The organism is Pandoraea terrigena (assembly GCF_902459705.1).
Classification (GTDB): Bacteria; Pseudomonadota; Gammaproteobacteria; order Burkholderiales; family Burkholderiaceae; genus Pandoraea; species Pandoraea terrigena.
This window is the reverse complement of sequence record NZ_CABPRU010000009.1, coordinates 1-217784: the sequence shown is the minus strand read 5'-3', so window position 1 is coordinate 217784 and position 217784 is coordinate 1. Positions and strand designations below refer to the sequence as shown.

172 protein-coding genes and 1 pseudogene are annotated in these 217784 nt (G+C 63.8%); 84 read left to right on the top strand and 89 right to left on the bottom strand.

Annotation, left to right across the window (positions count from 1 at the left end):
- The first annotated feature begins 149 nt into the window (after positions 1–149).
- From PTE31013_RS18000 to PTE31013_RS17980, 5 genes are all read left to right on the top strand, one after another.
- A complete protein-coding gene (locus tag PTE31013_RS18000) occupies positions 150–683 on the top strand; it encodes an ureidoglycolate lyase (RefSeq protein WP_150614138.1) in 534 nt (177 codons plus the stop codon).
- A 588-nt stretch (positions 684–1271) separates the two neighbouring features.
- The gene (locus tag PTE31013_RS17995) at positions 1272–2696 is read left to right on the top strand and encodes a circularly permuted type 2 ATP-grasp protein (protein WP_174978618.1); all 1425 of its coding nucleotides are present in this window, start codon (positions 1272–1274) and stop codon (positions 2694–2696) included.
- A gap of 45 nt (positions 2697–2741) precedes the next feature.
- Positions 2742–3740, top strand: a complete 999-nt coding sequence (locus PTE31013_RS17990; RefSeq protein WP_150614137.1) for an alpha-E domain-containing protein — start codon at positions 2742–2744, stop codon at positions 3738–3740.
- Between the two features lie 4 nt (positions 3741–3744).
- A complete protein-coding gene (locus PTE31013_RS17985; protein WP_150614136.1) occupies positions 3745–4551 on the top strand; it encodes a transglutaminase family protein in 807 nt (268 codons plus the stop codon).
- Positions 4552–4600: 49 nt separating this feature from the next.
- Positions 4601–5449, top strand: a complete 849-nt coding sequence (locus tag PTE31013_RS17980; protein ID WP_150614135.1) for a proteasome-type protease — start codon at positions 4601–4603, stop codon at positions 5447–5449.
- Positions 5450–5488: 39 nt separating this feature from the next.
- Here the strand turns inward: PTE31013_RS17980 and PTE31013_RS17975 are convergent, their stop codons facing one another.
- The 3 genes from PTE31013_RS17975 to uraH all read right to left on the bottom strand — a co-directional run bounded on the left by PTE31013_RS17975 (position 5489) and on the right by uraH (position 8868).
- Positions 5489–6850: an MATE family efflux transporter gene (locus PTE31013_RS17975; protein WP_150614134.1), complete on the bottom strand. Its 1362-nt coding sequence runs from the start codon at positions 6848–6850 to the stop codon at positions 5489–5491.
- A 419-nt stretch (positions 6851–7269) separates the two neighbouring features.
- Complete coding sequence (locus PTE31013_RS17970) at positions 7270–8475, bottom strand: urate hydroxylase PuuD (RefSeq protein WP_150614133.1); 1206 nt, start codon at positions 8473–8475, stop codon at positions 7270–7272.
- Positions 8476–8517: 42 nt separating this feature from the next.
- Positions 8518–8868, bottom strand: a complete 351-nt coding sequence (gene uraH, locus PTE31013_RS17965; RefSeq protein ID WP_150614132.1) for a hydroxyisourate hydrolase — start codon at positions 8866–8868, stop codon at positions 8518–8520.
- Positions 8869–9310: 442 nt separating this feature from the next.
- Between uraH and PTE31013_RS17960 the strand changes: the two genes are divergently transcribed.
- Positions 9311–10672, top strand: a complete 1362-nt coding sequence (locus PTE31013_RS17960; protein WP_281351829.1) for a nucleobase:cation symporter-2 family protein — start codon at positions 9311–9313, stop codon at positions 10670–10672.
- On the top strand, positions 10672–12030 hold the full coding sequence (locus tag PTE31013_RS17955; protein ID WP_150614130.1) for an 8-oxoguanine deaminase: 1359 nt from the start codon (positions 10672–10674) through the stop codon (positions 12028–12030). Before PTE31013_RS17960 ends, PTE31013_RS17955 begins: the two co-directional genes overlap by 1 nt.
- Before the next feature lie 200 nt (positions 12031–12230).
- On the opposite strand, the gene PTE31013_RS17950 is transcribed toward PTE31013_RS17955, so the two are convergent.
- Positions 12231–13169: a LysR substrate-binding domain-containing protein gene (locus PTE31013_RS17950; protein ID WP_150614129.1), complete on the bottom strand. Its 939-nt coding sequence runs from the start codon at positions 13167–13169 to the stop codon at positions 12231–12233.
- A gap of 342 nt (positions 13170–13511) precedes the next feature.
- Between PTE31013_RS17950 and PTE31013_RS17945 the strand changes: the two genes are divergently transcribed.
- Entirely contained in the window at positions 13512–15107 is a 1596-nt protein-coding gene (locus tag PTE31013_RS17945; protein WP_150614128.1) for an ABC-F family ATPase, read from the top strand.
- A gap of 134 nt (positions 15108–15241) precedes the next feature.
- Here the strand turns inward: PTE31013_RS17945 and PTE31013_RS17940 are convergent, their stop codons facing one another.
- Positions 15242–16441: an NnrS family protein gene (locus PTE31013_RS17940; RefSeq protein ID WP_150614127.1), complete on the bottom strand. Its 1200-nt coding sequence runs from the start codon at positions 16439–16441 to the stop codon at positions 15242–15244.
- Between the two features lie 166 nt (positions 16442–16607).
- Between PTE31013_RS17940 and PTE31013_RS17935 the strand changes: the two genes are divergently transcribed.
- Positions 16608–18041, top strand: coding sequence for an aldehyde dehydrogenase family protein (locus tag PTE31013_RS17935; protein ID WP_150614126.1), 1434 nt, complete (start codon positions 16608–16610; stop codon positions 18039–18041).
- Here the strand turns inward: PTE31013_RS17935 and PTE31013_RS17930 are convergent.
- The 5 genes from PTE31013_RS17930 to PTE31013_RS17910 all read right to left on the bottom strand — a co-directional run bounded on the left by PTE31013_RS17930 (position 18022) and on the right by PTE31013_RS17910 (position 23386).
- Positions 18022–18237, bottom strand: coding sequence for a DUF1289 domain-containing protein (locus PTE31013_RS17930; protein WP_150614125.1), 216 nt, complete (start codon positions 18235–18237; stop codon positions 18022–18024). The genes PTE31013_RS17935 and PTE31013_RS17930 overlap by 20 nt on opposite strands.
- A 153-nt stretch (positions 18238–18390) precedes the next feature.
- The gene (locus tag PTE31013_RS17925) at positions 18391–19653 is read right to left on the bottom strand and encodes a phospholipase A (protein ID WP_174978617.1); all 1263 of its coding nucleotides are present in this window, start codon (positions 19651–19653) and stop codon (positions 18391–18393) included.
- 20 nt (positions 19654–19673) lie between these two features.
- Positions 19674–21008 (bottom strand): putative bifunctional diguanylate cyclase/phosphodiesterase, encoded by a 1335-nt coding sequence (locus PTE31013_RS17920; RefSeq protein ID WP_150614123.1) that lies wholly within the window; start codon positions 21006–21008, stop codon positions 19674–19676.
- 315 nt (positions 21009–21323) lie between these two features.
- Positions 21324–22589 carry an NAD(P)/FAD-dependent oxidoreductase gene (locus tag PTE31013_RS17915; protein ID WP_150614122.1) on the bottom strand — a complete coding sequence of 422 codons (1266 nt, stop codon included), beginning with the start codon at positions 22587–22589 and terminating at the stop codon, positions 21324–21326.
- Between the two features lie 326 nt (positions 22590–22915).
- The gene (locus tag PTE31013_RS17910; RefSeq protein ID WP_150614121.1) at positions 22916–23386 is read right to left on the bottom strand and encodes a Cd(II)/Pb(II)-responsive transcriptional regulator; all 471 of its coding nucleotides are present in this window, start codon (positions 23384–23386) and stop codon (positions 22916–22918) included.
- A 68-nt stretch (positions 23387–23454) separates the two neighbouring features.
- Between PTE31013_RS17910 and PTE31013_RS17905 the strand changes: the two genes are divergently transcribed.
- Positions 23455–25857, top strand: coding sequence for a heavy metal translocating P-type ATPase (locus PTE31013_RS17905; RefSeq protein ID WP_150614120.1), 2403 nt, complete (start codon positions 23455–23457; stop codon positions 25855–25857).
- 12 nt (positions 25858–25869) lie between these two features.
- On the opposite strand, the gene PTE31013_RS17900 is transcribed toward PTE31013_RS17905, so the two are convergent.
- Positions 25870–26886: a CHAD domain-containing protein gene (locus PTE31013_RS17900; protein ID WP_174978616.1), complete on the bottom strand. Its 1017-nt coding sequence runs from the start codon at positions 26884–26886 to the stop codon at positions 25870–25872.
- A 453-nt stretch (positions 26887–27339) separates the two neighbouring features.
- Positions 27340–27618, bottom strand: coding sequence for an HU family DNA-binding protein (locus PTE31013_RS17895; RefSeq protein WP_150614118.1), 279 nt, complete (start codon positions 27616–27618; stop codon positions 27340–27342).
- Positions 27619–28446: 828 nt separating this feature from the next.
- Here PTE31013_RS17895 and PTE31013_RS17890 point away from each other — a divergent pair.
- Positions 28447–29217: a ferredoxin--NADP reductase gene (locus tag PTE31013_RS17890; protein ID WP_150614117.1), complete on the top strand. Its 771-nt coding sequence runs from the start codon at positions 28447–28449 to the stop codon at positions 29215–29217.
- A gap of 79 nt (positions 29218–29296) precedes the next feature.
- Here PTE31013_RS17890 and PTE31013_RS17885 read toward each other — a convergent pair whose 3' ends face one another.
- The 5 genes from PTE31013_RS17885 to PTE31013_RS17865 all read right to left on the bottom strand — a co-directional run bounded on the left by PTE31013_RS17885 (position 29297) and on the right by PTE31013_RS17865 (position 36079).
- Positions 29297–30877: an isocitrate lyase gene (locus tag PTE31013_RS17885; protein WP_150614116.1), complete on the bottom strand. Its 1581-nt coding sequence runs from the start codon at positions 30875–30877 to the stop codon at positions 29297–29299.
- Positions 30878–31389: 512 nt separating this feature from the next.
- Complete coding sequence (locus PTE31013_RS17880) at positions 31390–32976, bottom strand: PepSY-associated TM helix domain-containing protein (protein WP_150614115.1); 1587 nt, start codon at positions 32974–32976, stop codon at positions 31390–31392.
- A 10-nt stretch (positions 32977–32986) separates the two neighbouring features.
- Positions 32987–33241 (bottom strand): hypothetical protein, encoded by a 255-nt coding sequence (locus PTE31013_RS17875; protein WP_150614114.1) that lies wholly within the window; start codon positions 33239–33241, stop codon positions 32987–32989.
- A complete protein-coding gene (locus tag PTE31013_RS17870) occupies positions 33231–33509 on the bottom strand; it encodes a hypothetical protein (RefSeq protein ID WP_150614113.1) in 279 nt (92 codons plus the stop codon). The genes PTE31013_RS17875 and PTE31013_RS17870 overlap by 11 nt, the downstream gene beginning before the upstream one ends.
- Positions 33510–33766: 257 nt before the next feature.
- Positions 33767–36079: an FdhF/YdeP family oxidoreductase gene (locus PTE31013_RS17865; protein ID WP_150614112.1), complete on the bottom strand. Its 2313-nt coding sequence runs from the start codon at positions 36077–36079 to the stop codon at positions 33767–33769.
- A gap of 236 nt (positions 36080–36315) precedes the next feature.
- Here PTE31013_RS17865 and PTE31013_RS17860 point away from each other — a divergent pair, with 236 nt between their 5' ends.
- The 10 genes from PTE31013_RS17860 (at position 36316) to PTE31013_RS17815 (ending at position 47259) form a co-directional block, all read left to right on the top strand.
- The gene (locus PTE31013_RS17860; protein ID WP_150614111.1) at positions 36316–37389 is read left to right on the top strand and encodes a substrate-binding domain-containing protein; all 1074 of its coding nucleotides are present in this window, start codon (positions 36316–36318) and stop codon (positions 37387–37389) included.
- Between the two features lie 267 nt (positions 37390–37656).
- Complete coding sequence (locus tag PTE31013_RS17855; RefSeq protein WP_150614110.1) at positions 37657–38130, top strand: NAD(P)H-dependent oxidoreductase subunit E; 474 nt, start codon at positions 37657–37659, stop codon at positions 38128–38130.
- Positions 38123–39763, top strand: a complete 1641-nt coding sequence (locus PTE31013_RS17850) for a formate dehydrogenase beta subunit (RefSeq protein ID WP_150614109.1) — start codon at positions 38123–38125, stop codon at positions 39761–39763. Before PTE31013_RS17855 ends, PTE31013_RS17850 begins: the two co-directional genes overlap by 8 nt.
- A 30-nt stretch (positions 39764–39793) precedes the next feature.
- Complete coding sequence (gene fdhF, locus PTE31013_RS17845; protein ID WP_150614108.1) at positions 39794–42679, top strand: formate dehydrogenase subunit alpha; 2886 nt, start codon at positions 39794–39796, stop codon at positions 42677–42679.
- 34 nt (positions 42680–42713) lie between these two features.
- A complete protein-coding gene (gene fdhD, locus PTE31013_RS17840; RefSeq protein WP_150614107.1) occupies positions 42714–43688 on the top strand; it encodes a formate dehydrogenase accessory sulfurtransferase FdhD in 975 nt (324 codons plus the stop codon).
- 35 nt (positions 43689–43723) lie between these two features.
- Positions 43724–43957 carry a formate dehydrogenase subunit delta gene (locus tag PTE31013_RS17835; RefSeq protein ID WP_150614106.1) on the top strand — a complete coding sequence of 78 codons (234 nt, stop codon included), beginning with the start codon at positions 43724–43726 and terminating at the stop codon, positions 43955–43957.
- Between the two features lie 100 nt (positions 43958–44057).
- Complete coding sequence (locus PTE31013_RS17830; protein ID WP_150614105.1) at positions 44058–44261, top strand: hypothetical protein; 204 nt, start codon at positions 44058–44060, stop codon at positions 44259–44261.
- 94 nt (positions 44262–44355) lie between these two features.
- On the top strand, positions 44356–44724 hold the full coding sequence (locus PTE31013_RS17825; protein ID WP_150614104.1) for a hypothetical protein: 369 nt from the start codon (positions 44356–44358) through the stop codon (positions 44722–44724).
- Positions 44725–44841: 117 nt separating this feature from the next.
- Complete coding sequence (locus PTE31013_RS17820) at positions 44842–45603, top strand: phytanoyl-CoA dioxygenase family protein (protein WP_150614103.1); 762 nt, start codon at positions 44842–44844, stop codon at positions 45601–45603.
- A 261-nt stretch (positions 45604–45864) separates the two neighbouring features.
- Positions 45865–47259 carry a sodium-dependent transporter gene (locus PTE31013_RS17815; protein ID WP_246174672.1) on the top strand — a complete coding sequence of 465 codons (1395 nt, stop codon included), beginning with the start codon at positions 45865–45867 and terminating at the stop codon, positions 47257–47259.
- Positions 47260–47341: 82 nt separating this feature from the next.
- On the opposite strand, the gene gor is transcribed toward PTE31013_RS17815, so the two are convergent.
- Positions 47342–48703, bottom strand: a complete 1362-nt coding sequence (gene gor / locus PTE31013_RS17810; RefSeq protein WP_150614102.1) for a glutathione-disulfide reductase — start codon at positions 48701–48703, stop codon at positions 47342–47344.
- A gap of 395 nt (positions 48704–49098) precedes the next feature.
- Here gor and PTE31013_RS17805 point away from each other — a divergent pair, with 395 nt between their 5' ends.
- The 9 genes from PTE31013_RS17805 to PTE31013_RS17765 all read left to right on the top strand — a co-directional run bounded on the left by PTE31013_RS17805 (position 49099) and on the right by PTE31013_RS17765 (position 59865).
- The gene (locus tag PTE31013_RS17805) at positions 49099–49611 is read left to right on the top strand and encodes a hypothetical protein (protein WP_150614101.1); all 513 of its coding nucleotides are present in this window, start codon (positions 49099–49101) and stop codon (positions 49609–49611) included.
- A 238-nt stretch (positions 49612–49849) separates the two neighbouring features.
- Positions 49850–51319: a DASS family sodium-coupled anion symporter gene (locus tag PTE31013_RS17800; protein ID WP_246174671.1), complete on the top strand. Its 1470-nt coding sequence runs from the start codon at positions 49850–49852 to the stop codon at positions 51317–51319.
- A gap of 299 nt (positions 51320–51618) precedes the next feature.
- Positions 51619–52044, top strand: coding sequence for a F0F1 ATP synthase subunit epsilon (locus PTE31013_RS17795; protein WP_150614099.1), 426 nt, complete (start codon positions 51619–51621; stop codon positions 52042–52044).
- A gap of 281 nt (positions 52045–52325) precedes the next feature.
- On the top strand, positions 52326–53126 hold the full coding sequence (locus PTE31013_RS17790; RefSeq protein ID WP_150614098.1) for an enoyl-CoA hydratase/isomerase family protein: 801 nt from the start codon (positions 52326–52328) through the stop codon (positions 53124–53126).
- A 111-nt stretch (positions 53127–53237) separates the two neighbouring features.
- The gene (locus tag PTE31013_RS17785) at positions 53238–54320 is read left to right on the top strand and encodes an ABC transporter substrate-binding protein (RefSeq protein WP_150614097.1); all 1083 of its coding nucleotides are present in this window, start codon (positions 53238–53240) and stop codon (positions 54318–54320) included.
- Positions 54321–54354: 34 nt separating this feature from the next.
- On the top strand, positions 54355–55440 hold the full coding sequence (locus PTE31013_RS17780; protein ID WP_150614096.1) for an ABC transporter ATP-binding protein: 1086 nt from the start codon (positions 54355–54357) through the stop codon (positions 55438–55440).
- Positions 55441–55486: 46 nt separating this feature from the next.
- A complete protein-coding gene (locus PTE31013_RS17775; protein WP_150614095.1) occupies positions 55487–57238 on the top strand; it encodes an ABC transporter permease subunit in 1752 nt (583 codons plus the stop codon).
- A 74-nt stretch (positions 57239–57312) separates the two neighbouring features.
- Entirely contained in the window at positions 57313–58932 is a 1620-nt protein-coding gene (locus tag PTE31013_RS17770; protein ID WP_150614152.1) for an AMP-binding protein, read from the top strand.
- Between the two features lie 84 nt (positions 58933–59016).
- Positions 59017–59865 (top strand): IclR family transcriptional regulator, encoded by an 849-nt coding sequence (locus PTE31013_RS17765; RefSeq protein ID WP_246174670.1) that lies wholly within the window; start codon positions 59017–59019, stop codon positions 59863–59865.
- A 7-nt stretch (positions 59866–59872) separates the two neighbouring features.
- On the opposite strand, the gene PTE31013_RS17760 is transcribed toward PTE31013_RS17765, so the two are convergent.
- Together PTE31013_RS17760 and PTE31013_RS17755 are read right to left on the bottom strand one after the other, a co-directional pair.
- Positions 59873–61417, bottom strand: a complete 1545-nt coding sequence (locus tag PTE31013_RS17760; RefSeq protein ID WP_150614094.1) for an MDR family MFS transporter — start codon at positions 61415–61417, stop codon at positions 59873–59875.
- 81 nt (positions 61418–61498) lie between these two features.
- Positions 61499–61987, bottom strand: coding sequence for a MarR family winged helix-turn-helix transcriptional regulator (locus PTE31013_RS17755; protein WP_150614093.1), 489 nt, complete (start codon positions 61985–61987; stop codon positions 61499–61501).
- A 363-nt stretch (positions 61988–62350) separates the two neighbouring features.
- On the opposite strand from PTE31013_RS17755, the gene PTE31013_RS17750 reads away from it, so the two are divergent.
- The 8 genes from PTE31013_RS17750 (at position 62351) to PTE31013_RS17715 (ending at position 76985) form a co-directional block, all read left to right on the top strand.
- Complete coding sequence (locus tag PTE31013_RS17750; protein ID WP_174978615.1) at positions 62351–63223, top strand: N-acyl amino acid synthase FeeM domain-containing protein; 873 nt, start codon at positions 62351–62353, stop codon at positions 63221–63223.
- Positions 63224–63438: 215 nt separating this feature from the next.
- A complete protein-coding gene (locus tag PTE31013_RS17745) occupies positions 63439–66456 on the top strand; it encodes a putative bifunctional diguanylate cyclase/phosphodiesterase (protein ID WP_150614092.1) in 3018 nt (1005 codons plus the stop codon).
- A 479-nt stretch (positions 66457–66935) separates the two neighbouring features.
- Positions 66936–67943, top strand: coding sequence for a hypothetical protein (locus tag PTE31013_RS17740; RefSeq protein WP_150614091.1), 1008 nt, complete (start codon positions 66936–66938; stop codon positions 67941–67943).
- Between the two features lie 119 nt (positions 67944–68062).
- Complete coding sequence (locus PTE31013_RS17735) at positions 68063–71485, top strand: FtsK/SpoIIIE family DNA translocase (protein WP_150614090.1); 3423 nt, start codon at positions 68063–68065, stop codon at positions 71483–71485.
- A 389-nt stretch (positions 71486–71874) separates the two neighbouring features.
- The gene (locus PTE31013_RS17730) at positions 71875–73089 is read left to right on the top strand and encodes an ABC transporter substrate-binding protein (protein WP_150614089.1); all 1215 of its coding nucleotides are present in this window, start codon (positions 71875–71877) and stop codon (positions 73087–73089) included.
- Positions 73090–73318: 229 nt separating this feature from the next.
- A complete protein-coding gene (locus PTE31013_RS17725) occupies positions 73319–74197 on the top strand; it encodes a branched-chain amino acid ABC transporter permease (protein ID WP_150614088.1) in 879 nt (292 codons plus the stop codon).
- A gap of 110 nt (positions 74198–74307) precedes the next feature.
- Positions 74308–76188: a branched-chain amino acid ABC transporter ATP-binding protein/permease gene (locus PTE31013_RS17720; protein ID WP_150614150.1), complete on the top strand. Its 1881-nt coding sequence runs from the start codon at positions 74308–74310 to the stop codon at positions 76186–76188.
- Positions 76189–76262: 74 nt separating this feature from the next.
- Entirely contained in the window at positions 76263–76985 is a 723-nt protein-coding gene (locus PTE31013_RS17715) for an ABC transporter ATP-binding protein (protein ID WP_150614087.1), read from the top strand.
- A 21-nt stretch (positions 76986–77006) separates the two neighbouring features.
- On the opposite strand, the gene PTE31013_RS17710 is transcribed toward PTE31013_RS17715, so the two are convergent.
- Both PTE31013_RS17710 and PTE31013_RS17705 read right to left on the bottom strand, forming a co-directional pair.
- Complete coding sequence (locus tag PTE31013_RS17710) at positions 77007–78140, bottom strand: NAD(P)H-dependent flavin oxidoreductase (protein WP_150614086.1); 1134 nt, start codon at positions 78138–78140, stop codon at positions 77007–77009.
- Between the two features lie 163 nt (positions 78141–78303).
- Complete coding sequence (locus PTE31013_RS17705; protein ID WP_246174669.1) at positions 78304–79377, bottom strand: site-specific integrase; 1074 nt, start codon at positions 79375–79377, stop codon at positions 78304–78306.
- A 225-nt stretch (positions 79378–79602) separates the two neighbouring features.
- Between PTE31013_RS17705 and PTE31013_RS17700 the strand changes: the two genes are divergently transcribed.
- Positions 79603–80628, top strand: a complete 1026-nt coding sequence (locus PTE31013_RS17700) for a DNA-binding protein (protein ID WP_150614084.1) — start codon at positions 79603–79605, stop codon at positions 80626–80628.
- A gap of 56 nt (positions 80629–80684) precedes the next feature.
- On the opposite strand, the gene pdxR is transcribed toward PTE31013_RS17700, so the two are convergent.
- Positions 80685–82211: a MocR-like pyridoxine biosynthesis transcription factor PdxR gene (gene pdxR, locus PTE31013_RS17695; protein WP_150614083.1), complete on the bottom strand. Its 1527-nt coding sequence runs from the start codon at positions 82209–82211 to the stop codon at positions 80685–80687.
- A 188-nt stretch (positions 82212–82399) separates the two neighbouring features.
- Here pdxR and PTE31013_RS17690 point away from each other — a divergent pair, with 188 nt between their 5' ends.
- Complete coding sequence (locus PTE31013_RS17690) at positions 82400–83152, top strand: SDR family oxidoreductase (RefSeq protein ID WP_150614082.1); 753 nt, start codon at positions 82400–82402, stop codon at positions 83150–83152.
- Between the two features lie 41 nt (positions 83153–83193).
- Positions 83194–83598, top strand: a complete 405-nt coding sequence (locus PTE31013_RS17685; RefSeq protein WP_150614081.1) for a cupin domain-containing protein — start codon at positions 83194–83196, stop codon at positions 83596–83598.
- 75 nt (positions 83599–83673) lie between these two features.
- On the opposite strand, the gene PTE31013_RS17680 is transcribed toward PTE31013_RS17685, so the two are convergent.
- The gene (locus tag PTE31013_RS17680) at positions 83674–85794 is read right to left on the bottom strand and encodes a putative bifunctional diguanylate cyclase/phosphodiesterase (RefSeq protein WP_150614080.1); all 2121 of its coding nucleotides are present in this window, start codon (positions 85792–85794) and stop codon (positions 83674–83676) included.
- Between the two features lie 811 nt (positions 85795–86605).
- Here PTE31013_RS17680 and PTE31013_RS17675 point away from each other — a divergent pair.
- Together PTE31013_RS17675 and PTE31013_RS17670 are read left to right on the top strand one after the other, a co-directional pair.
- Positions 86606–89710, top strand: coding sequence for a transglycosylase domain-containing protein (locus PTE31013_RS17675; RefSeq protein WP_150614079.1), 3105 nt, complete (start codon positions 86606–86608; stop codon positions 89708–89710).
- Between the two features lie 214 nt (positions 89711–89924).
- Positions 89925–91139, top strand: coding sequence for an MFS transporter (locus PTE31013_RS17670; RefSeq protein ID WP_150614078.1), 1215 nt, complete (start codon positions 89925–89927; stop codon positions 91137–91139).
- A 27-nt stretch (positions 91140–91166) separates the two neighbouring features.
- On the opposite strand, the gene PTE31013_RS17665 is transcribed toward PTE31013_RS17670, so the two are convergent.
- The 7 genes from PTE31013_RS17665 to metE all read right to left on the bottom strand — a co-directional run bounded on the left by PTE31013_RS17665 (position 91167) and on the right by metE (position 99903).
- Positions 91167–92468, bottom strand: a complete 1302-nt coding sequence (locus PTE31013_RS17665; RefSeq protein WP_150614077.1) for a type II toxin-antitoxin system HipA family toxin — start codon at positions 92466–92468, stop codon at positions 91167–91169.
- A 20-nt stretch (positions 92469–92488) separates the two neighbouring features.
- Positions 92489–92785, bottom strand: coding sequence for a helix-turn-helix transcriptional regulator (locus PTE31013_RS17660; RefSeq protein ID WP_246174667.1), 297 nt, complete (start codon positions 92783–92785; stop codon positions 92489–92491).
- Positions 92786–92898: 113 nt separating this feature from the next.
- Entirely contained in the window at positions 92899–93315 is a 417-nt protein-coding gene (arfB, locus tag PTE31013_RS17655) for an alternative ribosome rescue aminoacyl-tRNA hydrolase ArfB (protein ID WP_150614075.1), read from the bottom strand.
- A gap of 109 nt (positions 93316–93424) precedes the next feature.
- Complete coding sequence (locus PTE31013_RS17650; protein ID WP_150614074.1) at positions 93425–95140, bottom strand: glycosyltransferase family 39 protein; 1716 nt, start codon at positions 95138–95140, stop codon at positions 93425–93427.
- 73 nt (positions 95141–95213) lie between these two features.
- Positions 95214–96581, bottom strand: a complete 1368-nt coding sequence (locus PTE31013_RS17645) for a sensor histidine kinase (protein WP_150614073.1) — start codon at positions 96579–96581, stop codon at positions 95214–95216.
- Positions 96578–97237: a response regulator transcription factor gene (locus tag PTE31013_RS17640; protein ID WP_150614072.1), complete on the bottom strand. Its 660-nt coding sequence runs from the start codon at positions 97235–97237 to the stop codon at positions 96578–96580. Before PTE31013_RS17640 ends, PTE31013_RS17645 begins: the two co-directional genes overlap by 4 nt.
- Positions 97238–97614: 377 nt before the next feature.
- Entirely contained in the window at positions 97615–99903 is a 2289-nt protein-coding gene (gene metE / locus PTE31013_RS17635) for a 5-methyltetrahydropteroyltriglutamate--homocysteine S-methyltransferase (RefSeq protein WP_150614071.1), read from the bottom strand.
- A gap of 359 nt (positions 99904–100262) precedes the next feature.
- On the opposite strand from metE, the gene PTE31013_RS17630 reads away from it, so the two are divergent.
- The 4 genes from PTE31013_RS17630 (at position 100263) to PTE31013_RS17615 (ending at position 103250) form a co-directional block, all read left to right on the top strand.
- Positions 100263–101558, top strand: coding sequence for an NAD(P)/FAD-dependent oxidoreductase (locus tag PTE31013_RS17630; RefSeq protein ID WP_150614070.1), 1296 nt, complete (start codon positions 100263–100265; stop codon positions 101556–101558).
- 62 nt (positions 101559–101620) lie between these two features.
- Positions 101621–102100 (top strand): VOC family protein, encoded by a 480-nt coding sequence (locus PTE31013_RS17625; protein WP_150614069.1) that lies wholly within the window; start codon positions 101621–101623, stop codon positions 102098–102100.
- Between the two features lie 163 nt (positions 102101–102263).
- The gene (locus PTE31013_RS17620; protein ID WP_150614068.1) at positions 102264–102566 is read left to right on the top strand and encodes a hypothetical protein; all 303 of its coding nucleotides are present in this window, start codon (positions 102264–102266) and stop codon (positions 102564–102566) included.
- A 90-nt stretch (positions 102567–102656) separates the two neighbouring features.
- The gene (locus tag PTE31013_RS17615) at positions 102657–103250 is read left to right on the top strand and encodes a putative pterin-binding protein (RefSeq protein ID WP_150614067.1); all 594 of its coding nucleotides are present in this window, start codon (positions 102657–102659) and stop codon (positions 103248–103250) included.
- A gap of 526 nt (positions 103251–103776) precedes the next feature.
- On the opposite strand, the gene PTE31013_RS17610 is transcribed toward PTE31013_RS17615, so the two are convergent.
- The 3 genes from PTE31013_RS17610 to PTE31013_RS17600 form a co-directional block, all read right to left on the bottom strand.
- Positions 103777–104790, bottom strand: coding sequence for a sterol desaturase family protein (locus PTE31013_RS17610; RefSeq protein ID WP_150614066.1), 1014 nt, complete (start codon positions 104788–104790; stop codon positions 103777–103779).
- Positions 104791–104802: 12 nt separating this feature from the next.
- A complete protein-coding gene (locus PTE31013_RS17605; protein WP_150614065.1) occupies positions 104803–105825 on the bottom strand; it encodes a YVTN family beta-propeller repeat protein in 1023 nt (340 codons plus the stop codon).
- Positions 105826–106006: 181 nt separating this feature from the next.
- Positions 106007–106579: a PadR family transcriptional regulator gene (locus tag PTE31013_RS17600; protein ID WP_150614064.1), complete on the bottom strand. Its 573-nt coding sequence runs from the start codon at positions 106577–106579 to the stop codon at positions 106007–106009.
- 188 nt (positions 106580–106767) lie between these two features.
- Here PTE31013_RS17600 and PTE31013_RS17595 point away from each other — a divergent pair, with 188 nt between their 5' ends.
- Together PTE31013_RS17595 and PTE31013_RS17590 are read left to right on the top strand one after the other, a co-directional pair.
- A complete protein-coding gene (locus tag PTE31013_RS17595) occupies positions 106768–108789 on the top strand; it encodes an NADPH-dependent 2,4-dienoyl-CoA reductase (RefSeq protein ID WP_150614063.1) in 2022 nt (673 codons plus the stop codon).
- Between the two features lie 213 nt (positions 108790–109002).
- Positions 109003–110778 carry a GGDEF domain-containing protein gene (locus PTE31013_RS17590; protein ID WP_150614062.1) on the top strand — a complete coding sequence of 592 codons (1776 nt, stop codon included), beginning with the start codon at positions 109003–109005 and terminating at the stop codon, positions 110776–110778.
- Positions 110779–110836: 58 nt separating this feature from the next.
- Here PTE31013_RS17590 and PTE31013_RS17585 read toward each other — a convergent pair whose 3' ends face one another.
- The 10 genes from PTE31013_RS17585 to PTE31013_RS17540 all read right to left on the bottom strand — a co-directional run bounded on the left by PTE31013_RS17585 (position 110837) and on the right by PTE31013_RS17540 (position 122075).
- Positions 110837–112048, bottom strand: a complete 1212-nt coding sequence (locus PTE31013_RS17585) for an SAM-dependent methyltransferase (protein WP_150614061.1) — start codon at positions 112046–112048, stop codon at positions 110837–110839.
- The gene (locus PTE31013_RS17580) at positions 112045–112854 is read right to left on the bottom strand and encodes a DUF1365 domain-containing protein (RefSeq protein WP_150614149.1); all 810 of its coding nucleotides are present in this window, start codon (positions 112852–112854) and stop codon (positions 112045–112047) included. The genes PTE31013_RS17585 and PTE31013_RS17580 overlap by 4 nt, the downstream gene beginning before the upstream one ends.
- A 14-nt stretch (positions 112855–112868) precedes the next feature.
- Positions 112869–114173: an NAD(P)/FAD-dependent oxidoreductase gene (locus PTE31013_RS17575; protein ID WP_150614060.1), complete on the bottom strand. Its 1305-nt coding sequence runs from the start codon at positions 114171–114173 to the stop codon at positions 112869–112871.
- A gap of 145 nt (positions 114174–114318) precedes the next feature.
- Positions 114319–115425 carry an SAM-dependent methyltransferase gene (locus tag PTE31013_RS17570; protein ID WP_150614059.1) on the bottom strand — a complete coding sequence of 369 codons (1107 nt, stop codon included), beginning with the start codon at positions 115423–115425 and terminating at the stop codon, positions 114319–114321.
- Positions 115426–115456: 31 nt separating this feature from the next.
- Complete coding sequence (locus PTE31013_RS17565) at positions 115457–116248, bottom strand: DUF1295 domain-containing protein (RefSeq protein WP_150614058.1); 792 nt, start codon at positions 116246–116248, stop codon at positions 115457–115459.
- Between the two features lie 195 nt (positions 116249–116443).
- Positions 116444–117181 carry an anti-sigma factor gene (locus PTE31013_RS17560; RefSeq protein ID WP_150614057.1) on the bottom strand — a complete coding sequence of 246 codons (738 nt, stop codon included), beginning with the start codon at positions 117179–117181 and terminating at the stop codon, positions 116444–116446.
- Positions 117178–117795: a sigma-70 family RNA polymerase sigma factor gene (locus PTE31013_RS17555; RefSeq protein WP_150614148.1), complete on the bottom strand. Its 618-nt coding sequence runs from the start codon at positions 117793–117795 to the stop codon at positions 117178–117180. Before PTE31013_RS17555 ends, PTE31013_RS17560 begins: the two co-directional genes overlap by 4 nt.
- A 205-nt stretch (positions 117796–118000) precedes the next feature.
- Complete coding sequence (locus PTE31013_RS17550; protein ID WP_150614147.1) at positions 118001–120562, bottom strand: cation-translocating P-type ATPase; 2562 nt, start codon at positions 120560–120562, stop codon at positions 118001–118003.
- Positions 120563–120603: 41 nt separating this feature from the next.
- Positions 120604–121077, bottom strand: a complete 474-nt coding sequence (locus PTE31013_RS17545; RefSeq protein WP_150614056.1) for a carboxypeptidase regulatory-like domain-containing protein — start codon at positions 121075–121077, stop codon at positions 120604–120606.
- Between the two features lie 149 nt (positions 121078–121226).
- Positions 121227–122075 carry a class I SAM-dependent methyltransferase gene (locus PTE31013_RS17540; RefSeq protein WP_150614055.1) on the bottom strand — a complete coding sequence of 283 codons (849 nt, stop codon included), beginning with the start codon at positions 122073–122075 and terminating at the stop codon, positions 121227–121229.
- A 362-nt stretch (positions 122076–122437) separates the two neighbouring features.
- On the opposite strand from PTE31013_RS17540, the gene PTE31013_RS17535 reads away from it, so the two are divergent.
- Positions 122438–124660 carry an ATP-binding protein gene (locus tag PTE31013_RS17535; protein WP_150614054.1) on the top strand — a complete coding sequence of 741 codons (2223 nt, stop codon included), beginning with the start codon at positions 122438–122440 and terminating at the stop codon, positions 124658–124660.
- A gap of 20 nt (positions 124661–124680) precedes the next feature.
- Here the strand turns inward: PTE31013_RS17535 and PTE31013_RS17530 are convergent, their stop codons facing one another.
- A complete protein-coding gene (locus PTE31013_RS17530; RefSeq protein WP_150614053.1) occupies positions 124681–125385 on the bottom strand; it encodes a response regulator transcription factor in 705 nt (234 codons plus the stop codon).
- A 123-nt stretch (positions 125386–125508) separates the two neighbouring features.
- Here PTE31013_RS17530 and PTE31013_RS17525 point away from each other — a divergent pair, with 123 nt between their 5' ends.
- The 5 genes from PTE31013_RS17525 to PTE31013_RS17505 are packed head-to-tail and all read left to right on the top strand — an operon-like array spanning position 125509 to position 132802.
- Complete coding sequence (locus tag PTE31013_RS17525) at positions 125509–126579, top strand: ABC transporter substrate-binding protein (protein WP_174978621.1); 1071 nt, start codon at positions 125509–125511, stop codon at positions 126577–126579.
- A complete protein-coding gene (locus tag PTE31013_RS17520; protein ID WP_246174664.1) occupies positions 126576–127481 on the top strand; it encodes an ABC transporter permease in 906 nt (301 codons plus the stop codon). The genes PTE31013_RS17525 and PTE31013_RS17520 overlap by 4 nt, the downstream gene beginning before the upstream one ends.
- Before the next feature lie 5 nt (positions 127482–127486).
- Positions 127487–128293, top strand: a complete 807-nt coding sequence (locus PTE31013_RS17515; RefSeq protein WP_150614050.1) for an ABC transporter permease — start codon at positions 127487–127489, stop codon at positions 128291–128293.
- Positions 128294–128327: 34 nt separating this feature from the next.
- Positions 128328–129404, top strand: coding sequence for an ABC transporter ATP-binding protein (locus PTE31013_RS17510; RefSeq protein ID WP_150614049.1), 1077 nt, complete (start codon positions 128328–128330; stop codon positions 129402–129404).
- A 26-nt stretch (positions 129405–129430) separates the two neighbouring features.
- A complete protein-coding gene (locus PTE31013_RS17505; RefSeq protein WP_150614048.1) occupies positions 129431–132802 on the top strand; it encodes a molybdopterin-dependent oxidoreductase in 3372 nt (1123 codons plus the stop codon).
- A 77-nt stretch (positions 132803–132879) separates the two neighbouring features.
- On the opposite strand, the gene PTE31013_RS17500 is transcribed toward PTE31013_RS17505, so the two are convergent.
- The 7 genes from PTE31013_RS17500 to PTE31013_RS17470 all read right to left on the bottom strand — a co-directional run bounded on the left by PTE31013_RS17500 (position 132880) and on the right by PTE31013_RS17470 (position 139932).
- A complete protein-coding gene (locus tag PTE31013_RS17500) occupies positions 132880–133602 on the bottom strand; it encodes an ABC transporter ATP-binding protein (protein ID WP_150614047.1) in 723 nt (240 codons plus the stop codon).
- Entirely contained in the window at positions 133599–134348 is a 750-nt protein-coding gene (locus PTE31013_RS17495; protein WP_150614046.1) for an ABC transporter ATP-binding protein, read from the bottom strand. The genes PTE31013_RS17500 and PTE31013_RS17495 overlap by 4 nt, the downstream gene beginning before the upstream one ends.
- Positions 134345–135295: a branched-chain amino acid ABC transporter permease gene (locus PTE31013_RS17490; RefSeq protein WP_150614045.1), complete on the bottom strand. Its 951-nt coding sequence runs from the start codon at positions 135293–135295 to the stop codon at positions 134345–134347. The genes PTE31013_RS17495 and PTE31013_RS17490 overlap by 4 nt, the downstream gene beginning before the upstream one ends.
- Complete coding sequence (locus tag PTE31013_RS17485) at positions 135292–136161, bottom strand: branched-chain amino acid ABC transporter permease (protein ID WP_150614044.1); 870 nt, start codon at positions 136159–136161, stop codon at positions 135292–135294. Before PTE31013_RS17485 ends, PTE31013_RS17490 begins: the two co-directional genes overlap by 4 nt.
- Positions 136162–136247: 86 nt before the next feature.
- Complete coding sequence (locus PTE31013_RS17480; protein WP_150614043.1) at positions 136248–137504, bottom strand: ABC transporter substrate-binding protein; 1257 nt, start codon at positions 137502–137504, stop codon at positions 136248–136250.
- Positions 137505–137849: 345 nt separating this feature from the next.
- Entirely contained in the window at positions 137850–138290 is a 441-nt protein-coding gene (locus PTE31013_RS17475) for a MarR family winged helix-turn-helix transcriptional regulator (RefSeq protein WP_150614042.1), read from the bottom strand.
- 79 nt (positions 138291–138369) lie between these two features.
- Positions 138370–139932 (bottom strand): DHA2 family efflux MFS transporter permease subunit, encoded by a 1563-nt coding sequence (locus tag PTE31013_RS17470; RefSeq protein WP_150614041.1) that lies wholly within the window; start codon positions 139930–139932, stop codon positions 138370–138372.
- Positions 139933–140202: 270 nt separating this feature from the next.
- On the opposite strand from PTE31013_RS17470, the pseudogene PTE31013_RS25320 reads away from it, so the two are divergent.
- Together PTE31013_RS25320 and PTE31013_RS17465 are read left to right on the top strand one after the other, a co-directional pair.
- Positions 140203–140364: pseudogene (locus PTE31013_RS25320) on the top strand (helix-turn-helix domain-containing protein); the annotation flags it as partial.
- 24 nt (positions 140365–140388) lie between these two features.
- On the top strand, positions 140389–140805 hold the full coding sequence (locus PTE31013_RS17465; RefSeq protein ID WP_343039558.1) for a TetR family transcriptional regulator C-terminal domain-containing protein: 417 nt from the start codon (positions 140389–140391) through the stop codon (positions 140803–140805).
- A 66-nt stretch (positions 140806–140871) separates the two neighbouring features.
- Here PTE31013_RS17465 and PTE31013_RS17460 read toward each other — a convergent pair whose 3' ends face one another.
- A complete protein-coding gene (locus PTE31013_RS17460) occupies positions 140872–141591 on the bottom strand; it encodes an SDR family oxidoreductase (protein ID WP_150614146.1) in 720 nt (239 codons plus the stop codon).
- 609 nt (positions 141592–142200) lie between these two features.
- Here PTE31013_RS17460 and PTE31013_RS17455 point away from each other — a divergent pair.
- The 8 genes from PTE31013_RS17455 to PTE31013_RS17420 all read left to right on the top strand — a co-directional run bounded on the left by PTE31013_RS17455 (position 142201) and on the right by PTE31013_RS17420 (position 151348).
- Entirely contained in the window at positions 142201–143121 is a 921-nt protein-coding gene (locus PTE31013_RS17455) for a LysR family transcriptional regulator (protein ID WP_150614039.1), read from the top strand.
- A 237-nt stretch (positions 143122–143358) separates the two neighbouring features.
- Positions 143359–144729: an APC family permease gene (locus PTE31013_RS17450; protein ID WP_150614038.1), complete on the top strand. Its 1371-nt coding sequence runs from the start codon at positions 143359–143361 to the stop codon at positions 144727–144729.
- Between the two features lie 243 nt (positions 144730–144972).
- Positions 144973–146865, top strand: a complete 1893-nt coding sequence (locus tag PTE31013_RS17445) for a copper resistance system multicopper oxidase (RefSeq protein ID WP_150614037.1) — start codon at positions 144973–144975, stop codon at positions 146863–146865.
- A gap of 5 nt (positions 146866–146870) precedes the next feature.
- Positions 146871–147767 (top strand): copper resistance protein B, encoded by an 897-nt coding sequence (locus tag PTE31013_RS17440; protein WP_246174663.1) that lies wholly within the window; start codon positions 146871–146873, stop codon positions 147765–147767.
- A 73-nt stretch (positions 147768–147840) separates the two neighbouring features.
- A complete protein-coding gene (gene copC / locus PTE31013_RS17435) occupies positions 147841–148227 on the top strand; it encodes a copper homeostasis periplasmic binding protein CopC (RefSeq protein ID WP_150614035.1) in 387 nt (128 codons plus the stop codon).
- A gap of 5 nt (positions 148228–148232) precedes the next feature.
- Entirely contained in the window at positions 148233–149156 is a 924-nt protein-coding gene (copD, locus tag PTE31013_RS17430) for a copper homeostasis membrane protein CopD (protein ID WP_150614034.1), read from the top strand.
- Between the two features lie 123 nt (positions 149157–149279).
- The gene (locus PTE31013_RS17425) at positions 149280–149951 is read left to right on the top strand and encodes a heavy metal response regulator transcription factor (protein WP_150614033.1); all 672 of its coding nucleotides are present in this window, start codon (positions 149280–149282) and stop codon (positions 149949–149951) included.
- Positions 149948–151348, top strand: coding sequence for a heavy metal sensor histidine kinase (locus PTE31013_RS17420; RefSeq protein ID WP_150614032.1), 1401 nt, complete (start codon positions 149948–149950; stop codon positions 151346–151348). The genes PTE31013_RS17425 and PTE31013_RS17420 overlap by 4 nt, the downstream gene beginning before the upstream one ends.
- Before the next feature lie 18 nt (positions 151349–151366).
- Here PTE31013_RS17420 and PTE31013_RS17415 read toward each other — a convergent pair whose 3' ends face one another.
- Positions 151367–151867: a TPM domain-containing protein gene (locus PTE31013_RS17415; RefSeq protein WP_150614031.1), complete on the bottom strand. Its 501-nt coding sequence runs from the start codon at positions 151865–151867 to the stop codon at positions 151367–151369.
- Entirely contained in the window at positions 151867–152712 is an 846-nt protein-coding gene (locus PTE31013_RS17410; protein WP_150614030.1) for a TPM domain-containing protein, read from the bottom strand. The genes PTE31013_RS17415 and PTE31013_RS17410 overlap by 1 nt, the downstream gene beginning before the upstream one ends.
- A 306-nt stretch (positions 152713–153018) precedes the next feature.
- Here PTE31013_RS17410 and ftsH point away from each other — a divergent pair, with 306 nt between their 5' ends.
- The 3 genes from ftsH to PTE31013_RS17395 all read left to right on the top strand — a co-directional run bounded on the left by ftsH (position 153019) and on the right by PTE31013_RS17395 (position 157696).
- Complete coding sequence (ftsH, locus tag PTE31013_RS17405) at positions 153019–154965, top strand: ATP-dependent zinc metalloprotease FtsH (RefSeq protein WP_150614029.1); 1947 nt, start codon at positions 153019–153021, stop codon at positions 154963–154965.
- Positions 154937–155743 carry a polyphosphate kinase 2 gene (gene ppk2, locus PTE31013_RS17400; RefSeq protein ID WP_150614028.1) on the top strand — a complete coding sequence of 269 codons (807 nt, stop codon included), beginning with the start codon at positions 154937–154939 and terminating at the stop codon, positions 155741–155743. The genes ftsH and ppk2 overlap by 29 nt, the downstream gene beginning before the upstream one ends.
- A gap of 342 nt (positions 155744–156085) precedes the next feature.
- The gene (locus PTE31013_RS17395) at positions 156086–157696 is read left to right on the top strand and encodes a methyl-accepting chemotaxis protein (protein ID WP_150614027.1); all 1611 of its coding nucleotides are present in this window, start codon (positions 156086–156088) and stop codon (positions 157694–157696) included.
- Positions 157697–157730: 34 nt separating this feature from the next.
- Here PTE31013_RS17395 and PTE31013_RS17390 read toward each other — a convergent pair whose 3' ends face one another.
- The 11 genes from PTE31013_RS17390 to PTE31013_RS17335 form a co-directional block, all read right to left on the bottom strand.
- The gene (locus tag PTE31013_RS17390; RefSeq protein WP_150614026.1) at positions 157731–157937 is read right to left on the bottom strand and encodes a dodecin family protein; all 207 of its coding nucleotides are present in this window, start codon (positions 157935–157937) and stop codon (positions 157731–157733) included.
- Positions 157938–158105: 168 nt separating this feature from the next.
- Positions 158106–158759, bottom strand: a complete 654-nt coding sequence (locus PTE31013_RS17385) for a nitroreductase family protein (protein WP_150614025.1) — start codon at positions 158757–158759, stop codon at positions 158106–158108.
- A gap of 148 nt (positions 158760–158907) precedes the next feature.
- Positions 158908–160713: an adenosylcobalamin-dependent ribonucleoside-diphosphate reductase gene (locus tag PTE31013_RS17380; protein ID WP_150614024.1), complete on the bottom strand. Its 1806-nt coding sequence runs from the start codon at positions 160711–160713 to the stop codon at positions 158908–158910.
- Positions 160714–160729: 16 nt separating this feature from the next.
- A complete protein-coding gene (locus PTE31013_RS17375) occupies positions 160730–161233 on the bottom strand; it encodes a BCAM0308 family protein (protein ID WP_174978613.1) in 504 nt (167 codons plus the stop codon).
- Positions 161234–161478: 245 nt separating this feature from the next.
- Positions 161479–162747 (bottom strand): putative glycoside hydrolase, encoded by a 1269-nt coding sequence (locus PTE31013_RS17370; protein ID WP_150614023.1) that lies wholly within the window; start codon positions 162745–162747, stop codon positions 161479–161481.
- A complete protein-coding gene (locus PTE31013_RS17365; RefSeq protein WP_174978620.1) occupies positions 162740–163489 on the bottom strand; it encodes a polysaccharide deacetylase family protein in 750 nt (249 codons plus the stop codon). The genes PTE31013_RS17370 and PTE31013_RS17365 overlap by 8 nt, the downstream gene beginning before the upstream one ends.
- Positions 163490–163545: 56 nt before the next feature.
- Complete coding sequence (locus PTE31013_RS17360) at positions 163546–163923, bottom strand: TraR/DksA family transcriptional regulator (RefSeq protein WP_150614021.1); 378 nt, start codon at positions 163921–163923, stop codon at positions 163546–163548.
- A gap of 196 nt (positions 163924–164119) precedes the next feature.
- Positions 164120–165910: a DNA polymerase/3'-5' exonuclease PolX gene (gene polX, locus PTE31013_RS17355; RefSeq protein ID WP_246174661.1), complete on the bottom strand. Its 1791-nt coding sequence runs from the start codon at positions 165908–165910 to the stop codon at positions 164120–164122.
- A 233-nt stretch (positions 165911–166143) separates the two neighbouring features.
- Complete coding sequence (locus tag PTE31013_RS17345) at positions 166144–166791, bottom strand: response regulator (protein ID WP_150614020.1); 648 nt, start codon at positions 166789–166791, stop codon at positions 166144–166146.
- Between the two features lie 916 nt (positions 166792–167707).
- Positions 167708–168136 (bottom strand): Hsp20/alpha crystallin family protein, encoded by a 429-nt coding sequence (locus PTE31013_RS17340; protein WP_150614019.1) that lies wholly within the window; start codon positions 168134–168136, stop codon positions 167708–167710.
- Between the two features lie 125 nt (positions 168137–168261).
- The gene (locus PTE31013_RS17335) at positions 168262–169500 is read right to left on the bottom strand and encodes an MgtC/SapB family protein (RefSeq protein ID WP_174978612.1); all 1239 of its coding nucleotides are present in this window, start codon (positions 169498–169500) and stop codon (positions 168262–168264) included.
- Between the two features lie 179 nt (positions 169501–169679).
- Here PTE31013_RS17335 and PTE31013_RS17330 point away from each other — a divergent pair, with 179 nt between their 5' ends.
- Positions 169680–170639, top strand: coding sequence for a universal stress protein (locus PTE31013_RS17330; protein ID WP_150614017.1), 960 nt, complete (start codon positions 169680–169682; stop codon positions 170637–170639).
- A gap of 32 nt (positions 170640–170671) precedes the next feature.
- On the opposite strand, the gene PTE31013_RS24840 is transcribed toward PTE31013_RS17330, so the two are convergent.
- From PTE31013_RS24840 to PTE31013_RS17315, 3 genes are all read right to left on the bottom strand, one after another.
- Positions 170672–171133, bottom strand: coding sequence for a universal stress protein (locus tag PTE31013_RS24840; protein ID WP_174978611.1), 462 nt, complete (start codon positions 171131–171133; stop codon positions 170672–170674).
- A gap of 44 nt (positions 171134–171177) precedes the next feature.
- A complete protein-coding gene (locus tag PTE31013_RS17320; protein ID WP_150614015.1) occupies positions 171178–171651 on the bottom strand; it encodes a pyridoxamine 5'-phosphate oxidase family protein in 474 nt (157 codons plus the stop codon).
- A gap of 66 nt (positions 171652–171717) precedes the next feature.
- Positions 171718–172371 carry a BON domain-containing protein gene (locus PTE31013_RS17315; protein WP_150614014.1) on the bottom strand — a complete coding sequence of 218 codons (654 nt, stop codon included), beginning with the start codon at positions 172369–172371 and terminating at the stop codon, positions 171718–171720.
- 312 nt (positions 172372–172683) lie between these two features.
- On the opposite strand from PTE31013_RS17315, the gene PTE31013_RS17310 reads away from it, so the two are divergent.
- A complete protein-coding gene (locus PTE31013_RS17310) occupies positions 172684–173511 on the top strand; it encodes a universal stress protein (protein ID WP_174978610.1) in 828 nt (275 codons plus the stop codon).
- 60 nt (positions 173512–173571) lie between these two features.
- Here PTE31013_RS17310 and PTE31013_RS17305 read toward each other — a convergent pair whose 3' ends face one another.
- From PTE31013_RS17305 to PTE31013_RS17295, 3 genes are all read right to left on the bottom strand, one after another.
- Positions 173572–174843, bottom strand: a complete 1272-nt coding sequence (locus PTE31013_RS17305) for an NRAMP family divalent metal transporter (RefSeq protein WP_150614143.1) — start codon at positions 174841–174843, stop codon at positions 173572–173574.
- A 116-nt stretch (positions 174844–174959) separates the two neighbouring features.
- A complete protein-coding gene (locus tag PTE31013_RS17300) occupies positions 174960–175997 on the bottom strand; it encodes an Acg family FMN-binding oxidoreductase (RefSeq protein WP_150614012.1) in 1038 nt (345 codons plus the stop codon).
- Positions 175998–176295: 298 nt separating this feature from the next.
- Positions 176296–176847, bottom strand: coding sequence for a hypothetical protein (locus PTE31013_RS17295; RefSeq protein WP_150614011.1), 552 nt, complete (start codon positions 176845–176847; stop codon positions 176296–176298).
- Between the two features lie 421 nt (positions 176848–177268).
- On the opposite strand from PTE31013_RS17295, the gene PTE31013_RS17290 reads away from it, so the two are divergent.
- The gene (locus PTE31013_RS17290; protein ID WP_150614010.1) at positions 177269–178873 is read left to right on the top strand and encodes a thymidine phosphorylase family protein; all 1605 of its coding nucleotides are present in this window, start codon (positions 177269–177271) and stop codon (positions 178871–178873) included.
- Positions 178870–179778, top strand: coding sequence for a ribose-phosphate diphosphokinase (locus PTE31013_RS17285; protein ID WP_150614009.1), 909 nt, complete (start codon positions 178870–178872; stop codon positions 179776–179778). Before PTE31013_RS17290 ends, PTE31013_RS17285 begins: the two co-directional genes overlap by 4 nt.
- A 50-nt stretch (positions 179779–179828) precedes the next feature.
- On the opposite strand, the gene PTE31013_RS17280 is transcribed toward PTE31013_RS17285, so the two are convergent.
- Both PTE31013_RS17280 and PTE31013_RS17275 read right to left on the bottom strand, forming a co-directional pair.
- On the bottom strand, positions 179829–180863 hold the full coding sequence (locus tag PTE31013_RS17280) for a zinc-dependent alcohol dehydrogenase family protein (protein ID WP_150614008.1): 1035 nt from the start codon (positions 180861–180863) through the stop codon (positions 179829–179831).
- A gap of 24 nt (positions 180864–180887) precedes the next feature.
- Positions 180888–181730: a universal stress protein gene (locus PTE31013_RS17275; RefSeq protein WP_150614007.1), complete on the bottom strand. Its 843-nt coding sequence runs from the start codon at positions 181728–181730 to the stop codon at positions 180888–180890.
- 233 nt (positions 181731–181963) lie between these two features.
- Between PTE31013_RS17275 and PTE31013_RS17270 the strand changes: the two genes are divergently transcribed.
- Positions 181964–183949, top strand: coding sequence for a PAS domain-containing sensor histidine kinase (locus PTE31013_RS17270; protein WP_174978608.1), 1986 nt, complete (start codon positions 181964–181966; stop codon positions 183947–183949).
- 6 nt (positions 183950–183955) lie between these two features.
- On the opposite strand, the gene PTE31013_RS17265 is transcribed toward PTE31013_RS17270, so the two are convergent.
- The 5 genes from PTE31013_RS17265 to PTE31013_RS17245 all read right to left on the bottom strand — a co-directional run bounded on the left by PTE31013_RS17265 (position 183956) and on the right by PTE31013_RS17245 (position 187690).
- Positions 183956–184948: a zinc-dependent alcohol dehydrogenase family protein gene (locus PTE31013_RS17265; protein WP_150614005.1), complete on the bottom strand. Its 993-nt coding sequence runs from the start codon at positions 184946–184948 to the stop codon at positions 183956–183958.
- 27 nt (positions 184949–184975) lie between these two features.
- On the bottom strand, positions 184976–185893 hold the full coding sequence (locus PTE31013_RS17260; RefSeq protein WP_246174657.1) for a helix-turn-helix domain-containing protein: 918 nt from the start codon (positions 185891–185893) through the stop codon (positions 184976–184978).
- A gap of 19 nt (positions 185894–185912) precedes the next feature.
- The gene (locus tag PTE31013_RS17255) at positions 185913–186557 is read right to left on the bottom strand and encodes a response regulator (protein WP_150614004.1); all 645 of its coding nucleotides are present in this window, start codon (positions 186555–186557) and stop codon (positions 185913–185915) included.
- A 157-nt stretch (positions 186558–186714) separates the two neighbouring features.
- A complete protein-coding gene (locus PTE31013_RS17250; protein WP_150614003.1) occupies positions 186715–187182 on the bottom strand; it encodes a universal stress protein in 468 nt (155 codons plus the stop codon).
- A gap of 4 nt (positions 187183–187186) precedes the next feature.
- Positions 187187–187690, bottom strand: coding sequence for a universal stress protein (locus PTE31013_RS17245; RefSeq protein WP_150614002.1), 504 nt, complete (start codon positions 187688–187690; stop codon positions 187187–187189).
- A 286-nt stretch (positions 187691–187976) separates the two neighbouring features.
- Here PTE31013_RS17245 and PTE31013_RS17240 point away from each other — a divergent pair, with 286 nt between their 5' ends.
- Both PTE31013_RS17240 and PTE31013_RS17235 read left to right on the top strand, forming a co-directional pair.
- Positions 187977–189434, top strand: coding sequence for an MBL fold metallo-hydrolase RNA specificity domain-containing protein (locus PTE31013_RS17240; RefSeq protein ID WP_150614001.1), 1458 nt, complete (start codon positions 187977–187979; stop codon positions 189432–189434).
- Complete coding sequence (locus PTE31013_RS17235; RefSeq protein WP_150614000.1) at positions 189424–189723, top strand: DUF1488 family protein; 300 nt, start codon at positions 189424–189426, stop codon at positions 189721–189723. Before PTE31013_RS17240 ends, PTE31013_RS17235 begins: the two co-directional genes overlap by 11 nt.
- Positions 189724–189931: 208 nt before the next feature.
- On the opposite strand, the gene PTE31013_RS17230 is transcribed toward PTE31013_RS17235, so the two are convergent.
- From PTE31013_RS17230 to PTE31013_RS17200, 7 genes are all read right to left on the bottom strand, one after another.
- On the bottom strand, positions 189932–191200 hold the full coding sequence (locus PTE31013_RS17230; RefSeq protein WP_246174654.1) for an MFS transporter: 1269 nt from the start codon (positions 191198–191200) through the stop codon (positions 189932–189934).
- 10 nt (positions 191201–191210) lie between these two features.
- A complete protein-coding gene (locus PTE31013_RS17225) occupies positions 191211–192014 on the bottom strand; it encodes a peptidylprolyl isomerase (RefSeq protein ID WP_150613999.1) in 804 nt (267 codons plus the stop codon).
- Between the two features lie 63 nt (positions 192015–192077).
- Entirely contained in the window at positions 192078–192761 is a 684-nt protein-coding gene (narI, locus tag PTE31013_RS17220; protein WP_150613998.1) for a respiratory nitrate reductase subunit gamma, read from the bottom strand.
- 24 nt (positions 192762–192785) lie between these two features.
- Positions 192786–193511 carry a nitrate reductase molybdenum cofactor assembly chaperone gene (gene narJ, locus PTE31013_RS17215; protein ID WP_150613997.1) on the bottom strand — a complete coding sequence of 242 codons (726 nt, stop codon included), beginning with the start codon at positions 193509–193511 and terminating at the stop codon, positions 192786–192788.
- A gap of 1 nt (position 193512) precedes the next feature.
- A complete protein-coding gene (narH, locus tag PTE31013_RS17210) occupies positions 193513–195039 on the bottom strand; it encodes a nitrate reductase subunit beta (RefSeq protein ID WP_150613996.1) in 1527 nt (508 codons plus the stop codon).
- Entirely contained in the window at positions 195036–198797 is a 3762-nt protein-coding gene (locus PTE31013_RS17205) for a nitrate reductase subunit alpha (protein WP_150613995.1), read from the bottom strand. The genes narH and PTE31013_RS17205 overlap by 4 nt, the downstream gene beginning before the upstream one ends.
- 365 nt (positions 198798–199162) lie before the next feature.
- Positions 199163–202339: a hypothetical protein gene (locus PTE31013_RS17200; protein ID WP_150613994.1), complete on the bottom strand. Its 3177-nt coding sequence runs from the start codon at positions 202337–202339 to the stop codon at positions 199163–199165.
- 511 nt (positions 202340–202850) lie between these two features.
- Between PTE31013_RS17200 and chrA the strand changes: the two genes are divergently transcribed.
- Positions 202851–204047, top strand: a complete 1197-nt coding sequence (gene chrA / locus PTE31013_RS17195) for a chromate efflux transporter (protein ID WP_150614140.1) — start codon at positions 202851–202853, stop codon at positions 204045–204047.
- A 62-nt stretch (positions 204048–204109) separates the two neighbouring features.
- On the opposite strand, the gene epsC is transcribed toward chrA, so the two are convergent.
- The 3 genes from epsC to PTE31013_RS17185 form a co-directional block, all read right to left on the bottom strand.
- Entirely contained in the window at positions 204110–205051 is a 942-nt protein-coding gene (epsC, locus tag PTE31013_RS17190) for a serine O-acetyltransferase EpsC (RefSeq protein WP_150613993.1), read from the bottom strand.
- Positions 205052–205468: 417 nt separating this feature from the next.
- On the bottom strand, positions 205469–205597 hold the full coding sequence (locus PTE31013_RS25280) for a hypothetical protein (RefSeq protein WP_017232138.1): 129 nt from the start codon (positions 205595–205597) through the stop codon (positions 205469–205471).
- A gap of 184 nt (positions 205598–205781) precedes the next feature.
- A complete protein-coding gene (locus PTE31013_RS17185; RefSeq protein WP_150613992.1) occupies positions 205782–206672 on the bottom strand; it encodes a LysR substrate-binding domain-containing protein in 891 nt (296 codons plus the stop codon).
- Between the two features lie 87 nt (positions 206673–206759).
- Here PTE31013_RS17185 and PTE31013_RS17180 point away from each other — a divergent pair, with 87 nt between their 5' ends.
- The 8 genes from PTE31013_RS17180 (at position 206760) to hutG (ending at position 217598) form a co-directional block, all read left to right on the top strand.
- Positions 206760–208061 carry an aspartate aminotransferase family protein gene (locus tag PTE31013_RS17180; RefSeq protein WP_150613991.1) on the top strand — a complete coding sequence of 434 codons (1302 nt, stop codon included), beginning with the start codon at positions 206760–206762 and terminating at the stop codon, positions 208059–208061.
- Between the two features lie 257 nt (positions 208062–208318).
- Positions 208319–209482, top strand: coding sequence for a DSD1 family PLP-dependent enzyme (locus PTE31013_RS17175; protein WP_246174650.1), 1164 nt, complete (start codon positions 208319–208321; stop codon positions 209480–209482).
- 163 nt (positions 209483–209645) lie between these two features.
- Complete coding sequence (gene hutC, locus PTE31013_RS17170; RefSeq protein ID WP_150613990.1) at positions 209646–210401, top strand: histidine utilization transcriptional repressor HutC; 756 nt, start codon at positions 209646–209648, stop codon at positions 210399–210401.
- A 150-nt stretch (positions 210402–210551) separates the two neighbouring features.
- A complete protein-coding gene (gene hutU, locus PTE31013_RS17165) occupies positions 210552–212231 on the top strand; it encodes a urocanate hydratase (RefSeq protein ID WP_150613989.1) in 1680 nt (559 codons plus the stop codon).
- A gap of 41 nt (positions 212232–212272) precedes the next feature.
- Positions 212273–213814, top strand: coding sequence for a histidine ammonia-lyase (hutH, locus tag PTE31013_RS17160; RefSeq protein WP_150613988.1), 1542 nt, complete (start codon positions 212273–212275; stop codon positions 213812–213814).
- Positions 213815–213998: 184 nt separating this feature from the next.
- Positions 213999–215378 (top strand): amino acid permease, encoded by a 1380-nt coding sequence (locus PTE31013_RS17155; RefSeq protein ID WP_150613987.1) that lies wholly within the window; start codon positions 213999–214001, stop codon positions 215376–215378.
- Positions 215379–215385: 7 nt separating this feature from the next.
- Complete coding sequence (gene hutI, locus PTE31013_RS17150) at positions 215386–216609, top strand: imidazolonepropionase (protein WP_150613986.1); 1224 nt, start codon at positions 215386–215388, stop codon at positions 216607–216609.
- Between the two features lie 26 nt (positions 216610–216635).
- Positions 216636–217598: a formimidoylglutamase gene (hutG, locus tag PTE31013_RS17145; protein WP_150613985.1), complete on the top strand. Its 963-nt coding sequence runs from the start codon at positions 216636–216638 to the stop codon at positions 217596–217598.
- The last annotated feature ends 186 nt before the right edge of the window (positions 217599–217784 follow it).

Genomic DNA, 217784 nt, shown 5'->3' with positions numbered 1-217784 from the left:
CCGCTTCAACATCATTCCGGACGGTGGCGTATCGCGTTTGCGGCTGTGGGGCCGGTTAAGCGAAAAGAAAGCATAAGTGCGCATGAATCCCTCTCGCGGCCGAAAGCGAATGCGAGAGGGGAAATGAAAAGGGAAAAAAGGAGAGTGACATGGCGGGAGCGGCGTTGAAGATCGAGCGATTGACGCGAGAGGCGTTTGCGCCGTTTGGCGATGTGATCGAGTTGTCGGGGGCGAAGCATTTCGGGATCAATGGTGGGACGACGGAGCGGTATCACGATTTGGCGACGGTTGATCTGGGGCCGGAGGGGGGTCACACGTTGGTCAATGTTTTCCGGGGTCAGCCGAGGCAGTTGCCGTATGAGGTGACGATGTTGGAGCGGCATCCGTTGGGGAGTCAGGCGTTCATCCCGTTGAAGACGACGCCGTACCTGGTGGTGGTTGCGCCGGCGGGCGAATTGGACGTGAGTCAGATGAGGGCGTTTGTCTCGGAGGGGTGGCAGGGGGTGAACTATGCGCGTGGCGTGTGGCATCACCCGTTATTGGCGTTGGAAGAGGTGAGTGATTTCGTGGTGGTGGATCGTGGGGGCGAGGGTCACAACTGTGACGAGCGGGATTTGCCGGGGACATATGTCTTGACGCGGGCGGCGTTGGAGGCGGTGAGATCGGCGCGAAAGGCGGCGTAGGCAAGGCGAAAGAGAAGAGAACGTGAAGGACAGCGAAGACGCCGGGGAGAGCCCGGCGTTTTGCATATGTGGGGAGAAAAAGCGTGGGGGGGGGAGCGAGAGGCGAGATAGAAAGTGAAGAGGAGTTGAGGAGGAGGTGGAGAGGGACTGAAGAGGTGTGAGCGACGACGCGGCCGTCACGCGGCAGATGCGAAGCACGCGCGGGGCGGGTGCGGCGTCGCGATGGCGCTGGAGGCGGTAGGTGTCGACGGGACAGGGGAGCGGAGGGGATGGCGCGGGAAGCGGGCGGTTTCGGTGGGAGGACTGGGGGCGTGGAGGGGGGAAGGGCCGGGGCCCCTTTCTGCAGCGAGTTGGGTTTATGTTTGAGAGGCGGAAAGGGGCTCCGGTCCTTCCGGGGGGGAGGTGTAGAGGGGGGGAGAAGAATAAACCCATCCCCGATTCCTCCAGAAAAACCAACTCCTATACTAGGAATCACCGACGTGGTGCGAAATGAGGTGAGGGTTGCACGGAAATCGTGCGAAACGGGTAGAAAAGCGGCTCGGGCATGGATATTGCTCGATCTCGACACAGCAATCTGCGGAGAAGCATATGGTCGAGAGCTACAACGAGATGGCGAGCATCACGGGTGCGACGCGGGCGCATTACCGTCGGTTTGACGATTGGCTAAAGTGCCAGTCTGACGACGTCTTGCACCACAAGCGTGCTGAGGCTGATCTTGCGTTCCGGCGTGTGGGGATTACGTTTGCTGTATATGGAAATGAGGCGGGTACAGAGCGCTTGATCCCATTCGACCTGATCCCGAGAATCATTCCGGCGCACGAATGGCAGACCTTGCAGACGGGATTGCGTCAGCGTGTGGAAGCGTTGAACCGGTTCGTTCATGACGTCTACCATGAGCAGGACATCTTGCGGGCGGGGGTCATTCCGGCGGAGCAGGTATTAAAGAATGCGCAGTATCGTCCGGAGATGCAGGGTGTTGACGTGCCGGGCGACATCTACGCGCACATTGCGGGTGTGGACGTCGTGCGTGCGGGGGCGGGCGATGATGGGGAGTTCTACGTGCTCGAGGACAATCTCAGAGTGCCGTCTGGCGTGTCGTACATGCTGGAAAACCGCAAGATGATGATGCGGTTATTCCCTGAACTGTTCGCGCGAAACCGGATTGCGCCTGTCGAGCATTATCCGGACCTCTTGCTTGACAGCCTGCGCGCGGTGGCGCCGGTGGGGGTGGATGATCCCACCGTCGTCGTCATGACGCCTGGCATCTACAACTCCGCCTACTTCGAGCATGCCTTCCTGGCGCAGCAGATGGGTATCGAGTTGGTTGAGGGGCAGGACTTGTTCGTTGAGGACAACCTTGTCTACATGCGAACCACCAATGGTCCGAAGCGCGTCGACGTCATCTATCGCAGAATCGACGACGACTTTCTCGATCCGTTGGCCTTCCGTGCCGACTCCACGTTGGGCGTGCCCGGATTGCTCAGCGTCTACCGGGCGGGGCGCGTCACATTGGCCAATGCCATTGGCACCGGCGTTGCCGACGACAAATCCGTCTACCCGTTCGTGCCGGACATGATCGAGTTTTACCTGGGCGAGAAGCCCATACTCAACAACGTTCCGACCTACCAGTGTCGTCGAGCGGACGATCTTGCCTACACCCTCGACAACCTTGGCGACCTCGTCGTCAAAGAAGTGCATGGCGCCGGAGGTTACGGGATGCTCGTGGGGCCTGCGTCCACCCGAGCCGAAATCGAAGCATTCCGGCAGCGGCTCATTGCCAAACCCGACGGGTATATCGCCCAGCCTACGCTCGCACTGTCCGCATGCCCCACCTTCGTCGAGGCGGGCATTGCGCCCAGACATATTGACCTGCGTCCATTCGTGCTCTCCTCCGGCAAAGGCGTCACCATGGTACCGGGCGGGCTTACCCGCGTCGCGCTTACCGAAGGTTCACTCGTCGTCAATTCCTCCCAGGGCGGGGGGACAAAAGACACCTGGGTGCTCGAAAAATAGCCCGCGCTCGCCGGAAACGACAAAAAATCATATCGGGAAGAGAACATGCTCAGCCGTACCGCCGATCACCTGTTCTGGATGGCTCGCTACATGGAGCGGGCCGAAAACACCGCACGCCTGCTCGACGTCAACTTGCAGAACCTGCTGCTGCCGCAAGACGCCATCGATGACGAAGACGATACCGACAGCGCCCGGGCGCACGCCAGCACCTTCAACGACGAGGCTGGCTGGCGTGCCACCTTGCGCATCTCCGAACTCGAGCCAGCGTTCAATCGAAAACATGCGCGAGCCACACGTGCCAACGTTCTCGACTTCGTCGTGCGCGATCGCGATAACCCGTCGAGCATCGCCTGTTGCCTTGAGGCGGCGCGCGAAAACGCGCGCGCCGTTCGGGGGACACTCACGACAGAACTATGGGAAACCGTCAACAGTACCTGGCTCGATTTTCCGCGCATGCTCGATCTGCTCGAGCGCGATCCAGCCCATCTTTTCGAATGGGTCAAAGTGCGCTCGCACCTCTCGCGCGGCGTGAGCTTTGGCACCTTGTTCCAGGATGATGCCTTCTACTTTACCCGCCTGGGCCTTTTCCTCGAACGCGCCGACAACACCGCGCGAATTCTCGACGTGCGCTTCCACGAAGCCGTGCGCGCCGATCGGGCGGGGCCCGACGCGTCCCATCCCACCGACTTCTACTACTGGTCCGCCGTACTGCGCAGTGTGTCCGGCTTCGAAATCTACCGCAAAGTTTACCGCGACGTCATTACGCCAGAGCGCGTCGTCGAACTGCTCATGCTCAACGCACACATGCCGCGTTCCTTGCTCGCATCGCTCAACGGCGTATGCGAAAATCTTGCCACCCTGTCCAATGCCCAGTCGGGGGATGTTGAACGCTACGCCGGAAAGCTACAAGCCGAACTCAAGTACACCGACATCCAGCAAATCCAGCAACAAGGTCTTCACCCCGTCCTGACTGAACTCCTCGAGCGAGTCTCCCTGCTCGGCAACAAGATCAGCCAGACCTTCCTGATCCCGCTCGCCGCCTGATGCCATGCGCCTGACCATCCGCCACGAGACCACCTACCGCTACGACACGCCGGTGCGCTACACCATCCAGCAACTTCGGCTCACGCCTGCGGCGTCAAACGTGCAGCGTATCGTGCACTGGCGGTTGGCCGCACCCGGCAAGCTCACGCCCGCACGCGACGCCTACGGGAACGACATGCATACCCTCGTGCTGCACCAGCCGCACAGCGAAATCCGCCTCACCGCCGAAGGCGAGGTCGACACCACGCCGCTCATCGACGGACGGCTCGGCGAGACCAACCACGCCGTACCGGTGTTATCCTTCGCAAGCCCGACGCCGCTCACCGGCCGCAGCGATGCCATCGACGCGCTTGCCGACGCCGCCGGCGTCGCCTCGCCGGGCGACCTGCTGGCGCTCGCCGCCACCATCTGCGAACATGTCGACTATGCATCCGGCATCACCGCCGTGACCAGTACCGCAGCGCAGGCGCTCGCGCTCGGGCGGGGTGTTTGCCAGGATCATGCGCACCTGATGCTCGCCGTGTGTCGAGCGCGAGGCGTGCCCGCGCGATACGTCAGCGGATATCTCGATCCCGGCGACGTACCGCACGCGGCCAGCCACGCGTGGGTCGACGTATGGGTCGATGGAGCGGGGTGGGTCAGCATCGACGTCACCCATGCCTGCTTCGCCAGCGGCAACTACTGCCGGCTGGCCGTCGGGCGCGATTACGAATCTGCCGCGCCCGTCAGAGGCATGCGCAGCGGCGGGGCGACGGAAGCGCTGCACGTATCGGTCAAAGTCGATACCGTGCCGCTCGACCAACAACAATAGCTTTCAGCGTGCCCGGGCAGGGTGCCCCGCACGGCAAGACAGGAACGACATGACGTATTGCGTGGCCATGAAGCTCGATGCCGGGCTCGTCTTTCTCTCCGATACCCGCACCAATGCGGGTGTCGATCACGTGAGCACCTTTCGCAAGATGCTCGTGTTCGAGCGCGCGGGCGAGCGCGTGCTCGTGCTGCTCTCGGCCGGTAACCTCGCGCTGACACAGGCCGTGCGTCAACAACTGGCCGAAGCACGCGATACCGAGACCCTGTGGAATGCCAAAAGCATGACCGATGTCGCGCGCGTCGTCGGCCAGGCGATTCGTGACGTCTACACGCGCGATGCCAAGGCGCTCGAAGCCTTTGGCGTCGACTTCAACTGCAGCTTCCTCCTTGGCGGGCAAATCGCTGGCGCGCCGAGCCGCCTGTTTCAACTGTACTCGGCGGGTAACTTCATCGACGCGTCATCCGTCAACCCGTATTTTCAGATCGGCGAGTCCAAGTACGGCAAACCGATCATCGATCGACTGGTCACGCCCGCCACCTCGCTCGACGACGGGGCCAAGTGTGCGCTCATCTCCATGGACTCCACGCTGCGCTCGAACGTCTCCGTCGGACTACCGCTCGACCTCCTCGTCTACGAAGAAGACAGCCTGCGCGTGACGCGCTTTGCGTCGCTCGACGACGAAAACGTCTACTACAAGATGATCCACGACACCTGGGGGGCGCGCCTGCGCCAGGTGTTCAACGAACTGCCCGAACCGCAATGGGCGACGACCTGCGTGGAAAGCGCGCCCGCGTCGCTGCCGCCGCGTGCTGCGCCGCCCGAAGGCGTGCCCGGCGCGCATGAGGCGGGCAGCGTCCAGTCCCTCGCCCAGACCGTGGCGCTCAAAATGCCGTCCTGAGCGAACGCCGCACGCGTGTCAGCGTGCCGAACGGGCACGTCACGCGATGTGCCCGAGACGATACTGCTTCCGATACAGCCATGCGCTCACGGCCAGCGTGACGAGTTCCGTTGTCAGCAGCGTGTACCAGATGGCCGAGCTGCCCAGCCATGTGTCGAGCAGCCAGAGCGTGCCGAGGAGCACGATCCAACTGCGCAGCATCGCAATGGCTGCCGACGGGCCTGGCGCTTCGACCGCCGTCAGATAGCCGGCCACGATCAGGTTGCCCGCCGCCGGCAAGAACGCCAGCGCATACCAGATGACCGCGTGTTCCAGAATTGCCCATGCTTCGCCGCCAGCAGGCAGGAACAGGAAGGTCAGCGGGCGGGCGAGCGTCGTCATCGCCACGGCCACCAGCAGCGAGAATCCGATGACAGCCTTCATGCCCAGCCGGAACGAACCGTGCAGCGATTTTGCATCCTGCGCGCCGCGGTAGAAGCTGATCATCGGTTGCATGCTTTGAACCAGTGCGACCATCGTTACCGTGGCACCGAGCGTCATGTACTCCAGAATCGCGTACGCAGCGAGACCCGGCTCACCGAAGTGAGTCAGAATCACGCGATTGAAGACGAACACCGTCACTGCCGGGGCGATGGCGCCGAGAAACTCCGACGCGCCGTTATACATCGCGCGCCAGACATGCGTTGGCCCACCACCGAAGGCGCGGCGTGCAGGCACCACCTGCTTGGCCAGCACGAAGTGATAGGCGAGCATGGCGCTGCTCGAGACCATCATCGACAGCCCGGTTGCCAGCGACGCCCCATACATCCCCATGCCGCGCACGGCGATCAGCCAGTAGTCGAGCACCACATTCGCAAGGGCCCCGAGAAACATCGCATACAGGCCAAACCGCGCCGCCGGAGCACCTTCCACGCGCAGAAACAGCTCCATCGCGTAAAGGCCGTTCGCAAACAGCACGAACCAACCCCAGCCGGACAGATACGCCACCACGTCGACCGCGATCGCACCTTCGGCCCCCAGCGCTGCGGCAATCTCCTGCTTGTAGACAAGCACGCCCGCGCTCATCGCGACACCGGAGACCAGCATCACCCAAAGCACCTGAGAAAACGCGCGGCGCGCCTCCGCCTGCCGTTGCTCGCCGAGCAGCCGGGCGATAAGCGTGGCGCCGCCCACGCCGACCATCACGCTCACCGCATAGGGCACGTAAAGTAGCGGCACTACGAGATTCAGCGCGGCCAGCGCCTGCTGGCCGACGTATCGGCCGATAAATATCCCGTCGATCAGCGTATAGATCGTGTAGACCCAACCCGACAGAATGGTCGGGATCGCGAGAGACGTAAATTCCTTGAGCAGCGACGTCTTGACGCCCTGCGAAGTCTTGCAGTGTGTGGAAAGAGACATGGTCCCCTCGATGACATATCGCCGCGTCGTGTCGGGACGCGGCTCACCGTGGCTTGCACATCAAAAACGACGAGATGAGGAGATTGGCCGCTCACGCGCAAGCGATGGCGTGAGCGCTCCGCCTCGGTCACGGCGCGCGCAAAAAGGCGGGCGTTAACGAGGCAGGCGGGCGGACGGAGGGAACATTGCCTGGTGCAGATGCACCCAGACCACGCCCTGTCGGGAAGCGGAGAAAAGCAGGAAATTCATCGTGTTTTAAGTCTGCCCGGCCATCCGGGCGAATAAGACAGACACACGCCGTCATCCCGAAGTTCCCCATCGCCGCACGCGGCAAACCTTGTCATGACGGTAATGCGACCGCAAAAAAGGGGCGCCGAAGCGCCCCAACATGGGTCCAGCAAGAAAGACAGTCGCGTGAGTTACTGCTGTGCGCCGCCGTTGAACCACGCGGCGATCTTCTGCCGTTCGCCGTCGGTCATCTGCGTCACATTACCCAGCGGCATCGCCTTGAGGGCGACAGCCTGCTGATAAATCCGTTGCGCGTTCTGCGAAATCTCCGCCGGCGTATCGAACATCACCCCCGCCGGGGCGCTGCCCATCATGGTCGGCTTGGCCGAGTGACAGGTGGCGCAGCGTTGCGTCAGGATTGGCTGGATCTCCGAGAGCTTCACGGCCGACGCCGCGGCTTCACCGTGCGCGCCTGCGGCCGGCGTCGGGGCGGGGCGCGGTGCAGCAAACACGGCAACGCCCGCCAGCAACGCGGCGCCGGCGGCCGGAAGAACGTAAAGATTCTTGCCGGCGTGACGCAGTACGAAGAACTGACGAATCATTGCGCCTGCGGCCATGATGATCGACAGGATCACCCAGTTGTGCGGATTGCTGTACGTGAACGCATAGTGGTTGCTGATCATGATGAACACAACCGGCAGCGTGAAATACGTGTTGTGCACCGAGCGTTGCTTGCCCAGCTTGCCCCAGATCGGGTTCGGGACCTCGCCCTTCGACAACGCATCGACGCTCTTGCGCTGCCCCGGAATGATCCAGAAGAACACATTCGCCGACATCGACGTCGCCATCATGGCGCCGACAATCAGGAAGGCTGCGCGACCGGCAAAAATATGTGTGGTGGCATACGTTGCGGCGACCACGAACAGCGCTACCGCAATGCCCAGCACCCGCTCGTTCTTGCCCAGCATGCGGCACAGGAAATCATAGATGAACCAGCCGCCGATCAGGAACGCTACCGCAAGGCCCACGGCCTGACCCGGCTGCAGATCCATCACATTCTTGTCGATCAGATATGTCTGCGGCTGCAGCAGATACAGCGCGCAGAACAGGCCGAAGCCCGAAAGCCAGGTCGTGTACGACTTCCACTTCGACCAGTGCAGGTCTTCCGGCATCTGCGGCGGCGAGTTCAGGTACTTCTGGGCGTGGTAGAAACCACCGCCGTGCACCGACCACATCTCGCCGAATACGCCCTTTTGCTTGTCCTCGGCCGCCTTGGGCGGCTTCAGACCGTTGTCCAGCATCACGAAATAGAACGACTCGCCAATCCAGGCAATGGCTGCCACCACATGCAGCCAGCGCAGCAACAGATTGACCCAGTCGGTAATAAACGCTTCCATCTTATGTTCTCCTCAACTGCCTGACGTTCACGCCCGCACTTGTCAGCTACCGCGATACGTGGAAAAGCTCCACGGCGACACCAGAAGGGGCACGTGGTAATGCTGGGAAGGCTCGGCAACGCCGAAACGCAGCACAACGCGATCCACGAAGCGCGGCGACGGAACCTCCACGCCTTGCGCGGCGAAATAGTCGCCCGCATGGAACACAAGTTCGTATTCGCCCGCGACGAATGCCTCGCCTTCGAGCAGCGGCGTGTCGCAACGGCCGTCGTGATTGGTCTGCACGTCGCGCAGCAAGCGGCGCTCGCCGTCCACGCGCCACAACTCGACACGGATGCCCGCGCCTGGCTTGCCGTGCGATGTATCAAGTACGTGGGTAGTCAGTCGTCCCATGATGTCTCCTGTGATGGATGGGTGCATTGTAGGGAGATGGCGGCCAGGTAACGGGCGCAATACCAAAGATAAAAACGCGCACATACCGTCGCGTGCCTGACAAGCGCATGACCGTCGCCAATCCGTCGCGTCGTTGGGTCAAGGGTACGCTGCATGCCCCGCGATGGGGATTTCTCGGATCGCTATTTGTTTCGTTTATGCCGTGTATAACGCCATTCATATGACCGATTGCCGTCACAGGTGCGGCATGGCCCGGAAAGCCCAATGGCGACATGCGTGCCTCGGGAAAACCCGGGCGGCAAGATCAGCATGCAGGCATACGTTCCATGAAAAAAACACTATAGCCCCCGACGGTCTTGTCGCAAAAGGCGTCGACCTGCACCATTGAGTCACCCCCAAAATATCAATCAAACAGCCCCCCTGGGACGGAGACGCAATGAGTGTGACAACCAACGCTGTGGATCCAGTCGACGAGCGACTGCCGATCGGAAAACTGTTCATGCTGGGCCTGCAACATGTGCTGGTGATGTACGCGGGGGCGGTCGCCGTGCCGCTCATCATCGGCGGTGCCCTTGGCTTGCCCAAGGACCAGATCGCCTTTCTCATTTCCGCCGACCTGATGTGCTGCGGCATTGCCACGCTGATCCAGAGCGTTGGCGTGGGCCGCTTCGGCATTCGCATGCCGGTCGTCATGGCCGTCACCTTCGCGGCGGTCGGTCCGATGCTCGCGATCGGCACCAATCCGTCGCTCGGGTTGCCCGGCATCTTCGGGGCGACGATCGCCGCCGGCATCATCGGTACACTGCTCGCGCCGGCCGTCGGCAAGCTGCTGCGCTTCTTCCCGCCCATCGTCACCGGCATTGTGATCACCTCCATCGGCCTGACCATCATCGGCGTGGGGATCAACTGGGCTGCGGGGGGCGTCGGCAATCCCGATTACGGCGACCCCGTCTACCTGGGCGTGTCGTTTGCGGTGCTCGTCTTCATCTTGCTGGTCACTCGCTTCGTCAAGGGCTTCTTCTCGAACATCGCCGTGCTGCTCGGCATTCTGTTCGGCTTCGCCATTGCGCTGCTGCTGCACAAAGTCAATTTCGACGGCCTGGACCAGGTGAAGTGGTTCGACATCGTGCTGCCGTTCCATTTCGGTATGCCGGTGTTCGATCCATGGGCCATTGTGACGCTCACGATTGTCATGCTGATCACGTTCATCGAATCGACGGGCATGTTCCTGGCGCTTGGCGAGATCGTCGGCAAGCCGGTCGACGAGAAAGCGCTGGTGGCCGGTCTGCGCGTCGACGGTTTGGCCACGGTGATCGGCGGCCTGTTCAACACGTTCCCCCATACCTCGTTCTCGCAGAACATCGGGCTCGTGGGCGTGACCGGCGTGAAAAGCCGCTGGGTGTGCGTGGCGGCGGGTGTCATCCTGCTCGTTTTTGGCTTTATTCCGAAGATGTCGGTGGTCGTTGCCTCGATTCCGCACTTCGTCCTGGGCGGTGCGGGCGTGGTCATGTTCGGCATGGTGCTCGCCACGGGCATCAAGATCCTGTCCAAGGTCGACTACTCGCACAACCGCTATAACCTGTACATTGTGGCCATCAGCATCGGCATGGCGATGATTCCGGTCGCGTCGAACAAATTTTTCGCGAAGATGCCGGAACAACTCGCGCCGTTGCTCCACAGTGGAATTCTCCTGGCCACGCTCTCGGCGGTGATTCTGAACGCCTACTTCAATGGCTTCAAAGCGCCGGCCGCGAATGGCCGCGGCGAGCAGCCAGGCGCGGGGATCGGATTGGAGGCGCATTGATGAAAACGCTGCTCGTCACGAATGCCGACGTGCTGGTCACGATGGACGCGGGCCACCGCGAAATCGCCCGAGGTGGCCTTTACATCGAGGACAATCGGATCGTGGCCGTCGGCACGCGCGATCAGTTGCCGGACACGGCCGACGAGGTGCTCGATCTGACTGGGCATGTCGTCATTCCCGGCCTGGTCAACACACACCACCACATGTACCAGAGCCTTACGCGTGCCATTCCGGCCGCGCAGGATGGCGAACTGTTCAACTGGCTGACGAATCTTTACCCGGTGTGGGCGAACCTCACGCCGGAGATGATCCGGGTCTCGACCCAGACGGCAATGGCCGAATTGCTGCTCTCGGGCTGCACGACATCGAGCGACCATCTCTACATCTACCCGAACGGCTGCAAGCTCGACGACAGCATCGAAGCGGCCGCCGAGATCGGCATGCGCTTTCATGCCAGCCGCGGCAGCATGAGCGTTGGACAGAGTCAGGGCGGACTGCCGCCCGATCGCGTCGTCGAACGTGAAGACCATATTCTCAGCGACACACAGCGCCTCATCGAGACGTACCACGATCCCGACCGCTATGCGATGCTGCGGGTAGTCGTGGCCCCGTGCTCGCCGTTTTCGGTGAGTCGCGACCTGATGCGTGAGTCGGCGACGATGGCGCGTCACCACGGTGTGTCAATGCACACCCACCTGGCGGAGAACGTCAACGATATTGCCTACAGCCGCGAGATGTTCGGCATGACGCCTGCCGAGTACGCCCAGGATCTGGGCTGGGTCGGCCATGACGTCTGGCACGCGCACTGCGTGCAGCTCGACGACGCGGGCATCGCACTGTTCGCCAAGACCGGCACCGGCGTGGCACATTGTCCGTGTTCGAACATGCGGCTCGCGTCGGGCATCGCCCCGATTCGCCGCATGCGCGACGCGGGCGTACCCGTTGGGCTGGGCGTGGACGGCTCCGCATCGAACGACGCGGCCAACATGATCGGCGAGACGCGTCAGGCGTTGCTGCTCCAGCGCGTCGGGTTCGGCCCGAGCGCAATGACCGCGCGCGAAGCCCTGGAAATCGCCACGGTGGGCGGTGCGCGCGTGCTTGGGCGAGACGACATCGGTGTGCTCGCGCCCGGCATGGCGGCGGACTTCGCCGCGTTCGACACGCGCGCTATCGGCATGGCGGGCGGCCTGCACGATCCGGTGGCGGCGCTGGTCTTCTGTAATCCTGGACACGCCGCATACAGCGTGGTGAACGGGCGAGTGGTGGTGCGCGAAGGGCGTCTGGCGACGCTTGACCTGCCGTCCCTCGTCACGCGTCACAACACGTTGGCGCGGCAACTGGCCGAGGCGTCCCGATAATGCCCTGCTGCACCGGTCGCGCATTCATGGTGTGCGGCCGGGTGCAGCCACGGGCCGGCGGGAAGTCGGGGGTGGTGGGCCTGAACGCCAGGTTCGCCGCCGAGCGGTTCGGCGGAGCGGTGGGGGCCGCTCCGCCGGTAAAAGCCGCGCGGGGATCCCCGGACCGAATCGACAAGGCAAGGAACGCGTCGAATGACGACTCAGGCCTGCGGGCGCATCGCGAGCAAGGTCCGCGTGGCGTCGGAAATGACGCTGCGCAGCCAGCGCACCTCATCCGAATAGTGCGTGCGCTCGTGCCACAACTGGTAGTACTGCATCGGCGGGAAGTCGATGGGCGCTTTGAGCACGGTGAGCGGCAGAAACTCGGCGTAATAGTCGGCAAACAGGCGCGTCGTGGTGAAGATCAAATCGGATTTCAGCAGGACGTACGGGGCCAGATTGAAGTACGGAATCGTCACGACCACATTGCGCTTCAGACGCTCACGCGCGAGATGCATGTCGATGGCACCGCGCTGGGCAACGGAATAGGGCGTTGGCGCGAGATGCGGGCTGGCGAGATACTGGTCGAGCGTGAGACCGCGTTTGGCATAAGGGTGCGTATTGCGCACCAGGCAAACGATCTGGTCGACAAACAGGTTCGAGAGGTGAAGCTGCTCGGGTGGCTCGGGCCAGTTGCCGATCACGACGTCGACCTTGCCGTCTTCGAGGGCGTGCTCATAGTCGAAGGCGGGCCCCAGCGAATGTAGTTCAAGCTGCGCGTTAGGCGCCTGTTGGCGAAAACGCTCGACGACCGTCGGCACGAACAGGGTATTCAGATAGTCGGGCGAGCCGATGCGGAACGTGCGTACTGTCGTCGCCGGATCGAAAGTCGATTGCTGAACCGTGATGCGCTCGATTTCGCGCAGCGCGTTCTGCGTCGGCTCCAGCAGCGATTGACCGTACTCCGTGGGCACCATGCCTGATTTTCCACGCACCAGCAGCGGATCGCCGGTGATGTCGCGCAAGCGCCGCAGGGCCGCGCTGATCGCCGGCTGCGACTGGTTCAGCTTGACGGCCGCGCGCGTCACGCTGCGCTCGATCAACAACGTATGAAGGACGCGCAGCAAATAAGTGTCAATCGGTTCGCGGTTCTGGCTCATGACGAATATAACAATCCGAATATATCGGACCATGAAATGCATAAGTAAATCATTATGAAGCACAAGACACGTACCCCTCTATAGCGGAAAGCCCCTATCACCGGGGTAGTCGCGTGTCGCGCGGGAAGGGGCCGGCGCGGTTCCCGGCAGCGGTACCTGCGTAGAGTTCACGAGGCTTCGGGCAACCCAAGGCCGTCGACCCCCCGCCCCTGGGGACGGCACATTTCGGACGCTTCACCAGCGCTCGGGGCGGCCGAGGGCGCTCGACATGCATCGGTGTTAAAATATACGGTTTCGTGGCGCAATTTCGTGCCGCCGCACTTCCTCTCCCGGATACCACCTGTGCTGTCTACTGCCAATATCACGATGCAATTCGGCGCGAAGCCGCTCTTCGAGAACATCTCCGTCAAGTTCGGCGGGGGCAACCGTTATGGCCTGATCGGCGCCAACGGTTGTGGCAAGTCGACGTTCATGAAGATCCTTGGCGGCGACCTGGAGCCAAGCGGGGGCAACGTCATGCTCGAGCCGAACGTTCGTCTGGGCAAGCTCAAGCAAGACCAGTTCGCGTATGAAGACATGCGCGTGCTCGATGTGGTGATGATGGGCCACACCGAGATGTGGGCGGCGATGAGCGAGCGCGACGCCATCTATGCCAATCCGGAGGCGACGGACGACGACTACATGCACGCCGCCGAGCTCGAGGCGAAGTTTGCCGAGTACGACGGTTACACGGCCGAAGCGCGCGCCGGCGAGTTGCTGCTCGGCGTGGGCATTCCGACGGACCAGCATCAGGGACCGATGAGCAATGTCGCGCCGGGCTGGAAGCTGCGCGTGTTGCTCGCGCAGGCGCTGTTCTCGAATCCTGACGTGCTGCTGCTCGACGAACCGACCAACAACCTGGACATCAACACGATCCGCTGGCTGGAAGACGTGCTCAACGAGCGCAACTCCACCATGATCATCATTTCGCACGATCGCCACTTCCTGAATGCCGTGTGCACGCACATGGCGGATATGGACTACGGCACGCTGACGATCTACCCGGGTAACTACGACGACTACATGCTCGCGTCGGCGCAAGCGCGCGAACGCCAGATGGCGGCGAGCACGAAGGCGAAGGAGCGTATTGCCGACCTGCAGGACTTCGTGCGCCGCTTCTCCGCGAACAAGTCGAAGGCGCGTCAGGCGACGAGCCGTCTCAAGCAGATCGACAAGATCAAGGTGGAAGACATCAAGCCGTCGTCGCGTCAGAACCCATTCATCCGCTTCGAATTCGAGAAGAAGCTGCACAACCTCGCCTTCGAATTCGAAGGCATCGCCAAGTCTTACGAACGTCAGATCTTCAAGAATGTCTCGGGCGCGGTGCGTGCGGGCGAGCGTGTGGCGATCATCGGCGAGAACGGCGCGGGCAAGACGACGCTGCTGCGTAGCCTGATGACGGCGTTGCCTGTCGACGCGGGCGATGTGAAGTGGGCCGAGAACGCGAACATCGGCTACATGCCGCAGGACACCTCGGAAGCCTTCCCGCAGGACATGACGCTCACCGACTGGATGACGCAGTGGGGCAAGGAAGGCGACGACGATCAGGTGATTCGTGGCTCGCTCGGCCGTCTGCTCTTCGGTGGCGACGACGTGCGCAAGTCGGTCCGTGTGCTCTCCGGGGGCGAGAAGGGCCGCATGATCTGGGGCAAGCTGATGCTGGGCCGTCACAACGTGCTGATGATGGACGAGCCGACCAACCACATGGATATGGAGTCGATCGAGTCGCTGCAGATCGCGCTCGACAAGTATCCGGGCACGCTGGTGTTCGTCTCGCATGACCGCGAATTCGTGTCGGGTCTGGCGACGCGCGTCATCGAAGTGAAGAGCGACGGCAGGATCGTCGACTATCAGGGCACGTACGACGAATATCTGGCGAGCCAGGGCGTGGAGGTCTGATTCACGGCCGGTCCTGGTTGTTCGAGTGAAAGAACCCGCTTCGGCGGGTTTTTTCATGGGTGCCCTGGTATCACGGCGCCGATGCGAGGGCGATCTGGGCGGGTTCTCGCCGAACGGCCGAGCGTTTTGACAGGTCAGCCGGCCTTTCCGTCGATGCGCGCGCTCACCAGATACGGGACATAGCGGATCAGGTAGACGGTAAACGCCGCCAGCCAGCACGCGGCGGCCGCGTCAATCCAGATGCTGGTGGCGCGGCTCGCCAACCAGGGACCGAAGACGCGCAAGAGCGCCGCGGCAATGATCAACGCGTAGCTGGCCACCTCGAATTGCCCGGCGATTAACGCGCGGCCCGTATGTCCCAGTGCTGTGCGGGTGATCATACCCAGGATCGCGCAGCCAATCGCGCCGACCGTCAATGCGTGAATCGCAAGGGAATGCGCTATCGCTCCCGCAGCCGCCAACGCCAACAGGGCGAAGCCGACCGGAATCCATGCATAGGCGACGTGAAGAATCGCCAGTATCGGTCGAGTCCCGACGCGCCAGGAGCGCCATCCTGCCAACCGGATCCCGTGAATCAACGCTGTGAATCCCGCGCAAGCGATCGTCAGGGCGGGCAATGCCAGGAACGCATCAGCGAAGAGCGTGATGACGACGCTTGGGGCGGCCAGCCTTTCGATCCATTTCCAGCGCATCGGCGCATAGCCGGGAACCGCGTTCGCGGTGAACATCGGGACCACACGCCCCGCAATCACCGTGACGAACATCACCACCAGCCCGATGGCGGCATAACCCGCCTGCAAAGCAAGATCGGGGCGTCCGTGCCACGCCCACCAGTGGAAAAGGACATTCAAGGCGCCGAACAATCCGAGTGCGACGGTGAGAAAGATATTGCGACGATTGTTCGCCTGGATCAGCACACGCAGCAGCACGATGGCAACAACGGGAAGGAAAAGGGAATCGACGCCCGCCGCGAGCCATTCCGGCCCCCAATAAACGAGTAGGCGTCCAGTTGCCCACAAGGCCCACAGGCCCATGAGCGATGCACCTCGCGGGGTATCGAGCGAGGTCCACGCACGGACTGCCGTGAGCAAGAATCCGACGACGATGGCGGCAAAGGCGCCAAATATCATCTCGTGAACATGCCAGATCACGCCGTTCATGGCTGCCGTGCGGCCGGCAATCGGATAGCCATGAAGCGCGGCGAGCCATAACGCGATGGCCAGTGCCGAAAAGCCGGCGCCTCCCAGGTAAAACGGGCGAAAGCCGAGCCGAAGCAGGGGCAGGCCGGAGGCCGGTTGTCCCGATGGGGTCGTGGTGGGTTTGCCGATAGACATGCCAGCCTCCGCGATAAGATGTATTGTAAATGCATCTTATCGCAACATCCGCCGAATGGGGAGAAATGTGTTGATCGGCAGTGCGCAGCCGGTCATGCCTGCGAGAAGCGCGGGCGAGCGGACTACAATGAGCGTTCGTCGGGAACCTCCCAGTTGGAGACATCGCATGATCACGTACGACAAATTCTTCATCGACGGCCAGTGGGTGGCGCCGGTAGGGCGCGCGACGCTGGACGTCTTCCATTCGGCCGATGGAAAACTCATGGGCCGCATCCCCGAGGGCACAACGGACGATGTGCAGGCCGCCGTGGCCGCCGCGCTGAACGCGCGTGAGCGCTGGGCAGCCACGCCGCCTGCCGAGCGGGCCGTCTATCTGCGCAAGATCGCCGCTGGCCTGAAGGCGCGCACCGAGCCGCTCGCGCAGGTCATCACGGGCGAGACCGGAATGCCGATCAAGCTCGTGCGCGCGATTCAGGTGGGCGGGCCGGTTTATCACTGGAACCAGTACGCGGAACTGGCCGAGACGTTCGAATTCGAAGCGCGTGTGGGCAATTCGCTGGTGGTGCGCGAGCCGGTGGGCGTGGTGGTCGCCATTACCCCCTGGAATTACCCGTTGAATCAGATCACCCTGAAGGTGGCGCCGGCCCTGGCCGCGGGTTGCACGGTAGTGCTCAAGCCGTCGGAGGTGGCGCCGTTCAACGCGTTCATCCTGGCCGAGGTGATCGCCGAAGCGGGTCTGCCGCCGGGGGTGTTCAACCTGGTGACGGGGCTCGGGCCAGTGGTTGGCGAGGCGCTGGTGCAGCATGCTGACGTCGACATGGTGTCCTTCACGGGATCGACGCGGGCGGGCAAGCGCGTGTCCGAAGTCGCGTCGCAGACGGTCAAACGGGTCGCATTGGAACTGGGTGGAAAATCGGCATCGGTCGTGCTCGACGATGCAGATCTCGCTGCAGCCGTCAAAGGCACCCTCAACGCCTGCTATCTGAATTCCGGCCAGACGTGTTCGGCGCACACGCGCATGCTCGTGCCTGCGTCGCGCTACGAGGAGGTCAAGGCGCTGGCGAAGGAGGCGGTCGCGCGCTTCACGCTGGGCGATCCGCGCGAGGAAACGACACGTCTTGGGCCCTTGGCGTCCGCTGCACAGCGCGAGCGTGTGCAAACCTATATCCGAAAGGGCCTGGCGGAAGGCGCTGAGTTGATCGCGGGCGGGGAGGCCGTGCCGGCGGGATTCGAGGTGGGATTCTTTGTCCAGCCGACGGTGCTCGGTCGCGTGACGCCGGACGCGACGGTCGCGCAGGAGGAAATCTTCGGTCCGGTACTCTCCATCATTACGTATCAGAACGAGGCCGATGCCGTGCGCATTGCCAACGACTCGATCTACGGGCTGGGTGGGGGCGTGTGGTCAGACGACGAGGCGCGTGCGGTGCGCGTGGCGCGCCAGATCCGTACGGGGCAGGTGGACATCAACGGCGGGGAATTCAACGTGAAGGCGCCATTCGGCGGATTCAAGCAGTCGGGGCACGGACGTGAGAACGGCGTGTATGGCTTCGAGGAGTTCCTCGAATACAAATCGCTTCAGTTCAAGTCTGCGAAGTCGTAGACCGGCTTTCACAAAAGCGCATCGCCTTGCCCTCGCGGGTGATGCGTGCCCATATGGCGGCCTTCTCGGTGTCGGTGAAGAACACCCAGTTCGACACTTCATCAGCGGTGCGGCCGCAGCCCTTGCAGACGTCGTCGAAGAGCGTCGAGCAAATGCCAATGCAGGGGCTATCGGGGCGGTCGTGCAGTTCGGACATAGCAGGCGTGTCGGCCAGAGGCGGGAGGCGCGTTGGAAGCAGGCGCCATTATCGCATTGATGGGCGGGTCGTCGCCGATTCCCCTACGGCAGGGTCTCGACGGTGGACACGGCGGTCGGTTTCGGGTTGCGCTCGCGACGATCGTTGGCTTGGTTACCAGCGGAACACGCTGTACCCGATCCGCACCTGTGACGACGAGTGGCGGTTGTAGTCGAGCATGTCTTCGCCATAGCCGGTGAAGTAACCGAGCCACAGGTAGCCGCCAGTCCCTGGAATGAGTTTGCCGAGCGGATAGGTCACCTGCAGATCCACACTGCCATAGTTGCGCTTCATGCCCTTGCGCAGTGTTGCGCCAATCTGCCAGCCATTCGGCTTGCCCCACACGACGAGCAGGTCCAGATAGCCGCGATAGTCCTGGATGTCGCGGTTGTCCTTCTTCTCGAGATAAGCGTAGAGCTTAGGCGCTACCGTCCAGTGATACTCGGCCGGATTCCCGAACTTGAAGATCGGTTTGACAAAGAGCGTGTTGATGCTGCGGGAATCCGCGCCCGCCTTGCCATTGGACTCGTGCTCGAGCCCTGCCGCAACGCCCAGCGACGAGAACCAACTCGCGCGGGCGCCGGTGTCGGGGACGAAATAGAACAGGCTTGGTCGGTAGTTCGCGTCGCGGAACGGCGCCGACTCGGCTTCCAGATCCCAAACCGACAACTGGGTATAGCCGAAGTACAGATTGTCGAGGAAAGCCTTCGATGCCGGGTTGTCCGGCTTGAGAATGTGGAACTTGAAGCTGAGCTGGAAACGCGCATTGGCGTCGCCGTTCTTGCCGAATGCAAGGTACATCGGCTCATTCGACGAGATGCGGGCAAACTCCGTATCGCTTGTCGGTGCAATCGCGTCGGGGGCGGCGCTGGCGAGTGCGCTGGACGCCGCGGCGGCCGCCGCCGCCGATGCACCGACGGCGGTGCCAGGCAACGCGCCGCCGTCGTGTGGGGCTGGGGTGGCGGCGATCATCGGTTCGGTCGGTGCGGCGCGATTGAGCACGATCGTCGTAGTCGAGGCATCCCAATCGACCGGCTCGATGCGCACCGAGCCGCGTAGCGCCTTCGGGAGGGGGGCAGCGTACGTGACGCGCCGGAACTGGCCGTTCGAGAGCGTCACCTGCGAGGGGGCGAGCGCCGCGCGCTTGAGCGAGAGCAGCGTGGGCTTGAAGTCATCGTTCGAGATGCGCACGACGATCTCGGCCGGCAACAGGAAGGTCTTGCGGCCCTGGCCGTCCTGCATGGCCAGCAATGTGAGTTGCAGCGGCGCGCTGCCCGAGAGGGTGCGGGGTGGTTGCAGGAGCGAGAGGTCGGCACGTGCCGTAGTGCTCAGGGTCAGGCAGACGGCGGCTACGGCGGCTACGATGAGTGAGATCATACGGGAGGTGGCCGACACGCTCACAATCGCCCGTGCCAGTCGCGGATGAATGTCTCGATGTGTCCGGGTGGCAGGGGGCGCGTGCAATGATACCCCTGCCATGCATGGCAGCCCAGCGACGCGAGCGCATCGCGCTGGGCGCTGGTCTCGACGCCTTCGGCCACGGTCTCGATTTCAAGCTTGCGGGCAATGGCGATGATGGCGCGGATCAACTCGGTATCGTAGCCGCCAAGCAGCACGCCGGCCACGAACTGGTAGTCGATCTTGACAGTGCCGAACGGCCAGCGCTTCAGGCGCACGAAGCTCGAGTAGCCAGTGCCGAAATCGTCGAGCGACAGGCGCACGCCCATCGCCACGAGTTCGTTCATCAGTGTGGTGGCCTCATCGAGATGGGAGATCAGTGTCGACTCGGTGATCTCGATCTCGAGCTTGTCCGGCGGTACACGATGATGTTTGAGTGCGTAACGGACCGTGTCGAGCGTCTGCACACGCATTTGTTGCGCGGAGAGGTTCACCGCCACACGCGGATACTCGTCGCCGTTCGTATTCCACTGGTCCAACTGGCGGCAGGCTTCGTTCAGCGTCCAGTCGCCGATCGGGCCGATCACGTCGCAACGCTCCGCAGCCGGAATGAATTCGCCTGGCATGATCAGTTCGTCGTCGCGCTGCCAGCGGATGAGCGCTTCGAGACCGGTCAGCCGGTGCGTACGCATGTCGATCTGCGGCTGATAGTGCAGCCGGAACTCAGACCCTGACAGCGCGCGTCCGATCGCGTTGCGCCAGTGGTGCTCGTTGCCGGCTTCGTCCGGTGGATTGACGCTTTCGGTGGGCGCCGCCGGGGCTTCGGTCACGAGAAACCGCGACGCACTCTCGCGAATTGCCTGATCGGCGACTTCCGCCGTGTGCTCGAGCAGGGTGGCGGGCCATACCGGCACCTGCGGCAGATGCGTGATCCCCGCCGAGACGATCGGGTAGAGCAGGCCGTCACCGCACGCTACCGGCGATTCACCGGCGCGGATGAAGCGTCGGGTAATCTGTACCGCTGCGTCGCGGCTGCCGAGATCGCGCAGCAAGATGGCGATCTGCTGATCGGAAACGCGGCCGATGATGTCGCGACGACGAATGCGTGAACCGATGCGAAACGCCGTGGTGGCAAGCAGATCGGCGTCCGAAATGGCGGGTTGACGGGTCGCCGTGCGCTGGCCGCGGCCCACGTGCAACACGACCAGCGCACAGTGGCAGCCTGGCGAACTAGGGGTACGCAGCTCCAGGCTAAGGGCGCGCAGGAGCCGCTGGCGATCCAGCAGTAGATCGGCGAGGACGACTTGCCGTCGCAGCGCGTTGGTATCGTTCATCTCGACAGGCAGGCTGACGTGGCCCGTACAATTGAACGCTTGTCCTTGCTGCGGGCGATGCCGGCAGGCAGAGGAAGCTCACGCGTCGAACAGGTCGTGCCGCCAGAAAACCCTTGAATCATGTTCTGCATAAGACGCGTAAATGTGTCGGCCATCGTGCGAGGGGCGGATAAGGCTGACCGGCCGTTGCACCGCATTCCTCGCGCTCAGGCAGACCGCGCACAAGGCGTGGCCCGACAAGAAGCTCGTGCCCGGTCGAGATACCGGGTCCTATCTCCATTAACGGCATCAATCTTTGAAAATTGAGTCCGGGTTTTACCTATGGCCGGGGCGGCTGGGTCGCGCCAGCCACTCGCGACCACGAAGCATGACATTCCAATAAACCTTTGGCAGCACGTACTTTTTCAGCATCCATGCGAAACGGTTGGCTTGTGTGCCATCGATCGGGAACGTGGGCATGAGCTTGCCGCCATAGCCGAACTCCGCGAGCACGATCTTGCCGTGTTCCACCGTCAGCGGGCAAGCGCCATAGCCGTCGTAGTGCAGTGGCAGAGGGCGGCCGTCCATGGCGGCGAGCAGGTTCTCGGCAACGACGACCGACTGCTTGCGGGCCGCGGCCACGGTCTTGGCGTTGGGTGCGGAGATGGCATCGCCCAAGCCGAAGACATTGGCAAAGCGCGCGTGACGTAATGTGGCCGGATCGACTTCGCACCAGCCGGCTGCGTCAGCCAGCGGGCTTGCCCGCAGCACATCCGGTGCGCTTTGCGGCGGGACGACGTGTAGCATATCGAACGGTTTGTCGACAAACTGTGACTGGCCGTCGGCGTCGAAAATCTCGAAGCGGGCCACGCGACGTTCGCCGTCGACCGCACGCAGGTGTGAGAGGTGATTGAGTGAAATTTCGTAGCGCTTAACGTATTCCATGAGCGCGGGGATGTACTCCTTCACGCCAAAAAGAGCGGGCGCCACGAGATGGAATTCGATCTTCGTCTTGTCTCGCAAGCCATTCTGACGCCAGGTGTGCGCCGAGAGATACATTGCCTTTTGCGGCGCCCCCGCGCACTTGATCGGCATCGGCGGCTGCGTGAACAGGGCATTGCCACCCTTGAAATCTCGCACCAGCGACCATGTGTACGGCGCGAGATCGAAGCGATAGTTGGACGTGACGCCGTTGCGCCCGAGCGTGTCCGTCAGGCCATCGATGGCTTCCCAATTCAGTTGCAGGCCCGGCGCCACGATGAGGTAGCGATAGCCGAGGCGCCGGCCGTCCGAAAGCAGGATTTGCTGGTGCTCCGGCGCAAATGCGGTCACCGCCGCTTGAATCCACGTCACCCCCTGGGGAATGACGCTCGACATCGGGCGAGCTGTGCGCGACGCATCAAATTCGCCGGCGCCAACGAGCGTCCACGCCGGTTGGTAGTAGTGCGTGTCCGCCGGATCCACGATCGTGATCGAGAGCGCCGGACGGCGCCGGCGCAGGCTGGCCGCTACGGAAATGCCTGCCGCGCCAGCGCCCATGATCACGATGTCGGCGGTGCTTTCCGTCGCGGGGGTGGGCGTAGCGGATCCATCGCTGGACATAAGGTCTCCGACAAATGAGCAAGAATTGAAACGGATGACGACATATCGATGTGCATCCGGAACGCCGCACGAAAGCGGTTCACACGACCGCGTTCATGCCGGCAAGCTCGTGTGCGGGACATTGTATATAGAAACTGTGTCGGTTTGCCCCTGTTTTCGGGGCAGTGCCGCGATTCATCACAATTGTTGCCACATTCACCGCACGCCGGGCAGACGTCGGCGTGCGACAGGCGCGCCCGCGCTCGATACTTTTGGTGCGCAGGCGATTGGCGATATCGGGTGGGGTCGACGCCAGGGAAGGGGCAGGACAGTGAGACGCGCGTGAGTCACACGTGCGTGTGATCATGATGACAGGCGACTTCGATCGGATCGGTTTCGCTGTGGCACGCGCAGGCTTCGCCATGGGCACCTTGCATGAGGGCACGCAGGATGCCGCAATCGCTCGTTTCGTGGCGGCTCTGGCATTGCGCCTGAAGGTGCAGCAACTGTTGTTCGAGCGCTTGCAATTCGTGAATGCGGGCGTGCACGCGAGTCAGATGCGCTTCGATCAACTGGTTCGCGTCTTCGCACGTCACGCTCGTGTCGTGGGCGAGCTCGCCAAGTCGCTTCGCGTCGGCGAGAGGCATATCGAGGGAGCGGCAGTGCCGGATGAAACGCAGCGCTTCCAGATGGTCGTCGCCGTAGGCCCGATACCCGGCGTCGGTGCGTGGCGGGGGCGAGAGCAAGCCCGCGCGCTCGTAGTACCGGATCGTTTCGACATCGGTGCCCGCTGCCCGGGCCAGTTCGCCGATTTTCATGCTTGACTCCGTAGTGACTACAGGGTTTTCAATGGAGGGTAACACGAATCAGTCAACCAGGAGTTCCCATGCCCAACCCCTCCGATTCGGCGCGTCGCGCGGGTTCGACGGTGGCAAATCGCAAGGCGCATGACCACGGTCATGACCATGATCATGGGCATCCGCACGACCACGACCACCCGCACGATCACTCGAGCAGGCACGAGCATGACCACGACCACGGTCATGCCGCGCCGTGTGCCCCAAAAGCGGCGCATGCGCACGACGATTCGTCGTGCTGCACAGGCGGCGCGAGCGCTGGGCCTGTCGAACCGATGCCCGCCACCGGTGCGCCACAGGCCCGCTTCCGAATCGATCAGATGGATTGTCCGACGGAGGAGCGCCTCATCCGCGACCAGTTGGAGCACCGGGCCGGCGTCGACGCGTTGTACTTCAATCTCCTCAAGCGCGAATTGACCATCGTTTTCGACGACAAGGCGTCGACGGCCGACGTGGCCCGGCAGGGGGAGGCGGTGGCCGACACGCTGCGCAAGCTTGGCATGACGCCGGTGCCGCTCGCCGCGGGCGACACCCACGTACCGCCGCCGGCCGCGAGCCGCAAGGCAGACGTGATCCGTCTGGTGGGCGGCGGCCTGCTGGCGGCGGCAAGCGAGGTTGCCGTCTGGTCAGGTGTGCCCGAACACAGCCCGTGGGTCGGCGCCGCCGTGGTGGCCGCCATTCTCGCGTGTGGTCTGCCGACGCTCAAGAAGGGTTGGATCGCGCTGCGCCACCTCACGCTGAACATTCACTTCCTGATGTCGATCGCGGTGATGGGTGCGATGTGCATCGGTCAGTGGCCCGAAGCGGCGATGGTGATCGTGCTGTTCGCGTTGTCGGAAAAGCTGGAAGCCGCGTCACTCACGCGCGCACGCCGTGCCGTGGAAGCATTGATGCGCCTGGCGCCCGATCAAGCGTCGGTCGAGCAGCCGGATGGCACCTGGTTGGACGTGCCCTCGGCATCGCTTGCCGTGGGTACGCGCGTGCGTGCGCGTCCGGGCGAGCGCATTGCCATCGACGGCGTGATCGAGCAGGGCAATTCCGCGCTCAATCAAGCGTCCATCACCGGCGAGAGCATACCCGTCGACAAGACGGTGGGCGACGAGGTCTACGCGGGCAGCATCAACGAAAGCGGTCTTATCGTGTATCGCACGAACGTGGCCCCGGGCGATACAACGCTTGCTCGCATCGTGCGCATCGTCGAGACCGCGCAGCAGGAGCGTTCCCCGACGCAGCGCTTCGTCGACAGGTTCTCGCGCATCTACACCCCGGTTGTCGTGCTCTGTGCGCTGCTCGTCGCACTGATGCCACCGCTGGCCTTCGGTCTGGCATGGTCGCCCTGGATCTACAAGGCGCTCGTCATGTTGGTCATCGCTTGCCCGTGTGCGCTGGTAATTTCGACGCCGGTCACGGTCGTGAGCGGCCTGACCGCCGCCGCGCGTGCCGGGATCCTGATCAAGGGCGGCGCGTTTCTTGAAACCGGCCGCCTGATTCGGGCGGTGGCGCTCGACAAGACGGGCACGCTGACGCGTGGCGAACCGCGCCTGACCGACGTGGTGCCGCTGGGCGAAACCTCACACGACGAGGCGCTCACCCTCGCCGCCGCGCTCGACGCCCAGACCACCCACCCCATTGCGCGCGCCGTGGTCGACGGGTACACGCGAGCGGGGCTCGGTGCATTGCCGTTGGTCTCGGAGGTCGAAGCACTCGCCGGCATGGGCGTGAAGGGGCGTGTGGGCCAAACCCTGTACTACCTCGGTAATCATCGTCTGATCGAATCGCTTGGTGTTTGCAATGAACGCGTGGAGGCGACGCTGGCGCGTCTCGAGGCGCAGGCCCGAACCGCCATCGTGCTGGCCAGTGAAACACAGGCGCTCGCCGTGCTGGCGGTGGCCGACACGCTGCGCGCGGAAAGCCGTGACGCCATCGCGCGCCTGACCGACATGGGCGTCCGCACGGTGATGCTGACTGGCGACAATCGTGCGACCGCGGAAGTGATCGGTCGGCAGGCGGGCGTGAGCGACGTGCGTGCTGAAATGCTGCCGGAAGACAAATGGCGGGCGGTGTCGGCCCTGCGGGAGACGTTCGGTTACGTGGGCATGGTCGGCGACGGCATTAACGACGCGCCTGCGCTCGCGGCCGCCGACGTCGGTTTTGCGATGGGGGTGACGGGCACCGACAGCGCATTGGAGACGGCGGACGTCACGCTGATGGACGATGACCTGCACAAGTTGCCGGCGTTCCTCGCGCTGTCGAAGCGCTCGGCGACGATACTCAAGCAGAACATCGCCGTGGCGCTCGCCATCAAGGCGGTGTTCTTCGGGCTGGCGGTGGTCGGGCTGGCGACGCTGTGGATGGCGGTGTTCGCCGATGTGGGGGCCAGTCTGCTGGTGATCGCGAACGGCATGCGCCTGTTGCGCACGAAGGTGGCGTGAGCGGACCGGCGCTCAGCGGCCGCGCAGGCCGCGCTCGAGCGCGTGCGCGTCGGGCAACTGGCCCAGCACGTGCGCCGCGCGGCTCGCGGTGTTGACGATGATCGTATCGAGGCGTCGGATCAAGGCGTCGCGTTGCGCGTCGCGTAGCGGCATGGCTTCACACATTCGCTGCGCGACCACGGCATCGTTGAGCTGGCCCAACAACATCTGCGCGGCGTGCAAGGTGCTTTCATATGGCAAGCGGACCGTTTTGCGAAGCCATGGCGTCAACACTTCGGCGCTGTAACGCGCCTTCTTGATCTTCACGCGCAACGCGTGCAACTGCTCGGTGTCGAGCATGGCCAACTGGCGGCAATCCGGAAACAATGCTATGTACTGGGCGCGGAGCATTTGGCGGGCATGCTTCGCCAACGCGCGGGGTCGCTTGCCGGGCGTACGGCAGGCGCGTCGCAATGCCTTGGTCGAGCGGATTTCCCCTTGGCCGTCGTGGCGAATGCCGAACGCCTGCAACAGCGACGCATGCAATGTCTTCAGACGCTCCCCGGTCAACGCCTCGGTGAGTTGTGCGCGCGCGTCGCGGCGCAACTGTTCCACATAGGCATCCACCGCAGGCCAGTCGAAGTTCGGATAGTCGGCGCGCAGCGCGGGTAACGTCGTTGTCGCCAGCACATCGGCATCTCGCGTGGGCCCCATCGATTGCCCCAGCCAGCGCAACTCCTCGTTCAGTCGATGGTGCCAGCGCGGCTTGAGCCATGGCGAAAACACATCAATCAACGCGCGTAGCCGGCGTATCGCGATTCGCAACTGATGCACGGCCTCGGCATCGATGGGCGCGGGGCTGCCGGCAGTCTCGCCAGCGCTCGGTAACGATGGCCATTGCTGCAGGGTCAGCGCGGCAAGGCCGATGAGCAGCCGTGCGGCGGACATGCGTCGCATACGCCCGGCGCCAAGCGCCGGGCTCACCGCCGTGGCGGCCCGGTCGGCGGCGGGCGATCCCTCGATGGAGGCGGCGGTGGTCGCTGTCGTCACGCGTGTCATGTCACGCAACATAGCATAGTTGTCGTGGCGCCTGCGCCCAGGCCGAGCGCCATGCGACCGGGCGACGCAAGGACTGCGCAAGGACCGGCGACCGGCAATTGGCAAAGGTCAATCCGCAGTGCGTATCGGTGTATCGGCGTATCCGTGTATCGGAAAGGCGGGCGCTAACGATGGGCGCTTGACGCCAGGGGAAGGCCACGGAAGCGTGGCTGCCGCGCAGGGGCAGGAAGTGAGGCAGGGGAGGCGGGGAGCGGGAGCCTCACGTCGCGGGCGCCCGGTGTCCGGGCTGCGGTGCGCAGGACACCCGCGAGGCGCGCAGCGTCACATCAGTCGTGGACCTCGCGAGAGGATGACGTGACGCCTATCCTTTGCCGCGCACCGCAGGGCGGTCATGCGAGCAAAAAAGATAGGCCGGCACGGAGGCCGGCCTGCGCGCAACTGGTTTTACTTCTTGTTCACGGCGTCCTTGAACGCCTTGCCAGCCGTGAATTTCACGGTCTTGGCGGCCGGGATCTTGATCGCTTCGCCGGTCTTCGGGTTGCGGCCGGTACGCGCGGCGCGCTTGCCCGAACCGAACGAGCCGAAGCCGATCAACTGAACCGAGTCACCCTTGGCGACGGCCTTCTTGACGGTCTCGAGCAGAGCGTCGAGGGTTTCGCCAGTTTGAGCCTTGCTCGCACCCGTAACACCGGCGACGGCGTCGATCAGTTCCTGTTTGTTCATGTGTGTTTCCCTTGAGAGGTGGTGAATACCGGCGACAACTCTAACACTTTCGCCATTTGACGAGTGTCGGTGTTGTATCCGCGCCATAAGGCACGCGGCAAGCGCCAGAACGTCGTCGCCGCGACACGTCACGCAAACGCGATCCGAAGATCCATCGCGTCACGCCTCGAGAGCACGTCGGCACTAGCCGGGCAGCCGCATTATAGAGCCTTCGGCGGGCTGTGGGCCAGTCCTGACAACGGTTTGCGGCGATTTTGTTGTGTGATGCCGCGTACTTTCTTGTTCTTGATGATAAAAACACGGTAACTGCGGGCATCTCCGGTCATGCCCTCGCGCAATCCCTTGCTGGGCGGGCTTTGGGGGTTTCCCTAGCTGGTTGGGGCTTGCGCACCGGCGCGACTTTTGGTTGGCGTCGCCTCGGCTTTTTCCGGGATTGCCCGGCATTCCATGGCATGTCACCGGCGACGACGGCCGCGTTGACACCTCACATCCGTCGGAATGCGAAGTACTTCGCGAGTGTCGGGCCTCGGCGATGCCCCCTTTACCGACGCGTCTCGTCGTTGCGCCGGGCCACGCCCAACGAGACTGCGCAGGCGCGCGATTCCACCAAAACCCTTGTGTTGCGGTGGGGACAAATGAAAGCAATTCCCGTTTGGGGTAAAATAATTGGGTTTTCCCGCCCAAAACCGAAGCCGCGTCCATCTGGCGTGCCTGGAGTCGGGGCATCAGGGCCATCAAGGACGGCTCGCGCACATGCATGCCAGGCGATTCGGGCGTCAGCTCCGCCGACGTGCCGCGCCGCCGCCCGTCGTCATACGTCAAGCCAATATGAGTACTCAGAATCAACAGACCGTGCTGGAAGTCCACCACTGGACTGATACGTTGTTCAGCTTCAAGACCACTCGCGACGCTTCGTTCCGTTACGTCAATGGCCAGTTCACGATGATCGGGCTGGAAGTGGAAGGCAAACCGCTGCTGCGCGCCTACAGCATGGCGAGCGCGAATTACGAGGAAGCGCTGGAGTTCCTGAGCATCAAGGTGCAGGACGGCCCGCTGACCTCGCGTCTGCAACACTTGAAGCCGGGCGACAAGGTCATCGTCGGACGCAAGCCGACCGGCACGCTCATCGACGACAACCTGCTGCCGGGCAAGAACCTGTATCTGCTCTCGACGGGCACGGGCCTCGCGCCGTTCATGAGCATCATCCGCGACCCGGAAGTCTACGACCGCTACGAGCACATCATCCTGGTGCATGGCTGCCGCTTCACCAGCGAACTGGCGTATCGCGACCTGATCACGGAGCATCTGCCGGCGCACGAGTATCTGGGCGAGTACGTTCGCGACAAGCTGATCTACTATCCGACGGTGACGCGCGAAGAGTTCGAAAACCAGGGCCGCATTACGGAGCTGGTTGAGTCGGGCAAGATGTTTGCCGACATCGGCCTGCCGGAATTTTCGCCGGAGAACGACCGCATCATGCTGTGCGGTAGCCCGGCCATGCTCAAGGACACCCGCGAACTGCTGGAGAAGCGTGGCTTCGTCGAAGGCCACAACCACGCCCCGGGGCACTACCTCGTCGAGCGGGCGTTCGTCGGCTAGGATGTCCGCCCCCTCGCGCACGGCAGCGCTTGCTGCCGTGAGATAAAAAAAAACCGCTCAATCGAGCGGTTTTTTTTCCTCAGAACTGGTTCATTGTGTTGTCTTTCCCCGCCGCCTTGAGGGCTGCGGCGCCGCTGAAATACTCCTTGTGGTCGTCACCAATGTCCGAGCCGGACATGTTCTGGTGCTTGACGCAGGCGATGCCTTGACGGATTTCCTTGCGCTGCACGCCAGCCACATAACCCAGCATGCCCTGGTCGCCGAAGTATTCCTTGGCCAGATTGTCCGTCGACAGTGCGGCGGTGTGGTAAGTCGGCAGCGTAATCAGGTGGTGGAAGATACCGGCTTCGCGCGATGCATCGGCCTGGAAGGTGCGAATTTTTTCGTCGGCGACAGCGGCCAGTTCGGTTTGATCGTATTCCTCGCTCATCAGCTGGCCGCGCTCGTAGGCCGAGACATCCTTGCCTGCCGCCTTCATTGCGTCATACGCTTGCTGGCGGAAGTTCAGGGTCCAGTTGAACGACGGGCTGTTGTTGTACACCAGCTTGGCGTTCGGGACGACCTTGCGAATCTCGCTGACCATGCCGGCGATCTGGGCGATATGCGGCTTTTCGGTTTCGATCCACAGCAGGTCGGCGCCGTTTTGCAGCGAGGTGATGGAATCCAGCACACAGCGCGCTTCGCCCGTGCCCGGGCGGAACTGGAACAGGTTGCTGGGCAGGCGCTTGGGACGCAGCAGCTTGCCGTCGCGCTTGATGACGACGTCACCGTTGCCCAGTGCGTCGGCCGAAATCTCGTCGCAATCGAGGAAGGAATTGTATTGGTCGCCCAAGTCGCCCGGCGTGTGCGTCACGGCGATCTGCTTGGTCAGGCCGGCGCCCAGCGAGTCGGTGCGGGAGACGATGATACCGTCGTCCACGCCCAGTTCCAGGAACGCGTAGCGGATGGCGCGGATCTTGGCGAGGAAGTCCTCGTGCGGCACGGTGACCTTGCCATCCTGGTGGCCGCATTGCTTCTCGTCGGACACCTGGTTCTCGATCTGGATGCAGCAGGCGCCGGCTTCGATGAACTGCTTGGCCAGCAGGTAGGTCGCTTCCGCGTTGCCGAAGCCTGCGTCGATGTCGGCGATGATCGGCACGACGTGGGTGACGTGGTTGTCGATTTTTTCCTGGATGGCGGCCTTGGCAGCCCCTTCAGCAGCGTCCAACTGGCGGAACAGGCCGCCCAGTTCACGGGCGTCGGCTTGGCGCAGGAACGTGTACAGCTCGCGGATCAGCGCCGTGACGGAGGTTTTTTCGTGCATCGACTGGTCCGGCAGCGGGCCGAACTCGGAGCGCAGCGCGGCCACCATCCAGCCCGACAGGTAAAGATAGCTACGGTCGGTGCTGTTGAAGTGCTTCTTGATGGAGATCATCTTCTGCTGGCCGATGAAGCCGTGCCAGCAGCCCAGCGACTGGGTGTACTTGGACGGATCGGCATCGTAGGCCGCCATGTCGGCGCGCATGATCTTGGCGGTGTACTTGGCAATGTCCAGGCCCGTTTTGAAGCGGTTCTGGGCACGCATGCGTGCGGCATATTCGGGATTGATGGCGTTCCAGGCGCTGCCTTGTTTCTCCTTCAAACCAGCCACAGCGTTGATGTCGTCTTGATATTGGGTCATGTGCCTCTCCTGAGAGCAAAGCGCGTTTGAATAAAGGGTTCAGCGTGTCGCCCCCGTATGCCGAAGCGAACTGCATGACGAAATGGTAACGCCGTTTGGTGCGGTTTGGTGAAGTCTTATATAAGACATAAGAGTTAATTTATGCTTATATTTCAATGGGATATGAATTGAATTTCGCAATTCGAAACATGTTTTCGAGTGACGAAAAAATGAGGCGGACGAAATTCGAAGTAAATTCCATGATGTGAAATGCGCTTTCGTTGGCTGGAGGCGGGGCAAGCCCCAATGGCTTGAGCAACGATGGCTGGCGGAATCATGTGGTCGGCGGTACTTGCGATGTCGCGACGTTCCAGCGCGCGATCAAATGCACGATCAAGCGCGCTACGCAAGCCGCCCGACGAACCCGGCTGCGGAGTGACCTCGTCGGGATGCAGCTTCGGAAGGTGGATGGCCTGCGATCGACGCTCAGCGCGTCAGGCGTGCGTCGACATGGCCTTGTGTGCGACGCGCAGCTAGGGCTTGGCGCGCAGGTCGCCGGACGCTTCGGGCGCCGGGGCGGCGGACTTCGACACCGGTCGTGCCCATACGCTATTCGGATCGCCGCAACGGGCACGTTTCCAGGTCGCGCGCGCGAACAGCGCAAAGCCCCCGGCGCAGACGATCGCGACGAGATCAACGCCGGCCAGCACCCAATCGCCAGCGGCCAGCGAGCGCACGAGATTGTCGGGCGTGAGCGCGGCGTCGGCGACCGGTATGGCGAGGCAGGCGAGCGCCGTCGCCGCGAGCAGCCCCGTGGCGGCTACCGCAGGCGCCGTAAGTGCGGCGAGAAGCACCGAGGCGGCGAGTGTGGCGACGAAGACCGAGAGCGCCGTCATGTCCGGCGCGACGACCGCACCGACGAAGGCCACGGCAATCCCGAGGCATGTGCCGAGAAACACACCGGCGGTGGCCTTGGCCATCCAGCGCAGATGGACGGCTTGAACGGGCGCGTTGCGCTTGCGGCGCGATTCTAGCCAGAGCAGGTTGCCGCTATAGACAAGTACCGCACCCATCAGGCCGAGTATGAAATACACCCAGCGCATGGCGTCACCGGCGAAGTTGCCGAAGTGGGCGCCGTAGATCATGCTGAGCACCGCATGGTTGGCGTCCCGTGCGCCGGGGCTGTGCTGACCGACGATCGCCCCATCGTTCAGGCGTACGGCCACTGCCGAGAAAACGCCGAGCGAGTCACTGGCTTCGCCGTAGACTTCGGCGACCGCGTCCGGCTTGCCGTAACGCGTCCACGCCACGGCCGTCGTCTCCATGCCGGGCGCCGCGCCCTCTGCGCGGGCGAGCACGGCCGCCAGACCGAGTGGCTTGCCGTCGACGGGGGCGATCGTTGCCGGTACCGAGCCCGTTATCTGCGGAATCTGCGGCATCAGTTTGTCATCGAACGTCACGACGTTGAACGCCATCATCAGCGGGAGAAGCAGGCACAACAGCGCGCCTGTCAGCGCGAAGACGATATGGAACGGCAAGCTCAGCACACCGATGGCGTTGTGCGCGTCTTGCCAGAAGCGCTTGAGGTTGCGTCCCGGGCGAAGCGCAAAGAGATCGCGCGTCACGCGCGGCAAATGCACGATCACACCCGAGATCAACGCCATGCCATAGAACAGCGACACCACGCCCATCAGGTACAGGCCATAGGTCGGGATCGACAGCGAATAGTGCAGCGCATTGATCGTACCCGACAGGCCAGGGCGCGCGTCGCCGATCACGAGCGACGGTGCGGCGCCCTCGGCGCCCGGGCGCAATCGTGCCTGTTGCCATTCGCCGTTCGGTGCTTGCCAGTAAGCGAAAGGCGTTGGTGAATGATTGGGCAACACCACGCCCATTTGCTCACGCGCGGCCGGGAATTGCGCGCGGACCCTCTCGGCGAGCTGTTCCGTTTGTGCGAGTGAGAGCGGCGCATGTCGCGTGGCTGGCTGCTCCCAGCGTTCGATCTCGTGGTGGAAGGTGGTCAGGGCGCCGCCGAGCATGGCGACGAACAGCGCGAACCCGGCGATGATGCCGGCCCACGTATGGACGCTCAGGTATTGACGAAGGGTTTGGGCGCGCATCGAACGATCCTTACCAGACGGCGCGCGCCAACAGCAGCGCGGCCCATGCGACGACGGTGGTGGCGGCAAGGCCAACCCACGCGCGTTTGGCGGTGCGGCTCGCGTAGGCCACGGCGCAGAGGCCAAGCCACAGGAGCGGGAAGAGGGAGATGACGGGAATGACCGCTGTCTGCCAACCAGTCGGCGTCAGGAAGGCGATGGCCGAGCACAGCGCCATCGCGGCGAAACCGCCAAGCACGAGACCCGCGAAGGTTCTACTCCACATGGGCGTCTCCGCGCAGCCAGTGCCACCCGCCCGCCGCATACGGCCAGCAAAGCAGGCCGAAACACAGCGACATGAAAGCCGCCGCGATGCCAGCCGACGGGCCTGCCGCCAGACACCAGCAGACGAGGCAGGCGATGGCGGCGACCAGCGAGAGCGACCGGGCGGGCTGTGCGGCCAACCGCCGCGCACTCACGCGCTGGTGGTCTGAGGTGAGATAGGAGGCGCCGCCTGCCAGACATGCCAGGGCCATAGCCAATGCAATCAACATGCTCGAAAATCACTCAAAAATGAGGCCTCGCAAACGAAGACGCTGCCCTTGGGCGACGCGGCGGTCGAGGCCGATCCGAAAGCGGTTTCGGTCAAACGCAACAGTCACACATCTTTCAATAGTGATGTGAACGTTAACGAAAACGATTCGCATTTATATCATGATTCTTGAGAATGTCGAAACAGTTCACCGGGAACGGGGTGCCGCGCCTGCGCGCACGGCCGGCGGGTGCGCAAGCGCCAGGCTGCCTCGCCTGATCAGAAGGCGCGGCGCTCCAGCAGCACCGGAATCGACTTGGAGGTTGGCGTGCCCGCACCGTCGGCAATGGCGTCGAGCGGCACCAACCCGTTGGTCTCGGGGTAGTAAGCCGCGATGCAGCCACGCGGAATGTCGTAGGCCACCAGCAGGAAATCATCGGCACGACGCGCAATGCCATCGTGCCAGACCCCCACGAGGTCGACACGATCACCGGCGTGCAAGCCTCGCGCCTCCAGGTCCAGCGCGCTGGCGAAGACGACGCGGCGCTGGCCGAACACGCCGCGATACCGGTCGTTCAGACCGTAGATCGTCGTGTTGTATTGATCGTGCGAGCGGATCGTGGCGAGTTGCAGCACGTCGGCACTTCGCTCACCGGCCTGGCGGCGTGCCACATCGATCGGCATCTCGTGCGGCAGCGGGTGCGTCGTGAAGTTGGCGCGCGCGTTGGCCGTCAGCCACTGGCGCGACGACGGCGGCACGGCCAGCCGGAAGCCGCCGGGGTGACGCACGCGGCGATTGAAGTCCGCGAAGTCGTCGAAGGTCGCGGCGATGGCGTTGCGAATGCGGTCGTAGTCTTGCACGTACCAGTGCCAATCGTCGACGCCGCCGAGCGCGTGGCCCATCGTGGCCTGCGCGATGCCCGCGACGATCGCGGGTTCCGAGCGCAGGTGCTCGGACGCCGGGGCGTTGATGCCGTACGACAGGTGCACCATACTCATCGAGTCTTCAACAGTGATGCCTTGCACGGCACCTTGCTGAACATCGATTTCGGTGCGTCCCAGGCACGGCAGGATCAGCGCATCGCGTCCATGTACGAGATGGCTGCGATTGAGCTTGGTCGCCACGTGCACGGTCAGGTTGCATTGGCGCAGCCCCTCCCAAGTGCGCGGCGTGTCGGGCGTGGCCATCGCGAAGTTGCCGCCCATGCCGATGAACACCCTGATGCGGCCGTCGCGCATGGCCGAGATCGTATCGACCACGCTTAACCCGTCGCGTCGCGGCGGGGCGAACGCGAACACCTGGCCGAGCCGGTCCAGGAAGTCTGCCGGCGGCTTTTCATTGATGCCGACGGTGCGGTCGCCCTGCACGTTGCTGTGACCGCGGACCGGGCACAGGCCGGCGCCCGGGCGCCCGATGTTGCCGCGCAGGAGCATCAGGTTGACGATCATCTGAATCGTCGCCACGGCGTGCTTGTGCTGCGTAATGCCCATGCCCCACGTCGCAATGACGCGCTCGCCGCGCAGATAGACGTCGGCAATCTGGTGCATTTGCGCTTGCGAGACACCGGACGCACGCTCGAGGTCGTCCCAGCGTTCACGGCGCACGTCGGCGGCGAAAGCGTCGAAGCCGTGTGTGTGTTCTGCGATGAAGGCGTCGTCGAGCAACGCGGGTTCGCCATTGGCGCGTGCAAGGGCATCGCGCTCCAGCACACGCTTGATGACGCCCTTGACGAACGCGAAGTCGCCGCCGCACGCCGGTGTCACGTAGTGGCTGCTGATCGCGGTGCCACCGAGGCTCAGCATCTCGGCTGGACGCTGCGGGTCGGCGAAGCGCTCCAAGCCGCGTTCGTGCAGCAGATTGACCGACACGATGGTTGCACCGCGGCGGGCCGCCTCGCGGAGTTCGCCGAGCATGCGCGGATGATTGGTGCCCGGGTTCTGGCCAAACAGCAGCAGTGTGTCGGCTTGTTCGAAATCATCGAGCGTGACAGTGCCCTTGCCAATTCCGACCACCGGCGGCAGGCCGACACTCGTCGGCTCGTGACACATATTCGAGCAGTCAGGGAAATTGTTCGTGCCGTACTGGCGGGCGAAGAGTTGATAGAGGAACGCGGCTTCGTTGCTCGTGCGCCCGGACGTATAGAAGGCCGCCTGATCGGGGTCGGGCAGGGCGCGCAAATGCTCGCCGATCAGCGCGAAGGCGTCATCCCAGGCGATCGGTGCGTAGCGGTCGGAGGTGGCGTCGTAACGCATGGGATGCGTGAGACGCCCGTAGCCTTCGAGTGTGAAATCGTCGAGCGCGAGCAAGTCGGTCACCGTGTGCTCGGCAAAAAAATCAGGCGTGATGCGACGCTTGGTGGCTTCGGCAGCAACCGCCTTGGCCCCGTTTTCACAGAATTCGAACGTCGACGCGTGTTCGCGATCCGGCCAGGCGCAGCCCGGGCAGTCGAACCCGCTGGGCTGATTCGCGCTGAGCAGCGTACGGGCGCCTTTGAGCGGAATGCCTTGGGTGACGAGTTGAATGGCAACGTTCTTGAGAGCCCCCCAACCGCCGGCAGGGCGATCGTAAGGGGCGATTTTCGAAGCGGACATGGTGCGTTATCGAGCGAGAGTGTGAGGGGGGCGCAAGGCGTCGACATCGGGGAGGGCGCCCGTCACGGATAGAAAGTCAGGAGCATATAGGCAAAATGATGCATAATTAAATGGTGTTGTTGCTGAGTATCGAGTGGATGTGCACAAAAAAACTCAGCTAATTCAACGATTAAAAGCATCTTATCAGGATATTGCATGAATTGTTTTATGCAATTAATAGCATATGAGGTGAATCGATGAAGCAAATTTCCATCGCTCCGCAGCTCCGGTTTCGCCACGACGGCAACGATCTTCCCCTCGACAAGGTGTTGTCGCTGCTCACCGAAGTGCAGGCGCACGGCAACCTTCAGGCGGCGAGTCAGGTGCTCGGGCAGTCGTATCGAGGCGCGTGGGGGCATGTAAAGGAAGTCGAGGCCCTCATGGGGGCGCCGTTGCTGACGATGGCGCGCGGACGCGGTGCGGTGCTCACGCCGCTGGCGCAACGGCTGCTGTGGGGGCAAAAGCGCCTGCAGGCGCGGCTGGGGCCCTTGCTGGAAACGATGGCATCGGAGTTGCAGACCGAACTCGATGATCTGTTGTTGCAGGACAGCGACCAACTGCGACTGTTTGCCAGTCACGGGTTGGCGATCGCGGCGCTGGTCGATTTCGCGGGGCGTGCGGGCCTGCCCATCGACGTGAGCTATCGCGGCAGCATCGAAGCCATCGCCGCGCTCGCGAAGCACGAGTGTGAGGTGGCGAGTTTTCATGTGCCGATCGGCCCGCTCGCAGAACCGGTGCTCGATCACTATGGGCCCTTGCTCAAGGGCAAGTCGTATCGGGTGGCCGATGTGGCGTCGCGCCGTCTGGGACTGCTTGTCGCGCGTGGCAATCCGCTCGGCATTCGTACGCTGGCCGACGTGCCGCGCACGGGCGCGCGCTTCGCGAACCGGGAGCGCGGGTCTGGCACCCGCATCATCTTCGATCTGCTGCTCGCGCGTGAGGGGATCGATCCGTCTGCCATTGCGGGGGCAGAGAACATCGAGTTCACGCATGCCGCCGTGGCCGCCTACATCGCCAGCGGGCGCGCCGATGCGGGACTCGCCATCGAGGCGGCGGCGAACCAGTTCGGGCTCGACTTCTTGCCGATCCTGACGGAGCGTTACTGCCTGATGTTTCCCGAGCCCGGCAGCGAGTCCGCGCACTTGCACGCGCTGCTGGAAATTCTGCAGAGTGCCGAGTATCGGCAGGCGGTGCACGCCATCCCCGGCTACAGCGAGGCGGCGACCGGGCGCATTGCGCCCCTGTCCGAGGCCTTCCCTTCGTTGGGTTGAAGCATCATATGCAATTACATGCATATGATGCGTGCAAGGATCGGCCACGCCGAACGGCCGTCCGGCGTGGCTTGTGCCGCTTCGGCATGGGGTGCGTTGCAGCGGGCGCGGGAAACGCATGCAAATCAAGCTATCGGTATTTCCACGAGGCTTGTTGGGAAGGGATGTTTGGACTAATGTCCTAACTGTCGAGCCCCCAGAAATGTGTTGTCATCATATGCAACAAAGAACATATGAGGCGCCGTTTCGCCCCAGGAGACATTCGAGATGGTGCCCACCCCTCATGCGACGCTTGCGCCGCTGCTGGCCCGCCACGCCGGCCGTGCGCACGAGTTGTTGCCGCTGCTGCATGCCTTGCAGGACAGCGACGGTTACATCGACCCGGCCCATGTGCCGGCGATTGCCGCCGCGCTGAATCTTTCTCGCGCCGAAGTGCATGGCGTGATTACCTTCTATCACCATTTCCGCAGCGCACCGCCACCGCCGACGGTGGTGCAGGTCTGCCGTGCGGAGGCGTGTCGCAGTCGTGGCGGTGAAGCACTCGTGGCGCATATCGAAGCGTGCACCGGCGCTCGGGTAGACGGTGAGCCGTGTCACGGCGTCGGCATCGAATCGGTGTATTGCCTGGGACAGTGTGCGTTGTCCCCGGCCGTGATGATCAACGGCGAACTGCATGCGCGCGTGAGTCCGGCGCGCTTTGAGGCGCTGCTGCCGGCACGCAAGGCAGGTGACCATGTCTGAGGTGTCAACGCGCGGCCCGTACCGCGTCTATATCCCGCGCGATTCCGCTGCGCTTGCCTTGGGCGCTGACCGGGTTGCGGCCGCCGTGGCAACGGAAGCCACTCGGCGAGGCGTTGCTGTCGAAATCGTGCGCAACGGTTCGCGAGGACTGTTCTGGCTCGAGCCGCTCGTCGAAGTGGCGACCCCCGCTGGGCGTGTCGGGTACAGCAACGTTCAGGCCGACCAGGTCGCGGCCTTGTTCGATAGCGGCTGGCCTGCCTGCGTGGCGCAAGATGCCGAACGTCACGATCCGGCCGGCAATCCCGACGGCAGTTGGGAGGCCGCAATGCCCGCGTGCGTCGGAAAGGTCGATGCGATTCCGTATCTGGCGCGGCAACAGCGCCTGACGTTCGCGCGCGTGGGCGTGACCGATCCACTCAGCCCGTCGGACTATGAAGCGCACGGCGGCTTGGCGGGACTGCGCGCGTGCCTGGCGCTCGACGCCGCAGCCGGATGCCAGATCGTGCTCGACTCGGGCCTGCGCGGCCGCGGCGGTGCGGCATTTCCGGCTGGCATCAAGTGGCAAACCGTTAGCCGCGCCCAGTCGGCAACCAAATACGTCGTCTGCAATGCCGATGAAGGCGACTCGGGCACGTTTGCCGACCGGCTCATCATGGAGAGCGATCCGTTCGTGCTCATCGAAGGGATGATCATCGCGGCGCTCTGCGTGGGGGCGAGCGAGGGCATCGTCTACGTGCGCAGCGAGTATCCCCACGCGATTGCAGCGCTCAATGCGGCGATTGCCGTCGCGCGACGGGAAGGCTGGCTAGGCCCGGACGTGCTGGGCTCTGGACGTGCCTGCGAATTGCGCGTTGCCAAGGCGGCGGGCGCTTATATCTGCGGCGAGGAAACCGCGTTGCTCGAAAGCCTGGAAGGCAAGCGCGGCGTGGTGCGCGCGAAACCGCCGATTCCGGCGGTGGCCGGACTCTTCGGGCAGCCGACGCTCGTGAACAACGTCGTCACCCTCGCGAGCGTGCCGTTCATCTTTGCGCATGGCGCCGCGGCCTATCGTGCGTACGGCATGGGCCGCTCGCAGGGCACGCTGCCGGTGCAGCTCGCGGGCAACGTACGTCGCGGCGGGCTGGTGGAGCTGGCATTCGGCGTGACGCTGCGCACGCTACTCGACGAGTTCGGTGGCGGCACGGCCAGTGGGCGCCCGGCCAAGGCCATCCAGGTTGGTGGTCCGCTTGGGGCCTATCTGCCGAGCGCGCAGTGGGATGTGCCGATGGATTACGAGGCGTATGCCGCGCTCGGGGCGGTCGTCGGTCACGGCGGGGTGGTGGTTCACGACGACACGGCCGATCTCGCGGCGCTGGCCGGCTTCGCGATGCAGTTTTGCGCGCACGAGTCGTGCGGCAAATGCACGCCGTGCCGCATCGGGGCGACCCGCGGTGTCGAGGTGATCGAGCGGATCCGCGGAGGGGATACGTCGGTGCGCCAGGTACAACTGCTGCGCGATCTCTGCGACACGATGGTGGCGGGGTCGCTGTGCGCGATGGGCGGCATGACGCCGTTCCCGGTGCGCTCCGCTCTCGAACATTTCCCGGCCGACTTCGGTCTGCCCGATGGCGCCGGAAGCGCCGAAGCCGCTTGACGCGCAAGCATCAGGCAGGGAGGACAACACATGAACCATCTGAGCACATCCGTCACGCCGGGCCACGACCCGGACATGGGCACCCCGTCGCGCGAGAGCGACGTCGTCGTCACCCTCGAGATCGACGGCCAGGCCGTGAGCGTGCCGGCCGGCACGTCGATCATGCGCGCGGCAGCGGGCTGCGACGTCAACATCCCCAAGCTCTGTGCGACCGATTCGCTCGAGCCGTTCGGGTCGTGCCGCTTGTGCCTGGTCGAGATCGAGGGGCGGCGCGGATTTCCCGCCTCGTGCACGACCCCCGTCGAGCCTGGCATGAAGGTGCGCACGCAGTCCCCGGCGCTACAGGACCTGCGCCGCAACGTGATGGAGCTCTACATCTCCGATCACCCGCTCGATTGCCTGACCTGCGCGGCCAACGGCGATTGCGAGTTGCAGGACATGGCGGGCGTGACCGGGCTACGCGAGGTGCGCTACGGCTTCGAGGGCGATAACCATCTCCACGATGCGAAGGACGAGTCGAACCCGTATTTCACGTATGACCCGTCGAAATGCATCGTCTGCAATCGCTGTGTGCGGGCGTGCGAGGAAACGCAGGGCACGTTTGCGCTGACCATCTCAGGCCGTGGCTTCGAATCGCGTGTCTCGGCCGGGCAAGCGCAGCCGTTCATGGATTCGGAGTGCGTATCGTGCGGCGCGTGCGTGTCGGCCTGCCCGACGGCGACGTTGCAGGAAAAAAGCGTCATCGCGCTGGGACAGCCTGAGCATGCCGTGGTGACGACGTGTGCCTACTGCGGGGTGGGCTGCGCGTTCAAGGCGGAAATGAAGGGTGGGGAAGTCGTTCGCATGACGCCCTACAAGGATGGCCAGGCGAACGAGGGCCACGCCTGTGTGAAGGGGCGCTTTGCCTGGGGATACGCCACGCATAAAGAACGCATCACCAAGCCGATGATCCGCAGCAGGATTACCGATCCGTGGCGCGAAGTGTCATGGGACGAGGCGCTGGACTACGCGGCCTCGGAGTTCCGGCGGATTCAAGCGACGTACGGGCGCGACGCCATTGGCGGCATCACGTCATCGCGTTGCACGAACGAAGAGACGTATCTCGTGCAGAAGCTGGTGCGTGCCGCGTTCGGGAACAACAACGTCGATACCTGCGCGCGCGTGTGCCACTCGCCGACCGGTTACGGATTGAAGCAGACGCTCGGCGAGTCGGCCGGCACGCAGACGTTCAAGTCGATCGAGCACTCGGACGTGATTCTCGTGATGGGCGCGAACCCGACCGACGGGCACCCGGTGTTCGCCTCGCGGCTCAAGCGTCGGGTGCGAGAGGGGGCGAACCTGATCGTGATCGATCCGCGCCGCATCGACATCGTCGACGGGCCGCATGTGAAAGCCGCCTTCCACTTGCCGCTGCGCCCCGGGACCAACGTGGCGATGGTCAATGCCCTCGCGCATGTGATCGTGACCGAAGGGCTGCTGGCCGAGGCGTTCATCGCCGAGCGTTGCGAAGACCGCGCCTTCGCGCAGTGGCGCGACTTCGTGGCGTTGCCCGAGAATTCGCCCGAAGCGGTGTCCGTCGTCACGGGCGTGCCTGCCGAGCAGATTCGCGGCGCGGCGCGCCTGTATGCCACGGGCGGCAATGCCGCGATCTATTACGGCCTGGGGGTGACCGAGCACGTGCAGGGGTCGACCGCGGTCATGGGTATTGCCAACCTGGCGATGGCCACGGGCAATGTCGGTCGCGAGGGTGTTGGCGTGAACCCATTGCGCGGCCAGAACAACGTGCAGGGATCGTGCGACATGGGGTCGTTCCCCCACGAGTTGCCCGGCTATCGTCATGTTTCCGATACGCTGGTGCGCGCGGCGTTCGAGGCCGCGTGGGGCGTCACGTTGCAGGCTGAGCCGGGACTGCGCATTCCTAACATGTTCGACGCCGCGGTGCATGGCAGCTTCAAGGGACTCTATTGCCAGGGCGAGGACATCGTGCAGTCCGACCCGAATACGCAGCACGTGGCGGCGGCCATGGAGGCGATGGAGTGCATCGTCGTGCAGGACATCTTCCTGAACGAAACGGCCAAATACGCGCACGTGCTGCTGCCGGGCACGACATTCCTTGAAAAGGATGGCACGTTCACGAACGCGGAGCGGCGCATCTCGCGCGTGCGTCGTGTGATGGCGCCGCTGCCGGGCATGGCGGACTGGGAGGTGACGATCGCGCTCGCGAAGCGATTGGGGTACGAGATGCCTTACACGCATCCGTCGCAGATCATGGACGAGATTGCCCGGCTGACGCCGACCTTCAGCGGCGTGAGCTACGCGCGACTGGACGAGGCCGGCAGTCTTCAATGGCCATGCAACGATGAGGCACCTGACGGTACGCCGATCATGCACGTGCATGCGTTCGTGCGTGGCAAGGGGCGTTTCATGATCACGCGGTACGTGCCGACGGACGAGAAGGTCACGCCGCGCTACCCGCTGTTGCTCACCACGGGGCGCATCCTCTCGCAATACAATGTCGGCGCGCAGACGCGTCGCACGGACAATGTGGCCTGGCATGATGAGGACCGGCTCGAGATCCACCCGGTCGATGCGCAGGATCGCGGCATCAAGGACGGCGATTGGGTCGGCATTCGCAGCCGAGCGGGCGAAACGGTATTGCGCGCGCGCGTCAGTGAGCGCATGCAGCCGGGCGTGGTGTACACGACGTTCCACTTTCCCGAGTCGGGCGCAAACGTCATCACGACCGACAACTCGGACTGGGCGACCAATTGCCCTGAGTACAAGGTAACGGCCGTCCAAGTGCTGCCGGTGGTGCAACCCTCGGCATGGCAGTCGACATATTCGACATTCAACCGCACGCAGCTCGCGCTGCTCGATGCGGCCCACATGCCCGCCGAGCCGGTACCGGCGAAGTAGGGGCGCGATGGATGAATTGACGTGGAGTCAGCGATTGACGATGTTCAACCCATTACGTGACCGGGACGACGGGCAGCCCGTCCGCGAATCGCAGCGCGAGGGCGCGGCGCCGGGCGACGCCGATCCTATCGAAGAGGCGAACGATGCCGCTCGCGGCGTTGCCGCGCCGGCCTGCGACGTGGCGCCTGCCGCGATCGACCCGGAGCGCCTTGCGCCAAGCGCGACCTTCGCCGTGCGGCGCTTCCGACATGGGGCGTGGCAGTCGGCGAGCGATGCGCTGGCCGAAGAAGTGCCCGTGGCGCTGGAGTTCAATGGCATCTCCCACGTGGTGATGCTCGCCACCCCGGCCGATATCGAAGACTTTGCGCTGGGCTTCGCGTTGTCCGAGGGCATTCTGACCGACCGGCGCGAGTGTTATGGCATCGACGTGACGGCAACGGCGCAGGGCGTGACCGCACATCTCGAGGTCTCGTCGCGCGCGTTTGCCGGACTCAAGGAGCGGCGCAGAAATCTCACCGGGCGCACCGGCTGCGGGTTGTGTGGGACGGAGAGCCTCGATCAGGTGCTGAGGCCGTTGCCGGCCGCTGGTGCGCCGCTGCGCGTGTCGCATGCGGCGCTGGCCGCCGCGCATGCCGGTCTGGCGCGACATCAGCCGCTGAACGGCGTGACAGGCGCCGTACACGGCGCGGCCTGGTGCTCGCCGCAGGGCGAAATACTTTGCTTGCGTGAAGACGTTGGGCGGCACAATGCGCTCGACAAGCTGATCGGCGCGCTCGCGCGTGATGCGCAGGCGTTCGATCGTGGCTTCGTGCTCATGACGAGTCGTGCGAGCGTCGAAATCGTGCAAAAGGCGGCGCAGGTGGGCATTCCGATGGTCGCGGCGGTCTCGGCGGCGACGGCCCTGGCGGTACGAACGGCCGAGGGTGCGGGCGTTACGCTGGTGGGTTTCGTGCGCGGCGAGCAGTGCGTCATTTACTCCGGCGGGGCGGCGCTCGACGCCAGCGCTTGACGGCAACGAAGCAGCAGGAAAGCAGGAGATTTTCGATGGACGGCAACAACCTCGTGCGCATGGCCAACCGCATCGCGGACTTCTTCGAATCGTTACCCGATCGCGACGAAGCGCTGGATGAAGTCGCCGCGCATCTGCATAAGTTCTGGGATCCCCGCATGCGCGCCGAGATCCTGGCGCTCGCCGACACGCCGGCCTCCGCAGAGATGCATTTGCTGGTGCGGGAAGCACTGGTTCGTCATCGTGCGCAGTTGACGCCGGCGAGGTGAGCCCAGCCAGGGCGCTCTACGTCGAGGCGAAGATACGCGGCTCGCGGTATAGTGGGAAGTGCCGTCGCGCCCTGGCGCGGCCCCATCTGCGGAGGATTTGATGAGCGATACCCCGACGCGCAAGCCCGATCCACAGCACCCCCAGCCGGAAGACAGCGTGGAACGCGACCTCGACGAAGCCCTTGAGGAGACGTTTCCGGCCAGCGACCCCGTTTCCATCGATATCGACAAGCCGAAACACGCACCGACGTCCACGCCGGCCGAGTCGACACGTCCGGCTGACGGGGCTGGCAGCCGAAAATAAATCTCTACCCGGCAGGGTGTTTGCCGCCCGGCCGGGGCGAATTCGTGGCAAAATGCCGCGCCTGACTCTCTCAGGCTGGGACTGTAGGAAATCAATGGCGGCAGGTACGGTAAAAAAAGTTCGACGCTACGCGCTGGAAACCATCGACGTGATGGGGCAGAGCGGGCTGGGTGTCGTGGAGCGCCCTGACGGGCGTTTCGTCATGTATCCGGAATACTGGACACAGACGCAGGCGCTCAGCCAGAAAATGCGCACGTTGTACCGCCGTAATTGCCAGCTCGAGTACCAGTTGGCGAAGCTTACGCGCGAACTCGATCGTCTTCGCAGTGTGGTTGACACGCCGCGCCCAGTTGGGAATCCGCAAGCGTCGCTGCCCGGCACCGACGTGCCGCAGCCCGAACCCGCGCGCGAGCGCAATGCCGCCGTGGAACTGCCGCCACGACGACGCAAGCGCGCCGCCTGAGCACGTCGTCCAGCGCGCGACGTCATACAAGTGTGTCGCGCCAGTCCTCCCGATTCACCCAGCAGCACTGTCGAATTTCCCTCAACGTCAAGCTATTTCCCCGCTTCGCCGACCATCATGGCGCTTACCGCATCGCAGCTCGAAACCTTCCGTAACGACGGCTATCTGATACTTCCACGCTATGTGGCGCAGGCCGACTGCGAGGCAATGCTGGCCGACGCGCGAGCGCAACTGGCGGCGGCCACGTTACCGCTCGAGTTCGAAGCCGACGTCGGTTATGAAGGGGCGCCTGCATCGCGCGATGCGCAGGGCGGTCAGACCGTTCGTCGTCTGCTCAAGGCTTACGATCGTGGCGAAGCGCTGCGTCGCTGGGCAACGCGTCCGGATCTGGTCGAGTCGCTCGCGCAGATTTTTGGCGAGAACGTGGTGCTCACGCTGGCGCACCACAATTGCGTGATGACCAAGCATCCGCATTTCGGCACGGCAACCGGCTGGCATCGCGATATCCGGTATTGGTCGTTCCCGCAGAATTCGCTGGTCTCCGTGTGGCTGGCGCTTGGGCCGGAAACACGCGAGAACGGTGCGCTTCGCTTCATCCCCGGATCGCATCGCGAGCAACTCAAACCGCACCAACTCGATTCGCTCGACTTCCTGCGTCCCGACGAACCGGACAACCAGCCGCTCGTCGCACGCGGCCAGCAGGTCGCTCTGGCGCAGGGCGATGTCGTGCTCTTTCACAGTGGCCTGTTCCACGCGGCCGGGCGCAACGAGGGCGATACGACGAAATTCTCCGTCGTGTTTGCGTATCGCGGGGAGAGTAATCCACCCACGCCGGGCACGCGCTCCGCCGCTGCCGGCGAAGTCGCACTGGGTCACTGACGCGCCTGGTGCCGGCAACCCCGCCCCCGGGGCGCGGCCAAGCATTTTGGGTGCTTTCCTAATTGGGTGGGATCTTTTCCCGCGTAGACTCTCCGGCCACCCTGGTGGTGTCGCGTGCTGGCGCCCGTGAGCTGCATCGTCCCCATGGTGATGCGGTGCCGCGCCGGTAATCTGCTTGACGTCATTCCATGACAAGTGTCGTGACGCACGCGTGCCGACGTTGGTCGGCGCGGCGTGCACGGCCGATTCCGGAGGAGATACGTGTCCCATTTGCCTGATACCCCCGCAGCACCGCTGGTCGCCTCGACGGGCGCGACTTCTGATGCGCTCGCCATCACGGGCCGCGCGACCTGGGGATCGCGGCTAGGCTTCATCCTGGCAGCGGCCGGGTCCGCCGTGGGGCTCGGCGCGGTATGGAAATTTCCCTACGTGGTGGGCCAGCACGGCGGTGGCGCGTTTCTCGCCGTCTACCTGGGCTGCGTGCTGACGCTTGGCGTTGCGTTGTTGCTCGCCGAGATGACGCTCGGACGGTTGACGGGCAAGTCGATCACGACGGCGTTGCGAGAATTGGGCGGTCGACGCTGGGCATGGGTCGGGCGCATCGCCACGTTCAACGCGTTCGCGATCCTGTCGTTCTACGTCGTCGTCGGCGGGTGGACGGTGGCCTATCTCATGCGGGTGATGACGGGGACGGTGTTGGCCAGCGACGCCGAGCGACTGGTCAGCGAATTCTCGGCATTCATCGCGGATCCAGTGGCGTCGCTCGCGAGCATGGGCGCCTTTCTCGGGCTGACGGCTGTCATTGTTGCCGCCGGCGTGCAAAAGGGCATCGAGCGGGCGGGCAAGTGGCTCATGCCCGCACTGTTCCTGCTGATGCTGCTGGTGATTGCCCGGGCCGTCACCTTGCCGGGCGCGATGGCCGGGATTGCCTGGTTCCTGACGCCCGATTTCTCCGTCATTTCCGGCGCCACCTTGCTCGAGGCGCTGGGGCTGGCTTTCTTCTCGTTGTCGCTCGGTGCGGGCATGATCGTCGTCTATGGCTCCTATCTGCCCAAGGACGCGCGACTGGCCAGCTCGGCCGTCTGGGTGGCGACGCTCGCAACACTGGCCTGCTGCCTCGCCGGGCTGATGATTCTCCCGGCGGTGTTCGCGTTCGGCGTGGCGCCCAATGCAGGTCCGGGCCTGACGTTCATCACGATGCCCGCGATATTCGCGCAGATGCCGTTCGGCCATCTCGTGGCGATCGCATTCTTCCTGCTGCTTCTGTTTGCGGCGCTCACGTCCGCCGTCTCGCTGTTCGAACCGGTCACGGCCTTTCTCATCGACGAATATCAATGGCGCCGCGGGCCGGCCGTGGTGGCAGTGCTGGTCGCCACGTTCGTCTTCGGCGCACCTGCCGCGCTGTCGTTCGGCGTGTGGTCGGACGTACGCATTTTCGATCGCACGATCTTCGATCTGATGGACTACACGACGGTCAATCTGTTGACGCCTGCGGGCGGGTTGTGCGTGGCATGGTTCATCGGCGCACGGATTTGGCCAACGGCGCGCACCGTACTCGATGGCACGCGAGCACAGTGGTTCGTGCCGGTGTGGCGCGTGCTGCTGCTCGTGCTCACGCCCATTGCCATCTTCGGCGTGTGGTACCAAAGCCTTTGATGGGCGACGAACGGGGCATCGTGCCCGTCCGCGCCTCAGTCGACCTACCGGACCTACAGGGCCAACGCGACGCGCCGGCGAATCACGCGACCGGCGTTCGCATCGTCACCCATTCCTCGGCCGCCGTCGGGTGTACTGCGAGCGTGCGGTCGAAGTCGGCCTTCGTGGCACCCATCGACAATGCCACGCCGAGCAACTGCACTTGCTCGCCTGCGTGGTCGCCCACCATGTGGGCGCCGACGATCTTGTCGGTGGCACCGTCCACCAGCAGCTTCATCAGCACCTTTTCCTGACGGCCCGACAGGGTTGCCTTGAGCGGCCGGAACGTCGCCTTGTATACCTGAAGCCCCGAATAGACAGCGCGTGCTTCGCTTTCGGTGAGGCCCACCACCCCGATCTCCGGCGTACTGAACACCGCTGTCGGAATCTGCTTGTGGTCGACGCGCGTTGTGCGTTCCCCGAACACCGTGTCGGCGAAGGCCTGTCCTTCGCGAATCGCCATCGGCGTCAGGTTGACGCGATCGGTGACGTCCCCCACGGCGAAGATCGACGGCACGTTGGTGCGCGAGAACTCGTCGACGATGACTGCGCCCTTTTCGTTCAGTGCCACGCCGCTCGCGGCCAGGCCGAGACCTTGCGTGTAGGGCACCCGTCCGGCCGCGCTGAGCAGCACATCGGTGTCGTGCATGCTGCCGTCGGACATTGTCACGCGCAATTGGCCCGGGGCCTTGTCGACGCGCGCCACGGTGCGCTCGAGCAGGATCTCGATGCCGCGGTCGCGATACGCGGTTTCGAGCGAGAGGCGAACGTCGTCGTCGAAGCCGCGCAGCAGGTGCGGGCCGCGATGCACGAGCGTGACCTTCGAGCCGAGTCCGGCAAACACGCCCGCGAACTCCAGGGCGATGTAGCCACCGCCGATGATCGTGATGCGCTCGGGCAGCGATTTGAGGTGAAACACTTCGTTAGACGAAATGGCATGCTCGCGGCCAATGAAGTGCGGCTGATCCGCCGGTTTGCCGCCGGTGGCGATCAGGACGTGGCGAGCCGTGATGCGCTCGCCCGTGGCGGGCAGCACGACCGTGTTCGGCCCTTCGACCACGGCGCGGGCCTCGACGAGTTCGGCGCCCGCGCGCTCGAGGTTGGCCCGATAGATCCCTTCGAGCCGCGCGATTTCGCTGTCCTTGCGCGCAATGAGGGTCTTCCAGTCGAACCTGGGGGAGGGCACTTGCCAGCCGAAACCGGCGGCATCCTCGAACTCATCGGCGAATCGGCTTGCATAGACGAGCAACTTCTTCGGCACACAACCGCGAATGACGCAGGTGCCGCCGACGCGAAACTCCTCCGCGACTTTCACGCGGGCGCCATATTGTGCCGCGACGCGCGCTGCGCGCACACCTCCCGAACCGGCACCGATCACGAAAAGATCCACATCGAACTGGGGCATTGCTGACTCCTGTAGGTCATGCCGCACGTCGAACCCTCACATGGCTCTGCGTGCCGTGTGTCGACGGTCGCGGCGTCTGGCGTTGAGCGATTGTGCCAGAGACCCGCATGGGACGTCGGCGGGACCATCCGGACTTCAGAGCCGTCCGAGGTCCGCATCGGCGCTTGCCGTGTGACGATGCGTCGCGTGGCACTGTGCTCGACGACCCGACGCGAACGCATCACGCGTGACTATTCGATGTTTCTGAAATGAAACAATTCCTGGGTGCCGTCGTGCAAACGCGCAGAAGATGGCGAGCGAAGCACATAAGAATCAATGAGTTGTGGACCGTGGTCTGAAATTTGCTTCACGTTTGTCGGGACAGGCGCGTTTCACACCTGACAAACGAGGATGCCATGACGAAATCGCTCAATCGCCTCATGGGCCTCATGGGCGTCATGCTGGCGCTGTGTTGCTTCTGGATACCGGCATCGGCACATGCCGCGAATCCGTCCGACTCCGTAAGTCATTCGGGGGCGTCGGTAAGCAAGAAGAGCACCGTCGCGCACGCCCGGCATGGCGCCCGGCTGTCGCGGGCCGCACGCATGAAGCGTGCGGCCCGCGCACCGGTCTTCGACCCGCCAGGTTCTCCTCCGGCGGCACTTATAGGCGTTGCGCCAGCGCCATGGCACGACGTGTTCACGGACGCAGGCGTCTGGGCATCCGATCCGATCGTCGTCAGCGGCGGCGCGCTCGGCGGCATGCTCGGCAACGCCGGGGTGTCGGAATCCGACGACACCATGGTCACCGGGCCGCATGCCGGTCTGACGGGCCTGTATCAAACCGTCTGGCATCGCGCGCTGTCCACGCCGGGGTCGAGCACGCAGCTCTTCGCCGGCGCGCCCGAATACTTCGGACTGCATTTCTAGCGCACCGTGTGCGCCGGGACGTTCGTCGCGTGCCGTCCACGGAGCCGGCGCAAGTGCTGCGCGCCAAACCTTTCGGGCGCATCGCCACAGTGGCACGCCGTTTTCTCGCGCTTGCTTCGTCAAGATCAATACGGTTAGGATTAACCCGCGGTATATCTATGGCATTTCCTCAGGACATGCCGACGGCTGGCATGCCATTCCGTTTCGGAGCCCCCGTATGCGCACGCCTGATGTGTCTATGCCAAATCGTCCCCAGAAGAAAGCGATTCCCTTCGGATTGATCTCCGGCGTGATCGTGATGATCGCCGTACTCCTGATGCCCATGCCCGATGACCTGCCGGTCGCGGGGCATCGCATGCTGGCGATCCTCGCCTTCGCCGTTGTGGTGTGGATTACCGAGGCGGTGTCGTATGAAGCCAGCGCGATCATCATTACGTCGTTGATGGCGTTTCTCGTGGGGACCGCTCCGACCGTGCAGGATCCCGGTGTGGAGTACGGCACATCGCGCGCCATCAGCATGGCGCTCGCCGGCTTCTCGAATTCGGCGCTCGCCTTGGTGGCCGGAGCATTGTTCATTGCGGCGGCGATGACGCTGACCGGACTGGACCGGCGCATTGCACTCGTCACCCTCTCCAGGATCGGAACCAGCACGCGGCGTGTGATGATCGGTGCCGTCGCCGTGACCATACTGCTCTCGCTGGTGGTGCCGAGTGCCACGGCGCGAAGCGCCTGTGTGGTACCCATCATGATGGGCGTGATCGCCGCGTTTGGTGTCGACAAGCGCTCGAATATCGCCGCAGGCATCATGATTATCGTGGCGCAGGCGACGAGCATCTGGAACGTCGGCATTCAGACGGCTGCCGCGCAGAACCTGCTGACCGTGGGCTTCATGGACAAGATGCTCGGCGCGCGCATTACGTGGGCGGAGTGGCTGGTGGCGGGTGTGCCGTGGGCCGTCGTCATGTCCGCGATTCTCGTGGTGCTGGTGCTCAAGATGATGCCGCCCGAGTCCGATGCCATTGCCGGCGGCAAGGAAGCCGTGGAAGCACAACTGCGCGAAATGGGGCCGATGACGAGCGCGCAGAAGCGGCTGCTCGCCGTGTCGATCGGTCTGCTGCTGTTCTGGGCGACGGAAGGCAAGTTGCATCGCTTCGACACCACGTCGGTCACCTACGTTGGCCTCGTGGTGCTGATGCTGCCGCGCGTTGGCGTGATGACATGGAAGGAGGTGCAGTCGCGCATTCCCTGGGGCACGGTGATCGTGTTCGGCGTGGGGATCAGTCTCGGCACGGCGCTGCTGAGCACGCAAGCCGGGCAATGGCTGGGCAATCACGTCGTGGCCGCGACCGGCCTCGATTCCCTGCCGACGCTGTGGGTCTTTGCGATCCTGGCGGCTTTCCTCGTGCTGATTCACCTCGGTTTCGCCAGCGCCACGGCGCTGACCTCGGCCATGCTGCCCATCCTGATTTCGGTGCTGCAAACCTTGCCGGGTGACTTCAATCGGCTGGGTATGACCATGCTGCTCGGCTTCACGGTGAGTTTCGGCTTCATCTTGCCGATCAACGCCCCCCAGAACATGGTGTGCCTGGGCACCGATACCTTTACGGCGAAACAGTTCGCGAGAGTTGGTGTTGTGATCACCGTCATCGGGTATGCGCTGTTGCTGCTCTTCGGTGCGACGTACTGGCGCTGGCTGGGTTGGCTGTAATTCGCGCGGATCGAACACGGCGGCAGCGCGCGAGTGTCATGCCCGCCGCAACCGGGTGTCGAGCGGGTACAGTATTCGGGCGAGCGTGAGACACACGATCACATCGAACCGACGCCGCCGATCCGGCAGGCGTTGTGACGATGGCCGGCGAGTTGGCGGCGGCGGCGCCGCGCACGGGCGAGGCGATTGGCAAGGGGCGGGGTTGCCTCGCTCCGTTTTGTGCGAAGTGCACGCAGTGCAACACGAAAAGCGAATCGATTAAGGCGATGCGTACGGCGTCGCAGGGAGAAGTGAAAGGCATGGCATTACTCAAGATCGACGTGGTGAGCACCGAACGAGCGATATTTTCGGGCGAGGCACGTTTCGTCGCGGTGCCGGGCACGTCGGGCGAATTGGGCGTGCTCCCCGGGCATACGCCGCTGCTCACGGGCGTGCGCCCCGGCACGGTGAGAATCGAAGCAAGCGACGGCACCGATACGTTTCTCTATATCGCGGGAGGCTTTGTCGAGATCCAGCCGAATCGGGTGACGATTCTGGCCGACACCGCCATCCGCGCAGAGAGCCTCGACGAAGCCCGCGCCCAGCGTGCCCGCGAAGAGGCCAGGGCACTGCTCGAAACCCACGCGAGCAATATCGATTATGCCAAGGCGCAGGCGGAACTGACGGAAGCCGTGGCGCAATTGCAGGCCATTCGCCGCATGCGCAAGCAAAAGGAGCCTCGCTGAGCCAGTGACACGGCGTCGGCGCCGCGACGCCAACAAAGGTGCAGACAAGACGGGCAGTCCTCTCGGACTGCCCGTTTTTTATTGCCCGCCCACTCACGAGGTGCAACCGCCTGAGGTAAACCCCGAAGCGATTCGACTTGCGTCATGTTTTTGAAATCACTATATTTCACTCAGATAACAGTTATTGCACTGAGATAACTGTTTAGCGAAAAATGCGTGAATCGCATGATCGTCATCTCAATGCACGCGTGATGTCACGCGTCGGTGCCCTTGGAGTTCAAATGAGCGAGACAGCAAAGCAATCGGAGCAGGAAGTTCTCTTCACGCAGGTCGGCCGCGTCGCGGTGATTACGTTGAACCGCCCGCAGGCGCTCAACGCCTGGACCATCGCCATGCGCGAACTGATCATCGATGCGCTCGAGCGGTTCAATGCCGACGAGAGCGTGGCCGCCGTGATCATGACCGGGGCGGGGCGTGCCTTCTCGGCCGGGCAGGATCTGGCCGAAGCGAAGCACTTCGACGGTGACACGGCCATCGAGTGGATCAAAGGCTGGGAGCATTACTACGACGTGATTCGCAGCTTGAAGAAGCCGCTCGTCATGGCGCTGAACGGCACGGCAGCCGGTTCGGCCTTCCAGGTGTCGCTGCTTGGTGACATTCGTGTCGGACATCCCGGCGTGCGCATGGGGCAGCCGGAGATCAATGCCGGCATCGCCAGCACGACCGGCCCGTGGATCATGAATCATATGCTGGGCCTGTCGCGCACCATCGAACTCACCCTCACAGGCCGCCTGATGGAGGCCGACGAGTGCCACCGTCTCGGCTTGATTCATCACCTCGTGCCGGAAGACAAGGTGTTCGAGAAGGCGATGGAGATTGCCGCCGAGCTGGCCGAGAAGCCACCAGTGGCCATGCGCCTGGACAAGCAGCGTTTTCGCGAGATGACCGAGGGTACGTTCCAGGACGCCATCGCCGCCGGCATGCGCATTCAACGCGAATCGTACGAGTCGGGCGAGCCGGCGCGCATGATGGCGGCGTTCTTTGCCAAGCGTGCGGCCAAGGCCGAGGCGGCGAAAGCCTGAGCGTTTCCCGTTGCCGTCCAATGACCTGGTGCCGCCCGGCACCGCGTTGTCGGGCGGCACCCCTGACAGGACATGCGCACCACGTCTGTCCACACGCTAGCGGAGTTTCCCATGTCACACTCGCACGACCCGCAAAACCCGTCCCGCCGCCGCCTCCTGCAAATGGCCGGCACCGCGGCACTCGCCGGCGCCTTGCCGCTGGCCGGCTCACGCACGGTGTATGCGCAAGCTCGCCAGTTGATCGTCTCCGATCCGGGGGGGCCGTACACGACCGCCTATCGTCGCGCATTCTACGATCCGTTCGAGAAAGCCACCGGCATCAAGGTGGTGAGCGTGGCGCGCGATTCCCAGCCGGTGGCACAGTTCGCCGCGATGGTGCAGACGAAGAACTTCGTGTGGGATGTGACAACGCTCACGCTCTCGGCCGACATTCCGTACCTGGAGTCGAAGGGCTTTCTCGAGCCTATCGGCATGAAGGTGGCCGACTTCCCCGGCATCATGCCCGAGGCGGTGACGCCCGATTGGCTGGGGGTCGACGTGTACTCGACCGTGCTGGCCTACCGCACCGACAAGTTCCCGAAGGACGCGCCACAGACGTGGGCGGACTTCTGGGATGTGAAGCGCTTCCCGGGACGCCGCTCGTTGCGCCGCAGCCCGCTCGACACGCTCGAGCAGGCGCTCATGGCCGATGGCGTGTCCATCGACAAGCTCTACCCGCTCGATCTCGACCGCGCTTTCCGGTCGCTCGACAAGATCAAGCCGCACATCGATCTCTGGTGGACGTCGGGCGCGCAGGCCATGCAAGCGATCCAGAGCGGCGACGTCGACATGATGTCGACGTGGAACGGCCGCGCGCAGGCGGCCATCGACAACAAGGCGCCGGTGAAGATCGTCTGGAACCAGGGGCTGTATTCCATCGAAGGGTGGGGCATTCCGAAGGGCACGCCGCGCGCCGAATTCGCACGGCAGTTCGTACGGTTCTGCGGCGACCCGGCGCGTCAGGCATTGATTACCCAGGATCTCGCGTACGGACCGACGAACCTCAAGGCGTTCGACGCGATACCGAAGGACCGCGCCCCGCTGATGCCGACGGCCCCGGCCAATTTGAAGGGCATGCGTTTGCCGAGCCCGCAATGGTGGGCCGAGAACCGCACGAAGGCTACCGAGCGTTTCAACGCATGGCTGTTGTCGTAAGCCGTCAGGAACCGCGAAGCAGGATGAGACGACTATGAGCACCAAACTGGAAACCATCGGGCTTGCCAAGACGTATCGCGAGACCCCCGCGCTCCTGCCGACCGACCTGCGGGTCGCGGCGGGAGAATTTCTCACCTTGCTCGGGCCGTCCGGCTCGGGCAAGACCACGCTGTTGCAGATGATTTCGGGGCTGGTCGAGCCGAGTGCCGGGCAACTGCTCATCGACGGGCGCGATGCCACACACGAGGCCCCGGGCAAGCGCGGCATCGGGATGGTGTTCCAGAGCTACGCGCTCTTTCCGCACATGACGGTCTGGGACAACGTGGCGTACGGCCTGCGCATGCGCAAGCTGCCGCGTGCCGAGCTGGCGCCGGCCGTCGATGCCGCGCTCGCCATGGTCAAGATGCAATCGTTCGCCCAGCGACTGCCGTCGGAGTTGTCGGGTGGGCAGCAGCAACGCATTGCGCTGGCCCGCTGCTTCGCGTTCCGCCCCTCGATCATCCTGCTCGACGAACCGCTCGGCGCACTCGACAAGAAGTTGCGCGAGCACATGCAAATGGAAATCCGGCGTCTGCACCAGGCGCTGGGGGCGACGTTCATCTACGTCACGCACGATCAGGATGAGGCGCTCACGCTGTCCGACCGCATTTGCTTGATGAACCAGGCGCGCATCGAGCAGATCGGCACGCCCGCGCAGTTGTACGACCGCCCGGCAACGCGCTTCGCGGCCGATTTTCTCGGCCATTCCAATTTGCTCGACGGCGTGGTCGAGCGCATGGCCGACGGCCGTGTCGCGCTGCGCCTGGGCGACGGTCCGGGCGAGCGTCTGGTGCTCATCGGCCCGAGTCCGGACTTGCCTGCGGCGGGGGCGGCCAGCCTGCTGGTGCGTCCGGAGGCGGCACGTCTGACGTCGCCCGAAGACGGTGCGCTCGCCGGCACGATCCGCCAGGTCATCTTCGTGGGGTCGGACACGCGCGCCGTTGTCTCGCTGGGGCAGGGCAACGAAGGGACGCAGGGGACAGACTTCACCGTGCGCTGCCCGCGAGAACTGACCCCGCGCGTCGGTGAACGCGTCGGGCTGGCGTGGGATCACAGCCGCGCGACGTTGCTCACGCGTTAAGCGTATCCCCTCAACGCCCTCGTCATCTGCTTCAGGAGTCTTTGTCATGTGGCTTGTTCAACGCCTACCTCAGGCGGGGCCTCGTATTGCCTGGCCGCGGCAGTTGGCCCGGTGGTTGCCAGCCTTGCCCGCGTTGCTGTTTCTTGCCGTGTTCTTCATCGTGCCGGTCGTCGAGATTCTGCAGGGCGGCCTCTACGACGCCGACGGGGTGCTCTCCGTCGCCCAGTTTGCCCGCATGACGCACACGGCCGTGTACGTCAAAGTGCTGGCCTCGACGTTCTGGATCGCGTTTCTTACCGCCGGACTCTCGGTGCTGCTTGGCTATCCGGTGGCGTACCTGCTCGCGCGTCTGTCGGCGCGCTCGCGCGAGCGCTGGCTGCTGTGGATCGTGCTGCCATTCTGGACCAGCTATCTCGTCAAGACATATGCGTGGATGCTGTTGCTCTCGAAGACCGGTCTGCTGACGGTCGTGGCCGCGCATCTTGGGCTGATCGACAGTGCGGGCACGCTCGCGCCGTCGCTCACCGGTGTGCTGATCGGCATGGTGCACGCGATGCTGCCGCTCGCCGTCATGACGATGCTGCCGATCATGCGGGGCATCAACATGCAATTGGTGCAGGCGGCCCAGACCCTCGGAGCCGACCGGGCGACGGGCTTCTTCACCATCTTCCTGCCCCTGTCTGGCGCGGGGGCGGCGGCTGCCGGATTGCTGGTCTTCATCACGAGCCTGGGCTTCTTCATCGTGCCCGCACTGCTCGGCTCGCCGCGCGAATCGATGGTGGCGCAACTCGTCATCTCGTCGGTGCTGGACCTGTTCGACCTGCGCTTTGCCGGCGCGCTCTCGACCGTGCTGCTGCTGTGCTCGATGATCGTGTTCTTCGTGTACGACCGCGTCGTGGGGTTGTCGTCGCTTGCGGGCGAAGCGCCCGAGCGTCGTGCCGGCACGGGCGGGCGAACGTTGCCGATGCTCATCGCCGTGGGGCGGCTCGCGGGCAAGTTGTCGCTCGCCGGCGGACGCTCGCGGGCGGCGGGCGGCTTCGGTCTCAAGGCTTACACCGGCGCCGTGGTGTTCGCCCTGGTGCTGCCGATTGCATTCGTGGTGCCGCTGGCCTTCACCAAGCAGTCGTTCGTGGCGTTCCCGCCGCAACTTTTTACGCTGAAATGGTTCGTGTCGTTCATCGAATCGAGTGTGTGGCAGGCGGCGCTGCTGCGCTCGCTAGGCGTGGGATTCGCCACGGCGGCGCTTGCCCTCGTCCTCGGCTTCGGCGCCAGCCTGGCGCTCGTGCGGTTGCCGTCGCGCTGGCGCAAGCCGCTGTTCGCCATGTTCATCGCGCCACTGATCGTGCCGCGCATCGTGATCGCCGTGGGCTTGCTGTACCTGTTTGCACGATGGGGACTGGCGGGCACCAATGCGGGGCTGGTCATCGGTCACACGGTGCTCGCGATTCCCTATGTGGTGGTCACGCTGTCGGCGAGCTTCAAACGCTTTGACTGGCGGCTCGACGATGCCGCCAAGATGCTCGGCGCGTCGGCCTTCACGCGGGTGCGCACTGTGCTGCTGCCGCTGCTGGCGGCGAGCCTGGGATCGGCATTCCTGTTCGCCTTCATCGTGTCGTTCGACGACCTGACGATCGCCATCTTCGTGTCCGGCGGTATCAACACCACGTTGCCCAAGCAGATGTGGGATGACATCCAGTTGGCCGTCACGCCGACGCTGGCTGCCGTCGCGACCTCGCTGGTATTCCTGATGGTGTTCATCGTCTGGTTGTCTTCGATCTTCAAACGCAAGCGCTATTGATCTGCGCAGGATTCCGTATGTCCATGTCCAATATTGCCCGAGCTGCGCCGGTAAATGCGCAGTCGATGTCTTCCATGCATCCTTATACGAAGTACTTTCCCCAGCGGGCCGAGGGCGACCGGCTCGACGTGGTGCCGCTGCTGATGGCAGGGCTTCACGGCACGTCGGCCAGGCCGGTCGTCGTGTTCGAGGGCGAGGCCATCGACCGGGCCGGGATGGCCGCACGCGTGGGCGCCATGCAGGGCTGGTTCGCCGCGCAGGGGCTCGTGCCCGGCGACCGGGTGGCGGTCATGCTGGGTAACAGTGCGGCGCAAGTGGCGTTGATCTACGCGCTCATGCTTTCCGGTCTGGTGTGGGTGCCCGTCAATACGCGCCTGAAGGGCGACGGTATCGAATACCTGCTCGGCCACGCCAAGCCGAAGCTGCTCATTGCTGAGCCCGCCTTCGCTGACGTGCTCGACGCCGGCGTCGCCCTCGCGGCGCAGCAGCCGGGGCACCACGGCGCGCGCGTCGTGCGTCACTGGCTCTCGGAGGTCATGACACAGGCCTGCGCGTACACCGGAACCTTGCCGACGGCGGCCGACCTCACGCCGGCGTCGGTGCTGTGCATCATCTACACCTCAGGCACGACCGGCGCGCCCAAGGGGGTGTTGTTTACGCACCGCATGATGCGGATTGCCAGCGAGGCGGCGCTGCGCGTGGCGGACGCGCACGACAACGACCGGCTGTTCCTGTGGGAGCCGCTGTGCCATATTGGCGGTGCCCAGATGTTGTTGCTGCCGTTTCTCGCCGATCTCGAGATGCATGTGGTGGAGCGATTCTCCGCCAGCCGCTTCTGGCAGCAATGCGCGGCCGCGCAGGCCACGCATCTTCACTATCTCGGTGGCATCCTCGACATCCTCATGCAACTGCCGCGGGATGCCCAGCCGGCACAGAACTCGTTGCGCGTGGCGTGGGGCGCGGGCGTGTCGGCGAGCGCCTGGCAAGCCACGCGCGAGCGTCTGCAGTGTGCATTGCGCGAATGCTACGGGATGACGGAGTGCTCGAGCTTTGCCACCCTCAACGAAGCGGACATGCCGGGCTCCATCGGTCACGCCTTGCCGTGGCTGACGCTGGAACTGCTCGACGACGCGGGGCAGCCCGTGCCCGACGGCGAGCCCGGTGAGATCGTGTTATCGAGCGACGTGGAAGGTGTCTTCCTGCCGGGGTATCTCGATAATCCGGAGGCCACCGCGAAGGCGTTGCGCGACGGCAAGCTCTTCACGGGCGACAGCGCACGCCGCGGCGCCGACGGCAGTCTGGTCTTCATTGGCCGGCGTACGGACAGTATGCGGGTGCGCGGCGAGAACGTGTCGGCGTGGGAGATCGAACGCGTGTTTGCACGGCATCCGGCGGTGGCGGCCTGCGCGGCCATCGGTGTGTCGAGCGACATCGGGGAGCAGGACGTGATGCTTTACGTACAGTTCCGCGACGCTCAAACGCTCGACTGGACGGTGCTGGCGCAGTGGGCCGCCGACAAACTCGCCAGCTACCAGCGACCACGTTACTATCGCGCCACCGCCCATTTCGAGACGACGCCGTCGGAGCGCATCCGCAAGCATCTGCTCTCGCGCGATACCGGCGAGGCGTGGGAGATGGCTGCGACCCAGTCACCGGAGCGGGCAGGGCGGCGGTTGCCATCCCCCAGGCGATGACGGCGATGTCCAGGTTATCGGTATAAGATAGAGTGTTATTTTTATGAGATAATTCGCTTCTGTCTGCCCCATTCCATCGATATCGTGGCCACCACCAAAGCACCCCGCACTCGCGCCAAGACGGCGACCGCCCCCGAAGCGGCCGCCGCCGTCGCTGCGTCGACCGACTCCACGCTCTACGTTCAATCCGTCGAAAAGGCGATGAAAGTGCTGACGGCATTCGACGGTTCGAAGCGTCATCTGTCGCTCTCCGAAATCGCGGCGGCCACGGGGCTGGACATCAGCGCGGCGCAGCGCTTCACCTTCACGCTCTCGGCGTTGGGCTATCTGCTCAAGGACCCGCAGAGCAAGAAGTATGAACTCTCGCCGAAGCTGCTGGACTTCACATATCACTACCTCGTCTCGAACGAACTGGTCAGCCGTGCCGCCCCCTATCTGCAGCAACTGGCGGCCGAAACCGAAGAGGCAACGAACTTGACGGTGCGTCTGGACACGGACATCGTGTTCGTTCTGCGTATCGTGAGCCGCAGTGTGTTCAATGCGAACGTCATCGTTGGCTCGCGCCTGCCGGCCTATTGCACGGCGCCGGGGCTGGCGATGCTGGCTACGCTCGACGATGCCGAGGTCGACGACCTTCTCGCGCGCACGAATCTCGTGCAGTTCACGCCAGCCACCGTGGCGCAGCCGCGCAAGATCAAGGAGCGGCTGGCACGCATTCGCAAGCAAGGGTATGCGCACACCGAAGACGAGTTTTTCATGGGCGACATTTCGACGGCGGCGGCCGTAGTGAACCAGGATGGGCGGGCCATCGGCGCGATCAACATTGCCGTGCCTCGCGTGCGCTGGAATGCCGAGCGCGACGAGCGGCGCTTCGCCGACCTCGTGATCCAGACGGCGGGGGCCTTGTCGGCGCGCCGTCGCCAGGAGAGTTGACGCCGCGTCAGTCGGCCGCCACGTGCACGATCTCGTCGCCTTCGCCGGGGGCGCGCCTCTTCACGCGTATGAAGAGCAGCAGCGGCATGACGGCGATCGTGAGCGCCATCATCAGCCGGAAGTCGTCCAGGTAGGCGATCATCGCGGCCTGTCGCGTGACTTCCGCATTCAGCGCGGCCATCGCCGCGGCACCGTACGTCTGTGCGTAAGCTTCGATGCCTTGTGTGAACCGCGTGATGTGCTCCGAGAGCACCGCGTGATTGACTTGCGTGTTCTGGGTGAGCAGCGTCTGCACGACCGAGATGCCGATACTGCTGCCGATGTTGCGCGACAGGCTGTAGATCGCAGCGCCGTCCGCGCGTAGCGTGCCGGGCAGCGTGGCAAACGTGACCGTGGTGAGCGGCACGAAGACGAAGCCGAGACCAAAACCCTGAATGACCCCGGGCCAGACGATATCCGACGGACGCAGCGTGAGCGAGTAGCCGGCCATCAGATAGAGCGAATAGGCGGTCAACGCGAAGCCGAAACCCAGCAGGTAGCGAACGTCGACCTTGCCGACCAGCCGTCCGACGATCAGCATGGCGGCCATGGTGCCGGCTCCGGAGGGCGCCGTCACCAGCCCGGTGAGGATGGCGGGGTAGCCGAACAGACCTTGCAGCATGGGCGGGAGCAGGGCGCGCGTGGCATACAGAATGATGCCGACGACGAAAATGTAGACGATGCCCGTGTTGAAGTTCCGGTCACGCAGCAACGCGCGGTCGAAGAATGAATGCGCGCCGGCCGTCCATGTATGGACGACGAAGTACGCAAAGCAGATGATGGCGCCGAGCATCTCCAGCCAGATCTCGGTGGCGTTCAGCCAATCCTGCTGTTCCCCGCGGTCGAGCAGCAACTGCAGCAGGCCGATGGCCAGGCTGAGCGTGACGAAGCCCAGCACGTCGAACTTCCCAGCCTTCTGCTCGAGCGGCTCTCTCAGATAGGCGGCAATGCCGAGGAATGCGATCAGGCCGATGGGCAGGTTGATGTAGAACACCCAGCGCCAGTTGTAGCTATCGGTGAGCCAGCCACCGAGCGACGGGCCGAGAATCGGGCCCACCATCACCCCCATGCCAAACACCGCCATCGCCGAGCCGTGCTTGTGCGGCGGGTTGATGTCGAGCATGGTCGCCTGCGACAGCGGCACGAGCGCCGCGCCGCAAATCCCCTGGAACAGCCGGGCGGCCACGATTTCCGTGAGCGAATGCGCCATGCCGCACAAGGCCGAGGCAATCGTGAAACCGGCGACGGACCACAGGAAGACGCGCCGGCGTCCGAAGCGTGCGCAGAGCGTGCCGGTGAGGGGCGTGGCAATGGCGGCCGCCACGATATAGGACGTCAATACCCAGGTAATGGAGTCCTGCGAGGCGGACAGGCTGCCCTGCATATGGGGCAGCGCCACGTTGGCGATGGTGCTGTCCAGGGTTTGCAACACCGTCGCGAGCATGACAGATACGCTGACGAGCGCCCGATGTTTGCCCGGATCGTCAGCCGTTTGGGGGGATGACACGGTCATTCCTTTGCTGGATCGTGGTTTTGTCTTGATGGCAGTGCGACGCGTTGAGCGGTCGCACGCGTTGTCTCCCGCGCGGGTGGCTTACTCCGGGACGGTCTCCTCGCCACGGCGCGCCGGTGACGGACATTCGGCTTCGGCGCGCGTCAGGTTCGTCAGCACCTTGCTCAGCAAACGCGACAGTTCGGCTCGCTCGGCGGGTGTGAGGTCGGCCAGCGCTTCGCGTTCGATCGCATTGGCGAAGGCGACGATCATGTCGATCTTCCCCTCCGAGGCGTCCGTCAAGTAGAGCAGGTGCGCGCGCTTGTCGTTCGGATCGCGTTCGCGTCGCACAAGGCCCTTCTCCCTGAGCCGGTCCAGCAGTCTTACCAGCGCCATCGGCGTCAACTCCATGCGTTCGGCCAGTTCGACCTGTGTCTGGACCCCAAAGCGATGCAACATGACCAGCACGCGGCATTGAGCGCGCGTGAGATCGAAGTTGCCGCGGGCACGCCGGTCGAACAGGCGCGAATGAACGCGCGCGACGTCGTGCACCAGCGTGCCGAAACGGGACGACCAATCGATTTTCGGCATATCGGGGCGGGCGCCGGGGCGGCGGCCAGGCCGGCCCGGTGCGATCAATTAGTAAACGGGTTTATCATTTTGCCAGAATCTTGCTTTGGGCTGCAACTGTCGCAAATAGGTGACACCCGGACGCGGCGCGGTGGGCAAGGCATCGGGGTACGGCCGGTTTTACCCGGCGCGACGCGGCTTCCCGGGCGATGGGCCGACGCGCCGGCGGGACGCTCGCGCGCTGCCCGTGGAAATCTGAAAAAGCCAAGAAAAATAAGCACTTGACACTTCGCCTTGGCGGATCAAGAAAGGCATTGTGCGATGCGCTGGCGAGACCGCCTGTGCATCACACGCAACCTCTATTGACCTTAAGGAGTGTCAATCATGTTCGACCTTGCCCAAGTCTCTGATGTCTCGTCCATCCCCCATGTCGACGCGCCGACCGGCCATCGTCGTCCTGCGTCAGCGCCTGCGGCGGTACCTGCCCCGGCGTCCGATCTCGAGACGATGCGTGAAGAGCGTTTGCCCTTCATCGTCACCATTGCGGGCGACGAAGCCGCGTTGCGCGACGCCGTGGCCATGCGCCAGGCGGCATACGGCCGCCACCTCCCCGATCTGGCCGCCACGTTGAGCGAGCCGGAGCCCGGCGACCACGAACCGGGGGCCCTCGTGCTCGTGGCGCGTGCACGACTCGACGGCGCGGTTCTCGGGACAATGCGTATCCAGACCAATCGATATCAGCCTTTGCATCTCGAGGATTCGGCGCCGCTGCCCCAATGGCTGGACAGCGCGGCGTTGGCCGAGGCGACGCGTCTTGGCGTCGCGGCGGGGCCCGTTGGACGTGTCGTCAAGACGGCGCTGTTCAAGGCGTTCTATCAGTATTGCCTGCTGTCCGGCATCGACTGGATGGTGATTACGGCGCGTCCGCCGTTGCATCGGCAATATGAAGCGCTGATGTTTACCGATGTGTTCCCGTCGCAAGGCCTGATTCCAATGGCGCACGTGGGCGGCATTGGACACCGCGTGCTGGCGCTCGACGTGGCGCAGGCACGGGCGCGTTGGCAAGCAGCGGAACATCCTTTGTTCGCCTACATGTGCCTCACCCATCATCCCGACCTGCGGCTGGGGGTGCCCGGGATGCAGGACGGCGTGCGGGCATCGTCGGGCGAAGCCAGTGTTGGCGCGCATTTGCGGGATTTATCTTTTGGTGCCGACGATGTACGATGCAGTGCATCAGGCTACAGCTTGACGGTGTAATGCCGTTATTCGAGCTAACGTTATCCCGTTGCTTGCCGCATGGGGTTCTCGCGACGACGGCGATAACGTGGAAGACGGGCACAAGAGACCTGTCCGTGTCGGCCGGCATCCCGGTCGCACGGAACAGGTCCGGCCCGACCGGCAAGGTGCGCCGAGTGGCGCCTTGCCCGGTACGGATCGCGGGGCGACCAACACGATAAGGGCACAAGAATCCTATGGCGGGGGAACTCGGCAACGAGCGTGACGATCACAGCCGCAAGTCGACCGATTTCGCCGACGAGCTGGCGGAATTCTCCGACACGCGGCGCCGTTGGCGCGTGAGCGCGCGTCTCGACGAGCTATTTCGCACCATTTCGCTGTACGCCGTTCCCGCTGCCATCATGCTGCTCTCGGGCCTCGTGCTGATGTTCCAGGAGAGCCAGTACGCCGTGCGCGGCGAAACGCCGTTGACGTTTCAGGCGCAAGGCGATTTTCCCGCGACATTCGGCCCGCCCATGGTGCAGGGCGTCCTTGAGCGCGCACCTACCGTTCGCCAGTTCAGTACGCATCTGTCCGAAGCCCCGGTGTGGTTCCGGTTCACCGTGCCGCCCGTGGGGGCAGCGCAACATACGATCATCGAATTTCCATCGCGCCATGCGCAAACGCTGGTGTGCTGGCGCAATCCTGATGCCCCGGCGATCGGGCGTGCGGACCGCAGCGTCGTCAGTGGGGCCATCCGAATGTCGAAAGCCGGCTTTTCGATCGATCTCGGACCGCTCGTCGCGCCGGTCACGCTCCTTTGCGAGGGCACGTTTTCCGGGCCGGCGCATCTGACGCTGGTGGCCTGGCCGGCGTCCGAGCTACGCATTTCGGAGCGGGAGTTCCACCGCAGCAACGGCCTGCTCGAAGGCGGTCTGCTGACGCTTTCGGCATTCGTGCTCGTCACCGCCATCATCAACAAGGAATGGCTCTACGTTCTGTTTGCCGCCTGGTTGATCGGTAATCTGCGGCTCGCGGCGAACTCGCTCGGCGCCGACACGCAATGGCTGGAACGCGCGATCCCCATTGATCTGGACGCGCTGGTCCGCAAGGCAACGTTCGCCATCTACTACGTGCTGACCTATTCGCTGTTCACGCAGCTTTTCAAGCGTGAGCTGCGCCTCGTCGGCCTGGGGTGGATGGTGATGGTGCTGCAATGGGCCGGCGTGGTGCTCTGCTGCGCAGCGATTGCCTTGCCTTACGCGCATTTCATCCCCGTGCTGTGGGCAGTGGCCGCGCTGGGCATCGTGATCGTTCTGGTGCTGCTGACCCGCATTCTCGTGTTGACGCGCTCGCGCGTGGCAATGTGGTACAGCGCGTCGCTGGCCATCGTCCTGTTTGCCACGTTTTCCGAAGTGATCGCCGCCGCGTTCAACGCGCGGGCGCTGTCGTCGGCGTTGAACAGTGTGACCGCGGCGCTGTTCTCGAGTCTCATGGCGGCACTGGCCATTGCCGAGCAGATGCGCGCCGAGCACCAGGGCAAACTCGAGGCACAGACCGAACTTCGCAATGCCTATGACGTGACGCCCGTCGGCCTGTTTACCCTCGACGATCAGGGCGTGTTCGTGCGCGGCAACGCGGCGTTGCACACCATGCTGGGCATTCCCGATACCGAGGAACGAACGTTCCGCTGGGATCAGTTCTTCGGTCAGAACACATGGCGCATGCTGCTCGACGTCGCCCAGCACAGCGATGAATCGGAGCTCGAGATTCTCTCGCTGCCGCGCGACGACGGCCGCACCAGCCGCTATCTCGTCAAGGCGATCTTCTCTGCGGGACGGATCGAAGGCTCGCTGCAGGACATCACCGAGCGGGCCCGCACGATGGAGCAACTGCGCTATCTGGCGGAGAACGACCCGCTCACGGGCGTCTCGAACCGGCGCGGTATCGAGAAGGCGCTCGGCGAAGCGGTCCGGACGTTATCCGATGCGCGGCCAGCGGCGCTGGCCTACCTGGACCTGGATCGGTTCAAGCTCGTCAACGATCTTTTCGGTCATGCGGCGGGCGATGAGGTTCTGCGCCAGGCATGTGACCGGATGCGCGCGCGCCTGTCGGCCGACCAGAGCGTGGGGCGCACCGGCGGCGACGAATTCATCGTGGTTTTTCGCGATGCGACGATCAAGGAAGCGGCCGCCGTCGCGCGCCGCCTGGTCGACGCGATCTGTGGTGAGCCTTATCAGATTGGGGATCGGGCGTTCCAGGTGCGCGCGTCGGCCGGGGTGATCGAGCTGACGGCCGACATGCGGGTGCCCGATGCGATTTCGTCGGCCGACCGTGCCTGCCGCGAAGCCAAGAAGAGTCGGCGCGAGCTGGTCGTCTACGAGCGCGGGGCAGCCGCGTTCCGCGAGCGCCTCGCCGAATTGCGGTTGATCGATGCGCTCGACGCCGGACTCACGCCCAACACGCTGTTCCTCGAGATGCAGCCCATCATGGAAATGGCGTCGCCCGGCGAGTCGCTCAACTTCGAGGTGCTGCTGCGCATGCGCGATTCGGACGGCAATATCGTGCCGGCCTCGCGCGTCATCAGCGCGGCCGAGGAGAACGGCAGCATCGGCATGATCGATAAATGGGTGCTGACGAATACGCTTGCGTGGATCGACTTGAACCGCGACCGTCTCACGAAGACGCGGTTCGTGTGCGTCAATCTCTCCGGGGCGTCGCTCAACGACGAGCATTTCATTCGGGACATCTTTGCCACGCTCGCTGTACATGAGCGCGCCGTCGGGCTGCTGTGCATCGAGATCACGGAAACCGTGGCGCTTCACGATCTCGACAATACGCGGCGCTTTGTCGACCGGATTCACCAGTTGGGCGGGCGCATTGCGCTCGACGATTTCGGCGCGGGTTTCAGTTCGTTCTCGTATCTGAAGGATCTCGCGGTCGACGCCATCAAGATTGACGGTGCCTTCGTGAAAAGCATGGCGGCGCATCCGGCCAATCTGGCGATCGTCGAGGCGATCGTGGCGCTGGCGAAGAATCTCGGCATCCGCAGCGTGGCGGAGTGGGTGGAAGACGCCGCAACGCTCGAAGCCTTGTCGGAGCTGGGCGTCGACTACGTGCAAGGCTTCCTGATCGCCCGACCGCAAACGCCTGAAGCCATCCTGGCCGCCGACTCGGCAGTCAGTTTCGTGCGTGATCCCCAACTGGCGTCGTTGCTGGTCGAGTTGGGGGACGCATACTACCCGCGCCATCGGACCAAGTCGGCGTTGCACTGATCCGATGTCCCCGAGGCGATCGGCGGCACCGCGCGAGCGTCAGGCGATACAAGTTGCACCCGTCGACGGTCTGTGATCCAAATTATCTCTATTTTCCGCAATGATGTATTGTTGGCCGGCCGCCCGCGCGGCGCTCGCCTTGCGGTACCTGATGCGCCGGAAACCCGCATGAATCGGGCATTTCAACGTCAAGCGCTTTTCGTCGAAGTGTCATCAGGACGTAACCTGAAGTAAGAATTCCATCTGGAATAAATCTTGTCGCCAATGAAGTCGAGGTGGCAGAATTTGCCCAACGCCGTGATGGGGTGTCGCCTCCATGCGCCAGCGGGCCGCTTCCGTGCGTGGGGCAATACGCAGCGTTCGATGCGGTTCTCCGGGGTTTGGCAAATGACAGACACGCGATATGCAACGGGGTTAGGACCGAGCCCATTCACGAGATGGGTGCGGTGCGACCGTATGACCTCACCAGAACAACGACAATGATCTCGACGCTTCTCAAACTTGTTTACCGCTACAGCCATACGGCGAAGTGGCGGCATAACGAGCGTCTGTGGCCGCACGCGCGCATCGAGCGAGACGCCATGGGGACCATCGAGCGCTTTGTGTGGCGCTCACGCGCTGTGCCGCTCGCCCGGCGCGCGGAATTGCAGCACCTGCGGCGCTTGCCTTGTCACATCATCGCCAGTGGTCCGTCGGTCGCCGACATCGATTACGAAGCGCTTCCGATGCATCACGTCATGGGTGTGAACGGGGCCATCGCGCTGACCGACCGCGCGCCGGTGAAATTCAACTTCTACTGCATCCTCGACGCCGGTTTCGTGCGTCAGCGTCCGGACCTGGCACGCCGAGTGGTGGCGCGCGACCTGGTGTTGTTCGTCACGCCGGTCGTGCTCGCGCGACTGCTGGACATGTTCCCGGCGTCGGCGTTCGGTTGCCGCTTCTATCTCGTGGACGATATTTTCAAGCGAGCTCTGGAGGCTGCCCAAACGCCTGAAGTCGTGCGCGCGAACGCGCAGGTCGCGGCAAGCGCGGCCTTCCAGGGCGAGCATGGCCGGCTCGGTTACAGCTTCGATATCGACAACGGTTTTTTCCACGGCGGTACCGTGGCGTATTTTGCCCTGCAGGTGGCGACGTGGCTGGGCTTTACCGAGTTGTATCTGCATGGGGTCGATCTGCGCGACGCCGCGCAGACGCCGCGATTCTACGAGACGATGCAAACGCGTGCGCCAACGCGGCTGGATGCGGAATTCACCAGTCTGATCGAGCCGTCGTTCCGTCATGCGGCAGCAGTGTTGCGCGCGCGCGGTGTGCGCGTCGAGAACCTGTCGCGCGCCAGCGCGCTGGGGGACGATATCTTTGCGAAGATCGATTGGCGTTCGCTGCGTCGCCGAAGCCTGAGCCTGGTTGTGCCGGAGGCGGGTGCGGAGAGCACCGGGCTCGACGCGACGCCGACGTGGCGTTCGACGGGCACGCACGGCCGAGCGTAACGGCGGCACCGCGCGGCACCGGCGAGCGCCGATGCGCGAAAGTCCTTGCCGAGAGGGCCGCTGGACGGTGGTCTACCTGCTACAATCGCACTCCGGGTTTTCCTGAAGCATGAGCGATTATGGGGTTTGGCTGGTTCGGACTGTCGACGTTTTGGTTGCTGGCGTTGTGCTGGCCTGGCGTGCGGGGTCTGCTTGGCGGTGAGATACGCATCTTCGGCCCCAGCACCCTCCGTATGTTGCTCGGTGTACCGCTCGCGATGGGCTCGAGCGCCACGCTCGCCGCACTGACGGGCGGCGAGGGCAACACCGCCGGTGGCAGCATCGGCCAATCCCTGTCTCACGGCTTGCACGTCGCATTGGGCGGTACGCTCGCAATGGGCGTGGCGGGCTTTGTCCTTCTCTTTTCCCTTCCGCTGGTCTTCGGCACTACTTGGTGGGGCATGTTCGCGCGCGGCAAATCGTCCGACGACGATGCCGACGCCCCCGTTTACGAATCGCGCTTCGATGGCGCCGCCCGAGAGCCGGTGCGGGGACGCTCGCACATGTCGTTCGACACGAGTGAGCGTGGCGAGCGCTTCGCACCGACGCTGGGTCAGGGACATCACGATGTCGGTAGCCTGAGGGAAGATCCGGTGCCGCGCCGCCGCGGGCTGGCGGCGCAGCCGCGCTGGAAGCTCTCCGATGAGGAGCGCGCGCGGCTCGACGCCATGCGACCGCCGCCGTTGATGGCACGCGGTGCACCGCGTGCCGAGCCGTCGTTTGCGAACGGCACCCGCATTCACCCGGCAGGCACGGGCGCGTCGACCGGACGTGCCGGTGCCGCCGTTGTCTCCTCGGCGACGGCCAGCGCGAGTGCCTCCGCTGCGCCGACGACATCAGGGGGATCGGCTAGGGTTGCCGCGACGGCTGCATCTGCGATGCCCTTCAGAGCCGCTACGCGCGCTGCGCCTGTCGCGGCAACTCGGGCGGCGACACCCGCGAAGCCGCCTACGCCTGTCGATCCGGTGAACCCGACGTCGATTCCCGGGGCGACAGGATATCGCCGTCCCGTGGGCGTGGCACCCGCCCATCTGCGCGGCACGATCGTGCATAGTCCGTTCCGTAAACCGCAGCTCGGACTCGAAGATATTCCGCCGCGGGGCGCGCCGCCTGTGACGTCGCCGACGACGGATCCCGGTGCGAATACGCCCCCCGGCACGACGGCCAACGTCGCGACGTCTGGCACCGTCGTGCCTCATTCCGCTTCGCCGGTGATGCGCGGTGCCGCGTCCTGGTCCGCAACCGACGCCGCCTCACCGCTTTCCTCCGTCATCTCAGCGTTTTCACCTGTCGACATGTCGGCGCAGGACGTCGAGGCACGCCCTGTCGATGCCTCGCCGCCGGGTCCGACACCGGAGGCCCTGGCCCAGCAGGCCGCCGCGCGTGCGGCTGAGCAGGCGCGCTTGCAGGCATTGGCCGTGCTGCGCGACGAGGCACAAGCGTTGCTTCGCGACTTGCGCCAATGGACCGCGTCCGACGAGGCGGAGGTCGGCAACGCCGCCGTCCAGGTATCGGTCTCGCCACCGTCCGCCCGCGATCTTCAGGAAAATGTGGTCATTGGTGACGCGAATGTGAGTCCAGAAGCGGCGGACGTTATCGGCCCCGTCGAACCCGCCGAACCCGCCGAACCCGCCGAACCCGCCGAACCCGCCGAACCCGCCGAACCCGCCGAACCCGCCGAACCGGTGGATACGGGCGACAAACTCGACGCCACGGAGGCGACGGCGGCCTCGCCGAAGCCGCACTATGTCTTGCGTGCCGACGGCACGTGGGCGCGCGCAGACGAGGAACCGCTTGCAGCGAACACACCGATGACGCACGGCGACACCGCCCCGTTGTTGGCGGTACCGCCTGGCTCGACGTCATCGATGCCGCCGCCCACAACTGCCGTAGCCGCCGTACCCGCCATTCCGGCGTTCGCCGCGACGGTACCGTTCGGCGTGGCGAGTACGGCCGAGCCGCGCCCCGCGGCTTTCTCCGCCGACACGCCCTACGTGCTCGCGCCGCCGCGTGCCGCTGTCGATTACGCATTGCCGTCGCGCGATCTGCTGTCGTCCGCGACGTCGCAGGATGTCGCCAAGCTTGTCCCGGACGAGGCGCTCGCGGCCGTAAGCCAGTTGATCGAGCAACGTCTGGCCGAATTCAAGGTGCCGGTCACGGTGGTCGGTGCATCGGCAGGCCCGGTCATCACGCGGTTCGAAGTCGAGCCGGCGGTGGGGGTGCGTGGCGCGCAGGTCGTCGGTCTCGTGAGGGATCTGGCGCGTGCGTTGGGCGTGACGTCGATTCGCGTGGTCGAGACCATTCCTGGCAAGACCTGCATGGGGCTGGAGCTGCCCAACGCGCAGCGACACATGATTCGCCTGTCCGAAATCCTGACGGCTCCCGTGTTTGACGCCCATCGCTCGCACCTCGCACTCGCCATGGGCAAGGACATCACGGGGGCGCCAGTTGTGACCGACCTGGCGCGGGCGCCGCACCTGCTGGTGGCGGGCACGACCGGCTCAGGCAAGTCGGTGGCCGTCAACGCGATGATCCTGTCGTTGCTCTACAAGGCGACCCCGGACGACGTGCGGCTCATCATGATCGATCCGAAGATGCTGGAGCTATCCGTCTATGGCGGCATTCCGCATTTGCTCGCCCCGGTCGTGACCGACATGAAGCAGGCGGCGCACGCCCTGAACTGGTGCGTGGGCGAAATGGAGAAGCGTTACCGGCTGATGTCCGCGCTCGGCGTGCGCAATCTGGCCGGGTACAACGAGAAGATCGACGCGGCGCGTGCGGCGGGCGAAAAGGTGCGCAATCCGTTCTCGCTCACGCCCGATGCGCCGGAGCCGCTGGACCGTCTGCCGTTCATCGTCGTGATCATCGACGAGCTGGCGGATCTCATGATGGTGGCCGGCAAGAAGATCGAGGAACTGATCGCGCGGCTGGCGCAGAAGGCGCGCGCGGCGGGCATTCACCTGATTCTCGCGACGCAGCGGCCGTCGGTCGACGTGATTACGGGTCTCATCAAGGCGAACATCCCAACACGCGTGGCCTTTCAGGTGTCGTCGAAGATCGATTCGCGCACGATTCTCGACCAGATGGGCGCGGAATCGCTGCTGGGGCAGGGCGACATGCTGTTCCTGCCGCCGGGCACGGGCTATCCACAGCGGGTCCACGGCGCGTTCGTCGCCGACGACGAGGTGCATCGTGTCGTCCAGCACTGGCAGCAGTATGGCGAGCCGGACTACGACGATGCGATCCTCGCGGGCGATCCGAGCGACGCCGGGTCCGCCGATCTGTTCGGCGAGTCGTCGGGCGATGCGGAGTCCGATCCGCTCTATGACGACGCAGCGGCATTCGTGCTGAATTCCCGTCGTGCGTCGATTTCGGCCGTCCAGCGGCAATTGCGCATCGGCTACAACCGCGCCGCCCGCCTGATCGAACAGATGGAGACGGCCGGACTTGTCAGTCCGATGGGCCGAAATGGTGCGCGCGAAGTGATCGCGCCGGGCGACTAATCGCCATCGCTTACACCTGCCTTACGACCCGCCCGCCAAGTCGAACTCTTTGGGACTCCGTTTCGATATCCCGACACGCGCCATCCCTGGCGCGTGCCGCCAAACCCCTTGGAAACCCGCGCCAATTGGCGATAGCGGCGCGTTAACCCGCATCTGCGTAGGGGTATTCCCGCCTTTGCCAGCAAAACTCAGCGAACACATAATCGGCGCGCTAGGTTAGTCGTTCAAGGCGTGCTGTACGGTATCACCCTGACACGAATGAGAAGGCCGGGGTGGTGCGGCGGGGGAAACGACTCGCGAGTCGCGCGTTCTACGGCAGGGCCTGCAACATCAGGAAATCGCAGCAGAAAAGCGTCATATCGAAACGCATCGCACCGAAGGAGACCCTTATGCAATTCCGATTCAAGGTCATGGCTGGCGCCGTGGCGTTTGCCCTGTCCGCATCGATGGCCGTGGCGGCCGATCCGATCAAGATTGGTGTATCCGGCCCGTTCACTGGCGGCTCGTCGTCGATGGGCGTTTCAATGCGCGACGGCGTGCGTCTCGCCGCGTCGGAGATCAACAAGTCAGGTGGCGTGCTGGGCCGCCAGATCGAGCTGGTCGAGCGCGACGAGGAAGCCAAGAACGAGCGCGGCGTGCAAGTCGCGCAGGAACTGATCAACAAGGAAAAGGTGGTTGCCACCGTCGGCTTCATCAATACGGGCGTGGCGCTCGCGTCGCAACGCTTCTATCAGGACGCCAAGATTCCGGTGTTCAACAATGTGGCGACGGGCACGGTCATCACCCAGCAATTCAAGCCGCCTCAGTACCCCGATAACTACGTCTTCCGCAATTCGGCCAAGGACAGCATCCAGGCGCCGATGATCGTGGAAGAGGCGATTACACGCCGTGGTTTCAAGAAGCCGGCGATTCTCGCCGACTCCACCAACTACGGCCAGCTCGGGCGCCAGGATCTGGAAAAGGCGCTCAAAGCCAAGGGCATCAAGCCGGTGGCCGAAGAGAAGTTCAACATCAAGGACGTCGACATGACGGCCCAGTTGCTCAAGGCCAAGCAGGCCGGTGCCGACGTGATCCTCACGTACGGTATTGGCCCCGAACTGGCGCAGATCGCCAACGGCATGGCCAAGCTCGGCTGGAAGCTGCCGCTGGTCGGTAGCTGGACGCTCGCGATGGCGAACTACATCGACAACTCGGGCGTGAACGGCGAAGGTGCCCGCATGCCGCAAACGTTCATTCAGGAACCCAACACGCCCAAGCGCAAGGCCTTCATCGACGCCTACCTGGCCATGTTCAAGCCGAAGAACAATCGTATCGACTCGGCAGTGTCGGCCGCGCAGGGCTACGACTCGGTCTACCTGCTGGCCGCGGCCATCAAGCAGGCGGGCAGCACGGACGGCCCGAAGGTGCGCGCCGCACTGGAAGACCTGAAGACGCCGGTCGACGGCGTGGTCACGACTTACGATCGCCCGTTCACGCATGACGATCACGACGCCATCACCGCCAATATCCCGGTGATGGGCGAAGTGAAGGGTGGTCGCGTCGTGTACGCGTACGACACCGACCTGAAGGCGGGCAGCAAGGTCCGCGAGAAGGCTGCGAAGTAATTCGCACTTTCCGCAACGTTGCATTCCGGTTGCGTCTTGCAGCCATGACGGATGAACGACGGCGCGCGCCGCTGGTGATCCGGCCCCCCGGCAACGGGGTGTCCGGGACCAGTGGGCGCGCCGTCGGTCCATCCGGGCCAGGCGCCGGCACTCGGGACCGGCGCATGGCACGCGTCTCGAATACCTCCCGTGCATCGCTCGTAGGCTCGCACTCGCGAGAGAGGACCGCATGACCATCCTGATTCAACTCATCTACAGCGGTATCGCGCTGGGGATGATCTACGCCGTGATCGCCTTCGGTTACCAACTGACGTTCGCGACGTCCGGCACCCTGAACTTCGGCCAGGGCGAAGCGCTGATGCTCGGCGCACTGGTCGGCCTGACGCTGGTCGACACCCTGGGTTTGAACTACTGGCTGATGATCCCCATCGTCTGCCTCTTCGGTCTCGTGCAGGGGGCGCTGGTTGAGCGCATCGGCGTGAAGCCTGCCTTGCGGATCAAGTCGGAGTTCGGCTGGATCATGTCCACGATCGCGTTGGGCATCATCTTTCGTAACGTCGCGGAAAACGTATGGGGACGCGACGACCTCAAATTCCCGTCGCCGCTGCCCGAGTCGCCGATCCATCTGTTCGGCGCGAACGTGTTGCCGATGGAGCTGCTCGTGGTTGCGGGCGCACTGCTCATGATGGCCGCAGTCGAGTTCTTCAACCGGCGCTCGATCTATGGCAAGGCGGTGGTGGCCACGGCCAACGACCGCGATGCCGCCGGGCTCATGGGCATCAACACCAGCCTGGTGATCACCTTTTCGTACGCGCTGTCGTCCATGGCCGCGGCCTTTGCGGGCGTGCTCGTTGCTCCGCTGACGCTGACCGGCGCCACGATGGGGGCGGTGCTCGGACTCAAGGCCTTCGCGGTGGCGATTATCGGCGGGCTGTCGAGCGGGATGGGCATGCTCGTCGGCGGTTTGCTCCTCGGCATCGCCGAGACGACGACCGCGTTCTACATTTCGACCGGCTACAAAGACGTGCCGGGTCTCGTGCTGCTGCTGCTCGTGCTGGCCGTGAAGCCGGCGGGCCTGTTCGGCAAGACCGCCATCAAGAAGGTGTAACCATGACCGCACAGACCTCCACCGTGCGCGGGGCCCGCGATCTCGGCGGCTTGCGTGTGACCACGAAGCTGGCTGCCATCGTGGGTATCGTTGCGCTGTTCGGTTTTCCGATGGCCATCGGCAACCCTTACTACATCCACATGATCGAGACGATCATGATCTACGCGATCCTGCTCTTCGGGCTGGACATCGTCGTGGGTTACACCGGGCAGGTGTCGCTGGGCCATGCGGGCCTGTTCGGCATCGGCGCCTATGTGGCGGGTGTGTTCTTCACCAAGCTCGGACTCTCGCTCTGGCTGGCGCTTCCGGCCGCGATCCTGATTACGGCCGCGTTCGGCGCGTTGCTCGCCTTGCCCGCGCTGCGCGTCATCGGCCCGTATCTGGCGATGGTGACGCTCGCGTTCGGCACCATCATCCAGATTCTCATCAATGAGATGGACTTCCTCACGGAAGGGCCGCTCGGCATCAAGCTCACAAAGCCGGTGATCGGGGGGCATCCGATCGATGAGACCGAGTACTACTGGTTCGTGGCCGTGTTGCTGCTGGTGAGCATGCTCGTGGCGCACCGGATTTTGAAGTCGCACCTCGGGCGCGCCTTCGAGGCGTTGCGCGATTCGCCGGTGGCGTCGGACTGCATGGGCGTTTCAGTGTATCGCTACAAGGTGTACGCGTTCGTGATCAGTGCCGGTTTCGCCGGTCTGGCGGGCAGTCTGTATGCGTACTCGGAGCAATATATCTCGCCGAACACGTATAACTTCGAGCTGACGATCCTGTTCCTGCTCGCCGTCATCATGGGCGGGCGCAAGACGCGAAGCGGCGCGTTGCTCGGGGCGGCGATCATCGTGTTGCTGCCGCAATTGCTCGACGACATCGGCACCTTCCGGATCGTGGCCACGGCCATCGCCGCCGTGACCACGGTCGTGGCGGTGACCGCTGTCGCCCGTGCGCGCACCTCGCTCGCCAAGGCGGCGGTGCCGATCGTCGGCACGGTGGCCCTGGCCGGCGTGACCTGGTGGCGCGACAGCATTACAGACTGGCGCCTGACGATCTTCGGGCTGATGATCCTGTTCGTCGTGTACTACCTGCCGGACGGCATCATTGGCTTCGTGCGCTCGCGAATCCTGCATCGCCGTCGCACGTTGACGGCATCGGCCACGCAAGTCGACGCGTCGGTCGACAGCGAGCGCGATCCGATCTTGACGGCGGCGGCGGGCGGTCCTGACGAACTGCTCAACGTGCGTCAGGTGCTCATGCAGTTCGACGGCCTGAAAGCCCTCAATCAAGTGGATCTGAGCGTCAAGCGCGGCACGATTCACGGGTTGATCGGCCCGAACGGGTCCGGCAAGAGCACGATGATGAACGTGCTCACGGGCATCTATGTGCCGACGGCCGGCAGCATCGAGTTCGCCGGTCAGCCGCTGGCCGGGCGCTCATCGTCGGATATTGCACTCGCCGGTGTGGCGCGTACGTTCCAGAACGTGCAACTGTTCGGTGAAATGACCGCACTGGAAAACATACTTGTCGGGCTGCATCACACGTTCGACTCGACGCTGATCGACGTGTCGCTGCGCCTGCCGAGATACAAGCGCGAGGAGGTCGCGGCACGGGCACGGGCGATGCGACTGCTTGAGTTCGTGGGCCTGGCGTCGCTCGCCGACGAAGAGGCGCGCAACCTGCCGTACGGCAAGCAGCGCCTACTGGAAATCGCGCGCGCGCTGGCGCTGGATCCGCGTCTGCTGCTGCTCGACGAACCGGCCGCCGGTTTGACGGCACCCGACATTCGCGAATTGCTCACGATCATTCGCAAGATTCGCGACCACGGCATTACGGTCATCTTGATCGAGCACCACATGGACGTGGTGATGAGCACGTGCCAGACGGTCTCCGTGCTCGACTTCGGGCAGAAGATCGCCGAGGGCCTGCCGGGAGAGATCCAGACCGATCCGAAGGTGATCGAGGCCTATCTGGGCGGTGCATCGACGGCGCACTGACGACATTCGCGCTTGCGGCGCACGGCGGGGACGCCCCGTGTGCGCCGCAGCCACGACGGACAAACGGAACCACTATGCTTTCCATTCGTAATCTGCAAGCCGGCTACGGCAAGGTGCAGGTGCTGCACGGCATCGACATCGATGTGCCGAGCGGCCAGGTCGTCACGCTCATCGGATCGAACGGCGCGGGCAAGACGACGACCATGCGTGCCGTGTCCGGCATGATCAAGCCGACGGCGGGCGAAATCACACTGGGCGATAAGCGTATCGACGGACTCGACTCGCATCGGATCGCCAAGCTTGGCCTGGCGCATTCCCCCGAAGGCCGGCGCGTATTCTCGACCATGTCGGTGATGGACAACCTGCGCCTGGGGGCCTTTCCGCGCCTGACGGGCAGCCGTCCGCGCGGCGATGTGGCGGCCGACCTGGAGCGCGCGATGGATCTATTCCCGCGTCTGAAAGAGCGGCGCAATCAGCTATCCGGCACGCTTTCGGGCGGCGAGCAGCAAATGCTCGCCATGGCCCGCGCGGTCATGTTGCGCCCCGATATCGTGCTGCTCGACGAGCCGTCGATGGGGCTCGCACCGATCCTGGTCGACGAAGTCTTCCGTATCATCAGCAACCTGAAGGCGGAGGGGGTAACGATGCTGCTCGTAGAGCAGTTCGCGGCCGCCGCGCTGGCCGTGGCCGACTATGGCTACGTGCTGGAGAACGGGCAGATTTCCGTGCATGGCCCGGCAGAAAACCTGCGCAACGACGACAAGGTGCGTGCCGCCTACCTGGGCGGCAGTCACTGACGTTCGGGGGGGGGGCCGTGTTCAGAACGCGGCGGCCAGCTCGTGCAGCCTGCTGACTGTCTCGCGTAGTTCCGCGCGCAGTACCCCCACAAGCTCGGCGGCGGGCAGGGCGCGAGCCAGCGGCGCCGCCTGACCGGCCCACTGGGCGGCGTAATCGCTGTTGCCCTTGGCTTTGGCCGCGGCGTTGATGGCCTTGCCGGCGTCATACGTGACGGGATAATCCGGCAGATCGGGGCGCTCAGCGGTTTGCTCCAGTGCATACAGGCGGTTCACGAAACCGCGTGCTGGACGCCCGGAGATCGCGCGAATCAATGCGGTTCGCGGCGGAGGGTTGCTGGTCAGCCGCTCGCGGTACGCGGCATCGGCGGACGATTCCGGACAAGCGACAAAGGCGGTCCCGAGCTGCGTGGCTTGCGCACCGAGCGCAAGGGCTGCCGCGATGCCCGCGCCGTCCATGATGCCGCCTGCGGCAATCACGGGCACCGACGTGTGCATGACAATCAGCCGCACCAGCGCCAGCGTACCCAACTGCTCGTCGTCGCTCGGCACGCGGTCGCCGAGATCCTCGAAGCGGCCACGGTGACCGCCTGCCTCATATCCTTGCGCGACGATCGCATCGATGCCCGCCGCCTCGATGGCCTTGGCTTCAGACAGGTTCGTTGCAGAGGCGAACAGCATGATGCCTGCAGCGTGCAGTGCATCGATCTTCTCCTGTGACGGCAGCCCGAAATGGAAGCTGACCACGCCGGGGCACTCCTCCAGAAGCATGTCGAACATGGCGTCGTCGGCGACAAAGCTCTTGTAGATCTCGCTCAGCACGGCAGGGGGCGCGGCGTCGAAACGCGCGAACTCAGGGGCGAGATAGGCCAACCACGCGGTGTCGCGCGCTGCGTCGAGCGTAGCGGGCGCGTGGCAGAACACATTGACGTTGAACGGCTTGCGGGTCAGGGCGCGCGTATCGTGAATCGCCTTGCGGGCTGCGTCGGCATTCATCGCGGCAACACCGATCGAGCCGAGCCCGCCTGCGTTGCAGACGGCCGCAGCCAATGCGGGGGTGGACGTGCCGGCCATCGGGGCCTGAACGATTGGCGTCAGCAGGCCCAGTCGTTCGACGAGTGCACGATTGCGGGATTGGGAGGCGGTGGAGCTTGGCATGACGATCTGCACCTTTGAGTATTCGGTAGGGGGGGCACACCAGTCGCAGCCGGCAGTAGGGTTCACTATGGCATACGCCTGACGCGATAAAAGATATCACTAAAATGTATCTTTATGTCGGCTACCCCGGCATTGGCAGGGGCATCGCGCCAAACAGCGGCAGTCAGGCTTCGGGGCCGGAACGCTCGCCGGCGCCCGCATGCGAACGATCCGATTCATCGGTCCCCATCAGGTCAGCGGCGCGCGAGCGCTGCATGTCCGCCCGCCGGAAGTAGCCGATGACGGTCGCTACGCTCGTGTGCCCCGTCATCGTCATGGTTTCGGCCAGCGGCACTTGCTGAAGCGCCGCTTCGGTGACGAATCCGGCTCGCAGCGAGTGGGCGGAGAAGTCGCCCTCGAGACCGGCGAGTGCGCATCGCTCGCGCACGATGTCGCGAACGGCGGCCTCGGAGAGGGCTTCGCCCACGTGCCCGCCGCGTCGAACGCGGCGAAAGATCGCACCTTCCGAGAGGCTTGCCGACGTCAGCCAGTCCGAGAGCGCGACGGCCGCCGCCCCCGTGACCGGCTTTTCGTTTTCGGGAAGGTCAGCGCCCTGCTGATTGGTCTTCGACCAGGCGAGCGTATAGACGTAGCGGTCTGGCCCGGTACGCCGGACGTTCTCGCATGTGGCCCGTACCACTTCCGAGCGTCTGCGACCGCCGCTCGCCCAGGCGAACAACAATAGCGCGCGATCTCGCTTGCCTCGCAAGGTGTCGTCACAGGTGGCGAGCAGCGCGCGCAACAGCTCACGTGTCAACGCGGCCTTCTTCGCCGTGCGAACGCCGCGCTTCGCATAGGCACGACGGGTCTTGGCCAGCAGTTCGCGCACGGCCGGTTCGGCGCACGGATTCGGCAGGTTGCGCGACGTATGCAGCTTGGCGATGACGCTCAACCGGTGGAGCAGTGTCGCGAGCGCGGGTGGCCCCGGACGCGCCTTGAGGCCCTGAGCGACGAGGGCGGCGTCGATGGCGTCCGGCATCTCGGTTCTGAGGCCATGCTTGCCTTGATGCTGCGCATGATCAACCACGAACTGCACGATCACAGCAGGCGGCAGTGGCGCGATAAGCGCTTGCCCATAGCGCAGCCGATACCAGCCCGTCCAGTAACGCATTGCCGATTGATAACTCTGACGCGTGTTCTGCGAGTCACCGTCCCGGGCTAGCGCTTGCGCCGCTTCGCGCGCATCGACGTGGAGCATGGCCGGATCGCGCGGCGCCGGTAGGCCGAGGATCGAAACGTTTCCCAACGCTGCGCTGGGCCCCGACTCAGGGGGCGGCATGCCTTCGTCGCTAATTTTCTCGCCTGACATATGATTAAATATGTAATATGTAGTAAATATAATCTATGCGATAAATAACTCGCGATAATCTTCCATTATCGTGGGTTATTTGGCAACACCTTCGATATTCAGGAGCGCTCCGTGATGACTACGTCCCCAACCTCGACCGCCGCCATCTCGACGCCGCTGCCCCGGCAAGGCGGGCGAGGCATTTCGGAGCATGACGTCTGGACGGCGGCCGATACGTTGCTGATGGCGGGGCAGCGCCCGACCATCGAGCGCATTCGTCAGCAGTTGGGGCGCGGCTCGCCCAATACGGTGAGCCCTTATCTGGACGCGTGGTTCGCTGGACTTGGGGCGCGCCTGCAGGGCACGTCGGCCGCCGCGCCCGGTTTGCCGGACGGCGTGACGATGCCGGAATCGGTGGCGCGTGCCGCGCTCGATCTGTGGGCGCTGGCGTTGAGCGAGGGGCGTGCTGCCCTGGCGGCAGACGAAGCGGCGCGCCGCGCGGTACTGGATGCTCGCGACGCCGAGCTGGTGGCGGATCGAGAGGCACTGGAGCAGGCGCGCGCCGTACTCCACGAGCGCATCACCTCTGCCGAGACGGCGGCGGCGGATGCGCGCCAGGCGAGGGAGGAAGCGCAGGCGCAGGCGCGGCGCGCCGAGGCGTTGCTGATCGAGGCCCAGGCCGACGCGGTGGCATCGCGGCAGGCGCTCTCGGTGGCGCGCGAGCGCACGCAGGCGCTTCAGGAAGAACACGCGGCGCAGCGGTCCCATTGGGATGCCGAGCGTACGCGACTTGGCGAGCGTGCCGAAGCGAACGAACGCCGCTTGATGCTCGAACTGGACGCCACGCGAGCGTCGGTCAAGTCGCTACAACAGGAGCGCAAACAAGTACAGCGCCAGTTGCAGGACGCCGAAGCGGCGCTGGCGACGATGACGGAGGCGCAGCACGAGATGCGGGCGGCCAAGGCGTTGCAGGATGCGGTCGTGGCAAGGCTGCGTGAGCACGTCAGCGCGCAGGAGGCGCTGGCGGCAACGTATCAGTCGATGCTGGCGGCGCCGACCGCGTCATTGCCCGGGCGCGGTAACGTCTCGGGGCGAAAGCGTCGCGTGCCCCTTGGGGCGGTGCCGGCCACGTCGGTGTTGCGCCGCGCGCGCCGGCCATGACCGGCGGGGCGGCGCGTCTACAATCTGCCGCCATCGCCGAAGGGCCGATCAGGACGTCAGTCATCCAGGCAGCCGCGCAACGTACGAGCGAGACGGCCTGCATCCTCTGCATCGATGACGTTCGCGAAGCCAATCACAAGGCCACGCGGCGTAGGCTGTGTATGCCCTTTCGCGTACCAGGCAGAGAGGGGCAGCACGGCAAGCCCCGCCTCGCTGGCCCGGGCGGCAACGGCGACATCGTTGACCGGGCCACCCGGACCTTCCGGGAATTTCACCGCGAACTGGACGCCACCGAGCGGCAAATCGAGATGCAGTCGCTCGCCGAACGCCTGTGCTAGCGCTTGCGTGATCCATACGCGACGCTGTCCATACAACGTGCGCATTCGCTTTACATGTCGCGCAAAATGTCCCTGCGCCATGAAATCTGCCACGGCAGCCTGCAATAACACCGGCGAACCGGCGTTCATGCTGCATGCCACCCGGCTGACGCGCTCGACAGCGCGCTCCGGCACCACCGTGTAGGCGAGTCGAAGGCCGGGGAACATCAGCTTGCTGAGCGTGCCGCAATAGATCACGCGATCGTGCCGATCGAGGCTTTTCAATGCCGGCAATGGTCTGCCCGAATATCGAAACTCACTGTCGTAATCGTCCTCGATGATCCAGCGAGACGCGCTTTCTGCCCAGTCCAGCAGGGCCAGGCGTCTTGCGAGCGACAACGTATACCCCAGGGGGCTCTGGTGCGATGGCGTGACCAGTGCGAAGCGCGCCCCCGGATCCAGTTGTATGCCGCGTTCTACGTCGATCCCTTCATCGTCCACTGGCACGGGGATGAACGCCATGCCGGACTCGGACAGGAAATTGCGCGCGAGCAGATAACCGGGATCCTCGAACCACATGCGATCGTTCGGTTGCGCGAGACTGCGCAACACGAGTTCAAGCGTCGCGCGGTAGCCGCCGGTCACGAACACCTGCTCGGGCAGGCACGTGACGCCGCGCGACAGAGCGAGATAGGTGGCAATGCGCTCGCGAAGCGGCCGGTAGCCCATCGGGTCCGGGCAAGCGAGCATCGCACGATCGCCGCTGCGCACGCGAAGCGAAACAATCCGACTCCATATTTTGCGCGGAAACGCGTCAAGCGCCGGTTGCCCGGGTTGCAACGGTCGCGGCTCGCCGCTCATCGCGACGGTGATGGTCATCTGGCTCGGTGACGCGTCCGCCGTCTTCTCCGCGCCGGCGTTTTCTACGCCCGTTCGTTCCGCGCTCGGGGCGCCGTGCGTTTCGTGGCGATCCGTTCCGTACGGTGAAAGCACGATCGGCGGCGGTAGCGACGGGGAAACGAACGTGCCGGCAGCACCGCGCATCTGCAGGTAGCCCTCGTCGACAAGGATCGTGTAGGCCAATTCGACGGTGCCTCGGGACGTGCTCAACTGTGCGCAGAGGCTGCGAAGTGCAGGCACGCGGTCACCGGGGCGCAGATGTCCTGCCGCAATCGCGGTCCGGAAACGCTCGCAGATCTGCAGATAGATCGGCAGCGGTCGCTGGCGATCGATCTCGATGTGCAATGCGGGCGTTCGTGCGGTCATGCGTGTCTTCTGGATGTGGGCGGGGCGGAACCACTTGGACTAGTCATCTCGACGATTCTTGGCCCTTATTGTTAGAACCCGATTGTTACATACTGCCCTCAGGCAATGCCATGGCGGGGACACTTCCACGCGGTGCTGCGCTCACTACGCGTCTCGCGCGTTCCGTTACCCCTTTTGGAGAATCTGCCATGAAGATCGTGGTAATCGGTGGTTCTGGCCTGATCGGCTCACGTCTTGTTACCCTGCTCGGCGAGGCAGGCCATCGAGTGCTCGCTGCATCCCCGCGTACCGGCGTCAACACCGTGACGGGCGAAGGTCTGGGCGCCGCCCTCATCGGCGCTGACGTCGTCGTGGATGTCACGAACGCACCGTCGTGGGAGCCTCAAGCCGTGCTCGACTTCTTTCGCACGTCGGCTCGCAATCTCGGCAAGGCCGAGGTGGCCGCCGGTGTGCGCCATCACGTTGCGTTGTCAATCGTCGGCACGGACCGCATGCCGGAGAACGCGTATTTCACCGCCAAGGTCGCGCAGGAAGCGGCGGTCGAAGCCGCCGGTGTGCCGTACACCATCGTGCGCGCTACGCAGTTCATGGAATTCATCGGCGGCATTGCGGATTTCAGCACGGACGGTGGCACGGTGCGCGTCGGCGACGGATTGTTTCAGCCGATCGCTGCGAACGACATCGCGGAAATCCTCTCGCAGGTCGCACTCGCGGCGCCGCTGAACGCGACGATGGACATCGCCGGCCCGGACCGTGCATCTCTGGCTGAGATCATCGCGCGCTATCTGAATGCGAAGGGCGACGCGCGCCCGGTTGTGACAGATTCCAATGCACGGTACTACGGCGGCATCGTCGACGAACTGTCGCTTGTCCCGCTCGGCGACGCGCGGATTGGCCGTATCGGTCTCGACCAGTGGCTCGCCCAAGTGAGCGAAGGTTGATTGTTCTGGAGGGGCATGGCCCATCGAGAGGAGCGAAGTTTATGAAGCGGATGGTTTTCTTGGGCGCAGCCCTGATGTGTCTGTGCCTGATGGTCGCGCGCCCGGTCACGGCCGCACCCGAGGCGCATGTCGTGCCGCTGCGCTTGACGCCGTTGCCGGAATTCCCGGGCAAGGAAGTGCAGATGATCGTCGTGGAGTATCCGCCAGGCGCGGTCGATCCCGTGCACCGGCATGACGCGCAAGCATTCGTCTATGTGCTCGACGGAAGCATCGTCATGGGCGTCAAGGGCGGCAAAACGGTGACCCTCAAGGCTGGCGATACCTTTCACGAAGGACCCAACGACATTCATACCGTCGGGCGCAATGCCAGCGCCACGCGGCCTGCCAAGTTTGTCGTGTTCCTGATCAAGAACCAGGGTGCGCCGATCCTGACCCCAGTGAAGTAGCACCGTCGTTCGAGCCGGCATCGCCTCTGCCGGGCGTTCCGGCCCCCTCGCGGTCGGGCGCGCGTGGAGGGCTGCTCAGGCCATCGCCGCCGCACCCGGTACGCGCGGCAGCGCCGACAGCAGCCGGGCGAAGGCGTCACCCGTCAAGGGCTTGCCCAGCAGGAAGCCTTGCAGCTCGTCGCAATCAAGGGTCTTGAGCGCCTCGCGCTGCGACGCCGTTTCGACCCCTTCGGCCACGACATCCATGTCGAGCGAGTGCGCCAGGGCAATGATGGCGGAGACGACGGCGCTGCCCTCGCGGCCGCAAGTGTCCAGCCCGCTCGTGAAAAAGCGATCCATCTTCAACTGCTTGACGCGAAAGCGCTGCAAGTACGCCAGGCTCGAATAGCCCGTGCCGAAATCGTCGATGGCCACTTCGAAACCCTGCTCCTGGAACGCACGGATCACGTCGATCGTGTGCTGGGCATCGAACATTGCCACCGTCTCGGTGATTTCGAACATGAGCCGGTCACAGGCGATGCCCGCCTCATGCACGATCTGCACGATGTTGTCCACCAGTTGCGTCTGCGCCATCTGGCGCGGCGAAAGGTTGATCGCGACTTTGACCGGCGGCAGGCCCGCGGCGTCCCATTCGTTGATCTGCTGGCAGGTGGCTCGCACGACCCAATAGCCGATCGGTACGATCTGGCCCGTGCGCTCGGCCACCGGGATGAAGTCGGTCGGTTGCAGTTCGCCGAAGGTGGGATGAGACAGTCGGAGCAAGGCCTCGGCACCCGCCAGCGCCTCGGTGTCGCCCCGGTATTTCGGCTGGAAGTGAAGCGAAAAGTATTGCTCGTGCTCCGCATCGTGCAACGCCTGCTGGATCTCCCAGGTACGCTGGGCGGCGGCATTCATGCCCGGTTCGAAGTAGCGGTAGATGCCGCGCCCGGCGCGCTTGGCTTCGTACATGGCCGTGTCGGCGTGCTTGAGCAACACGTCGATGGTGTCGCCGTCGTCCGGGAACACGGCCACGCCGATGCTGGGCATGACATGCAGCGACTGGTTGCCCACGCGCAGCCCATCGCGCATGTCGTCGAGCAGGCGTTGCGCCACGCGACCCGCAACCGCCGGCGACGACAGGGAGCCGAGCAGCACCACGAACTCGTCGCCGCCCAGCCGGGCGACTACGTCGTCGCCATTGACGTTCTTGCGAAGGCGTTTGGCGAATGCGCGCAAGACGTCGTCGCCCACGTTATGGCCGAGCGAGTCGTTGATGGTCTTGAAGCCATCCAGATCCATGAACAGCACCGCGAAACGGCGTTCGTCGCGACGCGAGTTCACGAGCATGCGGGCGGCGGAATCATGCAGCGCGCGGCGGTTGGGCAGGTCGGTCAGGGCATCGTAGGTCGCCATGCGGGCGATCTGCGAGTTCAGTTGCAGAACGGAGTTGGCAAGGAAACTTGTACGGGCGTCCAGACGTGAGACGAGCAGGGTGGTGACGAGCATCAGGAAGGTAAACAGGCTGACGGTCGTCACCAGCCACTGGGAACTCACTCCGCCGGCCGCACCACAGATCGCGCCCGGAGCGAAGTTGGCGGCCGACATACCCGTGTAGTGCATGGCCGTGATGGCCAGCCCCATGACCCCGGCGGCGCCGACGCGCTTGGCCATGACGTAGCGCAGACTGCCGTCGCGCAGCGTGCGCGCGATCCACAGCGCCGCCGTGGCTGCCGCAATCGCGATCACGATTGACGCGCCAAGGCGTCCTGGATCGTACTCGATGCCGGGGTTCATCTTCATGGCGGCCATGCCGGTGTAGTGCATGGCCGCGATCCCGAGGCCGAGCGTGATGCCCGCGGTGACCAGCCGCCGCTTGGTGATGCGTTCGCGGGCGATCTGCCAGAGCGCGGCCCACGAGATGGCGATGGCAATGCCGAGCGAGGCCGCTGTGATGGCTGGGTCGTATCCGAGCGCGACGGTGACGTGCGATCCCAGCGGCGACCAGGTGGGCGACAGCGACAGCGCGAGCATGCCGATGAAGTGCATCGACCAGATGCCGATGCCCATCGCTGCGGCGCCCACGGTGAGCCATGCGTGGCGCATGCCACGGTGCGTCATGAGATAGATGCGACCCGATAGGTCGAGCGCCGTGTACGACGCGAGCACGGCAACTGCGAGCGATAGTGCAACGAGCCAACCACTGTACGAACTGGACATATGAGAACCGACCGAAAAGTCCTGCTTAACTGGTTATCGGCAAGCGCAACCGATAGTTGAGGGTCGCGTAGGAATTTTTCTGACAACACGCCACCGATTCCGGCCGGCGGCGTGAGCGCGGGGAATCCGCCGATGTCCGGGCACGTCGTGCCGAGGCTCGACACGCCAATGCCAAAGGGAATAATCCGTCCATGTCCGCCGACCGGGCACGTGGCGTCGCGCACACCACGTGTGGGTGGGGCCACCCATCCGGATCACGACGTCTCGGACGTGTCGGGGTCACGAGTTCGTGTGCCAGTAGGGGGCAGAATACGGCAGCCCTCGATTTTGCCTGATTTCCGCGGAATTTCCTCGCACTGCGTCAATCTTGGTGGCCCATTTCCCCGTCGGCGCGGTGAAAGGTATCGTCGCGCGGCACCTGAATGATTACGCCCACATGTCAACCATCGCGTTGTGGCATGAGCAAGTGACGTTCGAGCGCATGACGCTGATCGTCTGGAGCGGTGTGGGGCGTCGCACCACCCCAGGACGAATTTGCGTCCCCGGTAACGGTGGCGCTCGCGGTCCGGATATCGATGGCTACGACTGCCGTCGTGAGTCTGGTGCGGATGGTGTTGCAGACCGAAATCGCTGCCAGGCCCACCACCGGCTGCAGCCCAGTCTGTCGACAGACGAATGCCAGACTTGCTGCAGGCTTCCCCCAATGCACCGGCGATCGGGCGTGATTAAACTAGTATTCACAAGCGCGACACTGGACACGCTGGACGTCAACTGCCACGCCGCTTGCATGCAGGCGTCCTCTGGAACTGACATGAACCGCCCGCTCGCCAATTCGACATTGCGCGCCGTTGCGACAACGCCGTTTGGCATACGTTTGAAATGGCTTTTCTTCCTCGCGGTCGCGTCACTGTGCGCCTGCGTGGCCTATTTCCTCGCGCTCGAGATGCAGACTTCGCGCCTGCAGGCGAAGTACTTTGCGGCACTTGATCGCCAAGTTTCCTTCAGCGTTGTGCGAGGCCCGAGCGACACCATCCGCTTCCCTTCCCACGGCGGTCCCTACGACCTCCGAATGGGCTATGAGCGACTACCCGAGTTTACCGCTCGCCTCACCGCACGTGGCTTCGTCGTAACGGCGCAGGCGCGCGACTCAGCCACGATGGCCCGCCTCGCCGACCAGGGATTCTTCGTTCCCTATGAGGAGAAGGCCCAAGCCGGCCTTCAGCTCTTCGACGCGAGCGGAGCGCCGCTTTACAGGGTGCGCTACCCGTTGCGCACCTACGCCAATTTCGACGCTGTACCGCCGCTTGTTGCCGATGCGCTGACCTTCATCGAAGACCGGTCGCTGCTCGACGCCGCTGAACCGTACCTCAACCCCGCGATCAACTGGAAGCGCTTCTCGCTCGCCGTCGTCGATCTGGCACTCAAACACGTGCTCCATCGCCATGCCATGCCCGGCGGCAGCACGCTCGCAACCCAGATCGAGAAATATCGTCACTCGCCGGGGGGGCGTACCGTCAACCCGCCCGAGAAGCTCCGGCAGATGGTCTCGGCTGCGTTCCGTGCCTATCTCGGCGGTGAACGGACGCTCCCGGCACGCCGCAGGATCCTCGTCACATACCTGAATACGGAGCCGCTTGGCGCGCAGCCCGACAGCGGCGAGATCGAAGGCATCGGCGACGGGCTGGCGCACTGGTACGGCCGCGACTTCGAAGAGGTCAACCGGCTGCTCGCGGCGATCGGCACGGACTCTGCCGGGCAGACCGCATCGCGCGCCACCGCCAGACTCACCAACGAAGCGCTCGCATTCAAGCAGGTGCTCTCGCTCCTGATCGCGCAACGCGCACCGTCGTATTTCCTTACAAAGGACAATGCAGCGCTCGAGAAGCTGACTGACAGTTACCTGCGGCTGCTTGCCAACAACCATGTCATCTCGGCGCAGTTGCGCGACGCCGCGCTCGGTCAGCCCCTGGATGTGCGGCACGGCCTGGCTACCGCGCCGGCAATCCCGTTCGTCAAGCGTAAGGCGATTTCGGTATTGCGCGCGCATTTGCTCGAGACACTCGGCCTCAAAAATACCTACGAGCTCGATCATCTCGACCTCATTGCCACCTCGACACTCGCCGATGCGGTCCAGCAAGCCGTCAGCAAGCGGCTCGAGCGTGCACAAACCGTGGCTGGCGCGCAGCAGGCCGGCCTCTATGGCTTCGAGATGCTGCGTCCCGGCGACGATCCCGCGAAGATTGCATTCAGCTTCTCACTCTACGAGCGCCACCGCGGTGAGAATGTGCTGCGCGTGCAAACCGACACCGTGAACGAGCCTTTCGACATCAACCAGGGTGCCCGCCTCAATCTCGGATCGACCGCGAAGCTGCGCACCCTCATCCTGTATCTGCAGATCGTCTCCGATCTCCACGCGCACTACGCTTCGCTCACACCGCCCGAACTCGCGCGCGTGAAGCCCGATCCGCTCGACGCACTGACATCCTGGGCGGTCAACTATGTTGCGCACACGACTGACCGCTCGCTGCCGGCGATGCTGGCGGCCGCCGTCGAACGCAAGTACTCGGCCAATCCCGGCGAAGTCTTTCACACTGGCAGCGGCGAACAGGCGTTCTCGAACTTCGAGTCCGCCGACAACGGCCGCATCCTGACCGTGCACGAAGCGTTCCAGCGCTCGGTCAACCTCGTGTTCGTGAGGCTCATGCGCGACATTGTCCACTACGAGATGGTCAGGCAGGCGGGGCCGTCGGCGCACTGGCTCACTGATCCGGCACTGCGGCAGCGGTATCTGACACGCTTTGCCGACGAGGAGAGCCTGGTCTTCCTCGACCGCTTCAATAAAAGGTATGCGGGGCTTGCGGCCGACGGGGCGGTCGCGAAGCTCGTCGCGGGCATACCCAAGTCGCCCGTCAGGCTCGCGGCAGCCCTGCGCAGCGTGGCGCCCGGCGCCTCGCCGGTCTGGTTCGAGGGCCAGATGCGCGCGGCGCTGAAGGGCACGCCGGCGGCCTCAATGAGCGCCGAAGAGATGGCGAGGCTATACGCGAAGTACGGACCAGACAAGTTCGACCTCAATGACCGCGCTTATCTCGCGCGCGTGCATCCGGTCGAGCTCTGGCTGCTCGCCTACCGTCGCGCCCATCCGCAAGCCACCGAGAGCGACTTGCGCGACGCGAGCCGCGACGTGCGTCTCGAATCGTATTCGTGGCTCTTCAAGACGCGCTTTCACGCCACCCAAGACCGCCGAATCCGGGAAACGATCGAGCTTCAGGCCTATGCCCCAATCGTGCGCGCGTGGCGGGCGCTCGGCTATCCATTCATGAGCATCACGCCGTCCTATGGGTGCGCCATCGGCGCCGCGGGCGACCGGCCAGCCGCGCTCGCGAAACTAATGGGCATCATCGCCAACGACGGCCGAAAGGTGCAGCAGGAAAGCCTGAGTTCGCTCACGTTCGCCACCGCCACGCCTTATGAGACGCATTTTGCCCATGCGTTTGACGCGGGGCAGGAAGTGATTTTGCCCGCCATCGTCGACGTCGTCCGGGGCCTGCTGCGTGACGTCGTGACGGGTGGCACTGGCAAGCGCCTCGCGGACGGCCTGCCGCTCGGCCCGGGCCGCATGCTCGAGGTTTACGGCAAGACCGGCACCGGCGACCAGCGTTTCAACGTCTACGCGCGCGGCGCACGGCTCATCGAGTCGCGCAAGGTCAACCGCACGGCGACCTTCGTGTTCATGATCGGCAATCGCTTCTACGGCACGTTGAGCGCCTACGTGCACGAGCCGTATGCGGCACGCTACACCTATACGAGCGCGATGGCCGTCCAGCTCCTGAAGTCCCTCGGACCGACACTCGCGCCGCTCGTCAGCAAGACGGGGGCGGTGGGGAGGGGCGCGGCGGCGATCGCTGCGAAGCCGTGAGTCCTGTCTGCGACCTCAACCCGCCATCCAGGCCGTCGCGCGCCGTGCTGATGAGCAGAGTGCAGAATTCATTGCATTGGCGTAAAATCGGCCGCCTTGAACGGCGGGCTGCGACGAGAGTCTGACCTCGACATCGAGCCGCGCCTGATACCGCTTCCCTTGTCGTTGCCGACAACCTTGCCAGTCCCGGACTGGCTGTCATGACCGAATCCCAATGAGTGCCCCTCAAATCCTGCCCGCTCAGGCGGCCGAAGCGTTGCCTCCGTCGTCCATTCCCGTCTGGCTCTCGTTCGTGGCGCTTGCCATGGGCGGCTTTGGGATTGGAACCGGTGAATTCGTGATCATGGGGCTGCTCCCCGACGTTGCCCAGGGCCTGAACATCACCATTCCGCAAGCCGGACACGCCATCAGTACCTACGCACTGGGGGTCGTGATCGGCGCACCTTTGCTGGCGGTGCTGGGGGTGCGTCTGCCGCGGCGCGCGTTCTTGATCGCGCTGATGGCGATGTTCGCCATCGGCAACCTGGCCAGCGCCCTCGCACCCAGTTACCTCTCGCTGATCGTGTTGCGTTTTCTGAGCGGCTTGCCGCACGGCACCTACTTCGGTGTCGCCTCGCTGGTGGGCGCTTCGCTCGTGCCGCCGCATCGCCGCGTGCACGCGGTGGGGCAGATCATGCTGGGCCTGACGCTCGCCACGCTCTTCGGGGTGCCGCTGGCCGCCGGACTCGGGCAGTGGCTCGGCTGGCGCGCCGCGTTTGTCCTCGTCGGCCTTATCGGCGCGTTGACGGCCGTGATGGTGTGGCGCTGGGTCCCGAATGCGCCGGCACCGCATGGCGCGAGTCCGATGCGCGAGTTGAACGCGCTGCGTAACGCCCAGGTATGGCTCACGCTGGGCATCGGGGCGATCGGCTTTGGCGGCATGTTCGCGGTGTTCAGCTACATCAAGCCGACGCTCATGCAAGTCGCGGGCGTTCCCGAAGCGTGGGTGCCGTTCTACCTTGCGCTGTTTGGCGTCGGCATGGTCGCCGGCACGGTCGTTGGGCCGCGTCTGGTGGCGGCCGCATCGCTCATGCGCGCCATCGGCGGCACACTGATCTGGTCCGCCCTGTTGCTCGGGGCCTTCACGTTCACGTCGTCGAGCCCTTGGCTGGCCGGTGTCAATGTGCTTGCCATCGGCACGATCATCATCATCGGACCGGCGTTGCAGATTCGTCTGATGGACGTGGCGGGCGACGCCCAGACGCTTGCGGCGGCGCTCAACCATTCGGCGTTCAATCTGGCCAACGCCGCTGGCGCTTGGCTCGGCGGCGTCGCGATTTCTGCGGGTTATGGCTGGACGTCGACCGGCTGGGTCGGTGTCTCGCTGTCGTGCGCCGGCATGCTGATGTTCCTCTGGGCGCGCCACGACGCCCATCGAAAGACGCGATAAGCCGGCGGATGATGGCGGCGGCGCCGGTCAGGCGGTGAGGGCCACGCCGCCGTTCAGACGTTCGAGTACCGTGGCGCGCACGGCGCCCGGGGCATCGGCGAGCAGTGCCGGCCATTGCGCCTGGGCGTCGCGAACGGTCTCGCGCGCAATCGCGCTCAAGCGACTCACGCGCAGCATTCCGGCCCCCTTGAGCAACGCGTCGAGGGCCTGCCAGTCGAACGCTCGCAATGTCTTGTCGATGGCTCGGTTCACGCCGTAATGCGATGCCGGTACGTCGTGAAAGAAGGCGGCGACGCACACGGGGTCGTAGACTGGCGCCAACTGGGGCGTGTGGGCGTCGGGATAGATTACGGCCCAGTTTTTCAGGTGGGCATCGGTATTGCCGAGCAGGATGAAGGCGACCAGACGACGCAAGAACTCGCGCACGTCGCGCACCGGTTGAGCGGACAACTGATCCAGCACCCGCAGCATCGTCGTATAGTCGATATCGAGCCCGCGCCCGTACTTGCTGCGCGGCGGATACTGGAGCACCTGCGCGAATTCTTCCATATGCACCCGGCGCCCGTCGGGCAGCCGATCGAAGCGCGGCACGGCGAGGATGTGCTCGAACGGCACCTGTTCGGGCAAGTCGGCGTCGCGTCGCGAGATGATCTCCGCCTTCGCACAATCCAGACCGAGGGCCTCGCACAGCCGGTAGCCTGTGAATTCGTTCTCCACGAGATCCGGGTGACGCGTCGTCGGCAACTTCAGAATGACCGAGCCCGCGCGCCCCTGACGCTTGACGACATAGCGCCGTCCATCGCGAACGGCCGAGAACTTCGTCACCACGCCGGGCAGCGAAGCGGCATCTTCCACAGGGGTATCGACGAAACCGGGCTCCACCATTTCGAGGCCCAGCGCCGTGTGCCAGCGGTGCACGACGTCGGGTACGCCTTCACGCAGGGGCACGGGCTCAACCTCGAGCGCGCCCATCAGGTCGTGACCGGCGGCGGCAAGCAGTTCGAATTCGTCGTCCGGGCTGCAGCGTCGCTCGGCGGCGAGCCGTTCGCGGTTATGGCCTTCGGGGAGCAGATTCTCGAAGTACATGGGCCAGCGACCGTCGGTGCGCACGAGACGCGCATCGTGAGGCGCCGCGAGAATCGCGCGCGTGGCCGTTTCGCTGGCGCCGCGATACGCGAGCGAGAGCGCTGGCCGCTGGGCGTCGGCGATATAGTCCTCGTCGAACGACATGCGCAGGATGTCGCCGTATTGCGACAGATAGCCGATGGCGCGACGCGTCCCGTCGGGCATGTGCAGATAGGCGCGCAGGTATTTGATGTTCATGGGCAGAGGCGTGATCCCGTGACAGGTCAGCCGGCAAGCGTCTCGACGATGGAGGGCGGGGCGGCAATGCCGCTGGGCTGCGCGAGGTATTTTCCGCCGGAGCGAAGGAAGGCCTCGACCTCCTGGCGCAGACCCGCGGGTACCAGCATTGGCTCCAAACCGAGGGCGCGCGCCATCTCGAGCACGGTCGACAGGCGCGGATCGAACGCGCTGGACTCCACCTTTTGCACAGTCATGCGCGACAGTCCCGCCTGATCCGCCAGTTCCGCCTGCGTCAGGCCGGCCGCTTTGCGCGCCACGATCAAAGGAGTAATGAAGCTCATCATGATATGCTTTTTTGCAAAAAAGATACTTTATCTTAGCATTATTTCGCGTGAGCTTCCAGTAAAGCTAATAAAACTGATCTTTTTTATTCAAAAGATCATGATGACTATCATTAATCGTCTCGACTTGCGTGGATCTTGCCGCGCGTCGCCTTGACGCGGGCGCGAACCTGTTTGGCATCGCGCCGGCGGACTTGGCTGGCGAGCGTGGGCCGGGTCGGGACACGGCGACGCGGCGCAACGGCAGCCGCATCGACCAGCGCCTGCAGACGCGCGAGCGCATCGGCCCGGTTGAGTTCCTGCGAGCGGTGCTGTTGTGCCTTGATGACGATGACGCCGTCTTGCGTGATGCGGTGGTCGAGGCGGGAGAGCAAACGCGTTTTGACCTCGTCAGGCAATGACGAGCGCATCACGTCAAAGCGCAGATGGATGGCGCTGGAAACTTTGTTGACGTTTTGGCCGCCAGCGCCCTGGGCGCGCATGGCGGTGAGTTCAACGTCTTCGGGAGCGATGAGAGTGCGACGGTTCATGCGGCAAGGATACCGTTCTCACCGTCTCGCTCACAAGCGCACGGCACGACGGCACCGTGCATTTCGGCAATGTGTTGCCCCCAGCCATGCTTTATCGACGCGGCCGCACTCAGTTGGCGGCGGGCGGCGTCTCGGTCGTCGGCTTCTCGATGATGACGCGACGGTTGTCTCGCGCGATGACCTTCATCGGCAGGCCGAGTGTTTCGAGTACCGTGAACTTCTGCGGATCGACCAGCGCGAGCGCCTTGGGCGCCGCCATCCAGACGTCGGCAAACTTGTCGAGCGTCGGGATCCAGCTGTCCGGCGCTTGCGAGATGCCGAATTCGAGTTCGTCCTGCACCGCGACCATGATCATCGTGTGACGCAGGTAGAACGGCATCGTGTGGTCGAGCGTGCCGACCGAGTAGAACGGCGTGTCCGGTCCCAGGCGATCCATCTCCGCGCGCACGGCCGGTACCAGATCGATGCCGGAACTGCTGCGCCCGAACGCCTCGTGCCCGGAACCGCCGATCATGGCGAACGCCAGCCACGCGCCCGCAAAGGCGATAAGCGCCTGCTTCGTGCTGCGCGCGCTCAGCCAGCGGGCAATCCCGAGACCGATCAACCCGGCGAAGCTCGCCGCGTAAAGGTAGTACGAGAACGCGCGGTAGGCCTCGACCGGGTTGCGGTTGTCCGAGTGATGCGAGAGAAACACCAGGCACGTCACGATCGTTGCCACGAACAGCACGGCTGACACGGCAAGGTGCTTGCGCAGCGACTCGCGAGAAATCCCCGCGAGTCCCAGTCCGATGAGCAGCGCAAGGGCCGGCGCAACCGGCAGCACATACGACAGCAGCTTCGAGTGCGACACCGAGAAGAAGCAGAAGATGAACACGGCCCAGACCGTGAGCATCAATACCGGACGGAAGCCGTTGGCCTGACGCGGCACGGCGCGCGACGCCGCGACGACGCGCGGGATCATCGACAGCCAAGGCAGGAAGCCGATGATCAGCACCGGCACGAAGTACCACAGCGCGCCGGGACGATGGTGATCCGGCTTCAGGAAGCGGTTGAAGTGCTCGTTGATGAAAAAGAAGTCGAAGAACGACGGATTGCGAGCCATGACCGCGGCGAACCATGGAACGGTGACCGCGAGCATCACGATCAGGCCGCTTGCGAGGTGCAGGCGCTTCCACAGGGCCCAGTCGCGCGAAATCAACGTGTAGATGATGAGGACAGCGCCCGGCAACACTACACCGATCAGCCCCTTGCTCAGGATCGACAGGCCCATCGCTGCCCAGCACAGCCACATCCAGTTGCGAACCTGCGTGTCGGTGAGCCCCGTGCGTTGGGCCAGCAGCAGCGAGCACAGCGCCAGCGCCATCATGAACGACACGCCCATATCGAGCACGTTGAAGTGGCCGAGCAGGCTCCACAGCGGGGCGCTCGCCAGCGCAAGCGCGGCAAAGAAGCCAGCGCGCGCGCCGAACACGCGACGGCCGGTGTAGCCGACTAGCAGCACGCCGCCGAAGCCGGTCAATGCCGACCACAGACGGGCCTGCCAGTCGCCGAGTCCGAAGAACATGAACGTCAGCGCGTTCATCCAGGTCTGGAGCGGTGGCTTCTCGAAGTACAGATAGCCGTTGTAGCGCGGGGTGACCCAGTCGCCGGTGGCCAGCATTTCGCGCGCCATTTCGGCGTAGCGGCCTTCGTCGCTGGGCACCAGGTGGCGCAGGTTCAATACGCCGAACCAGACCAGCGCGAACATCGCCACCAGCCAGAGCAGGGCGGCGGGAGAGATCGGCCAGGGTTCCAACCCGGCGTCACGTTGAGGGCGTATGGACATGAATGGAAGGTTTCCGGTCTCGATGAATAGGGTGAATATCGTAAATGTGGCGGATGACAATCAGCGGCCGGCGTTACCGGCCGCCTCCGGTCGTCTCCGGCCGCGTGGGGGCAGGCAGCGTGACACGCACATGCAGGCCGCGCGGGGGTGTCGGACTGGCGTCGTGCAGCGTTACCCGACCCCCGAGACGGTCGACGATCGCGCGCACGATGGCGAGGCCCAAGCCCGTGCCTTCGCCGCCGTGATCGCGGGCTTCACGGTGGTCGCTCGCGCGGTAGAACGCATCGAACACGCGCTCGCGCTTGTCGGCGTCGATCCCCGGGCCCGAGTCGATCACGTCGATGACCACCTCGGTCGCCGTGGCCGACAGGCGCACACCGACGGCGCCGCCCACCGGCGTATAGCGCACGGCATTGCCAACAAGATTGCTCAGCAGCGTGACGATATCGCGTTTCGCCCCTGTCACACTCAGGGCGGGACGGCCGGGTGTTGCCTGGGAGGTATCCACCAGGTCGAGCACGATCCGCTTGCGGTCCGCCAGCACGAACACGTCTTCGAGCGCTTCGTGTACGGCAGGCAGCAGCACGAGCGGTGTCGCGGCGAGCGTCGGGGCGCTTTGGGCCCGCGCGAGGATCAGCAATTGTTCAAGCAGCGCACGCGTGCGGCGCAGCCCGCTCTTGAGCTTGGTCAGGCGGTTGCGCGTCTCGATATCGAGGGACACCGGGTCGAGCGCCCGGTCCAGGTTCTCGGACTGGATCACCAACGCGGTCACCGGCGAGCGTAACTCGTGCGCGGCGTCGGCGACAAACCGGCGTTGCTCGTCGAGCGCCTTGGCCAGCCGGGCCAGTAGCCGGTTGATCGACACGATGAACGGCTCGATTTCCGTGGGCGCGTCCTGTGCATCGAGTCCGCGCAAATCGGTATCGCGCCGGGTGTCGACATCGTCGGCCAGCCGCTGCACCGGCCGCCACGCGCGTCGCACGGTCAAGACGATAGCGCCAATGAGCAGCGGCACGAATCCAACGAAGGGCAGTGCCGTGCGCAGCCCGCTGTTGCGGGCAATCTCGTTGCGTCCTTCCGTCGGCTGGGCGACGACGATGCGCAGTTCCGGCGCGACGGTGCGCACGAAGGCACGCCACGTGTGGTCGCCGGTACTGACCGTGTGAAAACCGTCGGCCAGTGTGACCGGGAAGCTGCCGCCGAGACGCTTTACCGTCAGACGGTAGTCGTGATCCTCGACCGGCAGTCCATGCATGGCGCTGTCCGCTTCGGCCAGATTGCGGGTGTCGACGAGGGCGGCAAGCTGCAGCAGTTGATCGTCCTGGAAGCGGTACGCCTCGCGAAAGGCCGTCGCGTAGGACACGAAGCCCGCGATGATGCCCAGTCCCAGCGCACAGGCCGAGAGCGTGACCACCAGGCGCGATTGCAGCGAACGCATCATGGCTTGGGCACCAGCCAGCCGGCACCGCGGATATTGCGGATGACATCGGCGCCGAGCTTCTTGCGAATCGAATGGATCAGGAAGTCGATCATGTTGCTCTCGATCTCCTCGCCCCAGCCGTACAGACGGTGCTCGAGCGCGTCGCGCGAGAGGATCGTGCCCGGACGCAGCATCAGCGCGTGCAGCAGGGCGTATTCGCGTGCCGACAGGACACACTGGCTCTCGCCGTAAGTCGCCTGATGGGTTGCGGGATCGAGCACCAGCGCGCCATTGGTCAGCACCGGCGCGGCAACGCCCGCCTGTCGGCGAGTCACGGCGCGCATGCGCGCAAGCAATTCGCCCACTTCGAAGGGTTTCACGACAAAGTCGTCGGCGCCGAGGTCGAGCCCCTGGATAATGTCGTCCGCGCCGTCGCGCGCCGTCACCACGATGATCGGCGTGCGTCCTCCGGCCGCGCGATGCGCCCGCAGCACCTCCCAGCCGTCGCGCCCGGGCAGGCCGAGGTCGAGCAGCATGAGATCGTAGGCGTGCGCGGCCAGCGCCGCCAGCGCGGCGTCGCCGTCGCGACACCAGTCGGCCGCGTACGAGGCGTCCTTGAGCGCCTGCATCATGGCCTCACCAATCATGGTGTCGTCTTCTACGAGCAATATCCGCATGGTTTTCCAAATGCTTCCCGGCGCCGCCACAAGGACGAACGCTCGATACCCTGCCAGTCACGCAGGACGGCACGGGCGCACGATAGCGCGGGAGAATTAGGAGAAACTTAGTCCGCGACGATGTACGCCCGCGCGACTATGCCATGCAAACCGATAGCCAATCAATGACTTAGCAGGGTTTTTTCACGTAACGTCGTCACAGCGAGACCGCATCGACGTCGTTTCTGGGCATCGCTGGCAGCCATTACGGTCATTTCGTGGCGGATCGGGATGTTCGAACGACGAAGGCAAGCGAGCGGGCCGGCGCGCGCCGGTGCATCCGTCGGAGTGGACTGCCCGGTGGCGGATCCTTTCGCATCCGTACACCGGGCGGCAGGTCACTGAGTGCGCAGCGTCTTGGCCGCGGCCACCATGTTTTGCAGTGCCGGGATGACTTCCGCCCACTGGCGTGTCTTCAGACCGCAGTCCGGGTTGACCCACAGGCGCGAGGGCGGAATGCGCTCGGCCGCCTTGCGCATGAGCGACACGATGTGCGCCTGCGTCGGGATGTTCGGCGAGTGGATGTCATAGACGCCCGGGCCGATCTCGTTCGGGTACTGGAACGAATCGAAGGCGTCCAGCAGTTCCATGTCCGAGCGTGACGTCTCGATGGTGATGACGTCGGCATCCATGTCGGCGATGGCCGCAATGATGTCGTTGAACTCCGAATAGCACATGTGCGTGTGGATCTGCGTGTCGTCCTGGACGCCGTTCGCCGTGATGCGGAACGACTCGACGGCCCAGTCCAGATACGTCTGCCACTGGGCGCGACGCAGTGGCAGGCCTTCGCGCAACGCCGCCTCGTCGATCTGGATCACGCGTACGCCGGCACGCTCCAGATCCAGCACTTCCTCACGGATCGCCAGCGCCAGTTGGAAGCACGACACCGAGCGGGGCTGATCGTCGCGCACGAACGACCAGTTCAGGATCGTGACCGGGCCGGTCAGCATGCCCTTCATCGGCTTGCGGGTCAGGGATTGCGCGTACCGGATCCACTCGACGGTCATGGCCTTCGGGCGTCGGATATCCCCGAACATGATAGGCGGCTTCACGCAACGCGATCCGTACGACTGGACCCAGCCGAACTGGCTGAAGGCGTACCCGTCGAGCTGCTCACCGAAATACTCGACCATGTCGTTGCGCTCGGCCTCGCCATGCACGAGCACGTCCAGGCCGAGGGCCTCCTGTTCGCGCACGCTGCGCGCGATTTCGGCCTGCATGGCAGCGACATAGCCGGCTTGATCCAGTTCGCCAGCCTTGAAGCGGCTACGGGCGGTCCGGATTTCCGACGTTTGCGGGAAAGAGCCGATCGTCGTTGTCGGATAGCACGGCAGGTTCAATGCGGCGGCTTGCTTCTCGGCGCGCGCGGCGTATGGGTGCTGCCGGCGCCCCAACGACGCCTCGATGTTCGCCAACGCCGCCTTGACGGCCGGGTTGTGCACGCGTGGCGACGCACGACGGCTGGCGGTCGCGGTGGCATTGGCGGCCAGCTCGGCGCGCACGGCGCCACGGCCTTCGTTGATGGCGCGCGCCACGATCGTCACTTCGGCGAGCTTCTGCTTGGCGAAGGCCAGCCACGACCGGATTTCGGTGTCGAGTTTCTGCTCGCTGTCCAGATCTACCGGCACATGCAGCAGCGAGCACGACGGCGCGACCCACAGGCGATCGCCCAGCGTCCGGGCGACCGGCTCCAGCCAATCGAGCACGGCGGCCAGGTCGGACTTCCAGATGTTGCGGCCGTTGACCACGCCAAGCGACACGACCCGGTCGGCGGGCAGGGCGTCGATGACCCTGGCGACTTCGCCGCGGGCGTTCACGGCATCCAGATGCAGGCCGTCGACGGGCAATCCGCAGGCCAGTGGCAGGTTCTCTTGCAGTTCGCCGAAGTATGTGGCGAGCAAGCGCTTGACCGGGGTGGCGGCGAGCGCGGCGTAAGCCGTCTCAAAGGCCGCTTGCCATTCGGCGCCCAGTTCGGTCACGAGGATCGGTTCGTCGATCTGCACCCATTCCACGCCGTGCGCCGCGAGCGTCTCGAGCAGCTTGACGTAGACCGGCAACAGGCGCGGGAGCAATGCCAGCTTGTCGCTGTCGTCCTTGGCCTTGCCGAGCCACAGGTACGTGACCGGGCCGACGATGACGGGTTTGGCCTTCACGCCGAGCGTGTGGGCTTGCGCGAGTTGTTCGACCAGACGCGATGCGTCGAGCGCAAAGGTCGTGGCAGCGGAGAATTCCGGGACGATGTAATGGTAGTTCGTGTCGAACCACTTGGTCATTTCCCCGGCGGCGACGCCGCCACAGCAGGCCGCGTGCGCGTCGGCGCCCTGCGCGGATCGTCCGCGGGCGACGCGGAAGTAGTTGTCGAGCGCGTCGCCGTGGAAGCCTTGCACACGCTCGGGCAGATTGCCCAGCGTGAAGCTCATGTCGAGGACCTGATCATAGAAGGAGAAATCCCCGACCGGCGTTAGATCGAGGGCGGCCTGATCCTGCCAGTGACGCAAACGCAGCGACGCGCCGAGCGCGCTCAGATCGTCGCGCGACGATTGCCCCTTCCAATACGCTTCCAGACCGAACTTCAGTTCGCGCTTTGCGCCAATGCGCGGAAATCCCAGGTTGTGTGTCTTTGCCATGTTCTCTTATGACGCTTGCCGCCAGATGAATGAAATCATGACGACGATCATAGAGGCTTCTTTTCATGAATGAAAATGGTCTTATTTGAGATTAACGTTAATTTAATTCATGTTAATCGGGCTGCGTCCGATGTCTCGTGCGTCGCCCGGCACATCGCGGATCACTGCGAGCGTGATTGATTCGCATCAAGGCACCCGCTGACGATCCCGATAAGCTTTTAGGGGGTATGGAAGTGCGCGAACGAAGCGACGCAACTGCGACGGCTGCCAAGGCGCGGGGCAACGTCAAGACTTGGCGCGTTGGTTACGCTTGCCCTGGACTCTCCGAAATCGATGCGTCTCGCGTTGGAGAAATACTTATGAACACCGCGACTAAGCCACATGTGCTTGTCCTCGGCGGCAATTTCGCCGGGCTTTCCAGTGCGCAGAAAATCCGTGAATACGCGGGTGAGAGCGTGGACATCACGGTGATCGACCGCAAGGACTATCTCCTATTCGTGCCCAATATCGCCACCGACGTGTTCGAAAATCGTGATCCGTCGCTGCACCAGCGCATGCAGTTGCGGCCGGCGCTGGCGGCCGACGACATCCACTTCATCCAAGCGCTGGTCCAACACGTGGATATCGACGCCAGAATGGTCAACTTTCTTCCGTTCGAACGCCCGGGCGAAGCCTCCGAGTCGTTGCACTACGACTACCTCGTGGTTGCCTTGGGCGCCCATCTGGCCTATGACCGCCTGCCCGGCTTTGCCGAGCACGGGCATACCGTCTCGGATCTGTTTCACGGTGAGCGTCTGCGCCGGTATCTGTTCGAGGGCGGCTACCGGGGTGGGCCTATCGTGATTGGTGCGGCGCACTTTCATCAGGGCGACGGTGCCGAGGGCCTGCAACCCTATCCGGGCGGCAGCATCCCCTATCTGAAGGCGGCATGCGAGGGACCTATCCTGGAGATGACGACGGCGATGGCGAGTTGGCTCACGCGCACCGGCAGGGGAACACCGGAAAAGATCACCGTATTCACGCCTGATGAGATGATCGCGGCGGACGCCGGTGTCAAGAACGTCGAGGCCTTTCTGCGAATGATTACCGGTATGGGCATCCACTACCGCAACAACATGCCCGACATTGCCCAACTCACCGCAGAGGGCATCGAGTTCGTCGGAGGAGAGACGCTTGCGGCGGAAATCAAGTTGATCCTGCCCGACTGGGTGTCGCATGAATGCCTGCGTGATCTGCCGATCTGCGACAGCCGGGGTTTCATCAGGACCAATCTGCTGATGCGCAATCCAGAACACCCCGAAATTTTTGCTGCTGGCGACTGTGCATCGGTAACCATGCCCAAGATCGGCGGCATCGGTCACCAGCAAGCCGAACTCGTCGGACGACAGATCGCGCTCGACATGGGCCGCATGGATGCCGAGGAGGCCAACCAGGCACTGCGTCCGGTCACATTTTGCATTGGCGACATGGGCGAGGGCCGGGCGTTCTATGTGCGCTCTAACAGCTGGTTCGGTGGTCATGACGACGTGTTGAAAATGGGGCGCGTTCCGTATCGGCTGAAGATGAGCTACCGGGACCTGTTTTTCCTGACCCACGGGAAGATGCCGGGGTTTGGTCTGAACATCGCGCAGTTCGCCGCCGAAAGGGTATTTTGACGAGCGGCTCAAAGGGCTTCCGACAGTATGAAAGTTGCAGGACACATTGCGGAGACAACCTGATGGTCGATTCCACCGCTTTCCCACAAGCGCAAGAATTCCACCTGAGCCTGCGCGTAGCCGATCTGGCTGCGAGCACGGCCTTTTACGCTGCGTTATTCACTGTCTCGCCCAAAGACACCACGCCGCGATACAGCACGTTCCTGTTGCCGGAGTTGCATCTGAACCTGGTACTGCTGGTCAACGATAGTCAGAAACCGTTGGATACCTACAGCCTCTATCACCTGGGGCTGGGTGTGGCGGGGAAGGCACAAGTGATCGCCGCCTATCATGCGGCGATGGCCGCCGGGGCGCCCATTGTCAAGCCTCCGCGCACGACCTGGCGCGGTACCCCGCTGCACGAATTGTGGCTGCGCGATCCCAGTGGCTATCTGATCGAAGTCTATGCGCGACTCACTGTCGAGGAGCTGGCGCAGATGCCGAGCGATCAGGAGCCGACCTTTCTCGTGCCAGGCACCGACACGTCGCAAAGCGCGCCGTAATTGACCGCGATCAATAGGTCTCAACCGCTGGGCAATAGGATGAAGAGGCGTCAGGACGGTTGTCGATCGGTTGGTACTTCGCCATCGCGCACGGCCTCATGGCGGCACGGGCATCGGTGCATCGAGCGCCGATTGCTTTCATCCATGAGATAAGGAGAGCGTAATGAACAAAACGTGCTCGACCGGGGCGTTCCTCGGGGCAACGGCCATCGTGGCGATCATGTCGCTCCCAGCGACGGTGCTTGCGCAATCGGGATACGGGCAGAATTGGCCGGGCGGTGGGCCCGGGCCGTATTCGCCCTATGGCAGCGGCCGTTATGGCGCTGGAAATCCATATGCAAAGGAGCTTAACGAGCTTGCCGTCAAGAATCCCGAGAAGCATGAGGCCTGCTTCAAGGAAGCCAACGACAAGAATCTATATCGTGACGCGCGCTGGAAGTTCATGATCGAGTGCATGAAGAAGTAGGCGACGTGCCACCGGGTTGCTCGCTCGTGATACGCTCGTGCAACGCTGCGGCGCGCCTGCCGGCATGCGCCATCGCTTTCATCAACGTCCATGAAGAAAAGAGAGTTCCTTGCGGGTGCCGCGGCATTCGGCGCGTCAGCGCCGTTGCTCGCCAAGACGGCCGCAATGCCGGAATCATCCGCTACGACACCGCTCGTCACACTCAGCGGCGCCATCCTGCATCACAACCGCGGGCCTGTCGATCCCGCCCTCGATCAGCTCTTTCACAAGCAACGGGTTCGCTTCGACACCGGCTATGCATTCGACTTCGGCATGCTCACGCGAATGCCCGCGCAGACCATTCGTCCGAGGCTGGAATACGATGCTCGTCGGCACACGCTGCGTGGCCCGCGCCTGACCGATGTCCTCGCACACACGGGCGCGCCCGCCAATGCGCAGACCCAGGTGTTGCTGCGCGCAATTGATGGGTATGTCGTAGCGACCACGCTCGGTCAATTGCGCGACTACCAGTTCTTGCTCGCCACGCATCTGGACGGCAAACCCCTTGCGCTGGGCGGCCTCGGTCCGCTTTGGGCCGTCTACGATCCAGCGGAGATTCCTGCGCTGGCGAGCAAGCCGCTCAAGGAGCAGTTCACCCTTTGCCCGTGGGGCATTTATCACATTCAGATCAACCCCGTGCTCTGAGCTCGCCAGCCCTCGGTTCGGGGTCGCGCGATCGCGGCGCCGCGAACGATTGGTCGGTTCGTGACATTCGGGAAGCGTGATGCCCTTTGCCTTGGCGCGCTCCTGCATCTCGGCGTAGGTCGCTTCGGCCAGTTTTTGCCGCTCTTCAAGGGGCACTGCGCATCCTTGCCTGGCGTGTGGTGCGTTCCGCAGACGTCGTCGAATTCGGTTCTGCGCCGACGACGCGCAACGGCGCGTGCCGCGGCACGCTGGCACTTCACAACATGAAGGCAGGCGGATTGGAGGCGGTCTTGACGCTTCCGCGGGGGTGAGGCGCCGTCTTGGATTGGCAATGAGCGCTGTCTCAACGCGGGTTTCTGACGGTAAGCCTGCGATACAACCGCGACGACCGTCCCGCGACTCCACCACCGCCCCATTCGCAGCACAGTCAGCGCAGCGTATCGCCCATTTCTTGATTTCGACGCCGAAAAAAACCACTGACCGGCCCCAGGCAACGCGAATCGTTCGCGCAGGCCAGCGCGCCGCGTTACGAGGCGTCGGCACCTAGTGTCGAGCGGGGGCGGCGCAGCGCAAGCCGCTTGGCGATGCGCCCGAAGGTGCGCAGTTGTTGCGAAATCACGCCCACCCCGTACCGGCGCGAGCGGCCTTCGGGGGCGGGGAGTTGATCGCGGATGCCGGTCGGCTCCAGGGCGCGCTCCCACGAGGCCGTCCGGAACATCACGTCCCACCAAGGGAACAGCACGCCGAAGTTGCAGCCGTATCGGGTGCCTTCGTGTCCGTAGCCGATGGCGTGATGACGTCGATGGAACGTTGGGCTCACGATCAGGCGCTCGAGCAGCGAGCCATACGATAGCCGTGCATTCACGTGCTGCACGCTTTGCAAGAAATTCCCCACCGCCACGAGTACGACGTACTGGGCGGGTTGCACGCCGATGAACAGCGCGATCGATGCAAAAAATGCGGCCTGCATCATGACGTCGAGGAAATGGTTGCGGTCATCCGACCACATCGACAACTGCCGCTGGCTGTGATGCACCGCGTGCAGCTCCCACCAGACCCCGAAGCGATGCTGCCAGCGGTGATACCAGTAACCCGCGAAGTCGAGCACGACCAGGTAGAGCAGGAACGACACGAGCGGCTGATCCGTCACGCCGGGGTAAAGGCCGTCCAATTGGAGGTTCGGCAGCCCGTGAATCACCATCTGGCTCTGCAACGCGCTGAAGACCGGTTGCAGTACCAGGAAGAAGAGCAGGTTGAGAATGCCGAGCTTGGCGATCCAGGTGTAGATCACGTCGGCGCGCACCTGACGGCGGTCCTGCCATTGCTCGACCGGGCGCAGCGCCTCGAGCGGGCGCAACAGCGCATACGTCACGCCGATCTGGAAGACCCCGACGAGCACCCAGTACAGGGCGTCATAGATGTCGTCGCCGTAGCCCATCAGGTTGAAGTGGAACAGCAGCGGCTGAACCCCATCAACGTAGACGAGCGTCTGCACGGCCGCGATGCCGCTGTCTACGAAGTTGATGGCTTCCTGAATCATCTGGTGGCCTCGTCAGTCCGGATTCGGCGAAAGTACGGGAGCGCGTTCCGCAAAGAAAATACCATGCGGCGACCGGTTGACGGCGATGCGGTCGATGAGTTTACGTGTCGTCATGTCGATCACCCCGACATGACGCGCAAACCGGAACGTCACCCAAAGATAACGCTTGTCGGCGGACAATTCCATATCGTCCGGCCCCGGCATCAGGCCGGTGATGTCGGCCACCTTGGTCAATGACACGTAATCGAGAATGCTGATCGTGCTCTCGACGCGGTTGCTCACGGCAATGTGGCGACCATCGGCGAGCGAGCGGAAGTTGTGCGCGCCGCGCCCGGTCGGAATACGCTTGACGACCTTCTGTGCCCGCCAGTCGACCACGGCCACATCGTCCTCGCCGGTCATGCCGACGAGTAGGTACTTGTCGCCTGGCGTCATCCACAGTCCCGCGGGTGTCTTGCCGAGCGCCATGCGCCACTTGACCGTCTGCGTCGCGAGGTCGACGGCTGCCAGTTCACCCGTGTCCTGTATGGTCACGAACACCGTCTTGCTGTCGGACGTGAACGTCATGTGGCTCGGCGTCTTCGCCAATGGAATCCGCTTGGCGATCGAGAAATTCTCGCCATCGTAGTGATAGATGTCGAGACGATCCAGGCGCAGCGCCGTTGTGACAAACCATTTGCGGTCGGGCGAGAAGCCAAGCTGATAAGGGTCTTCGATGTCGGCGACCTGGCGTTGCAGCTTGCCGGTGTTCGGATCGAGGAACATCAGGCTGTTCGAGACCGAATTCGCCACGATCAACGATCGCTTGTCGGGGGTGATCATCAGGTGATGCGGCTCTTTGCCCGTCGGCATGGTGCCAACGACCTTGTGCGACGCCTGATCGATGAGGGAGAGCTGGGCTGCGCCCGAATCGAGCACGATGACCGTGCCGGCATGGGCGGGCGAGAGCGGAAGCGTAGCGGCGAGCAGGGCCGAAAGCGTCGCCAGGGTACGGACACGGCCGGTCAGCCGGGAAAACTTGAGAGAAAACGCCATGAGAGCCTAGGGTGGGGCGTAAGACGGTGACGCAGGGCCGGTAAGCCGTGCATCGATTCCTTCGTTAAACGCACCACGTGCCCCGCCCGTTGACAGGAAAATGGGGCGCGATGGGCCGGGACAGCACGATCCGGCGGCCGCCCGTCCTGACCCGAAGTCCGTGCGTCTGCGCGGCGCCGCGTCAGGCGGCGGGCGAGCCGTCGGTGGCGGCCACACCATCCCATGTTTCCAGCAAGGCCAGCGCCTCTCGCGTCCAGTCCAGCCAGCCTTGCTCGTACCGCACGCCGAGTTGCAGGATGTGCCGTTGCAGCGCGGCTGCACGCGTTGGCGTCTCATCAGGGGGGAAGTCGCGCGCTTCGATGGCCCGGTAGGCGGCCAGCTTCTGGGCGTGGAGCGCCGAGCGGCGCCGCAGTTCGGGCTGCAGGCCGAGCGGCCCGATGGCGGCATCGGCACGCAGCCGGACCATCAGGTCGTCGCGGAGATCGGTGGGCGCCGTTGGGGTAGCCGCCCACGCGAGCAGTTCGTCGCGCCCGGCGTCGAGTACGCGATAGAGGCGCTTGCGTGTGCGCCCGCCGTCGGGCGCGGCCATGGAGTCGATCCAGCCGGACGCCTCCATGCGCGCCAGTTCGCGGTAGATCTGTTGATGAGTGGCATGCCAGAAGAAGCCGATCGACTTGTCGAAACGGCGGGCAAGGTCGTACCCGGAGGAGGATTTCTCCAGCAACGAGGTCATCAGGGCGTGGGCGAGCGGCATGGTCGGCAGTGTAAGGACTCTATTTCCACTATGCAACCGGTTGCATAGTGAGCGACAGCCCCTTAAAATCGCCCTCGAACTATGCAACCGGTTGCATAGAGCGAAGACGCGCGAAAGACGCGTCCTGTACTTGCCGGGAAATCCCCTCCCAAACCCACGGCCCGCGCCGAACGATAAGTGAGACAACGATGAGCGGCTATCCCCACCTGATGCAGCCCCTGGATCTGGGTTTTATGACGTTGCGCAACCGTGTGCTGATGGGTTCGATGCATGTCGGACTCGAAGAGGCACGCAATGGCTTTGCCCGCATGGCCGAGTTCTACGCGGAACGTGCGCGCGGTGGCGTGGCGTTGATGGTGACGGGCGGCATCGCACCGAATGACGCCGGCCGGCCCTACGCGGGCGGCGCGAAGCTCAGCACCGAGGCGGAGGCCGAGAAGCACCGCGGTGTGACGCAGGCCGTCCATGCCGCGGGGGGCAAGATCGCCCTGCAGATCCTCCATTTCGGGCGCTACGCCTACCACCCCGACCTGGTCGCGCCGAGCCCGTTGCAGGCGCCCATCACGCCCGCCAAGCCGCGCGAACTGACGGGTGACGAGGTCGAGGCGACCATTGACGACTTCGTCAACTGTGCTGCGCTCGCCCAGCAGGCAGGATATGACGGGGTTGAAATCATGGGCTCCGAGGGTTACCTGATCAACGAATTCATTGCGGCGCGCACCAATCATCGCACCGACGCGTGGGGCGGCAGCTACGACAACCGGATACGCTTCCCGGTCGAAATCGTGCGGCGCGTGCGCCAGCGTGTGGGCCGCGAGTTCATCATCATCTACCGCCTCTCGATGCTTGATCTGGTCGAAGGGGGGTCCACCTTCGAGGAAGTGGCGCAACTGGCTCGCGCGGTCGAGGCGGCCGGGGCGACGCTGATCAACACGGGGATCGGCTGGCACGAAGCCCGCATCCCGACGATCGCCACCAGTGTGCCGCGCGCCGCATTCGCCTGGGTGACCGGCAAACTCAAGGGGCACGTCGGCATTCCCCTCATCACGACCAACCGCATCAATACGCCCGAGGTGGCCGAGCGCATTCTCGCCGAGGGCGAGGCGGACATGGTGTCGATGGCGCGCCCGCTGCTGGCCGATCCCGAGTTCGTGAACAAGGCGGCCGCCGGTCGCGCAGAGACCATCAACACATGCATTGGGTGCAATCAGGCGTGCCTCGATCACACGTTCAGCGGCAAGATCACGTCTTGCCTGGTCAATCCGCGCGCCTGCCATGAAACGGAACTGCGCATCGAGGCGGCCGGACGCACGCGTCGCGTGGCCGTCGTCGGCGCGGGCCCGGCAGGTCTGGCGGCGGCAACGGTGGCGGCCCGGCGGGGACATGACGTGACACTCATTGAGGCCGATGCCGAGATCGGCGGGCAGTTCAACATGGCCAAGCGGATTCCCGGCAAGGAAGAGTTCTTCGAGACCCTGCGCTACTTCCGCAACGAATTGGACGCCGCGGGTGTCAAGGTGCAACTGAATACGCGTGCAACGGTGGCCTCGCTGGTCGACGGCGGGTACGACGACATCGTGCTGGCGACCGGGGTGGTGCCGCGAACCCCGGCCATCGACGGCGTGGATCACCCCAAGGTGCTCAGCTATATCGACGTGTTGCGAGGCGGGGCGTCGGTCGGCAAGACCGTCGCGGTGATCGGGGCGGGGGGCATCGGTTTCGATGTGGCCGAGTTCCTCACGCAAGCCGGCGAGAGCGCCACGCTGGCACCGGCAAAGTTCTACGCGGAATGGGGAATCGATCCGGACTACGCGCACGCCGGTGGCCTGCGCCCGCCAGTGCCGCAAACGTCACCTCGCAAGGTCTACCTGATGCAACGCAAGACCTCGAAGGTGGGCGACGGACTCGGCAAGACCACCGGCTGGATTCACCGCACGTCGCTCAAGCATCGCGGCGTTGAAATGATCCCCGGTGTGACATATCGCCGGATCGACGACGATGGCTTGCATGTGACCATTGACGGAACCCCGCACGTGCTCCCCGTCGATAACGTAGTTATGTGTGCCGGACAGGAGCCTTTGCGCGAATTGGCGGACGGCCTTCGGGCGGCCGGTGCGCGCGTGCATGTCATCGGCGGCGCCGATGTGGCGGCTGAACTCGACGCCAAGCGCGCGATCCAGCAGGGCACGGAGGTGGCTATCGATTTGTGAAGGTGGCATGGGGGCGAGCGGCGCCGGAGCATTGTGCGACAATGGCGCCGCGTCGATTTTCACTGCCAGCCGACATCGGCGTGACGCCAGAGCGTGGCTGCCAAGTGCCGGGCGCCACGTGTCCGAGGCAAGCTGAGGACTGCCGCCGCCACGGCGCCGTTCGAAGCGGTCTGCGTGGGAGCCTGAACCGTGTGGCCGACGGTGTCATCGTCAATGAAGCGCACGTTACTCTCTGCCGTTTCGCTCACCGGCCGCCTTCGGTGGCTGAATCTCGCCGTCGTCGGCGTCGTCGTCATCCTCTGCGGCAGTCTGCTCATCGGGTCCTGGGGGACGTACCAGCGCGCCAGCGACGCGTCACTGGCGCTCGAAGCCTTGAAAGCCACGCTGCTCGCGATGGAGAAGGCGTCGGCCGAACGGGGGCCGGCCAATGCCGTGCTGGGCGCCGACCTGCCGCTTCCCAACGCGTCGGTCACGGCGCTGCGCAACGCGCGCGAGGCGACCAACGCGCGTCTGCAGGACCTGTTGTCGGCACTCTCGACCGATCGGTGCGATGCGTGCGGCAGCAGTTTGCGGGTGGTCGAGCGTGCCCGCCTGGATCTGGCGGCGGCCAGCGCCAATGTCGACCTGCTGGTGCAACGCCCACGCGAGAAGCGCAGCGACATGGCCGTGCGCGATGCGGTCGATCACATGATCCGTGTCATCCCCGAATTCACCTCCGTGGCATCGTCACGTACCGATGTGATCTCGCGCGGCGTCCCCGATGCACTTCATTACGTCGTCCTCGCCCGTCTGGCGGCGGATCTGCGTGAGTACGCCGGGCAACTCGGTTCTCACTTCACTGCATCGCTCACCACCGGGAAGCCGCTCACCGAGGCTGATCAGCGCACCATGGAACGCACGCTAGGCCGTATCGATCAACTGCGCGACATGATCGCCGCGCGCATGATCGATCCCCCTGAACTCGGTCCCGAGACGCTTGGCGCCCTGAACGCCCAGTACTTCGCCGCGGGATTGCATTACGTGGCCACGGTTCGCACGCTGGCGAGCCAGCCGGAGCCTGTCGGGCCGACGACGGCCGAGTTTGCTGGCCATTACGTGCCAACGATGCGCGCGATCACCGATTTCCGCGATTCCATGCTGGCGCTGGCGCAGCGCAAGGTCGACGCCCAGGTCTCGATAGCGCTCAAGTGGTTGATCGGCACGGCGTTCGCGACGCTCGCGCTGGTGCTCGCCATCGTCGTTGCGCTGCGAAGTTTCCGCCGCAGCGTGGTGCAGCCGTTCGAGGCGGCAACGCGTTTCGTCATTGCCCTGGCGCAGGGCAATCTCGACGCGGCCGTGCCAGGCGAAGGTGTGCCGATGCGCCGGCCGCAGGTGCGCGCCGTGTTCGATGCGTTGCGCGTGCTCAGGCTCAACGCGCTTGAGTTGAGGCAACTGCGGGGCGAGCGCAACCGGTTGCTGGGCGAACTGGAGCTGAGCGCGGACACCGACCCGCTGACGCAACTGATGAACTGGCGGGCGTTCGCGCGGCAGGCGCGGGCCCTGTGGGCGATGCCGTCGCCGGGGCGGGTCGCGTTGATCAAGCTCGATATCGACCACTTCACGCAGATCAACGCGACCTGGGGGCATGATGTGGGCGACGATGTGCTGCGCCGCGTCAGTGCGGTGTGTCTCAATACCTGTCAGCCGGGGGATGCGGTAGCGCGGCTGGGGGCGGACGCGTTCGTGATTCTGGCGCGTGTGCTCGACCCATCGCGCGCGCAGCAATTCGCTGACCTGTTGCGCGGACGCATCGAAGCCACGACGTTGCCGTTGCCGAACGGCGAACGCGTGCCGCTGAACGCGAGTGTCGGTATCGCGATCGGCGACCCGGCGACATTCAATGCGACGCGAGTGTCCAGCGGCGAGCCGGCCACCGTTTCGGCACTGCTGAGCGAGGCGGAGCGCCAGCTCCACGCCGCGCGGCTGGCGCAGCGGCGTGCCATCGAGTAGGTTGCGTCATGGCGCTTCACGCGTCACGGAGCAAGCCGTCTGTGCGCCTCCGAGCGCCTCAACGCCCGTGCGTCACAACGAAATGCCGTACGTCGACGCGCTGTTCCGCGAACGCGGCCTCGCAATACTGAAGATACAGCCGCCACGACCGGATGAACGTGTCGTCGAAGCCTTGCGCACGCACCGCGTCAATCTGCGCTTCGAAGGCCGCATGCCAGTGCTGCAATGTCCTGGCGTAATCGCGGCCGAAGCGCAGCGTCTCGACGGCATGCATGCCGCATGCCTCCGAGGCACTAACGAAACGTTCCGGGCTGGGCAGCATGCCGCCCGGAAAGATGAACTCGCGGATGAAGTCACTCGACACGCGGTACGCGTCAAAAGCGTTGTCTTCGATGGTGATCGACTGAATGAGCGCTCGGCCCCCGGGGCGCAGACGGGATTTGAGCATCGCGAAGTACGCCGGCCAATACGCTTCGCCCACTGCCTCGAACATCTCGATCGAGACGATGGCAGCGAACTGGCCCTGCACGTCACGGTAATCCGTGAGCGAGAACTCGGCCAAGCGACTCAGGCCCTCCGCGTCGACGCGGGCTTTGGCGAGCGTCAATTGCGCGTGTGAGAGGGTGATGCCATGCACCGCAATCCCTTGCCGGGCCGCGTGAAGCGCAAATCCTCCCCATCCGCATCCCACTTCCAGCACACGGTCGCCGGGCCGCAGCCCCAACGTGTCGACGATCCGCTGATACTTCGCATGCTGGGCGTCGGCGAGCGAGCGGTGGAGATCGCCCGCGAACCAGGCGCTCGAGTAGGTCCAGGTCGAGTCCAGCCAAAGTTCGTAGAAGCCGTTGCCGAGATCGTAATGCGCGTGGATATTGCGACGGCTGCCTGAGCGGGTGTTGCCTCGCAGGCGATGCCGAAGGTGATACCAGACACGCGCGATGCGTGAGCCCGTCACGGTGCTGGCGATCGACGCGAGGTTGCGTATCGCCAACCGGAGCAGCATGACCATATCGGGCGAATCGACCCAGCCGGCGCGATAGGCGTCGGCGAATCCGATATCGCCGGCGTGCATGATTCGACGGCAGCCGCGCCAGTCGTGGAGTTCAAGCGTTGCACCCGGCGCGCTGTGAGGATCACCGAACATGAGCGGGGTGCCGTCGGGGCAGATCAGCGTCAGATGTCCGGACTGAATCCGGCGCAGCAACGCGATGAACAGGCGGGCCGACATCGGTGCGATGGGCCTCACGGAGAACAGGCGGAGCGGAATCATGGACGGATCTCCTGGTCAGCGGAACCGGCGCGCTCCGGCGCCGTTACACGTAGCGTGGGCGGCGATTTGCCGTGGAACGGCACGCGCTTGAGCCAGAGTCTCAGCGCTTGCCAGTGAATCCTGATGACGACGTTCAGGGCGTTGAGGGGTTGCGAAAGCACAGCGAGCAGCACGCGCCGTCCCGTGAACGGTTCGGCGCGCATGGCGATCGCCGTGCGCAGCAGCAGATCGCCGTCGACGCGGTAATCGATGGCGACCGCCCAGATCGCACCCTTGCGGCGGACGCGAAACTCGTATTGCCCCTGCACGTCGCAAAACGGGGAGACGTGAAAGGCTTTGCGGCAGACGAGCCGGGTATCGCCACGAATGGGGGCGTGTCCGTCGGCACTGAGCAGATACCCGTGGTGTTGACCGAATGTGTTGCGTACATCCGCGTACAACGCGCGCAAGTTTCCCTGGTGGTCGTGGCAATACCAGAAGCTCACGGGGTTGAACGCATAGCCGGCCATGCGCGGAATCGTCTGCAGCCAGAGGGCGCCGTCGGCCGGAATCCCCGCTTCCGCCAGACGCGCGCGCATCCAGGGCGCCAGCTCACTGCCGTCGCGAGGACCGTAGTCGCGCGATCTCAGGGCGAGGGGGCGGCGCCGGTCCAGCGCAAACCATCGGCTGTGTATGGCGTCGAGACGCCCGACATCGCAGGCGATCTGAAACATCGAATACGTGAACGTGTGACGGACCGGATGCAGCCGCTCATGGGTCACGTGGCCGCGCAGCAGCCAGGCGGGCGGTGTTGATGGGCTCGCCATCGCGTCCTTCGTGCTCACGGTTGCGCCCACGTCGGCATCACACCGAAATCGCCGGCCACTCGCAGCGCGGATTTCAGACCATCTTCGTGAAAGCCGTAGCCCATCCAAGCGCCCGCGAACCATGTCCGTTGGCGGCCCTGGATATCGGGCAGGCGCGATTGGGCGTCCACGGCGGCCAGATCGAGCAGGGGGTGTTGATACGTGTAGCGTCCCAACACCTTGTCTGGCGCCGGTTCGTGACTCGGGTTGAGCGTGACGATCACGGGGGACGTGAAGGGCAGGGCCTGGAGCTGGTTGATCAGATAGCTCACGCACACGGGGCGGTGCGCGTCAGCGGCCGTGCCCGCCTGACTGACGTAGTTCCACGCGGACCAGACGCGACGCCGGCGCGGCAGCAACTTCGGATCCGTGTGCAGCACCGCGATGTTCGGTTGATACCGCACGGCACCGAGTATTTGACGCTCCAAAGCGTCGGCGTCGCCCAGCAGTTGCAGGCTGTCCGGGGCGTGACTGGCGAGAATGACCGCGTCGAAGCGCTGCGATTCGCCGTCGCCGAACGCGATCGTCACCCCATCGCGCCCGCGCGTGACGCGCCGTACTGGCGTTCGCAGTCGCACATCGTCAAGCGTTGCCAGCAGCCGGCGCACGTAGGCGCGTCCGCCACCGGCGACCGTTTTCCACTGCGGGCGACGCCGGATCTGCAACAGCGCGTGATTCAGGCAGAAGCGCAGGAACGTCGCGGCGGGAAAGTGCAGGATGTCGGCCGCACGGCTCGACCAGATCGCGGCGGCCATCGGCAGGAGATAGTGGTGCTGAAATGGTTGCCCATAGCCATTCGCCAAGAGCAGGTCGCCCACCGATTGGCGCTCGCGCATGGCGCGTTCCAGGTGTTGCTCTGCCGTCGCATTAAAGCGCAGCACGTCGCGCAGCATGCGCAGAAAGCTTGGGGAGTAGAGATTGCGACGTTGGGCAAATACGGTGTTCAGGTTGGTGCCGGCCCATTCAAGTGCGCCGCCGCCGACCGAGACCGAGAACGACATATCGCTCGCGATGGCGCTCACACCGAGTTCATCGAACAACGCAATCAGGTTGGGATACGTGCGGTCATTGAAGACCAGGAAGCCCGTGTCGACGGGAGCACAGTGCCCATCGAGCGAGACATCGACGGTGTTGGTATGTCCACCGGCATAATCGCTCGCCTCGAACACGGTCACGTGATGCTTCCGGGCAAGGAGATAGGCACTGGCCAGTCCGGCAATCCCCGCGCCCACCACGGCGACGCGTTGTCCGGGAGGCAGGGCGGCGGTCGATGCGTTCATTGACTTGTCTCGTCGAAGTTTTGTGGTTATACGAAACGCAAGCGCACATGGATGCACGCGCGATTGAAAAAGCGGTGCGCCGCCCACGAACGCGCGCTTCGCGGCCGAATCCGCGGAGCGCGCCACGTCATGGCGGGGCGCCGGCTCATGCCGGTTGGCCCCGCTTTTCGAACAGATAATGGCCAACGCCCCATTCCCGGCCCTGGGCGTAGCCGAACAGCTCGGCAACCGCCATATAGAACATGCGCCAGCGCTGGAACTGAACGCTGGCCTGCGGGCCGTACCCGGCCGCCTCCAGCATCGGCAGTGTCCTGGCGCGCGACGCATCCAGCGCCGCTAGCCAGTGGTTGGCCGTGCGCTCGTAATGGCGGCCGTCGATCCACCAGCGGTTCACGATGCGCAGGTCGTCCTGGAAGTGCAGTAGCAGATCCGTGCTGGGCATGGTGCCGCCGGTGAAGAAGTGCCGTGACATCCAGTCGCTGCCATCCTTGTTCTGGAAGGGGTAGGCGACATGACGATGTGCGAAGAGGTGGACGAACAGGGTTCCGTCGTCGTTCAGCCAGCGGGCAATCTTGCCGAGCAGCGCGCCATAGTTCTTCATGTGCTCGAACATTTCGATGGACAGAATGCGGTCGAATCCCGCTGGGACGCCGTCATCGAATTCGAAGTCGGCCACGTCGCCCGTCACGATCCGCAGATTCCGAAGTCCGCGGCGCGCCGCCGCCAATTCGATGAAACGACGCTGACCGTGAGCGTTCGACAGCCCGACGATCTGCGCGCTGGGATATCGCTCGGCAAGCCAGAGCGAGAGCGAACCCCAGCCGCAGCCGAGATCCAGAATTCGCTGACCGTCTGCGACGTCGGCGCGCTGCGCGTAGCGCGCGAGCATTGCCTGCTCGGCCTGGGCCAGCGTCTCGTCGCCGTTCGGGTAATAGCAGCACGAATACTTGATGGCCGGTCCGAGATGCTCGACGAAGAATTCGCTCGGAACCTCGTAGTGCTGCGTGTTGGCGGCCTGGGCTTCGACGGCGATCGGACTCGCGCGCAGGGCATGGACGAATGCGGCGAGCGATTCAGCGCTTCGCTCGGGATCGTGCGCGTGCGCCTCGCGCAAGCGTCGGCGCATCAGCATGCGCATGCCCGCCCGGAGCGCGAAATCCGGCACAAGGCCCCGTTCGCAGAGACGGATCAGACCGGACTCATCGGGCGACGTGGTGTGCGTGGCGGGTGGTTGCGTAAGGGAGACGGTCATGGCGTCGGGCTCCTGGCTTCAACAAACGGGGTCATGGCAGCGGCCTGTCGCTGGACTTCCTGGGGGGCCAGGGAACGAGCACGCTGGTGGTTTGCATGTACGTCTTGTATGCAGGGCGGGATCGCAAGAGATGGGCTTCAAGCAGCGGGATGCCCGACACTTTGAGCAACAGCCAGGCCATGAGCAGCGGCGGAACGAGCGTCGCCCATGCCCAAGGCGCGCCAACCGCGAGCACGGGGTAAGCGCACCAGTGGACACACTCGAAGAAGTAATTCGGATGCCGCGAGTACCGCCACCAGCCGACCTGGCAGACCTGGCCCCGATGGGTGGCGACGGCGGTGAATCGTCGCAGTTGACGGTCGGCCGATGCCTCGCCCGCCACGGCGGCCAGCCAGATGAGCGCGGCGACGGCGAGCGCCAGCGGCACCGGCGCGCGGTCGTTGAACGCTGGCACGAAGAACGCCGCGGCGAGCAGCAGGGCGATCACGCCCTGCAACTGGAAGAACCAGAACATGTTGCGTCCGGCATGCTCGCCCCACTGTTCACGAAATTGCCGGTAGCGAGCGTCTTCAGGATGTCCGTAGTTGCGACGCCAGAGATGCATCGCCAGGCGCAGGCCCCACAGCCCGCCGGCCGTACCGACGAAAGCTCGGTTGATGGCGTGGCCGGTACCGAGGCATGCCGCGACGATCGCGACGCTTCCGAGCGCGGCCGCCCAGACCGGGTCGACCATGCCGGCGTTGTGCGACCGACATTGATAGCGCCAGGCAAGCGCCAGCGCAACGCACATTCCAGCGAACGATAGGACGACAGCAGCGAGCATGCGGGCTCCCGACGCGGATTGAGGACTCGACGCGGAGGTATACGAGCGTCAAGCGTCACCGGATGCGGGTGCCGGAGAAAAATCTTAATGAAACAAGCGCGGGGGCAATTCGAAAAGCAAAGAAGGGGTTGTCCAACACGTGGACAACCCCTTCAGGTCAAGCGAGGGCGGATGCTCGGCAGGGCGCTCAGGTGCTCATGCGGGGCGGATGGCGCCGGTAGCGACCACTGGGCCGGTCGGTTGGCCGGTGGGGGAGCCGCCCGGCGGTTCGACGGATACCGCGAGCACGGCGTGGGTGTCCATCTGCGCGAGGATTTGCGGCGAGAGCGCCATCGACGCGGGTTGGTCGGCCGCAAATACGCCCAGCGGGATGGGCTTTGCGTTATGTGGGATCAACCACAGTTCGGTCGTACGGCCGGCCGCAATGACCGGCTTGACGACTGGCACCACGACCATGCTCGCGCGGCGCGTGTCGACCGTCGCGGTCCAGTGGGCGACGCCGTCCTGGCGCGCGATGGTCGACACCATATAGGCATTGGCCGTCACGGTGGATGGGCTGCGCGACGGCAGCAGCGTCACCACGTTGACGGCAAGCAGCGCAAGCGCCGCGACGCTTGCACCGAGTCCCACCCATCGCCACAGGCGCAAATTGTCCCACCAGGTGGCGGCCGGTGCCGCACGCGCGGCGCGCAGGGCTTCCGGCGCGATGCCGAGGTCGCGCTGAATCCGTTGCCACACGCGTGGCGGCGGCGCGACCGGCGCCACGTCTTCGGCCAGTCGTGCGATGCGTGCTTGCCATTGGTGAAGGCTTGCTTGAATGCGCGGATCGGCATCGGCGGCTTGCTCGAGCTCGCGCCGTTCGGCCGCGCTCAGCACGCCGAGGGCATATTCGGCGCAGCGCAGCTCGTCGTCTTGGTTGGCGGGCGTATTCATTGCTCGAGGCATACCTTCAGTTGCATTAGGCTCCGGCGTATCCAGCTTTTCATCGTGCCGAGGGGAACGCTCAGGCGACTGGCGAGCTCACTGTAGGAGGCACCGGTAAAGAACGCTTCGCGCACCACGCCACGCTGTTGCGGCTCGAGGCGTTGCAGGCATTGCTCAAGGCGCTGTCGTTCCTCGGATGCTTCGGCAAGTGCGGCGGGCGTGGGATCGTCCGACGGGATGGCGAGGGCATCGCCCTCATCGAGGGCGATCTCGCGATGTTCGCGCAATCGGTCGATGGTTCGGTTGCGGGCCAATGCGATGAGCCAGGTCATGGCGTTGCCGCGCTCGGGGTCGAAGCCGTCTGCGCGTCGCCAGACGCTGACGAAAACTTCCTGGAGCAGGTCCTCGGCTTCCGCCCGGTCGCGGATCATTCGCAGGATCACGCCGAACAGACGTGCCGATGTCATCTGGTAGAGGGTGGCAAAGGCATCGTGATCTTCCTGGCCCACGGCCGACAGCGTTCGGTTCAATGTGTCGCGCCACGCGGTGTCGGCGGTGGGGTCGCTCGGGCGCTCAGAGGTTGATGGACGTGCTCGGTTGGCACTTTTGGGCATGTCGTTCATGCGGAAGAGGCCTTCGCTTCGGCTATGGCATTGACGTTCCGCGCAATATAGCACCTTAGGTGCGAGATGGCGCGCCGCGTCCGGCATGAGCAGGCGAGTATTCGGCATGGCGTGACGACGGAAGGTGAGGGTGCTGAGTCATACGAATCGGGCACGCCTCCGGATGCGCTGCATCGGCGCATTCTTCAATCCGGTTCGGCGGGTGTCACGGGCGGAGCAGTGCCACGAGTCCGAACAGCCGTGCCAGAGACGGTACGGTCATGAGTAGCAGAAGCGCCACGCCCGTCATGCCCAGGACTCGCCAGGTGTACTGATTTCGCGGACGCCCCTGTTCGGGACGTTGGGTGCGCAACACCATCGGAACGACAAAGATCAGCGCGACATTGACCACGACAAGCAGTTCGAACGCCAGTGTGCGGGCCAAGGGGAGCGGGTTCGTGGTGGAGGTGGCATATTGCAGCAGCCCCGCGTAGACACCGACGACCAGCGCACCGGCCATCGCACCGACCGAGGCCACTTGCAGGAAGGCGCGAGACGACAGGAGCCGCGCACCGGCGCGCCGTGGCGGGGCATGCATCAGGTGAGCGTCTTCCGGTTCGTTCTCGAACACGATCGAGCAGACCGGATCGATCACGAGTTGCAGGAAGACGATGTGGATTGGCGCGAGCATTGGCGGCAAGCCGACAAGAATCGGCACCACGGCGGCCGCAACCATGGGAACGTGCACCGCGATGGTGTAGCTGATCGCGAGAACGAGATTGGCGTAGATACGTCGCCCCAGCCGGATGGCTGACACGATGGGGGCGAAGTCGTCGCGCAGCAGGACCAGCGCGGAGACTTCGCGCGCCACTTCCGCGCCGCGCAATCCCATTGCAATGCCAATGTGGGCCGCCTTGAGGGCCGGCGCGTCGTTCACACCGTCCCCCGTCATCGCCACCACTTCGCCGTTGGCCCGCAGCGCGTTCACCAGACGAAGCTTTTGCTCCGGCCGGATACGGGCGAAGGTCTCGACGTCCTTGACGGCGTTGCGCACTTGCGTCTCGTCCATGGCCGCCAGGGCCTGGCCGGTGACGATCCGTCGACTGTCGATGCCGACCTCGGTGGCAATGGCCTGCGCCGTCGTCGGGTAGTCTCCGGTCACCATCACCACGCGAATGCCTGCGGCGTGGCATTGCGCGATGGCCTGGGCGACGTCCGGTCGGACCGGATCGGACAGGCCGACCAACCCCAGGAACTCGAACGCGAAGCTGTGCTGATCCTTCGGCCATTCGGGGTGCGAGTGCGAGGCTTTCGCCACCCCCAGCACCCGCAACCCGGCCGACGCCATGTTCGCCGCCTGATCGAGAACCGTCTGGGTTTCCTTCCCATCGAGATGGCATAGGGCACAGACAGCTTCCGGCGCACCCTTGCAGGCGACCGAGTGATGCTCGGAATCCGGGGTTTGCCATGCGTGCGACATCGCGGGTACCTCCGGCGTCAAGGCGTACTCGTGTACCAGCGACCAGTCCGTATGGAGGCGTCCGGTGCCGGCGAGTCCGCGGCGTCCGGTCTCGTGGAACGCCCGCTCCATCGGATCGACGGGTTCGATTTCGCTGGCGAGCACCAGGTATTCGATCAACTCGTGAAAGGCGCTATCGATCAGCGGTGTCGACGGATTGACGTCAAGCCGTTGGCCATGGGCGATGAGGGCGCTCACCGACATGCGATTCTGTGTCAGCGTGCCTGTCTTGTCGACGCACAGCACTGACGTCTGGCCGAGCGTTTCGATCGCGCTCATCCGGCGCGTGAGCACCCCGTCTTTGGCGATGCGGCGCGCGCCCAATGCGAAGAACACGGTGAGGATGACGGGGATCTCTTCGGGCAGGATGCCCATTGCCAGCGTGATTCCGGCGAGTATGCCGGGAAGCCACTCGCCGACGCGCCAGCGATAGGCGGCGGTGAGCAGAACGACCATGGCAACTGCTATCGCAGCGAAGCGATTGACGAAGGTTCTCGTTTCGATTTGCAGGGGAGACAACGCTTCCGAGATCCCGCTCAGCGACTTGCCGATGCGACCGAGCGTCGTGTTTGGCCCGGTGGCGGTCACGATCATGCGGGCTTGCCCCTGGACCACCATCGATCCGAAGAATAGCTGGCTGCCGCCATGCGCGTCGCTGGCTTCGATGCGTCCGCTGGCGTCGTCTGGTGAAAAGGAGCTGGTGTCGAGATGGGCGACGGACTTGCTGACCGCCACGGATTCTCCCGTGAGCAACGACTCGTCGACGCTGAGTTCGTGAAGTTCGACCGCAACGCCGTCTGCGGGGACGCGGTTGCCTTCGTCGACGAAAACGACGTCGCCGGGGACCAGTTCCGAGGCGGACACCAGTAGCCGACTGCCGTCGCGAAGCACCTTGGCGCGGGGTGCGGACAGTTCGCGAAGCGAGTCGAGCACCTGGGCGGAGCGATGGCTCTGATAGACGGTGAGAAAGACAATCGCCGTGACGAATGCCAGCAGCGTCAGCGCTTCGGCGGCGTCTCCGAGTACGAGATAGACGGCGCTTGCCGCGAGCAAAAGCAGGAACATCGGCTCGCGCAGGACTTCCCGCAACGTGAGTCGCCAGGTGCGGCGCGCAGCGTAGTCCACGACATTCCAGCCGAACCGCGCGCGCTGGGCCAGCACTTCGGCGCTCGATAGCCCGGTGTCAGGCGGCCGGATCGGATCGGCCTCGGGTGTGTTGTCGATTCCACGGGATCCACTGGAAACGGACGCTGCTGGCGTTGCGGGCATGCGTGTCGGCTCGTCGGCGTCTTGCGGCGTGAGCGCGCCGCTCAGCGGCGACGCGGTTTTGGACACTGTTTACAGAGATGCAGGACGCCCGGAGCGTCCGGATTGTCCCAGGAGAAATGGAGGTCGATGGCCCCGTGCGTGGGCACCTGGATATTTCGGGATTCAGAGATGCCGGGCGTATGCGCGGAGACGCGGTAGGCGCCCGCGGGTATCCGGACGAAGAGGAATGGCCCCTCGGTTCGAACGGCGAGGACGTGGCGTCCGGCGCCGGCGGTGATCGTGACATCGACGTCGGAGAGATAGTTGCCAGCTTTCGATGCGAACGTCATCCGGAGGTTGTATTGCGGCGCTGCGGCGCGAAACGCCTGGACTTCATCCTCGCCGATACCGCCGGTGATGTACGAAACGCCGTTTTCCGAGCCCGGTTGCGGTGTCGATGCCGCCAGCGCGGCACCCACGGTGCATAGGCATGCAAGAAGTGGCAAAAGCAACGACAAGCGCGCGGCCCTGAACATGGCAGTTCTCCCTTTACCGATCTTGTTTCCAGAATGACCGGTGACGCTCGATTGGGTGTTGACCGATGTCAAGGCGGGGCATTTGAAGACATCGCGTCAGTCACTGCATTCGAGTGTGCGGGGAGGGGCGGGGGCCGTGATCGCGGGGCTTATCCCGCTGGCGCTGGCGCTGGGGAGGTAAAGAAACGTTCGCGCATTTCTTCCAGCCCGAGCGATGCGAGCACCTCTTCCAGGCGTTCGGCCGGGCGGCGGCGTGGCAGGTTCTTGTATTGCGCGATGATCAACTCGTTTTTCATCGAGTGTTCCCAGCCCACCAGTTCGGTCACGCTGACGTGATAGCCGTGGGCCTCCAGTTGCAGGCACCGCAGCACGTTCGTGATCTGGCTGCCGAATTCGCGCGTATGCAATGGGTGGCGCCAGATTTCCGTGAGCGGATTGCCCGCCAGTTGTTGGCCCTTATGTTTGCGCAGCACGCCCGCGACTTCGGCCTGGCAACAGGGCACGAGCACGATATGCCGTGCCTGCTTGGCCAGCGCGAAGCGAATTGCATCGTCGGTGGCGGTATTGCAGGCATGCAGCGCGGTGACGACGTCGACCGTCGGCGGCAGTTCTGGCGAGGTGATCGACGCTGCCACGGACAGGTTCAAGAACGACATTCCCGGGAAGGCCAACCGTTCGGCCAGCGCTTGCGAGGTCTTGACCAGTTCCTCGCGGGTTTCGATGCCGTAGATATGCGAGTCATCGGCGAGCGCCTTGAAGAACAGATCATAGAGGATGAAGCCCAGGTAGGACTTGCCGGCGCCGTGGTCGACGAGCGTCACGCGCCCGTGTTCGGTCTTGACTTCCTGGAGCAAGGGCTCGATGAACTGGAACAGGTGATAGACCTGCTTGAGCTTGCGCCGGCTGTCCTGGTTCATCTTGCCGTCGCGCGTGAGGATATGGAGTTCCTTGAGCAGCTCGATGGATTGACCGGGGCGGACTTCGTGGGTATTTGACATGAGCAGACTGAGTAAGCAGCGGGCGGTGATCCGTCCCGTCTAGACCCGTAGTTTACCGAAAAGGTTGACGCACCCCGAAACCGTCATCAACCACCTCGGTGCAATGGGCTGGAAACGGCTACTGCGCGGAGCTTCAGTTAGCTATCTTTTACTCGCATAATGTACATTATGTTAAATTATGAGTGCGACGTGGCGCTTGCCTTCCTGCCCTATCAGTTTGCACAAATCCGCTCCAAAATCTTGAAAGAATGTAGCCACAAAAAAGACGAAGAAGTCCTCTACGAAAGATCTTGTCACCGGGGTAACGCCTCGGCGGCATTTTTGACGCAGCCCACGCCAGTCGCTAGCGTTAAAATGCGCACGTGAATACATTCAGCTTCCTCTGGCGCTACGCAGCGGACACGCATCATCTCTGCCTCGAAGGCCCGCTGCATCGCCCGCCGTCGCTCAGACGGCGGCGCGAGTTGCCGCTCGCTGACGCCCCAATAGCCTTGCTGGATGCGCTGCTTGACCCCGAATTCCCTGCGGGCGGCGCCACAGAACTCACGCTTGGTTCTCGCACCATCACGCTACTGCATATCGACGCCCACCGTGGCGTCATCGTCAATCTCTCCCGCACGATGCATCGTCTTTCCGCATTGGAACGGCATCTGCGTGTAATGGAAGAAGGTATCGAAGCCCTACCCGAAGGCTTCGTGCTGTATGACAATCACGACCGCTTGATCATCGCTAACAGCCAATATTCCGCGCTGTACCCGTCGATTGCCGATACCGTGCAACCCGGCGTGAGCTTTACCGAAATCGTCCATACGTCGATGGCGCGTGGTCAGATGCAACTCCACGACGAGGACGCAGACAGCTGGATCCGACGCCGCCTGGCATTCCATCGCAAGGGCGAGGGCTTCTTCGAGCAGCATCTCGACGACGGCCGCTGGATGAGCGTAAGCGAACGCCGCACGGCGTCCGGCGGAACGACCAGCATCAGATCCGACATCACCGCGCTCAAGCAACGCGAGGAAGAGCTACGACTTGCGTCCGAGACCGCGCAGGCGCGCTCGCGCTCAATTTCCCGCTTCCTCGCGATCTTCAGCCACGAGGTGCGCAACGGCCTGAATGGCATTGTCGGTCTCGCGCAGATCCTTGCGATCAACGCCCGTGCACACGGCGAACAAGGCAAATCGGATGTCCTGCTCGAAGCGACCCAGCGAGTGTCGACAGTTCTGTCGGATCTGCTGGAGTATCTGAAGAGCGAGGCAACCGATGTCAATGTGAAACTCAGCGATGTCGATCCTCGCTTCTTGCTTGAGGCTATCGACGCTCAGTTCTCGCAACGCGCGGCCGAGCGCGGGCTCTTTTTGACGGTGGATGTCGCGGCAGACGTGCCTGCGGTCGTTCGGGGCGATCCGTCGCGCATCCAGCAAGTGATTGCGAACCTCGTCAGCAATGCCATTAAGTATTCGCAGCGTGGCACAGTCGCCGTCACGCTGCACCGTGTGGGCGACCGATTGCGTTACGAAGTCGCCGACGAAGGCATCGGCATTGCCACCGGAGCCCTGCCCGGCCTGTTCGAATTCTTCTCTCGTGCTGCAGCGATCGATCGCCAGAGCACCGGGCTTGGCCTTGCCATTTCGAAACGGTTGGTCACGGCCATGGGCGGCGAGATCGGCGTGGACAGCGCTCTGGGCTGCGGTAGCCGTTTCTGGTGCGAACTGCCGCTGGCGATAGTCGGGCATCGAGAAGTGCCGCGTGAGACGGCGCCCCAGCCTCGTACCCCCCGCCCGTTGACCGTCGGCCTGATCGATGACGATGCGTTGAATCTGGCCGTCGCCGATAGCCTGCTGCGACAGATGGGCCACACGCCCCACATCTTTGCCGATGGCGACGCCCTGCTCGCGCATCTGGCACAGCAGCCGCTCGACGCGGTGCTGCTCGATCAGATGATGCCCAACGAGACGGGGCATCAGATCGCCGTGCGCGTGCGCGCCCAGTCCGGCTCAGCCAGTCGCAACTTGGCGATCCTTCTGGCGTCGGGGAACGTGCTGTCCGACACGTCAATCGACGTCGGCATGGGCGGCATCGACGCCGTGTTGACCAAACCTTTGCTTTCCGACGACCTTGACGCCGCACTGCGGGCTGCCGTTGCGCGGCGTGATCAAGGACTGGAGGCCGCCACTCTGGTGTTGAGCATGCCAAGCGCGCTGCCGGTCACGCATGCCGATGACCAGCTCGATCGGTTGCAGGCCGCCATCGGCCCACAGCGGTTGAAGCAGAGCTTGAACGCCGCACACCGTTTGCTGGGCGACGCCCGCGAGGCCATCGCGACGAAAGACCTGAGGCCACTAGCCGGCCTCGCCCATCGCATCGCTGGCAACGCCGCAACGCTCGGATTCCCCGCATTGGGCAACGCCGCGAGAACGCTGGAGACCCGGTTGCGGGATAACGGCGACGGTGGCCATGACGCCGGCGTGCCGCTTGTCAGTCTTTTAGAGACAATCGCCGGACTGATCGCTGCGGCCGACGAACACTTGCTGCAACGGTTGGCGTTGCTGCCCCCCTCCGCAAAGCGCCGCAAGACCGGGGCCTGAGCGCGCGGAAGTCCGGCGACTCAAGTCGAATCGTCCTCCAGCCGCAAGCGGTATCCCATCCCGCGTACCGTTGTCAGCCGCGCCTGCGTGTCCTGCCCGTCGACAGAAAGCTTCCTGCGCAAGCGACTCACCAGAATGTCAATGGCGCGGTCCGACTCCGGGTCCGTAATGCCGGTAATCGCATCGATCAATTGTGCACGCGAGAATACTCGCCCGCCACCGCGCGCCAGGAACGCCAACAGATCGAACTCTGTACGCGTAAGTCCGGCGGACTCGCCCGTCACTTCGGAATCGACGGTGCGAGCATGTAAATGAATGCGCCAAGACCCAATCACGTGCTCCCGCGCCCGCTCTTGCGTTTGTCCGTGGCGGGCGATCAGATTGAGCGCTCGGTAACGCAGCTCCCGCGGATCGAACGGCTTGGTGAGCACGTCCTGCGCACCGAGTTCGAACGCGGCCAAGCGCGCGTCAATGCTATCGCGCCCCGTCACCACCATCACTGGGATGTCCAGCCTTCCGCGCAGCTTGCGCAACAGGCTAAGGCCGTCTTCGTCAGGCAATCCCAGGTCGAGCAGCACCAGCGAGTACGTGCGCATGCGCAGGCGTCGCATCATCTCCTGCCCGTCGCTCACGACCTCCGTGCGCTGCCCGCCAGACTCCAGAAAACCCGCCGTGATCGTCGCAATTGTGACGTCGTCCTCAACCACCAGGATCGGATGCTTCATCTCATGGGTTGCCCGTATGGAAACAATTCAGAAAATATACAGCAACAAAATAGAAAAATGTCATGGCGATATTTCTTCCCATTCCTAGTGCAAATCTTTCCCAACTTGACGAGGGGTATCGACATGGCAACGAAGAAGGACATGTGGGGTTTGAGCCGCAGGCAATTCCTGCATACGGTTGCCGCAGGCGCAGCCGTGGCCGGCGGTGCAACGTTCCGCGAATTGGCCTGGGCACAGGACAGCGGCGAGCTGGTCGTCAGCAATTGGGGCGGCGACTGGAGCAATAACGTCATCAAGGCGCTAGAAGGCCCAGCGCTGGAGCAGAAAGGGGTAAACATTCGCCGCGACCTCGCCGCGGCACCGGTGCGCAAGGCCAAGCTGCTCGCCGAGCGCAACCTGCCGCGCGGCACGATCGACGTGGCCCACTTCACTGATGCAGATGCCTACGAGTTGCAGATCCAGGGCGCGCTCGAACCCATCGATTATTCACGCGTGCCGAATGCAGCGCACCTGCTGCCGGGAATGCGCTCTCCGTACTTCGTGCCGTGGATGTATAGCGGTGTCGAGTTGATCTACAACCCGGACAAGATCAAGACTCCGCCTACCTCGTTCAAGGACCTGATGAACCCGGCATACGCCGGCAAGGTCGGCCTGATCGACCAAATCTACTTCAACTATCTGTACGCTTACGCGCTCGTCGGCGGAGGCTCGATGCAGAATGTCACGCCCGGTCTGGCCAAACTGCTTGAACTGAAGAGGGCCGTGCAGCCGCGCATTTACCCGTCGCACGAGCAGATCGCTGCCGCCATGTCGAGCGGTGAAGTCTGGATTTCGGCCAACTACAAGGCCCGCGCCGCGCAATGGACCGCGGCCAACCTGCCGATTCGCGGCGCCTATCCGTCCGAAGGCGGCATCGCGATCCAGTTCGGCGTAGTGATTCCAAAGCATGCACGCAATAAGGAGCTCGCGTACCGGTACATCAATGAGATGCTCGCGCCAGTCGCCGCCCGCCAGATTTCGACGCTGACCTACTACGCGCCGTCCACCGACCATGCTGGCCTGCCGCCGGACCTGTTGCGCGAAATCGACTTCACTGAAGCGCAGCGCAAGCAACTGCATTACGTCGACTACGCCTATGCGGCCAAGAACCAGCCGCAATGGCTGGAATGGTGGAACAAGGAGATCAAGGTTTGAGCGCGCCGGCCATTGAACTGAGCGCGCATGGGGGCCTCCTGCAACCGAGTTACCGCCTGAGCGCGGCCCTGCTCGCGCCGTCGGTCCTCGTCATCGCGGTGCTGCTGGGCATCCCGCTGTTGCTGCTACTGCGCTACAGCCTGAATCGCTTCGTACCGGGCGAATTCATGGTGCAGGCACTCACACTGGAGAACTATCGCAAGTTCATGACCGATCCGTTCTATCGCGAGATTCTCGTGCGCACGGTGTATGTCGGTGTCGTGAGTACGTTCGCCGCCGCAGTGCTCGGCTTCCTGCCCGCGTACCACATCGCCCGTACGCAGTCGCGACGCGCCAAGAGCCTGCTGATCATCTTCGTGATCCTGCCATTGCTGATGGGCAATGCGGTGCGCGTGGCCGGTTGGCTTGTCATCCTTGGCGATCAGGGGCTCGTGAACGCTGCGCTGCGGACACTCGGCATGACGACCGACCCGGTCAAGCTGCTCTACACCCAGAACGCCGTGCTGATCGGCACGATCTCCGTGCTACTGCCGTACATGATAATCACGCTGCACAGCGTCATCGAGGGCATCAGCCCCGCGCTCGAAGAAGCTGCGCTGGGGCTCGGCGCGGGCCACTGCCGAATGTTCTGGCGCGTGTTGCTGCCCATGGCGATGCCCGGCCTCGTGGTCGGCGGCGTGTTGTGCTTCATCCTCGCTATGAACGCCTATGCAACGCCCCTGCTGATCGGTGGCTCCACCTTCCACATGATGGCGCCCGAGGTCTACACGCAGATTAGCCAGGCGAACAACTGGCCTTTCGGCGCGGCCATGGCCTTCGTGCTGATGTTCACCACGCTCGTGCTCACGCTCGTGTCGTCGTGGTGCCTGTCACGCCGCAGTGCGGCTGCCCACGGAGCCTGACCACCATGCGACTTTCCCTGCGCACCATCGCTTATCACGCAAGCGTCTGGGGCACGCTCGGCTTCGTCGTCCTGCCGCTCTTCATCGTGGTCTGGGTGAGCTTCTTCGCAAACAAGATCGTTGGCTTCCCACCGTCCGGCTACACGCTGCACTGGTATGCCCACGCCTGGGCACAAAGCGCCTTTCACGAGGGGTTCGTCACCAGCATTCAGGTAGGTCTGATCGCCACAGGCATTGCGCTACTGATTGGCGTGCCGGCGGCCCTCGCCATCGCGCGCGGCAACTTTCCCGGTAAGGGCCTAATCAACACCCTGCTGCTCTCGCCGATGCTCGTGCCTGGCATCGTGGCTGGGTGTGCGGTCTACGTCTACTACATCCAGATCGAGATGTTCTCCGGTTGGCAGGTGGCTGCCACCCTGCCGGGCCTGATCGGCGCGCATACGCTGCTGGCCGTGCCCTGGGTCGTGCGTCTGGTTACCGCCTCGCTGCAATCGGTAGCTGGCGGTGTCGAAGAAGCTGCGCTGAATCTTGGGGCGACGCCGTGGACCACCTTCCGCCGCGTGACCCTGCCGCTGGCGCGCCCCGGGCTCGTCGCGGGCGGCCTGTTCAGCTTCATCGTGTCGTTCACCGACGTCGAAAAGTCGCTGTTCCTGGTTGGCCCCGGCAAGACCACCCTTCCGATCGCGATTATCAACTACCTCGAATGGAATCTCGACCCAACGATTACTGCCGTCGCCACAGTGCAGATCGTGATTATCGGCATCGCGCTGGTCTTCTCCAATCGCTACGTCAAGCTCAGCCAAGTCTTCTGACACGCCACTGATTGACACTTTCGACTTCACGCACATGGCATACATTGAGTTCTCCGGTGTCGAGAAACGTTACGGCGCCACGCAGGCCGTTTCGCGCTTCGACCTGGCCATCGCCAAAGGCGAAATGATCGCGCTGCTCGGACCGAGCGGTTGCGGCAAGACCACCACGCTGCGAATGCTGGCTGGTTTCGTGCCGGTGTCCGCCGGCACCATGCGCATCGACGGGCGCGACGTCACGAACGTGCCGCCCTATCGTCGCAATATCGGCATGGTGTTCCAAGGCTACGCGCTGTTCCCGCACATGACGGTGGCGCGCAACGTCGCCTTCGGACTGGAGATGCGAGGCATTCCGGCCGGCGAGATCACGCAGCGGGTGCGGGTGGCGCTGGAGCGCGTGCGGCTGGGCGACTTCTCCGAACGCATGCCACGCCAGTTGTCCGGCGGTCAGCAGCAACGCGTGGCGCTCGCCCGCGCGATGGCGATCAATCCGGACGTGCTGTTGCTCGATGAACCGCTGTCGGCCCTCGACGCGCGCCTGCGCCACGAGGTACGCGCGGAGATCCGTCAACTGCAACGCAGCACCGGCCTGACCACGTTGATGGTTACGCACGATCAGGACGAGGCGCTTTCCATGGCTGACCGGCTGGTCGTCATGAGCCGGGGGCAAATCGAGCAGATCGGCACGCCGTCAACGCTGTACGAACGCCCGTGCAATCGCTTCGTGGCCGACTTCATGGGTCGCTCGAACTTCCTCCCCGGCAAGATCGGCGGCATTGGGTGCTTCGTCACCGAGCACGGTGCGGTGCTGTCGTTCGAAGGCAATGCGCCCGCCAGCGCCAACACGATGAGTTTCCGCCCGGAGCGCACACAACTAGTGCCGATCGACGCCGTCGCGGCGGACGCGCACTCGGATGACGTCAACACGCTCGCCGGCACCATCGTCTCGTTCGCGTATCTCGGCCCGGTCATCGAATGTCTCGTTCGCATCGACGACGGCCCTGTGGTCACCGCGTTGCTCACCAACACGTCCGAGCTGGATGCGTTGGGCATGCACGAGGGCAGCCGCGCCGCCGTGCAGTGGGCGCGCCGTGACGCAGCGCTGCTTGCCTGAACCCACTTACGTCCGCCCCATTTTTCATGCCCGACATTCCCGGCTATTGCACGTTGTGCCGCTCGCGTTGCGGCTCGCTGAACCGTATCGAGGACGGCAAGCTCATCAAGGTCATGCCGCTTGCGTCGCACCCGACTGGCGGCGCCTTATGCGCCAAGGGCCGCGCCGCGCCGGAACTGCTCTACAGCCCCAAACGTCTGGCGACGCCGATGCGCCGTAGCGCGCCTCGCGATGCGGCGAACCCCGGCTGGGTCGAAATCTCATGGGATGACGCGCTCGACGAGATCGCCAGGCAGATGCTCGCGATTCGTGCGCGCGATGGCGCCGAAGCCGTGGCCTTCGCCGTCACCACGCCCAGCGGTACGCCAATGGTTGACAGCTTCGAATGGGTCGAACGGCTCATTCGGGTCTTCGGCAGCCCCAACATGATCTACGCGATCGAAGTTTGCGGTTGGCACAAGGACCACGCGCAGCGTCTGATGTACGGGCGCGGCATCGGCACGCCCGACTGGACGAACACGGAGGTCGTCGTGCTGTGGGGACACAACCCCGCGCGCACCTGGCTCGCCCAGGCATCGCTTGTGGCGCAGGCCCAGCGACGCGGTGCACGCGTGGTAGTCGTCGATCCCAAACAGGACGGCAGCGGGCAGCAGGCGGACCTGTGGGTTCGCATCCGCCCCGGCGCGGACGGCGCCCTGGCGCTCGGCGCCATCCGGCATCTGCTTGAGACCGCGCGTTACGACGCCGAATTCATCCGGCGTTGGACCAATGCACCGTGTCTGGTCGATCGTGACAGCGCCCGCTTGCTGCGGGCGAACGAACTATGGCCGGACGGCTCGCCCAGTGCCTATGTCGTCGTAGATATGCACGGGACGTTACGGCCATATGACACACGGCACGCCTTGGCCGAAGCCAATAGGGTCGACCTTCAGGCAAAGCGCGATGTGGTCGACATCTACGGTCAGCGACGTGTCGTCGCCACGGCATTCGCCCTGCTCGGGGATTCCGTCGCGCCCTACACGACCGCGCGCGTCAGCGAACTGACGTGGGCCGATGCCGCCGCCATCGAGCAGTTCAATGCCTGCTTCGAAAACGCACCGCGCCTGAGCTATCAAACGTGGACCGGCGTTGGCCAGCACACCAACGCCAGTGCGACGGAGCAGGCGATCGGCACGCTTTACGCACTCACGGGCGCCATCGACGCCCCGGGGGGCAATCTCTGGACGGTGCCGCCGCCCACGCGTAGCGTCAACGACTACAGTCTGCTGTCCCCTGAACAACAGGCAAAGGCGTTGGGGCTGCGCGAGTTGCCGCTCGGCCCGCCGTCGCTCGGTTGGGTCACGGCGCGTGACTTTGCGCATGCCGTGTTGCACGGCGATCCCTATCGCGTGCGCGCACTTGTCAGCTTCGGCAGCAACCTGCTTGTGTCGCAAGCCGATTCCGAACGCAACCAGCAGGCGCTGCACGCGCTGGACTTCCACGTCCACATCGATCCGTTCCTGAATCCGACTGCGCAAAGCGCCGACATCGTACTTCCTTCTACCCTGCCGTGGGAGCGCGACGCCCTGAAGATCGGCTTCGAGATTTCGCAGGCGGCCGTCGAGCATGTCCAGTTTCGCCCGCGCGTGGTCTCGCCGTACGGTAACGCGCGTACCGACTATGAGATCGCCTTCGACCTCGCGATGCGACTCGGGCTGAAAGACGCCTTCTTCGGCGGCGACGTGGTGGCCGGCTGGAATCATCAACTCGAACCGCTCGGCGTGACGGTGGACGATCTGCGGCAAGCGCCCGAGGGCCTGCGTTTCGCGCAGGACTTCTCGTATCGCAAGTATGCGCAGGCAAGGCACGACGGTACCGTCCGCGGCTTCGATACGCCGAGCCATCGGCTTGAGTTGTACACCCCGGCATTCGTCGACGTTGGCCAGTCGCCGGTGGCCATATTCATCGAACCGACCGCGAGCCCGCTGCGCGACGACGCCGACCCGCGCTATCCGCTGGTGCTCACGACCGCAAAGACCGGGTGGTATGTCCACAGCTCGCACCGGCATGTGGCGTCGCTGCGCAGAAAGGCGGTCGATCCGGTCGTGCAGATCGGCGTTGCACTGGCCGCCGAGCGGGGTATTGCTGCAGGAGACTGGACGCGTATCTCAACGCCGGCCGGCGAGGTGGTAATGCGTGCGAAACTCGACGGCAAGCTCGACGATCGCACCGTGATCGCCGACTTCGGCTGGTGGCAAGGCGCACCGGCCTTCGGCCGGGACGACACACCGCTGCACGGCGTCGGCTCGTCGAACGTCAATGCCATCTTGTCTGATCGGGACCGCGATCCAGTCAGCGGTTCGGTACCGTTGCGGGCCACGCTGTGCAACGTGCACCGCGACGGCCCAATGAATCGCGGCCGCTGGAGTGGCTTGCGCGCGTTCCACATCGCGCACTGCGAAGTGATCGCCAAAGACATTGCGTACTTTGTCTTTACGCCGCACGACGGGGGCGATCTGCCCGACTTCCAGCCGGGGCAGCACCTGACTATTCACGACACCGGGCTCGGTGCGACGCGCGCGTATTCGCTGGTAGGTTCAGGCAAGTTTCCCGGTCATCTGAACATCGCAGTCAAGCGCGACGGCCTGATGTCGCGGCATCTGCATGGCCTGTCTACGGGGCAAACGGTGACGTTGGGCCAACCGGGCGGCACGTTCGCGATGCCGACGTCCGGCCCTCGGCCGCTGATCCTGCTGGGCAGCGGCATCGGCATCACGCCGTTCATGAGTTATCTGGAAACACTGTGGACACAAGGTGGCGACGATTACCCTGATACCACGCTTCATTACATTTGCCGCGACAGCAAGGGCCACGCATTCGCGGCCCGTATTAGGGAGATTGCCGGGCGGTTTCCTCGCGTGAAGGTGGTGACGTACTACCGGGCACCGCTGCCTGACGACCGAAGGGGTTTCGACTACGACGTCGCTGACGATTTCAACGCGTGGGCCATCGACGAAGCCTTGGTGGCGCGCCGCCCCCTCGCCTTTCTGTGCGGCTCGCCTGGGTTCGTAAACGCGGCGACGATTGCGTTGGTGTCCCGCGGCGTGCCGGCCTTTGACGTGATGGCGGAGTCGTTTAGGGCTGAACTGGCCATGCCGACGGACCTGATCCCGCGCAACATCTCGATAGCAGGGACCGGGCAATCGTTCGTATGGCACCCGAACACCGGTACGATCCTGGACGCGGCGGACGCCGCGAAGGTGGATCTGCCCAGTGGCTGCCGCGTGGGGCAATGCGAAAGCTGCCTAATGCGGGTTGTCAGAGGGAGCGTGTTGCATCTGCATCCGTACGATGGTGCTGCGGATGCGTGCCTTACATGCCAAGCGGTGCCTCTCGATGATGTGGAGCTTGCGCGTTGACGTCTCGTACCGTTCCAGACGTCAGCCGGGTGCTGCGGATGGTACACATAGCGAGTTGCTGGCTGACCTCCCCCCGATTAACCAGGCGATCGCCACTGGGCCGCTGACGCGCCTGCCAACTCGCGCACGTGGGCCTCGTCACTGGCGAACGTGCTGGCGTTCCCAACGAAGACCACTCGCCCATCATCGAGCACGCAGGCGGTATCCGCGATAGATAAGGCCGCGCGCACGTTTTGCTCAACCAGCAATACGGAGATGCCTTCGTCACGCATTGCCACGACGACGTCGAAAACTTCCTGTACGATTCGGGGCGCCAAACCTTGGGACGGCTCATCGAGCAGCAGAAGCTTTGGATTGAGCATGAGGGCACGTGCAATCGCAAGCATCTCCTGCTCCCCGCCGGACAATTGGCGGCCTTTGCTTGCGCGGCGCTCACCCAAACGGGGAAAGGTTTCATAGACGCGCTTGATGTTCCATGTGCCGGCGCGCTCCATCGGCACTTGCAAGTTCTCTTGCACACTCAGACCGGCAAACACACGACGCCCCTCAGGGACATAGCCCACGCCAAGTGCCGCGATACGAAACGCAGGCCAGTTCGTTGTCTCCTCCCCGAACATGTGAATGCTTCCGGCCCGCGGCGGCGTTAAACCCATCAGGCTTCGCAATGTCGTGGTCTTGCCCGCGCCATTGCGCCCGAGCAGAGCAACGATCTCACCCTCTCGGACCTCAACGGATACACCATGCAGGACATGACTCTTGCCGTAATAGGTCTGCAATCCCTTGGCTTCTAGCACGTTCATCTCGGGACCCCCAAATACGCGACCTGCACTTGCTCGTTCGCCGCAATGTCCGTTGGTGTCCCTTCGGCCAGTACCCGCCCTTCTGCGAGTACGGTGATGCGTTGTGCCAACTCGAAAATGACGCGCATGTCATGCTCAATCAGGATCATGGATAAGCCCTGGTCCCGATTGAGCGTGCGGATCAGCTGTGTAATGTCGTAGGTTTCCTGGTCGGCCATTCCCGCGGTCGGCTCGTCAAGCAGCAACAGCGTTGGATTGAGTGCAAGCGACATCAGGATCTCGGTGGCGCGCTGATCGCCTAGCGGCAACTCGCCCGCAATTCGGTCACCGCGTTCCGACAGCGCGGCGAGCCCCAACAACGCCTCCGTACGCGCCTCGATCCGTCGGCGCTCTGCAGCGGGTAGCCACAAGTCGAGGCGATGGTGAGCCGCGATCTCAACGGCAAAACGCACATTTTCGCGCGCGGAGAGTTCGGGAAATATCTCGGTGATCTGAAAGGTTCGAGCCATTCCCATCTCGACCCGGCGGTGGGGGGCCAGTGCCGTGATGTCCTCACCCTTGAATAGGATGCGGCCTGCACTCGGTGGAAAGAAACCGCTGATCAAATTGAAAAACGTCGTCTTGCCGGCGCCGTTGGGGCCGATGACCGCGCGCAACTCGCCCGCTTCGATTGACATGGATATCCCATCGACGGCGCGCAGGCTACCGAACTGGTGCGAAATATTGTCGACTACAAGCAGGCTCATAATTTGCTACGCCGGGCGAGGACGCCCATCACACCGCGAGGGAAGAACACGACGACCAAAATAAACAGCAGGCCAATAAAAGACATCCAGTTCTCGGTATGGCTCGAAATGAAGTCCTGGACCACTACGAAGATAGCGGCCCCAATCATCGGCCCCCAGAACGACCGCATGCCACCCAGCACCGCCATGATGACGAAGTCGCCGGACTGGTCCCATCTAAGGCCATGCGGGTCTGCAAAGTTATTCAGCAGCGCAAAGAGTGTCCCGGCCAAGCTGACGAAGAAGCACGAGATGACAAACGACAACCAGATGTGCCCCTCGGTCGGAATGCCCAGGAAGCGCGCGCGTTTTTCATTCTCACGGATCGCTAGAAGCGTATGGCCGAAAGGTGAGCGCAATATGGCCGCCATGATGGTGACTGAAATCGCGAAGCAGGCAAGCACGAAATAGTAGAAGAGGCGTTGGTCGGAAAAGATGTCGATGGCGTAGGCGCCGAGTCGAATCGGAACGCGATGCCAACCTGACAGACCGTCGTCGCCACCGGTGACGGAGTTCCATGTGAACGCAATGAAATAGAAGACCTGACCGAACGCGATGGTCGCCATAGCAAAGTACACACCGCGCAATCGGACGATCAGCGCGCCTATGATCGCCGCAGCCAATGTCCCCGCGACAACCCCAACGACTATCCCGAGCAGGGTGTCGGGCGTCAGATAGCGAATTGTCATGCCGACACCATAGGCGCCAAGGCCGAAATAAGCCGCGTGGCCGAAAGAGAGCACGCCTGTGAATCCCAGCAAGAAGTTCAACGCCATCGCGGCCAGCGCCATGACAAGCACCCGCGTACCCAATGCCGGATAACCGCCAATCGCACCAATCCAGAACGGCATTGTCAGAAGCGCGGCCCCGACCGTGACGTTGCCGAGATGCCGTAAGGCCGGACTCATTTCGTCCTCCCGACTTCACCCAGCAGACCTCGGGGCCTGACTAGCAGCACGAGCGCCATCATCACGTAGATAACCGCTTCGGAAGCCGACGGAACAAAGACTGCGGTAACGCTCGCCGCCACGCCGATCAGCAGCCCCCCCAACAAGGTACCCGGCAGGCTGCCAAGACCACCGACGATAATCGACACAAAGCTGGGCATGATCAGAGAGTCGCCGATGGTCGGCGAGAGCCCAAGCATGCCGGCGGCAAGGACGCCGGCCAAACCCGCCAGATAAATTCCCATGCCGAAGTTCAAGCTGCGCAGGATGCGAACATTCACGCCAAGGACAGCGACGGTATCGAGATCGGCGGTGCCGGCGCGAATGCGGATACCCAATCGGGTTTTGTTCAGCACAAGAAACAGTCCGGTGACGACCGCGATGGCGAGTACCACCATGAACAATCGATACCCGGTGACAAAGAAGAACGTGGCACTCACGGGGACGTTCAATATGTCGGGAATTTGGTAAGGCAAGGTCTGGGGGCCCCAGAGGTAGCGTGTCCCGTCCTGAAGGATGAAGGCCAGCCCGAAGGTTAACAATAGGCTGTAGAGCGGATCACGGCCGTAGAGACGGCGGATCAGCAGCGCCTCAACCAGCAATCCCAAGACGGCGGTGAGTACCGGGGCAAGGAGAAGAGCGATCCAGAAGCCTGTATAAGGCATCATCGTGTATGCGAGGTACGCGCCCAACGCCAGAAAACCACCGTGAGCGAAATTGATCACTCCACTCAGGTTCAGGATCAGCGATAAACCCAAGGCCATGAGCGCATAAAACGCGCCGATGATTACCCCATTGAACACGTTGAAGAGGATGAGCTGCGTCATACAGGCCTCTTGTTTTTGGCAACCCCATCCGGCACACGCGTCGTGCGCCGGATGGGGGGTCGGATGTACGCGTCGGGGACGACGGATTACGCCCAGGTGATATGACACCCGGTCTGTTCGACCGGCAATGCGACGTCCTGGCCCTTGACGACGCTGTCAACATGAAACAAGTCTTCCGGTGTGGCGCCCTTCTCCACTGCGTGGCCGACATAGAGGGAGGGCATGAGTTGGTGGTCGCCCGCGCGATAAAACGGCGTGTAGGGCATGAGCCCGATTTCCGGGGGTAGCTTGAAGCCTTCGAGGGCGTGCGCAAGTTTGACGGCATCGAGCGTCTTCTCTTGATTCGCCACAAGTGCGGCTGTCCAGACGGCCGCGTAACCGAACCAGTGCCTGGCGGTGGGAACCCGACCGGCCTTCCGGCGGATATCGGCTACGAACTGTGAGACATGTGGCACGTTAGGCTGATTCCAATACCACTCGAACACCCATGTGCCGATACGGGCGTTGGGCGGCAGGCCTTCCAGCACCTCAAGTTCCTGCTGCGCACCTGCCAGATGGAAACGTTTGTCGAGACCGAATTGGACCGCCTGTTTCAGCGAATTGACGGCGTCATCGCCGGCGGTGAGGAAAATGATGACATCCGGGTTGGCTGCTTGTGCCTTGATCAGGTATGACGAATAGTCGGTAGCGCCAAGCGGTGTCAGGGACGCACCGACCTCAGTGCCTCCAAACTGCTTCAGGCTCGCTTCGAATCCTTGTTGCAGTGTGTGACCGAACGCGTAGTCGGGGGTGATGAAGTACCACCGCTTCCCGTACTTGTCGAAGAGTAGCTTCGAGACAGAGTTGGTCTCCATGCGCGTGGTATTGCACACGCGAAATACGTTCCAATGGCACTGGGACCCTGTCACCGCGTCGGTATGTCCGCCGGTCACTATATGCAGCGTACGCAACTCGTTCGACACCTGCCCGATTGCGAGGGCCATGGCGGAGTTCACATTGCCAAGCAGGAAATTTACATGGTCGCGCTCGATCAGCTTGCGCGCTTTTTGCACCGCAGCACCCGTATCCGCGCTAGTCGAATCCTCGACCACCAGTGACACCGGCCGGCCAAGAATCCCGCCTTTGGCATTGATCTGCTCGACAGCAAGCTCGCAACCAACCTGCTCGTTCTTGCCAAGTTGTGCGTAAGTGCCGGTGAGGGGGTCGCAGAGGCCAAATTTGATGGGCGTCTCGGCATGCGCCTTCATGACGAAAGGACTGGCTAGTTGCCAGGCCCCGGTCGCCGCAATCAGCTTGAGTACGGATCTGCGATTAGGTTTGCTGAGTTCCTGTTGATTTCTCATTTTTACTCTCCTTCCAGGTCGACCAACCTCGATGGGGAGTATCAGAAACCTTCGGCACGAAGCTGGCATGGGGGACAATCAGCTCGCGAACCCGATGCGCGGGCCAAAATGACAGGAACCGGTCAGCACCTCGGTGATTCTCTGCCGAATCGCCCAATCAAGGGAAATTCCGCTGAAACCCACTAGATTGAATATAGTCCAAATTTCGGCATTGACGGCGGTGGGCTGGTTTTCCCCCGTTTGTGCTGGACTTCCGTATCGAGCCCAGTCGCAACGCGGCTGGTTGTGATGGCATTGATCTTGAGCGCTGCGTGATTTTTGCCCCGTAGTGCAAGGCCTCGCCCTTTATTCATCCCCCACGAACTTCGTCAACAGCCGCTTCAGTTCCTCAAACTCCGACTCGCTGAAGTTCCGTAGCCGTGCATTGAGCACTGGCGGTACGATCTCGGGAATCCGGGCCGCCATGGTTTCGCCGGCTGTCGTCAACCGGAGATTGACGACACGGCGGTCCTCGACGCTGCGTGATCGACCCAGCAGCCCCCTTGCCTCCAGCTTGTCGAGCATACGGGTCATGAGTCCGGTATCGATGCCGAGCAGACGCGACAGTTCGAACGGGGTCGCGGCAATACCGCGCTGCAATGAAAGCAAAATGCCCATTTGTTGACTGGAGATGTCGAGTTCCTTGAGTCCGGCATCCACCTCTGCAGATAAGAGGTTGCGTGCCTTGGTCAGCAGGAATCCAATGCTTTGCGTCAGTCTGAAGTTCGTCGCGCTATAGTGGTCCATCGCATGCTCCAGTTATCTGATTTTTACAATAGATGCATCGTCAGATAACGTCAAGTGAGAAGCGTCACCTGCGAGGCGATTAGTGCCCTGCGGCGCCGGCAGCGCCCGCCCCTGCCCATTTCATTGGCCGGGTGACCCAGATCAACGGAATGATGACGATGAAGATGACCGACGACAGCCAGAAAATGTCGTTCAATCCCAGGATCGTCGCTTGCGCATTCAAGGCGCGCTCGAGCAGCGCGAGCGCTTTCGGTGTGCCCGCGCCCGCAGCGGTTTGCAATTTGTCGAGCGTGTCGACGAACGCTGGATGATTGATGCTCGCTTGTTCTGCCAGACGAGCGTGATGTAAAACGGTCCGGTCGTTCCAGCCGGTAGCGACCAGCGACGTTCCCACGGCACCCGCGAAGATCCTCGCGAAGTTCGATAAGCCCGCCGCAGCGGGAATCTTTTCCGGGGGCAATCCCGACAGGATGATGGCTGTCAGCGGTGTGAAGAACAACGCGGTAGGAATGCCCTGCAGCAGCGTGGGAAGCACGAGGCTGAAGCGATCGATATCGGTGGTGTAGTGCGCGCGCATATAGAACACGCCTGCGAAGCCGATGAAGGCGAGGGTTGCGAGAACCCGCATATCTGAGCGTGGCATGACGCGCCCCATGATTGGCGCCAGCATGACGGCAAAGATGCCCAGCGGCGCCGTGACCAGTCCCGCATCGATCGCGGGGTAGCCAAGGGATCCTTGTATCCACTGCGGCAGGATGACGAGATTTGCGAAAAACACCGCGTAGGCGACCGAGATCGCCACCGTCCCACCCAGGAAATTTCGGCCTTGAAACAGTCGTAGATCGACGATGGGTCGTTCCTCGGTCAGCTCCCATATGAGGAAGAACGCAAACGAGACGAGCGCCATCACCCCAAGCGCCCAGATGATCGGCGAATCGAACCAGTCAAGATCCTTTCCCTTGTCCAGCATGATTTGCAGCGATCCGACCCAGACAATCAGCGAGACGAGACCGACTTTGTCGATGGGCAACTTTCGGGGCGGCGTTTCGTGTTCGCGGTAGATCGCCCAGATCGCCGCCGCCGCGAACAGGCCAACGGGGATGTTGATGTAGAAAATCCACGACCAACTGTAGCTATCGGTAATCCATCCGCCAAGCGCTGGCCCCGCGATCGGCCCGACGGTTGCGGTCATCGCCCATAGCGAGAGCGCGCTGGCGCTCTTGTCCTTTGGGAACGACGCCAGTAGCAAGGCCTGAGACAACGGCACAAGCGGGCCGGCCACCGCCCCTTGCACCACGCGCGCAGCGAGAAGGAACATCAGGTTCGGTGCAAGGCCACATGCCGCAGAGGAAAGGACGAACAGCAAAATCGCCCAGACAAACAACCGCACCTGTCCAACGCGCTGCGTCAGCCAGCCCGTCAGCGGAATCGAGACCGCGTTTGCCGCGGCAAAGAGCGTGATCACCCATGTCCCCTCGTCTACCGACACGCCCAGATTGCCCGAGAGTGTCGGAATCGCAACGTTTGCGATGGACGAGTCGAGAACATTCATGAAGGTGGCGAGCGCGACGGCGAACGTGCCGATCGCAAAGCGCGCGCCAGTGAGGGGTGCAGGCGCGCCGGTAGCGCTGGACGGGGTCATGATCAACCTCAGGCTATGATTGATAAAACACTATTTGATTTATCAGATAAATGGCCGAAAATTTGGGCACGCCTGGCGGCCGGCATCCGGTGGCGCCCGACATGCCCTGCACGAGCTACAGTCGGCTTAAGCGATTCGCATGTTTCTGACTTGGAATATAATTGATTTTGCAGATAAATTCAAAGTCTTTTTTAACCGATCCCCCTGGCAGATCGTCATTTCGTATCGATTGATATAAAATATCGTTTTCCACTCAATCGGGAGCTGTGTATGGGCCGCCCACGCGGATTCGATCCGGCGGATGTCCTCAATGCTGCCCGCGATGCTTTTTGGGCGCGCGGCTATGAAGCGACGTCGACGCGTGACCTGGTGAAGGCGACGGGACTCACACAGCCGAGTCTCTACAATGCATTCGGCGACAAACGCACCCTATTCCTTCGTGTGCTGGATCACTATTTGAACCAGACGCTGCGCGAGCGTATTTCGCGGCATGAATCCACAGCGACGCCTGGGACGGCGCTGACGGACTTTTTTACCGACGTTGTTCAACGATCGCTCGACGACAGGGAGCAACGTGGCTGTCTGATGGTGAACTCGGCGCTCGAGGCGGCGCCCGGGGATTTGGAATTACGCGGGGCCATTACCGAAGAACTGACGCACCTTACCGAGTTCTTCCTTCGCAACATTGACGCGGGCCAGCGCTCCGGCGAACTTCGCCCCGACCTCGACGCGAGGCAGGCTGCCCATCATCTGCTGGCCGTTTTGCTCGGCGTTCGCGTGATCGCGCGCATTCATCCTGAACGCGATTGGCTTGTCGGGGCGGTGTCACCGGCCCTGACACAACTCGGACTGCGCCCCCTGAGCATCGATTGAACCGTTCAATTGGCGAAGGCGTTACCGGCGGCGATGCGCGGGTAACGCCGGCCGTACAGAGAATGGCTAGATCATCGCGCGCCCGATCGATGCCCCACCGTCGACAAACAGTGTCTGTCCCGTCATGAAACCGGCGTCTTCACCGAGAAGGAACGCCACAGTGGCGGCCAACTCTTCGGGGCGTCCGAACCGTTTCATCGGAACGAGCGAGAGAAAGCGCTGCTCGGCTTCGCTGCCCGGCAGCGTGTTGGCACGAAACATTTCGGTTTCTGTCGGACCCGGGGCTACGGCGTTCACGGTGATACCCGTCTCGGCCAACTCCAAGGCCCAGGTTCGCGTAAAACTGATCATTGCGGCTTTCGCCGCCGCATAGGTCGATCGTTTTGCAACGCCCAGGACCACGAGACTGGACAGATTGACGATGCGCCCCCACCCCCTCGCCTTCATCCCGGGCAGCAAAGCCTGGACCGTCTGTACGGCGGGCGCAAGGTTCTCTCGCATCGCGTTATCAAGGCCATCGAGGTCAATCGAGCCGAGCGGGGAGAGTTCAATGAACCCGACATTGTTTACCACGCCGTCGAAGGCGAAGCGCTGCGCCAAATCGTTGAGGACATTGGTTGTGGCTTGTCGATCCGTCAAATCGACGGAAACAAGCGTGCCCGGGAAGGTTGCGTCGTTTGCACTGCGTGAGAGACCGACGACATGATGGCCCGCCGCGGCAAGACGCTCGCTAAGTGCGCGGCCAATGCCTTTGCTTGCGCCAGTGATCAGGAAAGTTCGTTTCATTTCAGGGATACCTTGATGGATACGTGGATTGCGGGAGGGTTGCGGCATCGACTCGTCAGTCCCATGTCGCGCCTACCGCGCAGGCTCGTGAACGACCATGCGTCCATCCACGGGCAATGGCGTTGCGCGTTCGAACGCTCGGTTGCAACACACCGGGAGTAATTATATATCGATCGATACAGAATGTGTTGGAGCGTTCCTGACGGCGTTCACAGTGATCCAGCCCACAAGACAAGGCCGAACCGTTTGAAAGTGGAAAAACCTCGCCCGGGAGGGTGTTGTCGATCAGGAGGTGATGGCATAAGTGAGCGCAGAACGCACAGCCCCCACCTCGAAAATCCGACGGGAACGGCGGCACGGACGTCTCGCTGATCGCGCGGATCAACACACTGGGGGCCTTGCGAGCAAGTCACCGGGGCAGAACCGGCGTCGGCTGGCTTTCCGGTGACGACAGCAGCAGGAAAGTCTTATCAAAAGGCCGGTGCCCAGTGCGAGAGTCGCCCTTGAATCAGCTCCTCGCCATGGAGAATGGACCGATGTCCTCGCAAACGCGCCGCCTGGATTCTGTCCTGTGTAATATCGCGGGACCATGAGATTAAAGGTGACTTAATGATCGACCTGGACGATCTACGCCTGTTCCGTGCCCTGGGCGCGTCGCGATCGCTCGCCGCCGCGGCGCGTCTGCTGAACCTGACGCCGCCGGCGGTCACGGTCCGCCTGCAGCGCCTGGAAGAGCGCCTGGGGGTCCGCCTTGCGGTACGCGGCGCAAGAGGCATCTCCCTGACCGACGAGGGCCAGCGATTACAACATGAAGCGTCTGAACTTCTGGAGCGTATCGACGCAATCCCGTCCCAAGTTTCAGGAGAACCGGGCAACCTCACAGGCAATCTTCGGATCGTGGCGCCGTTTGGCTTTGGTCGCGCGCACATGGCACCGTTGGTTCGCGAGCTTCATCGGGAGCACCCGGGCCTTTCGATGTCGCTTGTTCTCGCCGATAGTCCGCTCACCGCAGCTTCCGGCGCGGACGTCGTTATTTCCATCGGCAACGTCAGGGCGTCGTCTTGGGTCGGTCATTACTTGGCGCCCAACGAACGCTATCTCTGCGCGTCCCCCGCTTTCGCGCGCCGCCTGCGGGCAGTCGAGCATCCATCCGAGCTCGTCAGGTACGAATACCTAGGCTTGCGAGAGAACGACGATGACGCCACGCACTTGCGATTCATGCGTAATAACGATCGCGGAACAGCAACAAACAAGGCCACCACGATCCGAGTGACCGGGACATTGTCGTCCAACGACGGCACGGTCATCCGCGATTGGGCCGCCGCCGGACTTGGCATGATGGAGCGGTCCGAGTGGGATGCCGCGCGACTGATTGCCGCCGGCAAACTGGTTCGCATACTGCCGGAATGGCGCCTGGAGCCCGCCCCCATCATGGCGCTGGTGCCAACGCGCCATGGACTTTCGAGCCGTCAGCGGGTGTTTCTCGAAACGGCGAAGCGTGCCTTCGACCCGCCGCCATGGCGTCGATAACGTTGCGATAGATCCAATTCAGGGGGTGATCCAGTCGACCCTGCGCCCAAGTGAACCGCGGTCGGCCGTCGGGAAGGCAAGGACCGGTCGATTGTCGGTGCCAAGTCGATGGCGACGCGGCGGCACGGGAGAAAACAACGGTAAACGCAAGAATGGCATCCCCCCTCTTGCCTGGACATCCCGCATGGAGTAAAACGTCGATCCATCCGTGTCAACCTAGACTAGAACCGCACGCCTATGGACCAACCCGCCAAGCTCAACGCCGATTCGCTGGGCATCGTCGAATCCGTGATCATGGGCATCGCCGGCACTGCGCCGGCCTACAGTGTCGAGATCACGACGTCGACCATCATCGGGACGTCCGGCACGCTCTCGCCGGCGAGCATCCTGGTGTGCGGGCTGATCATGTTTGGCATCGCGTACGCGTTCATCAACATGAACCGCGCCCTGGCCAGTGCCGGCACCTCCTACTCGTGGGTGAGCATGGTCTTCGGGCGTACGCTCGGCTTCTTTGCCGGCTGGGCGCTTCTGGTGCTGTGTTGCGTGTTCATGGTGTCCGCCATGATTCCCGCCGCCAATGCCACGCTGCTCATCTTTGATCGCCCCATGATGAATAACGTGCACTACGTGACGCTGATCGCGGCCGCGTGGCTCACGATTGTCAGTGCGATCGTCGTCAAGGGCGTCAAGCTCACCAGTTACGTCCAGGTGATGATGACCATCATCGAGGGCGTCATCCTGCTGGTGATCATCGTCGCGAGTTTTTTCGTGTTCCCGCACGTGCAACAGCACGCGTTCTCGTGGAACTGGTTCTCGCCCTTCGCGTTCACGCCCACACAGTTCGCCAGTGGCGCATTGGTGGCGATCTTCTTCTTTTACGGCTGGGACGTGACCATGAACCTCAGCGAGGAGACGCGTGACGCGAACCGCATCCCCGGCCGGGCCGCGTTCTGGTCGATGGTGTTCCTGATGGTGTTCTTCCTCGTCTTCATCGTCATCGCCCTGCTGGGGCTGTCGGACGCCGAGATTCAGCACTACAACACCAATATCATCTTCGCCATTGCCGAGAAGCTGTTCGGGCCGACCTGGGGCTACGTCGCGATCATCGCGGTGTTGCTGAGCACGGTGGGAACGGTCGAGACGCAGATGCTGCAGTTCACGCGCACACTCTTCGCCAAGAGCCGCGACGGTGCTCTCCACCATCGCTACGCGCGACTGCATCCGCGTTGGCAAACGCCGCACGTCGCCATCTTCTTCATCTGGATCATCGGGCTGGCCCTGCTGTTCCTGTCGTCTTATCTGCCAACCATCAACGTGATCCTGCAGGATTCGATTACCGCCATCGGCTTCCAGATCTGCTTCTACCTCGGACTGACTGGACTCGCCTGCGGCTGGTACTACCGCAAGGTGCTGACGCAGGGGCCGTGGGCCGCCGTGACCCACGTCGTCTGGCCGGTGGCCAGCGGGCTTTTCCTCTTCTTCATCGCGATCTATAGCATCCCGACCTTCGACTGGGCCACCAATATCGTCGGGATGGGTGGCATTGTCATCGGTGTCATTCCGCTGCTGCTGAACCGCAAGACGATCTGGGCCGCCCGTCGAGGCTGAGGCTGGGTACCTGGCAGGCACCGCACGGGTCACCCGCTGACCCGTGCGGGCAATGACGCTCGCGCATCATCTTCCCGCGGGTGTCTCGATCATGACAAATTCGTCATCTTGCCGTCATGTTATCGATGGCAGCACCCGGATAATCTCGCACCCTACCGCAAGGTACCGACCGGGCAAGTCCCTCGGTACCGAGGGACGGGCGTCGATCCATACGGCGTTGTCGAGACAATCGGATACGGATACATGCAAACCCATTTCGGCAGACGGACCTTCGTGAAAGGATTGGGCGCGGCCGGCCTTGCCGGCGGGCTCGGGCTTTGGCGCCCGCCCGTCTGGGCGATTTCGAGTCCGGGGCAGCCCAATGTGCTCGCGGGCACCGAGTTCGATCTCGATATCGGCCAGACCCCCATCAACATTACGGGGCAATCGCGCACCGCCACGCTGATCAACGGCACCCTGCCCGGCCCGATCCTGCGCTGGCGCGAAGGCGATGAAGTCACCCTGCGCGTCGCGAACAAGCTTCGGGAGCAAACCTCCATTCACTGGCACGGCATCCTTCTGCCGAGCAATATGGATGGGGTTCCGGGACTGAGCTTCAACGGCATCGATGCGGGCGAAACGTTCACGTATCGCTTCAAGGTGAAGCAGCACGGCACCTATTGGTACCACAGCCATTCGGCTATGCAGGAGCAGACCGGCGTGTACGGCCCGTTGGTCATCGACGCGAAGGACCCGGCGCCGTTCGCTTACGACCGGGATTACGTGGTCATGCTCTCCGATTGGACGGATGAGGACCCGCGGCGCGTCAAGGCGAAGCTCAAGAAGCAATCCAATTACTACAACTTTCACCAGCGCACGATCGCCGACTTCTTTCGGGACGTCAAAACCCAAGGGTGGAGCGCGACGATTGCCGACCGAAAGATGTGGGCCGAGATGCGCATGAGTCCGACGGATCTGGCGGACGTCAGCGCCTATACCTACACGTACTTGATGAACGGCCTGGCGCCCAACGGCAACTGGACGGGCATCTTTCGCCCGGGCGAGCGCATCCGCCTGCGCTTTGTCAATGCGTCGGCAATGACCTATTTCGATGTGCGAATCCCCGGCCTGAAGATGACCGTCGTGGCTGCCGATGGTCAATACGTCAATCCGGTCACCGTCGATGAATTCCGGATGGCGGTCGCCGAAACCTACGACGTGATCGTCGAGCCCGAAAAAGCTTCGGCTTATACGATCTTCGCCCAGTCGATGGATCGCACCGGCTTTGCCCGCGGCACCCTGGCGGTGCGCGAAGGCATGGCGGCCGAGGTGCCCGCCCCGGATCCACGCCCGCTGCTCACCATGGACGACATGGGCATGGGCGGCATGGACATGTCGAGCGCGAACGATGGGGCGCTACAAACCATGGATGGCACGTCTGCCACGGACCACAACGCCATGCCGGGCATGGATATGTCCAGCATGAACGGTGAAATCCTACCGACAATGGACGGCATGTCGGGCACGGATCAAGGTGCGATGCAGGGCATGGAAAGCCCGTCGGGAACGGACCACGGCGCAGCAGCGGACATGTCGAGCATGGATCATGGATCCATGTCCGCGATGGGCGCAATGCAATCGCATCCGGCAACGGAAAACGGAAATCCATTGGTCGATGCGCAAGCCATGAGCCCCACGCCGCGGCTCTCGGATCCGGGGATCGGGCTGCGCAACAATGGACGCCGCGTGTTGACCTATGCCGATCTCAGGAGTGCATTTCCCGATCCCGACGGGCGTGAACCGACGCGAACGATCGAACTGCACCTGACCGGTCACATGGAAAAGTTCGCCTGGTCGTTCGATGGCGTGAAGTTTGCGGACGCGCAGCCGATTCGCCTCAAGTACGGCGAGCGGGTCAGGTTGGTGCTGGTCAACGACACCATGATGACGCACCCGATACATCTCCATGGCATGTGGAGCGATCTGGAGGGCGAGGACGGAAAGTTCATGGTGCGCAAGCACACGATCGATATCGCCCCCGGCTCGAAGCGAAGCTACCGCGTCACCGCCGACGCCCTCGGACGTTGGGCCTACCACTGCCACCTGCTTTTCCATATGGAAACGGGGATGTTTCGCGAAGTACGCGTGCAAGAGTGATGCGAATGGATAAACCGACGTCATCGACAATCCAGCGACGCCTCAAGCGAACCGCCCTCGCCTTCAGCGTGTCGGTCGCCTTCGGACATGCTGCCCCCGCGCTCGCGCAGACGGCGGCCGCCCATGCGCATGATCAGGCTGCGGCGGATGCCGTGGAGATTCAACCCATGCAACCTGCCGCACCCAACATGGTGGCGTCGCCGGTTCCGCCGCTCACGGACGCGGATCGCAACGCCGTATTCCACGGCGGGCATATGCACGACATGGGCGACGCCGAGATCAACTACCTGGTGCTGTTCGACAAACTTGAGTGGCAACACACCGGCGGCGGCAACGCCTTGAACTGGGAAGGGACAGCCTGGGTGGGCGGCGATATCGACCGGTTATGGATCCGCTCGGAAGGCAAGCGGACAGGACAAGGATTGGAAGCGGCGGAAGTCCAGGCGCTTTGGGGCCATGCGATCAGTCCATGGTGGGACGTGGTCGGTGGCGTTCGCCACGACTTCAAGCCGGGCCGGTCCCAGACATGGGCAGCGTTCGGCCTGCAAGGGCTTGCGCTGTACAACTTCGAAGCGGAGGCAACCGCCTATGTCGGCCAGGCCGGGCAGACCGCCGCCAGGCTGGAAGCCAAGTACGAGTTGCTCATTACCAACCGTCTGGTGCTGCAACCGACGGCGGAAATCAATATCTACGGCAAGAACGATGCGAGCCGAGGTATCGGTGCGGGCCTGTCGTCCACCTCGCTCGGCTTGCGCTTGCGGTATGAACTCGATCGCCAATTCGCCCCTTATATCGGCGTCAACTGGGACCGAAGCTACGGAAATACGGCGCGTTTCGCAGAGCAGGAGGGCCAGCGACGCAGTGAAGTGTCCTTTGTCGCGGGCGTTCGCGCCTGGTTCTGACGTCGACGTTCGAACGTCCGGCGCACAACGGTTAATCCCCTTTTTGCCTCACCCATTACCCACGGAGTTACCGATGAATCTTCGACCCGTCGCCTCACGCCTCGCGGTGATCGTCGCCACCGCGGCCCTTGCCTCGGCCGCCTATGCGCATCCCAAACTGTTGTCCTCGACGCCGCAGGAAAATGCCGACGGCGCTGCCCCCGAAAAGATCGAGCTGCACTTTTCCGAGAACCTGATGACCCAATTTTCCGGCGCGGCGCTCGTCATGACGGGGATGCCGGGCATGTCCAGCCATGCGCCGATGCGGGTCGCCGCGAAGGTGTCGGGCAGCGACGATCCCAAGGTCATGGTCATCGCGCCGTCGCAACCCCTGCCTGCCGGCACCTATCGCGTCGACTGGCGCGCCATTTCTTCCGACACGCATCCGGTGACCGGCAAGCTCATGTTTACGGTGAAGTGATCGGCATGGACGGTTGGGTAAACATCGCCGTCCGGTTCGCGCTCTACCTGGATCTCATGCTGCTTTTTGGATTGCCGCTCTTCGCCCTTTACGCGTTGCGACGCCATGAACGACATTCCGCGTATGTCGTGAGACCTCTGCGCGCGCTGCTCGTGGCGCTGGTTGCAATCGGCGTGGCGTTGTCTGCCGGCAGCATCATCGTGATGGGCAAAGCCATGACCGGGGCGTCCGATTACGCCTCGATCGAGGCGCACGCGTTTTCGATGCTGATCTCAGGTACGGCCTTCGGCGCGGCGTGGCTGGCTCGCCTTGCCGCCCTGGCGGCAAGTCTTGCGGCCGCCATCACCCTCGCACGCCGCCCTACGGCGTCGCTGGCGGTGGCCACCATCTCAGGCGGTATCGCGCTGATTACGCTGGCTTGGGGCGGACACGGGGTGATGGACGAAGGGGACAAAGGCGTCCTCCACCTCACGTCCGACGTTTTCCACCTCATTGCCGCCGCCGGATGGGTGGGCGCATTGACGGCCTTCGGGCTGCTACTGCGCGTCGATCATTCCACGCCGCAAGCGCGCATTGCCCTGTTGAGCCGGACGCTGAACAGTTTTGCGGTCGTGGGCGCCATGATCGTCGTGACGCTTGTCGCCACCGGCCTGATCAACTACGGCATGATCGTCGGTCCCACGTTGAGCGGTCTGTTCACCACGTCCTATGGGCAGTTGCTCGTCGTCAAGCTCGCGCTCTTTGGTCTGATGCTCGGCCTCGCGGCAGCGAATCGCTACCAGCTGGCGCCCTTGCTCGAGATCCGGGTACAAAGCGGGGATTACCATGCGGCGATATCCGCGCTGCGCCGGAGTCTCTTTATCGAAGCCAACGCTGCCACGGCGATCCTCGCTGTGGTCGCGGCGCTCGGCACGTTGAGTCCTGAATGAACGGAGGGACGCCGCGGCGTGCGCCGCGGACGTCCAGGCCGGGCATGGGATAATGCCTCGCTGCGCGCATGACGCCCACCCACGACCTTGGCGGCATCGGCCGCCGGCCCGCCCATTTCTGATATGCGCATACTCATAGTCGAAGACGAGCCCAAAATGGCCGCCTACCTCAGGAAGGGTCTGACGGAGGCAAGCTATACGGTCGAGACGGCGAACAACGGCAAAGACGCGCTGTTTCTCGCGCTACACGAAGATTTCGATCTGATCGTGCTTGACGTGATGCTCCCGGAACTGGATGGCTTCGAAGTCCTCAAGCGCTTGCGGATGCAAAAGCAGACGCCCGTGCTTCTGCTGACCGCGCGAGACACCGTGGACGACAAGGTGACTGGCCTGGAGTTGGGCGCGGACGACTATCTGTCAAAACCGTTCGCCTATGCGGAATTGCTGGCCCGGATTCGATCGCTCCTGCGACGTGCGCCGCGTGCCGTGCGAGACACGCTGCTCATTGCGGATCTTGAAATCGACCTGATCAAGCGCCGTGTGCGCAGGGGGCAGATCCGGGTGGACCTCACGGCACAGGAATTCTCTCTGCTCCAGTTGCTGGCGGAGCGCCAGGGCGAGGTGCTGACGCGAACGTTCATTACCTCGCAGATATGGGACATGAACTTCGACAGTGACACGAACGTCGTTGATGTCGCCGTCAAGCGGCTGCGCGCCAAGATCGACAATGCATTCGAGAACAAGCTGCTGCACACGGTCCGTGGCATGGGCTACGTGCTCGAGGATCGCTCGTGAGCCTCGACGCCACGCCCTACTCCCTGCTGCGCCGTCTCACGGTGGCGTTTTCGACGGTCGCCATTCTCGTATTCGCCCTGGTGGGCACGTTCCTCTATGATTCGTTGGCCACGGAGCTACAACGGCGCGACGACATCGAAATTACCGGCAAGCTGAACCAGTTCCTCCAGCTCATTCGCGATCAGGGCTCGATGGCGGCGGTACGCGCCAATCCCACGCTCTTTCACGAGGTGCTGCTGTCCCACCCAGGGGTTTATCTCGGCATCTTTGACGAGAACAACACCCCGCTGGTGGAACACTCGGACTCGGATGCGGTGGACCTGTTACCCGTGGTGACATCGCACCACGCGTTGGGAGTGCCCTATACGTGCGAGCCCGAGGGAATCGGCCTGTCGCGATGTATCTCCGGGCAGGAGGTGTTGCCGGCGGGCGGCACGGTTCGCGTCTCGCTCGTGCGCACAGCGTCCGATCGCCGATCGCTGCTCGATAGGTACCGCGTTGACGTACTTCTCGCGATGGCCGCAGGGGCGGTGCTGGTCGGCACATTGGGGTATGCCATTGCCAGACGAGGGTTCCGGCCGGTCAGGAGCATTGGTCGCCAGACCTCTCGCATCGAAGCGCACAATCTCGGTGAGCGACTCGACATTCGCGGCGGACCGCTTGAACTCCAGGACATTGCACTGTCTGTCAATCGAATGCTGGACCGGCTCGAACGCGCGTTTGTGAGGCTTTCGCAATTCTCGTCCGATCTCGCGCACGACATGCGCACGCCGCTTGCCAACGTCATCAGCTCGTCGCAAATCACGTTGTCGCGCACGCGCACGATCGAAGAGTACGAGGCGCTTATCGACTCCAACATCGAAGAATGCGAGCGGCTCCAGCGCATGACCGAGAATATGCTGTTTCTCGCTCGCACCGACAATGCCACACAGCACTTGGTGCTTGGCACACTCGACGCGCAAAGTGAACTGCGCAGGCTCGCGTCCTACTTTCAGGGACTGGGGGAGGAGGCCGGCGTGGACATCGTCGTCGAGGCAGACGCCCGCATCTGGGCGGACGCGGGCATGTTTCGGCGTGCCGTGAGCAACCTCGTGTCGAACGCGCTGGCGCATGCGGTTGCTGGCACCGACATTGTGCTTTGTGCACATGAATCCTCGTGCCAGGCCATCGTCAGCGTGACGAATCATGGGGAGTGCATCGCCCCCGAACATATCGAGAAGATTTTCGAGCGTTTTTATCGCGTCGATCCGTCTCGCCACGGATCCGCGAAAAACACGGGACTCGGCCTGGCGATCGTCAAATCCATCGTGGCGCTTCACCATGGCAGGGTCGAGGTCGTGAGCGCGGAGGGCAAAACCACCTTCACCTTGCTGTTTCCGCGTCAACCGGGCGCGTAACGGCACTCCCTCGTCCCGTTACAGGATCACGGGCTTGTCGCTCAGCTCATTCTTGCCGATGCTTCGTGCCGGGAAGTGTTGCTGCAGATGCCGGGCAATGGACTCGACGCCGGCGATGACACCGGCTTCGTATTCGCGCCTCCGAAAAGCCGCTTCCATCTGTCGGCACACGGCGTCCCATTCCTGCTCGCCAACTTTTCTGTGGATGCCGCGATCGGCCACGATCTCGACACTGCGGTCCGCCAGCAGCAGGTAAATCAGAACGCCATTGTTGTGCTCGGTATCCCATACGCGCTGTTGGGCGAACACTTCGATGGCACGTTCGCGGGCGGTGAGTCCGTTGAGCAGTCCGGCCCAGTTCAGCGCGCCCTCGACGACAAAGCAGAGCTGGCCGATAGCGTTGCCTTCGCCCGCCGCGATGGCCCGCTCGATTGCCTGCAGCGCCTTGCGCGGGAAGGTTTGCCGCACCTTCCAGTGCGGCATCAGCAGGTGGCGCCAGATGCGTCGGACGTTTGTCATCACCATTTCCCCGAGGCGCCGCCGCCACCGAATCCCCCGCCGCCGCCCCCAAATCCGCCCCGCCCCGATCCGCCGAAGCCGCCCATGCCGCCGATCCGCCTGGCACCGAGCTGGGAGCCGCCGAACATCGTAAAGCCGAGTGCGATCGCGCCGGCGAGCATGCCAAGGACGACGGTTCCGGACAGTATCCAGCCGATGACGCCGACGATGCCCCCCGTCGCGACCGCGCCGGGGCCGCGGCCGAGAACCGATCGAAGCACACCGCCAAGGACGAGCGTCAGCACCAGAAGGACCGGCAGGAAGGGGCGCACCGAACCATTTCCCTCACCGCTGGCGCGTTTCGGCGGCGGTAACGGCTCGCCGTTGACAACGCTCATGATGCGTTCGACGCCGGCGGTGACGCCGCCATAGAAGTCCGCTTGCTGGAAGCGTGGAACGATGTCCTCGTTGATGATCCGGTTGCTGATTGCGTCGGTGAGAACGCCCTCAAGACCGTAGCCGACCTCAATGCGCACACGCCGGTCGTCCTTGGCGACAATGAGCAGCACACCGTCATCCGTGCCCTTGCGCCCGAGCTTCCATTGTTCGACGACGCGGATGGAGTACTGCGCAATGTCTTCGGATTGCGTGGTCGGTACGATCAGAATCCCGATCTGACTGCCCTTCCCGGCCTCGAAGGCCTGCAGTTTTTGCTCCAGGGTCGCCACCTGTTCGCGGGTCAATGTGCCGGTCAGGTCGGTAACGCGGGCCGTCAATGGGGGAATGGCAACGTCGGCGTTCGCCCCAAGGCACACGCAAAGCAGCAGCGCCGGAAACAGACCTTTGACGGCCAGAAGCCATTTCACTTTGACCTCCCGGTGGCGCCGGCGGGATACGAGCCGAACTCGACCTGCCGCCGCCTGGTGTTTGCCGACTCACTTGGCGACATGGCTCGGAACCCGGCGTCGACCCTATCCACTATCGCCGCTTCCCGCCAGCAGACATTGACGCGTGTCAACCGTGGGCGTCACTCCGGACGAGATGGCGAGCGCAGCCGGTGAATCCCCCGCGCGACACGCGCCGCAGCGGTCCCCATCGGGGCTTGACCTCCGTCAATCGGTGCGTTTGACGTTATGCCTATGATGGATTTGACTGCAAGACGGAAACCCCACATGGAATCACGCCAACAGTTTTCCCTTTGGTACCTGCTCGCGGCCGTCACGGCGATGCTCATCCTCCAGAGCTTCATCACGCCTTCAGACGTCGAGACGCTGCCTTACAGCGACTTCAAGGTGCTATTGAAAGCTGGCAAGGTCAAGGACGTCACGCTCGGCGAAGGCGCCATCAAGGGGACGCTCAATACCGATGGCATCGAGAACCTGCTCCCCAAATCCGAAGCCGACGCGATGCAGCGCCAGGGAAAGGGAGAGCACGCTTTCTCGACAGTTCGCGTCAATGACCCCGCATTGGTCCAGGAACTCGAAGCGGCAAAGGTGCGCTTCATCGGTCAGGCCGACAACAAGTGGATTGGCGCACTACTGTCGTGGGTTGTCCCCGCGCTACTGTTCTTTGCGGTCTGGACCTTTCTCATCAAGCGCGTAGGTGGTGCTGCCGGCGGCATGTTGGAGATCGGAAAGAGCAAGGCGAAGGTCTACATGCAGCAGGAGACCGGCGTGACCTTTGCCGACGTCGCCGGTATCGACGAAGCCAAGGAAGAACTCGCCGAAATCGTCAACTTCCTGAAAGATCCCGAGCGCTACCGGCGCCTGGGCGGCAAGATTCCCAAGGGGGTATTGCTGCTCGGCGCACCCGGCACCGGCAAGACGCTCCTGGCCAAGGCGGTCGCGGGCGAGGCGGGCGTGCCGTTTTTCAGCATCAGCGGCTCGGAGTTCGTCGAGATGTTCGTGGGTGTCGGGGCGGCGCGGGTTCGCGACCTCTTCAACCAGGCCGAAACCAAGGCGCCCTGCATCATCTTCATCGACGAACTCGATGCGCTGGGCAAGACCCGTGCCCTGGGCGCCATTTCCGGCAACGACGAACGCGAACAGACACTGAACCAGTTGTTGGTCGAGATGGATGGCTTTGATACCAACAAGGGCGTCATCATCATGGCGGCAACCAATCGACCAGAAATTCTGGATCCGGCGCTGTTGCGCCCCGGACGGTTTGACCGCCACGTCGCGTTGGACAGGCCGGACCTGAAGGGGCGCGAGCAAATACTCAAGGTCCATGTGAAGCATGTCGTCCTGGCGCCCACGGTTGAGCTGAACACGCTGGCGGCGCGTACCCCCGGCTTCGCAGGCGCCGAACTCGCCAACCTCGTCAATGAGGCAGCGCTGCTGGCCGCACGCAAGGGCAAGGATGCCGTGGAAATGGTCGACTTCGACGAGGCGCTGGATCGTATCGTCGGGGGCCTGGAAAAGAAGAATCGCGTGATGAATCCTCAAGAGAAGGAGACGATCGCCTACCACGAGGCCGGTCATGCCATCGTGGCGGAACTGCGCCCGCATGCCGACCGCGTGTCGAAGGTGTCCATCATTCCGCGTGGCGTATCGGCGCTCGGCTATACCCAGCAGACCCCCACCGAGGATCGCTATCTGCTCAAGCAAAGCGAGCTGCTCGACCGGCTCGACGTCCTGCTCGGCGGACGCGTGGCCGAGCAGATTGTCTTCGGCGATGTGTCTACCGGCGCGCAGAACGACCTCCAGCGCGCGACAGATATTGCGCGTCAGATGATTACGCAGTTCGGTATGAGCGAGCGGCTTGGGCTGGCCACCTACGAGGACATGCCAAACCCACTCTTCAATGGTATCGGCATGATGCCACGTGAGCGCAAGGTGTGCAGCGAGGAAACGGCGCGCCTGATCGACGCGGAGGTCCGGAAGATTCTGGCAGAGGCCAGCGAGCGGGTGCGACAAACCCTCCAGGCCTGGCGCCCCAAGCTCGATGCCTTGGCGAAGCGCCTCCTGGCGCAAGAAGTGGTCGGAAGAAGCGAGCTTGAGCTCCTGCTCTCCGAGAAGGTGACCCAACTGTCGTCCACAAGGCCGTCGGTGCCCGTGGCCCCAGTGCAGCGCGAATCAGGGCAACGGCATGAAGACGAAGACACACGATCATCCTGATGAGCCGGAGATCAGTTCGCTCGCGGTCGACGAGTACGAGCGGGAACTGCGTTTGCTGCAGATCGAACTCGTCAAGCTGCAGCGACACTTTCTTTGTCACTGCAACGAAAGGATCCTGGTGATCTTCGAAGGCCGAGACGCCTCCGGCAAGGATGGCACCATCAAACGGATCGTCGAGCATCTCAGTCCTCGGGAGACGCGCGTGGTCGCGCTCGGAAAACCCTCCGATCGTGATCGTGGCTCATGGTACTTCCAGCGGTACGTGGCCGAACTCCCCGCCCCTGGCGAATTTACGTTGTTCAATCGCAGTTGGTACAACCGTGCGGGTGTCGAACGCGTCATGGGCTTCTGTACCGATGCGGAGTATGAAGAGTTCATGTCGAGCGTCACGGCCTTCGAAGGCATGCTGGTGCGCTCGGGGATACGCCTCATCAAGTATTACCTCGACATTACCAAGGACGAACAGCAGCGGCGCATTGCGTCGCGGCATCGAGACCCCCTCAAGCAGTGGAAAGTCAGTCCCATCGATGAACAAGCCGTGGCGCTGTGGAAAAAGTACAGCCGGGCGAGAAACGCAATGTTTGCCCGTACCAGCGACGAGGTCCCGTGGAATATTGTCAGGGCCAACGACAAACGGGTCGCGCGCCTGAGTGTCATCAAGGATTTGCTGATGCGGCAACAGTACGCCGGCAAGGACAGGAAGCTGATTCGTCCAAATCTGGACATTGTGTTTCCTTATGCCGAGGCGCATCTGCTGTCCGGCGCGATAGCGAAGTGAGACGGCAGCCCCGTCCTTAAGCGACGTATGCAAGGATGGATGCGGTCAGAACCGATGCCATCCGCGTCGGGCGGCGAGCGCTGGGGACGACTTGGCCAGCGTTTTCGTAGCACTGGCGCAAATTAACTCAGTCTATGAGCGAAAACACCGGCAGACGTTTGGGCCGCGGACAGATAAAGTGTCGGCCAACTGACTTGCAGAGCGTCTGCGGGCCGTGGAATACCGTCGCTTGCGGCGGACATTCGATGTGCCATGATGGGCTCGCCATTCGTGGCGTGCGATCGCGATGCCACTGCGCCAAAGTCAACCTCTTGCCCCCCATTGCCAGTCCTGGAGGTAGTCGTGCACCGTTTCTCCCTGAACACCAAACTGTTGTTGGCGCTGGGCCTGATGTGGATCAGCCTGCTGGTCATTTGCGCCTGGGGCTCGATAAACACGCGTCAGACCATGATCGAGGAGCGCGAACTCGGCCTCAAGAATGTCGTGGATTCGGCGACCAGCGTGATTAAAAGATATGCAGATGCCGCCGATAAAGGCACGCTGACCAAAGCCGATGCGCAACGCGACGCCATCGCCGAAGTGCGGGTCATGCGTTTTGGGGAAAGCGGCTATCTCTCCATTTCCGACACGCACGAGAATGTCGTGATGCATCCCATCAAGCCGGAACTGAATGGAAAGAATCTCTCCGGCTTCAAGGACGCTACGGGTCAATACGTGTTCCGGGAAATCTCGAACGTCGGCCGAGCCGGAGGTGGATACTTTACTTACCAATGGCCAAAGCCCGGTCACGATAAGCCAGTGGGCAAGATCAGCCGGGTCGGATACTTCGCGCCGTGGGACTGGTGTATTACGGGCGGTGTCTACACAGACGACATCAACAGTGCGTTTTACCGCTCCCTGGTCGAATGGGCCGGGCTGCTGGTGGTGCTCGGCGGCATTGTGTCGGCCGCGATGCTGCTGATCATTCGCAACATCAAGAAGAGCCTGGGTGGAGAGCCCAACTACGCCGTCGAGATTGCCGGCCGTATTGCCCAGGGCGATCTTGCCATGACCATCGACACACAACCCGGCGATACCACCAGCCTGCTCGCCGCCATGCGCGCCATGCAGGAAAGCCTCTCGTCCACCGTCAGCCGCATTCGCGGCGGCACCGAATCGATTGCGTCGGCCGCGCGCGAGATCGCCGCGGGCAACACCGACCTGTCGGCACGCACCGAAGAGCAGGCGGCGTCGTTGGAGGAAACGGCATCGTCCATGGAGCAGCTCACCGCGACTGTCAAGCAAAATGCCGACAATGCACGGCAGGCCAGTACGCTGGCGGTGAACGCCTCGGAGATCGCTGAGCGCGGAGGTCACGTCGTCGGACAGGTGGTCGGTACCATGCACGGGATCTCCGACAGTTCCGGCAAGGTCGTCGACATCATTAGCGTGATCGACGGCATTGCGTTCCAGACGAACATCCTCGCCCTGAACGCCGCGGTGGAAGCCGCGCGTGCCGGCGAACAAGGCCGCGGCTTCGCCGTGGTGGCTGGCGAAGTCCGGACGCTGGCGCAGCGCAGCGCGGCGGCCGCCAAGGAAATCAAGGCGCTGATCGAGAGTTCGGCTCAACAAGTGCGTGAAGGCTCGATGCTGGTCGAGCAGGCGGGCCAAACGATGACGGACATCGTCCAGGCGGTAAAGCGGGTCACGGACATCATGGGCGAGATCTCTGCGGCCTCCAGCGAGCAAAGCCATGGCATCGAGCAGGTCAATCGCGCCGTCACGCAGATGGACGACGTCACGCAACAGAATGCCGCCCTGGTCGAACAGGCGGCGGCTGCCGCCTCGTCAATGGAAGAGCAGGCAACGCGCCTGCAAGAGGCCGTGACCGCGTTCCATATTGCGGCCGAGCCCGCGCCGGTGCGAGTTGCCGAGCGCCCCTATCTGGTGGGGAGCACCAGGCTGGTCGCGTGAGGTGTGATGTTGTCCAGGCTGCGTCGACATGCCGCTATTCAAGCTTGAAACTCAGCTTTGCGGTGATTCGATAGTTGACGATCTTGCCGTCGAGCACCTCGGCCGACAAGTCCTTGATGTAGATCGATTTGACATCGCGAAGGGACTTTTGGGCCGCGGCGACGGCTTTCGCGGCGGCATCCTCCCAACTCTTGGGGGATTCGGCAAGCACTTCGATAACTTTGACGATGTTTTTTGACATGACGGCTCCCGCGAAGGCGCATAGCAGCTCATGGGATGTCTCCCGGCCAAGGTAAGCGGCTGCCATGAGCCAAGCATGGTCGCTGGTGCATCGGCCGTGTTGACCGATGTCAAACGAACCCGCCTGCCGTTCCCCCGACGTCCAACGCCAAGGGCACGGGCGCTGGCTTCATGCCGTCGCCAACGGATGCCCCACCGTCTGGGCCAGCACCGGAATTTCGTCTTCGTTGAGCGACATGGCGTTGGCCAGCATCCGATGATTCAACCAGCCGCGCACGACGCACGCCAGTCCGGCCGACGCACAGTACAGCGACACATTCTGCGCAATGGCGCCCACGGCGATCCCGGCGAACGAGTCTCGCTGGGATTGCGGAAACGCGTCGGCGCGGGCGTGGTTGACCACGTACACCAGATCGAGCGGTGCTTGACCGACAAAGTCCTGGTATCCAGTCAGATTGCGCGCATCGACGGCATGCTTGAGGTGCAGTTTGTGCGATGCCGGTTCGTACCGATACACCCCCTCAGGCAGGGCGACGTACACGTCGATCTCATTCACGCCGCGCGCCGACGGCGCGGTACGCCCGCCCGTATCGGCGCGATTGACACCATCCGCCGCCCATAGCAGATCGCCAAGTTGCTGGGGGGACAGCGGCGTTGGCGCAAAGTCGCGCACGCTCTTGCGGCGTGCCAGTGAAATCATCAGGGTGGCGCCACCCTCGAGATTCGGTGGCGGTAGCGCAATGACCGGCAGTGACTCGCTAGCGACCGGAACCGCGGAGGCATTGCGCACGACGGCGTACGCAGGAAGCTTGGTCTCATTCATCGCAGGAATCCTCGAAAAACCGATGGCGGGCGACGTTGCCCGACTGCTTGGAGCATAGGCAGCCGGTCTCATTCGGCCTTGATACGGGTCAACCACGGGCGAAGCCGCCGGGGGCCAGGCGGCCTATCGACCACGCCTCACCTTTGGCTCAACAGAAGCATGCCGGCCGCCCTGCCGACGTCGGCAAGACAGACAGCACCGCGTCGGCGGCGCGCCCGGGCCGAAATATCGTCACGCCTTTAAGGTTGAGCTGCCACGCGCGATAGAGCAGCTCGCCGACCTGCTCCCTCGATATCCCGCTCGGCACCAGCACGGTCTTCGAGATGCCGGCGTCAATGAACGGTTGCATTGCCGCCACCATGCGCAAGTGGTCGTCGCCGCTCACCTGACTGGCCGTGACGAAGTAGTCCGGCAACGCTGCCCGCTCGCCACACAACGCACGGAAGCGCCGGTAGGCGTGATTCTCGATGCAGTAGGCGTTGGGTGCCTGGTGCCGCAAGCGCAACTGACGCTGGTACGCCCAATCGAAGGCGGGTTCGATACCACTTGAGCAGTTGCCGCCAAACGCCAGGCTGACGCTGCCCGTCGGGGCGACTGACAGCAGATGACTATTGCGCAGTCCATGGCGGGCGATGTCGTCGCGCACGGTGTCTGGTAAATCCAACGCAAAGCGTCTCGGCGACAGGCTGCGCTCGCCACGAAATAGCGGATACGCGCCGCGCTCATGCGCCAATGCCGCCGACGCCGCATAAGCGTTGTCGCGCAGGCATCGCCCGATGGCGCTGGCCAGATCCCTGCCCTGCGGCGCGTCGTACCGCAGGCACATCATCGTCAGCGCATCGGCCAGCCCCGTGACGCCCACGCCGATCCTCCGCTTGCTTCGGGCTTCGTGCCCGTGCTCGGGTAATGGCCATTGCGTGACGTCGATGGCGTTATCGAGCATCCTGACCTGGACATGGACGAGCCGCGCCAGCCCCGCAAAGTCGAACACCGGCATCCCCCCCGCACCGAACGGGTGCCGGACGCGCCTTGACAGATCGATGGGCCCAAGCACACAACTCCCCCAGGCAGGAAGCGGTTGTTCGCCGCACGGATTCGTCGCGGCGATCGATTCGATGTCGGCAAGGTCGTTGGATTCACGAATCGTGTCGATGAACAGCAATCCGGGCTCGGCACTCTCGTGGGCCGCGTCAACGATTCGCGCCCACAACCGCCGGGCAGGTACTGTCGCATAGCACCAGTTGCCGTTGCCGAGCAAATATGCCCCCGTCGCCAGTCGTTGCTGATTCGGTGCCGCGCGATGCTGGAGCCGCCATTCGGCATCGCGGGCAACGGCTGTCATGAATTCGGTGCTCACCGCCACCGACACGTTGAATGTCGTCCAGCGCCGACGTCCGCGCTTGGCATTGACGAACTCGTCCAGATCCGGGTGATCGCACCGCAACACGGCCATCTGCGCACCGCCACGCGTCTCGGCCACGGCCAGCGACTTGCAGGCCAGGTCGAACCGCTCAATGACGTCGCAGACGTCGCCCGTTCCGCTGTCAGATGCCGACACCAACGCGTCGGCCGGTGCCACCGGCGAGAAGTCGTAACCGACGCCGCCGCCCATGCGCAGAGTGGTCGTAGCCTGAGCGAGGGCACGCGCGATGTCGGCCTGACCGGCCACCGACACGTCCGGACCGACGATCGGGTGCACGAAGCAGTTCACCATGGTGGCGATTTTGCTCGTGCCCGCGTTCGCCATGATCCGACCCGCGCCGATCGCCCCGCGCAGCATGTTGCCGTAGAACTGACGTGCCGCATGCCGACGTCGATCCGGTGGCTCAGCCTCGGCCAGCGCACGCGCTACCCGCCGGAAGACCTGGTCGCGCCCGGTCTCCCCCGGTGCAAGGTAGCGATCCGCGAGTACCGCATCGCAGACCGTCGACACCGAATCGCGAATATCCGGCATGGGGATGGCTCCTGCGTCAGGATCGATGCCAGCGCACGTGCAATTCCGCTTCGGCGTGCCCATAGTCGAGATCCAGCTTCCCACCATAGGCGTGGCGAATGGCATTGCCGATATCGCGCGCTATGTGCATCCCGGTGGTGGTGATCGCCGTGCCGTCGTCGCCCGATGTGATCGTCATGACGCGCTCCATCGGATGTTCGCGATGCAGCCGTTGGACGCGGTGATTCACCAGGCCGAGAATTTCCTGCCGATGCGCTGACTCGAAGGCGCCGTCCAGTAACAGGCGGGCTGCGGGTACGCCGTCGGCGCTGCGATGGCAGGCCGAGCAGGTGACGGCGATCGCGTCGGGAGGCACGGCGCGCCATTGCCAATGCCCGCGCATGTAGACGGCGTGACACACCGGGCAAGCCGCGAGTGCGGGCGCGGCTGACGGCTGCTTGTAACTATCCGGCACATGCTCGTCCGGTAAGCGATCCCACCTCGTGGGCCGGACCATGGCAGACCGAGCTCTGACTTTCATGGTGTGACTCCTTGAAATGCTGGCACAGGCTTGTGTCGAATGCGCGAGCGTCGCCGACGCCACGCGAGGATGCCAGGCGCCCGACATCAGCGCGACGCGCTGTGTGTGCCCGCCAGATATAGATACAGTAAACGGTGGCGCGCGCCGCGACTTGGCCTGGATCAAAATGGCGCGACATCTCTGGCGAGGCATCTTGCGGGGCGGCCGAGATCCCCTCCGGCCGGCCGTCCGCGCGTTTGGCGCATTCAGCGTGGCAAGGCCATCGGCTCGTATCGATTGCGTGGATTCCACAACATCCATCCGTCGGTCCCGGCGGCGTCGGCGGCATCGGTTTGCGCACGAATCTCGGCAGCACCGAAATTGCGATGATCGAACGCGTAGTCACGAAACGCCTGCAACCACGGCCGGAAGCGCACCCCGGGCAATCCGGTACGGCGGATGGCCTGCGCCAGCGAGCGCGACACGATCTCGCCTGGGTGATCTGTCGGCCGTTCGAATCCCGGGAGGCCCCAGGTGAATCCCGACGGGTAGAGCATGGGAGAAATGTAATCGACCTGTTCGCCGAGGGTCTCGAGCTGCTGTCCAATTGCCGTGTCGTTGAGGTTCCAACACACGTAGCCGAAGATATCGACCGACAGATAGACGTTGTAGCGCAGCAGGCGCTCGCGCGCGGCGCTCAGGAATCCCGTGATGGCGCCGACCCGGTGTTCTGCCGTGTTGGTCTCGTGAAACTGCAGCCCGGGGGCGTCCGGAAATCTCAGGTAGTCGAATTGGATCTCGTCGAACCCCATGCGTGCCGCCTCCTCGGCGACGTCGAGATTGTGGGTCCATGCCGCGGAAATCGTCGGATCAATCCATCTGAGCTGTTCCCGGTCACGCCACACGTTGCCCTCGGCATCGCGCACCGCCCACGCCGGATGGGCCTGTGCCAGCGGATCGTCCTTGAACACCACGATGCGGGCGATGAGATACAGTCCGCGATCATGCAACGATTTCACCAGCGCCGGCAGATCCTTTACCCGTGGCGCCTTCGCGGGCACGTGCGCTTGCGCACCGACGGCTTCCCGAGCAGGACTGGGATACGGTGTCATGCCGCGATCGCCTTTGACATCGATCACCAGCGCATTGATCGCAGTGCGTTCGGGCAACGCCAGCGCCGCGCCAAGCAATTCGCGGCTCGCGATACCGTACACGGAAAGGTAGATGGCTTTTGGGCGGATGGGCGTCATGGAGATGATCTCGTGGGCTTCCCCGCGGATCGACGCTTTCACTCTCGCGTAGCCGGGGGCACGCACTGATACGGCCATCGTCGCCCCCGGCGCCGTAGCGGGGAGCACGAACGCCCCGTCGCGGCCGCTTATCCAGGCGCGGTCCCCGCTCACGAGCGTCGCGCCCGCAATCGGCGCGCGGGTCGTCGCATCGACTGCCGTCACCGCGAGGCTGTCTGCCGTGGCCGACGCCATGGGGTGCAGGCACAGCAGCGCGACGCTCCAGAGGATCCACCGGTTAATCATGATGGGCTTGTGCATTGCGTAACATGCCGCGCAGGCACGACGTGTCGCAGTGCTGCGTCATGAGGTAGCGCGGCAATGCCATGGCATTCGAGCGCGGCGTGACGGGCTGGGCATCCAGAGAGAGCCCATTCGTATAGCCCTCGTCGCGGGCCATGGCCTCTAATTCAGTATCGTAAATTCCAAACGGCCACGCCAGCAGGCGAACGGGCCGGTGCAGCTCGCCCTCGATCCGCTCGCGGGAACGGCGAAACTGATCGTGCACGAAGCGCCGATAGGCGTCTGGCGACAAGCGTGCGCGCTCCGTCTTGAAGTTGGGATGCCAGACGGTATGAGACTCGATGTCGAACGTTCCGGATTGCGCGAGCACGCGCAACTGGTCCCACGTCATGGCATATGACGCGTTGGAGATCGCCGAGGGGTAGATGAATAGTGTGACGGGCACCGCGCGCGCCTTCAGCATCGGCCAGAGCACCTCATAGACGGACCGATGGCCATCGTCCACGCTCAGGACGAGCGCGCGCGGCGGGAGCTTGTCCGGCCCTCCGGCGTGCCAGGCGATGACGTCGGACAGCGGTACCACCCGATAGCCGTTGTCTTCGAAGTAACGCAGTTGCGACCGGAAGGTGTCCGGGCGCACGGTCATCGAATCCGTCACGCGCTCCGCAAAGCGGTGGTAGACGAGAATCAGGACGTCATGTTGCGCGGGGCCAGCATTCGCGATATCAGCATGCGTCAGTCCCATCAGTCCGGTGACCAGGAGGGCAAGCACGTATCGGCGCGCCCCCCTGCGAACGCCTTTCACTTCGCGCGATCGATCGCGTACAGTTGCTCGTGGCGACGCTGGCAGACGGCACATCGCTTCGCCGTCGGATAGGCCTTCAGCCGGGCATACGGAATACTCTGGCGACAATCGACGCAGATGCCGTACTCGCCGCGGCGTATGCGATCGCGTGCCGCTTCGATATCCGCGAGTTGTGCTCGGTAGTGCGCCATCATGGCGTCTTGCACGCGTTCGGCGGCCTCCTCGTTCGCCAGGTCGGCGTCGTCGTGAGGCTCGGTTGTCGCGACTTCGCCGAGCGGCGATTCGGCGGCGGCCGCCAGGGCCTGAATGTGCTTTTCCTCCGTGTCCATCAGCGTCTCCAACGCGCCAAGTCCGGGATTTGTCAGGCGTTCCATCCTCGATCTCCCATCAACTTTTGCTCCCATCAAGGTCACCCATGCGCTGCCACGGTCGGCGGCAACCAGGTTCACTATAGGCATCTGCGCGTGGCGTGCCATGACGTGGCGCAAACCGGCGTGATGTTCGTGTGCGGGGATTTCAGGGATGCGGCAGCCATGATGGCTTGTCACGAGCCTCAGGCGCTTCGGTCCACTACATCGTCTTCTTGAGCATTGCGCGCAGGCGGGAAAGCGTCCGGGTGTTAAGGACGTCCGCGGCTTCGAGCCAGCCGCGTCTGGCCTGCGTGAGAGCCCATCTCAGATTCCGGAAGTCGGCCGTCCGGTGGGCATCGGATGCGATGCTCACCGGCACACCGCTCGCCTTTGCCAGCCGGCAGCCGGTGTCCCAGAGATCCAGCCGGCGGGGCTGTCCGTTGGCCTCGACGAAGGCGCCGCGCTCGGCAAGCGCCTGGAAAACGCGCGCGGTGTCGAACCGGCAAGCCTCGCGCTCGCCGATCAAGCGGGCAAAGGGATGCGCGAGGATACTGAAGTGCGGATGGTCGATCGCACGCAGCAGACGCGCAGTCTGCTTGTCGGCAGGCAGATCGAAATGGCTGTGGATCGCGCCCACGACCAGATCGAGACGGCCAAGCACCGTGTCGGGAAGATCGAGCGATCCGTCCTCGAGAATGTCGACTTCGATGCCCTTGAGAATTGTCGGCAATCCGCCCTTGGCATTCAGCGCGTCGATGGCGTCCGACTGCGCGGCGAGTCGGCTGGCGTTCAGCCCGTGGGTGATGCCCAGGTGGGGAGAGTGATCCGTGATGGCCAGGTACCGCAGGCCCTGGCGACCGGCTGCCATGACCATGGCTTCGAGGCTGTCGACGCCATCGCTCTCGTTCGTGTGGACGTGAAGATCGCCCCGGATCTCGCGGGCTTCGACAAGGTGCGGCAACGTGTCGTCGCGCGCCGCATCGAGTTCCCCCGTGTCCTCTCGCAGTTCGGGCGTAATCCATGGCAAGCCGAGCGCTTCGTAGACTGACGCCTCGTCGCGGCCTGCGATCTTGCGCCCTTGCCGAAACACGCCATACTCGTTCATTTTCAGCCCGCGTGCCTGCGCCATCTTGCGAAGCGCCACGTTGTGGGCCTTCGAACCGGTCAGATACACCAGCGCCGCGCCATAGCTCGACGCGGGCACCACCCGCAGGTCGACCTGCATGTCGTTCAGAAGCACCGTACTCGCCCGCGTGCTCCCGGCCGAGATCACCGATCGGGTCTGCCCGTAGGTCAGAAAGGCGTGAATGACGGTTTGCGGCCGACCCGATGCCACGGCAATATCCAGGTCTCCCACCGTATCCCTTCCCCGCCGGTAGCTGCCCGCGACCGCCAGAGCCTGTGCGGCGCCGGTCTCCCGGAGATGTGCCATGAGAGGCTCGACCGCGCGCATCGCGATATCCAGGCTGAAGCGGCGATGCCGGTCGAGCCTGGCCTGCACGGCGTCAAGCAGGCGCTGTTCCGTGCGAGGCCCGAATCCGGGCAACGTACCGATGCGATGTTCGCGGGCAGCGGTCGCCAGGTCCTCCATCGTATGCACGTTCAGGTCGTGCTCGAGCCGATGCACACGGCGCGGCCCCAGCCCCGGCAAGCTGAGCAGCATTTGAATCTGCCCGGGGGTTTCGCTGCGCAGGCGCGTCAGCAGTTCGCTCCCCCCAGTCTCGACGATTTCGCGCATTCTCCCGGCGAGGTCGGTGCCGATGCCCGGCAGTGTGGCAAGGTCGATCCCGCGCGCCAGCATCGCACCGACGTCCTCGGACAACGCGCCGATCGACCTTGCCGCATTGCGATAGGCCCGGACCCTGAACGGATTCGCGTTTTCGACGTCGAGAAGATCGGCAATCTCGTCAAAGATCGCGACGATCCTCTCATTGGTCGCGCCCGCCCGCGGACCGGCAGCAACGGCGATCTCCTTCGCGCGGGTGTCAGGTTTGTCTGAGGGCTCTTTCACGCCTTGGCTCCGGCACACACGGGACGCGACGCGCAGGACGACCGATATTGCGCGGGCGATGCGTGGACAATTAGCCGGTCGCTCTCCCGGTTTCAGCGCGGCGGATGGATTCTTGTTTCTGGAAAACGTATTACGTTGTTGAACCGCGAAGCCCTTGGCGCGTGCTGACGCCGCCCCTACGAAAGGACGTCGAACGTACGACGGATCGCTATCCGGCGCCGGACATGCGAGCGTTACAGGTTGTCGCCATCGTCGAAAAGATGGTGGCGCAGCGCGTAGCGTACCAGTTGCACTTCATTGGGCATCTGCATCTTCTCCATGAGACGCATCTTGTAGGTGCTGACGGTCTTGGGGCTGACACAGAGCGCATCGGCGATGGTGGTGAGCAGTTCGCCACGAACCAGGCGACGATAGACTTCCAGTTCTCGGTTGGACAGGCGGCGATGCGGCACGTCGTCGCTATTTCCCAGAAAGCTCGACGCCAGCTTGCCTGCGATCGACTGGCTGACGTAGGTGCCGCCCACGGCTACGTGATTGATGGCCGTGACCAGTTCGTCAGCCGCGCTTTCCTTGGTCAGGTATCCCGCCGCGCCGGCCTGGAAAGCGCGCACGATGTATTGCTCCTCCGAGTGCATCGTGAGCACCAGTATGCGCAATGCCGGATGGGATTCTCGCAGTAGCCGGATCAGTTCCAGGCCACTTCGTCCCGGCATGGACAGGTCGAGCAGCAACACGTTGGGAGCACAATCGTTGACTATCAACGGGATTGCAGCACCGTCCGCGGCCTCACCGACGACATCAAACTTTCCCGCACCCTCTAGAATGTGTTTCAATCCGTCGCGCACTACGGCGTGATCGTCCGCGATCATGACACGCGTCATGCCTTGCCTCCGAGTTTGAGAGCAGCATCGTTCTTTGATGCCACCCAGCAGAGCCATTGATTCGGGTACGCGCGACACCGGAAAAACGGTGGCAGGTCGCGGACGAGCCGCGTCGGTCCGGTCTGGAGCCATTCAGTGACCCGCGCAACAACAACGCAGCGGCGATCACTGAGCGCAAGCCGCTGCTCGGGATGGCGGCTGATCAGCGGTGTCACAGCGCCCTTTCGATCCGAACGTGATCTCCTTTCACTAAAGCGCATTTCTCTCAATATTCAAGAAGTATTTCCCTCGTGAACCGGCGACCCTATCCGCCAAAGAGATGAGAGGAATCCTTCCAAACGCTGGATGGGCCGAATGCGCGCCCGCGCAACGCTTCATCGACGCGGCGGCGTGACGTGTTGACTTGGGTCATGGCGTACCAGCCCGCGCAAGCCTATAACTTCCGAATACCGAAGTGCCCGTCAATCCCGCCGGATCGCGCTGGCGATCCCCAGTGCTCATGAGGTTCCCATGTCTACGCTGCAACAATATTACAAGGCATTCGTTATCGAGGCTCACGCGCAACTTGTCGGTTGCGGAGGTTATGCCATACCGAGCCACGATCGGCGCTACTTGCCAGTGGCCATCGTGCGCGGTGCGACGGTAAGGAACGGTTGCAATCGGTCCGATGACGCACCGTCTGAAGGCGTCGTGATCCAGATTACCTTGAATGAGCGGCTGGACTCGGACCCATATCGCGCACTGCGATGCGCGGTCGATTATGCGTGTCAGGTCATCGACGGGCTGCGGCCACCCGAATTTGCCGATATGCCGCGTGGCGTCGCGTCCATCCCGCTTCCGCAAACGCTGCACTAACGCTTGAATTCGTCCGCCGGGAGGATGCCCGGGCGGCACCCTCCCCTATCGCCGAGGCGGCTTACTGAATGGTCAACTCGCGCTGGCCGGCATCGGCCAGCTTCGGCAGCACCAGTTCCAGCACACCGTCGCGATAATTCGCCTGTGCCTTTTCCTTGTCGACCGCCTGTGAGAGCGAGAAGCTGCGATACATATCGCCCTCATACCGTTCGCGGTGCACAAAGCTGCCGTTGTCCTTCTTTTCGGTCGTGTTGCTGACGTGCGCGCTGATGGACACTTGGTTGCCATCGAGTGCCACCTTGATGTTTTCCTTGCTCAGGCCGGGCATATCGGCACGCACCGTAAATTGCTTGTCGTCTTCCTCGACATCGAGTTTGATCTGCATGCGCTTCGAACTCTCCAGCGCGAGCGGACGCCAGAACGCGTTACGAATGAGGTTCTCGAATGGTTCGTCGAAATTCAAGGGATCGAATCGGGTGAGGTTTGCCATGACTGACTCCGTGGGATGAGGGGCGCGGCGCGCCCAGGGGGCTGCGATCCATGTCGCACGTTGTCTAATCTAGAACGCGCTGGCGCCGGCGAATTGACTGACGTCAAGAGAAACCTTGGCGCCGGTCATGGTATCGACGGCGCGAAGAGATAAGCAAGCCAGATCGCGGCGACCACCAGCGCGATGCCCGGAACGACGAGTTTAGCGAAGCGTGGCCCCCCGGACACCAGCGCCGCAATCCCTTTGACGACGGCGTTCGTCGAGGCGCCCGCCAATATCGGAAGGCCAGCATCCGCAACACTCAGCCTGCCCTGTGCGGCCAGCGAGGCCGTGCTGGCCGCGACGGAATGGGCGTCGGCCAGGCCGCCCACCATGGCGACCGCCAGTAAGCCCGACTTCCCGAACCAATGCGAGAGCGCCCCCGAGGCGAGCATGACGGCGGACACACTCAGGGTCAGCACCAGGGCGGATTTCAAATCGATGGCGGTCCCGATGTGCACCGTTTGCGGCGCGGCGCACCGGCTCGCGCGCCAAAGTGCCCAAAGCCCGTATGACAGGGCGGCAACGGCACCTGCACCGAGAGGCAATGCAAGGTGAATCAGCACGGTCGGAAAGATCGTCCCGATCACGATGGCCAACTGCACCATGGTCGAAATGCTGGAGAGCACGGCCCCCGCCGCGGCGGGCAGCAACAACGCCGGGTTTTGCCTGGCCTGCGTGCCCATCGTGCTGATGGTGGCGATGCTGGACGCGAACCCGGACACCAGCCCCGTGACCGGAAATCCCGCACTCGGCCCGAGTGCGCGTTGCGCAAAGTGGCCAATCACGGCGATGGAGAGCATGACGACCGTAAAGCGCCATATCGTGGACGGATTGACCGACTGGAAGACATCGATAGGCCGATTCGGCAAAATTGGCAGAATCACGAGGGCGGCCACCGCGAGCAGCAGGACATCCTGTAATTCGGCGTCCGTCACAACGCGCGTCACCAGGCGATGCAAGCGAAACCGTACCTGCATCACGCTCGCGACGGCCACGGCGATGGCGACCGTCAAGGTGGGGTTGTGTTGCGCCATCGCGCCGAGCAGCAGTGTCAGGATCAGCGAAACCTCGGTCGTGATCCCCGGGTCATTGTGTGGGCGTAGGTAGGCCGCAATCAGCACGGCGCTGAGCGCCAGCACCACGGCCGCCAAGAGCCAAATGCCCCCCAACGCCATTGCTGTCGCGCCCAGGACGGCCGTCAGGGCAAACGTCCGGATGCCCGCCGCCGCACGCTCATGGGTCGCGCCCTTACGCCGCTCGCGTTCGGCACCGATAAGCAGGCCGATCGCCAGTGCGGTCGCATACGGCATAATTTCGAGCATAGCTTCGGTCATCGCGCGCCCGTTCATAACGCTCAGTGCACGGTATAGCATAAGTGATAGAGAGCGTCGGCGGCGCGTCGTGGCGCGCAACGTTGATCGAGCGCAACGCCACGGCCCGTGTTCCCGCTATGCTATAAACCATTCATCGACCAGGATCGCCCTGTCCGGCGACTTCGACCATGGAACCCGTCTCCCAACTACTGTCGCCACACGGCTTTCCCAAGCCATTCCGGCGGATCCTCGTTGCCGTCGATCCCAGCGGCGCGTCGCTGAACGCCATTCCGTACACCGCGCACTTTTGTTCGCCAGACACGCAAGTGCTGGTATTGGGATTCTTCGAGGATCCAGAGGCGTACCTGACACCGCACTCGCGAACGAAGGCCGATGTCAGCGCAGCGTTCGACGAACTCCGGCGCGACGAACTCGTCGCGCTGGAGGGCGCACAGGCCAACCTGCAGCGTACCGGCGCACAGGTGCACAAGCGTCTGCTGGGGCCTGCGCTGGGCAATCGCGAAATCTCGGCGGGCATTGCCCGCGTGGCCGAGGAATGGAATGCCGATCTGGTCGTTGTCGGTGCCGAACCCGCCGCCGGCATAGCCACCCTGCTGACCACCAAGGTTTCGGCTGCGCTGGCCGAGCACACGCACCGCTCCATTCTCATGATTCCCAGGAAAGCGACCGAATCGTCGTTGCACCACGCGCGCCGGATCCTGTTTGCCGTCGACGGTAGCGAGGCGTCGCTGCACGCCGTGCGCGTGGGGATGCAAGTCGCCCCGCCGCATTCCAACCTGCTGGCCCTTTACGTCGAGGATCGAGGCGTAGACGTGTCAGAACTGAAGAAATCCCTTCTTTCGTCGGCGCCCGACGTTCCTCGGGCCGCAAACGCGCTCAAACATGCCATGGCGATCATGACCGAACTGGGCGCCAAGGGCGAAATCGAGAGCCGTGTGTCGCACACGCGTCTGACGGAAGACGTGGCCGCCGCCCTCCTGCGGGAATCGCAGGAATGGGATGCGGATCTCGTGGTCGTGGGTGCGCAGGATCGTCATGGGTTGTTCTCGTGGTTCAACGGTCACGAGAACGAACGGGTTGCGCGCGTGATCGATCGCCCGCTGCTGGTCGTCAATCAGGCCGGCTGACCGTCACCAGGCGGTCGGTGATCAGGCGCGCGCTACGGACGCGGCAACTTCACGATGAGAACGGGCCGGTCGGCGTGCTGAAGCATGCGATTGGCCTCGCTCCCGAGCGCGACGCGCGCGAGGCCCCGGTGGCCGTGCGAGCCGGTAACCACGAGGTCCGCATCAACGCGCCGGGCCTCCGTCAGCACCCGATCGGCAATGTGCATATGGCTGTCCATCAAGGGCAGTGTCGCGAAATCGGCCGCCACGCCCTCACGTGCCAGGATGTCCAATGCCGCTTCCCGAACCGCCATCGTCTCGGCATTGAGCGCATTCTGCATGTCGGCGACCGACGGCAGCACCGCAGCCATCAAGGGGAAATAGAGCGCCGGGTCGACTTCGACGTAAGCGACGCGAAGGCTCGCGCCTAGCGCCTTGGCGAGCCGGGCGGCATGGGTCAAGGCGGTTTCCGAAGGTGGGCTGGCATCGAACGCCACCAGAATGTTGCGGTACATGATCCCTTCCCCTTTTTGCGATGACTCAGCCGGCGAGGCCGCCACTAGTCGCAGCGACGTTTCGATGGGACGGTAACGATATCGGCATGGCCGAACCCGCGGCTGTAGTCCAGCACCTGAATCGCCCAGCATTCGAGCTTCACGATGGTGGATCGGTTTGATCCGTGTTCGGGAACACGGGTCCATGCGTCCGGAAAACGCTCGTCTAGCAGTCGCATCGCCAGTAGACGCTCGGCCGATTCGTCCGGCAGGATTTCGGCAAACGCGTGAGCCGACAGCGCCTTGATGTCCGGCCATCCGACATAGGGCTTGTAAAGACAGAACGAGACTTGCGCGGCGCGCTCGATGTTCCCCATCTTGCGGCTATCGCGCCCGGTGGCGAAATAGATGTCGAGCCCGTGATGGACGAAACAAACGACATCGGACTGCGTGTTCCCGTCCGCCATGAGCGTCGCGAGCGACAACTCCCGGCACGCGTCCAGCACGTCCAGGATGACGGCCTCCAGGTCTGCGTTCATCAGGCTTCTCCTGCGTCTATCGTGTTCGCGTTACGAGCGTCGCGCCGTGGACATCGCCGGACACGCTTATTCGACTGTCAGCCGATCCACGACGGCACATACGCCGTGTGTGGTCATCGCGGCGCCCCGAATGGCTTCCTTTTCCGCGAGCGAATGCACGGTGCCGGTCAGCAGCACTTCGCCATTGCCCAATACCGAGATGTCGAGGTGGCGCACTTCACGCTGGGCCTGACGCGCCAGCGCGGCGGCGATATGTCCGGCGATTTCCGTGCGATGCGGGCCGCTGAGCACCTTGATGTCATTGATGACGCCCTTGACGCCACGCAGCGTCCGGACGGCGCTCTCCGCCAACACGCGCTGCGTGTAGGTCTCGACGTCGCCCGCGAGGGTGACCCAGCCGTTCTCGACCTTCACGTGCATGCCGTCGTCCGGGAGGCCGGCGTGCCACTTCAATACGGCAAGCGCCGCTCTCGCAATGTCGGTATCCGTATGGCGGTCCTTCGACATGGGAACGACTTCCAGTCCGATGACAATCGCCCGGGCCCCCGCGACCTTGGCCGCGACACGCTCGGCCTCGCACTTTTCAAAGAAACTCGCGACGTCTCCTGAGAGCGTGACGATGCCGTCGCGCACCTCGACGCCAATTTCACTCGCGTGGATGTTGGTGTCGCGCGCGAGTTCGTCCATCACGTCGCGTTGCAGTTGCGCATCTGTCTTCATGGGGAAACTCCGTGCCGTGAAATCGATGGCGCCATCGCAAACGTCGCTGACGCTTGCCGGGGATCGCGCCGGGTTATTTCAGATTAACGCCTTGCCGTGCGCTTTGCCGGCTTCTCTCGACCGCGCTTGACCGACGTCAACTTCGCGCAGGGAACGCGCGCCGCATGCAAGGCGTGCGACCTTGATTCGCATCAACCCGATCGCGGGAATCCTGCCCCCAATGGATTTGCCGCGTTATAACAAATCATGCCTGTGCGGCATTCCGCCCTATCGCAGGCGAATGCGCGGGTCACCCATGCGAGGAGGAAAGAAATGAGCTTACGGAGAATTTGTGTCCATGTGGACGACACCGCGACGAGCGCCGCACGCCTACGCTTCAGCGGGCTGCTCGCCCGCCAGCATGATGCCAGTCTCGCCGGACTCTATCTGCCCCATCGGCCAGGCACTGTGCATGCCGGCCAACGTGAATCGTCCGGAGATCACCACCGAACGGAGGCGCGCTCACAGGAGGCTTTGCACGCGGCAGAGAAGCTGTTCCAGGAAATCTGTGCGGAACACGATATTGTCGGCGACTGGCATGCCCCGTTCGGCGCGCCAACGACGATCCTGTCCAATTTTGCCAAGGCCACCGATCTTTGCATCGTCGGCCAGCCCGACGCGCCGGGTGGTGTCGCCGCACTGGGTGTGGATGGTCTCGGAGAGGTCATCGTCTCGGCGGGCGTACCCGTGCTTGGACTCCCGCACAACGTAACCCTGCCGCAGGAAATCCGACGGATCGTGATTGCGTGGAACGGCTCGCGCGAGGCGCGACGTGCTGTCGGTGACGCGTGGCAACTGCTCGGGCGTGCCCAGGACATCTTCGTGGTGGGCATCAACCGCTCGCCGGCAGGCGACGACCCGTCACTTGCCGAGATTGTGCAACTGTTGGAGAAGCACGGGCTGCGCGCGAAGCCCGTGGCGATCCGGCAGGATACCGAAGCCAGCGATGGCGTTCAGTTGTTGACCGTGACCGAGGAGTACGACGCGGACTTGCTGGTCATGGGTGCCTACGGGCATGGTCCGACGCGCGAACTGGTCTTCGGCGGCGCAACGCGCACGATCCTCAAGCACATGTCCACGCCGGTGCTGCTGTCGCACTGACGCAATCCGGCCCCGCAGTCGCCGGCGCGTTCGCGACTGCGGGGCGCCGTCGCGTTCTTGCTATATCAGCAGCATGGCCACGGCGGCGGCCCCCATCACCGCTGCGGCGATCCATCCCAACGCGAGGATGGGCCAGCTTGCCGTGAATTGGCCCATCACCGATTTTCTCGCTGCCAGCAGCAGAACCACGATCATCAGCGGCACGGCCACGACTCCGTTGATGACGGCGCTCCAGAACAACGCCTTCATCGGGCTGATCGGCGAATACTGAATGCCGGTGGCGGCGAGCATGCTGATCGTGATGATGCCGTAGAAGCCGTGCGCCGCGCTCGGCGTGCGCTCGAGCCCCTCGTTCCAGTGCATGGCCTCCGCCATGGCATAGGCGCCGGACCCGGCCAGCACCGGCACACCGATCAGGCCCACGCTGACGATTCCGACGCTGAACAGGACGCACGCCAGGTTCCCCGCCAGCGGCCGCAACGCACTGGCCGCCTGCGCCGCCGTTTCGATGCTCCGGATGCCACTCGCATGAAGCGTCACGGCGGTCGCCAGGATGACGAAATAGGCTGTGATGTCCGAATAGAACATCCCTGTCCAGGTGTCCCATCCGATTCGCCGAAGCTCGCCGCGGGCGGCAACGTTATCGTCCTTGAGCGGTCGCGCAGCGGGGTTCCTTCCCATTTCCTCGACTTCCTCCGACGTTTGCCAGAAGAAGAGATAGGGGCTGATGGTCGTGCCGAACACGCCGACGATGACGGCAGCGCTCGCCGAATCGATTCTCAGCTCGGGCCACAGCGTGCGCAGCGCGACGGTTCGCCACGGCACGTGCACCGTCAGCAGAACGGCGGCGTAGGCGAGCAGCGACACGGTCAACCACTTGAGGAAGACAACGTAGCGGTGATACGGCACAAAGACCTGCAGGAGCAGCGAGCCGAGCGCAAAGCCAATGGTCATCCAATGCCGATCGATGCCGCTGGTCAGCTCCGCCACCTCGCCCATCGCGGCCAGATCGGCGGCAATATTGAGCGTATTGGCAAGAAGGAGCAGGATGACCACGCCCCGCAGGACGATCGGCGGAAACGCCGTTTCGATATTGGCGGCAAGGCCCTTGCCCGTGACACGGCCGATGCGCGCACAGATCAACTGCATGGCTGCCATCAACGGGAATGCGAGCGGCATGGCCCATAGCATGTTGAAACCATACTGCGCGCCCGCCTGGGTGTAGGTGACGACACCGCTCGGGTCGTCGTCCGCAACGCCTGTGATGAGTCCGGGACCCACGTGCCCGAGCGGATGTTCGCTCAGCTGTTTGCGCAGCCCCTGAAGCAGCATTGGCGAGCGCTCACCCTGCTCTCCCTGTGTTTCCAGCCCCATTTCCGCCCTCGCGACTCAAGACGCCTTGTGCGCAAACGCTTGGTTCGCGCTCGTGATTTCCGGCAACGTCGCGCTTACGAAATGACCGCTTCGAGCGCGCGCCGTGGCGCATGTACCTGCGAAGGGCCGCGGCCCACGCGCAGCAGGACCTGTGGCGAGTCCCCGCTGCCCGTCATCGCGCCGACGGCGGGGCGCAATGTCTCGACTTCAATGGGCTGGTTGAGGAACGACGCATCGAACCCCTGCGCCGTGAGCGTGAGCAACACTCGCTGCATGGCCTGCCCGGCGAGCAACCAATTTTCAGGGTCGTCCGAGCGCGTTGCCAGGCAGATGAGCAAGGGCGAACCCTCCACGAGACGACGATGGCTCGCCGCCAAACCGCCGCCGACGTCAAATGTGCGCACGACAGTCGCCAGAATCGGCGACGCGAAGTCGAGCAGGCTCGCGGCACTGGCCGAGTAGCTCGCCATGCCGTCATCGCGCCGCGACGCATTGATCCACAACGCCAGTTCGCGGCGAAAGCGTGGATCCCCCAACTGGATCCGATCCGCCTGATCGATCAGGTCGGCCAAGCGCAAGCGTTCGGCGTCGTTCGCGGTCGGGGCGAGTTGCACGCCTTCCGCTTCGGCCGCCGCCTGCAACGACGCGATCGTCGCCGGCGGCACGGGCGCCGGGTCGAAGGCCTGACGATTGGTCACGCGATTCGGGATGGCGGCAAACAGCGCCGCAATCTGCCCGTCCACGAAGCCCTCGTCCGAGATTTGCACACTGGCGAGCACGTCCGGCTCGGCGCTCGACGGCATGATCCGGATGACATACGGGCAACCGAAGTGGCTCAGGGCGACGCGCAGGTTGAACAATGCCGCCCCGCAACTGATGGTCAATTCGCGATCGTAGGTGTCACTGACCGGCAGTGCGCGGGTGCGGTCTGCGCACAACAGAACCGTATCGTCGCTGATGACGAAGCGCCACGGCTGCGTGTTGTGCGTCGAGGGCGCGAGAATGGCGTATCGGAGGCAGAACGTCAGCCGTTCGGCGGCCGTCGCGGTCCGGGCAAAGACCTGGTCGTCAACGGCCCACGCTTGCAGCAAGTTGTCCTTGGATCGGGGCACGAAAGCCTCCTTCGGTCTGTGGGCCACGACGCGCGCTCGATGAGCTAGCGTATTGCCTGAAGTCTGATACAAGGGGCGCGATCGCGCATTGACGAACGTCAATGGGCGGTAGCGCCGCCCGCACGGCCCCCGGGCTTATCCGCGGAAGATGTCTAACGGCTCGATTCGCAACGCTTCGAGTCTTCGAGCGAAAGCCATCGGATGGCGAGCGTTGAGGCTCGAATCGAAAGTCGTATTCACCTTCCACGGCTCGACGCCCCCGTCGATTGACATGCCAACGGTGACGATGGGCCTCTGCCTAGCCTCGGTTGGCGTTAGGCGGCGACGTCGCAGGTTTCGCCCGCGCAGCCCTGTCGATGCCGTCTTGCGAGGCGACAATCCTTTGCCCTGCGCTCTGATTGAGCTGATCCGGGAGTGAGCCGAACGCGCTCAGCGCCGTTTTGGTCAGTTCACCCCACGCGGTCCACCAATTGGCGGGGTTTTGCCCATCCGTCGTGTCGGCCGACGCCTCGGAAAGCAGGTGTTGCCATGCCTTCTGCGCCGCAGAGTACTGTTCGGCCCAGACCGTGGGCCCACGGGCACTCATTTTCACCAATCCTTGCCAGATCAGGTTCTGCATGGCCAATTGACGGTTCATGAAGGCGAGCTGGCTATTGAAGAGCGCACTGACATCCGGCGCGTGTTCGAGGGCGTTGGTGAGTTCCCTGTCCGCCTCGAGAAGACCTTCGTCGGCCTTGAGCTGCATTTGCCGCAGACATTGCACGTTTTCGACCCAATTCCTGTGAGCGTCGAGGGCCGCAAACATCTGCGCCTTGCATACGCCCAGGGGGGAAATCAGTTCTTTGGACATCATCGCGCCTCCCGAATGGATTGCGGAGTCCACGACCCGACCGCAATAAGCAAAAAAATCGCCCGCCGAAGCGGGCAGAAACCCAACTTGCCTGCGCTCGAAACGGGGCCGTATTCGAACACAAGTGCCGGACGACCGGCATGATCGGGTGTCGCTTGCGTCGCTTGTAGCAGAACCGGCGATGTCTTCACGATAGTCCGCCACCGCGGGCCAGGCCTTGACATATCTCAACGTCGGCCGATGCGTTGTCCACGGGAAACCGGCGGGGATGTGCCGTTTGATGCACGTCAACGTCTCGCCGGAGACCCGCCGTGTACCGCGACAACCGGCGTACGCTGGGAAGCGACGGCACTATTGGAATGGACTCTGAATCCGCGCTGACGGGACGCGCCTCCGTCGCGCTCTGCAAGGAACACGCACTGTGTCAGACGATATCGAGAAGTCTCCGGACGTTCAGGCCTTCGGTCGCCCCAACCGTCGCGCGTCGTCGCCAGGCGACGCTGATGCGAATGCGGACCTCCCGCTCACAGGGCGTCGGCTGCGCGCGCGCCGGGTGCAAATCGACACGTTGCGCGAAGCCGTCGCCTACCTCCGACGCGACAGCCTGATCTGCCGCTCGGAAGGTTTCGCGGCGCAGACGCGTCTGCTGCTCGAATACCGCGAGGCGAGCGTCGTGGCGACGCTACAGACCGTGACGGGCGACTGGGTGGAACTCGACGAGATCGGTTTGAGTGAAGCCGCCCTGGCCGCGCTCGATGTGACCGAGGGCGAATGGGTTCGTGTGCGCCACATGCCGCCGATCGAGTCCTTTCGCCATGTGCGAGGCCGAATGTTCGGCGAAGCGTTTACGCCCGCGGCACTCGATGAAGTCATTGGCGATATTGCCGCCGGTCGCTATTCGTCGATCCACATCTCGTCATTTCTGACGGCATGCACCGGTAACCGGCTGTCGGACGACGAGATCATTGCCCTCACGCGTGCGATGGTGGCCACAGGCGAGACGCTGCATTGGCAGGCGGACTGCATCGTCGACAAGCACAGCATTGGGGGCCTGCCCGGCAATCGCACGACACCGATCGTGGTTGCGATCGTGACGTCGCAAGGGCTGATCATGCCGAAAACGTCCTCGCGCGCGATCACGTCGCCAGCCGGCACCGCCGACACCATGGAAACGCTGGCCCCGGTCGATCTGCGGGCCGACGAGATGCGTCGGGTCGTGGACGCCGTGGGGGGCTGCATCGTCTTCGGCGGCGCAGCGGGACTTAGCCCGGCCGACGACATCCTGATCCAGGTGGAGCGCCCGCTCGATCTGGACAGCGAAGCGCAGATGATGGCGTCCATCCTGTCGAAGAAACTGGCCGCCGGTGCCACGCACGTGCTGATCGACGTGCCGGTCGGGCTAACCGCCAAGATTCGGTCCCAATACGCCAGCACCCTGTTTTCCGAGCGATTGCGCACGATTGGCCGAGCGCTCGGGCTTGAGGTTTCGACCTACGTCTGTGCGGGCGACCAACCGGTCGGCCGCGGTATCGGCCCCAGCCTGGAAGCGCGAGACGTCCTGTCCGTGCTGCAAAATCGCAGCAACGCCCCGACCGATCTCGCGGACAAGAGCGTGGATATCGCAGGAAGACTCCTGGAAATGGGCGGCAAGGCGCTACCGGGCGAAGGTCAGGCATGCGCGCGCCGCATACTGTCCGGCGAGCTCGCCTGGCGGCAGTTCCAGAGAATCTGCGAGGCCCAGGGCGGCATGCGCGAGCCATTGGTCGGGCGGCATAGCAAAGCAGTGACGGCGCGCCACAGCGGCGTGGTCACCGCCGTCGACAATCGCCATCTGGCGCGGGTCGCGAAGCTGGCGGGCGCGCCGGCCGCGCAGAGGGCGGGCGTTGTCTTCGAAGCCCCGATCGGAACGCACGTAGTGTCCAGACAACCGCTGTTTACCATCTATGCGGAAAGTGCGGGAGAACTCGACTACGCTTACGAGTACGCCTGCCGCTTTCCGGCCATCGTCGCCGTGGGGGAATCATGAAGGATGTCGTGGTCTATTCATTGCCCGGGAATGAGCCCGTGACACGATCGCTGGCCCATGCACTCGCTTGTCCGGTTCAGCGCCTGGATATCCATCGCTTTCCCGATGGCGAACAACGGGTGGCGCTCGAAGGACCACTGAGCGGGAAATCGGCCGTCATTGTCGGTGAACTGCACCGCCCTGACGCCAAGATTCTGCCGCTGATTTTCGCGGCCGACACGGCGCGAGACCTTGGCGCGCGATGCGTCGTGCTCGTGGCACCGTACCTATGTTATCTGCGTCAGGACGCGAGGTTTCGTCCGGGCGAATCCGTGTCCGCCTACAGTTTTGGCCGACTGCTCAGCGCGCACATCGACGGCCTGGTGACGATCGAACCGCACTTGCATCGACTGCCATCACTCTGCGCAGCCTATGCCGTTCCCGTGCGCTCACCCCATGCCGTCGTCGCCACGGCCGAGTGGATCTCGGCCAATGTGCCGAATCCGCTTATCGTGGGGCCGGACGACGAAAGTGAAGCGTGGGTGGCGCAAATCGGTGAGCGCATCGGCGCGCCGTCGATCGTCGCGCACAAGACCCGCGAGGCCGATGCCAAGGTCAGCGTCCAGTTGCAGGTGCCATCGGCGTTTGCAAAACGTACGGCGGTGATCGTCGACGACATCCTGGCGAGCGGGCAAACCATGCTGGCCACCGTCAAGGCGCTGGTCCGCGCTGGCTTCGGCGACCCGGTCTGCATCGCCATTCACGGACTGTTCGACGGCATCAGTGTCGACGATCTCATCGCGGCTGGCGCCAGCCGGGTTGTGACCGCCAACACGGTGCCGCACGCCTCCAATGCCATCGACGTGACGCCGGCGCTGGCAGAGGCGGTGCGCGACCTGCTAGATACGCTTCCGGAAAGTCCGTGAGCGGCGGTGGCAGGCGGACGAGACGTCCGCACTGCCGCGCACCGCGGGCCTTACGGCGAGATGATGACTTTTAACGCATGCGTGTTCGCGGCGTCGCCAAACGTGCGGTAGGCGTCAAGAATGTCGGCAAGCGAGAAATGGTGGGTGATCAGCACGCTGGGCGAAAGACGTCCCGATTGCACGGTCTTGAGCAACATGGGCGTCGCCGCCGTGTCGACCAACCGGGTCGTGATGCTGATGTTCCTGTCCCACAGCGACTCGAGGTGTAAATCGACCTTGCGACCGTGCACCCCGACATTCGCGATGACGCCCCCCGCCGCGACGATGGCTTCGCAAAACTCGAACGTCGCGGGCACCCCGACGGCCTCGATGGCCGTGTCGACGCCGCGTCCACCGGTCAGGTGCCGGATGGTCTCCTCTGCGTCCTTCCCGGGCGGCAGCACCGTCGTGGCACCGAGTCGCGTCGCCACTTCCAGCCGCGAGGCATCGGGATCCACGACGATCAACTGTGCCGGCGTGAAGAACTGCGCGGTCAACAATGCCGCCAGTCCGATCGGGCCCGCACCGACAATCGCGACACTGTCGCCCGGCTTGACCTTGCCGTTCAGCACGCCGCACTCGAATCCCGTCGGCAGAATATCGCTCAACATGACCAGGGCATCGTCATCGACGCCGGCCGGCGCAGGATAAAGACTGGTATCGGCATGCGGCGTCCGGACATATTCGGCTTGCGTGCCATCGATCCGATTGCCAAGAATCCAGCCCCCCGCCGCGCAGTGCGAATACATGCCGCGCCGGCAAGCCTCACACTTTCCGCACGATGAGATGCAGGAAATCAGCACGCGGTCGCCCGGCTTGAAAGCGGTCACGGCCGCGCCGGTCTGAACGACATCGCCCACGCCCTCATGTCCCAGGATTCGCCCGGGCGCCACCGTCGGAACATCACCCTTGAGAATATGCAGATCCGTTCCGCAGATCGTCGTCTTCCGAACACGCACGATGGCGTCCGTGGGCGCGATCACTTCCGGGACGGGCCTGTCTTCCAGCGCAATCTGCTGTGGACCGTGAAACACCAATGCTTTCATCTCCGAACTCCGTATCGTGTGGCGTCAGTGCGACATCAGCACTGGTACCGTCATGGTTTCGAGCAGCGTGCGGGTTACCCCGCCGAGTACCCATTCCTGCATCCGCGAGTGTCCGTAGCCCCCCATCACGATGAGGTCGATGTTCGTGTCGGCCGCACGGGAGAGAAGGTCCTCGCCCACGGCAACGTCGTTGGCGCCGCGTTCGGGCGTGACGCGCACGTTGACACCATGACGGGCAAAGAACGTGGCGATGTCGAGCCCTGGGATCGGCCCCAGGACGTCCGGCTGATTCCCTCGGCTGACGTGCATCACATGAACCGTCTTCGCCGCCTGCAGGAATGGCATGGCGTCGGTCGCGGCGCGCGCCGCTTCTCGGCCACCGTCCCAGGCGAGCAGAATGTTATTGAATGCACGCGGCACCTTGCCCGCATAAGGCAAAATCAGGACAGGCCGGCCACCGGCGAGCACGACCGACTCGACGAATCCCATCGCCGGTAGCGTTTCAGGGTCGCGTTGGTCTTCTTGTCCGACGATGACCAGATCGGCGTAGCGCGCATGGGTTCGCATCTCGCCATTCGTGTCATATTGCGGCGTCAGCCATTCCGGGCTGACCGCTTGACGGCGGCAGATCTCCATGAACATCTGCTCCGCCTCGTCGAGACGTTTGGCTTCGCTCTGCGGCGATGACGGCGGCGGCACCCCCATGCCGCCAGTATCGGTGACATCGGCAAATATCGGCATGTGGAACGGCAGGTAGATGCCCGTCAGGTGGGCAGGTAGCCGACAGGCGAAATCCACGGCAAGCTCGACGCGTGCGCGGCATTGCTTACTGTTGTCGACGTGTACAAGCAGTGTCCGGTAGGTCATGGTGTCTCTCCTGTGGGGCAATTACTTTGTACTCTAGTGCGGCCCTGGGCCACCGCCGTTGACGCGGATCAAGGGCAGACTTGGCAGCGACGCGGCGCCTGTGTCCCTCGTCCGGCGTCTCGCGCTCGGCTTGTGCGATGCGTGACGGAGTGGCCAGGCTGGGAAAATTGCGCCGACAGTGATACAAAGACGGAATGCTCGGCACAAGAACCGATGGGATAGGGGCAACGTACATGGCGAAGTTGACGTTTCGCGGTGCAATACAATCGCTTTCGCGGGGGGGCGACGGCATTATCCTCACCCTGCTGTGTTCGATCTGCCTCGCGCTTGCGACGTGGAATTGGCTCGCCGTGCGCACGACCCTGCACAGCAACGTCGACGCGCGATTCGACTTGCGTACGACGGCGGCGACAGACAAGCTCGCCATTGCCCTGTCCGTATACCGCGACACATTGCATAGCGCGCTGGATCGCCTGGCAATAACGCCCCATCCCGACGAGAAGGCTTGGGGAGCGTATGCACAAAATATGCGACTGGCGGAGCGATTACCGGGCCTGGTGACCTTTGCCCGATGCGAGCGTACGGGCGACACGATCGCGAGAATCGCCGCCTATTCGGTTGGCAACGAAGTCCTGCTCGGGCCGAGCGGATCACTGGTAATGCCAAGCGGCACAACAACAACGGGGCGCGCCTTCACGCTCACCTCGCCGTCGACGGGCCGCGCCTATTTCGTGTTCCTGTCCGATACCAGCCGGCCGTCGATATGCGCCTACGCCGTCGCTGACATTGACGCGCTCGTGCACGTTGCGATCGGGCCGCTCCTGCATGACATTACGCTGACGGTGAATATGCCGGACAGTTCTGGCCAGTCCATTCTCGTCTTTGACAGCCTGTATCCGCGGGCGCCAGGCGAACCTCGACCATCAGTCGATTACCGATCGAGTGCGCGTTTGCCCTACGCGGATAAGCCGGCGCTCCTTCTCAGGTACACGGCGTCCGACGAATTTGCCGCCCTGCGCGGCGCCGGCGTGGCCAACTGGACCTTCGGGTTGGGGTTGGGCATGACGGTGGTGACGATGCTCGCATGTCTCCTTGCCTTGCTGGCGAGACGTCACGGGCGCGGGCTCAGTGAGCGCGATGCGCCCGAAAAGCGTCGATCCGAAAGCCGTCTTTTCAGCGTGATCCAGTCCGTGCGCGAGGCTATTGTGACCATCGACGCTCAGCAACGGATCCAGATCTTCAACCCCACAGCCGAAAGCGTCTTCCGATGCAGCGCCATGGAAGCGATCGGTGAGCCGCTCGCCAGATTCATCCCGGAACGGTTTCGGGATGCGCATTATCAACACATCGAGCGTTTTGGCATGACCGGCGTATCGGAGCGATTGATGGGCCGTGGCAGGCCGCTCTGGGGTTTGCGCTCGGATGGCGAGGAGTTTCCGATGGAAGCGTCGATCTCGCAAAGCGCCGACGCGGACGGCAAGTTTTATACGGTGGTGCTGCGTGACGTGACTGAGCAGCGACAAATTGCGAACGCGCTGCAAACGTCGCGAAGCGAACTCGAAAAGCTCAACGCGCGCCTCGAAGCGGTTCGCGAAGAAGAAAAGCTGCGGGTCGCGCGCGAATTGCACGACGACTTGGGTCAACGGCTCACCGCGCTGAAAATGGACACTGCCCTGCTCAAGCGAGCGTTGGGCGACCAGACGAGTGTGAGCGGTGACGTCAGACGAATCGAGCAATCGATCGACGGGATGGTCGCCGCAGTGCGTCAAATGGCCGCCGATCTGCGCCCGCCGATGCTCGATGACCTTGGGCTCGGCCCGGCGATCGAGTGGTACGCCCGGGACTTTACACGGCGATACGGTGTCGCGGTCGACTTTACCGAAGCGCACAGTCTGCCCCCGATTCCCGCGCCGGTGGCGACGGCGTTGTTCCGCATCGTTCAGGAGGCCCTCAATAACGTGGCGAAACACGCCAGGGCGACGTCCGTCACGATCGAACTGTCATGCGACCGCGAATGCCGGCTGCGCATTTCCGATAACGGCCGTGGCCTGCCACCCACACGCCCGAAGCCGGATTCGCTTGGCTTTATCAGCATGCGCGAGCGGGCGCGCTTGCTGGGGGGGGCGCTGGAAGTCCGCAGCCCATCCGAAGGCGGGACGGTCGTCTCCGCCGTGATTCCCATGGAGACACAGGCACCCGCCGACTTGCCCGGCGCCTGACGCCGACTATGGCGCTCGAACCTGGAGCACCGCGGCACCAGAAAAAGCACCTCGACGCAGGTCGCTCAAGGCCACGTTCGCCTGCTCGAGCGGGTAGGCTTTCGTCGTGACGTGTAACGGGATGCGTTCGGCGAGCGCCAAAAACGCCAGTCCGTCGTCTCTCGTCAGATTGGCCACCGATCTGACCTGCCGTTCGCCCCAGATCAGCCGGTAGGGAAACGCGGGGATATCGCTCATGTGAATGCCAGCGCACACGACAATGCCACCCCGATCCACGGCGGCAAGCGCTTTCGGGACAAGATCGCCCACCGGGGCGAAGAGGATCGCCGCATCCAGACACGTTGGTGCTGGCGCGTCGCTGGCACCGGCCCAGCGCGCCCCGTTTGCCAAGGCAAAGGCCATGGCCGCGTCGTCGCCGGGGCGCGTGAAGGCATAGATTTCCCGCGATTGGGCATGCGCGATCTGGGCAATCAGATGGGCGGCGGCACCGAAGCCGTACAGGCCGATTCGTCGCGCAGCGCCGACCATGCCGAGCGAGCGATAGCCGATCAGGCCGGCACACAGCAGCGGCGCGGCCGTGGCGTCGTCGTAGCGTTCGGGCAACTTGAAGGTGAAACGGGCCTCGGCAACGGCGTATTCCGCATAACCCCCGTTAAGCGTATAGCCGGTAAAACGTGCCGTCTCGCATAGGTTTTCCCGATGACTCAGGCAAAACCGACAACTGCCGCAAGTGGCACCGAGCCATGGCACGCCGACCCGGTCCCCGACGACCAGTTCGCGAACGTCCGCCCCCAGCGCCGCCACTGTCCCGACGATCTCGTGTCCCGGGATGATGGCGTCGGGCACGTCGGGCAGGTCGCCGTCCATGACGTGCAGGTCGGTCCGGCACACGCCGCATACGCTCACGCGTACCAGGACCTGAGTGGGACCTGGGACAGGGATCGGGATATCCACCAGCGTTAGCGTGCCGCTTCTTTTCGACAGTTGCATCGCCCGCATGCTGGCCTCCTGGGAGACGGGGTGCGGCTAGTGCGAAAGGGCCGCCATCTCGCCCAGGCGTTTGGTATCGAGCAGCGTGATTTCGCGTTGCCGGACGCGCAGCGCGTTCTGTGCCTGCATGCGAGAGAGCATACGGCTCACCGTTTCCAACTGCAGGCCCAGATAGCTGCCGATCTCCTCGCGCGTCATGCGCAGCAGGAAGGAGCTGGGGGAATACCCGCGCGCGGCGAGTCGCGCCGAGACATCCAGCAAGAAGCTGGCCAGCCGGGCTTCACCGCGGGTCGTTCCCAAGCGCAGCAATTGGTTTTGCTCTCGCACAATCCCTGCCGCGATCAACCGATGCATTTGGCGCATGATCGTTGGCACTTGTCCGGCAACCGCTTCCAGTTCCGCAAACTTGATCGCGCAAACCTGGCTATCCTCCAGCGCCACCGCTTCCGAGACATGCCGGCCGTTGGCGATGGCCCCCAGCCCAAGCAACTCGCCGCCCAGCATGTACCCGGTGACTTGCTCCCTGCCGTCCGGATGCATGATGACGGTTTTGAACGAACCCGCACGCACGGCGTACAGGTGGTCGAACGGATCGCCGGGTCGAAACAGCACCTCGGCCCGGCGAACGGTACGTCGCACCCGGGTCACACCGTCCAGACCGCGTGCGGACGCATCCGAAAGCCCCTCCGGCAGGCAAAGCTGGCGCAGAACACAAGTGCTGCACCGGGGCAAACCGTCACCGGTATCGTTGAAAGCCCGATGCACGCGGATGGCATGCACATCGGCCTCGGGGGCGGAATCTAGCGAACGGAAGGAAGCGTACATGGTGGACTCCGGCAAGTTGGCCTCGTCAATCGACGCCTTCAGTATCGGAGATGGGCACCGGAAATAAAATAAGCGGCTGACGCGATCTTTTGTCAGCCGTGGCGGCACTGTGTAGGCGAAGGCTGACACGAGGACTGACTGAATGCGCTCAGAGGCTGTCCCGCAGCAGGTTGTGCTTGATGGCGTAATGCACCAGTTCGGTCTGGCTCTTGAGGTCGAGCTTCTGCAACACGCGTGCCTTGTAGGTGCTCACGGTCTTGGCGCTCACACACAGGCTATCGGCAATATCGCTCAGGTTCAGACCCCGCGCGAGCATCAGGAATACGTCGAATTCCCGGTCGGACAAGCGTCGGTAGCCCGGTGTATCGCCAGCGGCGGTTGCCAGGTCCTGTGCGATCCGCTCGGCCATCGCCAAGCTCAGATGAACCCCGCCGGCAACGACCTTCCTGACGGCGGACACCAGCTCGGACGGCGCGCTTTCCTTTGTCATATAGCCGACGGCACCGGCTTTGAGCGCACGCACAGCGTACTGTTCTTCGCCATGCATGGTAAGCACGAGGATCGCCACGCGAGGAAATGACGCCTTGATCTGTGCGATCAGGTCCATGCCGCTACGTCCGGGCATCGACAGATCCAGCAGAAGGACATCGCAGGGGGTTTGCTCGAGCAGCGCCATTGCCTGCGCGCCGTTCGCGGCCTCGCCCACGACCTCCAGATCGTCGCTGCCGGCCAGGATGCGCTGCAACCCTGCCCTGACCAGCGTGTGATCATCCGCAACGATGATGCGAGTCATGCATTCGCCCCTGCGTTGGGTGCTTCATTGGGAGGTGTCGCCGTCACGACATGCGTGGGCCTGTCAGATCGCAGATACATCTCGGCAATTCTACACGTGAGTCCTGCTCGCGCATCGCGTCATGCCTGTGCGACCGCGACAAACGTGTCCGGTGACCTTACAGCACATCCTTGCCAGCGTCGGCCTCGCTCGGCGGGATGAGGATCACGGGACGCTGCGCCTGACGCGCACAGTTTTCCGCCACGCTGCCCAGCGCCAACCGTCGAAAACCGCGCCGCCCATGCGTGCCGATGACGATCACATCGGCCTGATCCTCTTCGGCCGCCACGTTGATCTGGTGCGCGACATCCCCCCCAAGTGGCAGGAGTTCCCGGACTTCCACGTCACCGTCAACGCCCTCCCCTTTGAGCCGCTGCGTGGCGGACTCCCGAATCGACTTGCCTTGCAGTCGCATCGCTTCGATGAAGGGAAGCGGATCGGCGTCGGCCACGTAAGCCACCGGGATGTCGACGACGTACAGCACGTGCACGTGGGCGTTGCGTGCCTTGGCGAGTGTCAGCGCGTAGTCAAACGCCTTGTCGGCCGTCGGGCTGCCGTCAATGGCGACCAGGATACGTTTGAACATGTTCTCACCCCTTCTCGGTCGCGGTGGCCACCGTGGACGAACTCTGTGGCGATGGGGCCGGTCCGGTCACCAGCATAACCGGCCGATGCGTTTGCCGCAGCACCTGCTCGGCGACGCTACCCATCAAGAGCCGTCGCACCCCCCTGCGCCCGTGGGTGCCGAGCACCAGGAGATCGGCATGCCACCGCTCGGCTTCCCGAATGATGGCGTCGGCAATCGTTCCGCCCCATGCGCGCAGATCGATGGAGCGCGTGTCCGCCTGGATGCCTTCCTCGTGCAGCGTCTTGTATGTATCGCTCAACGTTCGCTGGCCTTCGGAGATCAAGCTATCGCGAACCGCTTCCAGATCAATTTGAGAGGCGAATGCGGCCTGATAGTGGGCGAAAGGATCGTCGATCACATTCACCGCCCGTACGACATCGTCGGGCATCGCGAAACGGATCGTCTCGTGCAGCGCATGCCATGACGTCTCGCTACCGTCCATGGCAAGAAGGATTCGATGAGGCATTGTGTCGTCCTCACTAGGGTCATCGGGTGAAATCGACGGCGGACCGTGGACAGTGCACGCGACGTCCGCCCGAGCGGCGACGTCCGCGTGTGAGATCCGGGTCAACCGTCTGCCATCGTGGCGCTTACACGGTAGCCCCGGATAGGTCGCGAGTGGGCGAACACGCACACGGTCCTTGATACACGTCAACGTCCACGGCCAGGTCGCGGGGCGATCCGGTATGGGAAGGCTATTCTGCCAATATCAGGCGCCATGTTGGCGTCTGGACATTGTGCGAGGTGTGTTCATGCAGTTGCGCTTCTTGGGAGCCGCCGGCACGGTGACCGGCTCCAAGACCCTGTTCTCGGCCGCCGGCAGGCAATTCCTGATCGACTGCGGCGCGTTTCAGGGCGTGAAGAACCTGCGTGCCCGCAACTGGGCGGCGCCAGCGTTCGACGTCCAGCAGCTCGACGCCGTGGTACTGACGCACGCCCATATCGACCACAGCGGCTATTTGCCAGTGCTCGCCCGCTACGGCTACAAAGGCCCGGTGTATTGCACGTCCGCGACGCGCGATTTATGCGAGATCCTGCTGCTCGACAGCGCGCGACTCGAGGAAGAGCAAGCGGCGTTCGTGAACCGTCACGGAAAATCGAAGCATCACCCAGCGCTTCCGCTCTTCACCGCGGAAGACGCCCATCGAGCGATTGCGCTGCTCAGGCCGCTGCCGTTCGATACCCCGTTTGCGCTGTCCCCCGAGATCACGCTGAACTTCTGGCACGCCGGCCATATTCTCGGGGCGGCGATGGCGCAGTTCGATGTGGGTGGCAAAAAGCTGCTGTTCTCAGGCGATCTGGGACGGCAGGACGACCCCATCATGCTGGCCCCGGCGGTGCCCGAGACGCCGGATTTCCTGGTGTTGGAGTCGACTTACGGAGATCGGCTGCACGACCGGACCGACCCCGGCGCGCAACTGGCGGAAATTCTGAATCGAACGTTCGCACGGGGCGGCAGCGTGATCGTGCCGGCGTTTGCCGTCGGGCGTGTGCAGAGCCTGCTCTACTGGATTGCGCGACAGAAGGCGTCGGGGGGCCTTCCGGACGTGCCGGTCTATCTCGATAGCCCGATGGCGATCAACGTCACGAAGACTTACGCGGCGCACCGGGCCGATCACCGTCTGGGTCCGGTCGAATGTGCCGAGATGTGTGGCGCGGCGACATTTGTCACCGGTGTGGACCAGTCAAAATGGCTCGATACCCGTGCGATTCCGCTGGTCATCATTGCCGGGAGTGGGATGGCCACCGGGGGGCGCGTGCTGCACCACCTCAAGGCGATGGCGGGCGACTGGCGCAATACGGTGCTCTTTACCGGCTTTCAGGCGCCGGGAACGCGTGGTGCGACGATGGTCAGCGGTGCTAGCGAGGTCAAGATCTTCGGTGAGTACGTCCATGTAAGCGCCGAAGTCGTTCAGCTCGATACGCTGTCCGCCCACGCTGACTACAACGAAACGCTGGCTTGGCTGTCGAAGTTCGACAAACCGATTCACCACATTTTCCTCAATCATGGCGAACCCGCCGCGTCCGACAGTCTGCGCAGGCGCATTGCGGAGGGCCTCGGCTGGCCTTGCCATGTCGTGGAACCGATGGAGCAGGCTTACCTGGAGGGAGACGAAGCTATCCGGAGCCACACTCCCGCGGCGACCGGCGAGCCCGCCGAGCGTGCCCGCCGCCCTCGCGCATCCGAGGAGGTGGGTGATGAAGATTGAGTTCCCTAATGTCGCGCCGGTCTATAACGGCGACGACCTGACGATCGAGTTCGCGGCCGACCTTAACCACAAGCGCGTGGTGTGTGCGATCTCAGCCGAGGCGCTGGAGGATCACTTCGGCGCGAAATCGTGCAACGTCGACGATCTGATCGCCGCATTCAGAGCAAATCGCAGGGCCATCGAGAAGATGACCGAGCGCTATCTCGGAATCTGCCTCGGCGCCCCGGTATTATTACGCAGCGGCCACTTCCGGTGGGGCATGGAGTGCCCGCCCTCTCGAGATGCCTAGCGCCCCAGAGCCCAGAACGTGTCCATAACGATGTGGACTCTCGATGCCGGACGCATGCGCCGTCGCGAGACGCTCCGCGTCGTCGTGTGCGACCATCGCCACCTCCGCACCTCCCATCTTCTTATGGGGGTGAATTGTATAGATAGCTGCTCCCATCGGTTCAGGAATGCTGAACGGGCGAGTTCACGCGACGGCTCGCCCTGCCTGACTACATCACGCGCGCGCGCCGGACTTCGGCGAGATAAATGACGATCAGCGAGACCCATACGACCCCGTACATCAGCATGAAGCAGCTCGAACGGATCTTGAGAATGTCGAGCAGCGCGCCGAACAGGATTGGCAGCAAAAAGCCCCCCAGGCCGCCGGCCAACCCGACGATACCGGTCACGACGCCCATGTTCTCGGGAAACTCGTCGGCCACGTACTTGAACGTCGAGGCCATCCCGAAGGCGAACACAGCGCCCAGCGCGAACGCGAGCATCACGAACCCCACCACGGACACGCTGATGTGGAAGGTTTGCGGCCCCTGGATCGTGTAGATCACGAAATCGGTCTTCGGATATGAGAGCAGGAACAGGCAGATCCACGCGACCCACAGGCACCACCAGGTGACCGCATGTGCGCCGAACTTGTCGGCGAGCACGCCACCGACGGCGCGCAACACCGAACCGGGCAGCGAGAAACCCGCCGCCACGGCCGCCGCCATCACCACCGTCATGCCGTATTCAGCCTTCAGATACTGGGGAATCCACAGTGACAACGCCGTGAAACCGCCAAACGTGATCGAGTAGTACTGGCACAGCCGCCATACCCGTGCATTGCGCAGGACTTTGAATGACGCGAGAATGGATCCGCCCTGCTTCCCGGCACCCGGGTCCGGTGCGGACGCCAGCCAGAAGATCACGGCCGTCACGAGCAGCACGACGGCGTAGATGCGCGGAACCGCTCGCCAGCCGTATGCGGCCTCCAGGCTCGGCGTGATGAACAGATTGACGGCCGCCCCGACCGTACCCGCCCCGAAAAATCCCATCGCGAAACCGCGTTTGGCTGGCGGGAAGAAACGTGCGACGTAGGGCGTGCCAACCGCGAATGACGCCCCCACGCACCCAAGAAACAACCCGATGATGAGAAACTGCCACAACTGCGTCGCGTAGCTGACGATGTACACGGGAATCGCGCAAGCCACCAGCAACACGGTCATCACGCGACGCCCGCCAAAGCGGTCCGTCCAGATGCCGAGCGGCAAGCGCATCACCGCACCGGTCAGCACCGGCGTGGCCGTTAGCAGACCGAACTCCGTGCTGTTCAGGCCCAGATCTTCGCGCAACTGGATGCCAAGCACGCCGAACATCATCCAAACCACGAAGCAAACGAGAAAGGCGAACGTACTCGCGAACAACACCGAGTACGCCTTGGCGCCCGGCGCGGGCAGATTGCCGGCGACCGATGGCGAAGCGGCAACGCGTGCGGTATCCATGCCCTCTCCGTTATTGGACGAGCGGCCCGTCGGCGCTCGCAAAGGTAACGCCTTCCAGGTCGGCTTGCGCGGCAAGCAGCAGCACATACTGGCGCGTGGCGCGCAGACGCACCTGCGCCGTGAGCATCGTGGCGATGTCGTCCCGCACGGCCTCGAACGGAATCAGCGTGCCCGGCACCCGGTGATCGATTCGCACCAGGTGAAAGCCAAAGCGGGTTTTGATCAAACGCGGCAGCACGCCTGTCTCCTCCGAACCGAAAATGCCTTGCGCGAACTCCGGCACGCAGCTTGAGCGATCGAGCTGGCCGAGGCTCCCGCCCACTCGCGCGGACGGGCAGTTCGACCGCTCGGCAGCCATCGCTTCGAATTGATCCGGCGCTTGCAGGATCGCGTTGAGCGTTTCTTCCGCCTTGGCGCGCACCAGCGCGAGCGGCGCGCGTCCGGTGACACCGAAGAGAATATGGCTCGCGTGAACCAACTCGCCACTGGTGAATCGCTCGTGATGCTGATCGTAGTAACGACGGGATTCTTCGACCGTAGCCACGGGCGTCGCGACGTCCTTGGCGAATACGGCATCGGCCATCGCATCGGGCGGGTCGGCGTCCACCGTCAACCCCAACTCGACGGCGCGCTGCCGCAGCAACTCCTGAATCGCGAGCGCGTAACGGGCCGTCGTCTCGGCGTCGGACGTCGGGGCAGCACCCGCAGCCGGGGCGTCGGCAAGATCTGCCACGGCCGCTTCAATGGCGCTGGTGAGAATCTCGACACCGTTGACGCGCAACGGCACGCGGGCGTCTGCCAGCAAGGTTTGCATAGCGAAAGTCCTTGGCCGTGAGGCCGTTGATCGACGTGTAATGACAGTCAAGAGCGTCGCGTCTCAGCGCTTGCGCACCAGTTGATACGGACGGATCAGATAGATCACGGATGCCAGACCGCTCCAGATGTGGACCATGCGCGTGAAGGGCGACACGAGGAAGATCGTGAAGCCGAGCGCGATATGCGCGCGGTAGGTCAGCGGCACCCCTTCGAGCAGGGTGGCCACGCCCGGCTGGAAGGTCACGACGCCTTTCACGTAATCGGTCAGTTGCTCGAACATCGCACCGTCCATGTGCCGCATCGAGAGCAGGACCGTACCGAGTCCCAGCGCGAGCTGAATCCAGAGCATGAACACGATGACGATGTCCCAGGTCCGGCTCGTGGCACGCACGCGCGGCGTGCCGATGCGACGCGCGATGAGGATCGTCAGGCCGATGATGGCGACCACGCCCGCGGCCCCGCCGCCGACCATCGCGATCATCTGGTGCTGCGATGCCGTCAGGAACGGCGAGACGAGCCAATGCGGTGCCAGGAACCCGCCGAAATGCCCGGCGACGACGACCAGCACACCCCAGTGGAACATATTGCTGCCCAGGCGCAGCATGCCGTGCTTGAGCAACTGTGACGAATCGCTTTTCCACGAATACTGCTCGCGGTCAAAGCGGATCAGGCTGCCGACGAGCAGCACCGTCAGGCAGATGTATGGATAAATGCCAAACAGAAACTGATGAAAGAAAGCTTGCATGGTCACACTCCTTGCTTTCCGAACTCAACGCCCGGGACGGCGCGCATGGAACTGGATCGGCTCGCCGACGGTATTGCCCTGCCCGCCCGGATGGCCCGCGCCCATGAAGCGCACCGGGGCATCCTGGTAGCTGGCGTCGATGGCGTCGTAATCCGACGCTCGCGGAATGTGCGAGGCGTCGTCGATATGCTCGGGCGGTGCCTGCGCGTCGCGTTGCACCGTTGTCGCGCCGGTCAGCCAGAGCAGCGCGCGCGTGAGCCCGGCATACGGTGATCCGCGCTTTGCCAGCCCGGCATCAATGGCCTGCAAGAGATGCTCGATGTCCTTCAGACGCGCCAGGCCATCTGACGCCGACAGGATTCCGACATACTCCAGAAATGCGGGCAGATAGTCAGGCAACTCGCCGGGCGCCAGATAAATGCCGCTGCGCTCGTACGTCTGCATAAGGTCGACCATCGCTTGCCCGCGGTCGCGCGACTCGCCGTAGACATGTTCGAACAGGTAGAGCGACGTCACGCGCCCTCGGTCGAACTGGGCCACGTAGTTCTCCTGCAACGTGAGCAAATCGCGCTCGCGCCAGTAGGCGAAGAACGCTTCAAGCTCACGCCGTGCGGCGCCGCCAATGCGGGAGTTGTCCAGCAACGTCTGCGCGATCTCGGGCAACGCGAGGGCCACCTCGTCGTCCGGATAATGCAGCAGTGCGCCAAGCAGGCGGCACTGCAAGCCCAGGGGGGTATCGGGGGCGGACATATCAAATCTCCTGAATCGGAATCGTCCGCTTGTTCTTCTTGACCGGATTGAACAGGTTGCCCGTGTCGTTGCCCGACGAGCAGCCATTGCCGAACGAGAAGCCGCATTCGCCATGCATGTCGAACGCGTTTTCCGCGTATTCGCGATGGGCCGTCGGAATCACGAACCGGTCCTCGTAGTTGGCGATCGCCAGATACCGGTACATCGACTCGACCTGGGCGACGGACAGGCCCGCCTGGGCCAGCACGTCGTCCGCCTGCACGCCGTCGACGTGACGTGCGCGCATGAACGCGCGCATGGCGAGCAGACGCTCGAGCGCGAGTTTCACGGGCGCTTCGTCGCCAGCGGTCAGCAAGTTCGCGAGATAACGCAGCGGAATGCGCAGCGACGCCACGTCGGGCAGCGCCCCGTTCATGCCGAGATCGCCGCTGTTGGCCGCCGCGTTGATCGGCGAGAGCGGCGGCACATACCAGACCATCGGCAGCGTGCGATATTCGGGGTGCAACGGAAACGCAATGCGCCAGTCGACCGCCATCTTGTAGACGGGCGAGGCCTTCGCGCCTTCGATCCACGCGTCGGGCACGCCGTCGAGCCTGGCCTGTGCGATCACGGCCGGATCGTTGGGGTCGAGGAAGACCGACAACTGGGACTCGTACAGAGCTTTCTCGTCGGCGACACCGGCCGCCTCGCTGATGCGGTCGGCGTCATACAGCAGCACACCCAGATAGCGAATGCGGCCCACGCACGTCTCCGAGCAGACGGTCGGCTGGCCGGCTTCGATGCGCGGGTAGCAGAAGATGCACTTCTCGGCCTTGCCGCTGTGCCAGTTGTAGTAGATCTTCTTGTAAGGGCAGCCCGAGACGCACATGCGCCAGCCACGGCATTTGTCCTGATCGACGAGAACGATGCCGTCTTCCTCGCGCTTGTAGATCGAGCCGGATGGGCACGATGCGACACACGCTGGGTTCAGGCAGTGTTCGCAAAGGCGAGGCAGATACATCATGAAGGTATTTTCGAACTGGCCGTAGATATCCTTCTGAATTGCTTCGAAGTTATAGTCCTGCGAGCGCTTGGCGAACTCGCCGCCGAGAATCTCTTCCCAGTTCGGTCCCCACTCGATTTTCTCCATGCGCTCGCCGGTGACCAGCGAGCGTGGCCGCGCCACCGGCATGGCCTTTGCATCCGAGGCGGTTTGCAGATGGCCGTAGTCGAACGTGAACGGCTCGTAGTAGTCGTCGATCTCCGGCAGATGCGGATTGGCGAAGATACTGGCGAGCAGCTTGAGCTTGCCGCCCTGCAGCGGTTCGAGCTTGCCGTTGGCCTTGCGCGTCCAGCCGCCGCGCCAGCGCTTCTGGTTCTCCCAGTCCTTCGGATAACCGATGCCCGGCTTGGTCTCGACGTTGTTGAACCAGGCGTATTCCATGCCCTCGCGGCTCGTCCAGACGTTCTTGCAGGTAATCGAACAGGTGTGGCAGCCGATGCACTTGTCGAGATTGAGCACCATGGCAATCTGCGCGCGCACTTTCATTGGCGTTCTCCGGTCGGGGGCACAAGCACCTGGTCGGCGGTATCGTCGAGCCAGTCGATACGATTCATCTTGCGCACTACGAGGAATTCGTCGCGGTTCGAGCCGACGGTGCCGTAGTAGTTGAAGCCGTACGACAACTGGGCGTAGCCGCCAATCATATGCGTGGGCTTGACGCTGATGCGCGTGACCGAATTGTGGATGCCGCCGCGCGTGCCGGTGATCTCCGAGCCCGGCGTGTTCACGATCTTCTCCTGCGCGTGGTACATCATCACGGCCCCGCTCGGGATCCGCTGGCTCACCACGGCACGGGCGCACAACGCACCGTTCGCGTTGAAGCACTCGATCCAGTCGTTGTCGACAATATCCAGTGCCCGTGCGTCGTCCTCCGACATCCACACGATCGGTCCGCCACGCGACATCGTCAGCATCAGCAGATTGTCGGTGTAGGTGCTGTGGATGCCCCACTTCTGGTGCGGTGTGAGGAAATTGAGCACCTTTTCGGGATTGCCGTTACTGCGCTGGCCGAGCATGTGTGCGTAGCTGCCCGTGTCGATGGGCGGCTTGTAGACGCACAACGACTCGCCGAACGCGCGCATCCACGGATGGTCCTGGTAGAGCTGCTGGCGTCCGCTCAGCGTGCGCCACGGCACGAGTTCATGGACGTTGACATAACCGGCGTTGTACGACACGTGTTCCGACTCGATCCCGCTCCAGGTGGGCGACGAGATGATCTTGCGCGGCTGCGCCTGAATGTCACGGAAGCGGATTTTCTCATCGGCGCGGGCTTCGGCGAGATGCTCGTGCGACTGGCCCGTCACTTTCTCGAGCGCCTGCCACGCCCGCACGGCCACCTCGCCGTTGGTCTCGGGCGCGAGCGTGAGGATGACTTCGGCGGCATCGAGCGCCGAATCGATGCGTGGCCGGCCGTGCGACACGCCGGCCTCCGAGACCCGGTAGTTGAGCTTGCCGAGCAGGTCGATCTCGTCGTGCGTCTCCCACTGGATGCCCTTGCCGCCGTTGCCGAGCGAATCCATCAACGGGCCGAGCGACGTGAACTTCCGATAGGTGTTCGGGTAGTCGCGCTTGACGACGACCACGCCTTGCGCCGTCTTGCCCGGCACCGGGTCGCACTGTCCCGCCCCCCAGTCCTTCACCTCGTATGGCTGGGCGAGCTCACCCGGCGCATCGTGAGCGATGGGCGCGAGCACCACGTCCGTCTCGTCGCCCAGATGGCCATCACACAGCTCGGAGAAGCGCTTCGCGATGCCCTTGAAGATCTCCCAGTCGCTGCGGGCCTGCCACGCCGGATCGACGGCGGCCGAGAGCGGGTGAATGAACGGATGCATGTCGGACGTATTCAGATCGTCCTTTTCGTACCACGTGGCCGTGGGCAGCACGATATCGGAATACATGCAGGTGGTGGACATCCGGAAGTCCAGCGTCACGAGCAGGTCGAGCTTCCCCTTGGGCGCTTCGTCGTGCCATTTGACTTCTTCCGGACGGGCACCGTGACTTTTGCCGATGTCGTCTCCCTGCACGCCATGCGTGGTACCCAACAGATGCTTCAGGAAGTACTCGTGCCCCTTGCCCGACGACCCGAGCAGATTCGAGCGCCACACGAACAGGTTGCGCGGGAAGTTGTCCGGATGGTCCGGATCGGTACACGCCATGCGCAGGGTGCCGTCCTTGAGTGCGTTCGCCACATACTGCCCGGCCTTCGACGGGTCGGGCAGCGAACGGCCGACGTCGAGCGGATTCGTTTGCAGTTGCGGCGCCGTCGGCAGCCAGCCCATGCGCTCGGCGCGTACGTTGTAGTCGATGGGGCGTCCGTGGAACGGTGTCTTGTCCGCGAGCGGCGAGAGCAGTCCCGACGGATCGCTGTTGTCGTAACGCCACTGGTCCGTGTGCGCATAGAAATACGACGTCGCGTTCATCTGGCGCGGTGGACGGTGCCAGTCGAGTCCGAACGCCAGCGGCGTCCAGCCCGTTTGCGGTCGGAGCTTCTCCTGGCCGACATAGTGCGACCAGCCGCCCCCGGATTTCCCGATGCATCCGCACATCACCAGCATGTTGATGATCGCGCGGTACGACATGTCCATGTGGAACCAGTGATTGATCCCGGCCCCGATGATCACCATCGACTTGCCCTGCGTCTTGTGGGCGTTCTCGGCGAACTGGCGCGCCACCGATATCACGTCCTCCCGCTTGACGCCGGTAATCGCTTCCTGCCACGCGGGGGTGTAGGCCACATCGTCGTCATACGTGTGCGCGATGTGCTCGCCGCCGAGGCCCTGATCGAGGCCATAGTTCGCAATGAACAGGTCGTAGACGGTCGCCACCAACACTTCGCCTTCGGTCGTCTGAATACGGCGCACACCGACGTTGCGGCGCTGCACCGATGCGTGCGACGTGCATGTGAAATGTGCGTGCGGCTGGTTGCCGAAGTAGGGGAAGAGCACGGGCACCACTTCGTCATGGCCCTCCACCAGCGTGAGGCGCGGCTGGATCGGCTGGCCGTCGGGGCCTTCTTCACGCAGGTTCCACTTGCCCTTGCTGGCCTCGTCACCTTGTGCCCAGCGATAGCCGATCGAGCCGACCGGCGCCACGAAGTCGCCGCTCAACGCGTCGATCACGACCGTCTTCCAGTCGGCATTGTGCGGTTGACCCAGTGCGCCGTCGAAGTCGGCCGCGCGCAGTTGGCGCTCGGGCACGTAGCCGTCGCCGTGCTTGACCATCCGGACGAGACACGGCATGTCCGTGAAACGCCGGCAGTAATCGATGAAGTAATCGCTCTTGCCGGCCAGGTGGAACTCATTGAGGATCACATGCCCCATGGCGAGCGCCAGCGCGGCATCGGTGCCCTGCTTCGGATGCAACCATAGGTCACCGAACTTCGCCCCTTCCGCATAGTCGGGGAAGATCGACACGATCTTCGTGCCCTTGTAGCGCACCTCGGTCATGAAATGGGCGTCTGGTGTGCGGGTCTGCGGCACGTTCGAGCCCCACATCACGATGAACGTCGAGTTGTACCAATCGGCCGACTCGGGAACGTCTGTCTGCTCGCCCCACGTTTGCGGCGACGCGGGCGGTAGATCACAGTACCAGTCGTAGAAGCTCAGGCAGACACCGCCGATCAGTGACAGGTATCGTGCGCCTGCGGCATACGACACCATCGACATCGCGGGAATCGGCGAAAAGCCGGTCACGCGATCCGGACCGTAGCGCTTGACCGTGTAGACGTTGGCCGCGGCGACGATCTCGTTGACCTCGTCCCACGACGCGCGCACAAAGCCGCCCAGGCCACGGCGCGCCTGATAGGCGCGGCGCGACGCTTCGTTTTCCACGATGGAGGCCCACGCCTCGACCGGTGCGAGCGACTGGCGGGCGTCGCGCCAGCGCGACACGAGTGCGCTGCGCACGAGCGGATACTTCAGGCGGTTGGCGCTGTAGAGATACCAGGAGTACGACGCGCCGCGCGAGCAGCCGCGCGGCTCATGGTTCGGCATGTCGGGACGCGTGCGGGGGTAGTCGGTCTGCTGCGTTTCCCAGGTGACGATGCCCCCTTTGACGTACACCTTCCAGGAGCAAGATCCGGTGCAATTGACCCCGTGCGTCGAGCGCACGATCTTGTCGAATTGCCAGCGTTGACGGTAAGCGTCTTCCCAGTGGCGATCTTCGTCGGTCGTGGCACCATGCCCGTCGGAAAACTGAGGGCGCGAAGACGTGAAAAAACGAAGACGGTCAACGAAATGACTCATGGCGTGTCCCTGGCATGCGTCGGCACATGACAACGCCGACAAGCGAGCGAAAGCAGGAACGCCACACGATTCCAGTGTTCTGGGGGGCGGTTCCCGCCGGCTTAAGGCAACGACTGCGCAGTCGGGTCTTCGAATACGAGGCGATTATTCCCCCTTCGCTCGCGTCATGTAAAGCGCGTCGCATGCTACCTTTGCGTTGGCTCAACACCCTTCGAGATTTCTTGTAGTGCTATCCATGCGGCGCCGCGTTTCCGGTGGGTGCGCCCAGCGCCACGTCTCGGCGCGATGCGCTATATCCATTTCTATATAGCGCATCGCGCCGGGAACGACGGTCAAGCGATTGGAAAATCCATCACGCGTCGCACTTACAGGCTGGAATGCTCGTGTGGATCGATGGCGTCGCTGGCATGCGCGTCGCTTCTGTCCTGCCCCGACGCGAGCACTGTTGGCACGGTCTGCACCGCCTCCTGGACCTGCGCCGTCGCCGCGATGGGCACCGGCGTTGCATCGACGATGGTCCTGCGCTCGCGCGGCGGTGGGGCCACGTAGTAGAAGCGCAACTCGGCGTCGGGATAGTGATACGGAACCATGGCGAGATTGACGGCGCACGAATCGCAGAACGGCAAACGCGAGCACAGCACGATCGAACGAATGACGTTCTCGCCCAACGGGTGATCCGCATAGATCTGCGCCAGGATCATTCGCTCGGTGTCGAGTGTCCGGGACTGCGGCCCGCGCGTCGCCGCATTGTATGTCGGCAAGTCGGCATCGGCCATCGCCAGGCGCAGTTCGGGCGGCTCGGTGAAAACGACCTCCCGCCCCGAACTCGCCGCCTTGCGACGTTGCGCGATGACGTTGTGGTCTCGCCGTGCATACGCCCGGCCTGCGTCCACGACCCGCACGCTCGGCGTGTTCGTGCGCAGCGCGGTGCGCTGGAGTCCCGACAGGCAGTAGTAGATCGTCCTGGTACCGTCGGCGAGCGTCACCTCCGCCACGGCAATGTTCGCGTTGCGCGAGACGTGGCGCATGCGCTCACCGACATCGCGCGCCGCGCGGGCCGTACCGCCGACAAGCGCCTGCATCCCCGACATGCCGGGAAACAGCGTCTCGAAGATCGACAGCACGTCGCGTGTCGTTTGCACGTCGCCGACGAACGGCAACTGCGACCATACCGCCAGCGGGGCTGGACGCGACACGAAGTCTCTCGCGATCGCATTGGTGAACGCCCCTGCCTGCATCGGGTAGTACTGCCAGTGGCTCCATAGACGATTGAACATCGGCATCAATGCGGCATCGATCCCTGGCGGCGGGGAGAATCCGCTGGCGCCGGGCGACACCGGCGGCATTCTGGAGGCCGTCACCCGATGCTCGATGGCTTGCGTGAGGTCGCGAATCGCTTGCCTTGCCTCGATGACCGACAGCGAAATGTCCTCGAGCCCGCGCCACACATCCCCCGGCGAGGGGGCCTGGTGCCAGAGCTTGAGATACAGCTGCAGCAACGTGCGCGCTTCGCCGTAGGCGATCGTTGGCAGCACAATCGCGTTTTCGGCCGCCGCGCGATGGAGCTGCGCCGTCCGGTACGCGCGAATGTCGCGGTGGTTCGCCGGACGACGGTGCAGATGCACCTGACGTGTCGCCTCCCCCTCGTCGCTATCGGGCAAAGTGAAGCGATAGTAGACGTCGCGCGAGAGTTGCACCACGCCGTGCAGCGCACCGTCGCCGTCCCGATATGTCCCGAACGGCGCCGCGATGCACATATCGCCGAGTGTGAGTCGGACGCGGCGCCCACCGACCGGCCCCTCCGTCGTCGGCTGCTCGTAGAAGGCCAGTTCGCCGTTCAGCTCCGGCGTATACAGCGCCGGATCGACGAGTGGCGAGTCTGGCGAGACGTGCGGCGTCCCAAACTCGTCCAAACGCCCCAGACGCCCGAACGCAAAAAACACTTGACCGCCATCCGCGGCTTGAAACAAGCGGGAATACATGGCGACACGCAGGCGTACGAGCGGCGATGCGGCCATTGCCTGATGCTGCGCGACGGTTGCCCCCTGCTCCGTTACCGTGACCTCGCCCTGACGCTCGCGGTGACATTCGAGACACATGCCATCGATATCGATTCCCGCGCCGCGCGAGATGCGGCATAGCGACCCCGGCGCCCAATCGCGACGAATGTCCTCGAGCGGCCGGAGATCGGACGCATGCTTGCGCGTGTGCGCCACCGCCGCACCGTACAGTACGCCGTCGATGTCGAACACTTTCACACCGTTCTGCGTCAGGTCCGGAAGATATTCGACATGAACATTCGGCGGCAGGCACCATTGCACGCCACGGCCCAGGGGACCGGAGAACGACTCATGCTTGATGAAGCTCGGTAATGGCGCTTGCTGCGGCGCGGCTGGCGCGGATGCCGGCATGGGTTTGCCCGGCCAAAGGTACTGCAGCAGTGCAATGGCGTCCTGGTGGAGTGTCTCGGCGCGCACCATGGCGGCAAGACATTCCATCCCGGACACCGCCAGGCGCGAGGCCAACTCGCCTGGACCACCGATATCGGTTACCGCGTGCCGACGCGATCGCGCGCCGAAAGACGCGTCCGGTAGCTCGCGTCGGTCACGTGGGGCACGCTTGACGACGGTGTCGATCAGCAGCTCGGCGACTTCCTCCATGTCCGGCGAATCGAGGACCGACGAATTCGGCGATGGCCATCCCGCCCAGACCGGCGCGCCCGGAATTTCGAGCACGAACCCCGCGTCATCGCCTTCGCCGATCCGCGACTGGATCGACGACCAGCGCTCGCCCCAGAGGACTGGGCCATACGTTTGGGCACAGGATTTCTTCGAACTGCACGGGCGCCATGGTGTGATGAGGGCAGACGCGTCATGGGCGAGCGAGAGCACAAACTCGAACCAGACGCTACCCTCGTGCCTCAGATGCAACGAAATCGCGTGAGACGCGGCATAAATGGAACGCGGCGGTCGTGAACCCAATCCCGCCTCGTGCTCGACGAGCAGCGACTTAAGACCAGCACGCAAGACTTCCGCATTCGCAAAGGCGTCACGCGTTTCTGCGTCCGACGCTGCTACGGCTTGTCGAATCAGCGCGACCATGGCGCGCTGGATTTCCCCGCGGTACACCGTCAACCCCGCTCTCAGCGCTTCGCGGCTGTCGGCGGGTGCGGTCTCGGCGCCGAGCGACCCGATGTGCGGCGCGGGCAGGCACTGCGCCATCACGCCGCCGCCGTCGCGGCGCAAGGGCCACACGCGCAGCAACGCATGCATGCCCGAGACGGTCTCCGAATGCGGCAACGTGATCGGCGCGGTGCTCACGGAGGGTTCGATGTTGGCGTCTCGCCGGCTGATCGACCTTGCCCCGGCAATGGATGTGCCGGGGGCGCTGGCCGCGGCAACCACGCCCGTCGTACCAATCACTGCCAGCAACCCCAGTGCGAAGGCGGCATGGCGGGACTCGCGGCGGGGGGCACCAAGCGGCGCGCGAGCCATTTCGGCCGTCTGAAGCGTCTGCGGACTCGCGCGCAGACGTGCCTGCATAGGGACAGCTTGACAACGCGGCACTGCCATACTCGCCCGCCAATCGTCGACGAACGCGGCGCGATCGCTGCGCCGTCTTGTCGTGTGCGCGTGAGCGGCCGGTCGATGCGCGTGGTGCGGCATTGCATGATGCAATCGTGTCATTCAGCGTTCCTCCGAAAATTCCGCTGCGTAGTGCCATCGCAAGATCGCGAATGACAGCTTCCAAAGCGGCGGGGAGAACGCTAACGCGGCGCGCGGACGTGCGATTGCTGAAACGAACCGGCGATTGTGGCAGTCTTCACCGCTGCCACGGGTTCAGAAGCCAAATTCGGAAACGGACCTCGATGCCTCGAAGGCCAGACGCCATCACGAACAACGCGGATCGGCGGCGCGTGCGGCTGCCGTGGCGTAAGCTTGCGTCATGCCGAGGTCACCGCGTCGACGCTATGATGTCGAACTTCGTGCTGCTGGATGATGAGCGTTGAAACCCTTGAAAACCGACATCGAAACCGTCCCCGGCCCCTCTGCCATGCATCCGCGCGCCGCCCTCGAAGTGCTATGGGCGTTTCTGATGCTGGGCCTGACCAGCTTCGGCGGGCCGGTCGCCCACATTGGCTATTTCCGTCGTGAATTCGTGGAGCGGCGTCGCTGGCTCGACGATGCGAGCTTTATCGATCTGGTTGGCTTATGCCAGTTTCTGCCTGGACCGGCGAGTAGCCAGGTCGGTTTCTCCCTTGGCCTTCAGCGGGCCGGATGGCTCGGTGGCATCGCCGCGTGGTGCGGATTCACACTGCCTTCGATCCTGCTGCTCCTTGTCTTTGCCATCGTTGCGCCGCACCTCGGGGGGCCGGTGGGCGATGGCGTGCTGCATGGCTTGAAGCTCGTGGCGGTCGCCGTCGTGGCGCAGGCGGTCTGGGACATGGCGAGACGGCTGTGTCCCGACACGCGACGTGCGGGGATTGCGTTGGCTGCCATGACCGTGCTCGCGCTGACGACCACCCAGTTCGCGCAACTCATCGTGATCGTGCTGGGCGCGGGGCTTGGCGTTCTGCTGCTGCGCTCGGGGCATCCACTGGCGGCGCAACCGCTGACGTTACCGTCGCGATTCCGTATCTCACATGCGACGGGCGTCATCGCACTCATCCTCTTCTGCGCGCTGCTGGCCGGGTTGCCCGCCCTTCGGCATCTCACCGACGAGCGGTCCGTGGCCATCTTCGACGGCTTCTACCGGTCCGGGGCGTTGGTGTTCGGTGGTGGCCATGTGGTGCTGCCACTGCTGCAGGCGCAGACCGTGGCGACGGGATGGGTGTCGAACAGCGCCTTCCTGGCCGGATATGGCGCGGCGCAGGCGGTACCTGGCCCGCTCTTCACGTTCGCAACGTATCTCGGGTGGCTATCGGGGAGCCCTGCGCATCCGTGGCTTGGGGCCATGCTGGCGACCGTGGGGATCTTTCTTCCCGGGCTGTTGCTTGTCGTGGCTGCGCTGCCGCATTGGCAGGCGTTGCGCGAACGGGCGTCGGCGGCAGCCATGCTTGCGGGGGTGAATGCGGCCGTCGTGGGGATACTGGCCTCGGCGTTGTACTCGCCGGTGTGGACGAGCGCTGTGCATAGCGCGGCCGATTTCGCGGTGGCCGCCATCGCGTTCGTGCTGTTGACGCGTTGGAAGGCGCCGCCGCTTGCCGTAGTGGCGCTATGCGCTGTCGTGGGAGCGGCGGGGCTTGCCTGACGGAGGTCGATGTTGAATGCGACCTGACCGATCCGTGCGTGGCGTGCGCCACGCGGGAGGCTTCAGGACGATTCGTTATCGCAGCCGGACACGGGGGGCGAGCCTGCCTCTGTGCGCGATCTGGCTTGCGTGATATTGCTGAACGGCGGGACGTCTTGCGTAAGCCAGACATTGCCGCCGATCACCGAGCCTTGTCCGATAGTGACGCGACCGAGAATCGTGGCACCGGCGTAGATGACCACGTTGTCTTCCACGATCGGGTGACGAGGGAGGCCTTTGCGCGGATTGCCGTCATCGTCGGCCGGGAAGCGCTTGGCGCCGAGCGTGACGGCTTGATAGACGCGCACGCGCTCGCCGAGAATTGCGGTTTCCCCGATGACCACCCCGGTACCGTGATCGATGAAGAAGCCTGCGCCGATTTGGGCACCTGGGTGAATATCGATGCCGGTTTCCGAGTGGGCTTGCTCGGCGATGATACGGGCGAGCAGTGGCAATTCGAGTCGATAGAGTTCGTGGGCGACGCGATGGTGAATCATCGCGTGGATGCCTGGGTAGCAGATCAGCACCTCGTCGACGCTGCCTGCGGCCGGATCGCCTTGATAGGCGGCGAGTACATCGCGGTCGAGCAATTCGCGGATCGTGGGAAGCCTTTGAGCGAATTGCTGGATGGTGGCGTGGGCGCGTTCCTCGATGAGTGCGGGCGTGATGTTGGTGTCGTGGCGTGCTTTGTGGCGCCATTCCATCCGGGCTTGTTCGGCCAGGCCATTGAGCACGCTGGTCAGTGTGTGACCGACGTAATAGTTCTCGCCTTGCTGGTGGAGGTCTGGCGGACCGAGGCGCATGGGAAAGAGCACGCCTTTGAGGGCGCCGATGATGTCGGCGAGGTGTTCACGGGAGGGCAGATCGCGTCCACCGGATTCGAGCAGACGGCGTTGGCCGTCGCGCCAGCGAAGGCGAGCCGAATGCAGGGAGGAGACGATATCGTCGATGTCGAAAGCGGCCACGAGGGGGGGACTCCTGAAAAGCGGGTGCAGCAAAGCGCACGAACCCAGGAAGGATAGCGGGTTTCCAAAGCACCGGTAGCGAAGTGGTTTCTCTGGATGGTGCCGAGTTTGGGCTGTTGGGTCGTTGGGTTGAGGGACCGTGGGCGTGAAGGGGGATGGACCGGAGCCCCTTTCTGCAGCGAGTTGGGTTTATGTTTGAGAGGCGGAAAGGGGCTCCGGTCCGTCTGGGGGCGGGTGTTAACGATGTTGACGCCGCACCGCGGTGGGTATTCAGAGTGGCGAAAGCGAGCCGTTGGGTCAACGGCAGAAGCGCACGTCGCGGGAGAATCAAACACGCCGAGCGTTTTCACTCAGGACGCAGCATGCTCGTCGATTTTGGCGAAGACGGAAGCATCCGCCCTCACCCGGCGCCGACGTTTACAGCGCCCGCTTGACGGTGCGCGCCGCGCCCGAAATATCCTGCCCGACACCATCGACCGTATTGCAGCCTGCCAAAGAGAGCAGTGAACCGACCACCAGGAAAACCGCCAAAATACGCGCCAACATATCGACCTCGATACAAATAACGAAATAACCACGAGTTTCCGGCCACCATCGGGGCGTCCCAAGGCCCGGAACCCGACTTCTTGTTGAAGCGCCGGGGAGCGTCTGCCCCTCGCCTCGAAACGATGCGCAATTGTGCGTCAAATTCGACCGCACAGGGCAATCGTGAGTGCCCCACGTTCCCGCCCTACAACACCGCCAGCGTCTGCCGGATGTGATCGGCAAACGCGACGCTCAGCGGGTTCGGACGCGCGCGATCGAACTTTACCGTAATCCCGACCGACGGCAACGTCGGCAACGTATCACCTGTAACAATGCGTAAATCCGCGGGCACCGCCGTCTGCGTCATGACCGCGAGCGCTTGCCCCGAGCGCGCCAGCGCCGTCAATCCGGCCAGATTGCTGCTCGCATACGCGATGCGGTACGCCCTGCCCGCCCGCGTCAACGCCTCGCATGCCGCCATATGATCCAGCGTGTCCGGGTCCGACAACGCCAATGGCAACGGCACGTCGGGATTGGAAAGCACCGCCGCCAGCCCGGGACTCCCAATCCACACCAACGGTTCTCGCCGGATAACCTCGCGCTCGTCCATGCCTGCCGGCAACGAGATCAACGCCAGATCCAGCGCATGACGCGCCAATTGCGCCATCAGACGCGGCGTAGGTTCGCAGATCACCTCGACCAACGCCAGCGGATGCGCCACCGCAAACCCTCGCAGCAGGTGGGGCAGAAACGCGGCCGCGTAGTCATCCGGGCAACCGAAGCGAATCGTGCCGCGCAACCCCCGGCCCGACATCTCCGCCATGGCTTCGTCGTGCACCCTCAGAATCCGCTGGGCGTGTCCCAACAAGCGCTCTCCAGGACTCGTCAACACCACCCCGCGCCCAGTGCGCTGCAACAACGGTTGATCAACGATCGCTTCCAGACGCTTCATCTGCTGGCTCAGCGCCGACTGCGTTCGCGCAATGCGCTGCGCCGCCACGCTGAGCGACCCCGCCTGCGCAATGGCGACGAACGAGCGCAGCAGGTCGATTTCGAGGGACAGGCTCAAGATATTAGACTCGCTTCTATCTTTCATTAGCATTATTCGCTTCCATGAAATCAGAGCGCTGCCTAGACTGCAAGCGGTAAATGCCCATCGCCGTTGCTCATCGGAGATTTCTGCATGTCCAAGAACCAAGACACCGACTTCTGGCGCAATGCCCGACAGCATCTGATCCGTTATGGCGGCACCTTCGAGCCGATGATCATCGAACGAGCGCAAGGCAGCTTCGTCTACGACGCCGACGGCCGAGCCATTCTCGACTTCACCTCCGGGCAGATGAGCGCCGTGCTTGGCCACAGCCATCCCGACATCGTCGCTGTCGTCACCGAGTCCATCGCCACGCTCGATCACCTGTTCAGCGGCATGCTTTCCCGACCGGTGGTCGATCTCGCCACACGGCTCGCCGACATCACTCCCGACGGCCTCGATCGGGTCATGCTGTTGAGCACCGGCGCCGAAGCGAACGAAGCGGCCATTCGCATGGCCAAGCTCGTCACCGGAAAATTCGAAATCGTCGCGTTCGCACAATCGTGGCATGGCATGACCGGTGGCGCCGCCGCCGCGACCTACAGTGCTGGACGCAAAGGCGTCGGTCCGGCCGCGATCGGCTCGTTCGCGATTCCCGCGCCGTTCACCTATCGTCCCCGCTTCGGCCCGGCCGGCCAGTATGACTACCTCGCCGAACTGGACTACGCGTTCGACCTGATCGATCGCCAGTCCAGTGGCAACCTCGCGGCCTTCATCGCGGAGCCGATCCTCAGTTCGGGCGGCATCATCGAGCTGCCCCCGGGCTATCTCGCGGCGCTCAAGCGCAAATGCGAAGCGCGCGGCATGCTGCTCATACTCGACGAAGCGCAGACCGGCATCGGGCGCACCGGCACCATGTTCGCGTTCGAGCGTGACGGCGTCACGCCCGACATCCTCACGCTCTCGAAAACCCTCGGCGCCGGGCTGCCGCTCGCCGCCATCGTGACATCTGCCGAAATTGAAGAGCGCGCCCATGAGCGCGGCTACCTCTTCTACACCACCCACGTCTCCGATCCGCTGCCGGCGGCCGTCGGCTTGCGCGTGCTCGACGTCGTCGCCCGCGACGGCCTTGTCGCGCGCGCCAACGTCTTGGGCGAGCGCCTGCGCAACGGATTGCTCGGACTGATGGAGCGTTTCGAATGCGTGGGCGACGTGCGTGGCCGGGGCCTGCTGCTCGGCATGGAAATCGTCAAGGATCGCCGCACCAAGGCGCCTGCCGACGGACTCGGTGCGAAAATCACACGCGAGTGCATGGCCCTTGGCCTGAGCATGAACATCGTGCAACTGCCCGGCATGGGCGGCGTATTCCGCATCGCCCCGCCGCTGACTGTCAGCGAAGAAGAGATCGATCTCGGGCTGTCGCTGCTCGGTCAGGCCATCGAGCGCGCACTATAGCGCCGAGCGCATTGTCATGACGACACTCACCGCTGCGGCGGCCGTCGGCATGGCCATCGTGCCACCGCACTGAGCCACGCCGATGGCGCCAACGCCTGGACCGGACGCACGTTCTCGATCTGGACCATTCATCTGAGCTTAATGTTTGATGTTGCCTCAATTAACCACGAGGCCCCCCATCCTTCCTACACTGGCGCCTTTTACGACGGCGCCACGCGGCACGGCTGCCCACGCCCGTCCCCCACCGTCCGAGACACATGACCAAGACCGCGAAGCCGCCCCTCCTCCCGACCGCGCTGCCGATGCTCGACACACCGGCCGCCGTGATCGACGTGCCACGCATGCAGCACAACATTCGTCGCATGCAGTCCCGCATGGACGCGCTGGGCGTGCGCTTGCGTCCCCACGTCAAGACCAGCAAGTGCGTGGAAGTGGCACGCGCACAGATCGAAGCCGGCGCCGCAGGCATCACCGTCTCCACCCTCAAGGAAGCCGCCCGCTTCTTCGACGATGGCGTGACCGACATCCTCTATGCGGTGGGGATGGTCGCGAGCAAGCTGCCGGCCGCCCTCGCCTTGCGGCGCCGCGGTTGCGACCTGAAGATTCTCACGGACAGCGTCGCATCGGCGCAGGCCATCGTGGCGTTCGGCGCCGAGTTCGGTGAAACATTCGAGGTGTGGATCGAGATCGACACCGACGGACATCGCTCGGGCCTCGTCCCTGAGGGCGATGCTCTGCTAGACGTGGCACGTGTGCTGCATGACGGCGGGGCATCGTTGGGCGGCGTCATGACCCACGCCGGCTCCAGCTATGACGTCGACACGCATGAAGCGCTCGTGGCCATCGCCGAGCAGGAGCGCGCCGGCTGCGTGCGCGCCGCCACGCGTTTGCGCGATGCCGGGCTACCGTGCCCGGTAGTCAGCGTCGGCTCGACGCCCACCGCCCTCACCGCCGAGCATCTCGACGGCGTGACCGAAGTGCGTGCGGGCGTGTACGTGTTCTTCGATCTCGTCATGCACAACATTGGCGTGTGCACGGCCGACGAACTGGCACTGAGCGTGCTCACGACCGTGATCGGGCATCAGGCCGACAAGGGCTGGGCCATTGTCGACGCAGGCTGGATGGCCATGAGCCGCGACCGGGGCACCCAAAAGCAGAAGCGTGATTTCGGCTATGGACAGGTGTGCCGCATCGACGGCAGCCTCGTGCCCGGGTATCAGTTGAGCGGCGCCAACCAGGAACACGGCATTCTGTCGCGCGAAGGCGAGCCCGACCTCGACATCGTTGCGCGATTCCCCATTGGCACGTTGCTGCGCATCCTGCCCAATCACGCCTGCGCGACCGGGGCGCAATTCCCCGAATACCACGCCGTTGCCCCCGATCGCGACCTCGCCGTCTGGTCGCGATTGCACGGTTGGTAAGCGGGAGCATTTCAATGCGCGGCGCGCCCCGGCGCCGCGCGCGCACGGCCTCACCTGGATCGGCGTCATGTGCGCCGGGCCGCTTTTTTCTCCTCCACGGCAAGCGATTGGCTTATGCTTCAGGCTTTCCCCCCGCACGCCCGTGACCGGAGAAGCCATTAAGGTGCCACGTCAATCTGCCCAACCGACGGTCGAAACGCTCAACGAACAAGGGCCGGCGCCGCGCTATTTGCAACTCAAGCAGTTCATCAGTCGTCAGATCGACAGTGGCGCCTGGCCGCCGCATCACCGCGTGCCATCGGAAAACGAGTTGGTCGACCTCTCCGGGGTGAGCCGGATGACGGTCAACCGCGCGCTGCGGGAACTCACCGCCGAGGGGCGTCTCGTGCGCATGCAGGGCGTCGGCACGTTCGTCGCCGAGCCAAAATCCCACTCGCCGCTGCTGGCCGTCAACAATATTGCCGACGAGATCTCCGGGCACGGCCATCGCCATCGTGCCGAAATCAAGCTGCTGCGCGAAGAACTTGCCGGTCCCGAACGGGCCGTTTCCATGGGACTGCAAGAGCGCGAAAAGCTTTTCCACTCGGTGATCGTCCACTACCAGGACAACGTGCCGGTGCAGATCGAAGACCGCTTCGTCAATCCCGCACTCGCGCCGGATTATCTCGAGCAGGACTTCACCCAACTCACCCCCAACGCTTATCTGCAGCGCCTGTCGCCGCTCACCTCGGGCGAGCATGTCGTCGAAGCCGTGACGGCCACGCCGGAGGAAGCGCAACTGCTGCACATTGCGCGCACGGAGCCGTGCCTGCTCATTCGGCGTCGCACCTGGACCGGCAAGCGCATCGTCTCCGTGGCTCGCCTGCTGCACCCCGGCTCCCGGCATCGGCTTGAGGGTCGCTTCGGCGAGCCCGATTAATCCAGCGTCGGCGCCACTGCACGCCAGTCGCACAATCCCCTTAAGCCGCACCCCATGCGTCACCGCACTGCGTGAAAACCCTAGTTCACGATAACTTGTATATACAATACTGTACAAGTCATTCTCCGCTCCGAATTAGAGGAACCCGTTGTGAGCCAATTCACCCGATACCGCGATGTCACGATACGCGCGCCGCGCGGCGCGCAGCTCAATGCCCGTAGCTGGCTCACGGAAGCCCCGCTGCGCATGCTGATGAATAACCTCGACCCGGACGTCGCCGAGAACCCGCACGCGCTCGTCGTCTATGGCGGCATCGGTCGGGCTGCGCGCAACTGGGAGTGCTACGACAAGATTGTCGAAACGCTCAAGACGCTGGGCGATGACGAGACGCTGCTTGTGCAATCGGGCAAGCCGGTGGGCGTGTTCAAGACCCACGCCGACGCGCCGCGCGTGCTCATCGCCAACTCGAACCTGGTGCCCCACTGGGCGACCTGGGAGCATTTCAACGAACTCGACGCCAAGGGGTTGGCCATGTACGGCCAGATGACGGCCGGCTCGTGGATCTACATCGGCAGCCAGGGCATCGTGCAGGGCACGTACGAGACGTTCGTGGAAGCCGGTCGCCAGCACTACGGGGGCAACCTGACGGGGCGTTGGGTGCTCACCGCCGGTCTGGGCGGCATGGGCGGCGCACAGCCGCTGGCCGCCACACTGGCCGGCGCCTGCTCGCTGAACATCGAGTGCCAGCAGACCAGTATCGACTTCCGCCTGCGCACACGTTACGTCGACGAGCAAGCCAAGGACCTCGACGACGCCCTCGCGCGCATCGCCAAATACACCGCCGCCGGCCAGGCCGTGTCCATTGCGCTGTGCGGCAATGCGGCCGAAATTCTGCCGGAACTGGTGCGTCGCGGGGTGCGTCCGGACATGGTCACCGACCAGACCAGCGCGCACGATCCGCTCAACGGCTACCTGCCGATCGGCTGGTCGTGGGACGACTATCGCGAACGCGCACGCACAAAGCCCGCCGAGGTCGTCAAGGCCGCCAAGCAGTCGATGGCCGTGCACGTCAAGGCGATGCTCGACTTCCAGGCGATGGGCGTGCCGACCTTCGACTACGGCAACAACATCCGTCAGATGGCCAAGGAAGAAGGCGTCGAGAACGCCTTCGACTTCCCCGGCTTCGTGCCGGCCTATATCCGCCCCCTCTTCTGCCGTGGCGTCGGGCCGTTCCGCTGGGCCGCGCTCTCGGGCGATCCGGAAGACATCTACAAGACCGACGCCAAGGTCAAGGCACTGATTCCGGACGACGAGCACCTGCACCGCTGGCTCGACATGGCGCGCGAGCGCATCAGCTTCCAGGGACTGCCCGCGCGGATCTGCTGGGTCGGGCTGGGCTTGCGCGCGAAGCTCGGACTGGCCTTCAATGAAATGGTACGCTCGGGAGAACTCTCGGCACCGGTCGTGATCGGCCGCGACCACCTGGACTCGGGATCGGTTGCCAGCCCCAACCGAGAAACCGAAGCCATGCGCGACGGCTCTGACGCTGTCTCCGACTGGCCGTTGCTCAACGCCCTGCTCAACACGGCGAGCGGCGCAACGTGGGTGTCGCTGCACCACGGCGGCGGCGTCGGCATGGGCTTCTCGCAGCATTCGGGCGTGGTGATCGTCTGCGATGGCACCGACGCGGCTGCCGCGCGCATCGCCCGCGTGCTGCACAACGATCCCGCGACGGGCGTCATGCGCCACGCCGATGCAGGCTATGACATCGCCGTCGAATGCGCGCGCGAGCATGGCCTGAACTTGCCCATGCTTGGCAACGCGCAGTAAGCGAGACACCCCAGAACCCGTCGAATCAAGGAAATCCGACCATGGCACAATTGTTTGTGACGCCCGGCGCGCTCACACTCGCGCAACTGCGCGACGCCTATCAACACCCGACCAAGCTCACGCTCGACGAGACCGCCTATGCCGCCATCGACAAGAGCGTGGCCTGCGTCGAGGCCATCGTGGCCGAAGGCCGCACGGCTTATGGCATCAACACCGGCTTCGGTCTGCTCGCCACAACGCGCATCGCCAAGGAGGATCTCGAGAACCTGCAACGCTCGCTGGTGCTCTCGCACGCGGCTGGCGTGGGCGCGCCGCTCGACGACGCGCTCGTGCGCCTCATCATGGTGCTCAAGATCAACAGCCTGGCACGTGGCTTCTCGGGGATTCGCCGCAAAGTCATCGATGCCCTCATCACGCTGGTGAACGCGGAGGTCTATCCGCGCATCCCGCTCAAGGGTTCGGTCGGCGCCTCGGGCGATCTCGCTCCGCTCGCCCATATGTCGCTGCTGTTGCTGGGCGAAGGCCAGGCGCGGTATCGCGGTCAGTGGATGAGCGCCCGCGAAGCCCTCGCCGTGGCCGGGCTCGAGCCGCTCACGCTTGCCGCCAAGGAGGGCCTGGCGCTGCTCAACGGCACGCAAGTCTCAACGGCCTACGCCTTGCGTGGCCTGTTCGAAGCGGAAGACCTATTCGCCGCCGCCAGCGTCTGCGGTGCCTTGACGGTGGAAGCCATGCTCGGCTCGCGCGCCCCGTTCGACGCGCGCATTCACGCTGCCCGCGGCCAGCGCGGCCAGATCGATGCCGCTGCGCTCTATCGCCATCTGCTCGGTGAGACGAGCGAGGTGGGTCAATCGCACGCGCACTGCGAAAAGGTGCAGGATCCGTATTCGCTGCGCTGCCAGCCGCAGGTCATGGGGGCGTGCCTCACGCAGATCCGTCAGGCGGCCGACGTGCTCGCGGTCGAAGCGAATGCCGTATCGGACAACCCGCTCGTGTTCTGGGAACAGGGCGATGTGATCTCCGGCGGCAACTTCCACGCCGAGCCGGTCGCCATGGCCGCGGACAACCTCGCGCTGGCGCTGGCCGAGATCGGCGCGCTGAGCGAGCGGCGCACTTCCCTGATGATGGACAAGCACATGTCGCAGTTGCCCGCGTTTCTCGTGGCCAACGGCGGCGTGAATTCCGGGTTCATGATTGCGCAGGTGACAGCAGCGGCACTCGCCTCCGAGAACAAGGCCCTGGCGCACCCGGCCAGCGTAGACAGTCTGCCGACCTCGGCCAACCAGGAAGACCACGTGTCGATGGCGCCCAACGCCGGGAAGCGGCTTTGGGAGATGGCCGATAACGTCAAGGGGATTATCGCGATCGAATGGCTTGGCGCCTGCCAGGGGCTGGACTTCCGCGAGGGCGTCAAGTCGACGCCAGTCCTTGAGCGCGCCCGCGCGCTGCTGCGCCAGGCGGTTCCGTTCTACGATAAGGACCGCTACTTTGCGCCCGACATCGAAGGGGCGAGCACCTTGATTGCGCAGCGCCATCTCAGCGCGCTCGTGCCGGCCGGTACGTTGCCTAGCGCGCCAAGCATTTAAGCCGCGCTGGCTTTACACCCTGCCGGCGCAAAGCGAACTGCGATTTGCGCGCCGGCGACACGGTGTACCGGGTCGCCCGTCGTCCAGCGGAATACCGATTCGCTGGCCTGAACGTCGGGCCATACCCCTGACTTCACTCGCCCCCGCCATCGCGGGCAGGCGCATCACGTATTCAGGAGACAGCTTGAAAAACCTGCAACGCAATCTGAGCGCGCGGCACATCCGCTTTCTGGCGCTCGGCTCCGCCATCGGCACGGGCCTGTTCTACGGCTCGGCGTCCGCCATCCAACTGGCCGGTCCGGCCGTGATCCTGGCCTATATTCTGGGCGGCGCCGCCGTGTATATGGTGATGCGCGCGCTGGGCGAGATGGTCGTGCGCCAGCCCGTCTCCGGCTCGTTCGGCCGCTATGCGAGCGACAATCTTGGCTCGCTGGCCGGCTTCCTCACGGGCTGGACTTACATCCTGGAAATGGTCATCGTCTGTCTGGCGGACGTGACAGCGTTCGGGATCTACATGGGATTCTGGTTCCCGGACGTGCCGCAATGGATCTGGGTGCTCGGCATCGTGATGTTGATCTGTGGGCTGAACCTGTGCAACGTGAAGGTGTACGGTGAGCTGGAATTCTGGCTGGCGCTGCTCAAGATCCTCGCCATCGTGGCGATGATCGTGGGCGGCGGCGTGATCCTGTTCACTGGGGTGCAACTGCATAGCGAGCATGCGCCGGCGGTTAGCAATCTCTGGTCGCACGGCGGTTTCCTGCCCAATGGCTGGGGAGGACTCGTGGCGTCGCTGGCCGTGGTGATGTTCGCCTATGGCGGCATCGAGATCATCGGCATTACCGGCGGGGAAGCCAAGAATCCGGAAACCGTCATTCCGCGCGCCATCAACGCCGTGCCGATGCGCATTCTGCTGTTCTACGTGCTGACGATGTGTGTGCTCATGGCAATCTTCCCGTGGACCGGCATCGGCCGTCAGGGCAGCCCGTTCGTGCAGATTTTCTCCGGGCTGGGCATCAAGTCCGCAGCGGCCATCCTGAACGTGATCGTCATTTCCGCCGCCATCTCCGCCATCAACAGCAACATTTTCGGCGCGGGCCGGATGATGTTCGGCATGGCTGAACACGGTCAGGCGCCGGCCGCCTTTTCTGTGACGTCGCGCCACGGCGTGCCGTGGGTCACGGTGCTCGTGATGACGGCCGCGCTGCTCGGCGGCGTGGTGCTCAACTACCTGATCCCGGAGGGCGTGTTTCTGATCATCGCGTCCATTGCCACATTCGCGACGGTGTGGGTGTGGCTGATGATCCTGCTCTCGCAGGTGGCGATGCGCCGGCGTCTGCCGGCCGCGGAAGTCGCCGCGCTCAAGTTCAAGGTGCCGCTGTGGCCGGTCGGTCCGGCGCTGGCCATCGCGTTCATGCTGTTCGTGATCGGGGTGCTGGGCTACATGGAGGACACGCGTGTCGCGTTGTATGTCGGTGCGGGCTGGATCGTGCTGATGTCGGCGGCCTATCAGTTCGGTGTGAAACCCAGGGAAGCGCAGGTGCGCAGCCCAATGAGCCTGGAATGAGCCTCTCATGAAACGTACGTACTGGAAGCACTGCCGCGTCGCCACGATGCGCGATGGCCGCTACCACGCCATCGACGATGCCGCTATCGTCACGCACGGCAAACACATTGAGTGGATAGGTGAGCGCGGCGAGCGTTCGGCCTCGAGCGTGGATGCGGATGCATGCGTGGACCTGCAAGGGGCGTGGGTCACACCCGGCCTGATCGATTGCCACACGCACCTGGTGTTCGGCGGCAACCGCAGCCTCGAATTCGAGCAACGATTGCAAGGCGTGAGCTATGCGGATATCTCCGCCGCCGGCGGCGGCATCAAGCATACGGTGCGGCACACGCGCGATGCCACCGAGGATGCGCTCTTCGAATCGGCACGCAAACGGTTGCTCGCGCTGATGCGCGATGGCGTCACCATGGTCGAGATCAAGTCTGGTTACGGCCTCGATCTGAACAGTGAGCGCAAGATGTTGCGGGTGGCGCGTCGGCTGGGCGAGGCGTTGCCGGTCACGGTGAAAACCACGTGCCTGGCGGCGCACACGGTGCCCGCGGAGTTCGCGGGCAAGGCCGACGAGTATGTGAACTACGTCTGCACCGACATCCTGCCGACGCTTGCCGAGGAAGGTCTGGTCGACGCGGTCGATGCGTTTTGCGAGACCATTGCCTTCTCTGCGTCGCAGGTCATGCGCGTGCTGCTGCGTGCGCAGAAGCTGAAGCTGCCCGTCAAGCTGCACGCCGAGCAGCTCTCCCCGCTCGGTGGGTCAAGCCTCGCGGCCGAGCTGGGGGCACTGTCGGCCGATCATCTGGAATACATGAGTGCCGACGATGCCGCCGCGATGGGGCGTGCAGGCACGGTTGCCGTGCTGCTGCCGGGCGCGTTCCATATGTTGCAGGAGACGCGCCGCCCGCCGGTCGACCTGCTTCGCCGCCACGGTGTCGATATCGCGGTGGCGTCCGATCTGAACCCCGGCACCTCGCCTGCGTTGTCGCTGCGGCTGATGCTCAACATGGCCTGTACGCTATTCGGCCTGACGCCGGAGGAAGCGCTGGCGGGCGTTACGCGCAATGCGGCCAAGGCCCTGGGCATGCTTGGCACGCACGGCACCCTCGAAGCCGGGAAGACAGCGGATTTCGTGGTGTGGGAAATCGAGCGGCCGGCAGAACTCGCCTACTGGCTGGGTGGCGAGTTGCCCTCGCGTACGGTGCGCCACGGCGAGTGGCGCGAGCTTGCCACGGTTTGATCCGTCCCGGCAAACAGGAGACTCTCATGGCGACTCAATTGACATCGGCCACCGGCGATCCCCCGATCTGGCACGGGCGCACGGATACTGGCGAGCGAGGTGATACGCGCCGGCTTTTCAACGTCGTGCGAGTGATCGATTCGGGTACTGATGCCGCCCCCAGCGGCGCCCCCGTGCTGCTCGGCTTCGCCTGCGATGCGGGCGTCAAACGCAATCAGGGGCGCGTCGGCGCCGCTGAGGGACCCCAGGCGATCCGGCGTGCGCTGGCGAACCTGCCTGCGCACGACATCGCATGCCTGTTCGACGCCGGCGATGTCACGTGTGACGGCGATGACCTCGAGGCGGCGCAGACGGCGCTGGCCGACGCGGTTCGCCGTCAACTGGACGCGGGCGCGCAACCGCTGGTGCTCGGCGGCGGTCACGAAATTGCATGGGGCACATGGCAAGGACTGCGCGCGCATCTCGACGACCACGGCGACCAATCGCGCGTGCTGATCCTGAATCTCGACGCCCACTTCGACCTGCGCACGGCACGCCCGGGCACGTCGGGCACGCCGTTCGATCAGATCGCGCAGGCATGCGAAGCAGCCGGACTTCCGTTCGACTACGCCTGCCTGGGTGTGAGCCGCTTGAGCAACACGGCGTCGTTGTTCGAACGCGCCCGCGAGTTGAAGGTCACCCACGTGGAAGACACCGAGATGCAAGACCGGCATCTGGAGGCGCGCCTCGCACAAATCGACGCACTGATTGCCGACGTCTCGCATGTCTACCTGACGATCGATCTCGATGTGCTTCCAGCGCCGGTCATGCCGGGCGTTTCCGCTCCCGCAGCGTGTGGTGTGCCAATGCCCGTCGTCGAAGCCATCGTCACGCATGTGCGCCGCTCAGGCAAGCTGCGCGTGGCCGATCTGGCAGAGTACAACCCCCGCTTCGACCCACAAGGCGCAGGCGCTCGCGTCGCCGCTCGACTGGCTTATCGTCTGCTCTGACGGCCCAGGTCCCATCTCCGGGGCGCCGCCGCGCACCCCAATGGGCCTTCACATGCTTCACCCGCTTCACACCCCCGCAGTCAGACGGACCGGGGCCCCTTTCCGCCTCTCAGACATAAACCCAACTCGCTGCAGAAAGGGGCCCCGGTCCGTCTCTCTCAACGCCCTCTCCCCCCCCCCCCCCCC

Coding starts and splice junctions, on each gene's coding strand:
- PTE31013_RS17890 (WP_150614117.1), top strand. CDS start 28,447: ATGAGTACTCAGAATCAACAGACCGTGCTGGAAGTCCACCACTGGACT.
- PTE31013_RS17365 (WP_174978620.1), bottom strand. CDS start 163,489: ATGGGACTGACGCATGCTGATATCGCGAATGCTGGCCCCGCGCAACAT.
- PTE31013_RS17390 (WP_150614026.1), bottom strand. CDS start 157,937: ATGTCAAAAAACATCGTCAAAGTTATCGAAGTGCTTGCCGAATCCCCC.
- PTE31013_RS17470 (WP_150614041.1), bottom strand. CDS start 139,932: ATGACCCCGTCCAGCGCTACCGGCGCGCCTGCACCCCTCACTGGCGCG.
- PTE31013_RS17185 (WP_150613992.1), bottom strand. CDS start 206,672: ATGAAAGATAGAAGCGAGTCTAATATCTTGAGCCTGTCCCTCGAAATC.
- PTE31013_RS17555 (WP_150614148.1), bottom strand. CDS start 117,795: ATGAACGACATGCCCAAAAGTGCCAACCGAGCACGTCCATCAACCTCT.
- PTE31013_RS17305 (WP_150614143.1), bottom strand. CDS start 174,843: ATGCTGCTTCAGGGGCTGCGCAAACAGCTGAGCGAACATCCGCTCGGG.
- narI (WP_150613998.1), bottom strand. CDS start 192,761: ATGCAAGCTTTCTTTCATCAGTTTCTGTTTGGCATTTATCCATACATC.
- PTE31013_RS17710 (WP_150614086.1), bottom strand. CDS start 78,140: ATGCCAAGCTCCACCGCCTCCCAATCCCGCAATCGTGCACTCGTCGAA.
- fdhF (WP_150614108.1), top strand. CDS start 39,794: ATGAACCATCTGAGCACATCCGTCACGCCGGGCCACGACCCGGACATG.
- PTE31013_RS17595 (WP_150614063.1), top strand. CDS start 106,768: ATGAGCGGCTATCCCCACCTGATGCAGCCCCTGGATCTGGGTTTTATG.
- PTE31013_RS17650 (WP_150614074.1), bottom strand. CDS start 95,140: ATGTCCATACGCCCTCAACGTGACGCCGGGTTGGAACCCTGGCCGATC.
- PTE31013_RS17915 (WP_150614122.1), bottom strand. CDS start 22,589: ATGTCCAGCGATGGATCCGCTACGCCCACCCCCGCGACGGAAAGCACC.
- copD (WP_150614034.1), top strand. CDS start 148,233: ATGGACGGTTGGGTAAACATCGCCGTCCGGTTCGCGCTCTACCTGGAT.
- PTE31013_RS17950 (WP_150614129.1), bottom strand. CDS start 13,169: ATGAGCCAGAACCGCGAACCGATTGACACTTATTTGCTGCGCGTCCTT.
- PTE31013_RS17180 (WP_150613991.1), top strand. CDS start 206,760: ATGTCCAAGAACCAAGACACCGACTTCTGGCGCAATGCCCGACAGCAT.
- PTE31013_RS17440 (WP_246174663.1), top strand. CDS start 146,871: ATGGATAAACCGACGTCATCGACAATCCAGCGACGCCTCAAGCGAACC.
- PTE31013_RS17315 (WP_150614014.1), bottom strand. CDS start 172,371: ATGAAGACAGATGCGCAACTGCAACGCGACGTGATGGACGAACTCGCG.
- PTE31013_RS17320 (WP_150614015.1), bottom strand. CDS start 171,651: ATGAACGCAGACCTGGAGGCCGTCATCCTGGACGTGCTGGACGCGTGC.
- PTE31013_RS17790 (WP_150614098.1), top strand. CDS start 52,326: ATGAGCGAGACAGCAAAGCAATCGGAGCAGGAAGTTCTCTTCACGCAG.
- PTE31013_RS17285 (WP_150614009.1), top strand. CDS start 178,870: ATGAAGGATGTCGTGGTCTATTCATTGCCCGGGAATGAGCCCGTGACA.
- PTE31013_RS17760 (WP_150614094.1), bottom strand. CDS start 61,417: ATGACCGTGTCATCCCCCCAAACGGCTGACGATCCGGGCAAACATCGG.
- PTE31013_RS17250 (WP_150614003.1), bottom strand. CDS start 187,182: ATGTTCAAACGTATCCTGGTCGCCATTGACGGCAGCCCGACGGCCGAC.
- PTE31013_RS17565 (WP_150614058.1), bottom strand. CDS start 116,248: ATGCTCGCTGCTGTCGTCCTATCGTTCGCTGGAATGTGCGTTGCGCTG.
- PTE31013_RS17980 (WP_150614135.1), top strand. CDS start 4,601: ATGACGTATTGCGTGGCCATGAAGCTCGATGCCGGGCTCGTCTTTCTC.
- PTE31013_RS17740 (WP_150614091.1), top strand. CDS start 66,936: ATGATCTCGACGCTTCTCAAACTTGTTTACCGCTACAGCCATACGGCG.
- PTE31013_RS17995 (WP_174978618.1), top strand. CDS start 1,272: ATGGTCGAGAGCTACAACGAGATGGCGAGCATCACGGGTGCGACGCGG.
- PTE31013_RS17540 (WP_150614055.1), bottom strand. CDS start 122,075: ATGTCAAATACCCACGAAGTCCGCCCCGGTCAATCCATCGAGCTGCTC.
- PTE31013_RS17445 (WP_150614037.1), top strand. CDS start 144,973: ATGCAAACCCATTTCGGCAGACGGACCTTCGTGAAAGGATTGGGCGCG.
- PTE31013_RS17805 (WP_150614101.1), top strand. CDS start 49,099: ATGACGAAATCGCTCAATCGCCTCATGGGCCTCATGGGCGTCATGCTG.
- PTE31013_RS17610 (WP_150614066.1), bottom strand. CDS start 104,790: ATGATTCAGGAAGCCATCAACTTCGTAGACAGCGGCATCGCGGCCGTG.
- PTE31013_RS17205 (WP_150613995.1), bottom strand. CDS start 198,797: ATGAGTCATTTCGTTGACCGTCTTCGTTTTTTCACGTCTTCGCGCCCT.
- gor (WP_150614102.1), bottom strand. CDS start 48,703: ATGCCCCAGTTCGATGTGGATCTTTTCGTGATCGGTGCCGGTTCGGGA.
- PTE31013_RS17865 (WP_150614112.1), bottom strand. CDS start 36,079: ATGTCCGCTTCGAAAATCGCCCCTTACGATCGCCCTGCCGGCGGTTGG.
- PTE31013_RS17780 (WP_150614096.1), top strand. CDS start 54,355: ATGAGCACCAAACTGGAAACCATCGGGCTTGCCAAGACGTATCGCGAG.
- PTE31013_RS17485 (WP_150614044.1), bottom strand. CDS start 136,161: ATGACGCAGCTCATCCTCTTCAACGTGTTCAATGGGGTAATCATCGGC.
- PTE31013_RS17685 (WP_150614081.1), top strand. CDS start 83,194: ATGAAGCGGATGGTTTTCTTGGGCGCAGCCCTGATGTGTCTGTGCCTG.
- PTE31013_RS17425 (WP_150614033.1), top strand. CDS start 149,280: ATGCGCATACTCATAGTCGAAGACGAGCCCAAAATGGCCGCCTACCTC.
- PTE31013_RS17585 (WP_150614061.1), bottom strand. CDS start 112,048: ATGATTCCGCTCCGCCTGTTCTCCGTGAGGCCCATCGCACCGATGTCG.
- PTE31013_RS17600 (WP_150614064.1), bottom strand. CDS start 106,579: ATGCCGCTCGCCCACGCCCTGATGACCTCGTTGCTGGAGAAATCCTCC.
- PTE31013_RS17970 (WP_150614133.1), bottom strand. CDS start 8,475: ATGGAAGCGTTTATTACCGACTGGGTCAATCTGTTGCTGCGCTGGCTG.
- PTE31013_RS17730 (WP_150614089.1), top strand. CDS start 71,875: ATGCAATTCCGATTCAAGGTCATGGCTGGCGCCGTGGCGTTTGCCCTG.
- PTE31013_RS17930 (WP_150614125.1), bottom strand. CDS start 18,237: ATGTCCGAACTGCACGACCGCCCCGATAGCCCCTGCATTGGCATTTGC.
- PTE31013_RS17370 (WP_150614023.1), bottom strand. CDS start 162,747: ATGATTAACCGGTGGATCCTCTGGAGCGTCGCGCTGCTGTGCCTGCAC.
- PTE31013_RS17700 (WP_150614084.1), top strand. CDS start 79,603: ATGACTACGTCCCCAACCTCGACCGCCGCCATCTCGACGCCGCTGCCC.
- PTE31013_RS17560 (WP_150614057.1), bottom strand. CDS start 117,181: ATGAATACGCCCGCCAACCAAGACGACGAGCTGCGCTGCGCCGAATAT.
- PTE31013_RS17940 (WP_150614127.1), bottom strand. CDS start 16,441: ATGTCTATCGGCAAACCCACCACGACCCCATCGGGACAACCGGCCTCC.
- PTE31013_RS17515 (WP_150614050.1), top strand. CDS start 127,487: ATGCGACTTTCCCTGCGCACCATCGCTTATCACGCAAGCGTCTGGGGC.
- PTE31013_RS17825 (WP_150614104.1), top strand. CDS start 44,356: ATGGCGGCAGGTACGGTAAAAAAAGTTCGACGCTACGCGCTGGAAACC.
- PTE31013_RS17480 (WP_150614043.1), bottom strand. CDS start 137,504: ATGAGAAATCAACAGGAACTCAGCAAACCTAATCGCAGATCCGTACTC.
- PTE31013_RS17270 (WP_174978608.1), top strand. CDS start 181,964: ATGGCGAAGTTGACGTTTCGCGGTGCAATACAATCGCTTTCGCGGGGG.
- PTE31013_RS17675 (WP_150614079.1), top strand. CDS start 86,606: ATGAACCGCCCGCTCGCCAATTCGACATTGCGCGCCGTTGCGACAACG.
- PTE31013_RS17590 (WP_150614062.1), top strand. CDS start 109,003: ATGAAGCGCACGTTACTCTCTGCCGTTTCGCTCACCGGCCGCCTTCGG.
- narJ (WP_150613997.1), bottom strand. CDS start 193,511: ATGTCCGCCCCCGATACCCCCCTGGGCTTGCAGTGCCGCCTGCTTGGC.
- PTE31013_RS17240 (WP_150614001.1), top strand. CDS start 187,977: ATGCAGTTGCGCTTCTTGGGAGCCGCCGGCACGGTGACCGGCTCCAAG.
- PTE31013_RS17755 (WP_150614093.1), bottom strand. CDS start 61,987: ATGCCGAAAATCGATTGGTCGTCCCGTTTCGGCACGCTGGTGCACGAC.
- PTE31013_RS17580 (WP_150614149.1), bottom strand. CDS start 112,854: ATGGCGAGCCCATCAACACCGCCCGCCTGGCTGCTGCGCGGCCACGTG.
- PTE31013_RS17475 (WP_150614042.1), bottom strand. CDS start 138,290: ATGGACCACTATAGCGCGACGAACTTCAGACTGACGCAAAGCATTGGA.
- PTE31013_RS17310 (WP_174978610.1), top strand. CDS start 172,684: ATGAGCTTACGGAGAATTTGTGTCCATGTGGACGACACCGCGACGAGC.
- PTE31013_RS17850 (WP_150614109.1), top strand. CDS start 38,123: ATGTCTGAGGTGTCAACGCGCGGCCCGTACCGCGTCTATATCCCGCGC.
- chrA (WP_150614140.1), top strand. CDS start 202,851: ATGCATCCGCGCGCCGCCCTCGAAGTGCTATGGGCGTTTCTGATGCTG.
- PTE31013_RS17985 (WP_150614136.1), top strand. CDS start 3,745: ATGCGCCTGACCATCCGCCACGAGACCACCTACCGCTACGACACGCCG.
- PTE31013_RS17570 (WP_150614059.1), bottom strand. CDS start 115,425: ATGACCGTCTCCCTTACGCAACCACCCGCCACGCACACCACGTCGCCC.
- hutH (WP_150613988.1), top strand. CDS start 212,273: ATGGCACAATTGTTTGTGACGCCCGGCGCGCTCACACTCGCGCAACTG.
- PTE31013_RS17265 (WP_150614005.1), bottom strand. CDS start 184,948: ATGCGGGCGATGCAACTGTCGAAAAGAAGCGGCACGCTAACGCTGGTG.
- PTE31013_RS17725 (WP_150614088.1), top strand. CDS start 73,319: ATGACCATCCTGATTCAACTCATCTACAGCGGTATCGCGCTGGGGATG.
- copC (WP_150614035.1), top strand. CDS start 147,841: ATGAATCTTCGACCCGTCGCCTCACGCCTCGCGGTGATCGTCGCCACC.
- PTE31013_RS17175 (WP_246174650.1), top strand. CDS start 208,319: ATGACCAAGACCGCGAAGCCGCCCCTCCTCCCGACCGCGCTGCCGATG.
- ftsH (WP_150614029.1), top strand. CDS start 153,019: ATGGAATCACGCCAACAGTTTTCCCTTTGGTACCTGCTCGCGGCCGTC.
- PTE31013_RS17895 (WP_150614118.1), bottom strand. CDS start 27,618: ATGAACAAACAGGAACTGATCGACGCCGTCGCCGGTGTTACGGGTGCG.
- PTE31013_RS17910 (WP_150614121.1), bottom strand. CDS start 23,386: ATGAAAATCGGCGAACTGGCCCGGGCAGCGGGCACCGATGTCGAAACG.
- metE (WP_150614071.1), bottom strand. CDS start 99,903: ATGGCAAAGACACACAACCTGGGATTTCCGCGCATTGGCGCAAAGCGC.
- narH (WP_150613996.1), bottom strand. CDS start 195,039: ATGAAAGTGCGCGCGCAGATTGCCATGGTGCTCAATCTCGACAAGTGC.
- PTE31013_RS17905 (WP_150614120.1), top strand. CDS start 23,455: ATGCCCAACCCCTCCGATTCGGCGCGTCGCGCGGGTTCGACGGTGGCA.
- PTE31013_RS17620 (WP_150614068.1), top strand. CDS start 102,264: ATGAACAAAACGTGCTCGACCGGGGCGTTCCTCGGGGCAACGGCCATC.
- PTE31013_RS17800 (WP_246174671.1), top strand. CDS start 49,850: ATGCCAAATCGTCCCCAGAAGAAAGCGATTCCCTTCGGATTGATCTCC.
- PTE31013_RS17455 (WP_150614039.1), top strand. CDS start 142,201: ATGATCGACCTGGACGATCTACGCCTGTTCCGTGCCCTGGGCGCGTCG.
- PTE31013_RS17715 (WP_150614087.1), top strand. CDS start 76,263: ATGCTTTCCATTCGTAATCTGCAAGCCGGCTACGGCAAGGTGCAGGTG.
- PTE31013_RS17295 (WP_150614011.1), bottom strand. CDS start 176,847: ATGTCCAAAGAACTGATTTCCCCCCTGGGCGTATGCAAGGCGCAGATG.
- PTE31013_RS24840 (WP_174978611.1), bottom strand. CDS start 171,133: ATGTACCGCAACATTCTGGTGGCGTTCGATGCCAGCCCACCTTCGGAA.
- PTE31013_RS17615 (WP_150614067.1), top strand. CDS start 102,657: ATGAAGAAAAGAGAGTTCCTTGCGGGTGCCGCGGCATTCGGCGCGTCA.
- PTE31013_RS17280 (WP_150614008.1), bottom strand. CDS start 180,863: ATGAAAGCATTGGTGTTTCACGGTCCACAGCAGATTGCGCTGGAAGAC.
- uraH (WP_150614132.1), bottom strand. CDS start 8,868: ATGGGACGACTGACTACCCACGTACTTGATACATCGCACGGCAAGCCA.
- PTE31013_RS17345 (WP_150614020.1), bottom strand. CDS start 166,791: ATGACGCGTGTCATGATCGCGGACGATCACGCCGTAGTGCGCGACGGA.
- PTE31013_RS17335 (WP_174978612.1), bottom strand. CDS start 169,500: ATGCTCGAAATTATGCCGTATGCGACCGCACTGGCGATCGGCCTGCTT.
- pdxR (WP_150614083.1), bottom strand. CDS start 82,211: ATGACCGCACGAACGCCCGCATTGCACATCGAGATCGATCGCCAGCGA.
- PTE31013_RS17660 (WP_246174667.1), bottom strand. CDS start 92,785: ATGAGCTTCATTACTCCTTTGATCGTGGCGCGCAAAGCGGCCGGCCTG.
- PTE31013_RS17750 (WP_174978615.1), top strand. CDS start 62,351: ATGTTCGACCTTGCCCAAGTCTCTGATGTCTCGTCCATCCCCCATGTC.
- PTE31013_RS17735 (WP_150614090.1), top strand. CDS start 68,063: ATGGGGTTTGGCTGGTTCGGACTGTCGACGTTTTGGTTGCTGGCGTTG.
- PTE31013_RS17385 (WP_150614025.1), bottom strand. CDS start 158,759: ATGAATGAGACCAAGCTTCCTGCGTACGCCGTCGTGCGCAATGCCTCC.
- PTE31013_RS17275 (WP_150614007.1), bottom strand. CDS start 181,730: ATGACCTACCGGACACTGCTTGTACACGTCGACAACAGTAAGCAATGC.
- PTE31013_RS17375 (WP_174978613.1), bottom strand. CDS start 161,233: ATGAAAGTCAGAGCTCGGTCTGCCATGGTCCGGCCCACGAGGTGGGAT.
- PTE31013_RS17340 (WP_150614019.1), bottom strand. CDS start 168,136: ATGGCAAACCTCACCCGATTCGATCCCTTGAATTTCGACGAACCATTC.
- PTE31013_RS17245 (WP_150614002.1), bottom strand. CDS start 187,690: ATGCCTCATCGAATCCTTCTTGCCATGGACGGTAGCGAGACGTCATGG.
- ppk2 (WP_150614028.1), top strand. CDS start 154,937: ATGAAGACGAAGACACACGATCATCCTGATGAGCCGGAGATCAGTTCG.
- PTE31013_RS17690 (WP_150614082.1), top strand. CDS start 82,400: ATGAAGATCGTGGTAATCGGTGGTTCTGGCCTGATCGGCTCACGTCTT.
- PTE31013_RS17885 (WP_150614116.1), bottom strand. CDS start 30,877: ATGACCCAATATCAAGACGACATCAACGCTGTGGCTGGTTTGAAGGAG.
- PTE31013_RS17630 (WP_150614070.1), top strand. CDS start 100,263: ATGAACACCGCGACTAAGCCACATGTGCTTGTCCTCGGCGGCAATTTC.
- PTE31013_RS17225 (WP_150613999.1), bottom strand. CDS start 192,014: ATGCAAACCTTGCTGGCAGACGCCCGCGTGCCGTTGCGCGTCAACGGT.
- PTE31013_RS17230 (WP_246174654.1), bottom strand. CDS start 191,200: ATGGATACCGCACGCGTTGCCGCTTCGCCATCGGTCGCCGGCAATCTG.
- PTE31013_RS17670 (WP_150614078.1), top strand. CDS start 89,925: ATGAGTGCCCCTCAAATCCTGCCCGCTCAGGCGGCCGAAGCGTTGCCT.
- PTE31013_RS18000 (WP_150614138.1), top strand. CDS start 150: ATGGCGGGAGCGGCGTTGAAGATCGAGCGATTGACGCGAGAGGCGTTT.
- PTE31013_RS17775 (WP_150614095.1), top strand. CDS start 55,487: ATGTGGCTTGTTCAACGCCTACCTCAGGCGGGGCCTCGTATTGCCTGG.
- PTE31013_RS17525 (WP_174978621.1), top strand. CDS start 125,509: ATGGCAACGAAGAAGGACATGTGGGGTTTGAGCCGCAGGCAATTCCTG.
- PTE31013_RS17875 (WP_150614114.1), bottom strand. CDS start 33,241: ATGTGGAGTAGAACCTTCGCGGGTCTCGTGCTTGGCGGTTTCGCCGCG.
- PTE31013_RS17605 (WP_150614065.1), bottom strand. CDS start 105,825: ATGGCGTTTTCTCTCAAGTTTTCCCGGCTGACCGGCCGTGTCCGTACC.
- PTE31013_RS17500 (WP_150614047.1), bottom strand. CDS start 133,602: ATGAACGTGCTAGAAGCCAAGGGATTGCAGACCTATTACGGCAAGAGT.
- PTE31013_RS17550 (WP_150614147.1), bottom strand. CDS start 120,562: ATGCCCGCAACGCCAGCAGCGTCCGTTTCCAGTGGATCCCGTGGAATC.
- PTE31013_RS17360 (WP_150614021.1), bottom strand. CDS start 163,923: ATGGAACGCCTGACAAATCCCGGACTTGGCGCGTTGGAGACGCTGATG.
- PTE31013_RS17415 (WP_150614031.1), bottom strand. CDS start 151,867: ATGACAAACGTCCGACGCATCTGGCGCCACCTGCTGATGCCGCACTGG.
- PTE31013_RS17575 (WP_150614060.1), bottom strand. CDS start 114,173: ATGAACGCATCGACCGCCGCCCTGCCTCCCGGACAACGCGTCGCCGTG.
- PTE31013_RS17880 (WP_150614115.1), bottom strand. CDS start 32,976: ATGCGCGCCCAAACCCTTCGTCAATACCTGAGCGTCCATACGTGGGCC.
- hutG (WP_150613985.1), top strand. CDS start 216,636: ATGGCGACTCAATTGACATCGGCCACCGGCGATCCCCCGATCTGGCAC.
- PTE31013_RS17855 (WP_150614110.1), top strand. CDS start 37,657: ATGGTGCCCACCCCTCATGCGACGCTTGCGCCGCTGCTGGCCCGCCAC.
- PTE31013_RS17870 (WP_150614113.1), bottom strand. CDS start 33,509: ATGTTGATTGCATTGGCTATGGCCCTGGCATGTCTGGCAGGCGGCGCC.
- PTE31013_RS17925 (WP_174978617.1), bottom strand. CDS start 19,653: ATGATCTCACTCATCGTAGCCGCCGTAGCCGCCGTCTGCCTGACCCTG.
- PTE31013_RS17830 (WP_150614105.1), top strand. CDS start 44,058: ATGAGCGATACCCCGACGCGCAAGCCCGATCCACAGCACCCCCAGCCG.
- hutI (WP_150613986.1), top strand. CDS start 215,386: ATGAAACGTACGTACTGGAAGCACTGCCGCGTCGCCACGATGCGCGAT.
- PTE31013_RS17450 (WP_150614038.1), top strand. CDS start 143,359: ATGGACCAACCCGCCAAGCTCAACGCCGATTCGCTGGGCATCGTCGAA.
- PTE31013_RS17820 (WP_150614103.1), top strand. CDS start 44,842: ATGGCGCTTACCGCATCGCAGCTCGAAACCTTCCGTAACGACGGCTAT.
- PTE31013_RS17200 (WP_150613994.1), bottom strand. CDS start 202,339: ATGCAGGCACGTCTGCGCGCGAGTCCGCAGACGCTTCAGACGGCCGAA.
- PTE31013_RS17255 (WP_150614004.1), bottom strand. CDS start 186,557: ATGACTCGCATCATCGTTGCGGATGATCACACGCTGGTCAGGGCAGGG.
- PTE31013_RS17530 (WP_150614053.1), bottom strand. CDS start 125,385: ATGAAGCATCCGATCCTGGTGGTTGAGGACGACGTCACAATTGCGACG.
- PTE31013_RS17640 (WP_150614072.1), bottom strand. CDS start 97,237: ATGCGGATATTGCTCGTAGAAGACGACACCATGATTGGTGAGGCCATG.
- PTE31013_RS17770 (WP_150614152.1), top strand. CDS start 57,313: ATGCATCCTTATACGAAGTACTTTCCCCAGCGGGCCGAGGGCGACCGG.
- PTE31013_RS17920 (WP_150614123.1), bottom strand. CDS start 21,008: ATGAACGATACCAACGCGCTGCGACGGCAAGTCGTCCTCGCCGATCTA.
- PTE31013_RS17835 (WP_150614106.1), top strand. CDS start 43,724: ATGGACGGCAACAACCTCGTGCGCATGGCCAACCGCATCGCGGACTTC.
- PTE31013_RS17860 (WP_150614111.1), top strand. CDS start 36,316: ATGAAGCAAATTTCCATCGCTCCGCAGCTCCGGTTTCGCCACGACGGC.
- PTE31013_RS17235 (WP_150614000.1), top strand. CDS start 189,424: ATGAAGATTGAGTTCCCTAATGTCGCGCCGGTCTATAACGGCGACGAC.
- PTE31013_RS17380 (WP_150614024.1), bottom strand. CDS start 160,713: ATGCCGGATATTCGCGATTCGGTGTCGACGGTCTGCGATGCGGTACTC.
- PTE31013_RS17935 (WP_150614126.1), top strand. CDS start 16,608: ATGATCACGTACGACAAATTCTTCATCGACGGCCAGTGGGTGGCGCCG.
- arfB (WP_150614075.1), bottom strand. CDS start 93,315: ATGAACCGTCGCACTCTCATCGCTCCCGAAGACGTTGAACTCACCGCC.
- PTE31013_RS17330 (WP_150614017.1), top strand. CDS start 169,680: ATGGAACCCGTCTCCCAACTACTGTCGCCACACGGCTTTCCCAAGCCA.
- PTE31013_RS17785 (WP_150614097.1), top strand. CDS start 53,238: ATGTCACACTCGCACGACCCGCAAAACCCGTCCCGCCGCCGCCTCCTG.
- PTE31013_RS17975 (WP_150614134.1), bottom strand. CDS start 6,850: ATGTCTCTTTCCACACACTGCAAGACTTCGCAGGGCGTCAAGACGTCG.
- PTE31013_RS17545 (WP_150614056.1), bottom strand. CDS start 121,077: ATGTTCAGGGCCGCGCGCTTGTCGTTGCTTTTGCCACTTCTTGCATGC.
- PTE31013_RS17625 (WP_150614069.1), top strand. CDS start 101,621: ATGGTCGATTCCACCGCTTTCCCACAAGCGCAAGAATTCCACCTGAGC.
- PTE31013_RS17720 (WP_150614150.1), top strand. CDS start 74,308: ATGGCCATCGGCAACCCTTACTACATCCACATGATCGAGACGATCATG.
- PTE31013_RS17705 (WP_246174669.1), bottom strand. CDS start 79,377: ATGCTCCACGTCGATGCGCGCGAAGCGGCGCAAGCGCTAGCCCGGGAC.
- PTE31013_RS17745 (WP_150614092.1), top strand. CDS start 63,439: ATGGCGGGGGAACTCGGCAACGAGCGTGACGATCACAGCCGCAAGTCG.
- PTE31013_RS17955 (WP_150614130.1), top strand. CDS start 10,672: ATGAAAACGCTGCTCGTCACGAATGCCGACGTGCTGGTCACGATGGAC.
- PTE31013_RS25280 (WP_017232138.1), bottom strand. CDS start 205,597: ATGTTGGCGCGTATTTTGGCGGTTTTCCTGGTGGTCGGTTCACTGCTC.
- PTE31013_RS17460 (WP_150614146.1), bottom strand. CDS start 141,591: ATGAAACGAACTTTCCTGATCACTGGCGCAAGCAAAGGCATTGGCCGC.
- PTE31013_RS17490 (WP_150614045.1), bottom strand. CDS start 135,295: ATGAGTCCGGCCTTACGGCATCTCGGCAACGTCACGGTCGGGGCCGCG.
- PTE31013_RS17510 (WP_150614049.1), top strand. CDS start 128,328: ATGGCATACATTGAGTTCTCCGGTGTCGAGAAACGTTACGGCGCCACG.
- PTE31013_RS17680 (WP_150614080.1), bottom strand. CDS start 85,794: ATGTCCAGTTCGTACAGTGGTTGGCTCGTTGCACTATCGCTCGCAGTT.
- PTE31013_RS17990 (WP_150614137.1), top strand. CDS start 2,742: ATGCTCAGCCGTACCGCCGATCACCTGTTCTGGATGGCTCGCTACATG.
- PTE31013_RS17645 (WP_150614073.1), bottom strand. CDS start 96,581: ATGATGCGTTCGCTGCAATCGCGCCTGGTGGTCACGCTCTCGGCCTGT.
- PTE31013_RS17795 (WP_150614099.1), top strand. CDS start 51,619: ATGGCATTACTCAAGATCGACGTGGTGAGCACCGAACGAGCGATATTT.
- PTE31013_RS17495 (WP_150614046.1), bottom strand. CDS start 134,348: ATGAGCCTGCTTGTAGTCGACAATATTTCGCACCAGTTCGGTAGCCTG.
- PTE31013_RS17505 (WP_150614048.1), top strand. CDS start 129,431: ATGCCCGACATTCCCGGCTATTGCACGTTGTGCCGCTCGCGTTGCGGC.